Below are 227293 nucleotides of genomic sequence, written 5' to 3' on the forward strand. Positions count from 1 at the left end.
CGGACTCGAACCGGCACGGTATCACTACCGGGGGATTTTGAATCCCCTGCGTCTACCATTCCGCCACTTGGGCCACGAACACTGGATTAGCGCCCTACCGAGAGAAGGTCCAGAGGCAAAAAACAACCACTGCTCTGAATGTTTCATCGAAGGAGGTTGACGGTCAGTCGGGTGCATGGTTTGGCTTGCCGCAGCGGTTACCAGGATACTTATTCTTCATGTTGCGATCCCTTTATGACTGGACCATTCGTCTGGCCGAACATCCTCATGCGCTCTGGGCGCTGGCTGTTGTGGCTTTTGTCGAAAGTTCGTTTTTTCCGATCCCACCCGATGTTTTGATGATTCCCATGATCCTTGCGCGCCCGTCGCGGGCCTGGCTGATCGCGACGGTCGCCTTGGTTGCCTCGGTGCTTGGTGGGATATTGGGTTATGCAATTGGGGCATTCTTTTACGAAAGCCTTGGGCAGCCTGTTCTGGAAGCCATGGGCAAAGCCCACGCAATGGAAGAATTTAATACCCGCTTCAATGATTTCGGCTTCTGGGCCGTGCTGGCGGCTGGTGTGACGCCTTTCCCATATAAGGTCATTACCATCATGTCGGGCTGGACCGGGATGCCGATTGGGACGTTCATAGCCACCTCGATCCTGGCGCGCGCCTTGCGCTTCTTTCTTGTGGCAGGGCTGCTGTGGAAATTTGGGGAACCAATCCGTGACTTCATCGAAAAACGGTTGGGTTTGATGTTTACCCTATTCATAATCCTACTGTTTGGCGGCTTTCTTGTGGTGAAATACTTATGACGCGCAAAAGACTTCTGGTTCTGGTTGCCGCATCCGGCTCAGCCGCGTTGCTACTTGGGGCTTGGGGCTTTCAGTACATCGGTGGGCTCGCGCCGTGCGAAATGTGCATCTGGCAGCGGTATCCTCATGGTGTCGCAGTGATTCTTGGTGCTCTAGCCTTTGCCTTCCCGGGCGTCCGCCCCCTGCCTCTACTAGGCGCTCTGGCCGCGGCCACAACGGCGGGAATAGGGTTTTACCATGCTGGGGTCGAGCAAGGCAGGTGGGAGGGCCCATCGACCTGCACATCTGGTGATATCGGTGGTCTGAGTGCCGAAGAGTTAATGGATCAGATCATGTCCGCCCCGCTCGTGCGTTGCGATGACATCCCGTGGGAGATATTCGGGATTTCCATGGCGGGCTGGAATGGATTGATTTCGACGGGTCTGGTCCTGATCTGGATAGCAGCCTGGCGCGCGCGCTAGGGTTTATAGCTGATCCAGTTCGGCATCCCAGTAGAGGAAGTCGATCCAGCTTTCGTGCAGATGGTTCGGGGGGAACTTCCGACCGATATTGCGCAAAGCCTCAGCATCCGGCTGACGCGGCGGTTTATTCAGTGACATTCTGGCCTGTCGCAGGGATTTTGAGCCCTTGCGCAGATTGCACGGGCTGCACGCTGCAACGACATTCTGCCAACTTGTGACCCCGCCCGCAGCGCGCGGTACAACATGATCAAAGGTCAGGTTTTCACGGCTGCCGCAGTACTGGCATTTGAATTCGTCCCGCAAAAATAAATTAAAGCGCGTGAAGGCCACGCGCTTTCTGGGTTTTACATAGTCTTTCAGGACAACGACCGAGGGTATTCGGATCTCGGTACTGGGACTGCGGACAACCTCGTCATATTCCGCAACAATATCCACCCTGTCCAGCCAGGCAGCTTTGATCGCCTCCTGCCACGGCCATAAAGACAACGGGTAGTAGGAAAGAGGTCTGTAATCGGCGTTCAAAACCAATGCCGGATGATGCTTGAGCGCACCGGTTTCCCTGACAAATTCGGTCCTGAAGTCTCCGTCCATAACAGAATCGCTCCTCGCTCTGTACTGCCCGTTTGTGACATCAGAGCGGGGAACACCCGCCCCGGCCTTAAGTTAACTATATATCGTGTTAAATCTCTGACAAGTGCCGAGTTCACACAACATCTCGGGTATTGGTTAGGCCGAATACGTAACAGATAAGTGACACTTATCCACAGGTTGCGCAGATGTGGTCTGCAAGCTATGGCGGGGCATGTCCTGGTTCATCCGTTTCAACAAGCCTTACGATGTATTGCCGCAGTTCACCGACCGCGCCAATTCTGACTCGCCCCGTAGCACGCTGTCGGAATTCATCGACCTGCCCGGTGTCTATCCTGCGGGACGCTTGGACCGGGATAGCGAGGGTTTGATGCTGCTGACTGATAATGGGCGATTGCAGGCGCAGATATCAGACCCCAAGCACAAGATGCCTAAGACATACTGGGTTCAGGTCGAAGGCATTCCCGATACAGCGGCACTAAAGGCGTTGCGGGAAGGTGTTGAACTTAAGGATGGTTTGACGCGCCTCGCCAAGGCGCGGCTGATTGACGAACCCGAATGGCTGTGGGCACGCACCCCGCCGATCCGGGTTCGCCAAACGGTGCCAGACAGTTGGGTTGAACTGACGATTAAAGAGGGCCGCAACCGTCAGGTTCGCCGGATGACAGCCGCAGTCGGGCACCCAACTCTGCGCCTGATCCGAGCCCGTGTTGGAGATTGGTCTTTGGACGGCCTTGACCCCGGTCAGTGGGAAAGCCTGCCGATGCCAGCTGTTGACGCAGCACCGTCGCGCAAGCGGGACCGCCGCCCGCGCCGGTGACAAAAACTGCGTGATGTGATAGGCTTAGGGCATGAAGGTAACACCGGATATCCCTGCCCCGTCTGCCATCCTGGAAGCCGCGCTGTATGTCGACGATCTAGATGCGGCCGAGGATTTCTATGGTCAGATATTGGGGCTAGAGAAAATCCAGCGCGTCACCGACCGCCATGTGTTCTATCGAATCGGCGGGTCCGTCCTGTTGCTGTTCAATGCCAGCGAAACCGAGAAACCGCCAGGAAACCCCGATCTGCCGGTCCCACCGCATGGCGCGCGCGGTCCCAGCCATGTTTGCCTTGTCCTAACCCGAGATGAAATCACTGTGATGCGCAAACATCTGTTGGACTGGAACATCCCTGTCGATGCCGAGTTCGACTGGCCCAACGGAGCCCGGTCGCTCTATGTACGAGACCCTGCAGGCAATTCGGTCGAATTCTCGGAAGGAAGACTTTGGGAGTGATCGATCAGCGAAGCGGCTGCTTCTCGCCCCCGATCACACGGTAGATTTCGCTAGAGACAACGCCGACCTCACCAAGTGCCGCCTGAAAAGCAGCCATATGAGGGGTCGCGAAATGGGCCTCAAGCGCGGCCTGATCCTGCCATTCCTCATAGACCCGAAAGCGGGTCGCCTGACCCAGGATTTGACTGAATTCATAGATCAGGCATCCGGGTTCTTTCAGAGTTTCCGCAACCATTTCCTGCGCAGCAGCAATGGCTTTCTCGACCGCTGCATCTGAAACTTCAACCACTCCTGTCACGATCAGCATCATGCTCTCCTTAGATCGCCCCGCAAGTCAGAGGCTCAGCTTATCCCGCATGAAGGCCAGCGCAACACTCAAGCCATCCGGAGCAATCCCGTGGCCGGTGCCCTTCATTATATGGGCATAAACCTCTTTGAACCCAGCCGCCTGAAGTGCCTCAGCTGCTTCTGGCAACGATTGCGGCGGTACAACGTCATCAGCATCGCCATGCACCAGCAGGATTGGCATGCGACTGACGGTTTCGTCCGGCAGCAAATCAGGTTCCAGCAAACGTCCCGAGAACGCTACGATCCCCGCCACTGGGTCCTCGCGGCGCGGGGCTACATGTAAGCTCATCATCGTGCCCTGGCTGAAACCGAACAGCACTACCTGCTCTGGCAGGACATCCTCATCCACCATCAGCGCATCAAGGAACGCGTTGAAATCCTCAACTGCCATTTCCATACCCCGTCGGGCTTCCTCCTCGGATGAGCCATCAATCCACGGGATCGGGAACCACTGGAAACCGTTGGGCATACCGATGATCTGTTCAGGCGCGTCCGGAGCTACAAACAACGTATCCGGCAGATGCTCGCCCAACGGATCAGCCAGCCCCAAAAGATCGGCCCCGTTTGCACCATAACCATGCACAAACACCACGACCGAGCGTGTGTCGCCTGAAACCGGCTCTTTCCTGAGCGCGTTCAAAACCCGTGTCATCTGATCCCTTCTCTGTCTTTTGCGACCCGGTAATAGGCCCACAGCACCCGCGCCGCAACCGATCGCCACGGCGACCATGCTTCAGCCATCTGGCGTAACTCTTTGTCTTTTGGTCGTTCTGGCAATTCATAGAGGATGCGTGCAGCTTCCTGTAAGGCCAGATCGCCCGGTGCAATCACATCGGCGCGACCCAGCGAAAACATCGCATAAATCTCGGCAGTCCAGACACCGATTCCCGGTACCTCGGTCAGAATTGCGACCACTTCGTCATCTGGCGCATCACGCAACGCTTTGTAATCGATCCGCGCCTCAGCCAAGGCGCGGGCATAGCGAATTTTCTGACGGCTGAGACCCACAGCGCGCAGATCATCATCAGTGGCCCACATAATCTTGCGCGGACCGGTCAGTTTTGCGTCCTGCAGCCTCTTCCAGATTGCGTTTGCCGAGGCCACGCTGACCTGCTGACTGACAATCGCGCTGAGCAACTGGGCGAACCCGTCAGGCTTGCGCCTGAGTGGCAGGGGTCCGGTTTGCTCTATCGCATAAGCCATCCGGGGGCAGGCCTCAGCCAGCCACTCGGCCCCTTCGGTAACGCAGTCCGATGTTTCGATGATGCGTCCGACGGACATGCGCTCTCCGATAAGTGATCCTTGTCCGCACGTTAGGCGGATGTGCCGCATATGCAACCCGCTTGTGCCAAGTCTCAATCGTAGATAACCATTCGCCCATGACAATGATCGCTGCCACCCCTGACGACAGTCAGGCCAAACGCAACGTCGCCGTTTTGGTGGCAGCACAGGCAATCCTGGGTGCACAGATGCCCATGATGTTCATCGTCGGCGGGCTGGCAGGCCAATCGCTGGCCAGCAACGCTTGCCTTGCGACGCTGCCGATTTCACTGATCGTTCTGGGTTCAATGCTGGCGGCCACGCCGATTTCGGCCATCATGCAACGCTGGGGACGCCGTGCCGGGTTTCTTGTGGGATCAACCGCAGGTGCCGCAGGGGGCGTTATCGGGGCTTACGGCCTTTATCTCGGCTCGTTCCCGATCTTCCTGATCGGCAGCTTCCTGACCGGCATATACATGAGCGCACATGGCTTTTATCGCTTTGCAGCAGCAGACACCGCCTCTGATGCATTTCGGCCCAAGGCGATCTCATACGTCATGGCCGGAGGGCTTGCGGCGGCGATCATCGGCCCTCAGATCGTCAAGCTGACCTCGCAGGCGTATGTGGTCCCGTTTTTGGGCACTTATCTGGCGGTGATCGCGATCAACGTTCTGGGGTCGGCGTTGTTCTTTTTCCTCGACATCCCGACCCCGCCGAAACCAACCGAAGACGAGCCGAAAGGCCGGACCCGATTGGAACTGCTGAAAACCCCGCGCATCGCAGTGGCGATCATTTGCGCCATGGTCTCTTACGCGCTGATGAACCTTGTCATGACCTCTACGCCTTTGGCCGTCGTCGGGTGCGGATATACCGAAGGTGATGCCGCGGATATCGTCACCAGCCACGTACTGGCGATGTACATTCCCAGCTTCTTCACCGGCCACCTGATCGCGCGGTTTGGGGTCGAAAAGATCGTAGCTCTCGGTTTGGCAATCCTTGGCGGCGCAGGCATTGTCGCCCTGCAAGGTGTTGATCTAGGTAACTTTTTCGTCGCCCTGATCCTGCTTGGCATCGGATGGAACTTTGGCTTCATTGGCGCCACCAGCATGTTGGCAGACTCGCATGAAGTGCACGAACGCGGGCGAATGCAGGGCCTGAATGACTTGCTGGTGTTTGGCGGTGTGACCTTTGCTTCGCTTGCCTCTGGCGGATTGATGAACTGCTCGGGCGGTTCAGCGGTCGAGGGTTGGACGGCCGTAAACCTCGCCATGATCCCGCTGCTGACCCTTGCAGGTGGCGCACTGTTATGGTTGGTTCTGAGACCTTCAGACCCCCAGACGGCCTGACCCTACCAACGTCCGGTCGCTGCCGTTTTCATCAGGGTAAACCGACGTCGGATTTCACCCTGAGCCAACGCACCTGCGGCCACCCGGTCCGGTTTGGCCAATGCAGTCCGCAACACCCACTCCGTCTGCCACCCCGCATAGAGCGCAGGCCGTGCTTGTGCCGAGACCTCGTTGCGGGCGGACCGCGCCTGCGCCAATCGGTCCAAAGCCTTCTGCGCCAGCGCCCGAACCCCGTCATGGGTTCCGTCCAGCAAAGGAATGCGCCCACGTGCCTCAAGCTCGGGAATTGCGCGCAGCCAATTCGCGATCCCCGCTGCATATCCGAAATCACGCAGAACAGTTTCACCCGCCGAACCCAGAGCCTGCGCCGACACCACCATTAATGTCCCAGCGCTATGGGCAATATAGGCGTCAAAATGCGCCTCATCCTCGAACGGATCACGATAGATATCCCAACGCCTTACGGCCACATATTCATCCAACAGCGCTGCCAGATGCGGAGAAATCACGCGCGACAATGGCGTAACAACCTCGTGTCGACGAACAGATGAACCTTCGGCAATCTCTTGCAAGGCATCGCGCCACCATTGCAGCCGCATCTCAGCGATCATGCTCTCTTGCGTCACCCACGGGGCACGGGCCACCTCGACGTTCAGCGCATAAATCGGGAACAAAACTGCCCGTGCCTCAACTGGTGCGGCCATGGCAGCCATAAAGCGATCGGGATCGGCCCGATGAACCAGCGCAGCACAAGCCTTGATGTCGTCGTCGAACTCCACCTTATTCGGCGGCCGCTGACTGCGGGGCGCAATCGCTCACCAGTTTCCACTGAATCGCATCCAGCAGCGCTTCGAACGAGGCATCAATTATGTTCGCACTCACCCCAACCGTAGACCAGCGCCGCCCTTGCCCGTCTTCGCTGTCAATGATCACGCGCGTGACCGCCTCGGTCCCGCCCTGAGTGATGCGCACCTTGAAGTCGACCAGCCGCATATCCGACAGTATCTGCGAATACTGCCCCAAATCCTTGGCCAGAGCCTTCGCCAGCGCGTTCACCGGACCGCGATCGCTACCGCTTTCATCCAGCGATTCACTTACTGACAGCTTCTTCTCACCATCCACTTTCACAACAACAACCGCCTCGGACAGGCTGACCATCTTGTTGTATTTGTTCTTCCGGCGCTCAACGGTCACCTTATAGCGCTTGACCTCAAAGAATTCGGGCAATTGCCCCAGCTCATCCCGCGCCAGCAGCTCAAAACTAGCCTGCGCGGTGTCGTAGGAATACCCCTCGGCCTCGCGCAGTTTTATCCGCTCAAGGATACGTCCCAACGCCGGATCGCCCGCTTCTACGGCCAATCCCGCATCGGTCAAACGTTTACGCAGGTTCGATTGCCCAGCCTGGTTCGACATCGGAATGATGCGCGCATTTCCAACACTTGCCGGATCGATATGCTCATAGGTTGTCGGGTCCTTGAGGATCGCGCTGGCATGCAGCCCGGCCTTATGCGCAAAAGCCGACGCGCCCACATAGGCGCTCTGCTTGCTGGGCACTCGGTTCAGGATATCATCCAGCATCCGGCTGATGCGCGTCAGCCCGGCCAGCGCCTCGGGCATCACTCCGATCTCATAGCACGAGGCATAGGGTTCTTTCAGCATCAGCGTTGGGATCAAAGCGGTCAGGTTGGCATTGCCACAGCGCTCTCCCAACCCATTCAACGTACCTTGAATCTGCCGCGCCCCCGCATCGACTGCAGCCAGCGAGCACGCCACTGCGTTCTCGGTGTCGTTATGCGTATGAATGCCCAGCCGATCCCCCGGCAGACCGGCCGCAATCACCTCGGATACGATCCGCCCGACCTCTGCCGGCAATGCTCCGCCATTGGTGTCACACAGAACCACCCACCGTGCCCCTGCATCGAGCGCAGCGCGGCAGACTTCAACCGCATATTCCGGGTTGTCCTTGTAGCCATCAAAAAAATGCTCGGCATCAAACAGAGCCTCCCGCCCCTGCGCCACGATATGCGCGACCGAGGCGCGAACGTTCTCGGTGTTTTCCTCCAGCGTGATACCAAGCGCGTGGGTCACGTGGTAATCGTGCGATTTCCCAACCAGACAAACGGCTGGTGTTCCCGCGTTCATTACAGCCGCCAGAACGTCATCATTCTCAGCCGACCTGCCCGAGCGTTTGGTCATTCCAAACGCCGTCATACAGGCCGACGTCTCAGGCGCGCTCTCAAAAAACGCACTGTCGGTCGGGTTCGCTCCGGGCCAACCCCCTTCGATGTAATCAATCCCCAGCGAATCCAACGCCTGCGCGATCTGCACCTTCTCGGCTGTCGAGAACTGCACACCCTGAGTTTGCTGCCCGTCGCGCAACGTGGTGTCGTAGAGGTAAAGGCGTTCCTTGGTCATTCGACCCCCTCCAGCTTGGCGGCGTCGAATCCGGCGCCGGGCACCAATTCCACACCATCCTTGCTCATCCGAACCTCAAGCCCGGCGGCGATATATGCCGCCTTTAGACGATCAACCTCAGAGAAATCCTTGCTCTGCATCGCAAACGCGCGCGCAGCGGCCAGCTTTTCTGCATGAGACGACAGATTAGCCGAAGCGGTCTCGGCCCAAGCGCCCATATCGTCCCCCAACAGTCCAACCAGCTGCGCACTTGCCAGCAAAGCCGAAGCATCACCATCTGCAGCCAAACGATGCAGTTCCGCGATGGCACCTGCCGTGTTCAGATCATCCGCAAGCGCATCGATGACCGCAGGTGCCGCGGTGGCGGCGGGCTCGATGCCCGCTGTCAACGCCCGCCACTTGCGCAATGTTGCCTCGGCTTCGCGCGCCTTCTTCTCGGTCCAGTCCATCGGCTTGCGATAATGGGTCTGCAGGAACACAAACCGGATCACTTCACCCGGCACACCCTGCTCAAGCAGATCATGAACGGTGAAGAAATTGCCCAGCGATTTGGACATTTTCTTGCCCTCGACCTGCAGCATCTCATTATGCATCCAGACACGCGCGAATTCGCCATGCGGGTGGGCACATTTGCTCTGAGCAATCTCGTTCTCGTGGTGCGGGAACATCAGATCGTTGCCGCCACCGTGAATATCAAAGCTCTCGCCCAGCAATTCATAGCTCATGGCCGAGCATTCGATATGCCACCCCGGACGCCCCCGGCCCCATGGGCTGTCCCAGCCGGGCAACTCATCGGTCGACGGCTTCCACAGCACAAAATCCATCGGGTTCTTCTTGTAAGGCGCGACCTCGACCCGCGCCCCGGCGATCATGTCATCAACCGACCGCCCCGACAGCGCACCATAGTGTTCCTTCCAGCTGTCCACCGCGAACAACACGTGACCCTCGGCAGCATAAGCGTGCCCCTTGGCCATCAGGTCTTCGATCATCGCAATCATCTGCGCGATATACTCTGTGGCGCGCGGCATCGCGTTGGGTTCCAACGCCCCCAGCGCGCCCATGTCGTGCAGATACCAGCCGATGGTTTCGTCCGAACGTTCCTGCACCAACTGTTCCAAAGACCCGTCAGCCCCAGCCTTCTTGCGCGACAATGCGGTGGCGTTGATCTTGTCATCCACGTCGGTGAAATTGCGCACATAGGTCACGTGATCAGCACCGTATACATGCCGCAACAAACGATAGAGCACGTCGAACACAACCACAGGCCGTGCGTTCCCCAGATGCGCCCGATCATAGACCGTCGGACCACAGACATACATCCGCACATTATCGGGATCGATCGGCACGAAATCCTCTTTCGTCCGAGTCCTTGTATTGTGCAGTTTGATCGTCGTCATCGGGTCGTGCTCCTGAAACAGCATATACGTCACGCGTTGGCGCGGGCTTAGCAACTTGTCTCAGAGATGAAAACGAAAGAAACCGGCCCGCTTGAGAAATCAGCAGGTAATGCAGCAGATAATGATGCAAGTTTTCCGGTTCATGCGCTTTGCCTAGCACGGGATTGATGCTGAGCCAAGCCTTGAGTTTCAACCTCCACAGAGGCAGTCTGCCCACCATGACCCGTGATTACGTCAATTCCCTATGCGCAGACCTGCCCGGTGCCGAACTTTCGGACCCTTGGGGTGGCGGCCACGACGCATGGAAAGTTGGCGGCAAGATGTTCGCCAGCGTCGGCTCGGTCGGGGATGGTGTATCGGTCAAGACAACCGACATTGAGACCGCGCAGATGCTGATCGACGCAGGGATTGGCACCAAGGCCCCGTATTTTCACCGCAGCTGGGTTCGCCTGCCGTGGGAAACTGACGCCGACGAGATGCAACATCGCCTGATCACCTCATACGATATCATCCGTGCATCGCTGACCAAGAAGATACAGGCGAGTTTGCCGCCGCGAAGCTGATTGACAAAATCGCTGTGCTTTGCCCCATTCGGCGTCATAGCCGGTCGGGAGAATCCCTTGAAACTATCGCATCGCATTACGCATCTGACCGAGGGTGGATCAGACGGCTGGGAGGTGTTCATCCGCGCGCGTCGGATGATTGCCGAAGGCCATGCCGTTACCGAGTTGACGATCGGCGAGCATGACATTCGGACCGATCAGTCGATATTGTCGGCCATGGAAAGTTCGGCCCGCAGCGGGCACACAGGATACGCGATGGTTCCGGGCACTGATCTGCTGCGTGATACTGTGGCCGCCCGTGTCCAAATGCGAACAGGTGTAGCGACCACTCGCAACAATGTCATCATAACCCCCGGCGGTCAGGCCGCTTTGTTTGCGGCGCAAACCGCGCTTTGCGATCCGGGCGATATCGCGCTCTACCTGGATCCGTATTATGCCACCTACCCCGGCACGATCCGTGGCGTTGGAGCGGTAGCCAAACGCATAGAAACACGCGCCGAAGATTTGTTCCAACCTCGCGCTTCCGATATCGATGGCGCGGCAGGCGGGGCGGTGTCGCTGCTGATAAACTCCCCAAACAATCCAACTGGTGTGGTCTATTCCGCCGAAACACTTTCTGCCATCGCCGAGGTTTGTCAGCGCCGCGATCTATGGCTGATTTCCGATGAAGTCTACGACACGCAGGTTTGGGAGGGTGAACACCTGTCACCGCGCGCCCTACCCGGCATGGCTGAGCGCACTCTGGTCGTGGGTTCAATGTCGAAATCTCATGCCATGACTGGCTCGCGTTGTGGGTGGATCGTTGCTCCGGAAGGCGTGATCGACCACCTGATCAACTTGGCAACACACACAACCTATGGTGTGCCCGGCTTTATACAGGATGCGGCCAACTATGCGCTGAGCGTGGGACAACCTCTCGAAGACAAGATCGCCGCGCCGTTTCGCCGCCGCCGCGCTCTGGCGATTGAAGTGCTGGCTGCGCAGCGGGTCGTCACCTTAATACCGGCGCAAGGCGCGATGTATCTGATGCTGGATATCCGGGCTACGGGTCTTAGCGGCGATGTGTTCGCAAATGCGCTGCTGGACACGCATGCCATCGCTGTGATGCCCGGTGAGAGCTTTGGTTCTGCCGCCGCAGGTCACATCCGCGTGGCCATGACAATCGATGACGAGAAATTCGTCACATCGCTACAGACCCTATGCGAATTTGCCGCTCAATTGGCAGATGGATGACAATCGACCACCGAGTTTCAGAAGCGGAATGTGGTGCGCAAGTTGAACACATTTGCGTCGAGGCTTCGACCAGACTCCGGTATATCATCGAAGTTCTGCCGCAGCGCTTCGCCACTGATTACAAACCGATCGCCAAGCGGATAGGCAACACCGATCCCGTAAACGGCTGCCGTATCACTGTCACCCGACGTACTGGCCCGCGCGGTTCCCAAGACAACATAGCCAAGGGCTGATCCAAAGTCGTAGCCGCCGCGCAACTTCAATCGCGACATACTATCAAGGCTTCCTTCGGATTGTCCCAGATCAAGATTCAGGCGGTTATATTCCAACTCACCGCCAAGCACGAAATTTCCAAAATCATAGTCGTATCCGATCAGCGGGCCAAAACTGCCCCCGCTTCCGCCTGCTCCTCCGGACCCATCAACATCTGCATAACCAAAGCTGAAACCAGCGTACGCGCCTGTCCAGTCTTCTGCCACAACCTGCCCTGCACCTGTTATCAGTGCTGTGGCGAGTGCGGCCAGTAATGACTTCATGCAGACCTCCAAACATCCGTTGCCGGTTTGGGCGCATCCCCGAGGCAGCGATCTGCTGATCAGCCAACCCCAGTATTTACTTAAACCTAAGATACAAATCCAAATAACTACGTGCAGATTAACAGATTCTTACCGCAATTGGAAAAAAACATTTAGTCACGAGGATTTGCGCCCAGTTCATTTTGACTGATGGCCCAATAAAATTAGTCCAAAGTCGCAAACAGAACAGATTGTCCAGAAGTGCATTGAAACAATGGGCGCATCAGACTGAGGAAGTTGATGCATAACGAAGTTTGGAAGATTCGGCTGGTCAGCCGCACCATTGGTGCGGATCGCGGTCGTGCGGCACGAGGACGGCCAGCACTGGTCTAGGTACACTCACCCACAACGTACTTTTTTGACCGGACACACACATGAACGAACAAACCCGAAACTCATCCCGCAGCGGTGGCCGCGCCGCGCGTCGTGCCGCCCGTGCGTCAGCTCTTCCGGAACATCTTCGCCCGATTCGGCCTGGTATGGAGGGCGGAACCCTGAAGGTTCTGACCCAAGCACAGATCGAACGCATCCACGAGGCCGCTCTGACCGCTCTGGAAACCATCGGCCTTGCTGATGCGCCACAAAGTGGGATCGACTATCTCGTGGCTGCGGGATGCACCTTGGGCGACGATGGCCGCATCCGCTTTCCTCGCGCATTGGTCGAGGACACAATCGCCAAGGCCAACCGCTCGATCACTCTGCACAGCCGGGATGGCAAGTCGGATCTGGAGCTATCGGGGACACGCGTCCATTATGGCACCGCAGGCGCGGCGGTCAGCATGGTCGATGTGCATGGGCAGGAATACCGCGACTCGACCCTGCAGGACCTGCATGACGCGACTCGCATCTGTGAACAGCTTGAAAACATTCACTTTGTTCAACGTCCCATGGTGTGCCGCGACATTGCGGACAACCTCGAGATGGACCTGAACACGGTCTACGCCACCACCTCAGGCACGTTCAAACACATCGGTACGTCGTTCACAGAGCCCAGCCATGTGGCCCCCGCCATCGAGATGCTGCACATGATCGCGGGCGGAGAGGACAAGTGGCGTAAGCGGCCCTTCATGTCCAATTCCAACTGCTTCGTTGTGCCCCCGATGAAATTCGCCACCGAAAGCTGCGAGGTGATGGAAGAATGCATCAAGGCCGGAATGCCGGTTTTGTTGCTTTCTGCGGGCATGGCAGGAGCTACCGCACCCTCGACCGTTGCCGGAGCGATCACACAAGCCACCGCCGAATGTCTGGCGGGTTTGGTTTATGTAAACGCCGTAAAGCCCGGTGCTCCCGCGATTTTTGGCACTTGGCCTTTTGGTCTGGACCTGCGCACGGGTGCAATGTCCATCGGCTCGGGTGAACAAGCTCTGCTAACCGCTGGCTGCGCGCAAATGCACCAGTTCTACGATCTGCCCGGTGGTGCCGCAGCTGGTGCATCGGACGCGAAATTGCCCGACATGCAGGCCGGTTGGGAACAAATGTGTTCGAACGTCATGGCTGGGCTATCGGGCCTGAACATGGTGTATGAGGCCGCAGGCATGCATGCCTCGTTGCTGGGGTTCTGCCACGAGAGCCTGATCCTTAGCGATGACCTGATCGGACAGGCACAGCGCTGTGTGCGCGGGATCGAGGTGACGGACGAGACACTGGCACTGGATCAGATGGCCGAAGTCTGCATGGGTGGTCCTGGGCATTATCTTGGCACCGATGCGACGCTAGGCCGTATGCAGGCAGATTACGTCTATCCTACCTTTGGTGACCGATCATCTCCGAAGGAATGGGTTGAGCTTGGCAAACCGGACCTGATCGAAAAGGCAGTGAAGCGGAAGGAAGAAATCCTCGCCGTGCCATCCCCGGCCAGATTCGACCCGCATCTGGACGCGGAAATTCGCGGCAAGTTCAACATTTACTTATCCGCGTAAGGCACTGAAAAATAAGCGGCCCGAAGCTTCCGGGCCGCCAGTATTCCTGCTTGATCAGCCGTTGGACGGCGGCAGCAGGCCCGCTTGTTCAGCGATGGTGATCTCATCCTGATCTAGCGCACCGTCGCCGTTTGCGTCCATCTGCGCAAAGCCTTCGGCATCAACGTCAGGCACGACGGCCTGAACTTCATCGATCGTCAGTACTCCGTCGCCGTTGGTATCGGCGGCGCTTTGGCCGACGGCCAATGTCGGCAGGCCAAGTGCGAAGGTTGAGATAAGGGCCAGAATTTGCGGTTTCATGTTATGCCTCCTGATTGCGTTTTCTTGAGTGTTTGCGTCCGGACAAGCGCCAAAAAAAGGCCATCCTGAAGGCGTGTCACCCGCTCAGATTGATATGGCCGCTTTCAAGCCAATCTTTGCGTGTTTGACTGAGTCGCATTTGCGGACGATTGCCGGACGAAATGGCCAGTCGTGGCTTCGGCAACTCTTGCCCGATCCAAACAGGATGATCCGGCAATGCCCTGCTCAAATCCACGACTCGGGGTTGAGAAAAGAAAGGGGGCCGAAGCCCCCTGTCAGTTTCGCCTTCCAGGCTCATTTCGTTGACCGCCCGGTGTTTTTTTGCCTGCGGCCTGGACTGCGCATAGGACGAGCGCACCCGTCCCGTGAGAGAGTGGGAGGGAGCAAATATTCCGCCCCACCCTGTTCCCGGCCGACACGGGCATGTCGGCCGAGTGAAACAAGGCATCGATGGTAAGTCTCAGCGCCTTGCTTCGTATTCGTCGGGGCCGGTTACTGTGGCAGCATCCGACCCCTGCACCCCGGGTTGCCGGGGCGCTAAACTTAGCTACTCCTTGTTCAGCGCAACCATCGCACGTTCGATGTAGCCTTCAGGAAGGCCACGCTCTTTAACCTTTTTGCTAAGGTATCTTTTGAATCGACCATCACCGATGTAGTCATGCCTGAACCAACGGCGGAACTCACCGAGCGCATCTTCTGGGTAGCAAGACGCAAGTTGGGGGTTAGAGACTGCCTGTGGAAAGTAGTCAGGGTAGTTATGGGCATATTTCCGCCGCGCACCGAAACGCATTTCCAAACCACGTTCATTCCAGTGTTTCGACCATGCTTGCCCAACGCTTATGTCTGGCACAAACTTCTCATCGATGTGTAGGCCTTTCATTCCCAACGTGACGATTAAGTCCGCTAGTTCTTTAAACACACCAAAGAAACCTTCAGGGACCGCGTCGTAAGTCAGACTGACGCGATCTTTGAAGATACGCCACATGTCTTCTTCTTGACGATTGGAATACCCAGTCCGGGTGTAGATGTACTGTTTTAGACCAAAGCGGCTGAGGCGACGATAGCTGTCGAGAGCTATGGATTGTCCCTGTAAGTTCGCCTCAAAGGCGTAGTACTCCAAGGTCGCCATGCAGATTTCATCTGGGTATGCCAAAACTCGAACATTTCCGAAGAAAGTCTCGTGAGCTGCGGTGCTGAAATCGACACCCTGTTCAAACAGGATTTCCTTTATTCGCTTAACTGCAGCACTGGGTTCGGCGCTATCCCATCCAGAGGATATAAGGCCAATATACTTATTTTGAACTCCGCATAGTCTTGCCAGCCCACGCTGATTTAAGAAAGGGGTGCCGTCCTTGAGGACCCCCATTCCTACTCCATCACTTTCGATTTGGCACTCAACGGCGAGGTCTAGGACGCCCTGATCTGGGTTCGATACCTGTGCCCTTGTGGGCATTCGTGCAACTGACTTACTCATCATGAAACCCTCACATCCACACCTCAGCTACACCCGCTTGTCGCGCCGCAGGTGTTGCATTTCATGCAGGTGCCGTTGCGCACCAGCGTGTAGTTTCCGCATTCGCCGCAGGGATCGCCCTCGTACCCTTGCATCTTGGCTTTGGTACGGGCGTCCATTCCGGTCGCAACCGCCGTCTCAGCGGGTGCTTCGAATGTCGCTGCGGTTTCCGCCATACTCGTCACGTCAGCCTGTCCGCCATTGAAGACCATCAGGTCTTGCGGCAGTCGTTTGCGCAGATAGCCGGTTGAACTGATTTGTTTCAGCACTTCCAAGGATTTGGTCGCCGCGCTTTCACTGATTTCCGATACGTTGGACAGACCATCCTCTTCGCCGCGACCCAGATCGTCGAAGGTCGCACCTTCGGGTTTCACATGGGCCAGATCGGTGCGGTCCAGATAGGAAACGGCCAGTTCGCGGAAGATATAATCCAAGATCGACGTCGCGTTCTTGATCGAGTCGTTGCCCTGCACCATCCCAGCCGGTTCGAACTTGGTGAAGGTGAACGCATCGACGAACTCTTCCAGCGGCACACCGTATTGCAGGCCGACCGACACGGCGATGGCAAAATTGTTCATCATCGCCCGGAAGCCAGCGCCTTCCTTGTGCATGTCGATGAAAATCTCGCCCAGCTTGCCGTCTTCAAATTCACCGGTGCGCAGATAGACCTTGTGGCCGCCCACGATCGCCTTCTGGGTATAGCCTTTGCGGCGATGCGGCAGTTTCTCGCGATGGCTGCGGATCATTTCCTTGACCACAATCTTCTCGATCACCTTCTCGGCCAGAACGACGGCTTTTTCTTGCGTCGAACCGCTTTCCAGCACTTCGGCTGCCTCATCGTCATCTTCGACCAGCGCCGCCGCCAAAGGCTGCGACAGTTTCGAGCCGTCGCGGTACAGCGCGTTCGCCTTCACACCCAGCGACCAGCTGAGTTCGTATGCCTTCTGGCAGTCCTCGATGGTCGCGTCATTGGGCATGTTGATCGTCTTTGAGATCGCGCCCGAGATAAAGCTTTGCGCTGCAGCCATCATGGTAATGTGGCTATCAACCCCAAGGAAACGCTTGCCTTTTTTACCGCACGGGTTGGCGCAGTCGAAGATGGCGTAATGCTCTTCCTTCAGATGCGGCGCACCTTCCAGCGTCATGGTTCCGCAAACATGGTCGTTGGCCGCGTCGATATCCGCCTTGGTAAAGCCCAGATGGCGCAGCAGATCGAAGGTCGGGTCATTCAGCTTGGTCGCCGGGATGCCCAGAACACCGGTGCAGAAGTCCTCGCCCAGCGTCCACTGGTTGAAGACGAACCGGATGTCGAACGCGCTTTCCAGTGCGGTATCTATTTTTGCCAACTCGTTCGGGCCAAAACCATGACCGGTCAGCGAGGTGTGGTTGATCCCCGGCGCGTTGCCGATGGTGCCATGACCAACCGCATAACCCACGATCTCTTCAATCTGAGCCGAGGAATAGCCCAGCTTTTCCAGCGCCGAAGGCACCGAGCGGTTGATGATCTTGAAGTAACCACCGCCGGCCAGCTTCTTGAACTTGACCAGAGCAAAGTCCGGTTCGATCCCGGTCGTGTCGCAATCCATCACCAGACCGATGGTGCCGGTTGGTGCGATAACTGTGGCCTGCGCGTTGCGATAACCGTTCTTTTCGCCGAGGCTCAGCGCTTCATCCCAAGCTGACATGGCCAGATCGATCAGACGTTTGTCCGGGCAATTGTCGTGATCCAGAGGCACCGGCTTAACAGCCAGTTTTTCATAACCATCGGTCACTCCTTGCGACGCACGACGGTGGTTGCGGATGACGCGCAACATGTGGTCTGCGTTGCGCTCATATCCTTTGAACGGGCCAAGCTCGCCTGCAATCTCTGCCGAGGTCGCATAAGCCACACCGGTCATGATCGCGGTCAGCGCGCCACAGATCGAACGACCCTCATCCGAGTCATAGCTATAGCCCATGTTCATCAGCAGACCGCCAATGTTGGCATAACCCAGACCCAGCGTACGGAAATCGTAAGAGAGTTTCGCAATTTCCTTAGACGGGAACTGCGCCATGGTCACCGAGATTTCCAGCGTCAGCGTCCAAAGCCGCGAGGCGTGCATATAGTCCGCCGCCTGGAACTCACCGTCCTTGAAAAAGGTCAGCAAGTTCATCGACGCCAGGTTACAGGCAGTGTCATCGAGGAACATGTATTCCGAACACGGGTTCGAACCGCGGATTTCACCGTCTTCGGGGCAAGTGTGCCATTCGTTGACAGTATCATGGAACTGGATGCCAGGATCGGCACAGGCCCATGCGGCGTGGCCGACCTTTTCCCACAAATCACGTGCTTTGACTGTACGAGCAACCTTGCCGTCGGTGCGGTTGATCAGTTCCCAATCCGCGTCTTTTTCAACTGCGGTCAGGAACGCATTGGTCACCCGGATCGAGTTGTTCGAGTTTTGGCCCGAGACCGAGCTATAAGCCTCCGAATCCCAGTCCGTATCGTAGGTCGGGAATTCAATGCTATCGTGGCCCTGCTTGGCGTAGTCCAGAACGCGCTTGATGTAAGTTTCTGGGATCGCGACCTTTTTCGCTTCGCGAACCGCATTTTTCAGGGCGTCGTTTGCGTTTGGATTATAGGCATCATCGGCAGAGCCGTCCCAAGACCGGATGGCCTCGAAAATGCCGTTCAGCATCTTCTCGTGCATCTTCGATCCGGCAACGATCGAGGCCACCTTCTGCTCTTCGATCACTTTCCATTCGATGAATTGCTCGATGTCCGGGTGATCTGCATCGACGATTACCATCTTTGCTGCTCGACGGGTTGTACCGCCTGATTTGATCGCGCCAGCGGCGCGGTCGCCGATCTTGAGAAATCCCATGAGGCCCGAAGACTTGCCGCCACCCGAAAGCGCTTCACCCTCTGCACGCAGATGGCTGAAGTTGGTTCCGGTGCCCGAGCCATACTTAAACAGGCGCGCCTCACGCACCCACAAGTCCATGATGCCGCCTTCGTTGACCAGATCATCGTCGACCGACTGGATGAAGCACGCATGCGGTTGCGGATGCTCATAAGCGGATTTCGATTTGGTTAGCTTGCCGGTTTTGTAGTCAACATAGTGGTGCCCCTGCGCCGGGCCATCGATCCCATATGCCCAGTGCAGACCGGTGTTGAACCACTGCGGCGAGTTCGGAGCTGCACGCTGGGTCGCCAGCATATAGCGCATCTCGTCAAAATAGGCGCTCGCGTCCTCTTCAGTCGAGAAATAGCCGCCCTTCCAGCCCCAATAAGCCCACGCGCCGGCCAGACGATCAAAAACCTGTTTCGATGAGGTTTCGCCATCAAATTCAGCATCTTCCGCAGGAACCGATCGCCACAGGAATTCGGGAACGTCCTTTTCCTTAACCTTCTTCAGCTTGGAAGGAACACCGGCCTTGCGGAAGTACTTCTGTGCGATGACATCGCTAGCCACCTGGCTCCATTTTGCAGGCACTTCGATCTCGTCCAGACGGAACACGATTGTGCCATCCGGATTGCGAATCTCGGATGTTGCGGACACAAAATCCAGATCGCCATATGCATCCTGTCCCGGTTTGGTGAATTTTCTTTCAATCTTCATGTCCGCTGCCCCAGCTTCGATCTGTCCAAATTTCAAGTCCCGGCACTAAATCTTGATGCTGCGGGGTGCCGCCCGCACTACCGACGAATTTGAGACGCAAGGGACCGGACGCTGCCTAGAACAGCGCAGAACCGCGAATACGGTCTACGTCATAGTGGTATGCTTTCCGTCCCTCGCCCGATGCCTTTTCCGGTCATTGCCTACCAGATTTAGTGGCTCGTCTTTCGGCCCATACAATCTGACGTATATTCCCATAGTTGGTCAACGGGCTTTTTCGGTCATTTTTGGAATCTTTTAGCTTGACCTGTTTTGCTGAACCGGCGGAATTTCGCCGCATCGCGATTCCTCCACAGACATGTCCCGGACGACCAGCCCATTCCGCCTTGATGTGTCAGAGTGATTTCTCGTGTTTTCCGCCACAGTTAGAGGTCATTGATCAACCGATCCCGCGTTAAGGAGATGTTCAGAGAATCATCGTCACGACATCGCAGCGCGTGCCATACTTGAAATCACACGACATTTCTGGATGGGAAATCTACTCTACATGCGTTTGATTTCATTGTTAACTATTGTGGCGCTAATCGTGTCCTGCACATCACAGGAAGCACCACCTGCATCTCGCAGCGCGCAATTCGACGGTTATCCGCAGAACCTTTTCAATTCCTTCAGGACCGACTGCGCGGGGCCGGGCGACAAGTATATCAAGACCACCGCAAGCATCTTTGAATGCCGCGAGACCTTGCCGCCCGAGGCAACGGCGTATTTGATTCTCAGCTTCAACGGCTATCCGCAGAACTTGCCGCAAATCGTAACGCGGCTGAGCTCGACCAAGAATCAGGCCGGGTATCGCGTGGACGCAGAGTTGTACTTTCTGGTTCCGCAGAAAGATGGTTCAACTCTTAGAATACCTATTGAAAGCAAAGATTTGGACAGGGATTTTTCCAAACTCTACACCGACTATGGCGGAACGCCAGTGTAGAGGAAAAATGGTCGGGGCGGCAGGATTCGAACCTACGACCCCCTGTACCCAAAACAGGTGCGCTACCAGACTGCGCCACGCCCCGGACCGTGCGCCTTCCTAAACGTGCCGATCTGATTTGAAAAGCCCTAACAGGGCCAAATTGCAGGACCTTGCGAAAAAACTTCGTGGCGCATCTGCGAACCAGGCCGAATGGCGTAACGCTCGGCTAGGCCAGCGTTGATTTCCAGGACCGCATAAACCGAATCGCCGCCTTCGATTGGGCTCAGATCCCCCGGAATTGCACCTTCGTGCACACGCGTCACCGTGCCCGCGCGATCAACAAAGATCATATCAAGCGGAATCAGGGTATTCTTCATCCAGAACGCAACAGGTTGCGGCGGATCAAAAACAAACAGCATTCCAGATCTGTTCGGCATGCTTTCGCGAAACATCAATCCGCGCGATCGCTCTTTCGGTGTGATGGCCAGCTCAACGTCGAAGCGAACCTCTGCCAGATCATTTCGAAGCTCGACACGATCCGGACGGCATTCAGCCCGCGCGATCCCGCCAATCAAAAAACTCAGGAGCGCCAGTACGAAAGCCGTTCTCATCATTCAGAACCTAGTCGTTCAGGGCCGCTTCCCAGGCCAGAACCTGCGCGGCCATTCTTCCGCGCTTGCCATCAATGACCCGCATGGCCAGCGCTTCGCCCGGTTGCAGATCTGCCAACCCAGAACGACGTAGCACCTCGATATGCAGGAATACGTCTTCACTGCTGCCGAAAACATTGGCAAAGCCAAACCCTTTGCCCTTGTCGAACCATTTGACGCGCGCAGCCTCAAGCGGAGCGCTGCCGATCACGGTTGGATCAAGCTCGGCAAAATCGGCCAACATCATAGTTTCCGCGCGAACAGGCGGGTCAACACTGATCACTTCGACCGCTTGAACACCGCGATCAGTTTTGTGGGTCATGATCTCGATGCCGGCGCCATCCGCGACCGAGCTTTGCCCGAAGTTTCGCAGCACGTTGACGTGCAACAGAATGTCCGGGCCGCCTTCGTCAGACACAACAAATCCGTATCCCTTGGCGGGATCGAACCATTTTACGTGTCCACGGACGCGGTACATGCTGTTCAGATCTTCTGGCACTGTTTTCCCATTACGATAGGCAAGTCGTTAAGGGTTTCTTGTTTATGTTTTGGCTCGCAAATTCAAGCTGAAAAAAGCTATTGTCTGCAAACAGTTGCATTTCACGCAACGCGAACGTCATGGATTTAACCTCAGCACTTGCCAGTCGGAATCGACATTTTGTCGCTTCCACTGAAACCTGTCATGCAACCTGAAGGCACCATCGGCCCAGAACTCGACTTCGACAGGTGTTACACGGTATCCCCCCCAAAATTCAGGGCGAGGCGGGTTGGCACCCAACTTTGCGGTCACTTTAGCCACTTCGGCCATCAGGGATGCACGACTTTCCAGCGGTTGCGACTGGTGTGACGCCCAAGCACCCAAGCGGCTTTTGAGCGAGCGCGAGGCGTAGTACGCGTCCGCCTGCGGCCCATCTTCCTTGGTGATTGTACCACGAACACGGATTTGTCGCCGCAAAGATTTCCAATGCATCACAAAAGCCGCTTTGTGGGCGCTGTCCAACTCCTGAGCCTTGGCGCTGTGATAGTTCGTATAGAAAACAAACGCGTCCTTCTCGATTTCCTTCAGCAGAACCATACGGGCATTCGGCAAACCTTCCGGGTCCACGGTTGCCAAAGCAATCGCATTAGGATCATTCGGTTCGGTCTTTTCTGCCTCGGCCAGCCACCGATCCGCGATTTCAAACGGATCAGCCCCGGCGAAGATGCCATTATGCTCGTTCATTTCCATCCCCAGGAAACAATTAACATGACCCTAAGGCGAGAACCCGCTGCGGGCAAGAGCGCATGGCCTTGAAGCAGGACAATCAATGGCATAAACCAACCGAACACAATGCGACGACAGGCGGAGAACCGAAGATGTCAAATCAGTTGATGGCCGGAAAACGCGGCCTCATCATGGGACTGGCCAATGACAAATCAATCGCATGGGGTATCGCCCGCGCCTTGTCCGACGCCGGGGCCGAGCTGGCCTTTTCCTATCAGGGGGACGCCCTGAAAAAACGCGTCGATCCATTGGCGGCGCAGCTGGGCAGCGAGATCGTTTTGCCCTGTGACGTCAGCGACGAAGAATCAATTAATGAACTCTTCAGCGCGCTCGAAAAGAAATGGGGTAAACTGGATTTCGTCGTCCACGCCATTGGCTTTTCTGACAAGAACGAATTGCGCGGGCGTTACGTCGACACGTCGCGCGCGAACTTTAACCTGACGATGGATGTTTCGGTCTACTCTTTCACCGCCGTTATGCAGCGCGCGGAGAAAATGATGAACGAAGGCGGCAGTGCGATCACCCTCACTTATTACGGCGCTGAACAGGTCATGCCACACTACAATGTAATGGGTGTTGCAAAAGCCGCCCTTGAGGCATCCGTAAAGTATCTGGCCGAGGATTTGGGCAAAGACGGCATTCGCGTGAATTCGATCTCGGCAGGCCCGATCAAAACGCTCGCGGCCAGCGGCATCGGCGATTTCCGTTATATCATGAAGTGGAACGAGTATAACTCGCCCCTGCGCCGGAATGTGACCATCGATGATGTTGGTAAATCGGCCCTGTATCTGCTGTCTGATCTCAGCAGCGGAGTGACAGGTGAAAATCTGCACGTGGATTCAGGCTATCACATCGTCGGGATGAAAGCCGTCGACGCGCCGGACGTTGAAAAAGGATAACAGACCATGAGCGCCAAGGACCGCCTGCCACACGAAAAAGGCTTCCACATCAGCTGGGATCAGATTCATCGCGACTCGCGCGCTCTTGCGTGGCGTCTGGATGGGCAAGGACCAGATGATGGCGCTTGGCGTGCGGTCGTGGCAATTACACGTGGCGGCATGGCCCCCGCGATGATCGTCAGCCGCGAACTGGATATCCGTACGGTCGATACTGTCAGCGTGAAATCCTATCATCATCAGGCGCAGGGCGAAGCAGAAATTCTCAAAGCGCCCAATGCTGATCTGATGGGTGATGGCACCGGTATTCTGATCATCGACGATCTGGTCGATAGCGGCAAAACGCTGGAACTGGTGCGCGATATGTTCCCCAAAGCGCATTTCGCGACCGTATACGCCAAGCCTAAAGGCCGTCCGATGGTAGACACCTTCATTACCGAGGTCAGTCAGGACACATGGATTTTCTTCCCATGGGACATGGCCCTGCAATATGTCGAACCCTTTCGGGGAACCGATTAATCAAGCGTTTCAACTAAGCGCTGTAATCACGGACTCACCATGACAATGACCCGCACTGCCGCCACCTTTGCCCCTCCGGTGATGGAGGCACGCCGTTGGCTGGACGGGGTCGAGTTCGCAGTTGACCGTCCGTTGATCAATGTCAGTCAGGCGGCTCCGGTCGATCCGCCCCCGTTAGCGCTGCGGCAAGCAATGGCCGAATTCGCGGTCGAGCAGGACAGCGCGCATCTATACGGCCCGGTTCTGGGCAACGATGACCTGCGGTCCGAACTCGCAGCTCAGATCAGCGCACATTATGTGGCTGAGGTAACGGCGAATCAGATCGCAATCACCTCGGGCTGCAATCAGGCCTTTTCAGCCGTGATTTCGGCAATTACCGATCAGGGGGATGAGGTGATCCTTCCGACCCCTTGGTATTTCAATCACAAGATGTGGCTGGATATGGCTGGGGTAAAAACCGTTGATTTGCCCACAGACGATGATTTGCTTCCCGATCCGGAACGCGCCCGCGCCCTTATCACCGAAAAGACACGGGCGATTTCGTTGGTGACGCCGAACAATCCCGGTGGTGTCGAATACCCTGCGGACTTGGTGCGCCGCTTCTATGATCTTGCGCGGGAAACGGGGCTTCGTCTTTTGGTTGACGAAACCTATCGCGATTTCGACAGTCGATCAGGCGCGCCTCATGACCTGTTCCAGCAATCGGGTTGGGACGATACGTTTGTCCATCTCTACTCGTTCTCAAAAGCCTACCGCCTGACCGGTCACCGTGTCGGCGCGATTTCAACCAGCCCCGCCCTGTTGGCGGAGATCGAGAAATTTCTGGACACGGTCGCAATCTGCCCCGGCCAGATCGGCCAGTTTGCCGCGCTTTGGGGCATGCGGAACTTGACCCAATGGGTTGCGGGTGAACGAGATGAAATTCTCGACCGAAGAGCGGCCATCGCGGAAGGAATGCCACGCCTTGAAGACAAAGGCTGGCGTCTTTTGGGACTTGGCGCTTACTTTGCCTACCTCGAACATCCCTTTGGCATCGCTTCCGACGAATTGGCCCGGCGGCTGGTACCCGAGGCAGGTATACTGCTTTTGCCGGGTACCATGTTCATGCCAGAGGGCGATTCCGCGGGAAAGCGGCAGGTTCGTGTAGCATTTGCCAACCTCGACCGCGCCGGTATCGCGCAATTGTTCGACCGATTGCAGGGCTTGTCCTTCTAAGCTTGCCCCCCGGCTGCACGCATCGTATTCAGGGCCGCAACCGACTGGGCAGACATTTGCCGACAAAACCAAGAGGGCACCATGGCCGCAGGCATGAAAAACCTATCCAAAACCTTTGTCTGGATTCTCATGGGTCTTTTGATGCTGGGCCTTGCGGGCTTTGGCGCCACCAGCCTGACCGGAACCGTTCGTACGGTTGCGCAGGTCGGTGATGAAAGCGTTTCGGTCGACGCGTATTTTCGTGAGCTTCAGCGCGAGATCCGGGCCGTCGAAGCGCAAACCGGACAGGCAATGCAGATTTCGCAGGCACATGATCTTGGCCTCGATCAACTTGCCCTTTCGCGCCTGATCGCGCTGGCCGCAATCGATAACGAGGTCGGACAGCTAGGCATTTCGATCGGTGACGAGAACCTGCAGGAGGAGATTGTACAGATACCGGCGTTCCAAGGTGTAAACGGTACATTCGACCGCGAAGCCTATCGCTTTCAGCTGGAACAGGTCGGAATGACCGATTCCGAATTCGAATCGGATCTGCGCAAAGAATCTTCACGCACCATCGTTCAGGGTGCGGTCATGAGCGGTGTTGAAATGCCCCGTACGCTGACCGAGGCTTTGTCGAACTATGTGCTAGCCCGCCGCAGCTTTACCGTGGCGACCCTGTCTGCCGACCTTCTCGAAACGCCCGTGGCCCAACCCACAGACGCGCAGATTCAGACATATTACGATGAGAATACCGATCAGTTCACCCTGCCCCGCACCAAGCAACTGACCTACGCCATTCTGTCGCCCGACATGCTGCTCGACACGATCGAAGTGGACGAAGATTCTCTGCGCCGTCTATACGACCAACGCGCTGACGAATTTTTCCAACCCGAGCGCCGCTTGGTCGAGCGTCTGCCCTATCCCAGCGAAGATTCCGCAACCGAGGCGCTGGCACAACTTGAAGTTGGCGGGGCCGATTTCGAACAGTTGGTCCGCGAACGTCAGCTTGAGCTGAGCGATGTTGATCTGGGCGATGTCACCCGTGAAGATCTGGGCGATGCAGCCGACGCCGTGTTTGCCGCCGAGATCGACGATGTGGTCGGCCCGCTTCCCACGGTGTTCGGCCCTGCCCTGTTCCGGATCAATGGATCGCTGGCCGAGAACAATGTCAGTTTCGAAGACGCCGAACCCGAACTTCGTGCAGAACTCGCCGCCGACCGAGCGCGCCGTCAGATCGAAGCACAGGCCGAAGACATCAACGACCTGCTTGCAGGTGGCGCAACACTGGAAGAACTGGCCGGTGAGACCGAGATGGAACTGGGTCAGATCGACTGGACCCAGCAAAGCGACGATGGCGTCGCCGCGTATGACGGCTTCCGCGCAGTGGCTGAGGCTGTGCAAGAAGGTGATTTCCCAGAGGTCGCGTTCCTTGAAGATGGTTCGATCTTTGCGCTGCGCTTGAATGAAGTGCTAGAGCCGCGCCCGGAACCTCTGGAAAGCGCCCGTGACCGTGTCGCCGAGGCATGGCTGCAGGTAGAAACTGCGAAAGCGCTGCAAAATCAGGGCAACACGGTTCTGACCCAGCTGGCAACAGATGGCGACTTTACCGCCACAGGCCTGCCCTTCCGTGTCGAAAATGCGCTGACACGTACCGCATTCCTCGAGGATGTTCCCGTGGACTTCATGACTCAGGTGTTTGAAATGGACCCTGGCGAGCTGCGTGTCATTCCCGGAAACGGTAACGCCCTGATCGTGCGTCTGGATGAAGAGCTGCCTCCGGCGGAAACCGATGAGCAACGCCAGATGCAGGATGCACTGGCTGCGCAATTGAGCCAGGCGCTGGCGCAGAACATCTTTGACATCTATGTGCGCAATGCCCAGACACGCGCACGCCCTGTGCTGGATCAGCAAGCGCTGAACGCGGTACGGGCCAGTTACTAAAAGAGACAGAACATGGCCCTGACCCCGGATTTCGAAAGTTTCGCGCGCGCTTATGATGCGGGCGAAAATCAGGTCGTCTATACCCGCCTCGCCGCTGATCTGGATACGCCGGTTTCACTGATGCTGAAACTGACAGGCGCTCAGAAAGACGCCTTCATGCTCGAGTCGGTAACCGGGGGTGAAGTGCGTGGGCGCTATTCGATCATCGGAATGAAGCCCGATCTGATTTGGCGCTGTCAAGGCGAGACATCGGCCTTGAACCGATCAGCCCGCTTCGATGCCGAGGCGTTCGAGCCACAGGATGGCAACCCGATGGACAACTTGCGCGCCTTGTTGGCTGAAAGCCGCATCGCGCTTCCCGATGACCTGCCGCAGGCCGCCGCTGGCCTGTTTGGCTATCTGGGCTACGACATGGTCCGGTTGGTGGAATACCTGCCGGATGTGAACCTTGACCCGTTGGGCCTGCCCGATGCGATCATGCTGCGCCCCTCGGTCATTGCTGTGTTGGACGGCGTCAAAGGCGAGGTTACCGTGGTGTCGCCCGCCTGGGTCAGCGAGGGGCAAACCGCCAAAGCCGCCTATGCGCAGGCTGCCGAGCGTGTGATGGATGCCGTGCGTGATCTTGAGCGTGCCATGCCGGCCGAGACGCGCGATCTAGGTGACGCAATTGAAGTTGGGGCTCCTGTCTCTAACTTCACCAAATCGGGCTATATGGAAGCCGTTGAAAAGGCCAAGGAATATATCCGTGCGGGTGATATCTTTCAGGTCGTCCCGGCCCAACGCTGGACACAGGATTTTCCACAACCGCCATTTGCCCTCTACCGCTCGCTGCGGCGTACCAACCCATCGCCATTCATGTTCTATTTCAACTTCGGCGGCTTTCAGGTCGTAGGCGCAAGCCCAGAAATCCTGGTGCGCGTCTTCGGCAATGAGGTCACGATCCGCCCAATCGCGGGTACCCGCCCGCGTGGCGCGACGCCCGAAGAAGACAAGGCCAACGAAATCGACCTGCTGGCCGACAGGAAAGAACTGGCCGAGCACCTCATGTTGCTGGACCTGGGCCGCAATGACACCGGGCGTGTTTCTAAGATTGGAACCGTGCGTCCTACCGAAGAGTTCATCATCGAGCGCTACAGCCACGTGATGCACATCGTATCAAACGTGGTCGGTGAACTGGCCGAAGACAAGGACGCATTGGACGCGTTCTTTGCCGGGATGCCCGCAGGCACGGTATCAGGCGCGCCCAAAGTGCGCGCGATGGAGATCATCGACGAGTTGGAGCCTGAAAAGCGCGGCATCTACGGTGGCGGTGTCGGGTATTTCAGCGCAGGCGGCGACATGGATATGTGCATCGCGCTGCGGACGGCCATTGTGAAAGACCACAAACTGTATATCCAAGCTGGAGGCGGCGTTGTCTATGACAGCGACCCCGAAGCGGAATACATGGAGACCGTCCATAAATCGAACGCCATTCGCCGCGCGGCTGCGGATGCGGCGCGGTTTACAGGCAGCGGAAACAGCTAGTGGGGTGGCGGATGGTCGCTGCCGTCACCCGTCCGTCAGCGATCCGGCATCGCCCTGCTGGACTTCTTTCATCATCACGGCAGAAATTGGGGCCATCGCCACGCGGCTGCCGCGATCCTCAAGCCCCCACAGCAACAGAGCCGAGATCGTCTCGGGACGCAGACGACCCAGCATCACCACGGCACCTTCCTGTCCGGCGCGGAAGGCTGCCTGATCCAGAAAACGCCGCATGATCTTGGGGTCCTGTTTGGCACCATCGAAATCGCGGAACACTACGCTGGATGGAATGCCGTTGCGCGCTGCAAGCTTTTGCGCTGTGTTTAGACCATTGTCCTGCGTCACCAGCCCGCGCCCGGTATCTCCGGCAATCGCCGCAACCTGATCAGCCAGCTTTCGGTTGCCCTGAATGCCGCTTCCGACACCTTCCAGAATGCCAACGGTTTGAGGCAATTGATCCAACCACACCGACAACGACACCTCAGCGTCCTGAGCACTGGCGGCTTCGTGCATGTCAACCAAGGCCAATACTTCAAATCCAGCCTCGCGATGACGGGCCATTTTTTCCGCTGCATTCGGGTCAGACGGGCTGACGGCAAAACTTAGCGGGTATGGGAAATCCTGCAACGCCTCGGCCCCAAAAGCCCCTTCATCATCGATCAGAATGATCGACATCAATGGCTTGGATTCTGGATTTTCGAAGGTGGCAGCATGTGCTTCGATGGGCTTGGCCACCACTTCTGGAGTAATCACGGCTTGTTCGACGGGCGGGTCATCCCTCTCGGTTAGGGGCACGACACGCTTGCCGATCAACGAACCGGAACCTGTGGCCCCCTCTCCGCCAATTTGCGGCAGGGTCAATACGCGCGGCTGACGTACAGGGCGGGTATCTTCTTCACCCTCAACCGCGATTGGATTTTCATCAGGCACGGGTTCCGCTTCCTGAGCCTCTGGAGCTGCATCCGGCACATCCGCGATCTCAGGCTGCAAGGCAGCGACCTGAGGGGCCTCGTTGGGCGTTTCTTCCGCAACCTGCGGTTCCGGGGCTTCCTCGGGCGCAGGCGCTGCTGGAGCGTCCGCGAGCGCTGCCGGTTCGGCTTCCTGTTGTGGCGAGGTTGGTTCGGCAAGTGGATTTGGCGGTGCCGCGGGCGCTTCGGTTTGAACGGTCACGTCAGAAGATGAGATCGCTGCAGGTGCCTCGGCTACGGTCGGTGCTCCACCCGCCTCAGGACGGGCACCGGGCTCAAGCTCGATACCTGCCAAGCCATCCAGCGAATCTGATGATAGATCGGGGGTTTCAGGGCCGGATGGTGGCAACTCAACCAGATCAGCATCGGCATTGCTTTCTTCAACTTTCGCAGCCTCCAGGGGCTGCGGAGTATCAGCCACTTCGGGCGCTGTTGCCGTCACATCTGGTTTACGTGACAAAGGAGTTGTCAGCGAAAGAACCGCGCCCAGTGCCAATACCGAGACCGCCCCGGCGATCACTCCACCGTAAAATCCGCTCATCGAAATCTCGCCTCTCGCGTTGTTTCGTGCCTCATCCACCCAGACGCCATCTTCCGCGGCGCTCACCCGCACGGTGTCAAGTTGGGTATGTCCTCTTGACGCTGCCGCACAAGCCTGAGCATGTATGTCCCGACATTATACCGCGCTCAGGGACTGCATCGCCAGCCCGAAATGCCCATAGGAAGATAAGTGCCCAAATGCTGCTGCTGATCGACAACTATGACTCGTTTACCTACAACCTCGTTCATTATCTGGGTGAGCTCGGGGCCGAGATGGTCGTGCGCCGGAATGACGCGCTGGATGTGCAGGAAGCAATGGCGATGAACCCGGCTGGTATTCTGCTCAGCCCCGGCCCTTGTGATCCCGATCAGGCGGGTATCTGTCTGGCCTTGACCGAAGCCGCGGCCGAGACGCAAACACCGCTGATGGGGGTCTGTCTGGGGCATCAAACCATCGGTCAGGCATTTGGCGGCAAGGTTGTGCGCTGTCATGAGATCGTGCACGGGAAAATGGGCACGATGAAACACACCGGCAAAGGTGTATTCGCTGGCCTGCCCTCGCCCTTCGAGGCCACCCGGTATCATTCGCTTGTCGTAGAACGCGAAAGCCTGCCCGATTGCCTTGAGATCACCGCCGAGCTTGAGGATGGCACGATTATGGGTCTGCAGCACAAAGAACTGCCGATCCACGGCGTCCAGTTTCACCCGGAATCCATCGCGTCCGAGCATGGTCACGCCCTGCTCAAGAACTTCCTGAACGAAATGAAAGTCCCCGCATGAGCGACGCTCTGAAACCTCTGATCGGTGCTGCGGCCGATCGACCTTTGACCCGTGCCGAGGCTGAACAGGCCTTTGGCATCCTCTTTGATGGGGCCGCCACGCCCAGCCAGATCGGCGGGTTGCTGATGGCAATGCGCACGCGCGGCGAGACGGTCGAGGAATACGCCGCCGCCGCTGCCGTAATGCGCGCGAAATGCAATGCAGTGAAAGCTCCCGCTGGCGCGATGGACATCGTTGGCACGGGGGGCGACGGCAAAGGAACACTCAATATCTCGACAGCCACGGCTTTTGTGACGGCTGGCGCCGGTGTCACCGTTGCAAAACACGGTAATCGGAATCTGAGCTCGAAATCCGGCGCAGCAGATGCTCTTGGGCAGCTTGGTATTAACGTTATGGTTGGCCCGGAAGTTGTTGAAAAAGCGCTGAAAGAAGTCGGTATCGGTTTCATGATGGCCCCGATGCACCACCCGGCGATCGCCCATGTCATGCCCTCGCGGCAAGAACTGGGTACGCGCACGATTTTCAACATTCTGGGGCCCCTAACCAACCCCGCCGGAGTGAAGCGCCAACTGACCGGTGCGTTCAGCCGCGACCTGATCCGCCCGATGGCCGAAACTCTGGGTCTGCTTGGGGCTGAACATGCCTGGCTAGTCCACGGCTCAGACGGTACGGATGAGCTTACGATCACCGGGGTCAGCTGGGTCGCATCAGTTGAGGACGGCGTTGTCAAAGAGGTCGAGCTTCACCCCGAAGATGCAGGCCTTCCGGTGCATCCGTTCGAAGATATCATCGGCGGCACGCCCGAAGAGAACGCGGTCGCCTTCCGCGCCCTGCTGGATGGGGCACCTTCAGCCTACCGCGACGCGGTGTTGCTAAACTCGGCAGCGGCGCTGGTCGTTGCAGATGCGGCACGCGATCTGCGCGAGGGCGTTTCGATGGCCACAGAAAGCATTGATAGCGGCAAGGCCCGTGAAAAGATCACCGCGCTGGCGCGCATTACACAGGAAGCCGCATGACCGAGACCGTTCTGGACAAAATCAAAGCGTACAAGCTGGAAGAGATCGCTGCGGATAAGGCGCATAAGCCTCTGGAAACACTAGAATCTGAGGCACGGAACGCACCCGAGGTACGCGGTTTTGCCGAAGCCCTGCATTCGGCTATGCGCAAGGGGTACGGATTGATCGCCGAGGTCAAAAAGGCCAGCCCGTCCAAAGGTCTGATCCGCGCTGATTTCGATCCGCCCGCGCTTGCCAAAGCTTATGAAGAGGGCGGCGCGGCTTGCCTGTCGGTTCTGACCGACATGCCTAGCTTTCAGGGCGACAAATCCTTTCTGACCGAAGCGCGCGCGGCCTGTTCGTTGCCAGCATTGCGGAAGGACTTCATGTACGACCCCTATCAGGTGGTCGAAGCGCGTGCATTGGGTGCGGATTGCATCCTGATCATCATGGCATCGGTCAGCGATGCACAGGCCGCCGAGCTTGAGCAAACCGCGTTTGACTGGGGCATGGATGTTCTGATCGAAGTCCATGACGCAGACGAGCTTGAGCGGGCATCGCAGCTGAAAAGCCCGCTGATCGGGATAAACAACCGCAATCTCAAGACCTTCGAGACGAATCTTGATACAACTCGTCATCTGTCAAAGCTGGTTCCAGCGGATCGCACGATCGTCTGCGAGAGCGGCCTGAGCACTCCGGCGGACCTCGCAGATATCGCCCGCTACGGTGCGCGCTGTTTCCTTATTGGTGAAAGCCTGATGCGTCAGGATGATGTAGCTTCGGCAACTCGAGCACTGCTCGCCAACCCGCTCATTCCCGGAGTGATGTGATGCCGCTGACCCATTTTGATGCCAAAGGTGAGGCCCATATGGTGGATGTGTCCGACAAGGCTGTCACTGACCGGGTTGCGGTTGCATCTGGATACATCAAGATGGCGAAGGAAACCTTTGATATCATTTCAGAAGGACGCGCTAAGAAAGGCGATGTTCTTGGTGTTGCCAGACTTGCGGGCATAATGGGCGCCAAGAAAACGCCTGACCTGATACCTCTGTGTCATCCGCTACCCGTGACCAAAGTCGCCATTGAACTGAGCTTAGACCCGAACCTTCCCGGCGTTCAGATTGAAGCGACTGTAAAAACTTCGGGCCAGACCGGCGTAGAGATGGAAGCGCTGACAGCAGTCTCGACAGCCGCACTGACGGTTTACGATATGGCGAAGGCCGTGGACAAATCGATGGAGATCGGCGGCATTCGTGTTCTACTGAAAGACGGCGGAAAATCAGGGCGTTACGAGGCATCATGATCTCGGTTGAAGAAGCGCGGGCTCTGCTGTTCGATCTGGTCTCACCGCTGCCCGCAGAAACGGTTGCCCTTGCCGAGGCTGCCGGTCGTATCCTGGCAGAAAACGTTGCAGCAACGCGTGATCAGCCGCCCTTTGCTGCGTCATCGATGGATGGGTACGCCGTCAGGGCGGCCGAAGTCGAACTGCATGCAATGTTCAAAGTGGTTGGCGAAGCAGCGGCCGGACGTCGCTTTGCTGGAAGCGTCGGACCCGGCCAAGCTGTGCGGATATTCACTGGTGCGCCTGTGCCGGATGGTGCAGATTTCGTCGTCATACAGGAAGATGTCGACCGACGCGGTGATCTGATCACCATAACCCACGCCCCCGGTGAAAAGGCCAATATCCGCCCTGCGGGGATCGATTTCAGCATCGCTACGCAGATCACGGCCCCACGCCAACTCAGACCCGAAGATGTTGCATTAATGGCAGCGATGAACATCGCTTCGGTCCCTGTGACCCGCAAACCCGTGGTTGCATTAATCTCAACCGGTGACGAACTGGTGATGCCCGGAGAAACACCCGGCCCCGATCAGATCATCGCCTCAAATACCTTTGGTCTTAAGGCGTTACTGGAAGATGCTGGCGCAAAAGTTCGTGTACTTCCTATCGCACAAGATACCATAGCGTCATTAGAAACAGCTTTTGGCTTGGCACAGGGCGCTGACCTTGTGGTGACAATCGGAGGGGCGTCGGTTGGCGAGTACGACCTGGTTGCAGATGTCTCGGAAGGTCTTGGGCTGAAGCAATCGTTCTACAAGATTCGCATGCGACCGGGTAAACCTCTGATGGCCGGGCGGCTTGGGGGTGCTGCAATGGTCGGTCTACCCGGAAATCCGGTCAGTGCCATGGTGTGCGGTTACCTGTTCCTCATCCCAATGGTGCGCCGCATGTTGGGGATTGAACAGGCCCTACAGCCATTCCAACGCGCCCGCCTTTCTGCCCCGCTCGGAAAAAATGGCCCGCGTGAGCATTATATGCGGGCGGTGTTGGACAACGGCGGCATCCGCGCCTGTGATGATCAGGACAGCTCGCTGCTGAGTGTTTTGGCGCAAGCCAATGCACTGTTGGTACGCCAACCACACGATCCCGCACGCGAGGCCGGGGATGAGGTCCTTTACCTGCCGATCTAGCAAATCCGTTGACACAAAACGTGAACATGCGTAGAACAAAAGAAAACGCATGAGCGACGAGGTATGAGCAATGCTGACCAAGAAGCAATTGGATTTGCTGGAATTCATCCACAAACGCGTGCAAGCGGACGGTGTTCCGCCCAGTTTTGATGAGATGAAGGCCGCGTTGGATCTACGGTCAAAATCCGGGATTCATCGACTGATCACCGCGCTGGAAGAACGTGGCTTTATCCGCCGCCTTGCCCATCGGGCCCGTGCCATCGAAATTGTCAAGCTGCCAGAAAGCCTTGGGGGAGAGCCCACGGCAGGTTTCAAACCGCGGGTGATTGAAGGCGATCGCCCTGAAGGTCCACGCCCCGCGAACTTTGAACCCGTCACAGTTGATGCGATGGAATTGCCTGTTATGGGCCGGATTGCTGCCGGTGTACCGATCGAAGCGATCAGCCATGTTTCGCACCGCGTTGCGGTACCGGGCTCGATGGTTTCGGGCCGTGGTGAACATTATGCGCTTGAGGTTCGTGGCGACTCGATGATCGACGCCGGTATCAACGATGGCGATGTCGTGGTGATCCGCGAAACAACAGCCGCTGACAACGGTGACATCGTGGTGGCATTGGTGGAAGAACAGGAAGCCACGCTGAAACGGTTTTTCCGCCGAGGTCAGGCCATTGCGCTGGAAGCGGCAAATCCGGCCTATGAGACCCGCGTGCTGCCAGAGGACAAGGTGAAAGTTCAGGGCCGCCTGGTAGGCTTGATCCGAAGCTACTGAGGCAGCTTGGTGGACCAGAGGCGGCGGCCTGAGATATCAGAACTGGCGAACAAACGCCCCTTGGATAACGCAAGACTGCCTGTCTTCCGCAGAAATTCCGTATCGTAAACGCTGCATTCACCGGTCAAAGTCAACGACACCGGGGCGACAATGATCTGATCTTTCCTGCATTCCTGAAAGGCGCTCGCAGCCCGCTTGCCAGTCAAGTGGACAAGCTCTTTGTCTCCCAGCAGAAAACGTTGAATTCCCGCTGATGCCTCTGGCCATCGCAAAGCGGCCTTTGGTTGATCTGCCCCGTCCCCGTCATTTTCCAGCCACACCGACGCGACAAATCCGCTGCCTTTCGGTTTGCTCAGCGCGCGCCCGTGTTCAGTCATCACTCCGACCAGCCCGCCGGTATCGGCGATCAGCACGTCTGGGCGGCTCCCCTGACCCCACAGCGCTATCGCCAATGCCGCCGGGGCGATGCCGAGCCACCGTGCGTGCCCTTGCCACAGCATTAGCCACAGAAGAGACAGAGCCAGAGCAGGCAATACGAAATAGTCTGGGCTTACTACGTACCCGCGCGCGCCCTCCAGTCCCGCGACCCAATTGGCAACGGTAAGGATCCATCTCAGCCCAAGACCCATTACGTGCAATGCAATCGCTTCAAGCCCAAAAGGTGCAAGAAGGGCGGCGACCACCGCACTTGGAACGACCAGCGTTCCCATGACGGGCACGGAGACGAGATTTGCCAACAACCCGTAGTGTGAAATAGCGTTGAAATGCGCCGCCCCGATCGGAGCTGTTGCGATCCCCGCGATCGCCGAGGATGTCAACAAGGCCAGCACAGGCCGCAGCCATTTTGGGCCGGGCATTGGGCCATAGTCCCGCAACGCGCCAAACCCTGCGACCAAGGCGGTTGTGGCTGCAAAAGACATCTGAAATCCGGGGCTCAAAAGAGTTTCTGGACGAAAGGTAAGAACAATCAGCGCAGCCACGGCCACCGCCCGCAACGAAATCGCGCGCCGGGCCAACAATACGGCCCCCAGCATAACGCAGACCATCACAAAGGCGCGCTCAGTCGCGACGTTCCCACCAGACAGAAGCAGGTAGATTGTCGACGCGAATAACGCGCAGAGCGCGGCCACCTTGCGTACGGGCATGCGAAGCGCGATGACAGGTACCATTGAGAACCACATGCGGCACGCCACAAAAACGAAACCAGTCAGCAAACCCATGTGCAGGCCCGAAATCGCCAGAAGATGAGCCAGGTTGGACGCGCGCAACGCCTCTAACGAGGCCTGCCCCATCCCGCTGCGATCACCGGTAGTTACGGCGGCGGCAAAGCCCCCGACTTCGCCCGGCAGGATCGTGCGCACCCGATCCGAGATCACCATGCGCCAGGCCGTGATACGCACTCCGTCCAAACCATCTTGCGCCGCAGCCGACGTCAGGACCGGAACCCGAGTGTATCCAACAGCGCCGAGTTGCTGGAACCAGGCGTGGCGGCGAAAATCAAAACCTCCGGGTTCAACTGGCCCTTGCGGCGGCGAAAGATGTGCTGTGGTCATAATCCGCTGACCCGGGGACAGCGCAACTGACTCCCCGTGAATAGACAGCCGGATGCGCCGGGGTCTTTGATCAGCAGGAACGTCCCCGATCCGCACCTGATCCAATGTCACCCTCAGCGCATCCGACGCAGAGCGGTCCAGCGCTACGACCCTCCCCTCGACCGGGCCATAGTAACGCCATTGCAGGACCGGCTCCGCAACCATATGTGCCCGAGCCCCGGCCAGAGCGAACCCCATCGCGATCAGGGCTAAGCCAGTGGCCAGCGGTGACCACGCGGCCCCCATCCAACGGGTGGAGGCAAGCGCCAGCAAGGCAAGCGCCAGAACGCCGGCATAGAGCTCAACCTCGGGTTCGAACCTGAGGCTGAAATACCAACCAATCCCGACCGCCAGGCAGATCGGGGACCACGGAAACAAGTGTCCCCGCTGGGTCAGCAACGCGGTCTCGACCCGTGTCAGAACACGCATGGTTGCCCCCGTCCTTCGGGCTGGGTAGATAGTCGCCAAACTATGCCCGCTAAGGTTACCAAAAGGTTAATCCACACCATGTCCGATCAGGTCGTCACCCGTTTTGCCCCCTCTCCCACCGGATTTCTGCATATCGGTGGCGCCCGCACTGCTCTGTTCAACTGGCTTTATGCGCGGGGTCGCGGCGGCAAGTTCCTGTTGCGGATCGAGGATACCGATCGGGAACGTTCCACGCCGGAAGCAACAGCGGCCATACTGCAAGGCATGGACTGGCTAGGGCTTGATCATGACGGTGAGGTCGTCAGCCAATTCGAGGGTGCCCCTCGACATGCAGAGGTCGCGCATCAATTGCTGTCCGACGGCAAGGCATACAAGTGCTTTTCGGCGCAGGAAGAAATCGCTGCATTCCGTGAACAGGCGCGGGCCGAGGGGCAGTCGACCCTGTTTCGCAGCCCATGGCGCGAGGCCGACCCGGCCACCCATCCGGACGCCCCTTACGTGATCCGCATCAAGGCCCCGCAAGACGGCACCACCGTGATCCGTGATCAAGTGCAGGGCGATGTGACTATTCGAAATGAGCAATTGGACGACATGATCCTGCTGCGTTCGGATGGGACTCCGGTCTATATGCTGGCCGTTGTGGTTGACGATCATGATATGGGCGTGACTCATGTGATCCGGGGCGACGATCACCTCAACAACGCCGCCCGTCAGATGATGATCTACGAGGCGATGGGTTGGGATGTACCAGTCTGGGCGCATATCCCTTTGATCCATGGACCCGATGGGAAAAAGCTCAGCAAACGTCACGGTGCGTTGGGGGCGCAAGAATATCAGGCTATGGGATATCCGGCATCCGGAATGCGCAACTATCTGGCTCGGCTGGGCTGGAGCCATGGGGATGATGAGTTCATTACCGATGCCCAAGCTAAAGAGTGGTTCGATCTGGATGGCATCGGCAAAAGCCCGGCGCGATTTGATGTGAAGAAGCTGGAAAACCTTTGTGGACAACATATCGCCGTCGGGGAAGATGCCGCGCTGCAGCATGAAATTCAGGGATATCTGAAGTCAGCTGGTTTGCCGCCGCTTTCCGAAACACAATCCAGTGATTTGATCCGTGCGATGTATTGCCTCAAGGACCGCGCACGCACGTTCCCGGAACTCATTGAAAAAGCTCATTTTGTGCTTACGTCGCGACCTATCCAGCCAGATGAAAAGGCCGCAAAGGCGCTGGCATCTGTATCCGACGGTATACTGAAAGAATTGACGCCGCAGCTGCAAAATGCTAGCTGGTCCCGGAACGAACTGGAGGAGACCCTGAATTCGTTCGCAGAGGCGAATGGGGTTAAGTTCGGCAAATTGGCTGGTCCGCTGCGGGCGGCACTAGCGGGCCGGGCAGTTACACCTTCGGTATTTGACATGATGCTTGTGCTTGGGCGCGATGAAACCCTGGCGCGGCTTTCTGATGCAGCGAACCCGGCCTGATTTCACATAAGGGTAACGCTGCTCCGCTAAGAACGGACTGCGCGACGGATCGCAGTCGTTGCCTGCTTTGTCGGACAGCGATCCGGCATGCGCACGAATGAAGAAGGGACAAACATGACCGAGAGCAAAAAATCAGCCAAACTGACTGTCCACGGCGAAAGCTATGATCTGCCGGTGTTTTCTCCGACCGCTGGGCCCGATGTGATCGATATCCGCAAGCTCTATGGTCAGGCTGGCGTCTTTACTTATGATCCGGGTTTCACGTCGACTGCAAGCTGTGACAGCACCATTACATTCATCGACGGTGACAAGGGCGAGTTGCTGCATCGCGGTTATCCGATCGAACAGATCGCCTCGAAGTCGCATTTCCTCGAACTCAGCTATCTACTGCTGTACGGCGAGCTGCCTTCGGCGAAGGATCTGGAGAACTTCGAGACCACAATCACCCGGCACACGATGCTGCACGAGCAGATGCAGTATTTCTATCGCGGATTCCGCCGGGATGCGCATCCGATGGCCATCATGGTGGGTGTGGTTGGTGCCATGTCCGCGTTCTATCACGATTCGACCGACATCGCGGACCCGCGTCAGCGTGAAGTAGCTTCGCACCGTTTGATCGCAAAAATGCCGACCATCGCGGCCTGGGCCTACAAATACCATATTGGTCAGCCCTTCGTGTATCCGCGCAACGACCTGGACTATGCGTCAAACTTCCTGCGCATGTGTTTTGCCGTTCCTGCCGAAGATTACGAGGTGAACCCGATTCTGGCACGCGCCATGGATCGTATCTTCATGCTGCAGGCGGATCACGAACAGAACGCCTCGACTTCGACGGTGCGTCTGGCATCTTCTTCGGGTGCAAACCCGTTCGCCTGTATCGCGGCCGGTATCGCCTGTCTCTGGGGTCCGGCCCATGGTGGTGCGAACCAGGCTTGCCTTGAAATGCTGGAAGAGATCGGCAGCGTGGACCGCATCCCCGAGTTTATCGAGCGCGCCAAAGACAAAGATGACCCGTTCCGTCTGATGGGCTTTGGCCACCGCGTCTACAAGAACTTCGATCCACGCGCGAAAGTGATGAAGCAATCGGCAGACGAAGTACTTGACCTGCTGGGCGTGGAAAACAATCCCAAACTACAGGTCGCGAAGGCGCTGGAAAAACAGGCTCTGGAAGATCCGTATTTCATCGAAAAGAAACTGTTCCCGAACGTCGACTTCTATTCGGGCATCGTGATGGAAGCGATGGGCTTCCCGACCTCGATGTTCACGCCAATCTTCGCGTTGTCACGTACCGTTGGCTGGGTTAGCCAGTGGAAAGAAATGATTGCCGATCCACAGAATAAGATCGGACGCCCACGTCAGCTTTATCTGGGCGCGACCAACCGCGATTACGTGGACATCGAAAACCGCTGATCCACACACAATATCGATGTTAAGACCCCGGTTATCCGGGGTCTTTTTTTCCGTAGCGTTACCAAAATGAGACCGTTCGAAACCAAACGTAAATGACTGTTTCGATGCATCTTTCCGCACTGCGTTAGTCCGCCTAATGTTGCCGCGTTCGGCGAATAGTGTTTGGTTCTCATGCGTTTAATCCTCTTGTTCATTATGTTGCTACTTGCGCAATCGGCATCCGCTCAAAGCGTGCTGGAACGTGCTTTTGAGAAGCAGCAGCAGGAAAACGCCGCCGGGTCGTTGGCAATCTTAGGGCTAGCAGGCATCCCGGACGATTCTGCCAGCGCAATCTCACTGCAGTCAAATACAGACAATCGCGATTACGATTTCAAATCCGCCCAGCTGGGCGGCGGGTTTCGCCTTGCTGAGGGCGTGCCGATCTATCTTGAGGGGTATATAGGCTACGCGCGCTATGACCCCGTTCTGACCTTCAGCGGCACCGGAGATACCACGCGTATTCCGCTGAAATGGACCAGCCTCGCCCTGACCGGCGGTGTCGGCTATCAGTTCGACATCGGCGAGTATTGGAAAATGACCCCGATGGCCCATATCTCGGTCGGACGTACGCAATCCGACGCATCTGTCGGTGCGCAAGCCATCGCCAACCGCCTGGGGCTTGATCGAGACTTTCTCGAAAGCGGCGGCATCTGGGCTGGTGGCGCAGGCGGATCGATGACGGTCTCGTACGAGAAAGCTCTGTCCAACGACCGGGAACTCGAGGCAAGCCTGCGCTATACCCATATCGAATACTGGCCTATCGGAGACAACGAGGACTTGTTGGTTGAATCAACTGCCGCAAATGCAGTTCTGTGGTCACGCTACCGCTTTCCAACTGGAAAACGCATGTTCGGTCGCCCGGTCCGCTGGGTGGGCGATCTGTCCCTGTCCTATCTGATCGGGGATCAGTCACTTGTATTGGGCACCGACTGGCTGGCCCGCGTAGGTGGTGGGATCGAGGTCGATCTGTCTGACACATGGGTGCCTTGGGTATCAACGACACGGTTTATGGTCCGCTACTACGGCAGCGATACCGTCAACGGATTCTCGGCCGGTATTGGCATTAGTTTCTGAACCAAGGCTTCAAAACAAAGCCAGTTGATCACCGGGCTGGGGTGGAGGTGCAAACGCCGCACAGTTCAGTGGCGGCATGTCTGTCGACAGCCCCAGACGTTTGACTGCGGCCTTGAACCGTTGCGCAATCATCTCGGCATAGGTTCCTCCGCCCCGCATGCGGTGGCCCCACCGGGGGTCATATTCCCTACCCCCATGCATTTCGCGCAGCCGTGCCATCACCTTCTCTGCTCTGCCTGGCTGATGTTCACTCAGCCATTCGCGCCAAAGCCCGGATACTTCACGCGGTAGCCGCAGCATGATCCAGCTTGCAGCATCAGCGCCAGCCTGCTTTCCGGCCTCCAACAGGTTTTCCAATTCATGATCGGTTAAACCGGGAATCACCGGAGATGTCATAACGCGCACAGGCACGCCAGCCTCGGTCAGGTTGCGGATCATTCCGAGCCTGCGCTGCGGCGAAGGTGCTCGTGGTTCCATCCGCCGGGAAAGATCCCGGTCCAATGTGGTCAGCGAAATGCCAACCCGGACAAGACCATTGCTGGCCATCGGTCCCAGAATATCAAGATCACGCTCGATCAGAGTCCCCTTGGTCACAATACCGACCGGATGTTGAAAATCTCTCAGAACCTTTAGACAGCTTCTTGTTATCTTGCGGTTTTTTTCGATCGGTTGATAAGGATCGGTGTTGGTGCCCAGTGCAATCGTGGCCACCTTGTAAGAACGTGCCGAGAGTTCGCGACGCAATAGCTCAGCCGCATTGGGTCGCGCAACAAGGCGGGTTTCGAAATCCAAGCCCGGAGACAGCCCGAGATACGCATGCGTTGGCCGAGCAAAGCAATACACGCATCCATGCTCGCAGCCCCGATATGGGTTTATGGATCGGTCAAAAGGTAGGTCCGGCGACTTGTTATAGGTAATCAGATTGCGCGCCATTTCTTCCCGAACTTCGGTCCGCAAAGGGGGCAGTTCGTCTGGCAAATCCCAGCCATCTTCGGTCAACTCGGTTGTAAACCTCTCGAATCGACCTGCTTCGTTTGAGGTTGCTCCGCGCCCAGGGCTTTTGATGGCAGTAGTCATTTGTTCGCCTTTTGTTCCAAGCACTAGATGTAAATAAAACCAGTTTCACTGGCAAGATTCATGTTTCGTTTCCCAAAAATCATCAGATGCTCGAAACAGGCGACGCATTAGACTGCAGGTGAATTTACCGTGGCTAATGAAACCAATGCAGGATGATCTTGCAAAATTCGATGTCGCTGAGTGCGAATATTCGGCCTATAGGTCGGTCTCAGAACGACCTAGGTCGCAATCGTCACAGTAGACCTGCGACGAAATGGCCAAAACGGTGAAAATGCCACCACGGGCCGCAGGCCCGCACAGCTCAGGGAAATACCCATGTCTGATGAAGAAGACATCGTCCTGTCCGAACTGAATGACGACGAACTCGTCGAACAGATGTTCGATGACCTTTATGACGGCCTGAAGGAAGAGATCGAAGAAGGTGTGAACATCCTGCTCGAGCGCGGATGGCAACCCTATGACATCCTGACCAAAGCGCTGGTTGGCGGCATGACAATTGTCGGCCATGACTTCCGCGACGGCATCCTGTTCGTGCCTGAGGTTCTGCTGGCGGCCAACGCCATGAAAGGCGGTATGGCGATCCTGAAGCCTCTGCTGGCTGAAACTGGTGCTCCGCGCGTTGGCAAGATGGTGATCGGCACCGTAAAGGGCGACATCCATGACATCGGCAAGAACCTTGTTGCGATGATGATGGAAGGCGCCGGGTTCGAAGTTGTTGATATCGGCATTAACAACCCGGTCGAGAACTACCTCGAAGCGCTGGAAAACGAACAGCCCGACATTCTGGGCATGTCCGCTCTGCTGACGACGACGATGCCTTATATGAAGGTCGTGATCGACACGTTGGTCGAACAAGGCCTGCGTGATGAGTACACCGTTCTGGTTGGCGGCGCTCCGCTGAACGAAGAGTTCGGCAAGGCGATCGGCGCTGACGGTTATTGCCGCGACGCAGCCGTGGCGGTGGAAATGGCCAAGGACTTTATGTCGCGCAAGCACAACCAACTGGCCGGCTGACGCGCGATACCATATCGCGAGACAGGCCGCCCTTATTGGGGCGGCCTTTTTTGTCCGAACCTCGGGCACATATTTAGCTAAAGACCAGTCAGAGAGATCAGATGACCGACTCAAACATGCCAGATGATGACAGCCTGACCCGTCAGGGCTATGTCGCACCGCACAGCACCGAGTCAATTCTTCTGATCGCATGCGGCGCACTGGCGCGCGAGATTTTTGACTTGAAAGAACGGAACGGCTGGGATCACATGGCGCTGACTTGCCTGCCCGCCATTTTACATGTGCACCCGGAAAAGATTACACAGGCGGTCGAGGATGCGGTTGCCAAGCATCGGGACTCCTACGATCGCATCTACGTTGTCTATGCTGATTGCGGAACCGGTGGGTTGCTACAAGCAGCGTGCGAGCGACTGGGGGTCGAGATGATCCAAGGGCCCCATTGCTATTCCTTCTTCGAGGGCAATTTGGCCTTTGCCGCGCATGGAGACGATGAAACCACCGCTTTTTATCTGACAGATTTCCTTGCGCGGCAGTTTGATGCGTTTGTCTGGAAACCGCTGGGTCTAGACCGGCATCCTGAATTGCGAGAGATGTATTTCGGCAATTACACCAAGCTCGTCTATCAAGCACAAACTGATGATCCCAACCTCACTCGCCGCGCGCAGGAGTGTGCCGAACGGATGGGGCTGGAATTCGAACGTCGGCAAACCGGCTATGGCGATTTGGAAACCACGCTTGCTGACTGGGCAGCACGCAAATCCACCTAAAAGTCAGGCGCTGGCCAATGCCACTTCGCGAATACGTTCTATCATAGCGCGTAACCCGTTCGAACGTTGGGCAGACAAATGATCCTGCAACCCCAGTCGCGCGAGTTCTCCACCGGCATCAACACTGGGCACCTCGGCCACCGGCAAGCCGTTATACAGGCTACGCAGAACCGCAATCAGGCCCCGAACAATCAGGGCATCGCTGTCACCGTCAAATCGGAATTGACCGCCCTCAATGGTTGGATGCAGCCAGACCTGACTGGCGCAACCATTCACCTTGGTCGCAGGGACTTTGAATGCATCATCCAGAGGCTCCATCGCTTTGCCCTGCTCGATCACATGGCGATAGCGGTCCTCCCAGTCCTCCAGGAACTCGAAATCCTCGACTATCTCTTCGAAGGCTGGCGTTGACATATCGGGTCCGTCCTTGCGTTACGCATTCACAATTGTGAACTATGCTCAGCGCTACCGACTGTCCAGTCCCCAGCGTGGCTTTTCAAACGATCGAATTTGCGTTAACCCGATGCAGGTAAAGTTGCACAAAGTACTGGGTCCATGCACAAAACTCTGCCTGTTCTGATGATCTCCACAATGGCTCTGTCCGCTTGTAGCAACTGGAGCAACTCAAGCGCGAATCCATCGAACTGGTTTGGCAGCAGCACACCCAGTCCGTCCGAAGTGTCGGCCGATGACGCCAATGCATTGGTTCCCGAAAATGCCGACAAAAAAGGCCTGTTCGAGCGTCCGGACGCCGAGGATAACAGCGTTCCAATCGCCGTGATCAACGAATTGCGGATCGACCCAACCTCGACGGGTGCAATCATCTATGCGGCTGGCACAGCCATTCGACAGGGTGCGTTCAACGCACAGCTTGCGCGCGTAAGATCTGAAGAACTCAGCAAAAATGGCGTTATGGAATTCACCTTCCGCGTGGATTACCCGGACTACGCCACTGCGCAGGGCACCGAACGGTCGCGGATGGTTTCAGAGGCCGTCAATGTAAGCCGAAAAGAACTGGAAGGTATTCGTTTAGTTCGGGTCAAAGGCCAGCAGAACGCGTTGGAATCTCGTCGCCGTTAAAGCGAGACAACCTGCACTGCCTGTCCCTTGGCGGCCAAAGCAATCTTGCCTTCGCAAAGCTTCAGCGCGTCCTCGCCAAAAACCTCGAACCGCCAACCGGACATGGCGGGAACTTCTCGTTCGCCTGCAGCGATCTGATCCAATTCCGCGCTGGAGGCGATCAATTTTGCGGCAACGCCTGCGCTTTCGGTCTTTGATTTCAAAAGAACGCGCAGCAAATCTGCAAGTGCCGGGTTGACCTTCAGTTTGTCGCGGCTGTTGTCAATTTTCGGCAATCGGTCTTGCGGGCAACCTATGCCCCGTTTTACCGCCTCCAGAATGCCTTCTGCGATCGCCCCTTTGCGCGCTTCGCGCAGCAACAAGCGCGACCCGCCCAGATCAGAGGGCGTCTTGGGCTTGGTCGAGGCCATCTCGATCAACGCATCGTCTTTGAACACACGGCTTCGTGGCACATTGTTCTCTTGCGCATAGGCCTCGCGGAACTGCGCCAGCTCTCGAACCACGGCCAGAAACTTGGCAGAGTTGGTCCGCGTTTTGACCCGCCGCCACGCCTCTTCCGGGCGAATGTCATATGTCTCGGGTCGGGTCAGTATGCGAAGCTCTTCTGCAACCCAGTGATCCCGACGTGACTTCTTAAGTTCTGCAGCCAAATGCTCATAGATTTTCCGAAGATGGGTTACATCTGCCAATGCGTATGTTTTCTGCGCTTCCGTCAGAGGGCGCCGTGACCAGTCGGTGAAGCGAGAAGTTTTATCGACCCCTTCCTTGCAAATCTTCCGGACCAGAGTCTCATAGCCAACCTGTTCACCAAAACCACAGACCATCGCAGCGACCTGAGTATCAAACAACGGAGTCGGAAAGACTCCCGCGTCGACCCAAAAAATTTCAAGATCCTGCCGCGCGGCGTGGAAAACCTTGACCACGCTTTCGTCGCTGAACAGCTGGTACAAAGGCTCCAGCGATATGCCGTCAGCCAGTGGATCAACCAGAACGGCGCTGTCTTCATCTTCCGACGGCACCGCAAGCTGCACTAGACAGAGTTTCGAATAATAGGTCCGTTCGCGCAGAAATTCGGTATCTACAGTGACATAAGGATATTGTGTAGCAGCCGAGCAGAATGCGGCCAGCTCTTGCGTCGTCGTCAGGGTTTTCATGCGCGGTGCTGTTCTTGCTTTTGGTTATTGTGACTGCCCGTGCCGTCCTCGTCCCGAGCGATATGCGACCATAAGACGAATAACCTTTGCGTGTAAATCACTCCGCCGCGTTAGGGCAGAAGAACTGGGTCTTTGTTGCCCATACAATAACGGCGAAGCACGGCAGGGTAGAGTTTGTGCTCCCAGGTCAACACGCGGGCGGCGAGCTCCTCAGGCGTGTCCCCTACCCGTACACCCACGCGCGCCTGACCCAGAATCGGTCCGTCATCCAACGCGGCAGTAACTTCGTGAACGGTGCAGCCATGTTCGGCGTCGCCCGCTTCAATTGCGCGGGCATGGGTATTCAAACCCTTGTACTTAGGCAAAAGCGATGGGTGGATGTTCAGCATCCGGCCCTGGAAACGCGATACAAATTCACCCGTCAATACACGCATGAAACCGGCCAGACAGACAGCATCCGGCTGGGCTGCCATAAGCGGTTTAAGCAGTTCTGCCTCAAACCCAGCGCGATCTTTGCCAAAGGGCTTGTGGTCGACGGCTGCGGTCGGAATTCCGCGCTGTGCGGCTTTCTTCAGCCCTCCGGCATTTGCATCGTTCGACAATACCAGACATGGCCGACCGGGATGATCGCCATTCATGCTGTCGACCAGCGACAGCATGTTCGATCCGCCCCCGGAGATCAGGATCGCGACGCGCTTGTGGCTCACAGCAGTTTGCCTGAATAGGCAACACCCGGCGCTGCGGTGACCGTTCCGATGCGCGCAACGGATTCGCCTGCCTCTGCAAGCAGTGTTGTAAGATCATCTGCCTGATCTGCAGCGCAGACAACAATCATGCCGATGCCGCAGTTGAAGGTCTTCAACATCTCGGACTCGGCGATGCCACCGGTCTCGGCCATCCATTTGAACACAGGCGGCAAGTCCCAAGCATTCAAATCAATCTCGGCCCCGAGCCCTTCGGGCAATACGCGCGGCAGATTTTCGGTGAGGCCGCCGCCGGTTATATGGGCAAGCGCGTGAACGCCGCCGGCCCGGATCGCTTGCAGCGCTGGTTTCACATAAAGCCTCGTGGGGGTCAGCAGAGCCTCACCCAATGTTCCGCCACCGAAAGGCGACTCTGCCTCCCAGCCCAACCCCGAGATCTCGACCAGCTTGCGCACTAGCGAATAGCCGTTGGAATGCACCCCGTTCGAAGCCAGCCCCAGCAGGACATCACCCTGTTCAACGCCCTCGGGCAATGCGGTCCCGCGTTCCATGGCACCAACCGAGAAACCGGCCAGATCGAAATCGCCGTCAGGGTACATACCCGGCATCTCGGCGGTTTCACCACCAATCAGGGCGCAGCCAGATTGGACACACCCCTCGGCAATTCCTTCGATAATCCGCGCGGCAGTATCGGTGTCCAACTTACCGGTGGCAAAATAATCCAGGAAAAACAGCGGCTCAGCACCTTGGCAGATCAGATCGTTGACGCACATCGCCACCAGATCGATTCCCACGCCATCGACAACGCCGGTATCAATTGCGATCCGCAGCTTGGTGCCCACACCATCGGTTGCGCCCACCAGAACCGGGTCTTTATAGCCAGCCGCTTTCAGGTCGAACAGAGCGCCAAACCCGCCTAGCCCACTCATCACGCCCGAGCGGTTGGTGCGCTTGGCGGCAGGCTTGATCCGATCGACCAAAGCGTTGCCTGCATCGATATCCACACCTGCGTCGGCATAGGTGATTCCGTTCTTGCCCGCTGTCATGGCCAATCCCTCATGAGTGCTTTGCGCGCGGGTTATTCGATTGTGAGCCATGTTGCAACGGTCAGGCTTGACGCGGGCTGCCATCGTGATAGGCAAAGTCCTCAGGCGGGCCTGTAGCTCAATTGGTTAGAGCAGAGCGCTCATAACGCTTTGGTTGGGGGTTCGAGTCCCTCCGGGCCTACCAATTCACCGTCCAATCACGATATCCGCGCATAATCCGCCCAGCCTTTCGCTGCTGCCCAGTCGCAGAATACCACCATGTACGCGCGCGATATCGGCAACAATCGCAAGGCCCAAACCCACGCCGGTGCCCTGATTCTGGTTTCGCGCCGGATCAAGTCGCGTGAAGGGTTTGACGGCCTCGGTGCGTTGTTCGATCGGGATACCGGGGCCGTCATCTTCAACCCGAATGCGTAGTGACTTTGGCGTCATCGAAAGGCTGACCTCGGCGCGTGAACCATAGCGATTCGCGTTTCCAATCAGATTCTCTACTGCCCTGCGCATGGCCGATGGGCGCAGCATTGCCGTTCCACGCCCCTCGACCGAGATTAGTTCAACGTGCTGGCCCGCGCGCTGGGCATCGTCAACGATTTGGCTCAGCCAATTTTCGGGTTCAATCTCTTCGGGTGCGCTCTCTGCAGCGCCACGCGAGAAGTCCAAGAATGCATCCAGCAGCGATTGCATCTCGTCCACGTCTTGCAACAACGGTGCGGCCTCGTCCTCGGGCAACATAGCTAATCCAAGTTTCAGACGCGTCAGAGGTGTGCGCAGATCGTGGCTGACCCCCGACAACATGAGCGTGCGCTGCTCAATCTGCCGCTCGATTCGGGCGCGCATGTCAACGAAGGCATTGCCCGCAGCGCGTACCTCGATTGCGCCACCGGGTGAATAAGGCACGACCCGCCCGCGACCAAAGGCCTGCGCCGCGTCCGCAAGGCGCGTGATCGGGCGCAACTGATTGCGCATGTAGAGAAACGAGATCGTTGTCATCAGAGCCGCAAAGAACACCATCGTCACAATCAGCTGATGCGGTGCTGTCGGCGACAGGCGTCGGCGATCAAACTCTAGCTCAAGCATGCCCAGATTGGTTGCCAGAAAAAGACTCACTTCCTGTCCATTTGGCAGAGCCACATACTGGGTTTCAGGCAACAAGCTGCGCATTTCCGCATCCACCTGCGGGGCAATGAAATCGTACCATCGACGCGGACTGTTTTTCGGCTCTTCATTCGGCGGCAGAAAACGGGCGGTCATGTTCAAGACCGACAAGTCCTGCCGCGCAGCTGCCAATGCCTGCTGCTGGGTTTCCGCACCCTCCATCACGTCCAGCACCAGTGTCACCTCGCGCGCCGCCGTGCGGGTCATCTGGGCGGTCACTTCTTCAAGATGTTTTTGCAAAAAGGCAATCGCCACCACCAAAAGCACGACAATGACCGGCAGTACCAGAATGAGTGCGGCACGCGCATATAGGCTACGCGGCATATAGGGTTTGAGCCATTGGGTCGACATGCGCTAAACCTAGCGGGCTGCCCGGGCAAGAGGAAGAGGTCAGAATGCAAGCCCCCGACGATTTCAACCCTCTGCCTGGACAGGTTGCCGTGCTCACCCCGGGACTTAGGCGCATTCTTGCGCCCAATCCCTCGCCAATGACTTATCGTGGTACGAATACCTACCTTCTGGGCGATGAGGACATTGCTGTCATCGACCCTGGGCCATTGAGTGATGCCCATATGCAAGCCATAGTTGATGCGCTGGAACCCGGGCAGCGGATCAGCCACATATTTGTTACGCACACCCATCTGGATCACTCGCCTTTGGCCGCCCCGCTCGCATCCCGCACCGGCGCTCCGGTTCTGGCTTTTGGTGGTCCGCAAGCTGGACGCAGCGAAGTCATGACCGAGCTGGCCCAGAACGGGCTTGCCGGAGGTGGTGAGGGAATCGATGCCGATTTCCGCCCTGATATCGAGCTTGAAGACGGTGAACGCGTCGCGGCAGAAGGCTGGCAACTCGAAGTAATCCACACACCCGGCCATCTGGGCAACCATATCGCGTTGGCCTGGGGGGATGTCTGCTTTACGGCTGATCACGTCATGGGCTGGGCCAGCTCTCTGGTCTCGCCCCCGGACGGGGACCTGACGGATTTCATGGCAGCCTGTCGCCGCCTGCGCGCGCGCAAATGGTCGGTTTTTCACCCCGGGCATGGTGCCCCCATTACGGGTCCTGACAAACGCCTGGATTGGCTGATAGACCACCGATTGCAGCGAGAATCACAGATACTCGACGCCCTGGAAAATGGCCCTGAAACGGCCCAACAGCTTGCCCAGCGAATCTATATCGAAACCCCCGCCGCGCTGCTTCCCGCGGCCGAGCGTAATGTCTTCGCCCATCTGGTTGATCTGACCGGCAGATCCCGTGTAGCGCCCTTGGGGGATCTGTCAGTTGCGTCTCGTTTCAAGCGCATCGCGTGAATCGGAAAAAATTGGCGGCCCGTGCGCTTCCCCTCTGGACGCCGAAAATACGGGTTGTTATACGCCCCTCAGTTCCGGCGTAGCTCAGCGGTAGAGCAGTTGACTGTTAATCAATTGGTCGTAGGTTCGATCCCTACCGCCGGAGCCAAATCACACCAAATTCTTCATAATTAGCTGCGTGAGCCACGGCGAAGTTTTTTCGCAGAAAAAACTCCACTACCCCACTGGACGCCGCAATTTGAGGTTGCTATACGGCGCGGACCGTTCCGGCGTAGCTCAGCGGTAGAGCAGTTGACTGTTAATCAATTGGTCGTAGGTTCGATCCCTACCGCCGGAGCCATTCTTCCCAGACTGGCACTATTCCATCAGCGCATCACTGAAATCCGAGCGCAACGTGCGTTTCAGGACCTTTCCGGTCGCGTTAAGGGGCAAGGCATCAACGAACACGACCTTGTCGGGTACCTGCCATTTTGCGATTTTGCCGTCGAAGAATGCCAACAAATCCTGCTCGGTCGGTTCTTCGCCCTCGGCCTTCACTGCTACCAAAAGCGGGCGTTCGTCCCATTTCGGATGCGGCACACCCACAACGGCAGCCGTCGCTAGTTGAGGGTGTGCGACCGCGATATTCTCCAACTCGACAGAGCTGATCCATTCACCCCCCGATTTGATGATGTCCTTCGATCGGTCGCGGATGGTCATGTACCCATCCGGGTCCAGTGTGGCAACGTCGCCAGTCGCGAACCAGCCATCCTGCAACAAGGCCTCATCCTGCATGTGGAAGTAGCTGTCCAGCACCCAATGGCCGCGCACCATCAGATCGCCCTGCGTTTCACCGTCATGGGGAAGATCTCTGCCATCATCATCGACGATTTTTAGTTCAACCCCAAAGGGCGGGCGGCCTTGGTTTTCGCGCAGCTTGTGCTGTGCTTCCATGGGCATGTCCAGATGTTTGGCCATCGGATAATTCGTCGTGCCCAGCGGGCTCATTTCGCTCATGCCCCAGGCGTGGACGGTATCGACGCCATAGGTTTCGCGGAACGTTTCAATCATTGAGGGCGGGCATGCCGCACCACCGATTACAGTACGATTGAGGCTTTTCAACTTGGTCCCGCATGTCGCGGCATGGGCCAGCAGACCTTGCCAAATGGTCGGTACGCCCATCGCCAGCGTGACGCCATATGTGTCGATCAGATTGACCAATGCCTCGCCATGCAATCCCGGCCCCGGCATCACCATTCGCGAACCAGACATAGCGCTGGCATAGGGCGAGCCCCAAGCGTTGACGTGGAACATTGGCACCACCGGCATCACCACATCAATGGCGGAATAGCCGATTACGTCGCGCGTGTTCGACGCGAAGCTATGCAGAACTGTAGTGCGGTGGGAATAGAGAACGCCTTTGGGGTTCCCAGTGGTACCCGAAGTATAACAGAGGCTGGAGGCAGTGTTTTCATCAAAGCTGGGCCACGCGTAGTCTGTATCACCGGTTTCAATCATCTCGTCATAAAAAACCAACCCCGGCACCTGAGACAGCGCAGCCTCGTCCCGCGCACCCATCAGCACATAGTACTGCACCTCAGTCAGATACTCTTGCAGCGCGGCGACCAAAGGCAGGAAGGTCGCATCGAAAAACAGGACCCGGTCCTGCGCGTGGTTGATGATATAGGTTAGTTGTTCGGGAAACAGACGCGGGTTGATCGTGTGGCAGACAAAGCCCGCGCCGGACACCGCATAGTAGATCTCAAGGTGGCGGCGGTTATTCCAGGCCAGCGTGCCCACGCGATCCTGCGGTTGCAGCCCCAGTTTCTCCAACGCCGAAGCCATCCGTCGGGCGTTCTGCGCGATCCCGGACCAGTTGGTCTCAGTCACGGTTCCGTCGGTTTCGACCGAGATGATCTCGGTCTGCCCGTGATAACGTTCAGCATGTTCAATCAGCGACGAAATCAGCAAAGGCTGCGTCATCATCTGTCCCAGCATGGACATTCCTCCCATCGTCAGCGCTTGGCCGCGCCGTTATGTCTTGGCAACAACCCTGCCAAGAATTCAATTGTCTGACAATAAGAGAGTGCGGCAGGGTGCCGCGTCAACCGCGATGTCGCAATGCGTATCCAACCAGCGCCGAGGTCGAGCCATCTTTGCCATCGGCGCTGACCTCACCGTCCACGATCGGTCCCAGAGACGTTGCCAGTTCCTTGCCCAGCTCAACACCCCACTGATCGAACGAGTTGATTCCAAGCAGCACGCCTTCGACAAACACACGGTGTTCATAAAGCGCAATGATTTGACCCAGCACAAACGGGGTAAGCTGCGGATAGATCAGCGTGGTTGACGGGCGGTCGCCCGAAAACACACGATGGCGTGCCTGACGCTCCAACTCGTCGCCTGTCAGGCCCTTTTCGGCCATGCGTGCGCGTGCAACATCCAGCGACCGACCCCGCATTAGCGCTTCGGACTGGGCCAAGCAATTAGCCAATAGAAGGCGATGATGATGGGCCAGTTCCGGCTCATGCCCGTTTGCTGCCACTATGAATTCGCAGGGAATCACATCGGTGCCCTGATGGATCAACTGATAAAATGCATGCTGCCCATTTGTGCCGGGTTCGCCCCAGACGACCGGTCCTGAAGGCATGGTTAGCGCACTGCCATCCATCGCGACGGATTTACCGTTCGATTCCATCTCAAGCTGTTGGAAATAGGCAGGCAGGCGCAGCAGACGCTGATCATATGGCAGAACTGCGCGGCTGGCATGCCCAAGCACCTGACGATGCCAGACCCCCACAAGCGCCAGCATAACTGGCAGATTTTCTGCCCATTCGGCGGATTGAAAGTGCAGATCCATCGCCTGACCGCCCCGCAGAAACGCGTCAAACGCGTTCGAGCCAACGGCAATCATTACCGGCAGTCCGACCGGCCCCCAGACCGAGTACCGCCCGCCGACCCAATCTGCGAAGCCAAACACCCGCGACTCGGGAATCCCGAAGGCCTGTGTCTTGTCAACAGCGCTGGAGACCGCTGCGAATTGCCGCGCCGGATCACCACCACCATCGACCATCCAAGCCCGCGCCGTGCGCGCATTGGTCATCGTCTCGATGGTCGTAAAGGTCTTCGACGCGACAATCACCAGAGTCCGTGTCGGATCAAGCGGGCGCAGCGTATCCGCAATATGCGCACCATCCACGTTTGAGACATAATGCAGCCTTGGCCCGTCGTGATAAGGTGCCAAGGCATGCGTCGCCATCACCGGCCCAAGGTCCGAGCCGCCGATGCCAATGTTGACCACATCCGTAAAGCCGCCCCCTGCCCCTTTGATCGCCCCGCCACGCACTTCTTCGGCAAAGACGCGCATTCGCTGCAAAGTGCCCAGTACGTCCGGCATTACATCCTGACCATCGACCTCGACCGGGCCTCCGTCGAGATTGCGTAGCGCGGTATGCAATACAGCCCGGCCTTCGGTTTCGTTGATCTTTTCACCGGAGAACATCGCGGCCCGACGCTCTGCCAATTCGACTTGATCGCAAAGCTGGATCAGTGCCGCGCGGATATCTTCGTCGATTTGTGTCTTCGAATAGTCAAACAGCAGATCTCCGGTCGAAGCCGAGAAACCCTGCGCCCGGTTTGGATCGGCGTCAAACAGATCGAGTATCCGACGGCCCGTCTGTGTGGCTGCGAGTGAGTTCAATTGATCCAGCTGCATCGTGATTACTCCGCCCAATGTACGGTCATGCCGCTGAGCACGGCCGCGATCGGAGCTTCCTCGGGTGGCAGTGACATGGCACGATCCAGGGCATTCCGTTTAGTTTCTCCGAATATGACGAGATGCTTGGACAAAGCGCCGTCCAGAACCGGACCCGTCAGCGTGATACGCGCTTCGGGCTGCACGTCGGTCCGCGCTACCGCCAGTGTCGGGGCGTTGTTGTTCAGAGCAGCAGACAAGCCCTGCATCCCCGGAAAGAGCGAGGCGGTATGCATGTCCTCACCCATACCTAGCACCAGAACCGATAGCGGCAGATGCGGGTTAATCAGGCTTTCGATCTCGGGCAAAACCGCCTCAGGCTCATGTTCCGCAACATAGAGCGGCATGTATTGTGCAATGGATGCGCGACTGGTCAGCAACCGTTCCCGGATCAACCTCTCGTTCGAACGCTCGTGATCACCCGGCACGCATCTTTCATCGGTCGGCAGTATGTGCACACGATTCCATTCCAGATCAGCAGCGCACAATCCATCAAAGATCGGCCCCGGTGTGGTTCCGCCCGGAACAGCCAACGAGACAGTATCATGATGTAGCAATGCGGCCTCAAGATCTCCGGCCAATGCATTCGCGACATCAATCGCCAGCATGTCGCGATCGGCGTATTCTTTGATATTCATGGATTTATTCCTTGCCAGCGGCGGTGGTCTCGTTTCATCAGCAACTCGGCGTCGCCCGGGCCGGTGCTGCCGTTTTCATAGGGTTTGGGAACATCACCGCGCGCCTCCCAGCCCGCGATAATCGGATCGGTCCAGGCCCATGCGGCTTCTACTTCATCGCCGCGCATGAACAGGGTTTGGTTGCCGCGAATGACATCCATCACCAGCCGCTCATAAGCGTCGGGTGGATCCTGGTTTTCAGGCCCAAGCGCTTCGGCAAAGCTCATGTCCAGCGGAACGTCAACCAGACGCATGCCTCCCTGCCCCGGCTCTTTAATTGTCACTTTCAAAGTGATGCCTTCATTGGGCTGCAACCGGATCGACAGGGCATTCGCATGACGCCCGGCCTCTTCGCCAAAAATCGAATGCGGAGCATCCTTGAACATCACATTGATGACCGAGGACCGCGCCACCAGCTCTTTGCCCGTGCGCAGATAGAACGGTGTACCCGCCCAACGCCAATTGCTGATATGTGCGCGCAATGCGATGTAGCTTTCCGTCGTCGTCCTTTGATTGCCGACAACTTCACGATACCCCCGGCCATCGGCACCGCCTGCAAACTGACCTCGTACGATATGGTGCGGCTCAACCGAATCCAACGCGCGTATGACCTTGAGTTTCTCATCGCGCACCGCGTCCGGGTCAAATTTTGCGGGTGGTTCCATCGCGATCAGACACAAAAGCTGCATCAGATGGTTCTGCATCATGTCGCGCATGGCGCCGGCGCGCTCGTAATATTCTTCACGACCGTCAATGCCGACGGTCTCGGCCACAGTGATCTGAATGTGATCGACATACTGGCTGTTCCAAAGCGGTTCGAACAGCATGTTGCCGAACCGAACGGCCATCAGATTCTGAACGGTTTCCTTACCCAGATAATGATCGATCCTATAGATTTGCCCTTCGTCAAAATGCGCCGCCAGTGTCGCATTCAACGCGCGTGCACTTTCCAGATCGTGCCCAAAAGGCTTTTCGACGACGATACGGGTTTGCGGGGTGGCCAGATTGTGCGCCCTGATTTGTTCGGCCAGCGGGCCAAACAAACGGGGGCCTACCGAGAAATAGAAGGCCCTGATACGATCCGCATTCAGCATTTCGGCCAACTGGGCCCAACCATCTTCGGACAAAGCGTCAAGCGGGACATACTCCACGCGCTGAAGAAAACCGTTCACAGCCTCCTGATCTTTTGCCCGCTTCGGTGCGTGCTGGCGCAACGATTCGGCCACCATCTCGCGAAAGCCATCAACGGTCAGAGCGCCCCGCGCTGCGCCGATGATCCGGGTGGCCTCGGGCCACTGCCCGGCGCAGTAACGCCGAAACAGGGCCGGAACGATCTTGCGCTGTGCCAGATCGCCGGTTCCGCCGAATATGACCAGATCAAATGGGTCAACAGGTATGACACGAGAAACCATGGCTTTTCCTTACCTTGCCGCTTGGGGCATGTCCAATGTTAGCGCAACCAATCAGCAACTTTCTTCCCACATCAAAACTCTGTCAGCGAGGGGTAGATACTCTTAACTAAACCGGCACAAACGGTTAAGTCGGTTTGGCACAAGCACAGAACCGGATGCCGGAATGAAAGACAACGCCCTACAGGCTGCGAATATCGGGAAGTTTCAGAACAGTTTAGTGACAGCAGACGGGCAAACGCGCGCGTCCGTCGCGCTGACTCATCCCGAAACCCTTTGGTTCAACACCGGAACGCTGTGCAACATCGAGTGCGTAAACTGCTATATCGCCAGCAGCCCAACCAACGATGCTCTGGTTTACATCACCGCCGACGAAGTCCGCGACTATCTGGATCAGATCGAACAGCGCCAATGGCCGGTCCGCGAGATAGGCTTTACAGGTGGTGAGCCCTTCATGAACCCCGAGATGATCGAGATGACGCGCGTCGCGCTAGAGCGCGGGTACGAAGTTTTGATCCTGACCAATGCAATGCGGCCGATGATGCGCCGCAAAATGCGCGAAAGTTTGCTGGAATTACAGCGCGACTACGCAGAAAAACTGACGCTGCGTGTCTCCGTCGACCACTACCGCCCCGATCTGCATGACGAAGAACGCGGCAAAGGCAGTTTTGCCAAAACTCTGACGGGGATGCAGTGGTTGCGGGATAACGGCTTTAGGATGGCCATTGCCGGGCGCACAGTCTGGGGGGATAGCGACGCTGAAAGCCGCGCGGGGTATGCAGCATTCTTTGCCAAGCACGGCTTTGACATTGATGCTCAAAATCCGGGCCAAACAGTTTTGTTTCCCGAGATGGACGAAACAGTTGAAGTTCCTGAAATTACAGCCGCTTGCTGGGGCATCCTGGACAAATCCCCCGATGCGGTGATGTGCGCCAGCTCGCGTATGGTCGTCAAACGCAAAGGCGCCGAGCGCCCGGTAGTGCTGGCCTGTACGCTGCTGCCTTATTCACCGGAGTTTGAATTGGGCGAAACCCTTGAAGAGGCCGAGGCCGACGTGCATCTGAACCACCCGCACTGCGCCAAATTCTGTGTATTGGGCGGCGCGAGTTGTTCGGCCTGAGGGCTAGTTCACCCGAAACTCACCCACCATGTTGCGCCATTCCCCAGGCGCGATCATTTTACGGTGCGTGAACCTGACCGAGTGCAGCGGACCTTCAATCTCTTTCTGCCAGAATTCTACGAATTCGAACAGCTTCGGATGGTCCGGAGCAAGGTCGTAATCCTGCCAAATAAACGTGTTCAGTACGTGAATATAGTCGGGCATGTGGTAGAAAAATTCCGCCGTGGTCAGCCCGTACCCCTTAAGCATGAGTTCAGTTTCACTTTGCGCCATGCAGACCTCCAATCTTGTTACAAGGTCTACTCAGAGTAACACGGAACTGTCCTAATACTTAGATAACAATATGTTACTCAGGTGTTACCGACCTAATTTGGCCGGGGAACGGTTGCTTGCTTGCACCTTATATGCCGGGTCTGATAAAGTGTATCCACAAGATATAGATCAAGAACAAGACACGGGCAGCCTACGTGAGCGATACGCCAGAAATCCCTGAAAACATGGACGAAACCCCGCCCGAGCGCCCCGTTTATGACGGCCCGACGGTATCCATCGAATCCGAAATGCGCACGTCCTATCTGGACTATGCGATGTCGGTCATTGTCAGCCGTGCGATCCCCGATCTGCGCGATGGGCTGAAACCGGTGCATCGGCGTATTCTCTACGCGATGCATGAGACCGGGAACACTCATGACAAGTCCTATCGCAAGTCGGCCCGTCCGGTTGGCGACGTGATGGGTAAGTACCACCCGCATGGTGATAGTGCGATCTATGACGCGCTGGTGCGGATGGCGCAGGATTTCTCGATGTCGCTGCCGCTGCTTGATGGTCAGGGCAACTTTGGCTCAATGGACGGCGATAACCCGGCGGCGATGCGTTACACCGAAGTACGGATGGACAAGCCCGCCGCGTCCCTATTGGCCGATATCGAAAAAGAAACCGTCGATTTTCAGGACAACTATGACGGCAAAGACAAAGAGCCGACCGTCCTACCCGCCCGTTTCCCGAACATGCTGGTCAATGGTGCCGGTGGTATTGCCGTGGGTATGGCAACCAACATCCCACCGCATAACTTGGGCGAAGTGGTCGATGCCACGCTGGCGCTGATCGACGACCCGGATCTGACATCAGAGCAACTGATCGAGTATGTGCCCGGCCCCGACTTCCCGACTGGCGGTGTGATGCTGGGCCGCTCAGGTGCGCGCAAAGCGTACCTTGAAGGCCGTGGCAGCGTTATCATCCGCGCCAAGACCCGCGTAGAAGAGCTGCGCAAGGATCGGTACGCCATCGTTGTGGACGAGATCCCCTATCAGGTGAACAAAGCCTCGATGATCGAAAAGATCGCCGAAGCCGTGCGTGAAAAACGCATCGAAGGCGTCAGCCACGTACAGGACGAATCCGACCGCAATGGTGTGCGTGTCGTGGTCGAACTGAAACGCGATGCAACGCCCGAAGTGGTGCTGAACCAGCTCTACCGCTTCTCGCCGATGCAGACCTCATTTGGTTGCAACATGCTGGCGTTGAACGGTGGTCGACCCGAACAGCTGACCCTGCGCCGCTTCCTGACCTCGTTCATCGACTTCCGCGAAGATGTTGTTGCCCGCCGCACAGCCTATGACTTGCGCAAGGCGCGTGAGCGCAGTCACATCCTGTGTGGTCTGGCCGTGGCCGTTTCGAATGTTGACGAAGTGGTTGCCACGATCCGCTCGTCGGCAGACGCTGCTGAAGCGCGCGAGAAACTGATGACCCGCCGCTGGCCTGCATCCGAGATCGAAGGCTATCTACGCCTGATCGACGATCCGCTGTCCAAGATGAATGACGACGGCACCTATAACCTGACCGAGGTACAGGCCCGCGCCATTCTCGAACTGCGGCTGCAGCGTCTGACCCAACTGGGTGTCAAGGAAGTCACGGACGAACTGGAAGAACTGGCCGACAAGATCAAGGAATACTTGGATATTCTGTCTTCGCGTGAGCGCATCATGGGCATCATCGCCGATGAGCTACGCAGCGTGCGCGAGCAGTTCGCCGTCGACCGCCGCACCGAGATCGTTGACTGGTCCGGTGATATGGAAGACGAAGACCTGATCGAACGCGAAGATATGGTCGTGACTGTCACCTCAGGCGGCTACATCAAACGCACCCCTCTGGCCGATTTCCGGGCGCAAAAGCGTGGCGGCAAAGGCCTGTCGGGTATGCAGACCAAGGAAGAGGATGTTGTCACCAATCTCTTCGTGGCGAACACGCATACGCAACTGCTGTTCTTCACCACCGAAGGCATGGTCTACAAGCTCAAGACCTGGCGTCTGCCGCAATCCAGCCGGACCGGTAAGGGCAAGGCGATTGTCAACATCCTGCCGATCCCGACCGGCGTTTCGATCGCGGCGATCATGCCCGTAGATGTGCCGGATGAAGAGTGGGAGAACCTGCAAATCGTCTTCGCCACCAGTGCAGGTGACGTCCGCCGCAATCGTCTGTCAGATTTCACGAACGTTCGCCGCAATGGCAAGATCGCGATGAAACTGCCCGAGGATGTGGAACTGGTAAACGCCCGCATCTGTTCAGAAGATGAAGACGTGATGCTGGTCACCAATTCGGGCCGTGCGATCCGCTTCCGGACCACTGATGTGCGCGTTTTCAATTCGCGCGAATCTACCGGTGTGCGCGGCATCAGGCTGAGCAATGGCGACCGTGTCGTCTCGATGTCCGTAATTCGCCATTTCGAGGCCGACCCGGACGAGCGCGCCGCCTACCTCAAGATGCGCCGCGCAGTCGCGGGCATTGCGGATGACGGCGAAACGGACGAGGACGAAGCCGCGCCTGGCAGTATCACGCAGGAACGCTATGCCGAGATGTCGGCAGCCGAGAACCTGATCTTGACCATCACGTCGGGCGGCGCGGGCAAGCTGAGCTCCAGTCATGATTACCCGGTCCGCGGTCGCGGTGGCATGGGCGTTGCGGCGATGGACAAAGCCATGCGCGGCGGCGAACTGGTTGCCTCCTTCCCCGTAGAAATCGACGATCAGATCATGCTGGCTACCTCGAAGGGCCAATCGATCCGGGTGCCGGTCGAGGGCATCTCGTTCCGCTCCCGCAGCGCGGGTGGTGTGCGGGTATTCAACACCGGCAAAGGCGAAGAAGTCGTTAGTGTGGCCTGGATCGCCGACCAGGGTGACGAAGAAGCCGAGGAATAACAAAGCACTACAGAAGTGTAACAAAACGCCCGTATTGCGGGCGTTTTTGTTACTCAGGGTCACGTTCCTGCCAACGGCACGGGGCTGGGCTTGCCCCAGCAGACCCGGCGCGCCTAGCATTTCGATATGTGGTCATTCGCCCATATCCGACCTGCCTACAGCCGTGCTGAACGAATAAGTGACGGTGTTGTTCATGTGCTGGGTGTTTCTTCGGCGGTGATCGCAGCGCCTATGCTGATCATCATGACAGTCTTCTATCGGTCAGACCCGGCGGCGGTTTTGGGCGCCTCGATCTATGGAATAACTCTGGTTTTGATGCTGACGTTCTCGGCGCTCTACAACATGATCGAGCATGATGAGTGGGCAGAGTTTCTGCGCCGCCTTGATCACTCGGGTATCTACGTGAAGATCGCAGGAACTTATACGCCGTTCCTGCTGCTCTCGGCTTCGCAACCTCCGGGGCTTTTACTGGGGCTGTGGTCTTCTGCGACGCTGGGCTCTGTTCTGAAGATGATCGACCCGAACCGCTTCCGCTGGTTCGGGCTGGCGCTGTATCTTCTGATGGGATGGGCCGCGGTTTGGGCCGGACAATCCATGTTGGCCGAACTTTCACCCCTTACCCTTACTTTGATGATCGCCGGAGGCATCATCTATACCGCAGGCGTGGTATTCTACCTTCTGGACTGGCTGCCCTACCACAACACCGTCTGGCACGTATTTGTATTGGCAGGAAGCGGCCTTTTCTTCGCCGCTGTTGCCTTGCGTATCGAAATGGTACCGTCAGTACCAGTGTAACGCCGGAGCGCCACGAACACGCCTCAAAGCCCGTACAACGCCCCGAACTTCTGCTCCAGATAAGCCAACAGCGGCTCCGGCCCTGGTTCCACCCCACTGGCGCGCTGAATGATTTCGCGGGGCGCGTACAGTCCTCCATGCTGCTGCACATGCTCTCGAAGCCAACCGGTGGCCCTCGAGGTATCGCCAGCAGCCAACTGCCCCTCAAGTCCGGGAATTGCTGCGCGCAGTGCTTGATACAGGCATCCCGCGTAGACATTGCCCAGCGAATAGGTCGGGAAATAGCCAAACAGACCAACCGACCAATGCACATCCTGCAAACACCCGTTCGAGGGCTTGTCGACCGCATAACCAAAATCTGCTTTGAAGCGGTTGTTCCAGGCGGCTTCAAGGTCGCCGACCTGCAAGTCACCGGCCATCAGTGCGCGTTCCAAATCAAACCGTAGCATGATGTGCAGATTGTACTGCACCTCATCCGCCTCGGTCCGGATATAGCCGTTGTGGACGCGGTTGACGGTGGCATAGAACGCATCCGCATCGGCGATGCCAAAATCACCGAACGCCTCTTTCATCTGGTCAAACAGCCATCCGGTAAAGGCGCGCGAGCGGCCCAACTGGTTTTCGTAAATCCGGCTTTGGCTTTCATGCACACCCATCGACACACCACGTCCCAGCGGGGTCAGCAGGTAATCGCGGTCGATGCCCTGCTCATAGGCGGCGTGGCCAACCTCGTGAATGGTCGAGTAAAAGCAGTTGAACGGATCGGTCTCGCTGGTGCGGGTGGTGATCCGAACGTCCAGCCCGCTGCCCGAGCTGAACGGATGCACCGCTTTGTCGACGCGGCCATTGTTCAGGTCATAGCCGAATGTCGTGGCCAGTTTCTGCGTCAGGCGCATCTGGGTCAGTTCGTCAAAGTTGCCGGTCAGCGCGGCAGGTTCCGGGCGATCCAGAACGGCGGCGCGAAGAGCCACCAGACGTGGGCGCATTTCGTCAAAGATCGCGGCGATCTGAGAGCCGGTCGTGTAGGGCTCGTAATCCTCAACCATCGCATCATAAACGTCGCCACCCTGTGCCAGCGCTTCACCTTCTTGCCGTTTCAGCGAGACAACTTCTTCCAGCACCGGCAGGAAGGCTGAGACATCTTCGTCCGCTCGCGCCTGGGCCCATGTGCCCTGCGCGGCGGATGTCACGCGTGCAATCGCCGTCGCCAGATCGGCGGGCACCTTCACCGCGCGGTCATAGGCGCGGCGTATCTCACGCAGTTGTGCCTTGCCGACCTCATCTTGCGGTGCGGCCTGCTCCAACCATTCGGCAACGCGAGGGTCAGAGCGGCGAGCATGCAATACAGCCTCGATCGCTGCCATTTCCTCGGCCCGTTGCGGCGCGGCACCGCGCGGCATCACCGTTTCCTGGTCCCAGCCGAGCCTACCGGCAATCTGGCCCAGGGCCGAGGTTTCGCGCTGAAAGGCCATCAAGTCGTTGTATGCTGTCATGGGGTCATGCTCCGCGCACAGATGTTGCGATAGGGTAAGCTGTCAGGAAGCGGGCGCGCAGGATCAGGGTCCAGACGACCACGGCCATGAACTGGTGGAAAATGGCGATCTGCCAAGGTGCCGCATAGACGACTGTGATGATGCCCACGACCACTTGCAGTGACAAAGCTGCGAACATGGCGTTGAAGGCAAAGCGGGTCTGTGGGTGCGCGCTGCTGCCACCGCGCCGCCAGACTATGATGGCGAAAATAAAGAGCAGATAGCCGACGCAACGGTGGATAAACTGCACCAGACCGGGACTTTCAAAGAAGTTACGCCACATCGGTTCCAGCATGGTCGCATCGGGCGGCAGCAACTGACCGCCAATCAGGGGCCAGTCAGTGTAGGACCTCCCCGCGTCGATCCCGGCCACCAGCGCACCGATGAGGATTTGCAGGAAGGTGAAGTGCAGCAGTCCGGTCGATATCGAGAAAAGCTTAGCCTCTTTCGCGCGGCGGGCCTGCATCAGGTCACGTTCGTCACGGCCAAGTTCAAAGATGTACCAGGCAAGAAAGCCGAGGATCACGAAGGCCAAGCCAAGATGCGTTGCCAGACGATAGCTGGCAACGGCGGTCATGCCTTCACCCTGTGTGACGCCCGAGGTGACCATCCACCAGCCTACGGCACCCTGAACACCGCCAAGCAGGCCGGGGATCAGCAGCTTACCAGCCCATCCTGTCGGAATTTTGCGAGCCACAAGGAAACCGATAAATCCAACGGCCCAAACCAATCCTATCACGCGGCCCAACTGGCGATGGCCCCATTCCCACCAATAGATGGTTTTGAAATCATCCAGCTCCATCCATTGGTTCTGAATGCGCCACTGGTCAATCTGCTTGTATTTGTCGAATTCGGCTTGCCAGTCGGCGGCGTTCATCGGTGGGATAGCACCCGTAATAGGTCGCCATTCAGTGATCGATAGTCCACTGTCGGTCAGCCGCGTGAGCCCGCCCACGGCAATCATGATCACGACCAGCGCGAACAGGATCATCAACCAAACCCGGATCGCGGCCCGCGCACCGCCACGCCCCCGGTCGATCATACCGGGCTGGACGGCCTGTTGTTTTTCGCTGTCCGAGACCTCTTCGAAGATGCTGCGCTTACCGCTCATGCTGTCCTCATGTCCTGATTTCGTCGCAAGCTATGGTTTGGCGGAAGATAGGTCCAGCCTCAGCTTTTGTCTTTCCAGCGGACCATCTGCCGCATGATCCCGTGAAGCATCTGTACATCGGCCCGTGTCATCCGCATCCGCGACCAAAGATTGCGCAGGTTCACCTTCATTCCTTCGGCTTTTTCCGGCGGATAAAAGAACCCGGCCTGTTCCAGACGGTCCTCATAATGCTCGACCAACTTTTCAACCTCGATCCCGGTCGCCCAATCGCCCTTGCCCAGATCAGTTGCCTCATGCACGACATCCCCGGTCTGGCGCATCCATTCGTAGGCGGTCAGCAGAACGCACTGCCCGAGGTTCAACGACGCATATTCAGGATTCACCGGCACCGAGATAATCGCATTGGCCTTGGCGATATCCTCATTCTCAAGCCCTGCCCGTTCCGGGCCAAACAGAACAGCGACCTTTTCGCCCGCCGCCACTTTCTGCGATGCAAGCTGCATTGCGCGCTCTGGGCTATAGACAGGCTTGGTCAACCCACGTTGCCGCGCTGTGGTGGCGAAGACAAAGGTGGTGTCCTCCAGCGCGCCCGCCAGATCGTCAAATAACTGCGCCTCATCCAAAAGCCGCCCGGCCCCGCTGGACATCGCCACCGCCTTGGGGTTGGGCCAGCCGTCGCGCGGTGCCACGATCCGCATCCGATCCAGCCCAAAGTTCCACATCGCCCGCGCGGCAGCACCGATGTTCTCACCCATCTGAGGGCGCACCAGAACAAAAGACGGCTGTGATGTATCGCTGGGCATGGCTAACTCCGAAAAACTCCGCTTGCTCTAATGGCCGCTTGGGTCGAGGGCAAGTCGGCCCGGCGTCTTCTGTTCGCAAAAGGGTACGTAGCCGGCATAAAAGTTTGCTTCCCCCGCGCAATCCGCTAAACCGCGCGAAAGATGACAAACCCGAAGGACGCGCCATGGACACCCCCGAGCAGCCGCAGATTTACCTGATCACGCCTCCGACCATCGCGCTAAGTACATTCCCTGATCAATTGGGTCACGTATTGGACGGGGCTGAAATTGCATGTATCCGCCTCGCCTTGGCTGGAAGCGACGAAGATACCATCGCGCGCGCCGCCGATGCTTGCCGCGAAGTTGCGCATGCGCGCGATGTGGCCATCGTGATTTCCAACCATGTATTGCTGGCGCAGCGGTTGGGTCTGGACGGGGTGCATCTGGATGACAGCGCGCGGTCTGTCAGGGCAGCCCGTAAGGAGCTAGGCGCGGATGCGATTGTCGGCAGTTTTTGCGGGTCTTCCAGCCATGACGGGATGACTGCTGGTGAAAGTGGCGCGGATTACGTGGCCTTTGGCCCGGTTGGTTCCGCCACGCTGGGCGATGGTACTCAGGCCGAAAAGGACCTGTTCCAATGGTGGTCCGAAATGATCGAGGTTCCCGTCGTGGCCGAGGGCGGCCTGACGTCCGATCTGATCCGAGACCTCACCCCCTGCACCGATTTCTTCGGCATCGGAGAGGAAATCTGGTCGCAAGATAACCCGTTGGAGGCGCTGAACTCTCTGATTGCCGCAATGCGCTGAGGGATGCGAGCGTTAACCCTTGCACCCGCGTCGGGGCTGCGGCATGACACAAGGCATGAACAAGAACAGCGAAATTTTGTGCATCGGCTCGGTCCTTTGGGACGTGATCGGACGCTCGGCCAGCGCCATGCGACAGGGCTCGGATGTACCCGGCCGCATTACTCGCCTGCCGGGTGGCGTCGCCATGAACATCGCCATGACGCTGGTGCGGTTCGGAATGACCCCGACTTTGCTGACCGCAATTGGCCGCGACGCTGAAGGGGATGAACTGGTCCGGTCCTGCGCGTGTTTGGGGATGGTCACCGATCACATCTATCGCTCGCAAGACCTGCCAACCGACAGATATATGGCGGTTGAAGGAGCCAACGGGCTGATCGCCGCCATTGCCGACGCCCATTCGCTTGAAGCTGCCGGAGCCAAAATCCTGCGTCCCTTGATGCATGGTCCGCTGGGCTATGAAAATACACCATTCGAAGGGCCCATCGCGCTGGACGGTAACCTCACGCTGACCTTGCTTGAAGAGATCGCCCAAAGCCCCGCCTTTGCCAAAGCCGACCTGCGCGTCGCCCCGGCCTCGCCCGGCAAGGCAGAACGGCTGCTGCCCTTCCTCAAACACGCCCGTGCAACGCTCTATGTGAATCTCGAAGAGGCCGAACTGCTTTGCCAACGCGAGTTCACCGATTCCGAGAGCGCCGCCAAAGGCCTGCTGGACCGTGGCGCGTTGCGGGTTCTTGTGACCGATGGCGGCAACTCGGCCACCGTCGGGGATGCTGACGCCGTCTTGACCCAAACACCCCCTTCCGTTCTGGTCACCCGCGTGACCGGCGCGGGTGACACTTTCATGGCCGCCCATATCGCCGCCGAGGCGAATGGTGCCGACAGCGACGCGGCACTCAGCCGCGCGCTGCGCGCCGCTGCAACCTATGTTTCCGGAGAAACCCCACTGTGATCACCATTCATTATTCTGCAGAGGTCCGCGCCGCCAAGGATGCGGGCCAACCGATCGTGGCATTGGAAAGCACCATCATCACCCATGGCATGCCCTACCCCCAGAACATCGAGGTCGCGGCACAGGTTGAACAAGACATCCGCGATGCGGGCGCCGTTCCAGCAACGATTGCCGTTATTGACGGAGTTTTGCACGTCGGCCTCGAAGCCGACCAGCTGAGCGCACTGGGTCAGGCGCAAGGCGTCGCCAAACTGTCACGCGCTGACATGGCCGCCTGCCTCGCCACAGGCGGCACCGGGGCCACCACCGTCGCCGCAACAATGATCGCCGCACATTATGCAGGCATCGAGGTCTTCGCCACCGGAGGCATCGGTGGGGTGCATCAGGGGGCCGAAACCTCCTTCGACATCTCCGCTGACCTGCACGAGCTCGCGCAGACCCCGGTGACTGTGGTCGCGGCCGGGGCCAAAGCCATCCTCGACCTCGCCAAAACGCTTGAAGTTTTGGAAACGCTCGGCGTCCCCGTCATCGCCCACGGACAGGACGAGTTCCCGGCCTTCTGGTCCGCAAAATCACCCTTGGCAGCCCCGCTGCGCATGGATGATGCCGCTGACATAGCAAAAGCCCACGCAACACGGCGTGCGTTGGGGCTGCCGGGTGGTCAGTTGGTCGCTAACCCGATCCCGCAAGCCGACCAGATCCCGTCCGAGGAACTGGCCCCGATCATCGCCTCTGCCCAGGCAGACGCCGAGGCGCACCGCATCACCGGCAAAGGCGTCACGCCTTATCTGCTGCAGCGTATCTATGAACAGACCGCGGGCCGTTCGCTTACTGCCAACATCGCATTGGTACGCAACAACGCCCGACTGGCAGCGGTCATCGCGCGTGCGCTGATAGAATCAGCCCACTGACCCCAGCTATTGCACCAAGCGCCCGGACTGCTTACCTAATTCCGCAAACCACTCAGGACCGCAATGAACACTCCGTTTGACGAAGAACCCCACCGACGCCCCGGCCTGTTCTCCCGGCTACGCGCGTCCTTTCTGACTGGTATCGTCGTCATTGCTCCGGTGTGGCTGACCATCTGGTTGATCTGGTCTGTGGTTGGCTGGATCGACAGCGCCGTCCTGCCACTGATCCCGCAACGGTTCCAACCCTCGGAATATGTCGGCATCAATCTGCGCGGCGTTGGCGTGGTCATATTCCTGCTGTTCACGATTATCGTCGGCTGGATCGCAAAGGGCATTCTGGGCCGTTCTCTGATCCATTTCGCCGAGAGTGTCGTCGACCGCATGCCCGTGGTCCGTTCGGTTTATTCCGGGATCAAGCAAATCTCGGAAACTGTGTTCGCCCAGACCGAGCGGTCTTTCGAAAAAGCCTGCCTGATCCAGTATCCGCGCCGGGGCATCTGGGCAATCGGCTTCGTCTCGACAACAGCGCGCGGTGAAGTGAGCGATCGCGCCGAAACCGGGGGCGAGCTGCTAAGCGTGTTTGTCCCGACAACTCCAAACCCCACATCCGGGTTCCTGTTGTTTTTCCCCGCAGAGGATGTGATCCTGCTGGATATGTCCATCGAGGATGCAGCCAAGCTGGTGATCTCAGCAGGTCTGGTTTACCCGAATGACAAAGACCCAACCCAGCCGCCTGAATAATCAACCAAACATTGCCGGCAAATCGACCGTGCTCCGCTGACCCAGATCGTCCTTATGCACGCTCAGAAACTGCTCCGCCGCATCGCGGCCGGACTGTTTCAACCGGTTCAGCACAACCGGGTTTGGCACGATCTTGGTGGCCGCTGAAAGGTCGTTCATCAAGGCGTCATCAGCGATCATATGCACCAGCACCCGGCTCATCTCACCAGCCTTCAGCTTGCCTTCGGCCAGAAGCCGTTGAACGAAATTGATCGCACGCAGCTCGCGAAACAACGATGAGTTAAAACTGATCTCATTGATCCGGTTCTGAATCTGCTGCGGTGTTTTAGGCACCTCATCGCGTTCCAGCGGGTTGATGTTCACAATCACCACATCATCTGGCAATTCCCCACCGAACAACGGATAAAGCGCCGGGTTTCCGGTATAGCCGCCATCCCAATACGCTTCGGTCCGCTCGGATTTCGGGTCATAGATTTCAACCGCTTGAAACAGGTTCGGCAAGCAGGCCGAGGCCAGAATCGCATCGGTCGAAATCTCCTCGCCTGTGAAAACGCGAATCTTGCCGCTGCGCACACAGGTGGCGCAGACAAACAGCGCGGGCCCTTCGTCTGCACAAATCTCATCAAAGTTGAACCGATCCACAACCGGGGTGAGCGGATTGCGATAAAACGGCCCATAGGCGTAAGGCGATACCAGCCGCGACCATGCTTCGGCCATCGAGAACGGAACGGAGTACTCCAACGCTTGTGCAACATGAGCAGGCTCAATGCCCCGCATCCAATGGGCAATTCGCATATCGCCGACGGCACCCATGCGTTTCCAAAGTCCATCCAGACACGCCCGCGCCCCGTCGCGCCCTGCATGCACCATCCCTGATTTGAACGCTGCCCCGTTCAGCGCGCCGGCCGAAGTCCCAGTGATCGCGGCAACCTCGATATCCTCTTCATCCAGCAATCGATCCAGTACACCCCAGGTAAACGCGCCATGCGCCCCACCGCCCTGCAATGCCAGATTAATCCGTTTCATGGTTCCGCCTCTTCATCTGGCCAGAAATACCTCGGGGGTATGGGGGCAGAGCCCCCATGGTCCTTCACAATGCCGTCCATCCCCCATCCACGGATATCGTCGTTCCTGTGATCTGTGCCGCTGCATCCGAGCACAAGAAGATCGTAGTTCCGCCCAGCTGCTCGACCGTGGCAAACTCCTTCGACGGCTGCCGCTCCAGCAGGATGTTCTTCACCACATCCTCACGGCTCATATTGTACTCTTTCATCGTGTTGGGAATTTGCGCCTCAACCAATGGAGTCAGTACGTATCCCGGACAAATAGCATTGCAGGTAATCGGCTCCTGCGCAGTCTCCAGCGCCACGGTCTTGCTCATCCCGACGACACCATGCTTTGCCGCGATATAAGCCGCCTTGTAGGGCGAGGCCGTCAGACCGTGAGCCGAGGCAATATTCACGATCCGCCCCCAGCCCGCCGCGCGCATCATCGGAAGCGCTGCCGCCATCGTATGAAAGACCGAATTCATGTTGATCGCGATGATCGCATCCCATTTGTCCGACGGAAACTGATCGATCGGAGCCACATGCTGAATGCCGGCGTTGTTCACCAGAATGTCACAAGCACCTGCCTGTTCGATCAGTGCACGGCATTCATCGCCCTTGGACATATCTGCCTTGATATAGCGCGCGTTGGTTCCCGTCTCTTTGCCAATCTCGGTGGCCAGCGCATGATCTTCATCACGGTCGGTGAACGAATTCAGCACCACATCCGCCCCGGCCTTCGCCAGCTCACGCGCGATGCCCAGCCCAATCCCCGAATTCGACCCCGTGACGACGGCTGTTTTGCCCGACAGACTCATGGCACTCTCCTTATGAGTTTTTGTTTCTCAAACACAGTGCCATGCTGCACCTGCAAAGAAAACGGGGAATGATCTGATCCGCGCACCCGCACGAGTTTTGCCAAAAAAAACGCCCGCACGAAGCGGGCGTTAAGTTATTGAGGCAGGTTTCATACAGGCAAGAAACCTATCGAGCAGTAGAACCTTTATAAGCAATTCCACGCCCTCGTCCAAGCTAAAAGTTTGATAATAAGAAAAATCATGGCTACGGTGAATCCCAAACAAAATAAGGCCAGAGCAGGATTGTTTCCAAAATGAGCCCCGATTATCTCCGCCCCCTTCGTCCCGCGATTGTGGGAATCACCTGTATTTTCGCCGCCTCAATGGCGTCAGCAGAATCGGCCCATGGCATAGCTATGTATGGTGACCCGGCCCTACCACCGGATTTTGTGTCGCTACCCTACGCAAATCCTGACGCGCCCAAGGGCGGCAAGGTCGTATTTGGCAATACCGGCGGCTATAACAGTCTGAACCCGTTTGTGCAAAAAGGCACCGCGCCGTGGCAGTTGCGATTTTGGACTCATGAAAGCCTGATGGGCCGCTCCTGGGACGAACCTTTCACTCTTTACGGGTTGTTAGCCGAATCAGTTGAGACAGATTCGGACCGAACTTGGGTCGAATTCACGCTGCGCAAAAATGCTGAATTCTCGGATGGATCGCCGGTCACTGTCGATGACGTGATCTGGTCGTATGAGACACTGGGCACCGAAGGCCACCTGCGATATCGCGGGCTGTGGGGCAAGATTGATAGCATTGAACAGACTGGACCGCGCAGCGTTCGGATCACCTTTAACGAACCGGATCGCGAACTGGCCCTGATCGCCGGAATGCGCCCGATCCTGCAAAAAGCGCAGTGGGAGGGAAAGTCGTTCGCTGACGCTCAACTACACGATATACCCATCGGTTCCGGACCATACGTAATCGATGACTATGAGGCTGGCCGCTATGTGAACCTGCGTCGCAATCCTGACTATTGGGGTGCCGATATCCCCTACCGCAAGGGCACGATGAATCTGGATGACATGCGGATTGAGTTCTACGGCGACGGTACAGTCGCGTTTGAAGCGTTCAAAGCTGGTGAGCTTTCGGCCGTTCGTGAATTCAACGCGGATAAATGGAACACGCAGTACAACTTCCCAGCGGTTCAGCGCGGTGATGTTGTGAAGACGGAAATTCCCCACCAAAAACCATCAGGCATGACCGGCTTTGTCATGAACACACGCAAGGTGCCATTCGATGACTGGCGCGTACGCGAGGCGCTGACGCTGGCCTTCAACTTCGAGTTCATCAACGACACCATTACAGGCGGCGCGCAGCCCAGGATCACCTCCTATTTCTCGGGTTCGGAATTGGGGATGCAACCCGGACCGGCCACTGGTCGTGTCGAGGAATTGCTTCAACCTTACGCCGCCGAGTTGGCACCGGGCACGCTGGATGGATATGAATTGCCTCAAAGCGATGGAACCGAACGCAACCGTCGAAATATCCGCAAAGCGCTTAAACTGCTGGAAGAGGCCGGATGGACAATTCAGGACGGCCAGCTTCGCAACGCCAGCGGTGAGCCGTTTGTGATTGATCTGGTCATCAGCCAGGGCAGCCTGAATGTGGTGCAGGATGTCGGCGTGATCGCGGAAATCTACGCCCGCGCCCTCGAACGCCTGGGTATCCAGTTGACAGTCGAGAAAGTAGATGACGCGCAATATACTTCACGCATCGATGCGCAAGATTTTGACATGACCCCGTTCCGTCGAGCGCTGTCGCTCTCGCCAGGCAACGAACAACGTCTGTATTGGGGCAGCGAAAACGCAAATGCTCCCGGGACGCGGAATGTTATGGGCCTGACCTCGCCCGCCGTGGACGGGCTGATCGACGCGATGCTGGCCTCGGAAAGCCACGAGGATTTTGTTGCGGCAACGCGCGCGCTGGATCGTGTTCTGACAGCGGGTCGCTATGTCATTCCTATCTGGAGCTTTGATGTCGGCCGTATCGCCCATGTCAAAGAGCTGAAACAACCCGACACTCTGCCAATTTATGGCGATGGGCCAGAATATATGCCACAGGTCTGGTGGTTTCAGGATTGACGAGTCCTTTCTATTTCCATATTTCATGAATTATGGAAATAGAGATTCATGACAGGCTGAACGCACTCGCACATCCCAAGCGGCTGGATCTGTTCCGGCTGTTGATGCGTCGCTATCCAGATTCCGTTGCTGCGGGTCAGATAGCTGAGGCTTTAGCGCTGAAACCCAATACTGCGTCAACCTACCTGAATGCATTGAAATCCGCCGGGCTGATCCAGCAGTCGCGCAGCGGGACATCATTGCAATATGCCGCCAACTTACCAGCGGTGCGCGGGCTGTTTGATGAGTTGCTGGGCGGTTGCTGTCAAAATCGTCCTGATTTGTGCATGCAACCCTCGGATGACCCCGTTATGGCGTCCCCTGACCGCGTCATGAATGCGCTTTTCCTCTGCACCGGAAACTCGGCCCGTTCGATCATGGCGGAAGCCATCCTAAACAATGAAGGTAACGGCTTGTTTCGCGCTTATTCGGCAGGAACGGCACCATCGGACGGACCAAATTCAATCGTTTTGGAACTCTTGAAGCAAAAAGACTACGACACGACCTCGCTCCGCTCAAAATCACTGGAAGAATTTGCCGCTGCTGATGCCCCAAAGATGGATTTTGTCTTTACCGTCTGCGACCACGCGGCGAACGAGGCCTGCCCCGCTTGGCCAGGACAACCGATAAGCGCGCATTGGGGTCTGCCCGATCCGGTCAAAGTTGAAGGAACCGACGCGCAAAAGCAGCTGGCATTCCAGCAGGCCTACGGATTGCTGCGCAACCGTATCACCGCCTTTGCAAGCCTCCCGTTCGAAACGCTCGACCGCATCTCACTACAGCACAAGGTGGATGATATCGGTCGAATGGCCGAATAGTCCTCGATCAATCCAAGGATACCCCCATGAACATACTGGTTCTATGCACCGGCAACTCGGCTCGGTCGATTCTGCTGGAGTCGCTCTTCAATCACACCGGCGAAGGGCGTGTACGCGCCTATTCAGCAGGCTCCAACCCGACCGGGAAGGTGCATCCGCAATCCTTGACGCTGCTTGGTGCCGAAGGCCATGACGTCCGCGATGCCCGCTCTAAAAGCTGGGATGAGTTTGCAGCAGAAGATGCTCCGGAAATGGACATAGTGATCACGGTTTGCGGCTCAGCCGCCGAAGAGACATGCCCCGTCTGGCCCGGCGCGCCCGTACGCGCGCATTGGGGTGTCGAGGACCCAGCCGCCGCGTCTCAGTCAGACTGGGAAACCGCCTTTAGGACCGCATATGACATTCTTGGGCGCCGCGCCGAAGCACTTCTGGAGCTGCCCATTGAAACCATGGACAGCGTTGAACTCTCGGCCCATCTCAAACGTATAGGAGCCCTGCTGTGAGCGCCCGCCAATACTTTGCCGAATTCCTCGGAACCGCCTTCCTGCTGATCGGCGTTGTCGGATCAGGCATCATGGCGCAAACCTTGTCCGACGGGAACATCGCGCTGGCGTTGCTGGCCAATGCAATTGCGACCGGCTGCATCCTTTACGCTATCATCACTACGCTCGGCCCTGTCTCGGGCGCTCACTTCAACCCTGCAGTGACATTGGCCTTTGCGCTGCGCGGTGAACATCCCTGGCGTGCGGTCACCCCTTACATGCTTGTTCAGATTGCCGGAGGTATCGCGGGGGTCTGGGCCAGCCATTACATGTTTGACCTGCCGATTCTGCAAACTTCGGAAACGATGCATCGTACCGGGGCACATCAGTGGTTTTCGGAGATTGTCGCCACTTTGGGTTTGCTCTTTGTGATTTTCGGCGGAATTCGGCACAAGCCGGACACGGTACCAGCCCTTGTGGGCCTCTATATTACCGGCGCCTACTGGTATACGTCTTCCACAAGTTTTGCTAATCCGGCCGTTACAATCGCAAGGGGCTTTACGGATACCTTTGCGGGGATATACCCTGCGCACATTCCGATGTTCATAATTATGCAGTTAATTGCTGTATTTATCGGACACAAAATACTGAACTGGTTATTCGAACCAGCAGAATAACGGACCGGCCGCCACTCACTTTACAGCAGGTCCGTGGGCCCGTTGCGGTATCTCCGCAGCGGGTTTTTTGCATCTTATCTCCCGACTCCGGCTGCGACATTTTGTCATGTCTGCAGCAACGCACGGCGCTCCGTAGGCTGTCTTGGGGGAGAGCAATCCTGAAACACCAACTAAGGAAGGCTCGCAGATGCTAAACTGGGCTGATCTGACGCAAGACTGGGACGCGTCATATGCGCGTGCAAAACGTAGGTTTCCGAACCTGCGGGATAGGGATATGGCGCGCGTTGGCGAAGATCGCAAACAGTTCGAAGCTTACCTGGCCGAGCGTCACCACCTGACCGTAAACGAGGCGCGCGAAGAGCTTGAGGATTTCCTGTTCACCGAAGCATTGAACCGCGAAGCGGCCCAAGCCCTAAGCAAGTGACGTCACCCACAGGATCGTCGCATCCTCATCACTGACCGAAATGACGTTATGCCCCATGCTGCCGTCGTAATAAGCGCTGTCGCCGCGGCGCATTTCGACCGGCTCATAGAACTCGGTAAACAACCGCACCACTCCGGTCAGGACATACAGAAATTCCTCACCATCGTGACGCACCCAGCCGTCAAATTCTTCCATCGAGCGTGCACGTACACGGGCGCGATAGGGCAGCATCTGCTTTTTGGTCAGCGTTTCTGCCAGCAACTCATGTTCGTAGGTGGTGGTCGCATGGGCCGCACCCCCGCCCATCTTGGTCACTGCCATTCGACCGATCACCTGATCGCGTTGTGGCGGCGTAAAAAGCTGAGGCACCGAAATCTCCAATCCGGTCGCCAGCTTTTTCAAAGCATCATAGGTCGGAGACATCTGACCATTTTCGATCTTGCTGAGTGTCGACCGAGCCAGACCCGCCTGACTCGCCGCCTGTTCCAGCGTCCAGTTGCGGGCTTTACGCAGTTCGCGCACGCGCGCGCCCAGATCGACCGGCTCCAACTCGGTGTTGACACCATTGTCGCGGGCAATTCTGACGATAGATTTATGATCATTGGTGGCCATGGGTCTTTCTATAGGGCGAGCATGCCCTGCTTGCAACGCGCCTCGCACGGGGATAGCCAGTTCTCATGTTGTCGATCTTTGATCAGGGGCCGCCTACGCCCTACCCGCGCCCATTCAATCTTGCCGCGCATGTGCTGCGCCATGCGAAAAGTTCAGCTGAGAAGACCGCACTTTCGGTGCTGGGATCGGATGGTGCAACAGACTGGACCTATGGCGATCTGCATTCGGCGATAATGGGCACCGGTTCAGGATTGCTGCAGAGCGGCCTTCGCGCCCAAGACATTGTTCTCATGCGATTGGGCAATACCGTCGATTTTCCGATCGCCTATCTGGGCGCAATCGCCGTGGGGCTGGTCCCCGTGCCCACCTCATCACAACTGACCGAGCAAGAGACCGCAAAGATCGTCGACGATCTGAAACCCGCCGCCATTTTGCGAGATCCCCAGGTCGCCTGCGCGGCGCACCCGGATCAGGTCATGCTGCCTGAACTGGCCCGGATGCGATCACTGCCGCCTGCAAGTTTTGCCATGGGAGATCCCGAGCGGCTTGCCTACGTGGTCTACACTTCGGGCACTTCGGGCAAACCCCGTGCGGTTGCGCATGCGCACCGCGCCATCTGGGCTCGGCAGATGATGGTCGACGGCTGGTATGGCCTGAAATCCTCGGACCGGCTGTGCCATGCGGGGGCATTCAATTGGACCTACACGCTGGGCACCGGCTTGATGGACCCTTGGGCCATTGGTGCAACGGCTCTGATCCCTGAACCCGGGACAGACATACGCGATCTGCCTGCCCTGTTGAAACAACATCGTGCCACCATCTTTGCAGCCGCACCGGGGGTCTTTCGGAAGATGATGCAAAGTGACACGCAGCCCGGCCTTCCCGATCTGCGCCACGGCCTTTGCGCCGGGGAAAAGCTGTCGCGACACCTGCATGAAAAATGGGTGCAGTTCACCGGCACCGAGCTTTATGAGGCTTACGGCATGTCCGAATGCTCGACCTTCATCTCATCCAGCCCAAGCCACCCGGCACGCGGCACAGCGTTGGGGCAGCCGCAGCCCGGGCGTCGGATTGCCATCCTCGGGCCGGATGGCCCTGTGCCACAAGGTCAGGAAGGTACAATAGCCGTACATCGCGAAGATCCGGGCCTGATGCTGACCTATCTGAATGCCCCCGACGAGGCCGCTGCTCGGATGCAGGGGGATTGGTTCCTGACCGGTGATCAAGGCGCGATGGCGGTTGATGGGCAAATCACCTATCTGGGTCGAGATGACGACATGATGAATGCGGGCGGATATCGCGTTTCCCCGGTCGAAGTCGAGGCGGCCTTATCCACCCATCCCGAGATCACCCAGGTCGGGGCGGCTACGGTTGAGGTAAAACAGAACAGTTCGATCATCGTTGCCTTCTACACTGGCCCCGAAGAACTGGACGCGGCGGACCTGCACGCCTATGTGTCTGACAAGTTGGCGCGCTACAAACAGCCGCGTGCCTTTGTCCATCTGCCCGCCTTGCCCACCGGAGGCAACGGCAAACTTCTGCGCCGCGCCCTGCCGGCCTATTTCAAGGCGACGTCCGAATGACACACACTGTAAAGCTCGACATCATGTCCGATCCGATTTGCCCCTGGTGCTATATCGGCAAGACCCATCTGGACAAAGCGCTCGCCGAAGTGCCAGACCACCCCTTTGTGATCGAGTGGCACCCCTTTCAGCTGAACCCCGATATGCCCGACGAGGGCATGGATCGGCGCGAATACCTTGAACGGAAGTTCGGCGGCAAGGACGGAGCAGTTCGCGCATACGCTCCCGTTGTCGAACATGCCGAAAACGCAGGTTTGAATATCGATTTCGAAGGCATGAAACGCACGCCCAACACGCTGGATGCCCACCGCCTGATCCACTGGGCGGGGATTGAGGGCAAGCAGGAATCCGTGGTCGATGCACTCTTTAATGCTTACTTCGTCGAGGCGCGTGATATTGGAGATCATGAGGTGTTGGCTGATGTCGCCGACAGCGTCGGCATGGACGCAGCGGTCGTACTGAAACTGCTGCAGTCAGACGCCGACCGAGAAGATATCCGTAACCGCGACAGCCATTCACGCGAAATGGGCGTAAATTCGGTTCCCACATATATCGTTGCAAACCAGCACGCCGTTCCGGGCGCGCAACCTCCTGAATTGTGGGCAAAAGTGATCGCTGAGATCATGTCTCAGATTGAGGCTTCCCCTGCAGAATAGCACATACCCCTGTGCATTTCTGATCTAGTCCAACCCGAAACGCCGTGATAGCGCATTCGGGAAGGAGTTCCCCATGGCCGACCGCATGTCCCGGGGCGAATTCATTGCGTTGATCGCGATGATGTTCGCCACGATAGCCTTTTCGATCGATTCAATGCTGCCAGCCCTGCCCGAGATCGGCGCAGAGCTCAGCCCCTACGATCTGAACAAAGCACAGTTGATCTTGACCTCTTTTGTGCTGGGCATGGGGATCGGCACATTCTTTACTGGGCCAATTTCCGATGCGGTCGGGCGCAAGCCGGTGATTTATGGCGGTGCTGCTCTCTATATACTGGCCTGCGCCGTTGCGTGGTCCAGCTCATCGCTTGAACTGGTGCTGGCTGCGCGCATCGCGCAGGGCCTCGGGGCGGCCGGGCCGCGCGTTGTGGCCATGGCAATCATTCGCGACTTGTTTTCAGGGCGCGAGATGGCGCGCATCATCTCGATCGCGATGATGATCTTTACTCTGGTCCCCGCCGTGGCACCGCTGCTAGGCGCAGGCGTTATTGCACTGGTCGGCTGGCGCGGCATCTTTGTGTCCTTCATCATATTCGCCACGATCATCGTGATCTGGATGGCCACGCGCCTGCCTGAATCTCTGGCGCCCGAAAACCGACGCCCCTTCCGCCTGCCCCTGATGATTGCGGCAGTGCATGAGATGTTCGCACACCCCACCGTACGCCTCTCGATCCTGGTGCAGACCCTTTGCATGGGGTTGCTGTTCACCATGCTAACGATGGTTCAGCCGGTTTTTGACGTCATCCATGATCGGGCAGACAGCTTTCCCTTCTGGTTCGCCTTCGTGGCGCTGATCTCGGGTTCGGCCAGCCTTTTGAACGCCGCCGTGGTCGTACGCGTCGGGATGCGCCGTATGGTGACCTGGGCCTTGGGCGCGCAGATTCTGATCACAAGCGCCGTCATCATCCTGAACATGACACCACTTTCACCGGGCGCGTCATTTGCTGTTTTTGTGGCGTGGCAGACCTCGATCTTCTTTATGGCCGGTGTAACCATGGGCAACCTGAACGCCATTGCCATGGAACCTATGGGTCATATCGCGGGAATGGCTGCCTCGGTCATTGGATCGATCGCCACAATTCTGGCGGCTGCCATCGCGGCCCCTATTGGGCTGTTATTTGACGGGTCGATCACACCGCTGACGACCGGAGTACTGACGATGTGCATGCTTGGCTTCGGCCTGATGCTACATATGGGCCGGATCGAAAACAGACTGCCCGCCTGATCTGTGCAGAGCCGCTGAAACACGCTAACCTTCCCGCAAATCGTGGGGGGGCGCCATGAGCGACTATTATGATCTGGGCACGTATTCCTGTGCCGTCACCACAGCATCACCCGAAGCGCAGCTTTGGTTCGATCGCGGATTGGTCTGGACGTATGGCTACAACCACGACGAAGCGATCACGTGCTTTCAGAAAGCTGCCGAGATTGACCCGGATTGCGCCATGGCCCATTGGGGCGTCGCCTATGCAGCAGGCCCAAACTATAACCTGCCGTGGGAATTGCGGGACGATCAGGGCCAGGCCAAATCACTGGCCATCGCCTATGATGCAACACAGAAGGCGCTGTCGCTGCTCGACGGGTGCACAGCGGTTGAGCAAGCGTTGATCCGCGCCCTACCCTCCCGATACCCTCAGCGTGACCCCATCGAAAACATGCACCAGTGGGACTATGACTATGCGGATGCGATGCGCGCCGCATTTGCCGAACAGCCTGATGATCTGGACCTGCGCACGATCCATGTTGAGGCGCTGATGAACCTCACCCCGTGGCAGATGTGGGACCTGAAAACGGGTCAACCGGCCGAGGGTGCCGCGACCCTTGAAGCGCAAGACGCTTTGGAGAGCGCTATGGTCAATGACCCGGCGTCGATGTCTCATCCCGGTCTACTTCACCTATATGTGCACCTGATGGAGATGTCGCCGACGCCAGAAAAGGCGCTGCAGGCCGGAGACATCCTGCGTACACTCGTACCCGATGCCGGTCACCTGGTGCATATGCCGACCCATATCGACGTGCTGTGCGGCCACTATCACAACGTTGCCTACTGGAACGAAAAGGCCACCGAGGCCGATCTGAAATATTATGAGCGTGAAGGCGCGTTCAACATTTATACCGGCTATCGACAGCACAACTATCACTTCACTATCTATGGCGCTCTGTTTCTCGGTCAGATGGAACCAGCCCTGCGGGCTAATCAGGGCCTGTGGGACACCACGCCCGAAGATATGCTTCGGATCGAAAGCCCGCCCATGGCGGATTATTTTGAAAGCTACATGTCCATGGGCCCGCATATCCTGATCCGCTTTGGCCGCTGGGAAGAGGCCAAGGCACTGAATTTGCCAGACGACCCTGACCTTTATCGCACTTTGACAGCAACAACACATTATGCTCGCGCCATCGCCCATGCGGCCACTGATGAGGTGGCGCAAGCCGAGGCCGAAGAGCAGTTGTTCCTTGCCGCAAAAACCTGCGTGCCCGAGACCCGCCGCCTGCACAACAATCGGGTCATCGACCTTCTGGAGATCGCAGCGGAAATGCTGCGCGGAGAAATCGAGTATCGCAAAGGCAACTACGAGATTGCCTATGCACATCTACGCCGCTCGGTCGAATTGGATGACACGCTGCCCTATGACGAGCCATGGGGTTGGATGCAACCAACACGCCATGCGCTTGGTGCGTTGTTGTTCGAACAAGGGCATGTGAACGAGGCCGAGGCAGTCTATCGTGAAGATCTAGGCTTGGGTGGCACGCTCAGCCGCGCCTCGATCCACCCTGACAATGTCTGGAGTTTGAAGGGTTTGCATGATTGCCTGAAAGCACGCGGCGAGACAGTAGAAATCCGCCAAATCAAGCAACGCCTTGATCTTGCCTTGGCGCGCGCGGACCGCACCGTCGGCGCGTCATGCTTCTGTGCCCAAGCCGCCATGAGGGCTGCGGAATGAAGCTATTCCTTTTGGTGGCAGGCCTGCTGCTTGCCACTCCAGCGCTGGCACAGCGCCAGACCTTTCCACCTATCGACGAGGCAGGTCAAAATCCATCACTGGTCGCATTCCGAGCTGACTTGCTGGCGAAAATCGAGGCACGCGATACCGATGCAGTTGTCGCCGCCGCTTGTCCCGACATCTATCTCAGTCACGGCACAGCAGGTGGACCGGAAGAGTTTCGCACCAACTTGACTGTGCCTCCGGAAACGCTTGGTGAAGAATTTAAGGACGAGGCTGCGGAGCTACGTGATTTTTACTGGTCGCAATTGCAGCAAACGGTTTCCCAACCGGGATATTTTGACGATCAGGGTGAATTCTGGATGCCGCACTATTGGCGGATCATTCTTCCCGCTACAGTGGACCCTTTCACCGCCTTCTACGTTTCGGGCGAAAGCATCACACTGCGTCAGGCACCGTCTCGTGGCGCGCCCATCCTCGCGCTGATCAGTCATGAAATCGTGATCGTCCCTGACTATCAACCTGATGGGGAATACCAGAAAATCAGACTGACCGATGGGACATCGGGCTACTTACTCAGCGATTTTCTGACATCGATGGTTGGCTACCGCGCTGCGTTTGTTAAATCCGATACGGGCGACTGGCAAATCTGCACTTTTGTGACGGGGGACTAGGCTTTCGCCTTTTTCTTCACAGCCACGACCTTTTCGGCCAGATCACGGGCGATGGCAAACGCACCTTTGATCTTGTCGCTGTCCTTCTTCCAGTCGCGCCGCACAACGATCTTGTTGTCCTTGACCTTGGCCAGCCCGCGTTGGTTCTGAATGAACTCGACCAACCCCTCGGGTGAGGCGAACTTATCATTGTGGAACTGTATCGTTGCGCCCTTTGGCCCGCCGTCCAGCTTGGCGATCCCGGCGCGTTTGCACATCGCCTTGATGCGCACGACAAGCATCAGGGTATTCACCTCTTTCGGCAGGCTGCCGAAGCGATCGATCAGTTCGGCGGCAAAGCCCTCTAGTTCCACTTTCGTCGACAGTGACGACAGGCGGCGGTAGAGGCCCAGACGCACGTCCAGATCGGGCACATAATCCTCGGGGATCAGAACCGGGACACCCAGATTGATCTGCGGCGCCCATTGGTCATCGGCATCCGACAGCCCCTCCATCTCGCCGGCTTTGATCTTGGCAATCGCCTCTTCCAGCATCGATTGGTAGAGTTCGTAGCCCACATCACGCATCTGGCCGGACTGTTCCTCACCCAGCAGGTTGCCCGCACCACGAATGTCGAGGTCTTGCGAAGCCAGTGTGAACCCGGCCCCGAGCGTATCCAGCGAGCCCAGAACCCGCAACCGTTTCTCAGCCGTCGCCGTCAGGCGCTGGCGCGGTTTGGTGGTCAGATAGGCATAGGCGCGGGTTTTTGAGCGCCCCACCCGCCCCCGGATCTGATAGAGCTGCGCTAGGCCAAACATATCCGCCCGATGCACGACCATCGTGTTGGCAGTCGGGATATCCAGCCCGCTTTCGACAATCGTGGTGGCTAGCAGAACGTCGTATTTACCGTCGTAGAACGCGTTCATCCGGTCATCAAGCTCACCCGCAGCCATCTGCCCGTGTGCGACCACGTAGGATAGTTCAGGCAACTGCTCTTTCAGGAATTCCTCGATCTCAGGCAGGTCAGAGATGCGCGGCACCACATAGAAGCTCTGCCCGCCACGATAATGCTCGCGCAGCAGCGCCTCACGGATCGTTACCGCGTCGAATTCGCTAACATAGGTGCGGATCGCAAGCCGGTCGATGGGGGGCGTGCCTATGATCGACAGATCACGCACGCCTGTCAGGGATAGCTGCAGAGTTCGTGGGATCGGTGTCGCTGTCAGGGTCAGGACGTGCACGTCCGAGCGCAGCTGTTTCAGCCGTTCCTTGTGGCCCACGCCGAAATGCTGTTCCTCGTCGATGATCAGCAGGCCTAGATTATTGAACCGTATCCCTTTCGCCAGCAACGCATGGGTGCCGATCACGATATCCACCGTGCCCCGCGCCAGCCCGTCTCGGGTTTGCTGCGCCTCTTTGGCCGAGACAAAGCGCGATAATTGCCGGACCTCCAGCGGGAAACCCCGGAAGCGTTCCTTGAAGGACGCCGCGTGTTGCCGCGCGAGCAACGTGGTCGGTGCCACAATGGCAACCTGTACGCCCGACATCGCGGCGACAAAGGCTGCGCGCATGGCGACCTCGGTCTTGCCAAAGCCTACATCGCCACAGATCAGACGATCCATCGGCGCGCCGGAATGCATGTCTTCCATCACCTCGGAAATCGCGCGCAACTGATCGTCGGTCTCCTGATATGGGAAACGCGCGCTGAACTCTTCCCATGCATGTGGCGGTGGGTCCATGACAGGAGCTTTCCGCAGGGCTCGTTCGGCGGCGATGCGGATCAGCTTGTCCGCCATTTCGCGGATGCGCTCTTTCAGCTTGGCCTTCTTTGCCTGCCAAGCGCCACCACCCAAGCGATCAAGCAGCCCTTCGTCATGGCCATATTTCGAAAGCAGTTCGATGTTTTCGACCGGCAAGTAGAGTTTGGACTGTTCAGCATATTCCAGCAGCAGGCATTCATGGGCGGCCCCCGCAGCCGTAACGACCTCCATCCCCTGATACCGCCCGATCCCGTGGTCAACATGCACCACCAGATCACCGGGCGACAGCGACTGCGTTTCAGTCAAGAAGTTCTCGGCCTTGCGGCGTTTCTTGGGTTGGCGGATCAGACGGTCGCCCAGAACGTCCTGTTCCGAGATCACGGTCAGATTGGGCGCTTCAAACCCGTGTTCCAATGCCCAAACCGCAAGATGCAGGCCGCGCTTTCCAACCCGGGTCCCGTCGGTCACCGGGATTGCCTCGGCCAGGCCTTCATCTTCGATCAAGCCGGTCAGTCGTTCACGAGCGCCTTCGGAGTAAGAGGCAATGAGGACCGGCCCCTTGTCCATCTTTTCGGTGATATGCGCCGCCAGAGCGCCAAACAGGCTGATGCTTTCCTGCTGACGTTCGGGTGCAAAGTTGCGCCCGATCCGTCCGCCTGCATCAATCACGCCCGGACCACTCGCCTGCGGCAGCGGGCTGAACTGCAAAACGCGAAGATCGCCCACTGCATCTTCCCATGCAGCATCGTCCATATAGAGCAGACCGGGAGGCGTCGGTTTATAAACCGTATCCATACGCGAGCGGTTTTCCAAAGCCAGCTTTCGCGTCTCATACTGATCCGCAATCGTATCCCAGCGCGCCAGCCGAGCAGGCGTGACCTGATCGTCAAGCGAGATTGAGGCCCCTGGAAGATAATCGAACAGCGTTTCCAGCTTTTCATGGAAAAACGGCAGCCAATGCTCAATCCCCTGGTGCTTGCGACCTGCGGTGACAGCTTCGTATAAGGGATCATCCGTACCCGCGGCGCCGAATTCGATGCGATAGTTCTGACGGAATCGGGTGATGGCGGCTTCGTCCAGTATGACCTCGGACACCGGGGCAAGCTCGACCACATCAAGTTTTTCAGTCGTTCGCTGCGAGACAGGATCAAACCGGCGTGCACCATCCAGAACATCCCCGAACAAGTCCAGCCGCACGGGACCGCTCTCACCGGGTGGGAAGATGTCGATGATACCGCCTCGGATAGCGTAGTCTCCGGGCTCCATCACCGTGGGGCTTTGGGTAAAGCCCATGCGCACCAGAAAGTTGCGTAGGGCATCTTCGTCGATGCGCTGATCTACGCGAGCGGTGAATGCGGCCTCTCGCAACACTGCACGCGCGGGTACCCGTTGGGTCGCGGCATTGAGCGTGGTAAGCAGCACGAACCGCTGCGGCATCTGATGCACCAAAGCAGCCAATGTTGCCACGCGGGCAGCAGAAATGTCGGCGTTGGGCGACACCCGATCATAGGGCAAGCAGTCCCATCCGGGGAATACAAATACGGGCATGTCCGGGGCAAAAAATGCCAACGCTGCACGCATCGCCTCCATCCGTTTGTCATCGCGGGCGATATGACAGACTGGACCGCCCGAGCGCGCGATCTCATTCAGCACAAGCTGTGCATCAAACCCCTCGGGGCCGCCGCCGACTGTTATGTGGTTCGGAGCCGTCATTACCTTGCCTTTCAGGGACTACTAACCCAGCACACCAATCGAAATGTTCTGATACATTCCCCAGAACGCAGTGATCAAGATCGAGAACATACCGATGATCTGAGTAAAGGTCCGACTGCGCGTCAGCGTTTTGGAAACATTTTCTACGGTCGCTTCTTGAATCTGCAATCGACGCGCTGCCGCAATACTGATCATCATGACAAAACACATCGGGAGCAGAAGCAGGAATACGGCCTGTGCGAATTCCACGTCGTAGAAGAATCCCAACGTCGCAAGGCCTGTCAAAACAAAACAGCAAATTGCCATCAATACCAGACCCGAGGTTTCGACGATGTACAACACTCTGTTCGAGTTGATCCGCGCGACATCCAGAAGGTCTTGTTCTGATTGACCACCCACACGACGGGCGCGCATCACCAGATCATAGGGCACCCCCATCGTCCAGTGGCTGGCAGATGACCAAAGAACGGCCAGACCGATCCAGTACCACAGATTCGAAAAGCTCCGCATGTCGATGAGTTCGAAAATCGAAGAGTATATGTCCAAGCGTCTGCCCTTTGTTCAACGTCCGCAGGGACCGTCATCGCAGCGATGCGTCCATTGTTACCCTTGAGACCACCGGGAATTCATGCCACCCAATGCGCAATTGTTCAAGGAGAGTGCGCCATGAAACCGACCATCGCCCCATATCCCCGGACCCGTTTCCGCCGGGCCCGCCAATCCGAGGCGATCCGGGGTCTGGTACGCGAGAACACCTTAACTGTGAATGACTTTATCTGGCCTGTTTTTGTGCGCGACGGTGAAAATATCGAAGAACCCGTCCCGTCGATGCCCGGGGTCGTGCGACGCTCGGTCGACCTGGTCACCAAAGCCGCGGTTGAAGCGCAAGCCCTTGGTATTCCTGCAATATGTATTTTCCCATACACCGATCCGAGCCTGAAAACCGAGGATTGTGCCGAGGCCTGGAACCCCGACAACCTGTCCAACCGCGCCATTCGTGCGATCAAGACCGCTGCGCCCGAAATCGCGGTGATGACGGATGTGGCCCTGGACCCCTACAACATCAACGGCCATGATGGCTATGTGGTCGATGGCGAGATTGTGAATGACCAGACTGTTGAGGCGCTGGTGAAAATGACGCTGGCGCAGGCCGAAGCCGGAGCTGACATCATCGGCCCGTCCGACATGATGGATGGCCGTATCGGCGCCATGCGCAGTGCACTTGAGTCGGCTGGTCACCACAATGTCATGATCCTGAGTTATGCCGCCAAATATGCCAGCGCTTTCTACGGCCCTTTCCGCGACGCCGTTGGGGCATCAGGCGCGCTGACCGGTGACAAGAAGACCTATCAGATGGACCCTGCCAACTCGGACGAGGCCCTCCGTCTGATCGAGCGTGATCTGACCGAGGGTGCAGATATGGTCATGATCAAACCGGGGATGCCATACTTGGATATCTGCCGACGGGTCAAAGACAGCTACGGTGCGCCGACCTATGCCTATCAGGTGTCTGGCGAATATGCGATGATCCAAGCCGCTGCACAAAACGGTTGGATCGACGGCGAAAGGGTGATGCTGGAAAGCCTACTGGCCTTCAAGCGCGCAGGGTGTGACGGCATCCTGACCTATTTTGCACCCGAAGCCGCGCGCATCCTGCAGGGCTAACACCTCAGATTGTCGCAATTTTTCGCCGATTTGCTGCGTGCGCAGCACAGCTTTCCCGTGACAGGCCGGTGCAATCGGCGTATTCTTGCAGACAAGATCGGGAACACCCGACATTTCAGGCACATACACAGAGACAGAGAAACATGAGCAGTTCAAACTCCCCCCGACTTAGCCGTCGCGGTTTTGCTTTTGGCATGGCCGGACTGACGCTGACCGCCGCCTGCGGCAACGGCGTTGGCAACTCCAACGCAGTCACACTCGACGCGCGCGTCGACGCGACGCTGAACGAGATGTACAGCAAGTATCCCAACACCGTTGAGATTGCCAACAAGGCCAACGGAATGTTGGTCATGCCACTGATTACAGATGCCGGATTTATCTTTGGTGGCGCCTATGGTCAGGGTGCACTGCGTATTCAGGGCGCGACGGTCGACTATTATTCCGCCATCTCCGGTACTGCGGGCCTGCAGATCGGCGCACAGCAATATGCGCATGTTCTGTTCTTTATGACCGAAGAGGCCTTGAACGATTTCCGCCGCTCCAGCGGTTGGACGGCCGGTGCAGATATCGGATACGTCGTCGACGCGACCGGAGAATCCTTGTCGACCGACACCACTCAGTTGCGCAAACCCGTGCTGGCCGCAGTCTTTGGACAAGCGGGTCTGAAGTTCGGCGCGACGGTCGAAGGCACCAAATATACGCGCATCATCCCCTAAGACCCAAGATACCACCCTCCCCCCTCTGACGAGCCCCGCTACATCTTGTGGCGGGGCTCCGAGTTTTCGCGGTTTTCCACAAATTCCAGTGGCATTCCTCTTTCGGTCGGGCGGAGGTTCCAGTAACCTTGGCGCAAATGACCGCATAGAATTCTCGGGGGACAGATGGGCCTGGTTTTTCGCTGGCTGGTGAGACTTACGACAGGCCTGATCCTGCTGGCAATCGCTGCTGTGGGGTTGGTCTACTTTCTGGCCAGCCAATCCCTGCCTGAATACAATCAAACCCTTGAAGTTGAAGGAATAACTGCCCCTGTCGAGATCGTTCGCGACACTGCAAATGTGCCGCATATACTGGGCCAGTCCGACCCGGACGTGTTCTTTGGTCTGGGCTATGCCCATGCACAAGACAGGCTGTGGCAGATGACCATTCTGCGTCGGACCGCACAGGGCCGCTTGTCCGAAGTGTTCGGCCAGCGCACGGTAGCCATCGACAAATTACTGCGCCGTTTCGATCTTTACGGACTCGCCCATCGGTCAGTCGAGTTTCAGGACGACTATACCAAGGCCGCGCTTCGCGCTTATTCCGCAGGGATCAACGCCCGGCTTACCGAGATCAACGAACAGGCGCTTGGACGTGGCGCCCCCGAGATGTTCCTGTTCAACGCCCCCGTTCCCCCATGGCAGCCGGGCGACAGCGTAGCGATTATCAAGCTGATGAGCCTGCAGCTTTCCGGCCATCTTGCTGATGAAGTGTTGCGCGCACGCACATCGCTGATGCTGGATAATCCCGCGCGGCTGGCCGACATTCTGCCCGACGTCCCCGGCCCCGGTATTGCCGCGCTGCCCGAGTATGCTGATCTGTTTCCAGACCTTCCGCGCTATGCCCAAGGCACCCCGATGCCCGACACGCCGCTGTCGCCTTTCCCGCAGCGCGGGCTGGCAGGTGCGTCAAATGCGTGGACCGCCGCGCCGTCCCGCTCGGCCAGCGGTGGCACGTTGCTGGCAAACGATCCGCATCTGGGCCTCACCGCCCCGGGTATCTGGTATCTGGCGCGGCTGGAACTGGCCAAAGGCGGCGTTATCGGTGCAACCATTCCAGGCGTACCGGCAATCTCAGCCGGACGGAGTGAGCGCTTGGGCTGGGGCCTTACCTCATCCTATCTGGACGATCAGGACGTTCACATCGAACAACTGAACCCCGACAATCCCGAAGAATACCTTACTCCAGACGGCTACAAACGCTTTCAGACCCGCCCTTCGATTATCGAGATCAAAGACGCCGCCCCAATCACCCTGACCCTGCGCTGGACCGAGAATGGACCGGTTCTGCCGGGCACGCATTATGATCTGGAAACCATCACACCACCGGGCCATGTCGCGTCTCTCTCGTGGAGCGCGCTAAGCCCCCGCGATACATCCATGAGCGCCTCTTTGGCGCTGATGAATGCCGATTCAGTTCGAGACGCCATTGACGCGGCCGAGGACTATATTGCCCCTTCGCAAAACTTGTCGCTTGTCGATAAAGACACGATCGGCATGAAACTGGTCGGCGCAATGCCCCGGCGCGATCTGAACAATCAAAGCCGAGGCCGCATTCCCACCCCCGGCTGGCTGGAACGGAACCGTTGGCAGGGCCGCCTGCCCTATTCAGACAATCCTGAATTCGTGGCCCCGGTCGGCGGAGTTCTGGGTAACACCAACAACAAGATTATCGACCGGCCGTTCCCGCGCCATGTGTCGTACGAGTGGGGCGACACCCAGCGGGTCAATCGCTGGGAACGCCTGATGCAATCGCGCGAGGTACATACGCGTGACAGTTTTATCGAAGCGCAGTTGGACACGGTTAGCTTTACAGCGCGATCACTGCTTCCTCTGATCGGCGCCGACCTCTGGTTTACCGGTGAGTCGGCACCCGAAGGCACGCCCGAACGGCAGCGTCAGATCGCGCTGGATCTGCTGGCCAACTGGAACGGTGAGATGAACGAGCATCTGCCGGAACCCCTGATCTACGCCGCATGGTTGCGCGCGCTGCAAATCCGCCTGATCTCGGACGAACTTGGCCCGCTGGCTGCCGAATACAAGCATGTCGAGCCGCTGTTTATCGAACGGGTGTATCGCGATATCGACGGTGCCTCGGTCTGGTGCGACGTGGTTCAGAGCGCTCCCGTTGAAAATTGCACCGACATGGCACGACTGGCCCTGGATGACGCGATCATTTGGATTTCCGAGCGCTATGGCCCCGCACTCGAATCTTTACGCTGGGGCGATGCGCATCAGGCCACGCAGGACCACCCTGCGCTGGGCCAGGTTCCGGTGCTGCGGTTTTTCGTCAACATCCGCCAATCCACCAGCGGTGGCGATAACACACTGCTGCGCGGGCGCACGTCAGGCGAAGGACCGGACCCGTTCCAGAATGTGCATGGCGCAGGTTATCGTGGCGTCTACGATTTTGCGGACCCCGATAGTTCGGTTTTCATCACCGCAACTGGCCAGTCAGGCCATTTCCTATCTCGCTATTATGACGATCAGGCCCAACTATGGCGGCGCGGGGAATACATCCCTATGTCGCTGGATATCGGGCTTGCCCGTGCAGCGGCAGTTGGTGTGACCGTCCTGAACCCGCGCTGATCTGATCGGCAAATCCCCGCCCCTTTTTGAACCTCGCGTGGCGCACCCCTTCTTTATCGCCTAAACTCGTCTGGCCGTCGCATTGCACGAAGGGGGAAAATGCATGGGCAGCTTTCGAGACACCTTAAACAATCTCGCACGCGATTATGCGATCGCCTGGAGCTCGGGCGATCCCGACTTGGTCACCAGTTTTTTCGCCCCCGAAGGTCAGATCAGCATTAATCGCGGTGAGCCCCTGCGCGGCCATGCCGCAATCGCCGAAATGGCTCGCGGGTTCTATGCAGAATTCCCCGATCTTGAGGTGCGTTGCGATATGATGCGTTGGGCCGGAGGGCATGCCATTTTTGTCTGGACCCTCGAAGGCCATCACGCCGAGACCGGCAACCGTGTCGTTACACGCGGCTGGGAAGAGTGGGAGCTTTCAAAGGACAACAAGGTGCTATCATCGCTTGGGTGGTTCGATGCAGAGGATTACCAGCGCCAGATAGACGGTACCTAGAACGCCGCGAAGCGGGACGCCTGCTTGTCAGTCCAGAGCACCGTGATCTCGAACCCCTCTTCGGTCTGATCTTCAGACCTGACCACATCCTGACGATAGAGCCACGCGCGTTTGTCACCATCGGCAAAGCCCAGTTTCAGGATAGTCTCATGCCGCGCGCCCTGCAGGATCGTGGCGATTTCAGACAGCAGCGGATCAACACCTTCGCCCGTTACGGCCGATATGGCAAAGATCGCCGGATCACGCTCGGCCCGGGCAAGCGCGGCTTCGCGGTCTTCCGGGCTCAGCAGATCGATCTTGTTCCAAACCTCCAACCGGGGGCGACTGTCCTCGACACCCAAAGAGTTCAGGATCGCCTCAACATCCCGTGCCTGTGCCTCGGTTTCTTCATGGCTGATATCGCGGACATGCACGACCAGATCAGCCCCCAGAACCTCTTCCAGCGTGGCGCGGAAGGCCGCAACCAGTTCCGTGGGCAAGTTCGAGATGAAACCCACGGTATCGGACAGGATCACCTCGGGGCCATCCGGCAGCTCAACCCGCCGCATGGTTGGGTCCAGCGTGGCGAACAGCATGTCTTTTGCCATCACCTCGGCCCCGGTTAGGCTGTTGAACAGCGTGGATTTCCCGGCGTTTGTATAGCCAACAAGTGCAACAATCGGGTATGGAACCTTCGCGCGCGCTGCGCGGTGTAAGGTGCGGGTCTTCACCACTTTTTGCAATTGGCGGCGCAGGCGGACCAGTTGTTCATCAATGGCACGCCGGTCGGCCTCGATCTGAGTTTCACCGGGACCACCCACAAACCCAAGGCCACCGCGCTGACGTTCCAGGTGAGTCCAGGCCCGAACCAGTCGCGTCCGCTGATAGCTAAGCGCGGCCATCTCAACTTGCAGCACACCTTCACGGGTACGCGCACGGTCGCTGAATATTTCCAGAATCAAACCGGTCCGGTCGAGGATTTTGACCTTCCACGCTTTTTCCAGATTGCGCTGCTGAACCGGAGTTACTGGCCCGTCGATCAGAACCAGCTCGATCTCATTGTCTTGGAGGCGTTCGGCCAGTTCCTCGATCTTGCCGCTGCCGAACAGAAAACCAGCCTGCGCGCGCGGTAGGCGCACTATTTCGGAACCGACCAAATCCAGATCGGGCAAAGCGGCAGCTAGTGCCACCGCCTCTTCCAGCGCTGGTTCGGGGACACGGCGCTGTTCATCTGATTTGATTTCGGGATGCAGCACCCAAGCCCGGGTGCGCGCCCTCTCATGTTCCATCAAGAGGCGTCTTCGCCCTCATAAAGGTTGATCGGCTGTGACGGCATGATGGTCGAAATCGCATGCTTGTACACCAACTGCGACTGTCCGTCGCGGCGCAGCAGCACGCAGAAGTTATCGAACCAGGTGATTACACCCTGCAATTTCACACCGTTGATCAGGAATATTGTGACCGGGACCTTTGCTTTCCGTACATTGTTCAGGAACGCGTCCTGCAGATTCTGTCTGTCCGAAGCCATATTTTGTTATCTCGCCATTGTTCTTGCTACGCGCTGCGGACCAACGCGCTCCCTCCGGCAGAGTATGGAGTGCCGCGCACAGATATTCCAGATGAAAAATCAGGCAGTAACACCAGGTGCCTGACGCAGGGTCAATCGCGCCACAGCGTTGGCGTAATCAGTGCCACGATCGCCAGAGTTTCCAACCGCCCGATCACCATCGCCGCGCAGACCGTCAACTTGGCCCCGCTGGAAAGATCAATCAGACGTATGGGCACATCCGTTGCCAATTCTATCAACGGCCCCGTGGTGCTGAGTGCAGCAACGCTAAGCAGCATGGCCTGTTCAAAACCTACGCCCATGACGGCCAGCAACAAATCGAACAAGGCCAACGTCAGGGCGAACATCATCAGGAAGATCCAGGCGATGAAGGCACCGTCGCTTTGAATGCGGCGGTTGCCGCCACCCTCTCCGCTGACCGAAGAAGGATAGATCAGTCGATCAATCTCGCGCTTGCCATTCAGATAGAGCGCAAAAACCCGCAACAGCTTTACCCCACCCGCAGTCGTCGCCACGCCTCCTCCGACCAGGGCTAGCCCCATCAGGATCAGGCCCGGTGTGCTCAAGCCCGACAATTGCTGCGCGTCGTTCCAGTTGGCGCTTTCAAATCCGGCCGTGGTCAGAAACGACATCGCCGTAAACATGAACCCCCAAAAAACGCCAAGTGCTTGCCGCACTTCGACGGCAATGTTCAGTTCGGCCGTTCCAGCCAAAAACCGGATGAACAGCAGCACAGCGACCGCCAGCACGATGAAGATGCCAATCCGAAATTCTGGGTCTTTGTCCAGCCGCGAATACCCTGAGGTCGCTGTATCGGTCGAAAAGGTCAGCCGCGACAGGGCAAAGAACAGGAACAGGAACAGGATCGCCTCGCCAGTGATTCCTGCGGTCGATCCTTCCAATCCACCGACAGGTGATATGCCGGAAGTCGCAATCACTGACATCGCGTGGCTCACGGCAGTAAGCCCTTGCTCACCTGCGATCAACAGCAGGATCCAGATCACAGCTGTCAAACCCGCATAGACGGGTGCCAATGTGCGCGACACGCGGATCAGATGGCCGCGTGGATCGGACTTCTCGCTCTGTGCCACGCCCGAGACGGGACGCCCTGGTTGCCCCCGGGCTGTGACTTCGAAACCGCCCAACGACAAGGGCGCCAGAATCGCGGCCGCCGAGATCCACATCAGCAATCCGCCCATCCAACCGACCAACGCGCGCCATAAGTGCAACGGCGCCGAAAGGCGTGCGGGATCGGGGAACAGATCAGCGCCGGTTGTGGTCAGCGCGCTGACCATATCGAAATAAGCGTTCAGGAAGCTGGTTGTCCCCAGCGCATCGTGAAACGGAATAGCAAGAAATATCGGCAGTACGGTAAAGGCGGCCAGCAGAACCGCTAATTGGCCAAGCGTTCCCCGCCGTGGTCGTCGGTTCGACATGGCCAGAGCTATGATCGACACCGCAAAAACACCCAGCAATCCGGAATAGAAGAATGACCGTGAGGTGGCGTGATCATCCAGCGCCAGCGCATAAACTGCGGGTATCCACATTGCCAGCGACACGATACCCCAGATCATCAGCAGCAGCGGCAATCGCCGCAATACTCCGATCCGTTGCTGTCCGCGTGCCTGCAACATCAGAAGAAATCGATTGAAACCTGCATCAGACGCTCAACCTCGGGCACATCTTTGGCCATTGCAAAGATCGCCACCACGTCTTTCTCGTCGATGCGCAGGCTGCCGGTCGGGCGCAGAACCTCGTCACCTTTGCGTACTGCGCCGACCAGAACGCCTTCTGGGAAATCGATGTCGCGCAGTTTTTGTCCAGCCATGGGCGAGGTTGATAGCACCTCGGCCTCGATTACCTCGGCCTCGGCATCACCAATGGAATACACCTGACGCACGCGCCCGTGCCGAATGTGACGCAGGATCGAACTGACAGTGGTGGCACGCGGGTTGATATATGCGTCAATCCCCAGCGGTCCCATCAAAGCGACCATGCTGGGGTCGTTGATCAGGGCGATGGCCAGTGGACAACCCTCTCCCTTGGCGCGTACCGCGGCCAGCATGTTGGTGCGATCGTCATCCGTGACCGCCAACATCGCGTCGGCGCGCTCAATCCCTGCTTCGCTCAACAAAGATGAATCCAGGCCGTCGCCGTTCAGAACAATCGTCCGCTCCAATGCTTCGGCAGCGATTTCGGCGCATTTGCGGTCACGCTCGATAATCTTGGCACGCACCCGGCTTTCGCGCTCTTCCAGTGTGCGGGCCACTTCCAACCCGACATTACCGCCACCGACGATCACCACACGATCTTGCTTACGCTGGGCCTTGCCGAACACCTCCATCGTACGTTCAACGTCCTTGACGCTGGTAAAGACGTAGCATTCGTCGCCTACAAACAGCTGGTCCTCGGATTCCGGTGCAAACAGCGTCCCTTCGCGGCGCACACCAACCACAATCGAGCTGAGCGTGGAAAACAGGTCGGTCAATTGTCGCAGCGGTGTGTTGACGATTGGGCAGTCTTCCTCGACCCGAATGCCCAGCAGCTGAGCCTTTCCATCCATGAATATCTCAGTATCGAAAGCAGAAGGCGCCGAAAGACGGCGCATCGCTGCGGCGGCAACTTCGCGTTCCGGGCTGATCACTACATCAATGGGCAGATGATCGCGGCGGTAGAGATCGGAATGGATTGCTTCAAGATAGGATTTCGACCGCAAACGCGCGATCTTGCGCTGGATCGAAAAAACCGAATGCGCCATCTGGCAGGTGACCATATTCACCTCATCCGAATGGGTCGCGGCGATGATCATGTCGGCGTCGCGGGCCCCTGCACGATCCAGCACATCCGGATAACTGGCGAACCCCGCGATCCCCTGCACGTCCAGCGTCTCGGTCGCGCGACGTACCAGATCGGGATTGTTGTCGACCACCGTCACATCGTTCAGTTCGCCCGAAAGGTGACGCGCAATCTGCCAGCCGACTTGACCGGCACCGCATATGATGACCTTCATGCTCTTGGCCTTTCTGCCTGAAATCTTTGAATGACAGATGCCCCCAAAGCGGTCAATTGAATTGTCATGCCTCCTAAGCTGCGCCAAAGTAAGCATATGAAAACCATTCTGCCTGCTCTGATTTGCCTGCTGACGCTGTCCGCCTGTGGTCCGCTTTCTTTGTATTATCGCGAAGGTGAGAGCGTCTCGCGGATGCAGACCGAGACCACGAACTGCCAGGTGCAGGCGCTCAAGGACGCCCCTGTCGCCAATCAGGTCCGGCAGAGCCCGCCAGTCTATTGGCCCGGGCGCACCTATTGCGATGGCCGAGGACGCTGCTATCGCAACCCCGGATGGTGGGAGCCTGGGCGGGTCTATACCGTCGACGTGAATCAGGGGCTGAGAAACAAGGTCGAGGCGCAGTGCATGGCCCAAAAGGGCTATCGCCCGGTCAGCCTTCCGCCTTGCAAACAAGGTGTCAAATCGCGGGTCACGCCCACGCGCACCACGACGCTCCCGCCGCTGAACAGCGCGTCCTGTTTCGTGAAATTCGACGACGGGTCATTTCAGATCATCACTCCGGGACAAGCCGGCTGATTTGCGACGCCGCGCCAGCAGCAGATGCGCTATGATCGCGATGCTATAGAACGCGGCGACGGCTACAAACATGCCAGCCTCATCGACGCCCAGCAATATCGCCAGCAATACCGGGGTTCCAAGCAGGTTTCCGGCATTGCCCATCTGCGCCATCGCACCATAACTCAGGGCTTGGGCTTCGGTGGTATCGTTTAACTCTGGCACTGCGGCGAAGCTGCCGCCCTGTACAAGCCCGAGCACGGCAAACAAGGCGATACATCCGAACGTAAGGGGCGCCCCCAGAAACAATGCGATGATCGTCGCGATCCCCAGCACAAAGCCCAGATTGACGACGCTGACGCAGGACAGGACGGTCAACAGCAAGGGCACCAGCAGCCATGACAGTACAATCCCTGCCAGGGGCATAAGTGCTGCAATCGATGCGCCCTGCCCTTCGGGTAAACGCCCCGGCAGGATCGCTAACAGAGAAACAAATGTCAGCGTGTAAAAGAACCAGCCAATTGCCGGGGCCGAAATAAAGGGTGAGCGGTAGGTCCTGATATGCACATCAAGGAAGGTGGAGAGCCCCCACCCGGCACCCTCCGTCTGGCCCATGTCGGTTTTCAGATCGCTAAGCGCGATCAGCGCGGCGATCAGCAGCATCAGACCCCCGTGCATGGCAAAGTATGTGGGCAGTCCGAAACGATCGACGATGGGAAGCCCAACCCAAGCGTTTAATGCGAATGCAACGCCAAAGAATGTACTCCACAGCACCATGGAATTATACCGCGCCCGACCGGATGTGATCTGAGCAATCAGCGTTGGTGCCGCTACCACAATCGCTAGATGTGACAGCCCCTCAATCACCCGGCTGAGCAGCATCAGTTGAAAAACCGGCAAGCTTGCTTGCAGCAAAGATAATGCGCCGCCGAGCACCAGCCCTGATAGCAATAGACGATTTGGCCCAATACGCGCTGTGATCGCTCCGGATATCGCGCCCAAGGCAGCCCCCATTAGACTGATAATGGACAGCAACCAGCCGATCACGGCAGCATTGTCCGGGTACAACAGCCCCACATCAGAAAATGGTACGGCAATCTTTGCAAATTGGGTTGCCGCACCGAGGCCAGCAAACCAGATCAGCATGACCTGCAAGAATGTGCGAAAAGAGTCACTCATGCAGCCGGTCTATCGCGCCTAACCTGCCAGCGGAACACATAAATTATGCGGTGACTTCGCGCCGCCCGCTGACCAGACGGACCGGAGTACCATCACCCAGATACAACCGCTCCCACACGATTTGCCCGGCGCTGATCCTGATTTGATCATGCACAGCCTCGGAAGTCAGAAACGCTTTGGGTGAAGGCGAATGCAAATCCCACCAGCCATCTTTCTGCAGTTCTGCTTCGGCTTGCCTGATCTCATCCGTTGCAAATTGCCAAAGCGAAACGCCCAGCAAGGCGCGCTGTGAGGTCTTCCAATCCCGCGCCCGGCTGCCCGAATAAGCAAGGCAGGTATGGCTGGCCTCTTCGACAAGGTGCAAGCACTCTGCCGAATGAACGACCAGACGTTTCAGCGCAGAATCCTGCACCCGAACCGGCCCCAACGCTGCAAAAACGGACTGTTGAATATGCGGCGATGGCGTTTGACCCCCGTTTTCCCACCGGGAAATCGTGGTTTGGTCGACTTCAATCAGATCTGCGAGGGCGGATTGCTTAAGTCCAACCGACCGCCGCAACCGCTTCAACCGTTTACCAAAGGCGGGAAAACCGATGGAAACGGCTGCGGTCTTTGTATTCGGCGCGGCAATCACTCGGCTGGTTCGGGCTCGTCAATCTGAGCCACCCGCGCACCGGATTTGTTCGAGGTCACGACGCCCAGCGACTTGAGCTTGCGATGCAAGGCGCTGCGTTCCATGCCGACAAAACTGGCCGTGCGGCTTATGTTGCCACCAAACCGATTGATCTGGGTCAGCAAATATTCACGCTCGAACGCTTCGCGCGCCTCACGCAGCGGCAGCGTCGCCAGTGCGCCAGACAGTACCACGCGCCCGGACTCGTCGGATTTCTCTTCTTCGTTGGGCAACTCGCGGGCCTCGATCGGGCCAGTGCTGTCACCAAGGATCAGCACCCGCTCGATCAGGTTCTTCAGCTGACGCACATTGCCCGGCCATGTCATCGTTTGTAGCAAAGCAATAGCCTCATCCGACAGCTCGCGCATCGGCAGACCCTGTGTATCGTTGCACATCTCGATGAAATGTTGCGCCAGAACCGGGATGTCCTCTCGCCGTTCCTCCAGCGAGGGAACCGCAATCGGCACCACATTCAGCCGGTGATACAGTTCTTCGCGGAACCGTTCGGCGGCGATCTCTTCTTCCAGATCGCGGTTGGTCGAGGAAATGACCCGCAGATCAACCCGCACCTTGTCAGAGCCACCGACACGCTGGAATTGCTGATCAACCAACACGCGAAGAATCTTGGACTGCGTCCCCAGCGGCATGTCAGCGACTTCGTCGAAGTAGACAACGCCGCCATGCGCCTCTTCCAGCAGGCCTGACTCGATTCCGCGCTCAGACGATTCTCGTCCGAACAGAACTTCTTCAACCCTCTCAGGTTCAATCCCCGCACAATTGACCGTCACAAATGGGGCATTCGCCCGGTTGGAATGGGCATGGATATAGCGCGCGGCAATTTCCTTGCCCGACCCAGCCGGCCCGCTGAGCATAACCCGGCCATTCGACTTTGTTACCTTGTCCAACTGCCCTTGCATCGCGCGAAACGACGCAGAATTGCCAATCATGTCTGAACAGCTGACTTCCTGCCGCTTCAGCGAGGCATTCTCGCGACGCAGGCGCGAGGTTTCCATCGCGCGACGGATCACAACCATCAACTGGTCAATATTAAAGGGCTTTTCGATAAAGTCGTACGCCCCCTGCTTGATAGCCGCCACTGCAATCTCGATATTGCCATGTCCGGAAATGATCACCACCGGAACATCCGGGTTGTCCCGTTTTACAGCTTTCAGGATGTCGATCCCGTCCATCCGGCTATCTTTCAGCCAGATATCCAAGATCAACAGTCCGGGAGGTTCAGCATTGATCGATGACATGCACTCATCCGAGTTTGCCGCCAACCGGGTGGAATAGCCTTCGTCCTCCAGAATGTCGGACACCAATTCGCGAATATCGCGTTCGTCATCTACGATCAGAATGTCGCTCATCTTTGGCCTGCTTTCAGTTTGTTTGTTTTAATCGCCTGTTTTTCCGGCGCATTTGTCGGGCCGCCTGAGGCCCCGGGTAGACGAATGACAGCCATTGCGCCGAAATGGTCCTGTCCGTCGAATGTGGGCGCGTCTTCCAATGTCAGCGCTCCGCCATGTTCTTCGATGATCTTCTTTACGATGGGCAGGCCAAGGCCGGTGCCTTCGTCACGCGTGGTCACATAAGGTTCGAACAGCCGTGCCCTGTCCTCGGGCAGACCGATGCCATTGTCCGCAATGGTGATCTGCGTTCCTGCATCGTCAGTGGAGACAACGACTTTGATCTGAGGTTTCAGATTGTCCGGTGCGCCTTTTTCTTTCAGCGTTTCAATAGCCTCGCCCGCGTTCTTGATCAGGTTCGTCAACGCCTGGCTCAACATGGTCGAATCCACATCCGCCAAAATGGGCTGTTTAGGTAAGTCCGCATCGATCTGAACATCAGGCTGACCCGCCTGCTGCAACAGAACCGCCTCACGCACTAGCGTCACGATATTCTCTTCGCGCCGTTCCGGTTCGGGCATGCGTGCGAATTTCGAGAACTCGTCAACAATCCGCCGCAGATCATTGGTCTGCCGCACGATCACGTCGGTCATCGATTCCAGGCTATCGCAATCGTCCTCGTCCAGCTTGCGCGAGAATTTGCGTTTGATTCGCTCGGCGCTCAGTTGGATCGGTGTCAGCGGATTCTTGATCTCATGCGCAATGCGACGGGCCACATCACCCCACGCCGCCATGCGCTGCGCGCTTACCAGATCGGTCACGTCATCAAAGGCCACAACGTAGCCTTCCAGCCTTCCATCCTCGCCACGCCGCGTCGCCATGCGTACCAGTAAGTTCTCCAACCGGCCTTTACGGGTTACCTTGATCTCCCCCTGAACCGCCTCTTGCCCGCTGTCCTTAAGGGCTTCGAACAAAGGCAAAAATTCGGGAACAGCGATACCGATAGCCAGGTTTTGCTCTCCACCAGACCAGCCCAGAAGACGTTCAGCGGATCGGTTCACGAAGGTCACACAACCCTCTGAATCAACGCCAACGACACCGGATGTCACCGAGCTTAGAACTGAATCAAATAGCCGCCTTCGACGTTCGATATGGCGTGTGTTTTCCAACAGCGTGTCGCGCTGCCCCTTCAACTGACGAGTCATCTGGTTGAAGTAGCGGCCCAGCATCGCGATTTCGTCGTCGCTGGCCTCTTCGATGACCTGAACACTAAGATCACCAGCACCAACGCGTTGCGCCGCCGTTGTCAGCCGTCCGACAGGGCGAGAAAGACGTTCGGCGAACCACATGCCCAGCGACATCGCGGCCAGAATCAGGATCACAGCAAAGCCGAGATACAGAAGGCCGAATTCGAACAGGACCCTGCCCCGCTCGCTTTCCAGTTGGCTGTAGAACTGTGCTGTCTCTTTGGTTTCATCAAGCAGGGTCAGAAGCTGCCCATCAACCTCGCGACTGACATAAAGATACCGGTCAAGATAGGCATGCAAAGGAACAAGCGCGCGGAATTCGCTGTTCTCCCAATCGGCAATGATGGCCACGCCCTGATCATTGGCCTCGATCATCTCTTCGGGAGTTGGTGCCTCGTAGTCGAACAGGTAGGACCGATCACCGCGCGATCGGATTTCGGCGCTGCCATCGATCACATAGGCCTCGCGCAAACCGCGTTGTATCTGGGCCTGCCCCTGGGCCAGAACCTCTCGCAATTCGGCGTCTGAGACAAAATAATCCAACGATCGCGCGTTATCGAGGAAACGCGCCAGAACAACCGCATCCTGCGTCAGGCCCTCGCGGTGTTCCTGTTCGTAAGCTTCGGCTGCAGTTAGTGACGACCCAACCACCTGCCGCACACGGTCCGAGAACCAACCTTCAAGGCCGATATTCACCGTCAGCCCGGCGAAAATCGCCACGGTGACCGTCGGCACCAAAGCCAACAGCGTGAAAGCGCCGATCAGGCGCAGGTGAAGACGGGAGCCCGCAGATTTCGCGCGACGTGCGGCGATCAGACTGAACAATTGGCCCAACACCAGCGCAGCTACGACCAGCACGTAGACCAGATCAGCCAACAAAATCAGCCGCAGTGTCGGTGCCGCCGCGCCAAGATCAAAAGGACCAATGACGAGATAGGTTGCAAGCGCCAGAACCGGGCCCAGCATAACCAATCCCAAGGTACTGAAATTGCGCATCCTCCGGGACTTGCGCCACCGGTTGATCGATAGGATCGGCCCGTTCTGTGCCCGGGTTGCCACCGTCTGCCCTCATTCTGATGTGCCGCTTGCGCGGCTTACCGCCATATATCGTGGTCGTTCCCGGGGTCGAACCCGAATGCCACTGTTTGTGTGGCGATATTACATCAGTTTGCGACGGCGTGTCACCTGAATATCGAGGTCAGTAATCTTTTTCCGCAGCGTATTCCGGTTAATCCCCAGGAGATCAGCACATTTTGCCTGATTTCCACCAGTCGCATCCAGCGCGATTTCGATCAACGGTGCCTCGACCTCGCGTAGAATACGTTGATAGAGGCCGGGAGGCGGCAGGATGTTTCCGTGCAGATCAAAATACCGGCGCAGGTGACGACCAACCGAAGATGACAGCTTCTCACGCTCGCCATCACCCAGAACTGGTTCGGCCTCGGGCTGGCTACCCAGCACCATCTCAACTTCGGTGCGCGAGATTTCATCAGAACGGCTGGTTAGACCAAGACGCCGGATCGCATTTTCAAGCTGTCGGACATTGCCGGGCCAGGAATACCGGCGCACCAACTCGACGGCTTCGGGGCTGAGACGACGCTGCGCGCCACTTTCCCGCTCCTCCCGCGCCAGAAAGTGATCGGTCAGCAAGGTGATATCATCAACCCGCTCGCGCAACGCAGGCACGTGGATCGTCGCACCGCAGAGACGGTAATAGAGATCTTGTCGTACGCGACCACTTTCCATCGCGTCGGTCAGATCTGATTGACTTGTGGCCATGAAACGCGGCACGTGATCGCCCGGCGTGTCCATCATGCGCACGATACGGGCCTGAATCTCATCATCAATATCGGCAATTTCATCGATCAGCAGCGTACCACCACGTACGCGCGCCATAACCCGTGCCGGGCCTTCCAAATCGCTCAGATCGGCAGCAGTCACGGTGACAAAGGGCAGTGTCCTTCGGTCAGAGAAATCGTGAATAGCGCGTGCTATCAGAGATTTACCCGTCCCACTTTCACCAGAAATCATCACAGACAGATCCGTGTTCATCACCCGAGCGACCAGACGATAAAGCGCCTGCATCACCGGGGTGCGCCCGACAAGCGGCAGTTCATCAGGTCGGTCTTCGCTGGCCATCACCGGCTCAGCCTGTACCCGCTGCTTTTGATCCAGCGCCCTCGCGGTGCGCTTCATCAGATCGGGCAAATCGAAAGGCTTTGGCAGATAATCGTAAGCTTCCGCCTCAGCCGCCTGAATGGCTGTCATGATGGTGTTCTGGGCCGAGATCACGATGACCGGCAAACCGGGACGGTCCTGCGCGATCTTTGGCAGCATCTCCAACCCGTTTCCATCCGGCATTACCACATCCGAGATCACAACGTCGCCCTTACCTTCGGCCACCCAGCGCATCAGCGTGGTCAGCGAAGATGTCGCGTGAACCTTGCACCCCGCCCGCGTCAGGGCCTGTGTCAGAACCGTGCGGATCGTGCGGTCGTCATCGGCAACCAGAACTGTGCCATCCATCAGATGCTCTCCTTTTCATACGCGTCGTTCGGTGCACGCCGCAGGGACAGTCGAAAACTAGTGCGACCGGGCACAGATTCAGCCGAAATCCAGCCGTCGTGGTCGGAAACGATCTTGCTGACCAGCGCCAGCCCAAGCCCGGTGCCGTTCTCCTTGCCCGACACGAAGGGGTCGAAAATATCACTGCGAATATTTTCCGGCAGGCCCGGCCCATCATCAATAATCTCGATCTGCAGAGGCAGCGAATGACCCGAACCGTCACTGCGCCGCAGTCGGAATGAATGCTCAAAATAGGTACGCAGCCGGATTGTACCTTTGCCATCAGCAGCTTCCGAAGCGTTTTTGAGCAAGTTCAGAACCACCTGCAGGAACTGATCCGGGTCCCCGTAGGCCAAGGGCAGCGAGGGGTCGTAATCCTCGATAATCGTCATATGCGCGCCAAAACCCAACAGCGCTGACCGGCGCGCGCGATCCAGTACATCGTGGATATTGACCGGTTTGAAATCGGGTTGAGACAGGTTGCCGAACTGTTCTACCTGCTCCAACAACTTCACGATGCGGCGGCTTTCCTCAACGATAAGGTCAGTGAGCTCAAGATCTTGCTGCGAAATATTCATGCTGAGCAATTGCGCCGCACCGGTGATCCCTGCCAAAGGGTTCTTGATCTCATGCGCCAGCATCTCGGCCATACCAATCGCAGACTGCGCTGCCGATTTCACAGTGTTGCCACGGGTCATCCGACCGGCCAGTTCGCGCGGCGAGATGATCATGATCATTGAACCGGGATGCCCCATCAGCGGCGCGATTTGCAGCGCACATTGCAGCGGCGCGCGATTGCCCGACCCAACGTCCACATCGTTCACGAACAGCGGTGTACCTTGTTGACGCGCGCGCAGAAACGCCTCTTCCAACGGCGCGTCAACCGCGAGTTGATCCCAGACCGGGTGTCCAATCACTGCCTTGCGGGAGGCGTTCAGAAACCCCTCACCCGAGGAGTTGACGTCCGATATCCGATCTTCGGCATCGATAATGAACGCCGGAACCGGAAGCGAGGTCCAGATGCTCTGGTCAGAGGTCATGCTGCTGCCTCCGCCGTGCCACTAAGCGCATCTGCCAAAAGCCGTAACACCTCATTGGTGTCGCGGGATGTCAGAACAGCCCGCCGCAAGGTGGCGGGTGTTCCGGCCTCATCCATGTACCAACCGAGATGTTTGCGTGCGACGCGCAGGCCCAGATCGGTACCGTAGAACTCCAGCATCGCCAGATAGTGGCCACGCACCATCTCGATCAGTTCAGTGCCCGTGGGAATGGTTGGAGAAGCAGCGCCATAGAGATCCTGGCAAATCTGCGCCAGCAGCCAGGGCTTGCCCTGCGCCCCCCGACCTACCATGACGCCATCGGCCCCGGATTGATTCAGCGCGATTTGCGCGGCCTCGGTATCGACGATGTCACCGTTTGCGATGACAGGGATCGAGACGGCTTCTTTCACCGCCCGGATCGCCCGCCAATCTGCCCGGCCTTTATAGAATTGACAGCGCGTACGCCCATGGATGGTCACCATCCGGATGCCTGCGTCCTGCGCACGCCGCGCCACATCCGGCGCGTTCAGCAGATTGTCATCCCAGCCTAGCCGTGTTTTCAGCGTAACAGGCACATCAACTGCACCCACAACGGCCTCGATCAGCGTCAGTGCATGGTCCGGAGTTTTCAACAAAGCCGAACCGGAATAGCCATTGGTTACCTTCTTGGCCGGGCAGCCCATATTGATATCGATCACGCGCGCGCCCCGGTCAGCGACTTGCCGGGCGGCCTCGGCCATCCAATGCGCCTCGCGTCCGGCCAATTGCACTGCGGTGTTTTCCACATCCGCCGACAGCTCGGCCCGTTCACGTACGCCTGGCTTGGCCTGCACCATCTCTTGGCTGGCGACCATTTCGCTGACCACCATGCCCGCGCCGAAGCGCATCACAAGGTCCCTGAAAGGCCGGTCGGTGATTCCGGCCATTGGTGCCAGCAGCACCGGAGGGGTCAGATCCTTTTCAGCAAGACGCAGGGCCAATGTGCTTAATCCTTGAGCAGTTGTGCGTTTGATATCGAAATTGCGGCATATGAACAATAAAACGGGAGCATTCAAGCCCGCAAAATCATCATGTGCTTATTTTTTAAGCAAATTGACGCGGGTGATTGCCTCTGCATTCACCGACCCCTAAACAATGCCCCAATCAGGAGACCTTTCAGATGACCACAGCCGCCATCATCGTCGCCGCCGGGCGCGGCCAGCGCGCCGGAGGCGGAGTGCCCAAACAGTGGCGTGCCTTGGCTGGGCGGCGCGTGGCCGATTGGGCGATTGACCGCTTCGAAGGGTTGGTTGATCACGTCGTTTTGGTGCTGGCCGAAGAGGACACAGCCGCTTGGGAAGAATTCAGCGCGACAAACCTGATCCTTGCACCCGGCGGTGCAGACCGCGCCGGATCAGTGCGCAACGGGTTGCAGGCTTTGGAAGCGTACAGCGTTGAAAAGGTTTTGATACATGATGTTGCCCGACCCTGCGTCAGCGCTCGGATAATCGGCGATGTTCTGAAAGCACTCGACACGCATGCGGCAGCTGCTCCAGGCTTGGCGGTCACGGATGCGCTCTGGACAGGCGACGGTTCAGTGGTCACAGGAACGCAGGATCGATCCGGCCTTTACGCTGCGCAGACACCGCAGGGATTTCATTATGTCACAATCACCGCCGCCCATTCAGCCCATCCCGGAGGTGCGGCGGATGATGTAGAAGTCGCGCGCGCTGCAGGAGTCGAAGTCGCGATTATTCCGGGCGATGCGGATAACCTGAAAATCACACAGCCCGAGGATTTCGCCCGGGCCGAACGTACAATGGGTATGAATATGGATGTAAGGCTGGGCAACGGCTACGACGTGCACCGCTTTGGTGACGGAGATCACGTGATCCTCTGCGGTGTGAAGGTGCCGCACAATCGTGGGCTCCAAGGTCACTCCGATGCAGATGTGGGGATGCACGCGGTCACCGACGCGATCTATGGCGCCCTGGCGCGGGGTGATATCGGACAGCATTTTCCGCCCTCCGATCCGCAGTGGAAAGGTGCAGCGAGTGAAATTTTCCTGCGCCACGCAGTCGAATTGGCTGGGCAGTTGGGCTATGAGATCTCGAATGTCGACTGCACACTGGTCTGCGAATTTCCCAAGATCGGCCCTCATGCCGATACCATGCGTGCCGAAATGGCACGGATCATGGGCTTGCGCACCGATCAGGTCTCGGTCAAGGCCACCACATCCGAACGGCTGGGCTTTACCGGTCGCAGCGAAGGCATTGCCTCGCTCGCAACTGCCTGTCTGGTGAAGTCATGACAGCGGCTCGTCTAATCGGAACCGTCTGCGGCGTCGGTTACCTCCGCCCTGCCCCCGGCACCTGGGGATCGCTGGCTGCTTTGCCGCTGGCGTGGGTTCTGCATACGCTGGGTGGCTTCCCCTTGCTGGTCATCTCAACACTCGCGGTTTTCTTCGGGGGCCTGTGGGCCACGCGAGTGATGACAGCTGGACAAGATGACCACGACCCGTCCGAAATTGTCATTGATGAAGTCGCGGGCCAGTTCATCGCGATATGGGCGATTTCCTACCCGTCTTGGGCGCATGGGATCGACATCACAGCGCTCTGGCCCGGCTGGATCGCGGGTTTTCTCTTGTTCCGCCTCTTCGACATTACCAAACCCGGTCCCATTGGCTGGGCCGACCGGCGCGGAGATCCTATGGGTGTCATGCTGGATGATGTGATCGCTGGCGTCTTTGCGGCCATCGGTGTGATCGTCCTCGCCGGTATCTCACATGGAGTCATGGGTCTATGACCGTTGTCGACCTACTGGATCGCGCCAAGGCGCAGGGCATGATGATCGCCACTGCTGAAAGCTGTACCGGCGGTATGGTCGCCGCTGCACTGACTGACATCCCTGGCAGCTCTGCCGTGGTTGAGCGCGGCTTTGTCACCTACACCAACACCGCGAAGCAAGAGATGCTGGGCGTGCGCGCCGATACGCTTGAGACATATGGAGCAGTTTCAGAAGAAGTCGCCCAGGAAATGGCCAATGGCGCCCTGCAGAATTCGCGGGCACAGTTGGCGGTCTCGATCACCGGCATCGCGGGCCCCGGCGGGTCCGAACATAAACCCGAAGGCCGCGTTTGCTTTGGCCTCGCTGCACAGGGACAACCGACCCGAACCGAGACCGTGGAATTCGGAGCCCAGGGACGGGATAACGTACGTCGCGCTGCGCGGGACCACGCTTTGACCCTTTTGAGCGACGCTCTTGCTGATCTGGCTCGGACCTAAGAAAACCTGCAACCTACAGCGCATCATTTCGAATAATGGGCGCTGTATACAGTTACCGCGCGGCAGCCTACGCATTTGTGACGGCGATGGTGGTTGCGCTTCTTACCTCGCCTCGCATACACGTCGAAACCGAGATTGAAGGCACGGTCTTGCCGATTGCGGAAAGCGAGCCTGAGAAATGAGCAGTCAAGCCCACCTTGGCTGCTCTGCCCGCAAGGGCATCAAGCGGACCTCTTGGGGGTCCGCTTTTCTTTTAGCGTGCCCTCTCGACTCTGGGCCGGGGGTCAGGCTATCAGCCTGCGACACCCTTTCAGCCCAGAGGTTTGCGCCATGATCCCCAGTTCCTTCCCCGACAGCACCGAAATCGCCCGCCTGACCGCACGGATGCTGCTGGAGATCAAAGCCGTACACTTTAATTCCCGCGAACCTTTCACGCTGGCCAGCGGTCTACCAAGCCCGACCTATATCGATTGCCGCAAGCTGATCTCGTACCCGCGCATCCGCTCGACCCTGATGGACTTCCTGACGGTTACCGTGATGCGCGACGCGGGGTTCGAAGCGTTTGACAATATCGCCGGTGGCGAGACAGCAGGTATTCCCTTCGCTGCAATGGTGGCCGAGCGCATGGCACTGCCAATGACCTACGTGCGGAAGAAACCCAAAGGCTACGGCCGGAACGCCCGCATCGAAGGCGCGATGAGCGAGGGTGAGCGGGTACTGCTGGTTGAAGACCTGACCACCGATGGAGGCTCAAAACTGTCCTTTGTCGACGCGATCCGCGAAACCGGTGCGACCTGTGGGCATACGGCTGTGATCTTCTATTATGGTATTTTCCCCGAAACCGAGAAAACGCTGGGCGATCACGGCGTAAAATTGCACTCGCTTTGTACTTGGTGGGATGTTTTGGCGGAAGCCAAAGCGCAAAAGGCCTTTGACGAAGAGACGCTTGATGGCGTCGAGGCCTTCCTGAACGACCCGCGCGGTTGGCAGGACGCACATAAAAGCTGACGTTGCGCAAACTGTTTTCAGAATGGAAACACTGACCGCTGCGTCGATCGCTTCATCCACAAGATGTTGACGCAACCCTGCCTCATCCTTCAATATGATGGGGCAGAGAGATATGCACAGCATATCCCCAGAAAACATACAATTTGCGCCGACTCACAGGGCCGCGCTATGGCCTCTGTCCAGGGGACAAAGAGAACAGCAATGAACGAGATCAGCAGTATCGAGCAGGCCGCCGCACAGATTCAGAACCCAGAAACAATGCCGCACTCCATCGAGGCCGAGCAGCAGCTTCTGGGTGCTATTCTGACGAATAACGATCTGTATGATCGGGTCGCATCGATTATTGGGGCCGAGCATTTCTATGATCCGGTTCATGCGCGCATCTACGAAGTCGCGTCGACCCGTATCGCTAAAAATGCGCTGGCTTCACCCGTCACGCTGAAGTCTTTCATGGCCGAGGATGAGGGCCTGAAGGAACTGGGTGGTCCGGCCTATCTGGTCAAGCTTGCCGGTGCATCGATCAGTGCCTTTGCGGTGCATGACTACGCCCAAATGATCTATGACCTCGCCATTCGGCGCGAGCTGATCCGGCTGGGCCGGGACATTTCAGACAAGGCTGCGAGGGTCGATGTCAGCAGCGAGCCCAAAGAACAAATCGTCGAGGCCGAGCAACAGCTTTATCAGTTATCCGAGCAGGGCCAGACCGAACAGGGTTTTCAATCCTTCCTCAAGGCGGTCACAGAAGCAGTCAACGTCACCAACGAGGCGTACCAACGCGGTGGCGGCATGGCGGGGATTTCCACCGGTCTGGCCGATCTCGACAAGCAATTGGGTGGCCTGCACCCGTCCGACCTGATCATTTTGGCCGGGCGTCCGTCGATGGGTAAGACATCGCTGGCAACAAACGTCGCATTTAACGTGGCCAAGGCCTACAAGCGCGGCACCAAGCCGGACGGCTCTGAAGGTGCGATCGACGGCGGTGTGGTTGGGTTCTTTTCACTCGAAATGAGCGCCGAGCAACTTGCGGGCCGGGTTCTGGCCGAGGCTTCTGAGATCTCCAGTCACAAAATCCGTCAGGGCGACATGACCGAGTCCGAGTTCCGCCGCTTCGTGGACGCCGCGAAAGAACTGGAAGCCTGCCCGCTGTTCATTGATGACACCCCCGCCCTGCCAATCTCGCAACTCGCTGCCCGTGCACGGCGGCTGAAGCGGACGCACGGGCTGGATTTGCTGGTGATCGACTACCTTCAGCTCTGCCGCGGAATGGCCGACAACCGCGTCAACGAAATCGCCGAGATTTCGATGGGCATGAAAGCCATCGCCAAGGAACTCAACATCCCGGTCATCGCATTGTCACAGCTCAGCCGACAGGTAGAAAGCCGTGACGACAAACGCCCGCAGCTGTCTGACCTGCGGGAATCGGGCTCGATCGAACAGGATGCCGACGTTGTGATGTTCGTGTTCCGCGAGGAATACTACAAGGAACGCGAAAAACCCGGCGATCACGAGTTGGAAAAGATGGAAGAGTGGAAACAGGCCATGGAGCGCCTGCATGGCAAGGCCGAGGTCATCGTCGGCAAGCAGCGCCACGGCCCCATCGGCACGGTAGAGCTGTCGTTCGAAGCTCAGTTCACCCGATTTGGCAATCTGGTCAAACCCTGGCAACAGGATAGCCAAATCGAGGGTTATTGATTCCTTGACCTGCCCGGTCCGATGTGTACGGATCGGGCCATGCAAGCTTGTCTCAATCCCCTACCCCGGCGCGTGATTCTGGCGCGTCATTTCGGGCATCGCCGCAAACGCTTTGCGGGATAGACCGGGGGCATTTTTGTCCCTGCAATCTTCCCCCTATAAGCGAGAGAGACATGACTGAATTCACAGAGATCCCCGTTATTCGTCTGGGTGCACGCCCTGATGAGGAAATCGCGGCCGAGTTTCGTTCGGCCTACGGCACGACTGGTTTCGGCTATATCGAAGATCACGGAATAGACCCGCAGCTGATGCGCGATGTGTTCGAAGCCTCAAAACAGTTTCACGCGCTGCCGCTGGATCAAAAGCTGGCAATCGCAGTCGACCACACGCATCGCGGATACATCGCCATCAACACATCGACAGATGTGAACTCAACACTGGCCGATGTAAAAAAACCCAACCAATCCGCCAGCTTCATGATGATGCGCGAGGATGCTGGCGTTGATCCCGATATCTACCTCTCGGGTCCAAACCGATGGCCTGATCTACCGGATTTTCGCGACACCCTGGAAACCTACGTTAAGGCTATGTCGGCCCTTGGACGCAGATTGATGCATATCGCGCTGATCGCTTGCGACGCGCAGGATTTCTCGATCCTTTCCGCCTTTGATGAGCCTACATTCTGGCTGCGTCTGCTTCACTATCCTCCGCAAGCAAAGACCAGCCCCGATGATCTATTCGGCTCGGCCCCGCACACTGATTTCGGATGCCTTACGCTGCTTGCTCAAGATCAGGTGGGCGGCTTGCAGGTCAAAACACCGTCAAGGCATTGGGTTGACGTTCCGTCCCGTCCCGACGCTTTTGTCGTCAATGTCGGGGATATGCTGCACCGGATGTCGAACGGCCGCCTGCTTTCGACGCCGCATCGGGTCATCAACCGTTCGGGCCGTGAACGATATAGCGTTCCGTTCTTCTTTGATCCTCATGTCAGCACAATCATCGAACCCCTACCCGGGACCGGCCAACCTCAGTTTAGCCCCTTATTATTTGCGGATTTCCTGCGTTCCGAGCTGGAAGCGGCCTATGAGGCGCATAAACCCGCCAAGAATTAAGGTGCTCCCCCCTTGACCTGGGCCAATCCTATGTGATGAACGGCGTTTATGAGTACCGCACATCTGACGATAAATCTGCACGCGCTCGCCCAGAACTGGCAGGCGCTTGACGCAAAGACCCAGGTTGAGACCGGCGCAGTGGTCAAAGCTGACGCTTACGGGTTAGGTGCCGGTCCAGTCGCCTCTGCGCTAGCTGAGGAAGGCGTTGCAAAATTCTTCGTCGCCGTTGCCGAGGAAGGCGTGGCCGTGCGTGAGGCTGTGGGCCCCGGCCCGCTGGTTACGGTGTTTTCCGGACATATGGAGGGCGACACGGATCTGCTGCGCCAGCATGATCTGACGCCGTTGATCAACTCGCCCGAACAATTCAAGCGTCATCGTCAGGCCCTGCCCGATCATGGCTTTGGTATCCAGCTCGACAGCGGTATGAATCGCCTTGGGCTTGAGCCTGCGGACTGGGCCGAACTGCGGCACGAAGCTCTTGCCCTGGACCCGCTGGTCGTGATGTCGCATTTGGCCTGCGGGGATGAGCCTGAACACCCTATGAACCGCCAACAGTTGAACACGTTCAAACAGATGACCGATGGCGTCGACGCGCCGCGCTCGCTTGCGGCGACGGGTGGTACTCTGATGGGGCCGGAATTCCACTTTGACTTTTGCCGCCCAGGGATTGGCCTGTACGGCGGGATGCCCTTTGCCGGGGCCAAGCCGGTCGTCACCGTCGATATGCCGGTGATTCAAGTGCGCGACGTCGCCGTGGGCGAGACCGTCGGCTACGGCAACAGCTGGAGCGCGCGCCGCCCGTCGAAGATTGCGACCGTTGCGGCCGGTTATGCCGATGGGCTGCATCGCGCCATTGGGGGCGGCATCGATACATTCGCTGGTGATCAGCCCTGCCCGGTGGTAGGACGTATCTCGATGGACCTGATCACCGTGGATGTGACTGACTTGCCGTATAAACCTGATCGCCTGCGTATCCTGAACGGGCACCAAACCGTCGATGATCTGGCCGAAGCCGCTGGCACCATCGGCTATGAAATTCTGACCTCGCTCGGCAGTCGCTTTTCGCGGGGCTACGTGGAATGAATCCCGTTTCATTGCTGGGTGAGCTGGGGCGTTCTATCCTGACCATGCTCGCCGCGTTTGGCCGCGTCGCGCTGTTCGCGCTCGACGCGGTTTCGCACATTTTTCGACCACCGTTTTATCCGCGCGAGTTCGGCATCGCCCTGCTGAATATCGGCTGGTTGTCCCTGCCCGTGGTCGGCCTGACCGCCATCTTCACCGGCGGCGCGTTGGCGCTGCAGATCTACGCAGGCGGCGCGCGTTTCAACGCCGAAGCCGTTGTGCCCCAGATCGTCGCCATAGGCATGGTGCGAGAGCTTGGCCCGGTGCTGGTCGGCCTGATGATCGCCGCCCGCGTGACGTCTTCGATCGCCGCCGAGATTGCGACGATGAAAGTGACCGAGCAGATCGACGCTCTGGTCACATTGTCCACCCATCCGATGAAATACCTCACCGCCCCACGCGTGCTGGCCGCCCTGATCACAGTTCCAGCGCTGGTCGGGATCGGAGATATCATCGGCATCGCAGGCGGCTACACTGTCGCGACGCAAAATCTGGGCTTCAACCCGGCAGCCTATCTGAAAAACACCGTCGATTTCCTTGAAGCGCGGGATATCGTTTCGTCACTCGTCAAAGGTGCTGCATTCGGCGTGATCGCCGCCATTATGGGTTGCTATTACGGCATGTCCTCAGGCCGCGGCGCGCAGGGCGTGGGCCGCGCCACCAAGGGCTCGGTCGAGGCTGCTGCTGTGCTGATCCTCGCCGCCAATTTCGTTCTTACAGGGGTGTTCTTCTCGCTATGATCCGAATGGAGAACGTACATAAGGCCTTTGACGACAACCACGTCTTGCAAGGCATGAACCTTGATATCCCACAGGGCACCTCGATGGTCATCATCGGTGGTTCGGGTACGGGCAAATCCGTGGCGCTGAAATGCATCCTCGGCCTGATCAAGCCCGACAGCGGCATGATCTATGTCGACGGCAAAGACGCCGCCAAAGGCGACCGCGATGCGTTTCTGGCCCGCTTTGGAATGCTGTTTCAGGGCGCGGCGCTGTTCGACTCGCTGCCCGTCTGGCAAAACGTCGCCTTCCGCCTGCTGCGCGGCTCGCTGAAACGCCCAGTCGATGAGGCGCGCGAGACCGCCATCGAGAAACTGCGCCGTGTGGGCCTGAAATCCAACGTGGCTGACCGATTCCCGGCGGAGTTGTCAGGCGGCATGCAAAAACGCGTCGGCCTCGCCCGCGCCATCGCCGCCGAACCCGAGATCATTTTCTTCGACGAGCCCACCACCGGCCTCGACCCCATCATGTCCGGCGTCATCAACGACCTGATCCGAGAAATCGTGACCGAGATGGGCGCCACCGCGATGACCATCACCCACGACATGAGCTCGGTCCGCGCGATTGCCGACAACGTAGCCATGCTGCACGGAGGCGTGATCCAGTGGACTGGCCCGGTCAGCCAGATGGACGCCTCAGGTGATCCCTATGTGGAGCAGTTCATCAGCGGGAGTGCCGAGGGGCCGATTGAGGCGGTGCGTTAAGCTCTCTCCGCCTCACGTTCCTGCTTTAACTGATCATACGCGCGCTTAGCGTAGTCATAGCGCAATAGATATTGCCCTGCGCTTATCACAAAGTCGGGGGTTTGAATGCGTATTGCATCAAACACTTGGCGAAGATGTGTTCCGGAAACCGGGATGTAGCCGGGATCTTCACCAGAAAACCTGTTGAATAGACGGCCACCAAACCATACCGCTCTTCTTCGTGCGCGATCCGTTTCGTAAAGTCGGAAATGCAAAACACCAAAGAGCTGCTCTCGGTCAAACGGCTACCTGTCTGCTGCCGCACTCGCAGCTGAAAAGACAGCATTTAAGCCGTCAGTTCCCGCAGCAACGGTTCCTTTACTAAATGCGGATGGGCCATTTACGATCTTTATTATTGGGTCAGGCACTGCAATCTAAAGCTGATTAATTTAGGACTTACTTAAACTTACACTCAACTCAAGCGACCGCGACTCAGAACTTGCCGCAGATACCTCCACTCATTAAGTATTCAACTGCCTTATCAAAATTCTTGTTCATGATCCTCCGCCTCGCCACCCTATCCCTCCTGATCCTCTACCCCATCGCGTGGTTCGCCCCGCTGATGCGCGCCGGTCTCCTCCCGATCTTCGGCCTCAGTGAAATCAGCGTCATCACCGGGCTCCAGTCCTTGTGGAAGTCCGACATCTTCCTCGCGTTGATCGTTACCGTCTTCGCCCTCTTCGCGCCCTACGTCAAAACCATCGGCACCGCGCTGATCCAATGGAACCTGCTGGACCCGCGCGTCCAGCCCGCGCTCAACATCCTCGGCAAGCTGGCGATGGCCGATATCTTCCTCATCGCGCTCTACATCACGCTGGCCAAAGGCATCTCATACGCCACCATCGAAACCGCATGGGGTCTCTACCTGTTCACCGGCTGCATTCTGGCCTCACTTGCACTGGGCCATATTACAGAGATGACATTTGGATCACGAAAACCTCAGACCTAATTGATTGAAAACAGATTTCTGAGTATCATCTTTATATTTCGAGCAGTAAATTTTGTAGTTTATGGGTCCGTAGCGGATCAATTCGCGTCTGTTTAACCTTCCGCTTCGGCCCGGTTTTTGTACCGGTTGAAGAAGGAGAACGACGATCATGGCCGCCCTCCACACAATAACATTGCAATTTCAGAATACCTTATTAAGGCTCACTTTTTTCCTGATCTGCGCCGCAGCATTGTTCGCGGTGACGACCACCATTTTATCCGCGATTGGCATCCTGCCCTGGCTCTCGTTGCAGGCCGGTCTCAGCAACGGTGCAACGATTGACGCAGGCGTATATGTTCAGGCCGGATTGACCGCCCTGATCCTGATGCTGGTCTTCTATCTGCCATCGAACGCCCGCATGATGGCGCTTGAAAACACCCATCGTAAGTTCACAATGAATATGCAGGACGTGGCCGGGGCCTATCAGGTCGCCCATGCCGCCGACCGCAGCGGCGCCTTTGCGCTGGCCTCCGAATTCGACGCGGTGAAAGAGCGCATGGCCTTCCTGCGCGATCACCCCGATTTGCAGGGGCTCGAACCGCAGGTGCTGGAACTGGCTGCTCAGATGAGCCAGATCAGTCAGGAACTGGCCGAGACCTATGGGGACACAAAGGTCGAACGCGCCCGTGCCTTCCTGCGGCAACGTCAGGAAGAGGTCGAACAATTCCAGCAGCGCATCGAGGAAGCCCAAATCATCCAGCACGAGCTGCGCCAATGGACCCGAGACATCGAGATCGAGGAATCCATCGCCAAATCGCAACTCGCGCGCCTCAGGGATGAGCTGTTCGATCTGCTTCCGGAACTGTCGGCGCAATTGCAATCCCCCACGGACGATCAAACACCAGGCAGCGTGGTTGCGATGACCCCGCCGCGTGCCGCGGAATAGGCGCGTCTAGCGCCCGCAGCGGACGATGGCCCGAAGGGCCTGAGGACGCGGCGCGCCACCGGCGGTGAGGAAAGCCCGCAAGGGCTTGAAGAACCGCCTTTCCTCGGGCACCAAGGGCGACATGGCAAAGACACACTCCTTCTCCTGCTCGGCCTGCGGAGCCTCTCACACCAGATGGTCGGGCCGCTGCGATGCGTGCGGCGAATGGAACACTATCGTTCAGGAAGCGCCGCTTTCGGCAGGACCAGCCAAGAAATCCCTCGGCGGTAAACGCGGACAGTCAATCGCGCTCACCGACCTCTCGACCGAAGAAACACCCCCGCCCCGCACCCTCTGCGGTGTTGAAGAATTGGACCGTGTCCTCGGCGGCGGCCTTGTCCCTGCATCGGCGCTGCTGGTGGGCGGTGACCCCGGTATTGGCAAATCGACCCTCTTACTGCAAGCTGCAGCACGTTTTGCCCGCAAAGGTGTCAAAACCATCTACGTCTCGGGCGAGGAGGCCAGCGCACAGGTTAGGATGCGCGCGCGCCGGTTAGGTCTGGAAGAGTCGCCGGTGCAATTGGCCGCTGAAACCAACCTTCGGGACATCCTCACGACGCTAGAGGCAGAAAAACCCGGCCTCGCCATCATCGACTCGATCCAGACGATGTGGGCCGACAATGTCGACAGCGCGCCGGGCTCGGTGTCGCAGGTGCGCGCCGCAGCGCATGAGCTGACGACATTTGCAAAACGCCACGGCGTATCGATCATCATGGTTGGCCACGTCACCAAAGAAGGCCAGATCGCTGGACCCCGTGTAGTCGAACATATGGTCGACACCGTGCTTTACTTCGAAGGCGAACGCGGGCACCAGTTCCGCATCCTGCGCGCCGTTAAGAACCGCTTTGGCCCAGCGGATGAGATTGGCGTCTTCGAAATGACCGGCAAAGGGCTGGCGCAAGTCACCAACCCCTCGGCCCTGTTCCTATCGGAACGCGGTAAGCCCAGCCCAGGTTCCGCCGTATTCGCAGGTATCGAAGGCACCCGCCCCGTGCTGGTCGAATTGCAAGCACTGGTTGCGCCCTCGCCCCATTCGCAGCCCCGACGCACGGTCGTTGGCTGGGATAGCGGGCGGCTCGCCATGATCCTTGCAGTACTCGAAGCCCGCTGCGGCATCCCCTTTGCCGGGCTCGATGTCTATCTGAACGTCGCCGGAGGGCTGAAAGTCAGCGAACCCGCCGCTGACCTCGCCGTTGCTGCTGCACTGCTCAGCGCTCGTGAAGACACCGCCCTGCCTGCCGATACGGTCGTTTTCGGAGAAATCTCGCTATCCGGGGCACTTAGACCAGCCCCGCAGACCGAAAACAGGTTGAAAGAAGCGCAAAAACTTGGTTTCACAGCGGCAATTGCTCCGGCAGGTGGCAAAACTGGCACTGTGGCAGGTCTGACACTCACCCGACCCTCTGATTTGGTGGGGTTTGTTGGCGAAACCTTCGGAGCAGGGTAAAGTCGCGCCTTGAGGGGCAGAAAACGAACAGGCGAGGGCCATGGAAGGTTTTACAATAATTGACGGGGTTGTGGCCCTGATCATCGTGCTGTCGGGCTTGCTGGCCTATTCGCGCGGTTTCATGCGCGAGGTTTTGGCCATCGCAGGTTGGGTCGCCGCGGCAGTTCTAGCATTCATCTTTGCGCCGCAGGCTGTGCCGCTGGTCAAAGAAGTGCCAGTGGTCGGTGAATTCCTGCGCGACAGCTGTGAGCTTTCGGTGATTACCGGCTTTGCCGCCGTCTTCGCCATTGCACTGATCGTGGTCAGCATCTTCACGCCGCTATTCTCTTCACTGGTGCAGCGTTCTGCGCTTGGCGGCTTGGATCAGGCGCTTGGCTTCTTCTTTGGAATCGCACGCGGCATATTGCTGGTTGCGATTGCGTTCTTCGTCTACGACACCGTGATGACCGGTCAATCCTACACGATGGTCGATGAAAGCCGCTCGGCCAAGGTGTTCGAACAGTTCAGCAGCAGGATCGAGGAACAAAACCCCGAGGCGGCGTTGGGTTGGGTTACCGCCCAGTACGAAGAGCTGGTCGCAAGCTGCACCGCCGACAACGCCTCTGAGGGTTAATCAAACCAAATTCCAACGAGAAGCCCGGTTTCAGCCGGGCTTTTTTGCGTTTGGTTCGGAAAAATCAGATAAACCCTTCGCCACCACAAATATTGCAACGGATGGTCTTCAGGCCAAAGCATCCGTCACATCGGCTTGAGATCGGCTTGCCATACTGGTCTCGGCTCTTGATCACTTCACCGGTTCCCTTGCAGATCTCGCAGGGTGCGCGCCCTGCCCCACGACATCGGTGGCAACGCCGCTTGACAGGTTTGTCCTTCGGTGTGTTTTGCTTGTGTTGCCACATGGCGTCTGCTCCACCAGGTATTGCCGGACTGCATGCAAAAAACCTTCGTAATGATATGACAGCATAGGTCTGTACATTTGTCATCCTAAACCCGCGGCGTGTACAATTCGCACCTGCGTCAAATCGCGAATGTGATCCTTTGATGACACACGCATCGTTTGGCATTATGTGGAGGCCATACCGACATGGAATCGGAGCTGCCGACCTTGCTGTATCTGTTTTCTTATGCGCTAGCCGCTTTCGTGCTTGTGCCTGAGTCCCGTGCAAACGGACCAAAACACACCATTCAGATACCCGTCCGCACCCGATCCGACCTGAACGCCATCCTAAGCAAGTCATAGAAATTGGAGCCCGTGTATGTGTGGGATTTTGGGGATCGCAAGCCGGACACATGATGTCTTTGCGGAAATCTATGACGGCTTGCTGATGCTTCAGCACCGAGGTCAGGACGCTTCGGGGATCGTCACCTACAACGGCGAGTTCTTCCGTGAGAAGAAAGCAAATGGTCTCGTCAAAGACGTGTTCAATGCCAGTGACGCCGAAACCCTGTTGGGAAAGGTCGGCATGGGCCATGTTCGCTATCCAACCGCTGGCTCGCTCAGCGCGGCCGAGGCGCAACCATTTTTCGTGAACGCGCCTTATGGCATCTATCTGGTTCACAACGGCAACATCACCAATACTGAAGAACAGCGTGAAAAGGTAACTGCCAAATACAGCCGTCACCTGCGCACAACTTCGGATTCAGAGGTCCTTCTGAACGTACTGGCCGACAAGGTCGCGGATGCGATCAAGGTCAATGGTAATGCTGATCCGATCCGCAACCTGTTTGCCGGTGTCAAAATGACGATGGAGCGGGTTCAGGGGGCGTATTCGGTGATCTGCCTCGTCGCGGGCGTCGGGATGCTGGCCTTCCGCGATCCTTACGGCATCCGACCTTTGTCTGTTGCCAAGCGTGCCGCAACTGGTGACGGCGATGATTATGCCTTTGCGTCCGAAGATGTGGCATTCGGCATCAACGGTTTTGACAAGCTGCGCGACCTAGGTCCCGGCGAGGCGATCCTTATCGACCTCGACGGCAATATGCACGAGTTCCAGGCCGTTGAAGGTAAACTGACACCCTGCATCTTCGAGTATGTCTATCTGGCCCGACCGGATTCGCTGCTGGATGGGGTGTCGGTTTACAAAACCCAGATGCGCATGGGGCAGACGCTGGCCAAGCAAATTCAGGACTCGGGACTTGAGATCGACCGGATCATCCCTGTGCCAGATAGCGCCCGCCCTGTCGCGCTTGAGGCCGCAAAGATCACAGGCATTCCCTATCGCGAGGGGCTTGTGAAGAACCGTTATGTTGGCCGCACCTTCATCATGCCGGGCCAGGAAGAACGGCAGAAATCCGTGCGTCGCAAACTGAACGCGGTGCCTTTGGAGTTTGACGGTCATAACGTACTGCTGATCGACGATTCGATCGTGCGCGGCAATACAATCAAAAAGATCGTCCAGATGTGCCGTGAGGCCGGGGCAAAAAAGGTCTATATCGCCAGCGCCTCGCCCCCGGTGAAATACCCCAATGTCTATGGCATCGATATGCCCACCCGACACGAGCTTGTCGCGAATGGCAAAGAGATCGAGGAGATTCGCGAAGAACTGGGTGCGGATGCGCTGTTCTACCAACATCTCGACGATCTGATCTGGGCTGCCAAGGAAGGCAACCCCGAGATCGAAGCCTTTGACTGTTCCTGCTTTGACGGCAACTACGTCACCGGCGTCGACGAGGAATATCTGGGCAGTCTGGAAAACAGCAGTCGGGTCAGCAAAAAGCGTGAGGATATGCAGGTGGTCGGCAGTTCGTGGAACGCGGCGAAACTTGCCTCGGGGTGATCGGGCGAATCGCTTTGTCCTGAGGCGCCGGCCAAGAGACTTGCGCTAGCGGCCATAGGTCAGAATCCGCCGACAACCTATTGCTGAACAGGCTGCCTTTGCAAAGGGTTCGGTATGCGGCATTCGAACCGCTTCCAACCGAGTGCTGCCGGCCTTTTGGTCCGGCAAATCCCGTGTTACCCGGATGCCGAAAACCACTCACAAAACGGGGTCCGGGCGCGCAGCTCGGCCACAGATCATGGCAAACGCAACGGTGAAAAGCGCCGCCACACAGGCGGGGGCGCTCAAGAAGAACGCGGTCTCGGTATTGGGCATTTTTGGGCCCAACGCGGACCTACAAGCCCTAGTCCGCATGTCGTCGGGGCGCATTAAGAAAGTGAAACCCGGCAGTCGTGTCGGCCCGGGTAAGGTCGTCGCCATTGATGAAAATGGCGTTGTGCTGCGACAAAGCGGCCAGAACCGCCGGATCGACATCCCCGGCAGCTGATCCTGACTTGACGCCCTGCGCGTGCAGGTTCAAACCCCCCTCATGACCGATCAGACCAAAATCGCCCTTATCACCGGGGCTTCTCGCGGGTTGGGCGCGGCGCTGGCCGAAGCGCTGGCCCCCGACTATCACATCGTCGCTGTCGCTCGCACTCAGGGCGGGCTGGAAGAGCTGGATGACCGCATCCAGGCAAAGGGTGGCTCGGCCACTCTGGCCCCCATGGACATCACCGATCCCAATGCGATGGCGACCCTGTGCCGGGGCATTCACGATCGCTGGGGCAAGATCGATTTGTGGTTGCATACTGCAATCCATACCTCAGCCCTGACGCCAGTGCATTTCGTTGATCCGAAGGAATGGAACAAGGCAGTCAGCATCAATGCAAACGCCACCTCGGTTCTGATCCCGTATGTCGCGCCTTTGTTGGGCGAAACTGGCCATGCCGTGTTCTTCGATGACCCGAAGGCAGGCGAGAAGTTCTATGGCATCTACGGCGCCACCAAAGCGGCGCAGATGGCGCTGGCTCGCAGTTGGGCGACCGAGACCGCGCGGACGGGACCGCGCGTGTCGATTGTTGTGCCTGTACCGATGCCGACCGCCGTACGTGCGCGTTTCCATCCCGGTGAGGATCGGGATGTATTAACCAGCACTGCGGATGAGGCGGCGCGGATTATAGCACTGTTGTGAGAATGGCCCTGACGGGCCATGCCTCCGGCGGAGGTATTTCTGGCCAGATGAAGCGGGCGGACTAACCGATATGGACGCCGTTTCGCCCGGCGAGGTCGACGAAGAATTGCCAGGCGACGCGGCCCGAGCGCGCCCCCCGGGTGGTTTGCCACTCGATGGCTTCGGCGCGCAGAGTTTCGGGATCAACCTTGACGCCATGAGCGGCGCAGTAGCGATCGATCATCGCTAGATATTCGTCCTGATCGCAGGGGTGGAACCCCAGCCACAGGCCGAAACGGTCAGAGAGTGAGACCTTCTCCTCGACCGCCTCGGACGGATTAATGGCGCTGGAGCGTTCGTTTTCGATCATGTCGCGCGGCATCAGGTGGCGGCGGTTTGATGTGGCGTAGAACACAACGTTTTCCGGGCGACCTTCGATACCGCCGTCCAGCACGGCCTTGAGCGATTTGTAATGCTGATCATCGTGGCTGAACGACAAATCATCGCAAAACAGGATGAACCTGTGCGGCGCGGCACGCAGGTGGTTCAGCAAACGCGCGACCGAGCCCATATCCTCGCGCTGCAATTCGACCAGTTTCAGGTCAGGATGCTCATCCTGCAACGTACCGTGCACCGCTTTGACGAGGCTGGATTTCCCCATTCCGCGCGCGCCCCACAAGAGCGCGTTATTAGCCTTGTAACCCGCAGCAAAGCGGCGCGTGTTGTCCAGCAACGTATCGCGGGAGCGGTTGATCCCCACCAATAGATCAAGGTCGACCCGATTGACCTGTGTGACGGGTTCCAGCCGGTCAGGCTCGACATGCCAGACGAAAGCCGGGGCCGCGTTGAAATCAGGTGTCGCCAGCGGCGCGGGCGCCATGCGTTCCAACGCGTCCGCAATGCGATTCAGGGCTTGGTCGTCCATCGGCTCCTCCGGGATGTTCTGGCGGAGTTCAACCATGTTCCGATCAACACAACAAGAGTAGCAATTGAAAAAGGCGCGCCTACCTTGGGCGCGCCTTTAAAGCTATTGGAACAGGTTACTTGTTCTCTTCGTAATCCTGCATCACGTCTGCGTCGGCTTCGGCCTCTTCATCGTCGTAGTATCCATCGGCGCGCAACTGTTCTTCGCGCTTCTTCTCGACACGGGCGACCAGGAATATTGAAATTTCATAGAGCCCGTAAACTACGACAAAAAGGATGATCTGGGTGATCACGTCCGGCGGTGTGACAATCGCAGCCAACACCAGAATGCCTACCACCGCATATTTTCGCACTGCCCCCAGACCTTCGGCACTGACAAGTCCAGCCTTACCCATCAGTGTCAGCAATACGGGCAATTGAAAGCACAGGCCAAAGGCAACGATGAACTTGATGGTCAGGTTGAGATATTCCTGCGCCGAACCCTGAAACACCACGCTCAAAGGTGCGGTTGCGCCTTCTGCTACAGCTTCCCCTTCCGCTCCAAATTGCTGGAAACCGAGGAAGAAGTCATAGGCCAATGGCGTGACCACATAAAAAGCGAAGCTTGCGCCCAGCAGGAACATGAAGGGAGAGGCCAGCATGAACGGCAGAAACGCGTTCTTTTCCGATTTATACAGGCCCGGCGCCACGAACCTCCACATCTGCATCCCGATATAGGGAAAGGCCAGAATGAACCCGCCCAGCAGCGAAACTTTGATCGCTACAAAGAACCCTTCCTGCGGCGAGATGAAGATCAGCCCGCAATCCTGTCCACGCTCGGTCAGCACCTCACATAGCGGTTGCGTGAGGAAGTTGAACAGTGGCGTGGCCACGGTGAAACAGATGATCATACCGATCAGAAACGCCACAACGCAGTGGATCAGCCGCGTACGTAGCTCGGCCAGGTGCTCGATCAGGGGTGCCGAGCTGTCCTCGATCTCGTCGGTCTTGGTCATGTTTTGCTTTCGGTATTCAGCGCTGCTTCGGCCTCTTCCGCCTTGGCCAGCGCATCCGCGGCTTCCTTGGCCTTGCGTTCAGCGGCAGCGCGGGCCGTTGTGGCTTGGATCTTCTTGGCTTGCTCTGCTCGCTCGGTGGCCAGCTTGCCGGTCTCGCTGTCAGGGTCGAACTTGGTTGGGTCGATGGATTTGGCCACGTCGCGCGCGGCTTCGTTGATCCCGTCCATCGCTGTACTAACCGGGTTGGTCGCCGCGTTCAGGCCCTTCTTGATCTCATTGACGCCTGCTTCGTCCGCAGCCTCGTTCATTGCAGTGCTGAATTCGCGCGCCATGCCGCGCGCCTTTCCGACGAACCGTCCGACATTGCGGAACAGCACAGGCAGGTCCTTTGGCCCCACCACGATCAACGCGACGATGCCGATGACCAGAAGCTCGGTCCAGCCCAGATCAAACATCTAGGCTCAGACCTTGTCTTTGTCAGTCTCAGGCGTGACGTCTTTGGCCAGCTCAGACGCGTCTTGTTCCAGCTCTTCCGAACCTTCCTTGATGCCTTTTTTGAACGAGGTAATGCCTTTACCCACTTCACCCATCAGCGAACTGATCTTGCCGCGTCCAAACAGGACGAGAACCACAACAGCAATCAGCAGGATACCCGGAAGGCCAATATTGTTGAGCATGACTTGTCTCCTTCTACGTCGGCGCAGCGCGCCGTGAATATGTCTGGCCCCGTGTCTACGCCCGTACGGGCATCAGCAAAAGTGCGACAGATCAAATCCGCGCGCAAAATTGAACGGATCATGCGTTTTTTGCGGACTCGCATTTCTCAACTGACAGGTTTATGTCAGTTGATATCACCTAGAAGGACGATATCGAAACCTGGTCTACGGAGAACCACATGACCCATGTCGCAGAAATCGTCACCTTTACCCTTGCCGACGGCACAAAGCCCGAACAGTTCGTCAGGCTAAGCCAAGCCTCCGAAGCCTTCGTCCGTGCGGCTCCCGGCTTTACCCACCGCCAGCTAAGCCATGGCGAAGATGGCCGCTGGACCGACTATGTCGTCTGGACCGATATGAAATCCGCAAAGGATGCCGCTGCTGCATTCATGCAACAGGATTTTGCACCCGCTCTGATGGCGGCAATCAACCCCGACAGCGCCCAGATGCGTCACGAGACCGTGCTATGGAACATGACCGCCTAAGGGCGGCTCAGACGGCGTGTCATGCGCCGCACTGACCGCCTGTTCGACATCATACAGATCCTGCGCGATGGTAACTTGCACCGCGCGCAGGACATCGCGGACCGACTTGAGGTGTCGGTCCGTACGATCTATCGCGATATGGACACGTTGGTGGCCTCGGGCGTTCCTGTAGAAGGCGAACGCGGCGTAGGTTACATGGTGCGTGAACAGATCACGCTGCCCCCGCTAAACCTGACACCCGCCGAGCTTGAGGCTCTGAACCTCGGCATGGCGATCGTTGCCGAGGCCGCCGATCCCGATCTTAAATCCGCCGCGGACTCTCTGGCCGAGAAAATCGACGCCGTCTTGCCCACGCAGGTCATTGCCGAGGCCGACAGCTGGAAATTCGCGGTCTATCCCTTCGCTGATGTCGTACGCGGAATGGCACATATGGCCCCGATCCGCGCCGCGATCAAATCGCGCCAGAAATTGCAGCTCAGCTACCGTCGCATTGACAGCGCGCTGACCGAACGCACCATCCGACCGCTGCATATGGAATACTGGGGCCGTGTCTGGACACTGACCGCCTGGTGCGAGCTGCGCGACGACTTCCGCGTCTTCCGCATCGACCTGATAGAAAACGTCACGCCTCTACCGGAACTCTTTACCGACGAACCGGGTAAAAGGCTCAGCGACTACGATCCCAATGCGTGATCCGTCCTTCATCTGGCCCCAAATACCTCCGCCGGAGGCATGGCCCGGAACGGGCCATTTCGGTCACTTCAGGTAAGGCTCGGGATCAACCGACTCGAACCCTTTGCGCACTTCGAAGTGCACATATGCATTGTCGCCTCCGCGCAGCGAGGCGATCTTTTGTCCCCGTCGCACCCGATCACCTTTCTTGATGGTGATATTGTCGACATTGGCATAAACAGTCAGCAAGTCATTGTTGTGTTTCACAACGATGATCGGAACCTGATCCGCATCCGCGGTGATCGCGGCGACCGTGCCTGCCTCGGCCGCACTGACCGACGCGCCTGGCGCTGCGGCGATATCTATCCCCTCATTCTTACCCTTCTTGTAGGTCCGAATGATGGTGCCGCTCACCGGGCTTGCCAGCGCCGAGCTTCCCGAATTGGTCGGGGCCTCGGCTGTAATATCCGGCGCAGGCGTTGCCGCGGCAACTTTCTCATCCGGCAATGGCTGCGTCGCGCTCGGCGGCGTAGGAGTTGGTGAGCCTTCGCCCGGTTGGGTTACCGCAGTTGCCGTGGCGGCCGGCGCCGCTGCCCGAGGTGCCGGTTGATTCTTGACCGGGATCAACAGGTACTGGTCTTCGCGCACCATAAAGTCTGGTCCCAAACCGTTCCATTCTGCCAGAGACTCCACAGGCACCTGATAGAGCCGCGAAATTGTATAGGCTGTCTCACCCCGCTTGACCTTGTGCCGGATCGGCTCAGGCCCCGTAGCAACCGGTGCCGGAGCCGCAGCAGGTTGCGCGGGCTCCAATGTTGATGTCTGTACAGATCCTGTGTCCGGTGCCTCGTCAATCGCGGTTCCGGCAATGGTCGCAATATCAACATTGCTCGTCCCACCGACCGAGCGCGGCAAGGCCAGAACTTCACCGTCACGCAGGCTGTCATTTGGCTGCAATCCGTTAAACCGCGCCAATTCGGCCACCGGCATGCCGATCCGGGTGGCGACATCGCCAACTGTATCCCCACGGCGGGCTACCGCGACCTGATAGTTCGGATAGGTGATCACGCCACGCGCATCCGGCGTCGGGCGGTTGGCGGTCGCTGCAAGGGCGGCATCTGCAGTGGAGAACCCGCCGACATTGCCGCGCAGGTCATAGTCATATGGCCCTTCACACCCGGCCAAAATTGCCAGCGCGGCAACACCTTTCGCATAGCGGCGCATTGCTGATTTGGAAACTGCTCTCATTTTACTGTCCTCAACACCCGCCCCTGTTCTCCGGGGTTCTGGCGCCTCTAATATACCTTTACGCTCCGTCTTTTCCCAGCCCCTCAAGCAAGGGCACAAAACGGACCGGCAACAATTCGTCATAGTCCAGACCGGTTTCAGTGCGCGTGACCCGGATTAGGGTCTGCACCGCGTCCGACTGGCCCACGGGTAACACCATGATACCGCCGATTTTCAACTGCGCCAAGAGCGGCCCCGGAGGATCTTCGGCGGCCGCGGTCACAATGATACGGTCGAACGGGGCCTGCTCGGACAGTCCAAATGATCCATCCGACAGCATCGCGGTCACATTCGTCAACCCCAGCTCACGGAACAGTTCTCCCGTTTCGCGCACCAGCCTCTTGTGCCGCTCAACCGTGTAGACCCGGCGCGCCAGCTTGGACAGGATCGCCGCCTGATAGCCCGAGCCGGTGCCGACCTCTAGAACCGTATCACGCGGACGCACCTGCAGCGCCTGCGTCATCAGCCCCACAACCGAAGGCTGGCTGATGGTCTGTCCACAGGCAATAGGCAGTGGAGTGTCCTCATAGGCCCGGTCCGCGAACAGGCCTTTGACAAACCGCCCCCGGTCAACCTGCTCCATCGCTGCCAGTACACGTGCATCCGTCACCCCGCGCGAGCGCAGGGCAAACAGGAACTGCATTATGGTTTCTGCGCTTGGTTCAGTCATTCGATGACCTTTAGCGCCTCGAGCGTGTCATATGCTGTCAGATCAGCGCGCATCGGAGTGACCGAGATATATCCTTCCAGATTGACCGCCGCATCCGTGCCCGGAGCAGTCGGGTTATGTTGGTACCCGCCCTTAATCCAAAGGAACCGGCGACCCGAGGGCGAGCTGTGCGGCTCGACAGAGAAATGTGTATCGCGCCGGTACCCCTGCGGGGCCACGCGCGTACCCAGCACCTCATCTGCGGGAACCGGAGGGAAATTCACATTATAGAACAGACGATAGTCGCCCTGCTGCTCGGGTGTCGCATCAAGAATGCGGCGCACCAGATCGGCCCCAAATTTGGCAGCCGCCTCAAACGGATCGTCCAGCCCCAGATTGCGCGGCCCGAAATACTGAGACAAGGCAATCGCGGGCACACCTTGCAACGCCGCCTCCATCGCGCCGCCGATTGTACCCGAATACAGCGTGTTTTCAGCCGAGTTGTTGCCCCGGTTCACCCCTGACAACACCAGATCGGGCGGGGCGTCCTTCATAACGTCGTGCAAACCGGCCAACACGCAATCCGCCGGAGACCCTTCGGCGGCATAGCGACGCTCACCCAGTTTGGCGACCATCATTGGGTGGGTATAGCTAATGCAATGGCCCACGCCTGACTGTTCAAAGGCAGGCGCGACGACCCAGACCTCGCCATCGGGACCGGCCAGTTCAGCCGCGATCGCTTCAAGCACAATCAGTCCCGGCGCATTGATGCCGTCATCATTGGTCAGAAGAATTCGCATGCCCGGTCCACCCCTCGTTTTGCCCTTGATAGACCCGCCTCAGCGCTGCGACAAGCAATGCACATGCGCAATCTGAGGCTTTCACGCACCACTTGGATGAAAATGCAGGATTTGAGCGTCAGGCCGGGAACACAAAACACCGGTCGCGGCGAATGGTCAGCCACATGACACGGCCCTCTTTGGGCACAAAGACGTTCGGGACCGTCGCCTTCAGGATCGAGCCATCATAGTCCATGCGAAACTCGACAAGGCTTTCATTTCCCAAAAACCGAGCACGCTCAACCACGCCTCGGGCGGCAATGCCGTCTGTCGGCGTCGGCGCAGGCCCTTTGCCATTGCGGTCGAAGTCCAGCTTGACGTGCTGGGGTCGAAACACGATTTCAACATCGGTCGCGTCCGGCACACCGGGCGCAAGAAAACGGCCAAACGGAGTATGCGCCAACGCACCATTAACTTGAGCCTTCAACACATTGATATCACTAAAAAACGAAACTGCTGCCTTGTCTGCAGGCCGGGTATAGACATTGTATGGCGCCCCCTGCTGCACAATCTTGCCGCGCCGCATCAGCGCGATTTCATCAGCCATTCGCATCGCCTCGTCCGGCTCATGCGTGACCAACAGAACAGCAGCGTCCTCTTCTTTGAGGACTGCGAGCGTTTCGTCCCGAATGCCGTCGCGCAGACGGTTATCGAGGCCCGAGAACGGCTCATCCATCAGCATGATCCGCGGGCGTGGGGCCAACGCACGCGCCAGAGCAACCCGCTGCTGCTCACCCCCAGATAACTGATGCGGAAATCCATCGATGAACCGCATCAGATCGACCTTGGTCAGCAGTTCCTCGACCCGCGCGCGTTTCTGCTCTTTGCTGTCTTTCAGGCCGAACGCGACGTTATCCGCTACGCTGAGATGTGGAAACAGCGCAAAATCCTGAAACATCAGCCCAATCTCGCGCCGTTCGGGCGGTACGCGGAATACCGTGTCACAGATCAGCTTACCATCGACGTAAATCTCGCCCGAGGTCTGCATTTCGACCCCCGCGATCATCCGCAAGGTGGTCGACTTTCCGCAGCCCGAAGGCCCCAGCAGGCAAGTCACCTGCCCCGCGTGCACGGTCAACGATACATCATCCACGACCGTCCGCCCGCCAAAGCGCGCAATCAGATTGCGGATTTCCAATCGAGGAGGAGTTGTCGTCACTGTCACCGATGGACCCCATTGCCTTTCCCGATCAAATCCATCGGGCTTAGGCGGGGATAACAACCCCGCCCATTAGGCGCAAGGGATCAGCAGCACCCGGTCGAGGCAGCTTCGCCCTGTACAACAAACGGGCTATCCCCGCCGCAGCCTTCGAATATCCCGTAATGGGTCGAAAAATCGCCGATGAACTCAAAATGCCGTGCAAAACGGGTGTCTTGCAACATCATCCATGTGTTGCCACAGACCGGGAATACTTTGCCGGCCTCGATCGTATGGTGGTCATCCAGTACAAATTCATGCGGCGCATGCGGCACTGTGCCCTTGTAGATCACAGCCTGACCGTAATCCTCGCACGCAGGCTCCAACTCCGGCAGCTTGAAAAGACGGTAGGTGGCCGAGATAAAGCTCAGCGGTGCGACCCGTTCTTCAAGAATTGGGTTTTCGATGGTCAAAGGCCGATGCGTCACCCGACGGGGATCGCCAAATCCGGCAGCACGCGACATCGACAGAAAATCGTTCCAATAGAGCGCACCCGACAGGCATTCGCCATACAGGATCTCATCCTCGGCCATCGCCTTGGGCACCCGGCGGTCGGCATAGACGTCCGAGAAATACATCTCGCCACCCTCTTTCAGCAGCCGATGCGCACCGCGCAGCACAGCAGCCTTGTCGGTCGCCAGATTGATCACGCAGTTTGAGACGATGATATCGAACGATCCCAGTTCGAGGTCCAGCTCATCCAGCTTTTCGATATAGCCGTGGTGAAACTCGACATTGCTGGCCGAATGTCCGAATGCCATCGCGTGATAGTCCTGATGCGCACGCGCCACGTCGAGCTGCTCAGGCGTCATGTCAACGCCGACGACACGGCCCTTTTCACCGACCATCGCGGATAAAGCATACACATCGCGCCCCGCACCACAGCCCAGATCCAGGATACGCATTCCCACCAGATCCAACGGAGCAATCAGCCCGCATCCATAGTAACGTGTCAGCACATCATCATGAATTTGCGACAGAATTTTCTTGAAGTGATCCGGCATATCATCCGGAGTACAGCAGGCATTTGTTTGCAAATCCGCGCTGCCTTGCAACACCTCACCATAGTAGTTCTGCACAGCCTCGTGCTTCATCGGGGCAATCCTTTTGTCACTGGTCTTTTGCAGCTAGTGCAGCAATCCACACCACGCAATCCACCAGCGCCCGATCTGACGAAACCGTGACAGGGCTCAGGCGAGCAGGTCGAAATCCACGCCTGCGTGCACGCGGCCGTTCACTTGAATCTCCAACCGATGCGGCCCAGGAACCAACTTGAACGTTGTTGCATTGCCCTTCAGCTTGTGCCGCTTTCTAAGTGTCAACTGACCACCAGTAAGCGCGGCCTGTTTCAACTTGTGAACCTTGGGTGAGATCTTTCCGCCAGGTCGTTGGAAATGAACGATATAGTCGACCAAGACTGGCTGATCTTCTGCGCCGCTCAGGCGGGTTTCAAACTCCAGCGCTTCACCAATCCGGGCCGGACCGTTTACCTGAATCTCAACCGCAATATCTGCATCGGGATCGTATCCAAGCACCTTCATCGCCTTGGGATGCCCAGATTTCACAAGGCCTCGTAATGCATGAGATGTCATCCAGTTCAGTTCATCCTTGTCCTGCCGCCCTGCCTTGCCCCAATCCCGCAGACGTTCCAGCACCAGATCGGGGTCTTTCTTGGTGATATCATTCAGATGATTGGCGACCGAGCGCGTCACATAGCGCGTCCGATCCCCGTGCAACCGGTCCAATAACGGCAATGGGTCTGACATTGCCAAGCCAACGGCCTGCCCCCACGGTAAACGAGGCCGCGTGCCCTCGCTGACCAGACGACGCACGTGATAGCTGGGATGGGTGCACCAGCCCTGCATCCGCGCCATGACCAGTTCGGAGTGGTGATTGAGGAACGGGCGGATCGCCCATTCCATCGAAAATCGCTGGGTCAGCTCTTCGAATACATCCAGCGCCAAAGCGGGATGATCCAGGCCGATTGCACAAACCCAATCACCCAAGGGCGCAAAGATGAAGTCTCCGAAGTCGTCATCACTTTTGGCGGGGTCCAGCGGAGGCGGCAGCGCCCGCAGAATGATCGGTGCCACTGCCGGCAAATCGCCGGGCACCGATTCTTGCAGACACTCTGCAATCCACGCCATACGCTCTTTCAGTTCAAGCTCGGGTAAACGCGACATCACTTTCGCCGCGAATGCTTCTTCCTTGAAATCGGATTCAGCATTGGTGAACAAGCCCGCAAGAAAGCTTACCTTTTCCGCGTTGAACAACTGATCTTTCAGAGAAAAGTTCTGTGCCATACCTACATCGTCAGATTGGTGCCACCACCGTCCAGCAAAATGTTCTGCCCGACAATGAACCCGGCGTGTTGCGAGCATAGAAACGCGCAGGTCGCCCCAAACTCTTCCCTCGTGCCATAGCGTCTCGCTGGGATGGTTGCAGCGCGTTCAGCCCGTGCCTCGGCCATCGAAATACCTTTCTGCTCTGACACCCCGCCATCCAGCGCGTTCGCGCGGTCGGTGGCGTGGATACCTGGCAGCAGATTATTGATCGTCACGCCATGTGGTGCCACCTGGCGCGATGTGCCCGCAACATAGCCGGTTAATCCAGTTCGCGCCGCATTTGACAGGCCCAGCACCGCAATCGGCGCGCGTACCGACTGCGAAGTGATATTCACCACGCGACCCCAGCCCTTATCCATCATGCCCGGCAGCAGAGCCTTCATGAAAGCTATGGGTGTCAGCATATTGGCATCCAGCGCTTTGATGAAATCATCACGCTCCCAGTCTGACCACATGCCGGGCGGAGGGCCACCCGCGTTTGTGACAAGGATATCAGCACCCTGCGCGGCACTTATCACCTCGGCCTGACCCTCTGGTGTGGTAACATCACAAGCCACTGTCTGCACGGCAATGCCATATGATGATCGCAAACGCGTGGCTTCGGCCTCCAACGTTTCGGCTCCGCGCGCGTTCATCACAAGATCGACGCCGGCTTCGGCCAACGCCTCGGCACAGCCCAATCCCAAGCCTTTGCTGCTGGCACAAACCAGCGCGCGTTTTCCGCGAATTCCCAAGTCCATTCTGACCCTCCCTATCTTCGGCACACATCTAACATCGGCCCGGCAAAGAAGGCCAGAATGGGATCTTGCGGATTAATAAAAGAACTCTTCACGCACGATCTTGCCATCGGCGACGTGATAAACACCGACCTCACGCATATCAAAGCTCTCACCGGTTTCTTTCACCTTGCCCTGCACTTCAAAGATCACGGCAAAGCGGTCGTCACCATGCGGGTACGGGCCACTGACGGACGCGCCCGATACTTCATGTGCGCCTTCCCACCATTCGTGCTTGCCACGAATAGCTTCCAATCCGTGCGTCTCGCGCCCCATGCCCGCAAAATCCTGTCCCTCAACAGAAACAGCATCCGAGGCATAAAGCTTCTCGAGGTTCTCCTTGGCCCGGTTCTCGCGGCATCCAGCAACCAGTTCGTCTGCGATTTCTTTCAAATTCATTGGTCCACTCCATATTTTGTTCACTATATGTTCTTATTGCCACAGCCACATGATTCGAACCACCCCCTTTGTCTTGCCTCAGTTGGATTCCCCGCCTATACGCGCGCTTATGCTTGATACTTCGAACCAACCCACCCTGCCGCCCGAGATCGCTCGTCGCCGGACATTCGCTATCATCTCGCACCCGGATGCGGGTAAGACGACGCTGACGGAAAAGTTTCTGCTGTACGGCGGCGCGATCCAGATGGCTGGACAGGTACGCGCCAAGGGTGAGGCACGGCGGACGCGGTCGGACTTCATGCAGATGGAGAAAGATCGCGGTATCTCGGTCTCAGCCTCGGCCATGTCATTCGACTACGGGAACTTCCGGTTCAATCTTGTGGACACACCCGGCCACTCGGATTTCTCCGAAGACACCTATCGCACCCTGACGGCCGTAGACGCCGCCGTCATGGTCATTGACGGTGCGAAAGGTGTGGAAAGCCAGACGCAGAAACTGTTCGAGGTCTGCCGCCTGCGCGATCTGCCGATCCTGACCTTCTGTAACAAGATGGACCGCGAAAGCCGGGATACGTTCGAGATCATCGACGAAATTCAGGAAATGCTGGCGATCGACGTCACGCCAGCCGCGTGGCCTATCGGCGTGGGTCGCGATTTCATCGGCTGCTACGACATGCTGCGCGACCGGCTTGAGCTGATGGACCGCGCCGACCGCAACAAGGTGGCCGAAAGCATCCAAATCAATGGTCTGGATGACCCTAAGCTGGCCGAGCATGTGCCCGCTGAATTGCTCGACAAGCTGCTGGAAGAGGTTGAGATGGCACGCGAATTGCTGCCCAAGCTCGACCCTCAGGCGGTGCTTGAAGGGCACATGACGCCGATCTGGTTTGGTTCGGCCATCAACTCGTTTGGCGTCAAGGAACTGATGGAGGGTATCGGCGCCTATGGTCCGCAGCCGCAGGTTCAGTCGGCTGAGCCCCGTCAGATCGCGCCCGATGAAAAGAAGGTCGCCGGTTTCGTGTTCAAGGTGCAGGCCAATATGGATCCCAAACACCGCGACCGGGTGGCGTTTGTCCGCATGGCCTCGGGCCATTTCAAACGTGGCATGAAGCTAACGCATGTGCGATCGAAGAAACCGATGGCAATATCGAACCCCGTGCTGTTCCTCGCCTCTGACCGGGAACTGGCCGAGGAAGCCTGGGCCGGAGACATCATCGGCATTCCCAACCACGGTCAGCTGCGCATCGGCGACACGCTGACCGAAGGCGAAGCGATCCGCGTAACCGGCATCCCTTCCTTCGCGCCGGAACTCCTGCAAACCGTCCGCGCAGGTGATCCGCTGAAAGCCAAGCATCTCGAAAAGGCCCTGATGCAGTTCGCCGAGGAAGGTGCCGCGAAGGTATTCAAACCTTCGATTGGATCGGGCTTCATCGTCGGCGTCGTCGGTGCGCTGCAATTCGAGGTGCTCGCCAGCCGGATTGAGATGGAATACGGCCTGCCTGTGCGGTTTGAGGCGTCTCAGTTCACCTCGGCCCGTTGGGTCAGTGGCAACAAGGTTGAGATCGACAAATTCGTCAACGCCAACAAGCAGCATATTGCCCATGATCACGATGGAGATATCGTCTATCTGACGCGGCTGCAGTGGGACATCGACCGGGTCGTCCGCGATTATCCCGAGCTGAGCCTGACCGCGACGAAGGAAATGATGACCTGACGGATTCTGCAGGCAATCCAGAAGTGACCACATGGGGGATTGTGTCCACGATCCGCGCCCCGCGTGAGGATATTTTGCGCTTTGCCGCCCACCACCTCGATATCGGCGCGGACCGGATTCACATCTTTCTGGACGAGCCGGTCCAGGGGGACATCTCAGCCCTGCGCGAGCATCCCCGGATCCGGGTGCGTACCTGCGATGCGGCGTTCTGGAAGCGTCGCAGGCGTGAGAGGCCGGACAAACATCAGGTTCGACAATCCTCGAACGCGAATTTGATCTACAACAGGACTGATCTGGACTGGGTCGCACATATCGATGTCGATGAGTTTCTGTGGCCAATGTCCCCGATCCCAGACCTGCTGCGCGACATTCCCGATGACATCCCTGCCGTCCGCGTCCGCCCGATTGAGGCGCTGGCGGGTGGCCAGGACCTCTACAAAGCGTTCATTCCCGAAGGTCAGAATCGACAAGCCCTGGTCGAAGCGCTCTATCCCAATTTCGGCACTTACGTTCTGGCCGGTTTCATGAGCCACATTCAGGGGAAGCTGTTTGTGCGTAAAGGCCTGAAAAAGCTGAGCGACCGCATACATAACCTCTATCAGAACGGTGAGTTTCTGCCGGTCAGGACCGAGCTTCCTCAGATCGATCTGTGTCATCGCCACGCCCCGGATTGGGAGCATTGGCTGGCGCATTATCGTTTCCGCCTCGAACGCGGCTCGTACCAGGCCAGCCCGGATCGCCCGCGAAAGATCGGTGCGCTAGACAGGTACGAATTGATCACCCTTCTGGAAACCGAATACGGGCTCGATGGCCTGCGGGAATTTTACGATGAAATCAGCGCTGCTGACCCGGAAGTGCTGGAACGGCTTGAGGATAACGACATGATCCGTCACCGGCCGCTTGATCTGGACCAAAAAGTCGCGAAACACTTTCCCGGAACCATCTGAATTGTTGCGGAAATCCTTGTTACCGGCAGATTTGCCACGGATTAAACCGACTTCATTTGACCCTGCCCCACGTTTTTGTTATGCCCGCGCCACAGCCGAAACGCGCATGGGGCGCATGGCCATCCGGGCCCGGCATTTTCAGACGCGCGGGCCAGGTCTAGTGTCCGCTTGAACCGGACATACATGACAAAGTTTAACGAACTGAACCTGAACCCGAAGGTCCTCAAAGCAATTGAGGAAGCCGGATACGAAACTCCGACCCCGATCCAGGAAGGCGCAATTCCAGCCGCGCTGGAAGGGCGCGATGTTCTGGGGATCGCCCAAACCGGCACCGGCAAAACTGCCAGCTTCACCCTGCCGATGATCACATTGCTGGCCCGTGGGCGCGCCCGCGCACGCATGCCACGCTCGCTGGTCTTGTGCCCGACGCGGGAACTGGCAGCGCAGGTGGCCGAGAATTTCGACACCTACGCCAAGCACCTCAAGCTGACCAAAGCACTGTTGATCGGTGGCGTTTCCTTCAAGGAACAGGATGCTCTGATTGACCGCGGTGTTGACGTGCTGATTGCCACTCCGGGCCGTTTGCTGGATCATTTCGAACGTGGGAAGCTGCTTCTGACAGGCGTTCAGATCATGGTGGTGGACGAAGCTGACCGGATGCTCGACATGGGCTTCATTCCTGATATCGAGCGCATCTTCTCGCTGACGCCATTCACCCGCCAGACGCTGTTCTTCTCGGCCACCATGGCGCCCGAGATCGAACGGATCACCGATACTTTCCTGTCGGCCCCCACCCGGGTCGAAGTTGCGCGTCAGGCCACCGCTTCGGAAACTATCGAACAAGGCGTGGTGATGTTCAAAGGTGGTCGCCGGGATCGTGAGGCCAGCCAGAAACGCAAGACCCTGCGCGCATTGATCGATGCCGAGGGCGACAAATGCACCAACGCGATCATCTTCTGCAACCGCAAGACCGATGTAGATATCTGCGCCAAGTCGCTGAAGAAATACGGCTATAACGCCGCCGCGATCCATGGCGATCTGGATCAGTCGCAGCGGATGAAAACACTGGACGGATTCCGCGATGGATCACTGCGGCTGCTGGTGGCTTCGGACGTTGCTGCGCGGGGTCTGGATATCCCCTCGGTCAGCCACGTGTTCAACTTCGATGTTCCCGGCCATGCCGAGGATTATGTCCACCGCATCGGTCGTACCGGTCGCGCCGGGCGCGAAGGCAAGGCAATCACGATCTGCTCGGGCCGCGATGAAAAGGCGCTGGCCGCGATCGAGAGCCTGATCCAAAAGGACATTCCGCGCATCGACAATCCGGTCAAGGCCGATGAGCCCCAGCCCGAGGCGCCAAAGCCAGAGAAGAAGGCCAAAGCGTCGGACAACAAAAAGAGCGAGAGCCGCAAAGAGCGAGAGCCCAAAACCCGTGGTCGTGGGCGTCGCGACGATGGCGGGCCAGCAGTTGTAGGCATGGGGGATCACCTCCCCAGCTTTATCGCTCTCAGCTTTGATGAGCGTCGCGCAGGCTAGATTGTCAGCACAAGCGCCAGTATCGACAAGCCAAGCAACGTCATCCCGGCGATCTCGCGCCGGGTGATGGTTTCACGGAAAAACAGCAGCGATGCGAACAGGCTGAGGATCAGTTCGATCTGACCCAAGGCCTTTACATAGGCTGCGTTCTGCAACGTGAAGGCGAAGAACCAGCAAAACGAACCACAGAGGCTGGTCAGGCCGACAAAAACACCGGTCCGGCGAGTCTCCCACACCGCGCGCAGCTCGGCCCTGTCTCGCCAAAGCAGCCACAGCCACATGCTGAGAAACTGAAACGTTACCACGACGGCCAGTGTCACAAGTGCCCGGAACCACGCATCGATGTCGCCCAATTGCAAAGAGGCGCCGCGATAGCTGACCGAGGAGAATGCGAATAACACGCCTGACCCCAGTCCAAGACGCGAGGCTTTGTTTGTCAGATGTTGCCACCAAGCGCCGCTGCCTCCGGGCGTTTTTGACAACAACAGGACGGCCAGCAACCCAAGCAGAATTGCCCCCAGCGCCCCGGTAGAGACCTGATCGCCGAGGACAAGGAACCCCACAATAGCGGTTTGAATCACCTCAGTTTTCTTAAACGTAATCCCTACCGCAAAGTTGCGCTGCTTGAACAATGCCACAACGCAGATCGTGGCCAATATCTGTGTGGTCCCGCCGATGACAGCAAATATCCAGAACTTCGCCGTCAGCGCTGGCAGTTCGTACCCCGTCGCGCCCAAAGCAATGAAAAGCCCCAGCAAGGCCAATGGCATGGAATAGGCGAATCGTGCAAATGTCGCCCCTGCAGCCGAAAGCTTCACGCTGCTCAGGGATTTCTGAAGCATGAACCGCACCGTCTGGAACGATGCGGCCGCGATGGTGACGGGAATCCATAAACTCATGGCTTCCCTTCTGTCGTTAAATCAAGGCTTTGGCCAGAGCGGATGCGCCACCGGATCTTTGGCGCGCCAGAAATACTCTCGGAATATCTGCCCGTACGAACGGTAGACATAAGCCTCGTTACAGGCCAGGTACCTTTCCTTGCCCGTGCGGTAGAGTGCAGGCAATCGGTACCAAGGTGCTGATGGGTTCATATGATGAACAACGTGCAAGTTATTGTTCAAAAACAGAAATGCAAGGATGCCACGGTCTTCTACGATCACTGTGCGCGCGCGCGATCTCTCATGCGCGCGGTGTTCCAGGAATGTGCGGATCTTGACCAAACCCAGCCCGATATATGCTGAAAGGGCGAAGGCCCAGATCGGCATTTGCGAAAGCGCGACGATCCAAAGAGTCGCGACAACGCCGGGCATATGCAGCGCCCATGCCAACAAAACCGCCCGATCTCCGCGAAGTGCACCACGCAGTTCATCCCGCAAGAACGCAACCTGCCCGATCGCAGGCCCCAGAACCATCCGCCCCAGCAGAGTATTGTTCACTTGATACATCCGTCTTTGCCATCGAGCCAGAGACGCCCAGACCTGCGGGTCGAGATAGTTGGTCTCAGGGTCATCATAGGGATCGGTTAGGTTCGCGTCACAGTGATGCGCCAGATGCAGGTCCCGAAACCGATTGTAAGGAATGAACAAAGTCAGCGGCAGCGCCATCAGTGCCTCATTCAGCCATTTCTGGCGAAAGGGGTGCCCGTGCAGCGCCTCATGCGTCAGCGAGGAATGCAGAGCGGCTACCAGCCCCATGAAGGGGATCGCCAGCCACAATAATATGCCTGCCAGCCAGAAAATCGCAGCAAGCCAAGCGGAATAACACGCGATAATCAGGGCAAATGTCGCCCATTCGGGCGATTTGGGTGTGACCGGCTCAGCCATTGCGGCCCCACGAAATTCCGGCCCAGATACGCTCGTAAATCACATACATGGTCAAACCAATGGCCGTATTGACCAGTGCAACCATCCCTCCAAGTGCTGCTGAACCCGTGGCGATCAAACCAACCAGCGTCATCATCGCCAGCCCCATCGCATTCCACACCAGCGCCTTCACGACCGACCTGCGTCGCGTTTCCATTCCAGACCCCATTCTTATTTTTGTAACACCAGCGTTACAGACAGAGCCAAGGGTCGTGAATTCTGAATATGATTAACAATTCTCACCAAAGGTGATATTAATCACCACATGGTTGATAAAATAGACAAACGGGATCGCGCCCTGCATTTTCGCCAGCGCCTGGCCCGAGCGATGCAAGAGCGCAACGTCAGCCAAAGCGCCCTGGCACGCAGCATCGGGGTTGACCGATCTACCGTTTCGCAATTGCTGACCGGGGCGGGGGCACGCCTTCCGAATGCTCATGTCGTCGGCAGCTGCGCCTCGGCGCTTGGGGTTTCCGCCGATTGGCTTCTTGGGCTTTCCAACCGACCCGAAAGCGCGGCAGAACTATTGGCCAGTTCCCTCACCCTGACCGAGGCCGCCCGGGCATTGGTTGATGAGCGCATTTTTGAATGGCACCAGGAGGCCGCCGGCTACAAGATACGCTACGTTCCGGCCACCCTGCCCGACATGCTCAAGACCCGCGCCGTGCTTGAATGGGAATACGCTCCGCATCTCGGCCGCACTGCGGATCAAGCCATTGGCGCCTCGGCAGACCGGCTGGCATGGATGCGCAGCGCCCAGTCCGATTATGAGATTGCCATGCCGTTGTACGAGCTTCACAGCTTTGCCTACGCCACCGGTTACTACGAGGGACTACCGCTTCAGGTCCGGTTGGATCAGATCGATCACCTGCTGTCGGTGTGCGAGCAGCTTTATCCACGTCTGCGCATCTATCTATTTGATGCAAAACGTCTTTACTCTGCCCCCGTCACGATATTCGGCCCACTTCTTTGCGTGTTCTATGCCGGAAGCCACTACATGGCTTTCCGAGACCGCGACCGGATTGAGGTCTTTACGCTCCATTTCGACCGGCTGGTTCGAGAGGCGGATATGACCGCGCGTGATTTCCCGGACCAGCTGCAGCAATTGCGGGCAGAAATCTCTCAGACATGACCTGGGCTCAAAGCTGTAGTATAGTCACTTGGCGCGAAACTACAGACATTCCGATCTGAGATGGAGGATGACGGGAATGGACGCACTCAAAACCGCTGAATACGCACGTGCCCTTTATACGGCCCATGGCGATCGGGCCGAAGCCGAAGCTGCGCAGAAAATGCGCGAATGCGAAGCCGCCGGAAATCAGCAGGAGGCGCAGGACTGGCAAGCCGTCCGCAGCGCCATCCGCCAGATTCGGGGGCCAAATCAGGGCTGATTCACAGTTTCGGGTCAGGATTGACCGTATGGCCATCCACCGCGATTACCTGACCCGACACCAGCCTCGCTGCATCTGAAGCCAGGAATACAGCCATGTTCGCAATGTCCTGCGCCTCCACAAAGCGGCCCATGGACGTGCCCGAGGCATAGCCGCCGTAAACCTGATCTCGGGTCATGCCCTTGGCATCGGCCTCGCGCTGCAACACGCCCTCCATGCGTGGTCCTTCAACCGAACCCGGGCAGATCACATTGCAGCGGATACCGTGCGGCCCAAGCTCCATCGCCAGCGTTTTGCCTAATCCCACCATGCCCCACTTGGCCGCCGCATACGGCGCGCGGTTGGGGTATCCGTACTGGCCTGCAGTCGATGAAGTGATCAAGATCGCGCCGCTGCGTTGCTGTTTCATCAGAGGTGCGGCGTATTTAGAGCACAAAAATGACCCCTCTAGATTGATGGAAAGGCATGACCTCCAATCCGTCAGGGAAACGTCCTCAACTGCTGCGGTGGGACCCGCTATCCCCGCATTCGCACAGAGCACATCAAGCCCGCCCCATTCGGTCTCAAGGTCGGCAAACGCAGCCGCGACAGCATCCTCATCCGACACATCAAGCTGGCTTTGCTTCCAATGCGCCGGGCAATCCGCCAACGCATCCGCATCAACATCCGCAACCCAGACCTGAGCCCCGGCAGCATCAAACGCTTCAGCCATGGCCCTGCCGACGCCAGAGGCGCCTGCGGTAATCAAGACCCGGCTGCTCATGCGGGCTTGCGGATCGCCGCGCCCGCGCCTTCGGGATAAGGCAACCCGGCCTGCGCCTCGGCAACCCGTGCCATCGCGGCCTCGATCTCGGGTGAAGGTCGGCTGGGGCGTCGGGTCTCAAGGCTGACATGCAGAAGAAAGCTTTCGCCTGTGGCCAACAGCGTTTCACCCTCGTACATGCTGTGGAAGACATGCAGCTTCTTGCCCTGCCCTAACAGCATCTGCGTACGGCATTCGATCCGCGACCCCGCATGGGTCTCCTGCATGTAACGGATGTGATTTTCGGCAGTGAAATAGCTGCCGCCTGTCGCGATATACTCCATATCGCAGCCAATGATTTCCATGAAACGATCCGTGGCTGCTGCAAAGGCCTCCAGATATTTAGCTTCATTCATGTGGCCATTGTAGTCGGTCCAATCCAGCGGAACGGCGCGCGACAGCGTGAGGATCGGCTGGCTCAGATCCGCCTCGTCCAGCGTCGGCAGCGCTCCTGGCTTCAAGGCCGCATCATGCTGGTTCAATACCGCCCCTGCACCATAGTTCTGGGCCTTCAGCGCCCGCATCATACCAACGAGGTTATTGTCCCGGATACGCTCCAACTCGCGGATCGAGTGCTTGCCAGACTGCGCATCCGACTGATCCGCAATCAAGTCGACCAGTTCGTCGGTAAACTCGGGCACATCCATGAGCTTGGTCCAGGGCCATTTCAGCGCCGGGCCGAACTGAGCCATGAAATGCCGCATCCCGGCTTCGCCACCGGCCACGCGATAGGTTTCGAACAGTCCCATCTGGGCCCAACGGATACCAAAACCCATGCGGATGGATTCATCGATCTCTTCGGTCGTTGCGATGCCGTCTTTCACCAGCCAAAGCGCCTCGCGCCACACCGCCTCGAGGAACCGGTCAGCAATATGCGCGTCGATTTCCTTCTTGATGTGCAGCGGGAAGAACCCCACCGAGGTCAAAAGATCTTTGGCCCGCGCGATCAAGTCAGGTGAATTCTTGTCGGTCGGAACCAGTTCGATCAGTGGCAACAGGTAGACCGGGTTGAACGGGTGGGTCACCACGATCTGCTCGGGTCGCAACGCGCCTTCCTGCAACTCCGAGGGCTTGAACCCGCTGGTCGAGGACCCGATGATTGCATCTGGATCACAAGCCCCCTGCAAGCTCTTGTAAACCTTCAGCTTCAGATCGAGCCCTTCCGGTACGCTCTCCTGAATCCAGATCGCGCCCTGAACTGCCTCACCGAGATCGTCATGAAAGCTCAGGGTCCCTTCGGGCGGCAGAGGTACATCGCTCAACCCCGGCAAAGAACGGCGCGCGTTATCTAACACCTCACCGACCTTCCTCTCGGCTTCAGGGTCGGGATCGTATACCCGAACATCCCATCCGTTCAGCAGGAATCGGGCAGCCCACCCGCCACCGATCACACCGCCTCCGATGATTGCTGCTGTTTTTGCTTGCTGTTCTTTGCCCACGATCCGCCTCTTCATCTGGCCAAAAATATCTCGGGGGTTTGGGGGCTGGCCCCCAATCCGCGACTACTTCGCAACCGGAGCCCGCTTAGTAAGCCCCAGCTTCTCACGTACTTCCTGCGGCCCGATCACCCGCGCGCCCATGTTTTCGATGATGCTGCCAGCACGCTCGACCAACTGCCAGTTCTCAGCCAGAACACCCTTTTCCAGCCACAGGTTGTCCTCCAGCCCGACGCGCACATTGCCGCCCGCCAGAACCGAGGCCGCGACATACGCCATCTCACTGCGCCCCAGCGAAAACGCGCTGAACGTCCAGTCCTCCGGCACATTGTTCACCATCGCCATAAAGGTGTTGAGATCATCCGGAGCCCCCCATGGCACCCCCATACATAGCTGGACCAGAGCGTTCGGTTCCAGAACACCCTCTTTCACCAGCTGCTTGGCGAACCACAGATGGCCGGTGTCGAAGGCCTCGATCTCGGGCTTCACACCCAGATCGGTCATCATCTGCCCCATCGCCCGCAGGGCGCCGGGCGTATTGGTCATCACATAATCGGCCTCGGCAAAGTTCATCGTGCCACAATCCAGAGTACAGATTTCAGGCAAGCACTCCGCTACATGTGCAACACGTTCAGTCGCACCAACCAGATCGGTTCCGGCCTCTGCCAAAGGCAGCGGATATTCGATCCCGCCGAACACCATATCTCCGCCCATGCCCGCCGTCAGGTTCAGAACCGCGTCTACGTCGGCATCGCGAATGCGGTCCGTGACTTCACGGTACAGCGCCAGAGCGCGTGAAGGCGCACCGGTCTCGGGGTCGCGCACATGGCAGTGCACCACGGCCGCACCGGCTTTCGCTGCAGCAATTGCACTATCGGCAATCTGCTTCGGCGAACGCGGCACATGTGGGCTGCGATCCTGTGTCCCGCCCGAGCCGGTGACGGCACAGGTGATAAAGACTTCGCGGTTCATTTCCAAAGGCATGGCGTTATCCCCAGCTTATACCCGGTTTTACCGTGGGTTTTCCCCAGGCTTCTCCCCGGATTCCGATTTGCGTCAACGCCAACTCTGACGCAGCCTTGAGGGAACCACTTAGCAAAATGCGAATCAGACTTGATGAAATCCGCAAAAAACATACTGCAGCCCGAACATCGCGCCCTGAAAACGGCGGTGCTGGTGCTGGACGAATGCAACACACTCAGCTTCGCCGCCGCCGTCGATCCGATGCGTGCTGCCAACCGACTGGCGGATCGGCCCGCTTTTGATTGGGACTACGTCACGGCAACCACAGAACCCGCGATGTTGACCAGCGCCCTGAATGTGCAGGGCATTCCCCTGGCCCGGATGCAGGGCTGCGATCTGTTGATCGTAGTTGCCGGATTCCAATTGGCCCGTCACGCGACGCCCAGCCTGCTCGCCGGGCTCCGCAGGATCGCGGCCACTGGTGCAACAATCGCCGGGATCGATGGCGGCCCCTGGTTGCTGGCTGAGGCTGGATTGCTCGACGGTCACGCCGCGACGACCCATTGGGAGGATTTGGAGAACTTCGCTGCGCGCTTTCCCAATGTCGATGTGCGCCCTGACCGATTTACCGTCTCCGATACACGCCTAACCTCCGGCGGCGCCGTCCCGGCGATCGATATGATGCTCCATATTATTGCTGCACGTCATGGCGCGGGCTTTGCCGCCCGCGTGTCCGGGCTATTCCTCTATGAAGGTGCGTCTCAGCCCTCAAAACCACAAAGCCGCACCGGTGCGCCGCACCGTCACACCGCGCTCACAGCCAAAGCCAACTCATTGATGGAATCCTCACTGGACGACCCCCTGTCCCTTGCGCACATCGCCGATAGACTCGGCACTAGTACGCGCACCCTGCAGCAGCAGTTCCGCCTGCGCCTGAATACAACTCCACAGGATCACTACCTGCAACTCAGACTGGCCGAGGCCCGCCGACTGGTTACCGATACCGACCTGCCGCTGATGGACGTGGCGCTGGCCACCGGCTTCGCCTCGCAATCCAGCTTCGCCCGCGCGTTCCGAACCGCCCACGGCCTCACGGCTCGCGACCTCAGGCAAGACCGTACGCAACCAACCCATCACTGACACGATCCAACTTCATCTGGCATAAAATACCTCGGGGGAGTCGCCAAAGGCGACGGGGGCAGAGCCCCCATCCCTTCAATATGGCATCGGAAACGCCCGATGCGCCGCACTGATCTCGGCCATCACTTCGGACGACAGCTTCAAATCCTTACCCGCCAGAATATGTTCTAGCTGCGCTACATTTGTCGCGCCAAAGATGGTTGAGGCCATGAAAGGACGGCTGCAACACCACGCCAGTGACATGTGGATCGGGTCCAGCCCATGCCGCGCGGCGACATCCAGATAAGCCGCCACTGCATCAAAAACGCGATCTGTTTTGCGCCCGCCCATATTCGGCACCAGCGCCATGCGTGATCCTTCTGGAACAGCACCCCCTTGATATTTCCCAGTCAGGAAACCCGCCGCCAACGGTGAGAATGATAGTAGCCCGACATCTTCCAGAAGACACAATTCAGCCAGGTCGGTATCGAATAACCGGCAGAGCAAAGAATATTCGTTCTGGATCGACGCGACCCGAGGTCCACTAACCTCATCCGACGCCCGCAACCACTGAGCGGTACCCCAAGCGCTTTCATTCGACAGACCAAAGGCACGGATATTGCCCTTGTCCACCTGCGCCTGCAGAGCGATCAGGCTTTCGCGCATCTCGTCCATAATCTCGTCACGGTTGTGACCCGAGGGCGCATAGTCCCAGTTCTGTCGGAACATGTAGCTGCCACGATTTGGCCAGTGGAACTGATAGAGATCTATGCAATCAGTCTGTAGACGACGCAGTGAACCCTCTATCGCCTCAGGTATGGTCTCTTTCGAGATTGGGGCGCCATTGCGCGCATGCACGAACCCTTCACCAGAGTGTTTCGTGGCCAGCACATAGTCCCCTCGACGCGAACGATTGGCGGCATTCCAATTGCCAAGAATCTCTTCGGTCCGCCCGACCGTCTCTGCCGAGATCGGGTTCACCGGATACATCTCAGCCGCGTCGACAAAGTTGATCCCACCCGCAAGCGCCATGTCCATCTGGCGGTGCGCCTCAGTTTCCGAGGTCTGAGTACCAAAGGTCATTGTCCCAAGACATAAATCCGACACCATGATCCCGGTGCGGCCCAAAGGCTTCATATCCATTTGAAATCTCCTAAAATATATTTGTGGCCGATCAAGCCTCGGCCTTTTTCTCCCATCGTCCGGATTCCTCGGACCAATACTGTGCCGAACATCCCGCCCCGGTCAGAGCCTTCCACTGCCCGCGCGCATGTTGAACCGCCTCCGGATCATTCCCGTCGAACAGAATGCAGACACGCTCCATGGTCGAAACTTCCTCCGCCTCAACCGTTGCCCCATCGACAGCCATTACACAGGTCGCGCCATTTGCTGCCCCTTGGCCGGTCGTCAGCAGAACGGGCTGTGCCGCGTCGTGCGGGCCACCTTCGCGGCCATGCGGCAGGAACCCGTCCTCAGGTCCCAGCCACAATTTCTCATCCAGCCAGTCCATCCGCACAGGGTCGATACCCCGCACGGCAATCCGCCACCCGGCCTGTCGTGCCTTGTCGAGCAGCACAGGCAATGTGTGCTCTAACGGCTGGCGGGTCAGGTGGTAGAAATAGACGGCACCCATGCGCTTACTCGAAATTGTCCCGCACGAACCGGCTTAGCGCGCGGACGCCCCAGCCCGTGGCCCCTTTCGGCGCATAAGAGGTCTCGGAAGAGACAGAGGCCACACCTGCGATATCCAAGTGAATCCATGGCGTCTCTTCCTTGACGAAACGCTGCAGGAACTGCGCTGCGGTGATCGAACCTGCGGGCCGCCCGCCCACGTTCTTCATATCCGCAATGCGCGATTTAAGTTGTTTGTCGTAGCCTTCACCCAAGGGCAGCCGCCATGCGCCCTCGTCCTCGGCCTTGGCCGACTTCAGGAAGGCGTCGCAGAAGGTGTCATTGTTTGAAAACACACCGGCATTCTCATGCCCAAGACCAATGATGACCGCGCCCGTCAGTGTGGCCAGATCGATCATGCCCACCGGCTGGAACCGATCCTGCGCGTACCACATGACGTCACACAGAACCAAACGACCCTCGGCATCGGTGTTGATAATCTCAACCGTATCCCCCTTCATCGAGGTGACGACATCGCCCGGACGGGTCGCATTGCCCGACGGCATGTTCTCGACCAATCCGACCAGCCCCACGACATTGGCTTTGGCGTTGCGCTTGGCCAACGCTCGCATGGTTCCGGCAACGACACCCGCGCCGCCCATGTCCATGGTCATGTCTTCCATGCCTCCGGCCGGCTTCAGCGAGATACCGCCGGTATCGAACACGACGCCCTTGCCGACCAAGGCCAGCGGCGCGTCATCCTTGTCGCCGCCGTCCCATTGCATCACCACAACTTTCGAGGGGCTGACCGAGCCCTGCCCGACGCTCAGCAGCGTACGCATGCCCAGTTCGGCCAGCTTGTCCTCTTCCAGAACCTCGACCTTCAGGCCCAGCGATTCCATCTCGACCAATCTGTCCGCAAACTCAGTTGTCGTCAGCACATTCGCGGGTTCATTTGTCAGATCTCGTGTCATGCGCACACCGTCTGCGACGGCATAGAGCGGCGCAAAGTCAGCTTCGGCCTCCTCCGGCTTGGAGTGACCGATGGTGATCTCACCCGCCGGGTCTGAGTCCTTGGATTTGTGGACATCGAAATCGTAGGCACGCAGTACCATGCCCAAGGCTACCTCTTTGATACGCGCGTGATTGGCGGCCATGACCAGCACGGGTTTGCCCGCTACAGCTTTCGCGAGATTGGCCCCGGCCTTGCGTGCCTCGTCAGAGTCGGGGCGACGCGGCAACACCAGAATATCCAGCGCCTCGGCCACCATTCCGGCAGGCCAGGCCAGCGAAATAACATTACCCGACTTGACCTTGCTGAACCGCTCGCTTTCGACCAGCCGCGCAACCGCGCCTTTGGTTAGGCGATTGGCTCGACGCGCGGCGGGGCTCATCTTGCCATCGGCGGGAATGAGAATGGCCACGCGCCCTTCGGTTTGCGCTATCGCATCAAGGTCAAAGGGGGTGAATCGGACGGGCACAAGACTGCTCATATCATTCTCCTGAAAAATGCGTTGCCCAAGACCTAGCCCGCGCAGCCACCATTGACCAGATAGCAGTTTTCCCCGCCGGGCAATTGCATTATGGTCGCGCGAAAATAACGGCAGGCTCGGGGGAGAGAACGTGACACCAATCGGCAGTTACAGGCCGTCGCGCATGATTCCATGCCCGATTGTGATTCTTGGATGCCGGGGTTTGACGGGGATGCCCACGTGATCCTCGACCGCTATTTTGCCCGCCGCTTTATTCAAAGCTTTCTTGTAATCGGCGGTATTTTTCTGACCTTGATGATCCTGATCGATCTGATCGAACAGGTGCGGCGGTTCGATGGTGTTGACCTATCCTTTGGCCAGTTGCTGCAACTGACGTTGCTGAACACACCGGCCGCGATCAGCGAGATGTTGCCCCTGCTGATGATCCTGGCCACCATCGCGCTGTTTGTCGGCCTCGCCCGCAGCTCCGAACTGGTGGTGACCCGCGCTATCGGGAGATCCGGTATCCGAGCCCTGCTGGCGCCCGTGTTGCTTGCGCTGACCATCGGCGCACTTGCTGTTACTATGCTGAATCCCATCGCGGCCGCGACGTCGGAAGAGTTCCAACGTTTGTCCGATGGCTATCGCAACCAGGGTGGTTCAGCCCTGTCCATCAGCCGCGAGGGGTTGTGGCTGCGCCAGAGCTCAGCCAACGGTCAGTCGGTGATTCACGCAACCGGGACTGTCAACGGCGACCGGTTCGCCCTGCAGAACGTGACCATCACAACGTTCTCATCCGACGGCAAGCCGAACCAGCAAATCTCGGCCCAGCAAGCTGATCTGGAGGATGGATTCTGGACCTTGCATCAGGCCAAAATCTGGCCCATTCAGGACGATCTCAATCCCGAAGCAAATGCCACCAGTCATGAGATCCTGAACCTACCCACAACGCTGACCAGAGACCGGATTCTGGACACTCTCGGGCAAAAGGATTCGGTTTCGGTCTATGATCTGCCCCAGTTGATTCGTGATCTGGGCGAGGCGGGATTTTCAACCAAGCAATATGAGGTCTGGCTGCAAGTACAACTTGCGCGACCCCTGTTTCTGGTTTCGATGGTTCTGATCGGGGCCGCCTTCACAATGCGCCATGTCCGGTTCGGCGGCACCGGAGTTGCCGTGCTAACCGCTGTATTGCTGGGGTTCGGTATCTACTTCATCCGGAATTTCGCCCAAATCCTTGGCGAAAACGGGCAATTACCTATTCTGGTCTCGGCCTGGGCCCCACCCTTTGCGGGCATTCTACTGTCTCTGGGCCTGTTGCTCCATGCGGAGGATGGCTGATGCGCTCCGTCCTGTCTTTGTTGCTGTCGAGTGCACTGATCCTCTCGCTGCCAGCAGCAGCTGCCGCACAGTCCGAACCAGAAGGTGCCGCCAGCGAGGCTGACGCGACTGAACAAAATCAACCCGCCTTACTGGTGGCCGATGAGATATTCATTACCCCGGATCGCAAACTGGTCGCTGAGGGGAATGTCGAGGCCTTCCAGGGCGACGTCAAACTGACAGCGCAAAGCGTCACCTATGATCGCGAAACCGGCGAGTTGACCCTGACCGGCCCAATCCGGATCGATCAGGGCGGAAACAGCACATTGCTGGCCGATTCCGCGCAGTTGGACAGCGGGATACAGAATGGACTTCTGATGGGCGCGCGCATGGTCTTTGACCAGCAAGTGCAGATCGCCTCAGTCCAGGCCACCCGTGCGGCAGGTCGCTATACGCAATTCAGCAAGGTCGCTGCAACCTCATGTCATGTCTGCGCGAATGGCAGACCCCCGATCTGGCAAATTCGCGCCCGGAAAGTGACCCATGACCAGCTTGAACGGCAGCTCTATTTCGAAGGCGCACAGTTCCGAATACTCGATGTCCCGGTCTTCTACTTTCCCACGTTGCGCCTACCCGACCCGACACTTGAGCGGGCGACCGGCTTTCTCGTGCCGTCGATCCGCACCACTTCGCAACTGGGCACTGGCGTTCAGGTGCCGTATTTCTTCAAGATCGGAGATCACAAGGACCTGACTCTGACGCCGTATCTGTCGTCCAAGACCCGCACACTTGGGTTTCGTTACCGACAGGCATTCAAACGCGGGCGCATTCGGCTGCGGGGCTCTTATACACGCGACGACCTGCAGCCCGGTCAGGATCGGGGGTATTTCTTCGCCGATGGCCGGTTCGGTCTTGGAAATGACTACCGGCTGACATTCGATATCAAAACAACTTCGGATGACTCGTATCTGGCAGATTACGGCTTGCCCGATTTTGACCGCCTTCGTAGCGAAATTGCACTTGAGCGGATCAAGCGTGATACGGCGTTCAGAACCAGCTTCATCCACTACAAGTCCCTTCGGGATAGCGAAAATCAGGATGAAATCCCATCGCGTGTCTTCGACATCAACTATCGAAAGCGATTCTTCCCCAGCACCTTAGGAGGTGAAGTTGAACTAAGCCTCGATGGTCACACCCACACGCGAACCAGTGACGAAGATATTATTGGTCGCGACGTCGCCAGGGCAACATTCGATGCGGAATGGCTGCGCAACTGGACCTTTGCGACCGGATTACGTGCAGAAGCATTGGTGGGCGCGTCAGTGGATACGTTCAATATCCGCAATGACAGCGAGTTTCCGAACAATGTAACCCGCTCGACCCCGCGTGCAGCTTTTACCCTGCGCTACCCCATGCTGCGCCGCGAGCAGTCCGGTGCAACACAAATCCTTGAGCCAATCGCGCAAATTGGTTGGACGCATGTTTCGAACAATGACGTTCCCAACGATGAAAGTACCTTTCAGGAACTCGATCAGGGCAATCTTTTGTCCCTTTCGCGCTTTCCGGCCCCCGACCGCCGCGAAGACGGTGCAACAGCCGTTGTGGGCCTGAACTGGTCTCGGTACAATGCTGACGGCTGGCGGGCGCTGGCGACAATCGGACAGGTCTTCCGGTCCGATGCGGATCCGGATTTCACGCTCACATCGGGGCTGCAGGGTACCAAGTCCGACATTCTGCTTGCCGGGCAATTGAATAACGGCAAGGGGCTGACATTGGCCGCGCGTGGGCTTTTAAACAGCGATTTCAGTTTTACCAAAGCTGAAATTCGTGCAGGCTGGTCTAGTGGAGATACGGCAATCTCCGGCGGTTACATCTGGCTCGAACCTGATCCTGCTGAAGCGAATAATGATGAAATCTCGGAATTACGGGTGAGCGGTCGCTACCGCGTAGATCAGAATTGGTTGACCCGAGCCAACGCACGCTATGATTTCAGCGAATCTGAACCACTCCGCCTTGGGTTTGGCGTGACCTACGAAAATGAGTGTGTGCAGGTAAATGTGAACGTCAACAGACGCTTTACCTCCACATCAAGTATTGAGCCTTCGACAGAATTCGGCTTTACCGTTGCCCTGACAGGGTATTCCGTCGAAGGCGATGGACAGAAGTTTAAGAGAAGATGCAGTTGATCTCAGGTTTCACAAAATCTCTCCGCTCTGGCTGCCGTAGATCGGTGCTGCCGGTGCTGGCTGCCGCGCTTGTTGCAATGGCCACACCACAGGTCCAGGCTCAAAGCCTGTTCTCGCCTGCAATCCGGGTCAATCAGGACATCGTCACCTGGTATGAACTTCAACAACGTCAGCAGTTTCTCGAACTGCTCGGCGTTCCGGGCAGTTCCGAGCGCGAAGTCCGCGAAGCCCTGATCGAGGATCGTCTGCGCAAACAGGCGATGCGCGATGCCGGCATCGAAGCCGCGCCCGAAGATATCCAGACCGGGATTGATGAATTCGCCTCGCGCGGCAACCTCAGCAGCGAAGAGTTTCTGCAGCTGCTCAACGATGCGGGCGTATCAAAGGAAACCGTCCGGGATTTTGTTGCCGATCAACTGTCCTGGCGCGACTTTGTCAGTACCCGCTTTCTGTCGCAGGCTCGTCCCTCGGAAGATGAGATCAACCGTGCTTTGGGTCAGGGTGGCGGCGGTGGTCTGCAGGTTCTGTTGTCCGAAATTATCATTCCGGTAACACCGCAGACCCTGGCGCAGGCTGAAGCCCTGGCCGATGAAATCTCACAACTTCCCGATCAAGACAGCTTTTCTTCGGCTGCTACGCAATACTCTGCCGCTGCCACACGCGAGAATGGCGGGCGACTGGATTGGCTGTCGCTCAACAACCTGCCTCCGGCCCTGCAACCCGTCATTCTGGGCTTGAAAAACGGTGAGATCACCGACCCACTGTCGCTCCCGAACGCCGTGGCTCTGTTCCAGATGCGCGGCATCCGCGAAGTTGCCGCAGGTGCCCCAACCTATTCCGAGATCGACTACGCGATCTACTACCTTCCCGGTGGCCGCAGCACCGAAACGCTTGCGAAAGCCGAAAAGCTCAAGGAAGAGATCGACACCTGCGATGACCTCTACGGCATCGCCAAAGATCAATCGCCCGACGTGCTGGAACGCCTTACCCAAAGCCCCTCGGCGATTCCACGCGACGTAGCGCTTGAGCTGGCCAAGCTTGATCCAAATGAGGCATCGGCCACGCTGACGCGCAACAACGGGCAGACGCTGATGTTCCTGATGCTGTGCAATCGCACCCGCAACCTGGGCGAAGACACCACCCGTGTGGACGTGGCAAACGCACTGACCCAGCAGCGGTTGCAGGCCCTTGCAAACAGCCTGCTGGAACAGCTGAGGGCCGACGCTGTCATCATCGAACAATGATCGCCCCAATCGCGCTAAGCTGTGGTGAGCCCGCCGGGATCGGACCCGAAATCGCAGCCAAAGCTTGGGCAGCCCTGCGCGATACCTGTCCGTTCTTCTACATCGGCGACGCATCACATTTGCCCGATGGAACACCCATTACCCGGATCGCCGACCCGTCAGAGGCCACACCGGCCAGCGCCTCGGCTCTCCCGGTGCTGCATTTCGACTTCCCCGCCCCGAACATGCCCGGCCACCCCGATCCAGCAAACGCACTTTCGGTCATCGATTCTATTGAAAAGGGTGTTGAGCTGGTGAGTTCCGGCGCAGCCTCTGCACTGTGTACCGCGCCGATCCACAAAAAGGCGCTGATCGACGGTGCGGGCTTTGCCTTCCCCGGCCATACCGAATTTCTTGCTGCTTTGGCAGGCCGGTCACGCGTGGTAATGATGCTGGCCAGCGAACAGCTCCGCGTGGTTCCGGCCACCATCCACATCCCGCTCTCCCAGGTCCCAAGCGCACTCACCCCAGAAGTGCTGCAAGAAACCATCGAGATCACCGCCCAAGGCCTGCGCACCCAATTCGGTATCCACCATCCTCGCATCGCCATCGCAGGGCTGAACCCCCATGCTGGCGAAGGCGGGAAAATGGGTACGGAAGAACTCGACTGGATCGCGCCACTGATCGCAGACCTCAATCCAGTCGATTGCACCGTGACCGGACCCCACCCGGCAGACACCATGTTCCACGCCGCGGCGCGCACGCGATATGATGCCGCGATTGCAATGTATCACGACCAGGCCCTGATCCCGATCAAGACACTGGATTTCGACCGCGGTGTGAACGTAACCTTGGGCCTGCCCTTCGTCCGGACCTCGCCGGATCACGGCACCGCTCTGGACATCGCGGGCCAAAGCAGCGCGAACCCCAACAGCCTGATCGAGGCCCTGAAGCTCGCCCAGCGAATGGCGCAGTCCCGCTAATGCTTAATCTGGCCCCAAATACCTCCGCCGGAGGCAAAAAAATCGCTGGCGCTCTCCCCGCAACCCGCGCGACGGTAAAGTCATGAGCGCCATCGACTCCCTCCCCCCGCTGCGCGAGGTTATCGCAACTCACCAGCTTTCGGCCCGCAAATCGCTGGGCCAGAACTTCCTGCTCGACCTCAACCTGACAGCCAAGATCGCGCGGCAGGCGGGTGATCTGACTCAATGCGATGTCCTTGAAATCGGCCCAGGCCCCGGAGGTCTGACTCGCGGGCTTCTGTCCGAAGGCGCGCGCAAGGTCGTGGCCGTGGAAAAGGACACCCGCTGCATCGCTGCCCTGAACGACATCGCCGCCGCCTATCCGGGCCAGCTGGAAGTGATCAACGGCGACGCGCTGGAAATCGACCCGCTGGCCCACCTGACACCTCCGATCCGGGTGGCCGCGAACCTTCCCTACAATGTCGGGACCGAGCTTCTGGTCCGCTGGCTCACCCCGCCCGAATGGCCGCCCTTCTGGCAGAGCCTGACCCTTATGTTTCAACGTGAAGTGGCCGAGCGGATCGTCGCCCAACCCGGCAGCAAGGCCTATGGCCGCCTCGCCATCCTTGCCCAATGGCGGGCCGAAGCGCGCATTGCAATGTCCCTGCCACCCGGAGCCTTCACTCCACCGCCCAAGGTCTCAAGCGCCGTGGTTCACCTGACTGCCCTGCCCGAACCCCGCTATCCCGCTGACGCCGCAACCCTGTCGCGCGTGGTTGCCACAGCCTTCAATCAGCGCCGCAAAATGCTGCGGGCCTCACTCAAAGGGGCAGCGCCAGATATCGAGGACCGCCTGATCGCAGCCGGAATCAAACCCACCGACCGGGCCGAGCAGATCCCGCTCGAAGCCTTCTGCGCGCTCGCGCGCGAAATTCGCAAACCCTGAACGAAAAAACCCCAGGCCTTTGCCCGGGGTTTTCATTCAATTCATGATCGAAAAGCGCTTATTCAGCTGCCTCGGGTGCGTCGCCCTTGTCAGCGGGTGCATCCTCAGCCGCAGGGGTGGCAGCCTTTGGCTTCCGGGTGCGCGGGCGGCGCGGCTTTTCCTTACGCTCGGTCGCTTCGGGTTGCTCGGCATCCTTGCTTTCCGGCGTCTCGACCAGCCCTGTATCGGGCGCAGCCGCCTCATTCCCGAAATCCACAACGTCCGGCTGCGGAGCCTCGGCCGGATCGGTCTGACGGGCTGCTTCGCGTTCCTGACGCTCGGCGCGTTCACGATCACGCTCGGCCTGTCGTTCGCGGTTCTGACGCTCTTGCTCTTCGCGGCGCGCTTCGATCTCGCGCTGCGCTTCGCTTAGCATGCGCAGATAGTGCTCGGCGTGTTGCTGAAAGTTCTCAGCTGCCACGCGGTCATTCGACAGCTGAGCGTCGCGCGCCAATTGGTTGTATTTGTCAATGATCTGCTGCGGTGTGCCACGCACCTTGCCTTCGGGGCCCGAGCTGTCAAAAACTCGGTTTACGACGTTTCCGCCAGAAGGACGATTGCGGTTGTTCTTGGCCCGCGAGCGGGATTTGGAAGATCTCATCTTACTTTACGTCAGCCTTATCAATTCACTGTCGATCAACCCGTATCTAACGCTGCTCAGTGGCTTGTGCCGTTACGCGCTATCGACTTTTTGGGCTTGGCGTCAGGGGTGCGCTGAAACAGCGTCAACCTCGCCGACTAATCCTGAGTAAACATGTCCTGAGCGTTCAGACAAGGGGATTCTCGAAAATGTCGCAGCTTTTTTACATCAATCGGCATTTTTCGGCCTCAGTTTCGCTTAGAAGGCGGCATTCTGGCCCCCACAACACGATCACGCCTGTCCAGATCGGGGATCACCTTTACGCCGGTCAAACCAGCGGCATCAAAAAGGGCAGAAACATAAGCGCCCTGTGTCGGGCCAATTTCAACCAGGATACGCCCGCCGGGCATCAGATAATCCGGGGCCGACGCCGCAATACGGCGATAGGCATCCAGACCGTCGCCCTCATCCGTCAGCGCCATGCGCGGCTCATGCTCGCGCACTTCAGGGGAAAGCGCGTGCATCTCGTCCGCTGAAATATAGGGCGGATTCGAAACAATCAGATCGAACTGACCCTCAATGTTTTCGAACCAGTCAGATTGCCGAATCTCGACGCGCGCCTGCACCTGATGCTGCACTGCATTGGCGCTGGCCTGCAGACAGGCAGATTCGCTGAGGTCGACGCCGACGCCAGAGGCACTCGCTCGTTCAGCCAGCAAGGTGATCAGGATACAGCCCGAGCCCACCCCCAAATCGAGTACATGATCAAACGGCTCGCTCAGCGCTGCCTCGATCAATGCTTCGGTTTCCGGGCGCGGGTCCAGCACATCGCGGCTGACACGGAACCGCCGACCATAGAATTCACGCTCGCCCAGCAGATGCGACACCGGCACCCGGATGGCCCTCAGCGAGATCAATTGATCATAGCGTTCCGCGATATCAACCGGCAGCTCCTCGGGCGCGATCAGCGTCACCCGACTGGCCTCGATCCGCGCCGCATGCGCCAGCAGCACCCGCGCATCCCGCGCTGGATCAGGCACACCGGCTGCGCGCAAACGTGCGGTTGCAGCGACCATGGCCTGCGCGGCTGTCAGCGCCGCAATCATTGCGCCATTTCGGCCAGAAGCCGAGCCTGATCATCTGCGGTTAACGCATCAATCACCTCATCAAGATCGCCCTGCATCACCTGATCCAGCTTATAAAGCGTCAGGTTGATGCGGTGATCCGTCATGCGGCCTTGCGGGAAGTTATACGTCCTAATCCGTTCCGACCGGTCACCTGAACCGACCTGACTGGCGCGATCCGCCGAGCGTTCGCTGTCGATCCGCTGCCGTTCAAGATCATAAAGGCGCGTTTTCAGCACCTGCATCGCTATCTCACGGTTTCGGTGCTGGGATTTCTCGGAACTGGTCACCACGATACCGCTGGGCAAGTGAGTAATCCGCACGGCCGAATCCGTCGTGTTCACGTGCTGCCCCCCCGCGCCCGAGCTGCGCATCGTGTCAATTCGGATGTCATTGGCATCGATCTGAATGTCCACATCCTCGGCCTCTGGCAAAACCGCCACCGTCGCCGCCGAGGTATGAATGCGCCCACCGCTTTCGGTTTCGGGCACGCGTTGCACGCGATGCACGCCGGATTCGTACTTCATCCGCGCAAAGACATTGTCGCCCTTGATGTGTGCCACCACCTCTTTGATCCCACCAAGATCAGACGCTTGTTCCTCGATGATCTCGAACTGCCAGCCCCGCGCTTCGGCATAGCGTTGATACATGCGCAGCAGGTCTCCGGCGAACAGCGCGGCCTCATCCCCGCCGGTGCCGGGGCGTATTTCCAGCATTGCCGGGCGCGCATCAGCCGCGTCTTTGGGCAACAGCGCCAGCTGCAAGGCATGCTCCGCCTCGGGGATACGCGCCTGCAGTTCTGGAATTTCCTCTTCGGCCAGCTCTTTCATGTCCGGGTCGGACAGCATTGCCTCGGCCTCGGCCAGATCTGAAACCAGCTGACGCCACGCCATGATCTGATCGACCACCGGCTTGAGGTCGGAATATTCCTTTGCCAAAGCTGCAATATCCCCGCCCGAGGCACCATCCGCCATGGCCGCTTCGAGGTATTGGAATCGCTGAGTTATCTGTTCAAGGCGTTCTTCGGGGATCATCCGCGCGGTGTCTATCATCCAGAGGCTTTGGTCAAGGCCCTGCCTTGTGCTAGGCTTGGGCCATGAAGCGACTGATCTTAGCCCTGACACTCATTGCGGCGCCCGGAATGGCCGATGTTGTTGGCCCCGGAGGCAAGGTGCAAGACTGCTATTGCACCGACAAATCCGGCACCCGCATCGAGTTGGGAGAGATGATATGCCTGCAGGTCGACGGCCGCATGTTCATGGCCCAATGCCAGATGTCGCTGAACGTGCCCATGTGGCGCGAGGTGCAAGAGGGCTGTTTGTCGTCAGGGTTGCAGCAAAGCAAGCCACTGGGTGACCCGGTCCCGATTGACGCCGAAATCTCTCCGGCCAAATCTTAATCTGGCATAGATACGCAGCGTATCGCCGTCTTGCTGCACGGTGGCGTAGTCGGGAAACCCGAACACCTTGGTACGGGTGATATAGGTGATCATGCCCTCTTCTAGAGATCCGGCCAGCACACTGGTGCGTGGTGTTGCGCGCGCAATTTTGTCGAGACGCGCCAGCCCATCAGGACCGGTTTCGACGACCCGAACGACACCACCCTTCAGGTCTCGTTCCGCGTCTTCAGGGGCCACATGCCAGCGCACAGGATCTGAGGGCGCAAGTCGGATATAAGCACCCATTGCGAGGCCCACCCCAATCAACAGCCACAGCACCATTTTCATCTGCCCATTCAATCCCACTATGCCCTGCATACTCGGTCAGAGGATGGCGTCGCACCCCTATCGTGACGTCACTCCGGGCAGAATGCACAGCATCTCGAACAGCAAATTGGCTGCCGTCAGTGCCGTATTGCCCGACGGATCATAGGGTGGAGATACCTCGACCAGATCGCAGCCCACCACATTCATGCCTGCCAGCGCATGAATCAACTGCAGCGCCTGCGGAGTGGTCAGACCTGCGATCTCGGGCGTGCCCGTTCCGGGTGCATAAGCCGGATCGAGGCTGTCGATATCGTAGGTGATATAGACCGGGTGATCGTCAACAGTTTTACGGATCAAAGAGCCGATTTCGGTTAGGTTCTGTTGCCACAGCTCCCACGCCGGGTACTGACGGAACCCCCAACCCTGTGCCTCGGTAAAGTCGCTGGCGGCGTAACCCGAGCCCCGAATGCCGATCTGAAAGGTCTTGTCAGGGACAATCAGCCCTTCCTCATAGGCGCGGCGGAAGACAGTGCCGTGGGTTTCCTTCTCACCGAACATCTCATCATTCACGTCCGCATGAGCGTCCACGTGCACAAGAGCCACAGGCCCGTGCTTGGCGGCCATCGCCCGCAGCATCGGCAAAGTGATCGAGTGATCCCCACCCATCGCCACTGGAACAACACCTTGCGCCAAAATGCCGTCATAGCTTTCCTTGATGATCTTAAGACTATCGGCGAGCGAGAAAGTGTTGATCGCCAGATCGCCGATATCTGCGATCTGCAGATGGTCGAAGGGCGCCGCGCCATTGGACATGTTATAGGGCCGGATCATCGCACTTTCACTGCGAATCTGCTTGGGTCCGAACCGTGTGCCCGACCGCCACGAAGTGCCGATATCCATCGGAACCCCCAGGATCGCCACATTCAGCCCGTCCAGCGACGACGCCTGTGGCAACCGCATAAACGTGTTCGGCCCCGAAAACCGTGCCAGATCATTGCCGCCAATCGGTTGGTTGTATTGGGTCATGTAATGTCTCCGATCCGGTGCCTCACCAAGCAGATACCGGGATTATGCCTAACCAAAGGTTAAGGCTTCACCAGCTTGTTCCACCCCAAAAGGCAAATGATCTGTGTTGCCACATGAGCCCCCGCAATCGCCGTCGCACCAGAGGTGTCATACGGCGGAGAAACCTCGACCACGTCGCCACCTTTGAGGTTGATCCCGGCAATGTCGCGCAGGATGATTTGCGCCTGAATCGAACTCAGCCCACCCCAGACCGGCGTACCAGTACCGGGCGCAAAAGCAGGATCCAGACCGTCGATGTCGAAGCTCAGGTACACGGGGCTGTCGCCCAGAATACCCCTGATCTTCTGCGCCACGGCGGCTGGGCCGGATTCGTAAACCTCGCGCGCGTCGATGATGTTGACGCCCAACGTGTCTTCGTTGGTGGTGCGAATGCCCACCTGAACCGAGCGTTTCGGATCAACCAACCCCGATTTTACCGCCTTGTAGAACATCGTCCCGTGATCCACGCGGGACATGTCGTCATCGGCCCAGGTGTCCGTATGCGCATCAAATTGCAGCAGCGACATCGGCCCATATTTCTCGGCATAAGCTTTGAGGATCGGGAAGCTGATATAATGATCCCCTCCCAGCGTGACCGAAGCGACATCGGCCTTCAGAATGGTCCGAATGTGGTCGGTCAGCGTGTCGGGAAAGGCCGGGATATTGGCGTAGTCATAGGCCATGTCGCCATAATCCACGATGGCCAGCTCACTCAGAGCATCAAAAGGCCAGCCATAAGGCGCATCCGGCGATTGCAGCGCGCTCGCCTCACGGATCGCGCGAGGGCCAAGCCGGGTTCCGGGGCGGTTTGTCACCGCCTGATCGAAAGGCACGCCGGTTACAGCAATATCCGCACCCGTCAGGTCTTTGGTATAAAGCCGCCGCAGGAATGAAGTCGCGCCGCCAAAGGTGTTTTCATAGGACAGCCCCTTAAGATCGGGGTTGGTGAATGCCTCATCCACCTGGTTCTTTGCATCTTCCAGTGCCATGTCTTTTCCCTGTCAGCCCAACGGCTGTGCCTTTTCGACGATCCGTGCGAAGAAGGACGCTCCGATCGGCGCGACGTCGTCATTGAAGTTGTATTTCGGATGGTGCAGCCCCGCGCCATCTCCTTGCCCCATGAACAGGTAAGCACCGGGTCGGGCCTGCAGCATGTAGGAAAAATCCTCTGCCCCCATCTCACGCCCAGCATCATCTTTCACGCGTTCCGCGCCGGATACATCCCGCGCCACTTCAGCCGCGAATGCCGCCTTGTCGGCGTCGTTGATAGTGGCGGGATAACCCTCCTGATAGTCCAGTTTGGCCTCGACACCGTACGAGGCCGCCTGCCCCGCCACGATCTGCGCCATTCTCTCTTTGACCATCCTTTGCACGGCCGGATCAAAGGTGCGAACGGTGCCATTCAGATAAGCGGTGTCAGGGATCACGTTATTCACTGTTCCGGTGTGTATCTGCGTCACCGACACCACCAGATCGTCCAGCGCATAGTGGTTGCGGCTGACGATGGTTTGGATCGCCTGCGCCATCCCGCAAGCTGCCATCACTGGGTCGCGCGTCTCATGCGGCATGGCCCCGTGGCCGCCCACGCCCTGAATATGGATCTCAAACGTATCTACTGCGGCCATCAGCGGCCCCGGCGTGGTTTCGAACAGCCCCTCGGGCCGACCCGGAGTGTTATGGATACCGTAAACCTGAGAGATATCGAACCGATCCATGATGCCTTCTTCAACCATCACGCCCGCGCCGCCGCCCTCTTCCTCGGCAGGCTGAAAGATCAGCGCAACCCGGCCCGCAAAATTCCGCGTTTCGGCCAGATAGCGCGCAGCACCCAGTAGCATGGTTGTATGCCCGTCATGACCGCAGGCATGCATCTTACCGGGGTTTTTCGAGGCGTAGTCCACGCCCGTCTCCTCGGTAATCGGCAGAGCATCCATGTCAGCGCGCAGACCAATAGTCGGTCCCTCGCCCTGCCCGTTGATGATCGCGACCATGCCGGTTTTGGCGATTCCCTCATGCAGTTCATCTACCCCAAACTCGCGCAGACGCTCGGCCACATAGGCGGCGGTCTCATAGCATTCGAATTCCAATTCGGGGATGGTGTGAAGGTGCTGGCGCCACTTGGCCATATCAGCGGCGTAATCGGCAATTCGGTTGACGACGGGCATCTGGGGTGGACTCCTGATCCTGACTGCGGGATGGATGCATCTGACACCGGAACGAAAGGGTTCGCAATGGCCGAAAATCCTCTGATCCACGACACGGACGCAGGTATCGAGCGTTTGCTGGAAATCATGCGCCGCTTACGCGACCCTCAATCCGGCTGCCCGTGGGATATCGAACAGGATTTTTCGACCATCGCGCCCTATACGATCGAAGAAGCCTATGAAGTCGCCGATGCCATCGAACGCGAGGCTTATGACGAATTGAAGGGAGAGCTGGGCGACCTGCTGTTCCAATCCGTCTTCCACGCGCAAATGGCTGAAGAGGCTGGGCATTTTACCTTTCAGGATGTGGTCCGCACCATGTCGGACAAGATGGTTACCCGTCACCCACATGTTTTCGGTGATGAGTCCCGAAACAAGTCGGCGGATCAACAGACAAAGGACTGGGAAACCATCAAAGCCGCCGAACGTGCGGGCAAAGAACAAAAAGGTGCACTAGACGGTGTCGCCGCCAACCTGCCCGCTCTGCTACGCGCACATAAGCTGCAGAAACGTGCCGCGCGCGTAGGGTTCGACTGGCCTGACGCCAGCCATGTGCTCGCCAAGATCACCGAGGAAGCCGCTGAGCTGGAAGAGGCGCGCGACAGCATGGATGCCGACGCGCTCGAGGATGAATTCGGCGATCTGCTGTTCGTGATTGTCAACCTCGGCCGCCACTTAGGCATCGAACCCGAGGCCGCCCTGCGCCGCACAAACGCCAAGTTTACTCGTCGTTTTGAGAAGGTCGAAGCCCGGCTGGCCGAACGCGGAAAAACGCCCACCCAAAGTGATCTGGCCGAAATGGACGCGCTGTGGGACGAGGTGAAAATCGAGGAACACCGCGCCAACGGCAAACTCCCGCCTGTGGATGCGCCGGCAGGCACGTAATTCGGCTAGACAAGTCCCGCGACACTTGCGAGTGTCCGACCTTCACCGCCCCCGGAGACCCCCATGCCCCGCAAGATCATAATCGACACCGATCCCGGACAGGACGACGCCGTCGCCATTCTTCTGGCGCTTGCCAGCCCCGAAGAGATCGAGGTTCTGGGCATCACCGCCGTCGCTGGAAACGTGCCTTTGGAGCTGACCGCAAAGAATGCCCGCATCGTGTGCGAGTTGGCGGGGCACACCGAAATCCCCGTCTACGCTGGATGCGATCGCCCCCTGAAACGCCCTCTCGTCACCGCCGAGCATGTGCATGGTAAAACAGGGCTCGACGGCCCTGTTTTGCCAGATCCCGAAATGCCTCTGGCCGAAGGTCACGCGGTCGATTTTATCATCGATACCCTACGCGCGCATGAGCCCGGCACAGTGACGCTCTGCCCTCTGGGGCCGCTGACGAACATCGCCACTGCCTTCCAAAAAGCGCCCGACATCATCGACCGGGTGCAAGAGATCGTATTGATGGGCGGCGCCTATTTCGAGGTTGGAAACATCACACCAGCAGCCGAATTCAACATTTATGTCGATCCGGAAGCTGCTGAAATCGTGTTTAAATCCGGCATTCACATCGTAGTCATGCCGCTGGATGTCACCCACGACGCGCTGGTCACGCCCCATCGCAACGATGCATTCCGGGCATTGGACAGCAAGGTTGGTCATGCAGTGGCAGAGATGACCGATTTCTTCGAACGTTTCGACAAAGAAAAATACGGATCGGAGGGCGCACCGCTGCACGATCCCTGCGTCACCGCCTATCTAATCCGACCCGAGTTGTTCTCGGGCCGCCACATCAATGTTGAGATCGAAACCCAATCAGAATTGACGTTGGGCATGACAGTGGCCGACTGGTGGCGGGTAACTGATCGCGCACCAAACGCCATGTTCATGGGTGACGTGGATGCCAAAGGTTTCTTCGACCTGCTCACAGAAAGACTTGCCCGCCTATGACCGCCGCACTCCGCCTTGCCCGCCCCGACGATCTGGACCGACTGATGGCGCTGGTCGCGGCGTTTCACTCGGAATCCGGCATCGCGCAGGATGACGAGAAACGTCGCAACGCGCTGACCCCTCTACTGGATGGAATTCCCCATGGGTGCATATATCTGATCGGTCCGGGCCGCGCACCGCTGGGCTATGTCATCCTCACCTTCGGTTGGTCGGTCGAGTTTGGTGGCATGGATGCCTTTGTAGATGAGATTTACATCCGCCCCGCCGTCCGCGGACGCGGTATCGCCACCGAAGTGCTGCATGATCTCCCCAAGGCGCTGGCCGAGGCCGGTCTGACCGCCCTGCATCTTGAGGTCGACCGGACCAACGAAACCGCGCAGAAACTATATCTGCGGTCAGGTTTTAAACCGCGCGATCGCTACATGCTGATGAGCAAATCGCTTTAGCGCGATTCCCCCCGGAAGATTACCGCCGGATTTGCCATTTCCTGCACCGGATCATCCTGCGAAACCTGCATCCCTGTGATCGGATAGGTCCCAGGCTCTGAACATGCGGCCAGCATCCCCGCGCAAAGCATTGAAATTACGAGAAAGACCTTTGAAGCAGACATATCGTCCCCCTTTCTGCAATGTTTGCAGACTATCGGGAGTCACAGCGCCGCAATAGGAACAAGTTCACACATAACGACATTTATGTTTGTTTAGCTCAACGATCAGCGGCAGTTCTTATTGAACGTCTGCTCCATGGTCTTGAACTGCCGGGGCACGCGTTTGGGTTTGGGCAGCGCATTCAACTGTTCAGTTATGTTCTCACCGGTGTACCAGGACTCGAACAATAATTCTTTGATGTCATCGTCCAAAACCGTGTTGGCGACGTTATAGGTGCACAGGCATTCCTCCATCGTGACCTGCCCGCTGGGATCGCCTTCCACCATTTTCTGGCACACTGCCTGAGGCGGACGATCAGCCCCTGCAAGCTGAGGCAGGATCAATAGCGCCCCAGCGCCAACGATGCGTTTGAATGTTGTCATAAATCGCCCTCTCCCATCTTGGCCTTCGATGCCCAGCATAGACGGATCGGTAATGACTCAAAGAAAAAATGGCCCCGGCGTTCTACCGGGGCCTGATCTGGTTTTACCAAGTACGCCAAACTCAGCGCTTTAGGATCGACGCGCCGGCGTATTCTGCGACCTCACCCAGCGATTCCTCGATGCGGATCAGCTGGTTGTATTTGGCCAACCGGTCCGACCGCGCCAACGAGCCGGTTTTGATCTGCCCGCAGTTGGTCGCCACAGCCAAATCGGCAATGGTGGCATCTTCGGTCTCGCCCGAGCGATGCGACATCACGTTGGTATACCGTGCACGGTGGGCCATATCGACGGCGCGCAGGGTTTCAGTCAGTGATCCAATCTGGTTCACCTTAACCAGCATCGAGTTGGCACAGCCACGATCGATTCCCTCGGCCAGACGCTCTGGGTTGGTTACGAACAGGTCGTCGCCGACCAGTTGTACTTCGTTGCCGATGGCATCAGTCAGCGCTTTCCAGCCATCCCAATCGTCCTCGGACATACCGTCTTCGATCGAGATAATTGGGTAATCTTTGACCAATGTCGCCAGATACTCAGCGTTTTCCTCTGAGGTCAGCGAGATGTTTTCACCCGACAGAACATATTTTCCGTCGCGGTAGTATTCGGTGGCGGCGCAGTCCAGCGCCAGATGGATCTCCTCGCCGGGTTTGTAGCCCGCTTTTTCGACCGCCTGCAGGATGAAATCCAGTGCCTCACGGGTCGAAGCGATGTTAGGGGCAAAACCACCTTCGTCCCCCACTCCGGTGGCCAGTCCGGCAGCCGACAGTTCGCGCTTGAGCGTATGGAACACCTCCGACCCCATGCGCACGGCTTCGCGGATATTCGCGGCCGAGGTCGGCATGATCATGAATTCCTGAATGTCGATCGGATTATCGGCGTGCTCACCCCCGTTGATGATGTTCATCATCGGAACCGGAAGAACGCGCGCCGAAGTACCGCCAACATAGCGATACAGAGGCTGCGTGGTGAAATCCGCCGCCGCCTTGGCCGTCGCCAGCGAGACACCCAGGATAGCGTTCGCGCCCAGACGGCCCTTGTTCTCGGTCCCGTCGAGTTCAATCATCGCCTGATCGATGGCCACCTGCTCGGTCGCGTCAAAGCCCACCAGTTCTTCGGCGATCTCACCGTTAACGGCAGCAACCGCTTCCAGCACGCCCTTGCCCATGTAACGAGATTTGTCACCATCGCGCTTTTCCACCGCCTCGTAGGCGCCGGTCGACGCCCCTGAAGGCACAGCGGCGCGGCCCATGGTGCCGTCTTCCAGAATCACGTCTACTTCGACCGTCGGGTTGCCCCGGCTGTCCAGTATTTCGCGTGCGTGGATGTCGATGATCGTGCTCATGATACGGGTCCCAATGATGCCAACGGTTGCATGCCTCATACCAGCACGCGGCGAAAAGTAAACCGTTTCCGTTATCGCTAACACTTATATTTTTCGGCCTTTAGGGCTAACAGTTTGCTGTTTGCGCCAACAGGCCGCGGGCGCTTAGGCCACTGCCAATGCCCGCGCCAGCTGGCGTTCTCGAATGAAAGTATACAGACCTGATCCGATAATCAGACCGGCACCGGCCAACGTCATGCTGTCGGGGCGTTCGCCAAACATCAGCATCCCGGCCGTGATCGAGAACACCAACCGAGTATACCGAAATGGCGTCAGCGCTGAAGCTTCGCCAATCCGCATCGCGGTTACGATACCGTAATAGCCCAATACGCCGAACCCGATGGCACCCAGATAAGGCCCGATCTGCGCAGCTTGCAGCGGCACAACGGGCTGTGCTGTGAACACCATAAGGGCCGCACCAGCCAACGCCACTCCGATATAGGCCTGCAATGCGACGACCGACGAGGCCACACGAACATCCAACCTGCGTGTGATCAGATCACGTGCCGCGATCGCAACGACCGATACCAAAACAAACAATGATTCCGGCTGGAATCCCTCGAACCCGGGGCGGATGATCATCAAGACGCCGACAAAGCCGATGCCGATGGCGCTCCAACGACGCCAACCGACCTGCTCACCCAGAAACAGTGCTGCCCCCATCGTGACAAATAGAGGCATCGCCTGAAAAACCGCCGCCACAGTCGACAGATCAACAAGTGACAGCGCGGTCACAAAGCTGAGCGCACCAAAGGCTTCGGTCCCGGCACGGATCAGTGGCAAAGGTTGCCACGCGACCGGGTCGAAGATGCGTTTGCGTGTCGCCATAGACATAAGCGTAAACACAGCCCCGCAGATCAGACCCAATGCGATCATGATCTGCCCGGTCGACACACTGACCGAGAGATGCTTGATGAACATGTCCTCAAGCGCGAAGGCCGCCATCGAGCCGATGATCAGCAAAATGCCGTTTACGTTGTTCATGCGCGTTTCCATTGGAACAGGCCGCTGACAGGCGGACCTTTCCGGCAGCAAAACCGCAACCTTTGCGACGTCGCAAGCAGTATTACGACATGTTCGATGAAATCGCGTTCACCGACCGATCGATTTTCGTGATGTGTCAGTCTTTTTCCAACGGTACGCCGTACAATTCAAGGCGATGGCCTTTCAGCCTGTAGCCAAGCTTGGCCGCAATCTTTTCTTGCAGAGCTTCTATCTCAGGGTCGACAAACTCGATCACCTCGCCTGACTGCATGTCGATCAGGTGGTCGTGGTGATCACGCTCTGCATCTTCGTATCGCGCGCGCCCGTCGCCGAACTCCAGCCGCTCAAGTATCCCGGCCTCTTCGAACAACTTCACGGTACGATAGACTGTCGCGATCGAAATTCCCGCATCTTCGGCTGAAGCACGGGCATAAAGCTCTTCTACATCCGGGTGATCTTCGCTTTGTTGCAAGACCTGTGCAATGGTCCGCCGCTGGCCGGTCATGCGCAGGCCCTTGGCTTCGCAACGGGCGATAATCGTGTCGGACATGGTGACCCCCGGGACTGTTCGGTGTTCTGTCTTAATATGTCTACGCGCCCTGCGCCACAGACGATTTTGCGGTCAGGCGATGCGTCGCAGATCGGCCCAGACCGGCAAATGATCCGAGGCGATATGCGCGGGCCGCGCATCATGCACCCCGTGCAGTGCAGCCTCAAGCCCCTGCCCCACCGCGATTCTGTCCAGCGCCCCCAATGGCTGCGCGGCCGGGAAGCTTGGAACCGGAGGAAGAAACCGCATGTCCGGGGCCAAATGATCTAGAACAGGCTGGCGTGACCATTCGTTGAAATCCCCGGCCCAGACGGTGGGCATGTGTTCCAGATCAGAATCACATCGACGGATATGACTGATCTGTTGACGTCGCGACGCCGGCAAAAGCCCAAGATGCATCCCCATCACCCGCAAAGGCCCGATCTGCGTATCAAACTCGACCCGCACGGCGCCGCGGGGCTCCAGACCCGGCAAATCATGATGACCTGCCTGACGCACCTGAATGGCGTCCCCACGCCAGATCACCGCGTTGCCATGCCAACCAAGACTACCGGCACCGCCCAGGTCCACGATCTGCCACCCGGCCTCATCCAACATGAAATGTGGCAAAGCGGCAGGACGGGGCGGCAATCGTTTGTCCGCCTCCTGCAAAACAACGATATCGGCCTGCATGCTTTCGATGACCTGCAATATCCGCTGCGGCTGCCGCCGGAAATCGAGGCCCACGCATTTCTGAATGTTGTAACTGGCAAGGCGCAGGGTCGAGCGGTAGGTCATCGGCACACTTAAACTGATTTAACCCAAGATCGCCAACTGGTCGGACAAGTGCAAGCCGAACCCAGCGCTGAATGGCAACGCGCCGCTTGCTCCGCTAACATTTGTGCAAAACGGACTTGAGCTTGCGCAGCCTCTCGGCCACCTTCACGATCATGTTCATAAGGTTTGTCCACCCGATCAAGATAGAAGATATGGACGCGCGTCAGGGGTTCTTCTGCGCTGCCTACAACCTGCGCGACACCACCGCGCTGGATAAATACACATTCGATCGAATTGAGGCGCTGCTGGCTTGGTTCCGGGAAAACCTTGAAATCCCCAATCGTTTCAACAGGACAAAATCTAAAGGCGCGTTTCAGCGCAATACCAAAGGCCTCAGCTGGTTCAAACCCGAAGCCAATGAGGTTTTGGGCAAGTCGTATGAGATGGTCGCACTGCTCAAAGAAAACGGATACCAGATCGATACTCTGCGATCAGACCGGATCGGCTACATTGTCTATGAAGATGCGTGTCAGGTGATCGCCGAGCCCTTTGCAGACACGCCCCGATAGCCTCGAAGCCTGAAACTTCAAAAGTTTCAAGCTCGGTTTCTTCACAAGAAACCGTCTCTTTGCTACGTACCGCAGAATGTCGCGTGCACGACCTCGTTCTTCGCCGGAGGGCGCATCAGGTCCGCTGATTCTGGTTGATCCTCATACGGCCGTGACAGCACTTCATTCAGTCGATTGAACGGTGCGTAATCGCCCTGCACCGCAGCCTGAATCATCTGCTCCACCCGATGATTGCGTGGAATGAAGGCCGGATTGGCCGCATCCATCACGTCCGAAGGCGCATCCTCACGCGCCAAGCGTTCCTGCCACCCCTTTCCCCATTCGTCAAAAGCCGCCGGGTCGGTAAACTGGTCTCGCGCGCGGTCGCTGCCCAGCGCGCGGAACGTGTTTGTGAAATCCGCCTGATTCTGCGCCATCCGCGTCAACAGGTCCGAGATCATTTCAAGATCCCCTTCCTCTGCCCGAACCAATCCGATCTTGGCCCTGAAATGTTCCAGCCAATGTGCCTGCATCAACGCAGGCATGGCATGGACAATTTCGGTGGCCTCTTCGACAGCTGCGTCCTTGTCCTCAAACTGCTGAATTAGGGCCGTCGCCAGCTGCGCCAGATTCCAAACCGCAATCTCAGGCTGGTTCGAGTAGGCATACCGCCCCATCCGGTCGATCGAGCTATAGACTGTATTCGGGTGATAGCTGTCCATGAACGCACATGGGCCGTAGTCGATCGTCTCGCCGGAGATCGAGCTGTTGTCAGTATTCATGACCCCGTGAATGAAACCCACGCTCATCCATCGGGCGATCAACCCGGCCTGCGCATCCCGAACCGCGCGCAACAGACCCATAGCCCCTTCCGCCTCAGGATAGTGGCGCTGAATGGCATATTCAGTCAGCCGTTGCAGGCTCTCTATCTGCCCTCGCGCCGCAAACACCTGAAACGTACCCACCCGCAAATGGCTTTGCGCCACACGTGTCAATACCGCCCCGGGCATCGGACCCTCGCGCAGCACGATCTCTCCGGTTTCAACCGCTGCCAAGGCGCGCGTGGTGGGAATGCCCAGCGCATGCATCGCCTCGGAAACCACATATTCGCGCAAAACCGGCCCCAGCCAGGCACGTCCATCTCCCTGGCGCGAGAACGGTGTCTGCCCTGAGCCCTTCAATTGAATATCCCGCCGAATCCCGTCGGATCCGACCGTCTCACCTAACAAAACCGCGCGCCCATCTCCTAGCTGAGGGTTATAGGTGCCAAACTGATGCCCGGAATATAACTGCGCCAGCGGCTCGGCCCCTTCGGGCACAGTATTGCCCGCAAAAGCCTGCGCCATCTCTTCAACGTCGCCCGGCGCAATCCGCAACAGTCGCGCCAGATCGCTGTTGAAGGCAACAAGCTTCGGTGCACGCACAGGCACAGGCCCCTGCCGTGCAAAGAAGGTGTCCGGCAGGCGAACATAGCTGTTGTCAAACGGGATCATCAAAGTCATGCGGCAAACATATGCTCTGCATACACAATTGCCATAGCAGATCGTGCGCGTGCGTGCATAATCCCACAAACAGACCCGAGGCTCCCATGACCGCGCAAGACATCATCCAACACCTGAACCTGCAGCAGCACCCCGAAGGCGGCTGGTTCAAAGAGACCTGGCGCGCCGACAATCCCGGCCGTGCCACCGGCACTTGCATCTACTTCCTACTGGCAGAGGGTGAGCGCAGCCACTGGCACAAGGTAGATGCGACCGAGATCTGGCTCTACCATTCCGGCGCTCCGCTGATCCTCTCGCTCAGCGCCTCCGATACAGGCCCTGCCAAAGACCACACCCTCACACCTGATCTGACCCAAGGCGCACCGCAGCTTATTGTACCCAAGGGCCATTGGCAGGCGGCGCGCAGCAGTGGAGACTACACGCTAGTCAGTTGCACTGTTTCACCGGGATTTGAATTTGATGGGTTTGAACTCGCGCCACCCGGCTTTGATATTCCTGGAGTGTAATTCCATGGACCACCGCGCCCTGATCGCCGCGATCCCGCCCGAGACCAAGGACAGGCTGCAACAGCGGTCAGACATGGCAGGTCTCAGACATCTAGCGATCTATTTCGGCGCTTTGACAGCAACCAGCACCGGTATCATCCTACAGGTTCCCCTCTGGCCGCTACTGCTCCTGCCGCAAGGCCTATTGCTGGTTTTCCTCTTTACGCTCAGCCACGAGTGCACCCACAAGACGCCGTTCAAAACCCCTTGGATCAACGAAGCGGTTGGGCACCTTGTCTCAATTCCTATCTGCCTGCCGTTCACATGGTTTCGCTACTTTCACCTTGCCCATCACAAATGGACAAACCACCCAACCAAAGACCCGGAACTTGGCGGCAAACCCCGCCCCGAAAACTGGCGCAGCCTTGCGATCTATCTCAGCGGTTGGCCATATTGGACAGGTATGGCCCGTGTGTTGACCGACAACGCGCGCGGCAGGATTGGCGCCGCTTACCTGCCAACCCGCCAGCACCACGCCATACGAACCGAAGCCCGAATATTGTCCACACTATATGCCCTGGCCGCACTCAGCCTGTTCTTCAGCCCCTTGTTGTTCTGGCTCTGGCTTCTGCCCGCCCTTATCGGCCAGCCTTTCCTGCGCCTATACCTGCTCGCCGAACACGGCCTCTGCCCGCCGGTGGCAAACATGCTCGAAAACTCCCGTACCACCTTTACCAATCGAATGATCCGATTTCTGGCCTGGAACATGCCCTACCACGCGGAGCACCACGCCTTTCCAAACGTGCCTTTCCACCACCTTCCAGCCTTCCACCGCTGGACCCAAGCACACCTGCAATCCACCTCGGACGGCTACACCGAATTAACCCTGGATTACGCCCGCGCCCTAAATCGCTAGATCCGCCTCTTCATCTGGCCAAAAATACCTCGGGGGAGTCGCGCAGCGACGGGGGCAGAGCCCCCTACCCGCTCACCACGACACCCCTCGCCGGAGACGACACGACACCGCCCCCGACCAGCGCACTTACCCCGGTGGTACCCGGGCAAGAGGTCGGCAATCCCCGCGCCACACGCACGGCAAGGTAGGCAAAGGCCTGCGCTTCCAGCATGTCTCCGTCCAGCCCAACCGCCTCAACCGGCTCGACCGGGCAATCCAGCGACACGCGCAGCATTTCCATCAGCACTGGGTTGTGACGTCCGCCACCGGTAACCAGCATGCGCACAGGCGGCTTGGGACAATGCTCCATCCCCTGCAGCACACCCGCAGCGCTCATCCCGGTCAACGTGGCCACCGCATCCGCATCGCTCAGCTCGGTCACAAGACCAATCATTTCCGAGAAATCATTCCGGTCCAGCGATTTGGGCGGCATTCGGTTGAAATAGGGCTCGGCCAGAAACAGCTCCAGTGCGCCGGTCTCGACCGTACCCTCTCGGGCCAGCGCGCCGTCCCGATCCATCGGCAACCCCAACCGCGCCTGCATCAGATCGTCAACCGGCGCGTTGGCAGGTCCGGTGTCGAAAGCCAGCAACGCCCCTGGCGCTTCAGGCCCGTCAAAAGACGGGTCAACATAGGTCAGGTTCCCAACACCGCCCAGATTGAGGAAACACAGCGGCTCTTCCGCCCCGATCCATTTGGCGCAGGCGAAATGAAAGAACGGGGCCAGAGGCGCACCCTCTCCGCCCAGCGCCACATCATCGCTGCGAAAATCCCAGACCACCGGCAGCCCCAAAGCCTGCGACAGACCCAGCCCGTCACCCACCTGCAACGTGCCACGCCCACGCGGCTCATGTGCCAATGTCTGACCGTGGAAGCCGATCAGGTCGACCTCTTCGAACTCTGAAAGAACCTCGGCATGTGCCCGGGTCACCAATTCAGCCGAAACATCAACCTTTGGTCCATGCCAAAGCCCCAGCGCCGCGCGCAGTGTGGCACGCTCTTCTTCGGAATAAGCGCGATACCCGCTGGGACCAAAGCCGAATATCTGCTGCCCATCGGTTTCAACGACCGCAGCGTCCACACCGTCCAGCGATGTGCCCGACATGGCCCCCAACGCTCTGATCGCCCCCGATTTGCTGATGACCCTGCCCACGCCGACCTCGTATTGCGTCTCTCCACCCGTTTCGCCGGGTTCTGAGCACAACCTGCACGGTAATGCAAAGCCAAGGCAAGACACATCATGCGCGAGCTTCATTTTTCTTGGAAAAGGTGCCTTTTCCTTGCCTCTGCCCCCGCCTGTACCGTGCGCCGCTACAGAATTCCGAAAGGTACGAAACCGCGAATGAAGGCGACAAGGCGTTCCCAAACGCAGCGCAGTTCCGAGTGCTCATGAAAGAGCTGTACAAAGTCCATTACCACATGTTCGCAGATCGCTACAGCAGGTGCCAAGCTCTCCCAAGAATGCCCGTCGCCGGTTTCAGTGTTCCACTTGATCTGAAGCACCTACGATCATTCCATATAGCTCAGCTTCGTCAGATTTTCATTGAAACAAAGCGACTGAATAATGGCAGGTATTTTGGGATGTTGAGTGCAATAAAAGCGCAGGCTCAAAACCCCGGATAATCGCAAATGTTGCGCCAATGCTTATAGATGAGATATTAATATGCAGCAAAGCACAGACAACAAATTGAGGACGGGTGAGTAGGTTCATACCGCTTAGTAAAAAGCGGCGGTGAATTGGCCTGAACAGGGTTTATGCCAAACATATACGGTGCATTTCGGACGGACACGACTCTGACCACGAACCAGGCCCAATTCGGCGGCGTTGGAACGACATTTGAGATCTCCGCATATAATACGATCGAAATTACCGATGGCGTTGACCCCGGCACCATCGAAGGAGACGGTGTAACCAACGAATTCCCCGACGACCCCACGCAAACCTATCTGGGGAATGCAATTGCCTGGGACTACAACTACATAGTCACGGATGGCACCAATACCTATACGATTGGCGTTTTCGATTATGATTCCAGCGGCAACGGCGCGTTTGGCGGCGGAGCCGAGCAAGGGTTTTTCATCGGCTTTTTGGGGGATGTCCCCCCGCTCAACACAACACTAACGATCACGGCGCTGGGTGACGGTGCCTTCGCCAGTCCAGTCGTTAATCTGCCCGTTGACGACTTTGTTCCCTGTTTCACCAGTGGCACGAATATTCGGGTAAGGGGTGGTCATAAGGCGATCGAGGATCTGAAAGCCAGCGATGACGTCGAAGTGTTTGATCCCACAGGTGATGGGCCCGGATTTGCCACCCTGCTGCGGGTGTTTCGCCGTACGATATCTGCCCCGGAACTGGCTGCAAACCCCAAACTGCGCCCGGTTCGTATCAGCGCCGGAGCGTTAGGTCTCGGCTTGCCTCAGCGTGATCTTGTGGTGTCCCGGCAGCACCGGATGCTGGTGTCTTCAAAGATTGTCGAGCGTATGTTCAGGACTTCCGAAGTTCTGGTACCCGCCGTCAATCTGACTTCGCTGCCCGGTATTTTCATCGACCAGGATGCCCAGAGCGTCGAGTATTTTCACCTTCTTTTTGGACAGCACCAGGTAGTCTATGCCGAAGGCGCACCATCGGAAAGCCTGTTTACCGGACCGGAAGTGCTCAAGGCCATCAGTCCAGAAGCACGAACAGAAATCCTGAGCATATTCCCCGAGATAGCAGAACTGGAATTTGCCCCCAAGCCCGCCTGCCCGATCCCATCCGGGAAGCTGCAAAAGCAACTGATTGAACGCCACATCAAGAATGAAAAGCCGCTTCTGTCCAGACACACTGCACGCTAGAACCAGAGGTTATCCGGCAGGACTTGGTACGCTTCAAAGACTGACGCGATATTCTGTGTTTCGCTATGCGTTATTTCTTCGCGTTTCCCTCATAAAGCTTATCCGCAAGATTCTTTTTGTGCGGACTGCACTTGCTCGCCAATGACTGGACATTCCGCGAGACTTAGGGAATTAGAAAGCCAGTCGCATGAATTTACCTTCCGTCGTGCGACCTAGCGGGTCTGGTTTTGAAACTACTGACCTATGACTTACACCAGCCCTTGCAGAGAGGGCCAGAACACAAGGCCTGTTGAGCGTCATGACCTACCACCCCAAATCGGATTTCATCGCCACGATGATCGAGCGCGGCTTTCTCGCCGACTGCACCGATTATCAAGGCCTTGACGACGCTCTGATTTCTGGGGTGCAGACGGCTTATATCGGCTATGACGCCACCGCACAGTCGCTGCATGTAGGTCACCTGATGAACATTATGGTCCTGCGCTGGCTGCAAAAGACCGGGCACAAACCGATCACCCTGATGGGTGGCGGCACCACCAAGGTGGGCGACCCCTCGTTCCGGTCAGACGAACGGCCCCTGCTGGGACCCGAACAGATCGACGCCAATATCGCAGGCATGAAACAGGTGTTCTCGAAATACCTGTCTTACGATGACAGCGAGACCGGCGCGTTGATGCTGAACAATGCCGAATGGCTGGATAGCCTGAACTACCTCGACTTCCTGCGCGATATTGGGCGGCATTTCTCGGTCAACCGGATGCTCAGCTTTGAATCGGTGAAATCGCGGTTGGATCGTGAACAGTCGCTGAGCTTTCTCGAATTCAACTACATGATCCTGCAGGCTTATGACTTCCTCGAACTGAACCGCCGATATAACTGCGTTCTGCAGATGGGCGGCTCGGACCAGTGGGGCAACATCGTCAACGGCATCGACCTAACCCGCCGGGTGCTGGATCACGAGATCTATGGCCTCACGACCCCCCTGCTGACCACCAGCGATGGCCGCAAGATGGGCAAATCACAGGGCGGTGCGGTTTGGTTGAACGGCGACATGCTGAGCGCCTATGAGTTCTGGCAGTTCTGGCGCAACACGACCGACGCCGATGTGGGACGGTTCCTGAAAATCTTCACCGAGCTTCCGGTGGACGAATGCGACCGCATGGCCGCGATGCAAGGGTCCGAGATCAACGAGGCCAAAATTCGCCTCGCCAACGAAGTCACAACTCTACTGCACGGTGCAGAAGCCGCTGCAACCGCCGAGGCGACCGCGCGCGAGGTGTTCGAAAAGGGCGGCGTTGGCGGAGACCTCCCTACCCTGACCATCAGCGCATCAGAGCTGGGTGACGGCATGTCCATCGTGCAGTTGATCGTCAAATCCGGCCTCGCCAAATCCGGCAAAGAAGCCAAACGCCTGATCGCCGAAAACGGCGCCAAGATGGACGACGCCCCGCTGACTGATGCGGGGCTGATGATCGACGCAGGCGCGTTGTCATCGCCGATCAAGCTGAGCGCGGGCAAGAAGCGCCACGCACTGGTTCAATTGGGCTGATCCAAATTGGGCGGTCGCCGCCGGGTGGCCGTCCATTGAAGTAGAAGTGGCAGATTAATTAGGTCGAGACGTAGTGGTCAGCTTTTGGTTTTAGAACCGATCAAGAACCACGTTTTCACAGAACCCAATCCCTTTATCTCCACCACGCCTCGGGGTTCGAAGTCGTAGTCCGCTTCAAGCTCCTCTTTTGCGGCACCCGTTACCTGGATCCTCCCCGGTTCACCGTGGCTCTCCATCCGGCTGGCGGTGTTCACCGTTTCCCCCCAAACATCATAGAACAACTTCTGGTTTCCAATGACACCGGCGACAGCAGGCCCTGCGTGAAGTCCGATTCTTACTTGAAGCCCATCCGGAAAATCAGGTGACATTTCCGCAACCGACCGCTGCACGTCCAGAGCCATCTCGGCGACGCGATGCACCGGGTCGCCGACCGGAGAAGGCATACCTGCCGCGACCATATAGGCATCACCAATTGTCTTGATCTTTTCCAATCCGTGTTTGTCGGCCAATTCATCAAATAGACGAAAGATCTTGTTCAGAAACCCGACTACATCTTCCGGTGGCAGTTTCGATGCCCGTGGCGTGAAATCCACGATATCAGCGAATAGTATTGCAACCTTGGGCAAACTGTCAGCGATAGTCTGGTCTGGCTCAAGCTTCAATCTTACCGCAATGTCTTCTGGCAGCAGATTGTAAAGCAACTTTTCCGACCGGTCGTATTCGGCTTCCAATTCGGCTCGCTGGGTCTCTACCTGTTCATAAAGATCACCCAGACGCGCACTTGTTGCATTCACGTCGTTTGCCAATTTGCCAAGCTCGTCGCGATTGGGGACATCAACTCGCGCCGCGAAATCTCCTTCGGCGACAACGCTAAGTGTTTGGCCAATTCGGCGCATTGGCCAGATCAGTGACGAAGAGATTGCGTAGCCAAGAAAAAGGGCTGCCCCCATTGCAATTGTTGCCGCCGCCACGACCATTTTGCGCGTCGATTGGTAAACTTCGGCATTCCTATTTGCCCGGTCACGCATCTCTGCTTCGGCGCCCTGCACAAGATTATACGCATCGCTTTGCAGTGAACGAACTTGGCGAAAAATCTGATCCAATCCCAATTCGGCGAGATTCTGCATGTCTCCGCCTCTTCGAAACCGCACCATGGCGGCGGCCTTGGTTTTGATGTCGCCCAAATCTGCGCGGATTTCATCAATGGTTTGGAACTCTTTGCTGCCCGCCTGCAGGAATCGACGTATCCCTTGCGCAATGTGATGTTGCAGGTTCTCGATCTGACCGATGAAATTGCCGGTTGAAAATGCAAAAATTTCGTCCGAGTCGTCCCCGGGCGTCTGATCGATGACCAAGGACAAGTTCATCAGGTTCAACTCGCTCAGCGCCAAATGGATTTCGTTGAAATATGCAATCCTCTCCTGATCATGGATCATCGCATCGACACGCCTGTTCGATTGCTGCAAGGCCGACACCGCAAAAAGCGCCAATCCCAAAAGCAACAAGGTGATACCCAAAAACGCCATCAGCAGTTTCACCCGCACAGACAGGGCAGCTTTTGCCACGCTCCTTACGATCAGATTTGGTTGCTGAGAGTTCCTAATGCCCCGCTCCCACATGGATTAAGCCCGTCTCGAATGGTGCCGATACATAAATCAGAATACAGTCTGCGGGCGGACTAGTCACTTTTGGCCGCAATTCTTTGGCCAGATCGTCTGCTTCGCTGCCATTGCATGATGTTAAACACAAACTCCCACAAAGATGCGTTTGAGATACTTTAGTGAACCTCCTTCGAGTTGCCGTTTATTTGACGAAACCCCAACGTCGCATTTCGCAACAGTCTTTCGCATTCCTGCATGTGGACCTCACCCTTTCCGTTCCACTCTGAACCGGAAGGAGGCACCATATGACCAGAACTGCCACAGCCACACGTACCGGAGGGCGCTCTGCCCGCCGCGCCATGCGCACCGCTCCAAACTTCGAGATGTTGCCGGGGCTGACCCGCGGCATTCCGTTATGTGAAGTGATGGACGGCGCCCAGGTTGAACGCATTGATGCGGCCTCGATAGATATTCTGGAAAACGTAGGCGTTCAGTTCCGTGACCCCATCGCGCTGGAAGACTGGAAGAAGGCTGGTGCCAAGGTCGAAGGCGAGCTCGTCTATCTGGACCGCGGTCTGGTGCGTGAGCTGATCGCGACCATTCCGTCAGATTTCACCTACCACGCGCGCGATCCGAAAAAGAACGTGCGGCTGGGCGGTAAACACTCGATCTTCGTGCCGATGACCGGTGCGCCCTTCCTGCGCGATCTGGAAGATGTGCGCCGCAACCCGACGCTGGACGATCTGGCGATGTTCCACAAGCTCAGCCATATGTTGCCCGCGCTGCATTCCTCGGCCCATCACATCGTGGAGCCCTATGATCACCCGATCAGTCAGCGGCATCTGCGGATTACCTATTCGTCAATGAAGCACTCTGACAAAACCTTCATGGGCATGACCACCAGCCCCAAGAATGCCGAAGATGTCATGGAGATGTGCGCCATCCTGTTCGGCGAGGATTTCCTTGAAGATCACCCGGTCACCACTGGCAATTGCAACGGCAATTCGCCGCTGGTCTGGGATGAAACCATGTTGGGCGCGATGCGCGCCTTCTGTCGCCGAAAGCAGCCGGTGTTGTGCTCGCCCTTCGTTCTGGGCGGGGCCAATACGCCTGCCAGCGTTCCGGCGACCGTGGCGCAACTGAATGCCGAGGCGCTCAGCGCGCTGGCCTATACGCAGGTGATCCGCAAGGGCGCGCCCGCGATCTACGGGCACTACCTGTCGACCGTCTCGATGAAATCCGGCGCACCGATGGCAGGCACGCCCGAGATCAGTCTGATGAACTTCATGATTGGACAGATGGCCCGGTATTACGAAGTGCCTTGGCGTACCTCAAACACTCTGGGCGGAGCCAAGACGTTCGACGCGCAGGCAGGCTATGAATCCGCAACCACTCTGCAGGCCGTGGTCCATTCCGGCGCCAACTACATCTGGCATTCGGCGGGCTGGAACGAGGCCGGGATGCACTGCTCGACCGCCAAGTTCATCGTTGACGCAGAACAATGCGCCATGGCCTATCGCATGGCCGAGGGCCCGAAATGGGGCGATTTCGATCAGGCCGTTTCGGCAGTCGGTGATATCGGTCCGGGCGGGCATTACCTTGGGCATCCGCATACGCAGGACAATTTCCAGAGCGCATTCTTCATGCCGGATATGTTCGACAACAACTCGATCGAACAATGGCAGGCTGAGGGTTGTGTTGAAATCACCGAACGCGCCCTGAAACACGCCCGCAAGCTGCTGGCCGAGTATCAGGAACCAACGCTCGATATCGCCAAGAACGAAGAGCTGCTGGATTACATCGCCCGGCGCGAGCGTGAAATACCGGCTGCGGATGAGCTGAACCAGTCCTACTAAATCCCGGGGAGGTACACGAATGAGGTTCGCTGAAAAAACCGCACTCGTCACAGGGGCGTCGGGCGGGATCGGGGCCGCCATCGTCAGCCAGCTGCGGGCCGAAGGCGCGCGTGTGGCTGTTGCTGACCGCGATGTGGGCAGCCTTGAATCCGAGGCGCATCTGCCCGGCGATCTGCGCGATCCCGACTATTGCGACGGGCTGGCCTTGGCCGCGCATCAGGCGCTGGATGGTCTTGATATCGTGATCAACAATGCAGGCGTGATCACCCGCGGCCCGGTGACTGAAACATCCGATGAGGATTGGGCCCTGTCCGTCGGAGTGAATGTCGAGGCCCCTTTCCGTATCTGCCGCGCTGCGATTCCAATCATGGCGGCGGCGGGTGGCGGTGCTATTGTGAACACTGCCTCGTGCTGGGGCCTTCGACCTGGCCCGGATCATGCGGTGTACTGCATGACCAAAGCGGCCATTGCCAGCCTCACCCAATGCATGGGGCACGATCACGCCCATCAGGGCATCCGCATCAACGCCGTCTGCCCGAACGAGGTGAACACACCGATGCTGCGTTCGGGCTTTGCCAAACGTGGGTTCGATCCTGATACGGCGATTGCCGAGCTTGGGAAGTCGGTGCCTTTAGGGCGTATCGCCGAACCCGAAGATATAGCCGAAGTGATCCTTTTTCTCGCCTCGGATTCGGCGCGCTACATGTGTGGTGCTCTGGTCGAAGTGAATGGGGGCAAGCCGGTGCAATGAAAAGATTTGCAGGAAAAACAGCGCTCGTGACCGGTGGCCGCAGTGGCATCGGACAAGCCATCGCCCGGCGGCTGCGCGAAGAAGGGGCTAATGTCTACACTGCGCAGCGCGGTAAAGATGATGAGTTCCCCTCTATCCCGGCGGATTTTGCAAACCCGGAAAGCCCGGCGCAGATCGTCAAGCAGGTCGTGGGCAGCGCGGGCCAGCTGGACGTACTGATCAACAATGCAGGCATGATGCAGGAGGCCTCCGTCAACGACATGCCGCTTGAAGATTGGCAACGCAACCTCATGGTCAACCTGACCGCCCCGTTCCTGCTGATCCAGGCTGCACTGCCACATCTGCGCAAAACCAAGGGCAGCATTGTCAATATCGGCTCGGTCGAGGGGTTGGGCAGCAACCCCGGCCACGCCGCCTACTGCGCCTCTAAGGCCGGGCTGCATGGGCTGACCCGCGCGGTTGCCGTGGACCACGGAGCAGAAGGCATTCGCTGCAATGCAGTGGCACCGGGCTGGATCGACACAGACCTCAACATCGATTTCATCGAGAGCATGAACGACCCCGGCGCATTCCGCCGGGATATCGCCCGCATTCATCCCGTAGGCCGCACCGGCGACCCGAAAGAAGTCGCCGCACTGGTCGCGTTCTTGGCAGCCGAGGAAGCGGGTTTTGTCACCGGTCAAATTTACACGATCGATGGCGGACGGATGGCAAAGCTCAGCCTGCCCTGACCAGCCTGCAAGCTATTCCGCCCCTGATCGCCACTCTTTCCAGCGCAGATACGCATTGGCCCCAACCGATGCGAAGGGCTCGGGTGGCAAACGCGGTGGCATCGGTTGCGCCAGAAAATGATCTGCAATCTGGGAGTCTTTCCCCAGTACAAGCTCTGCCACGCCCATTCCCTGCAATGTTCCTCGCGCTATACCCAATCCGTTTTGACAGCAGGCGGCATATACACCCTGCTCGATCTCACCGAACGCGGCCGAGCCATTGCGGCTGAGGCACAGCATCCCAGCCCAACGGTGCTGCATCTGTACATTCGGCAAGTTGGGAAATCGCTCCTGAAACTTACGATCGTGCACCGCGCCTGCCCGTTTCAAATGGCTGTCGCCGCTGTGGATTTCAGGATGAAAGCTTGAACAGGTCCGGATCAGAATGCGATCCCCATAACTGCCCGAAACCCGCCGGACCGAAGTGCCCATCGGATCCGCTGGCGTTACCGACCAGCGTGGCTGTCCGCCCAGCGTGGCGATCTGATCTGGCGTCAGCGGTTCCGTTATCGACGCGTAGAGGCAGATGTGCATCAGACGCCGCTGGTAAAACCCAAAGCTTTCCAGGTGACCATTCGTTGCCATCACGATCCGCCCCGTCGAAACCCGCGCCTGTTCGGTCTCGACCACCCAGCCACCGCCTTGTTTGCGAAACCCGGTCACGGCAGAGTTTTCATAAACACCGATCCGCCCAGCCAGATGCGTTGAGAGAGCCCGAACATAGGCTGCTGGCTGGATCATCACCGTCCCCGGCGCAAACAGACCCGAAGTGTAATGCGGGCTGCCCGTCAGCGCCTGCATCTGGTGTGCGTCATAAAGCTCGTGGGGCTCTCCCAATCGTGCCAAATGCACTGCGTAGTCTGCGTTGTGCCGATCTCCCGCTGCGGTCGCAGCAGCGTTGATCTTGCCACACGGGTCGAACATCTCCGGCGACAGGTCGCACTCAGCGGCTACCCGGGTCGCAAAGGAAATCGCCTGACGATTCAGCGCGATTGTGGCCCGATCTGCCTCCAGCCCATCGCTGGCGTAATTGTCCGAGGCCAAGTCATGCGGCAGATCGATCATGAACCCCGAGTTGCGCCCGGCAGAGCCTTCCGCAAAGCGCCCAGCCTCAAGCACCACAACCTTCAGCGCCGGATCAAGCTGATGCAGCCTCAGCGCTGCGGACAGCCCGGCAAAACCACCGCCGATGATGGTCACATCTGCGGTCTGGTCTTGCTCAAGCCGAGGGAGGTCTTGCTGCAGAGGCAGGATGGCATTCCATCCTGCCACGCCGGATTGCCGGGGTAAACGTTTGGCGGTGTAGATCGTCAATCTACCGCCTCATCTTCGTCATCGGCCAGATCAATCCAGATGGTTTTCAGCTGGGTATACTGATCATGGGCGTGAACCGAGTTGTCCCGGCCACCAAACCCGGACTGCTTGTAGCCACCAAAGGGTGTGGTGATATCCCCTTCACCAAAGCTGTTGATCGTGACGGTACCCGCCCGGATCGCCCGCGCGCCACGGATCGCGCGTTTGGCGTTGGCCGTGAAGATCGAGGCGCACAGCCCATACTCGGTGTCATTGGCAATGCTGATCGCCTCGTCAAAGCCCGAAACTTCGATCACCGACAAAACCGGGCCAAAGATCTCCTCGCGCGCCAGCGTGGCATCGTTTCCGGGCACCTCGACCACCGTGGCTTCAACAAACCCATTCTCCGCCTTGCCACCAATCAGCACAGTCTCGGCCTGATCCAGATAGCCGCACACCTTGGAATAATGCCCCTCGCTGACAAGCGCGCCCATGCGGGTCTCTGGGTCCAACGGGTCGCCTACGTTCCAATGTTTAGCGTGGTGGGCAATACGCTCCAGCAGCTCTGCCTTCACGTCTTTATGCACAATCAACCGCGATGAGGCCGAGCAATTCTCGCCCATGTTCCAGAACGCACCATTGACGACATGCGCTGCCACCCGGTCCAGATTTTCCGCATCGTCCAAGACGATGGCCGGGTTCTTACCACCCATCTCAAGCACCACCTCCTTGGCATTGCTTTCAGCGGAATAGCTCAGGAACTTCTTTCCCGTCACGGTCGAGCCCGTGAAGGACACCATGTCGATATCCAAATGCCGCCCGATGGGTTCGCCCACCTCAGCGCCACCGCCGGGCACCACATTCAGCACACCGCGCGGCAACCCGGCCTCAGACGCCAGCTCCGCCACCTTTAATGCAGTCAGAGAAGTCTCGGCCGCCGGTTTCACCACCACCGAACAGCCCGCCGCCAGCGCCGGCCCGATCTTCCACGCCAGCATCAGCAAGGGGAAGTTCCACGGCAGGACCAGCCCAACCACGCCGATGGGCTCACGCACGACCATGGCGATGTGGTCATCACTGGCCGGGCTGACCTGATCATAGATCTTGTCGATCGCCTCGGCATGCCATTTCAGGCAGTGGATCGTCTCGGGAACATCAACGGTTTCGCAATCAAAGATGGTCTTGCCGCTATCGATGCTCTCCATCACCGCCAGTTCCCGCGCGTTGCGGGTAAGCAGCTTGCACAGGCGGATCAGAATGTCCTTGCGATCCGAGGGGTCCATCTTTGACCAACGCCCGTCGTCAAAGGCTTCTCGCGCCTTTTCGACCGCAAAATCCACATCCTCCGATCCGCAGGCAGCAATGCTGGTCAGCACAGCCCCGGTGGCTGGATTGATAGTGTCGAACACCTGTCCCGAGATCGAGGGGCGATAACCGCCGTCGATGAAAGCGCCCGTCGGCAGATCCAGATGCGCAGCGATGGATTCGTATTCGTCTTTCGTCAGCAAGCCCATGCCTTAACCCTCCGCCACGATATCTGCGATTTTGCGTTTCAGAACGCGCGTCACCTGCTCCAGCGCGCGTTTGTCATCCTTGTTCAGCCCTTTGAGCGGAGGTCTCACCATCCCAGCATCGATCCCGTTCATGGTCACCCCATACTTGATCGTCTGGATGAATTTGCCGCCCTGCTCCAGCACCCGCATCAGCGGCATCAGCGCGCTCATGATGCGACGGCCCTTGGCAAAGTTGCCCTCGATCACACAAGCCTGATACAGCGCCACGTGTTCGGCGGGCAGAAAGTTCGACCCACCACAGACCCAGAACGGCGCTCCCCAGGCGAAGAACTCCAGCGCCTGATCATCCATGCCGCAGCCCAGCTGAATATGCGGATAATCCCGCGCCAGCAGATGAACCCGGTTGATATCGCCCGAGCTTTCCTTGATGCCACAGAAGTTCCGGCTGCGGCCTACGCGGTCCAGGAACTCTTCCCCCATCATCGTGCCGGTCCGGTGCGGATAGTTGTACAGCATCACCGGCAGGTCAGCCGCCTTGTCGATTGCCAGCGCGTTCAGCGCATTCTCGCGGTCGGTGGGCACCGAATAGGGCGGGCTGGCCAACAAGATCGCATCTGCGCCTAGGTCTCGCGCACCTGAGGCCAAAGCGACGGAGTCCCCGGTCAGCATCGCCCCCGTTCCCACAACCAGAGGCACACGCCCCTTCAGTTGTTCATGCGTAAAGCGCGCCAGTTCCAGCCGCTCATCGACGGTCTGCGCATAGTTTTCGCCGGTGGACCCGCCCGAGATCAGCCCGTGCACACCATTCTCGATCAGGTACTCGATCACCTCGGCCAACGCGTCCCAGTTCACGCCACCATCCGCCGCGTAGGGTGTCACCACCGGCGTATAAATACCCTCAAATCTGAAGATCGGAGTCATGTGTCCCTCATGCAGAAGTATTGCCGGGGACCTGCCCCAGCGGAAAATCCAACCCCTCGGGCATCACGAACAACTCGATCTGATCGCGTGACAGGGTCCAGTGGTCGTCGGCCAGCTGCGCAGCAGCCGCCTCATCGCCCGCCTCGATGGCGGCGATGATGGCGTCATGCTGGTCGCTCGCCTCTGAAAGGTTCTCAGCCATTCGTGCGGTCTGCGGGCGATAAAATGTCATCCCGATCCGCGCGTGATCGATCAGCAACCGGTTGAACGATGGGGATAAATAGACATTCCCCGCCATCTCTCCGGTCACCTCGTGAAACCGGGTATTGGCCAGCGTCCGCTCCTCAGCCGAGCCTGTACGCAAGGCTTGCCGAAACGTCTCTTGCGCCTCTTTCAACTGATCGATCTGATCGTGCGTCGCACTCGCTGCGGCCAGACGCAGCACCGCGCCATAGACCATCGGCGCAACCAGAAAGAAATCGCGTAGCGTGGTATGAGACATCTCTGACACCCGCGCCCCGCGATGGGTGCGCAGGTCCAGATACCCCTCACCGGCCAACTGCCGGAACACTTCGCGCAAAGGCGTGCGCGACAAGCCAAAGGCCAGCGACAGCTGCGCCTCGTCCAAATCTTCTCCGGGACGCAAACGCAGGGTCAGAACCGACATCTTCAGATGCTCAGCCAACGCCTTTTTTGGTGATTTCCCTTCGTCCCTCATCCGATCCCCTTCATCACGATCCCGCGAATCGATAGCTTGCCCTCTGGTATCGTATAAAAATACATGTTGTATACATTTAGTTTTCGTGCAGCATGCAGAAAACTGTCAGAACGCCCTGATTCCGGTCCCATCGATGAGCCAAACACAGCACTACGCCTTCATACTGGTCGAGGAATTCTCGCATCTCGCCTTCTCCTGCGCGGTCGAGCCATTGCGGATCGCAAATTTGCTGGCCGAGGAAGATCTTTATCGATGGTCCTTCCTGTCCGAACACGCTGAGCATGCTGTCTGTTCAAACGGATCGGTCACTTTGGTGCATGGCGGATTGGGATCTATCCCAAAATGTGACCAACTGTTTGTTCTGTCAGGAATAAACATGCGCAATCACGTCTCGCGCCCGCTGCTCGCAACCCTGCGCCGAGAGAGGGCACGGGGCACCAATATCAGCGCCTTGTGTTCCGGTGCATGGCTGCTGGCCGAGGCCGGATTTTTGGATGGGATGCAGGCGGCGATCCATTGGGAATACCATGATGCTTTCATGGAGGCCTTCCCCGAGATAAACCTTGTTCGCAGCGTCTTTGTCGCCGACGAAAAACACATGACCGCCTCGGGCGGCACCGCGACCGCCGATCTGATGCTGCACCTGATCGAACGCGACCACGGTCACGATCTATCAGTCGCAGTGGCCGATCAGATGGTCTATAACGCCGTGCGCAACGCCACCGCCGATCAGCGCGTCTCGCTGCAATCGCGCAACGGGATGCGGAACGCGCATCTGGCCAAGGCAATCCACATCATGACCGACAATATCCAAAGCCCGTTGTCCCCCTCGGTCATCGCCAGCAACATCGGCATCTCAACCCGGCAACTGGAGCGCCTGTTTGGGAAATTCCTGAACACCTCGCCTAAGAAATACTTCATGGAATTGCGGCTGGACCGCGCCCGCAATCTGCTGTTGCAGACCGAATCTTCGGTGACCGAGGTCGCCTTTGCCTGCGGTTTCGAAAGCGCCGGCCATTTCTCGCGTGTGTACCGGGCTGCGTTTGGCGTCACGCCGATGCAGCAGCGCAGCAGGCTTGATTGATCAAAGCTGTGACTGGACAGAGGGCCATGGTTGGGATTATCTGAACAAGTGTTCAGATCAGGAAGGAACCCGCCATGCAACTCTCAACCACAGCTGCGGTGATCACCGGCGGAGCCTCCGGCCTGGGTGAGGCCACAGCCCGTCACTTTGCCGAGAACGGCGCGCAGGTCACAATCCTTGACCGCGACGCCGAGCGTGGCCCGCAAGTCGCGGCTGAAATCGGCGGACATTTCGCACAAACCGATGTGACGGATGAGGCCTCGGTCGCTTCAGCGATTGCACATGCGATGGACAAGATGGGTCGCATCACCGCCGCAGTGAACTGCGCCGGAATCGCGATTGGAGCTAAGACTGTGGGCAAAGACGGCCCCCACCCTCTGGGGGCGTTCCAGCGTACCATCGACATCAATCTGGTCGGTTCCTTCAACGTCTCGCGTCTTGCTGCCGCAGAGATGGCAAAGAATGACCCCGAACCGGATGGCGCGCGCGGCGTGATTATCAACACCGCCTCGATCGCGGCCTTTGACGGGCAAAAGGGTCAGGCGGCCTATGCAGCCTCGAAAGGCGGCGTGGTCGGCATGACGCTACCCATGGCGCGCGATCTGGCCTCGACTGGTATCCGTGTGATGGCCATCGCACCGGGCATCTTCATGACCCCGATGCTGGCCGGCCTGCCTGAAGAGGTGCAGCAACAGCTTGCGGCGGACGTCCCCAACCCTGCTCGCCTCGGCGACCCGCGCGAATACGGTCGTCTGGCCGGGTTCATCGTCGAGATGGGCTACCTGAACGGAGAGGTCATCCGCATCGACGGTGCCCTGCGGATGCGCTAAGACGAGTTTCATGACCGAGCGGCAGAAAATGGCGGCAGGCGAGTGGTATTGCTGCCTCGACCCCGAACTGGAAGTGCTTCGTATGAAAGCACGCCGCGCGGTCCATGCCCACAACACCTGCCCGCCCGATGACCGAGGGGCTATAGCTCCCGAATTGGCGGCGCTCTTTGCGGGGATCGGGCAAGATTGCTATTTTGAGGCTCCGTTCCACTGCGCTTATGGAATGAACCTGTCGCTGGGCGACCGGGTTTATCTGAATGCGGGCTGTGTCATTCTCGACACCGCGCCTGTTCGCATCGGCAGTGACTCGATGCTCGGCCCCACGGTGCAGATCTATTGCGCCCAACACGCCAAAGACCCAGCCCTGCGCGCACAGGGTCTGGAAATCGACCACCCGGTGACAATCGGCGAAAACGTCTGGATCGGCGGTGGCGCGATCATCATGCCCGGCGTTACTATCGGAGACCGCGCCATCGTCGGTGCAGGCAGCGTCGTCACGAAGGACGTCCCCGCCGGAGCAACTGTTGTCGGTAACCCCGCCCGCCCCATTTGAGCACGCGCAAACCGGTGCATAGGTTTGTACAACTCAGACAATCTAGTCGATTGAGGTTGTACAACTCGGACTCAACCGGCTTCGGCCTTCTCTTCAAGCATCAGCCACTCTTCCTCAGCCGCTGACAGTTTTTCCTGCCGTTCGACCAGGGCATCGGTTGCCTTCTGGAACTTGATCGGTTCGCGTGTGAACAGCTCAGGATCAGACATCAGTTCTTCGAGCTTGGCGATCTCGGCTTCAAGGCGCGCGATCTCTGCTGGTAGCTTCTCAAGTCGGTGTTTCTCCGAGAACGACAGCCCTGCTTTTGACTTCGCTTCTTGCTTCACTTTCGGTTTTAAAGGCCTTGCTTTTTCTTCCTTTTTCGCAACTACATCACCTCGCTGCGCGATGTAGTCGGACCAACCACCGGCATAGACCGTTGCGCGCCCATTGCCCTCCATCGCGATGGTTGTGGTCGCAACCCGATCCAGAAAATCCCGATCGTGGCTAACGAGCAGCACCGTGCCATCATAGTCGTCCAGCAATTCCTGCAGCAGATCCAGCGTTTCAACATCCAGATCGTTGGTCGGTTCGTCCAGCACCAGCAGGTTCGATGTTTTCGCCATCAGTTTCGCCAACAGCAACCGGGCTTTTTCCCCACCGGACAAGGACTTAACAGCCGCTCTTGCCTGCGCGTCATCGAACAGAAACTCTTTGAGATAGCCCACTACATGCTTGGGTTGGCCGCCCACCATCACCTGATCGGCCTTGCCCGAGACCCGCATCTCGGGATCGCCGGTCAAGCTGTCCCACAGGCTCATTTCCGGGTCCAGCTGTGCCCTCGCCTGATCGAACACGGCGATCTCAAGGTTAGTACCCAGCACCACCGAACCCTCGTCCGGTTCGACCTGACCCAGCAGCATTTTCAGCAACGTGGTCTTGCCCACACCGTTCGGCCCAACAAAGGCCACACGGTCACCGCGCTGAACCAGAAGATCGAAATTGCGCACGATCTGCTGAGAGTCAAATGCCTTTGAAACGCCATTGGCCTCGATGACCTTGCGGCCTGATTTCGGACCGGATTCCAACGTCATGGCAGCCGATCCCTGACGTTTGATCTGCGCTGCACGCTCGGCGCGCAAGGCTTGTAGCGCCCGAACACGACCCTGATTGCGCTTGCGGCGGGCGCTGATACCCTCGACGGCCCATCGCGCCTCGGACTTGATCAAGCGGTTCAGCTTGTGGCGCTGCTGATCCTCCTCTTCCCAGACCTTGTCCCTCCAGCTTTCAAAGGCCGCAAAGCCCTGTTCCTGCCGCCGTACAACTCCGCGATCGATCCACAGCGTCGCACGGGTCAACGCACGCAGGAATGCGCGATCATGCGAGATCAAAACATAGGCGGCGCGGGTCGAGCCCAACTCACGCTCCAACCACGCAATCGCCTCGATATCCAGGTGGTTCGTCGGTTCGTCCAGCAACATCAAGTCAGGCGCCTCGGCCATCAGCTTGGCCAAGGCGGCGCGTCGCCATTCCCCACCCGAAGCGGTTTCGACCGCGCGCTCAGGGTCGAATTTCAGCCCTTCGCCCGCGCGTTCGACCTTATACAGCTCACCCGGTTCCAACCCGCTTGAGGCATAGTCTCCAAGCGTCGCGAATCCCTGCATTCCGGGATCCTGCTCCATGTAACCCACTGATTTACCAGGAGGGATGACGATTTCACCCTGATCGGCCTCGACCAGCCCGGCCATCACTTTCATCAAGGTGGATTTGCCTGACCCGTTCCGCCCGACCAGCGCGACGCGATCACCGGGTTGAACCACAAGGTCCAGATCGGAAAACACCGGATCACCCCCGAACGTCAGAGAGATACCGGACATCTGCAATAAAGGAATTCTCGCCATACCCGCCAGCTAAACCGGCCAAAGCAAGGCGTCAACGCCCCAACTTCACCTTTTCCCAGATACTCAAATCACCCAGCCACCGCGCGCAGCAACCGTTTACGAGCTGGGGGAATTGCTCCGATTTCAAGGCCGGTGAACACATGCAGGGTGTTCATGTGCCTGTCTACCACCGCATGATCGCTGACCCACCCCCCCATCATCAGATAGGTGCGCAACAAGGGCGGCATCCTAAGCATCGCCTGTTTTACATCAGGGCGTCTGCGCAAGCGCGCCGCAAAGCGAAACACATCCGGCGCCTTGACTCGCGGCAACCATCGCCTTGGTGCCAGATGTCGGTGTTTGAGCATCGCAAAAGCGTCAAGATATTCGGCTGTTTCAGTTCCAGCGAATGACGAACAACCAAACAGCATTTCGATCCCGTTCTGATCGACATACGCCGTCATTGCGCCCCACGCGACACGCAAGATATCCGGATCATTGTAGTCCGGGTGGATACAGAACCGGCCCATCTCAACCATCGGTCCCGTAAAATCGCGTAGCGCCGACAGATCATAGAACTGTGCCGAGTAGCTGAGTCCGACTTCGAAGCCGCCCTGCATTGTCAGCACACGGAAACAGCACACCAACGCCTCACCGGCCTGCAGATCTTCGACCAGAACATGGGCGCAGCGTTCGTCAAAAGCATCACAATCCTGACCATCAGTAGCAAAGGTCAGCATCCTCAGCGTCTGCGCCGCCGCCACGTCTTGCTCGGTTTGCGCCAAGCGGGCGCGATATCGGCCCTTGTCCAACAAAACCGCCATGGTCGCATCCTCCTGCGGTTGCTGACCGGTCACATCTGTCTGGTCCTTACTACAGAATGTGTGACTGTCCTGTGACCACTGCAAGAGAATTGGTCGCTTTAGTTGTTTGCGCCAGGAATATTTGCCGGGTTGAAGTTGCCGATGTTACCCAGAAGCTGACGCAGGAAGCCTTTGTCTTCCACGTTGGAATCGGTCACGCGACGATCCAGCACGATGACATAGCCGTCTTCCAGGCCGAACCGCTCGATATTGCGAACGACACCGCGCTGATCAAAGCTGATCGCGACCAGTTCACGTGAAACGACCTCGGGTCGTTTGGGCCCATAATGACGGACGCGCGAGGCGACATAGTAATAGCCCGAATCCCGCACTACCCCCGCCGAGCTGGGCGCGCCGATGGTTTCTTCAACACTATCGCGGGTATCGACGCCGACCTTGATTTTGGCCAGATCCTCTGGCGGAGGCACGTAGCCGTGATTCTTGAAGATTGGTGAACATGCGCCCGCGACCGCCAGACAGGCCGCAAAGACAAGCGTTTTCGACGCTGGTTTCAACCTGTTCAAACCCTTCAACATGCACATCCTCTTGCCATGGCCCCTTGCGGACCCTATCCGATTACAGAAACCAAGGCTCCGGTTCAACACAGGAAAACCTCACGAATGAGCAACCAGACATCTTTACGCGTCGCAGACCTGCCGCAAAACGCTCCGACCCCGTTTGAGTTGCGCCCGACCGGCGAGGCGCTGGAGGCCATAAAACAAGAGCTCGGCCTGCTTGGCCTGCGCAAGCTCAGCTTTGTCGGCGAATTGCGCGCGCAGGGCAAACGGGATTGGACGCTTTCAGGCAAGCTGGGCGCAACGGTGATCCAACCTTGTGTCGTGACGCTGGAACCTGTGACCACACGCATCGACACCCCGGTGAGTCGCGTCTTTGTGGCCGATTGGAGCGATCCGGAAGAACCTGAGTTCGAAATCCCCGAGGATGACGAGACCGAACCGCTTGGCCCCGAGATCGATCCTGCGCTGATCATGGTTGAAGCGCTGTCGCTGGCCCTGCCCCAATATCCACGGAAGGATGGAGTCGAGCTGGGCCAGATAGACTATACCGAACCGGGCAAACAGGCCCTCACGGATGAGGATGTAAAACCCTTCGCTGGTTTGGCCGGGCTGCGGGATGCGATGAAAAAAGACGAGTGACAGGCGAGGGATTTCCTGTCATAGCAGGCCGTCAGAAAAACCGCTTGAACATGACGAGAATCGCAGTATTTTCGCGCGCTCATTGGAATTTGGGTTGGACATTGCGGGGCAAGCCCCTTAAACGCGCGTCAAACCACGAGAAAACAAAGTACGTAACCCGGCTGACAGCGAATCTGTCAGCCCATATCAGACAAAGGTTGAGACCATGGCCGTCCAACAGAACAAAGTTTCCAAGTCGCGTCGCAACAACCGCCGCGCACACGACGCTCTGGTTGCTGCAAACCCGAACGAATGCCCGAACTGCGGCGAGCTGAAGCGCCCACACCACGTTTGCGCATCTTGCGGCCACTATGACGATCGTGAAGTCGTCGCTCAGGCCGACGAAATCGACCTGGACGAAGACGCGGCCTAAGCCTGATTGGACGCAGGCCAAGGCATGACGGATCAGCCCACGCAGACCGGACGGATCATCATCTCGGTTGACGCTATGGGCGGAGATTCGGGCCCTGCCGTCGTTGTGGCGGGCATTGCAAAATCTGCGGACAAGAACCCGAAGATCGGGTTCATCCTGCACGGTCAGGAACAGGAACTACGCAAGCTGGTTGCCAAACGGCGTGTCCTTGATGGGCGCGTCGTTTTTCGTGATTGCCCGGACGTGGTCACGATGGAAGACAAACCAAGCCAGGTTGTCCGCAGCGGCAAGAGCACGTCGATGTGGTCCGCTCTGGAAGCGGTGCGTGCAGGTGAAGCGCACGGCGCGGTGTCCTGCGGCAATACGGGCGCGCTGATGGCCATGTCCATGTTGCGGCTGCGCAAGCTGCCCGGCGTGAACCGCCCTGCCATCGCGATCCTGTGGCCCTCGCGCAATCCGCATGGGTTCAACGTGATGCTGGACGTCGGCGCAGATGTGCGCGCTGATGCCAAGGACCTTTTGCAATACGCGCTGATGGGGGCTTCATACGCGCGCAACGGTATGGCGCTCAGCCGCCCTCGGATCGGGTTGCTGAATGTCGGCACCGAAGAACACAAGGGCCGCGCCGAACTGAAAGAAGCCCACGCGATGATCTCGGACTTTGCCGATCAGGCGAATTTCGAGTTCGTGGGCTTTGTCGAGGGCAGCGATATCCCCGGCGACAAAGCTGACGTGATCGTGACTGACGGCTTCACTGGAAATGTCGCCATTAAAACTGGTGAAGGCACCGCGAACCTTATCGGTGATTTGCTGCGTGAGGCGTTCAAATACTCGCCCCTATCCCGGCTGGCCTCGATCCTGGCAATCACCTCGTTGAATCGTCTGAAAAAGCGGATAGACCCGCGCCGCGTCAATGGAGGCGTGTTCCTCGGGCTTAATGGAACCGTGGTGAAATCCCATGGCGGAGCGGACGCAACCGGCGTTTCCGCAGCGGTCAAACTGGCTTTCACATTGGCTGAATCCGGTTTCTCCGAAAAATTGGCGGCACGGGTTGCATCAACAGCCGCACTTGCACAAGATGCGGCCCATTCCGTGTCTCAATCGGAATAATAACAAAAAAGGCAGTACCCCAGCATGGCAGGCCGCTCAGTTGTTGTAGGTGTCGGGCATTATTTGCCAGAGCGCGTTGTACCGAACTCTGAGTTCGAGAAAACGCTGGATACGACGGACGAATGGATTCGCACCCGGTCCGGGATCGAGCGGCGACATTTCGCGGCCGAGGACGAAACCACTTCCGATCTGGCCACCAAAGCGGCCGAAGCCGCACTGGCTGATGCCGGACTGACGGCGGATGATATCGACGCGATTGTGCTGGCAACTTCCACAGCTGATTTGACCTTTCCTTCGGCGGCAACCATGGTTCAGGCCCGGTTGGGCATGACCAAAGGTTTTGCCTTCGATGTACAGGCGGTCTGCGCTGGGTTTGTCTTTGCGCTCAGCAACGCCAACGCCCTGATCCTGTCCGGTCAGGCCAAGCGCGTACTGGTGATCGGCGCCGAGACCTTTTCGCGAATCATGGACTGGACCGACCGGTCGACCTGCGTGCTATTTGGCGATGGCGCGGGCGCATTGGTTCTGGAAGAGCAAGAGGGTCAGGGCACTTCGGACGATCGCGGCATTCTGGCGACCGACCTGAACTCGGACGGACGCTACAAAGACCTGCTCTATGTTGATGGCGGAGTTTCGACCCAATCCACCGGCCACTTGCGGATGCAGGGCAATCAGGTCTTCCGTCATGCGGTCGAAAAACTGGCCCGAACCGCAGAAGTCGCGCTGGAGCGTGCAGGTCTGTCCAGCGACGATGTTGACTGGATCGTGCCGCATCAGGCCAATATCCGCATTATTCAGGGCACCGCCAAGAAGATGGGCCTGCCGATGGATAACGTTGTGGTCACCGTTCAGGACCATGGCAACACATCGGCAGCCTCCATCCCTCTGGCCCTGTCGGTGGGCAAGCAAAACGGCCAGATCAAAACCGGCGATCTGATCGTTACAGAGGCGATTGGTGGCGGTCTGGCCTGGGGTGCGGTCGCACTGCGTTGGTGACCGGCACAATCCGGCTTACAGAGCCTCCTGCAATTCATTGATATTGACAGCGAATTTTGCATCGCCATATGCTCAGACATCAACAGGGGAAAAAGCATGGGCGACAAAACACTGACCCGAATGGATCTGAGCGAGGCTGTCTTTCGTGAGGTTGGCCTGTCACGCAATGAAAGCGCACAGCTGGTCGAAAGCGTTCTGAACCACATGTCTGACGCGCTGGTGCGTGGCGAACAGGTTAAGATTTCGTCATTCGGCACCTTCAGCGTTCGGGACAAAACCGCCCGTATCGGTCGCAACCCTAAAACCGGTGAAGAGGTTCCGATCCAGCCCCGTCGTGTACTGACATTCCGTCCGTCGCACCTGATGAAGGATCGCGTCGCCGCAGGGAACCGCAAGTAAGTTCAGGACATCCAGGTTATGAGTAAGTCCCCCGATGCCTTTCGCACCATAAGTGAAGTTGCGGACTGGCTCGGAGTTCAGGCTCATGTGCTGCGTTTCTGGGAAAGCCGGTTTACCCAAGTCAAACCCGTCAAACGCGCCGGTGGGCGGCGATATTATCGCCCCAATGATATGCGTCTTCTGGGCGGTATCAAGAAACTGCTACACGAGGACGGGATTACCATCAAAGGTGTTCAGCGTATCCTTCGGGAACAGGGCGTTGCGCATGTTGCTTCGCTTTCGCCCAGTCTGGATGAAAACGCGCCCGCACCCAGCATCGACGATACTGTGGTTCCGTTCGCTTCAGCGCCGGAACCATCCGCAAACCAGATCGACATGGATTTGGGCGAACCCGCCCATTCCCCTGCCCCGAGGGCTCCGAAACCCGTCGCAACCCCCGAACCCAAACCGATACCGGCTGAGCTGGATGCAGCGCCGCTGATGGGTGGTATTGCCTCGCTGGCATGGAATCGTGACGAGTATGACGATGAGCTGTTGCACCAGATTGCACCCATCGCCAAGGACCTGCGCAGGTGGCTGGATCGCGTCGAACACCACACGGCGGGATAGCAAAAAAGGCGATGATTTCCTCTTGCCCCCGCCGGGAAAGTCTTTATGAACACCTCAACGTCGGGCTATGGCGCAGCCTGGTAGCGCGTCCGTCTGGGGGACGGAAGGTCGCAGGTTCGAGTCCTGCTAGCCCGACCAAATCACACCGACGTTTATGGCACATAGGCCAGATCCCGCTCTGGCAGCAGAGGGGATCGAGATGACAGGTGTTTGCCCAAATCAACAGCTTGAGGCGATGATTGCACGCGGTGAGATCGCCGCAAGCCCAGATATCATCCCTGCACAGGTGCAGCCGGCAAGCCTTGATCTACGTTTGGGAACAGTGGCTTACCGGGTGCGCGCGTCCTTTCTGGCGGGCGAAGGGCGTTCTGTCGCAGACCGGCTGGCCGAGTTTGAGATGCACCGCATCGACATCACTGAAGGCGCTGTTCTGGAAAAGGGCTGTGTCTATCTGGTGCCGCTGATGGAATCACTCGCCCTGCCCGATGACGTCAGTGCGGTGGCCAATGCCAAAAGCTCGACCGGGCGGCTCGACTTGCTCACGCGCACGATCACCGATGGCGGAACCGAGTTTGATCGGGTTCCCGCAGGCTACACTGGTCCGCTTTATGCCGAGATCTGCCCGCGATCGTTCTCGGTTCTGGTGCGCCCCGGAATGCGTCTGAATCAGATCCGTTTCCGCAAAGGTCAGGCGGTACTCAGCGACGCCGAGCTGACCGCGTTGCATGGTCAAACGCCGTTGGTTGATGGGCCAGCCGTCATTCAGGACGGGTTGGGGTTTTCGGTCGATCTGCAACTGCCCGATACCGATCTGGTCGGCTATCGTGCCAAGCCCCATACCGGGGTGATCGATCTGGATCGGATCGGCGAATACGACCCGCAGGAATACTGGGAAGAGGTGCATACCAAGGATGGTCGCATCATCCTCGACCCCGGCGCGTTTTACATTCTCGTCAGCCGCGAAGCGGTGCATATCCCGCCAATGTATGCTGCTGAAATGGCCCCATATCTCGCTATGGTCGGCGAGTTCCGGGTACATTACGCCGGATTCTTTGACCCGGGCTTTGGACATGCCGAAGCAGGCGGTGCCGGATCACGCGGGGTGCTGGAAGTACGCTGCCACGAAGCCCCATTTGTGTTGGAACACGGACAAGTCGTCGGGCGCCTGGTTTATGAGAAGATGGCCGAAATGCCGACACAGCTATATGGTGCTGGGATTGCCTCGAACTATCAGGGTCAAGGCCTGAAACTGTCCAAGCATTTCAAAGCTGTGGGCTGAGTTTCAGAACTTCATGAACCGACGCATCTGACGCGACACCTGCCGCATCTGCTTTGCGCTTTGATTTTGGCGCTTGGTCGTATCGCGCATCTGGCGATCCGCCTCGGGGCCGCTCCCAGTATCAGACTGACCCGGTTTACGGCCCACCTTGCTGGCCATATCAATACCCTTGTCCACACCGTGGTTCACCAGGCGACGCATCACCCGGCGCACGATCATATCGATGATCCGATTGGCATTCATTGGCTCAACTCCGTTTCCTGCACCCTATGATAGGCGGGATCTGCTGCAATAAAAGGGCTGTCCGATCACTCTTCTTCGAACAGCTCGGTTTGATCTTCGTCCTCGTCATCACCCTGCCCTTCGCCCAGCGACACAGCACCAGGGGGTGGGCGATTCTCCAACAGTCCGGCTGCGCGCAACTCCTTCAGGCCCGGCAGGTCACGGGCGTTTTCCAGCCCGAAATGATCCAGAAACTCAGGCGTTACGACGAATGTCACCGGACGGCCTGGTGTCATGCGACGGCGGCCCAGTCGGATCCACTCCATCTCAAGCAGTTGATCAATGGTGCCGCGCGAAACGGACACGCCCCGGATTTCCTCGATCTCCGCACGCGTGCAGGGCTGGTGATAAGCCACGATCGCCAGCGTTTCGATGGCCGCCCGGCTGAGTTTGCGGGTCTCGACAGTTTCCTTCTGCATCAGGAAGCCAAGATCGGGGGCTGTGCGGATCGCCCAAGCCTCACCAACGCGCACCACACGCACCCCGCGCCCTTCGTACCGTTTCTGAAGCGATTCAACAGCTTGCGCGGCATTGCTGCCATGGGGCATCCGCGCTTCAAGATCACCAATCGTCACCGGCTCGGCGCTGGCAAACAGCACGGCCTCGACCATACGTTCCTGTTCCGCCAAGGGCGGCGCTTCGAACAGTGTGCCTGTCTCTTCGTTGGCGTCAGTCACGTGTCTCAGTCCTCTTACGCAGATGGATCGGCGCAAAGGTGTCGCTTTGCTTGATCTCCATATGTCCTTCTTTCACCAGCTCCAGCGAGGCTGCGAAGGTTGCAGCCGTGGCAGAGCGTCGCCGAACCGGATCAGCATCCCAGCCTTCGGGCAGGTAGGTCTCCATATCCGTCCACGCACCGGCAAAGCCAATCAGGGGCCGCATCCGCTCAAGCGCTTGTTCCATGGTGAAGACGGCGTCGCGGTCCATTACGAAGGGGCGGAACTCGTCGCGCGTGCGGATACGCGCATAGCCCTGCATCAGGTCCAGCAATGTGGCGGAATAGGTCACGGTGCGGATACGCGTAACATCCTCACCCTGCCCGCGTTTGAAAAAGTCGCGGCCCAATTGATCACGCGCCATCAACCGAGCGGCGGCATCACGCATGGCCTGCAAGCGTTCCAATTGGAACGCGAGGTGCGCGGCGAGTTCCTCGCCCGATGGGCCTTCGTCATCCGGGTCCGGAGGCAATAACAGGCGTGATTTGAGGAAGGCCAGCCAGGCCGCCATCACCAAATAATCCGCCGCCAGCTCAATCCGCAATTGCCGCGCTTTTTCGACAAAGGTCAGATACTGTTGCGCCAACGCCAGAACCGAGATTTTGCGCAAGTCCACTTTTTGCGTACGCGAAAGTGTCAAAAGCACATCGAGCGGACCCTCAAACCCGTCGACGTCCACAATCAAAGCCTCGGCGGCCAGCCGATCGGCAACCGAGACCGGGTCTTCGCTGAAAAGGTTATCCTGCATATACCTGCCCGCCCATTAGGGCAGATAGTTCCGCCTCGGCGGCTTGGATGTCAAGTTCCTGTGGCGGTTGTCTCCGGGCCAGCGCCCGATCTGCGCGGGCTTGTGCCGCATCCGACATCTCACCAGCGGCTTCGAGCACCTGCGCGCGTTCTTCAAAGGCCCCGTTGCAGTGCAAGGCCACATCGCATCCGGCGTCCAGTGCCTGTCGGGCCAAGTCGGCGGGCGCGCCCTTCAGGGCTTTCATCGTGATATCGTCGGTCATAATCAGACCGTCGAAACCGATGCGCTCCCTAATCATCGTCATCATTCCAGCAGAAATCGTTGCGGGCCGTGGATCGATCTGTTCATAAACCAAATGCGCCGTCATCCCCATCGGCAAGTCGTTCAGCGCGTGGAATGGTGCAAAATCTGCTGCTTCCAGTGCACTTAGAGAAAGATCCACATGCGGCAACTCGTGATGACTGTCGAGCGTCGACAGACCGTGGCCGGGCATGTGCTTTACTACCGGCAACACTCCGCCATCAAAGTGTCCGTTGGCAACGGCTCGGCCAATCGCGGAAACCTTTTCGGGATCGGACCCATAGCAGCGGTTCTTCAGGAACGCATGAGTACCCTCGCGGGCCAGATCGACCATCGGCGCACAATTGCTGTCGATGCCCAATCCCAGCAGTTCATGCGCGATCAGACGATAGCGCAGATACATCGCGCGCTCGGCCTGATCTCCGGCACGCGCGACATGATCCAAAGGGGGCAACCATTCACGGGCTAAAGGTGCGCGCAGACGTTGTACGCGGCCACCTTCCTGATCGACTGTGATTAGGCAATTTCGGCCAACCGCCTCGCGGAAGTCCTCGCACAAGGCGCGGGTCTGGTCAGCGGATTCGATGTTGCGGGCAAACAGAATGAACCCGAACGGGTTTATCTCTTTGAACAAAGCTTTTTCATCCGGCGTCAGGCGCAGCCCTTCGGCATCGGTGATAACCGCGCCAAATCTCACCGGACGGCGACCGGGATACAGTCTGCACCCTGCGCGACTAGGGCCGCGCAAAACTGGCGCGAGTCGCTCAGATCATCAAACCCCATGACACGCAGACGATAGAAGGTTCGTCCTCCGCTTGAGGTCTTCTGGATAACACGCTGTTTTCCATCCATATATTCTCCAAATCGGCCATTCAAACGTGCCCATTCGGCCTGCGCCACATCTGCACTTTCGTATGCCCCAAGCTGAGCCAATCGCGTGCCTTTGGTCAATGTATCGGGATCAACATCCAGACCAACAGCAGCCTTTACTGCAGCATTGATCGCAGCTTCCGTAGCGCTGTTGGACGAAATAGAACTTGGCGTAGCGCGGGCTGGACGCACATGCGGACGCAGCGACCGGCGCACACCAGGCAGTGCAGCAATCTTAGGGTCGGGCTGTTGCGCTGCGTAATCAGCCGGATCAATCGCGGGCTCTTCTTCGGGCGTGACCAGGGAAGCCAATTGCACGCCCTGCTCAGGCGTCTGTTCGAGCTGAGGTTCGGCGGCGAGCCCTTCGGCCAGAGCGTTCACGATCGCCTGATCAGTGGCGGGTTCCTCAATCACTTGCACTGCATTTGTGGCCTCAAGCGCGGTCATGGGCGTGTCTTCATCAGTCAGAGACACGGGGCGCGGTGCAAGGATCAGACGATCTGCCGGCGGTGCAGCAGTCCCGACAGCGGCAACTGCATTCACCGCTAGGCCCTGATGATCAGCAGGCGTCCCGCCGGGATTTTCGGGCTGAACGCGCATGGGTCCTTCGGCGGCACGCACGACCGGTACCCCGCTGACGTCGCGCATGATCAGTTGGTAGCCCCAAACGCCGACTCCGGCGACCAGCGCCAAAGACGCAACCGCCCCAAGCACGTTGACAATGCGGCCCAGCCCAGCGCCTGCGCGCGGGGCGTCATCATAGCTATAGCTTTCATCAGGATAATCATACGCATCTTCAGGATGCGATTGATTCGAGTAATGCATCTGCTCGGGGCTATGCTGCCCCGAGTAATCGTAACGTGCCATTTCCGCCTCACCGCCCGATTGCGCCGTAAAAAGTGGCGCGCGGGTCATTTCTTGTCTGCCTCAGACCGGCGGTTCGGGCGATATTTGTTATCGCATCTCCTGCGCCGGGGTAACGCCAAGAATACCCAAGCCCGCTGAAATCACAACAGAAACAGCCCGGGCCAGTGCGATTTTCGATTGGCTTGTGGCAACATCGCCATCCTGAATGAAACGCAACTGGGTTTCGTCATTGCCCTTGTTCCACAGCGCGTGGAAATCTCCTGCCAATTCATAGAGATAGAAGGCAACCCGGTGCGGTTCATTTGTGCGAGCGGCGATTTCAACCAGACGTGGCCATTCTGCCAGCTTCTTGGCAACGGTCAGCTCAGAGGCGTGGTCGATCTTGCCCAGATCTGCCCCTGATAGCGTAGCATCATCGGCAGAAATCCCGGCCTCAGCGGCGCGGCGCAGCACACTCATGACGCGGGCATGGGCGTATTGGACGTAGAACACCGGGTTTTCGCGGCTTTGTTCCAACACCTTGTCGAAATCGAAATCCAGCGGTGCGTCGTTCTTGCGGGTCAGCATCACGAAACGGGTTACATCAGGCCCGACCTGATCGACTACATCGCGCAACGTGACAAAGTTCCCTGCCCGCTTGGACATCTTGAATGGCTCGCCATTCTTCCACAACTTCACCAATTGGGTCAGCTTGATATCCAGCGGCACCTTACCATCGGAAAGAGCCGAAACGGCCGCCTTCATCCGTTTGACATAGCCGCCATGGTCCGCACCGAATACGTCGATTAGCGCGTCAAACCCACGGCTCACCTTGTCATAATGATAAGCGATATCCGGGGCGAAATAGGTCCAGCTGCCGTCCGACTTCTTGACCGGGCGGTCGACGTCATCCCCGTGTTCAGTAGATTTGAACAAGGTTTGCTCGCGCGGCTCCCAATCCTCGGGCTTCTTACCCTTGGGCGGCTCAAGCACGCCTTCGTAGATCAGGCCCTTGTCGGTCAAAGACTGAAGCGCCGCCTCGATCCGACCCGTGCCGTAGAGCGACTTCTCTGAGAAGAACACGTCCATCTCAACGCCCAGCGCCTTCAGGTCGGCGCGGATCAGGTCCATCATCGCGTCGGTGGCAAAGTTGCGCAGCTCTTCCAGCCATTCGCTTTCCGGCTTGTCGATCAGGCTGTCGCCGTATTTCTCTTTCAGCGCTTCACCGATCGGGATCAGGTAATCGCCGGGATAGAGACCTTCTGCAATCTCGGGGCTCAGCCCATTAGCCTCGCGATACCGTTCATATGCCGACCGCGCCAGCACATCCACCTGCGCGCCGCCATCGTTGATGTAGTATTCGCGGGTCACATCATGGCCCGAATAGGCCAGCAAGCTTGCCAGCGCATCACCGAACACAGCCCCCCGCGTGTGGCCCACATGCAGCGGGCCGGTCGGGTTGGCCGAGACATATTCTACGTTCACCTTTTGACCATGCCCCATGGTCGAACGGCCATAATCGGTGCCCTTTTCCAGCACCGCAGCCAGCACGCCCTGCCAAACCGAAGACGCTAGCCGCAGGTTTAGAAAGCCCGGGCCCGCCACCTCGGCGCTGGTGATCCGGTCGTCTGCAGATAGCTTGCCTGCCAGCACATCCGCAATGTCCCGCGGCTTCATCTTCGCCGGTTTCGCCAGTACCATCGCCGCATTGGTCGCCATATCGCCATGCGCCGCATCGCGCGGAGGCTCAACCGCCACGTTGTCAAAGCTCAGCCCCTCAGGCAGCGCGCCTTCGGACTGCATCTGCGCCAGCGCGTCCAGTACCAGGCCGCGGATCTCGGAAAACAGGTTCATTTCGGATGTCCTTTTGCTTGCCGCGGGGTTTACCACGCAAAGCGCCAAGGTCAATGGACGCCTAAATTTTGCGCTTGGATTAACCGCTATCAGGGCTAAGGTCGGGGAAAACCGTGACCGGAGCCCCTGAATGCGCCTTACCCTGCCCTTCGCCCTGTTGCTGACCACCGCCTTGCCCACATGGGCCGAGATGCCCTCACCTCAAGGCCACGTACTGCTGACGCTCGGTGGCGCCATCACCGAAACCAATCTGCCCGCGCGCGCTGAGAACGACGGTGGGCTGTTGGGTTTTCTCGAAGTCACACATGACGGTGCAGCAGGCTTTGACGCTGCCATGCTGGACGGGTTGGATCAGATCGAGATCACCATCCCCTACGGCCCGCCAGAGAACCAGCGCGAGTATACCTTCGCTGGCCCACTGTTGTCCGACGTGATGACGATGGCAGGTGCCAGGGGCAAATCTGCTCTGCCCATGGCTATGGATGGCTATCAGGCTGAAATCCCATGGGAAAGCATCGAGGCCCACCAACCCATCGTAGCCACCCACGCGGATGGCGTGCCGATGGGCATTGGTAGTTACGGCCCCACGATGATCGTTTTCCCGCCCACGGATGATGCTGAACTGGCTCAAACACAAGCCAGCCAACAGGTCTGGGCCATCGCCTATATTGCGATCGAGTGATCTCCGGTAAGCCGGGCATGGTCTTGCAGCGCAAACCTGTCGGTCATGCCCGCGATATAATCCGAGACGATGCGGGCCAGCGCGGTCTCATCCTTTGCCGTCTCGATATCGACATGCCAGTGCCTGGGCATCTGTTTCGGGTCGGACAGGTAAATCGGAAACAGTTCCTCAACCACCTTGCTGACACTGGCGCGCACTTCCATCACGCTCGGTGCGCGATACATGCGCGAAAACAGGAAGGCGCGGATCTGTTTGAGCTTCGCCCAAAGATCATCCGAGAATTGAATGACCGGATAACCCAGATGGCGGATATCCTCGACCGACTGCGCCCCCGAGGCCGCTATCAACGCGCGTGAGGTGTCGATAACATCCGAAACCATGACGCCAAATACCCGTCTGAGCGCCTCGTGCCGACGGCGATAAGGGTCAAGACCCGGATACTTGGCATCCACTTCGGCGAAACAGGCATCAATTATGGGAAGCTGCTGAATGTCTTCATCTCTGAACAATCCCGCCCGCAATCCGTCAAATAGATCGTGGTTGTTGTAGGCAATGTCGTCCGACAACGCCGCGACCTGCGCCTCAGCGCTCGCATGAGTATGGAGTTCGAGGTCAAAGCCCTGGTTGCATTCGGCCAATGCCCAAGGCAATGCACCAGTGACCGGCCCGTTGTGCTTGGCTATCCCTTCCAGACATTCCCAGGTCAGGTTGCACCCATCGAACTCGGCGTAGTGACGCTCGAGTTTGGTTACGATCCGAATGGCCTGAGCGTTGTGGTCAAAGCCACCATATGGCTCCATCAACGCATGCAGAGCATCCTCGCCCGTGTGGCCAAACGGCGTATGACCGAGGTCGTGCGCCAACGCGACCGCTTCGGTCAATTCGCCGTTCAAGCCTAAGGCCCCGGCAATCGTCCTGGCCACCTGAGCCACTTCTATGGAATGCGTCAGGCGGGTTCGATAACTGTCGCCCTCATGCTCGACAAACACCTGAGTTTTGTGTTTGAGGCGCCTAAACGCGCTGGCATGAATAATCCTGTCACGGTCGCGCTGAAAGCATGACCGAAAACTGCTTTCCTCCTCAGGTACAAGCCGCCCCCTTGCGCGGCCTGGGTCCGAGGCAAAACCCGCTCTGTCCAAAGGTCTTGTCCTTGTCGCCTGTCGTCAGGTTCCATATATTGTACGATGCTAAGGAAATAAACCTTTGGAGACCGGCATGAATCTGCCCCCAACAGTCACAGAACGCGCCTTTGAACGCCTGGCCGAAATCGGTGCCGCAGATCAGGGCCAGGCCCTGCGTGTCGCTGTGGAGGGAGGCGGATGTTCCGGTTTTCAATACGAGATCGCCCTGGATGAGCCGAAAGAGGACGATTTGGTGCTAGAGGGCAAAGGCCAAAAGGTCATCGTCGACTCGATCTCTCTGCCGTTTCTAGAGAACGCGGTAATTGATTTCACACAGGAACTCATCGGCGCGCGCTTCGTGATTGAGAACCCCAACGCCACGTCTTCCTGCGGCTGCGGCACATCGTTCTCGATGTAGCGTCAGTGGGGGCTTTGCCCCCACACCCCCAAGGTATTTTTAGCCAGATGAAGAGGGATCCACTCTCTGAAAGTCAAAGTCAGAGAGCTTCACCTGGCGCGGTCATCGGCGCCTCCGCCTGTACCGCATACTCAGTTTTGACGAATATGGTTAAGAATCCGTTTCTTCATCTGGCCCAAAATACCTCGGAGCGCGAGGCAGAGCCTCGCTTACTTGTTCGGCAACTTGCCGTTGCGTGTATTCTGCGCGATAGGTTGCCAATGGCACCGGAGGATCACGCATGAAAATCGCCACATTCAACATCAACGGTATCAAGGCAAGGGCCGAGGCGTTACCTCGCTGGTTGGATGAGGCGCAGCCCGATGTCGTGTTGCTTCAGGAAATCAAATCAATCGATGAGAATTTCCCCCGCGAGATTTTCGAGGAGCGCGGATATAACGTTGAAACCCATGGGCAAAAGAGCTTCAACGGCGTTGCAATCCTTTCGAAATTGCCGCTTGAGGGTGTCTCCCGTGGGTTGCCCGGTGATGAAAGTGATGAGCAGGCGCGCTGGATCGAAGCTACTGTCATAGGAAAGAGAGCACTGCGCATCTGCGGATTGTATCTGCCAAATGGCAATCCGGTGCCGGGGCTGAAATATGACTACAAGCTTGAGTGGATGGAGCGCCTCTATGATCGTGCCCGCGATTTGATGGCATCAGAGGAACCCGCGTTGATGGCAGGGGATTACAATATTATCCCGCAGGCCGAAGATGCCAAGCGCCCCGACGCCTGGCGCGAGGATGCGCTTTTTCGACCCGAAAGTCGCGCTGCATTCCGCAAGGTATTGAATCTGGGCTTCACTGAAGCCTTTCGCGCGCGAACGCAAGGCCCCGGTCATTACTCATTCTGGGATTATCAAGCCGGCGCGTGGAACAGAAACGACGGGATTCGCATCGATCACTTTCTTCTGACGCCGCAAGCTGCAGATTTGATGCGTGATTGCAGGATCGATGCCGAAGTGAGGGGGCACGAAAAACCTTCGGACCATGTGCCGGTCTGGGTTGATCTCGACCTGTGAACGCTTACGCGGTCGCGTCGTAGCTATAGATCCACTCGTAGCGCCGTGCCAAGCGTGGACCAACCGCCATTAAGGCGGCCTGTGCGGCCAGCCTCATTGGCCCACGAAGGTGGAAATTACGCGCATTTGCGCCTGCGGCGCCAACCACTTGCCTGGCACGCGGTCGTCGAGTGGCTTCATAGGTAGCCAATGCGCGGGCGACGCCTGAGTTGTCCTGGAACGCGCGTGTCAGGACCCAGGCATCTTCCAGTGCCAGGCAAGCTCCTTGGGCCATAAAAGGCAACGTCGGGTGCGCCGCATCTCCAAGTAAGGCCAATCGCCCATTCTGCCAGATTTGCGCCACGGGGCGCAGAAACAGCGCCCAAAGGTGAACCTCGTCAATCTTTGACAATATGTCACCAACCGGTCCGCCAAATTCGGCGAACCGGGTTCGCAGGTCGTCGGGATCACCCTGACGTCGCCAGCCTTCCTCTTTCCAGTCGGAACGCTCTTCTATGGCCACGATGTTCACGAGGCGTTGATCGCGCAGCGGGTAGGTTACCACGTGCCGGCCTGGCCCCATCGTCAAGGACGCGCATGGCAGTTCTTCTCGCTGGGTCCAGGGAATCGTTGCTCGCCAGGCAACCTGATGGGTGAAAACCGGGACCTCGGGGCCATTCAAGATCGGGCGGATAGCGCTGCGCCCACCGTCTGCGGCGATCGCGCATTCCGCACGCAGCCTTTCGCCGCTTTCCAGAACGATCTCGGCTTCGCTTGGGTGTTTATGAACCGTGGCGACAGGTGCATCCAGCCGTATATCCACCCCAGAGCGCAAGGCGGCTTTGTGTAACAGGTCCAGCAGATCTGCCCGGTGATAATAGTAAGTCGACCCAGCGGCAGGGACCGGGACCCGACTGATCACGCGCCCATTACGGTAATCGCGCAGAACGGTCCCACCCGAGATTTGTCCAGCTTCCGGGACCTTACCAGCAACGCCTAGCGCACGCAGTACCGCCATCCCGTTCGCACTGATTTGCAATCCAGCGCCAACTTCGGTCAGTTCTGGGGCCTGCTCCAGAACCGTCACCTGAGCACCCTGACTTCGCAGTGCGAGTGCCGCCGCCATGCCCCCAATGCCGCCGCCAATGACGCAGAAATTCAGACCATTGATATTCATGGACCTGCCATAACGCAAAAACGCCGAGGCGACAGGCCCCGGCGCAGTTGTTTTGTTGCAATTTCCCAGCGATCAATCGTCGCGGTGGACCTTTTCGCGGCGCTCGTGACGCTCTTGCGCCTCAAGCGTCATAGTCGCGATAGGACGCGCATCTAGGCGCTTGAGCGAGATCGGATCACCGGTCTTCTCGCAATATCCATACTCCCCTTCTTCGATCCGGCGCAGGGCCGAGTCGATTTTTGCCACCAGCTTACGCTGACGATCCCGGGTGCGCAGTTCCAGCGCACGGTCGGTCTCTTCGCTTGCGCGGTCAGCGACATCGGGAATGTTTCGGGTGTTGTCCTGCAGACCTTCGATCGTATCACGGCTGCCTGCGAGTAGTTCTGTCTTCCAATCCATCAGCTTGCGGCGAAAATACTCAAGCTGGCGATCATTCATGAAAGGTTCATCTTCAGCCGGACGGTAATCTTCCGGCAGAAAAACTTCCTGCTTCATATTTGCTCCCTCGGTATGGCCTGAAACGTCGGTTGCGATTGTATTACCTGACATTCGGCACCCCCTTCTGCGGAGCGTTTATCCGACGGGGCAGAGATTGTCACTACACAAACGTATGCCTCGCCGCCGCGTCACTCCGACTGCTCTAATATTGAGACTTGTAACAACAAAACCTTGTTTTTCTGTGGTTCTCGCAAGGCGTTTTTCAGGCAGCTTCAACCCCTGCGATACCCCGCCCCGAACGAATCGCCCAAAACAGATTGGACTTACAGCCCATCCCATCCTCTCGCGACGCTGCGGCCCGGCTTGTAAATAACCTTGCCTCTCTGTAACCCGAGCAGAGCAAACCCAGCCCGCATTCCGCGGAAACCACATGAGGGGTCCCATGACCGCACGTTTTCAAGGCACCGCAGAATATGTTGCCACCGACGATCTGAACATTGCCGTGAACGCTGCCGTCACGCTGGAACGCCCGCTGCTTGTCAAGGGCGAACCCGGTACCGGCAAAACCGAGCTGGCGAAACAGGTCGCAGGCGCGCTGGGGCTGACGATGATTGAGTGGAACGTGAAATCCACAACGCGCGCGCAGCAGGGACTGTATGAATACGATGCGGTCAGCCGTTTGCGCGATAGCCAGCTTGGCGAAGAGCGCGTGCATGATGTTTCGAACTACATTCGCAAGGGCAAGCTGTGGCAGGCGTTTGACGCGGATGAAAAGGTCGTGTTGCTGATCGACGAGATCGACAAGGCTGATATCGAGTTTCCGAACGACCTGCTGCAAGAACTCGATAAGATGGAGTTCCACGTCTACGAGACTGGCGAGACGATCCGTGCCAAGAACCGCCCTATCGTCATAATCACGTCGAACAACGAAAAGGAACTACCTGACGCATTCCTGCGCCGCTGCTTCTTTCACTACATCCGCTTTCCAGACGAAGCCACGATGCGCCGTATCGTCGAAGTCCATCACCCCGGCATCAAAGATGCGCTGCTGACCACCGCGCTGACCCAGTTCTACGAAATCCGCGAAACGCAGGGTTTGAAGAAAAAGCCCTCGACCTCGGAAGTGCTGGACTGGCTGAAACTGCTCTTGGCTGAGGACTTGAGCGCTGAGGACCTTAAACGCGACGGTGTGAATGCACTGCCCAAGCTACATGGTGCGCTTCTAAAAAATGAGCAGGACGTACACCTGTTTGAAAGGCTGGCCTTTATGGCGCGTAGCAAGCGGTGATCACAGCTTGTCATCGGTACGGTCGAGTGTCAGCATTACATCAACGAAAGACCCCGCGCCAATCGGGCCTCCAGAGCAGGAAATAATAAAATGTCTAACGCCCTCACAATTCGCCCCTTGCGACCAGAAGACCGGGATCAATGGGCCGAAATGTGGCGTGACTACCTGGCATTTTATGAAACCGAAGTGCCGGATTCGACTTTCCAAAGCACCTTTGCGCGGCTCTTAGGTGATGATCCGAATGACTTTTCCTGTTTTGTCGCGGATTTGGATGGGCAACTGCTTGGACTGACCCACTACCTGTTTCATCGCCACGCCTGGAAGGAAGAAAGTGTCTGCTATCTGCAGGATCTCTATGCCCGCCCAGAAGCGCGAGGCACCGGAGTTGGGCGCGCCCTGATTGAGGCCGTCTATAAAGAAGCGGACAGGCAGAAAGCCCCCTCAGTCTATTGGCTGACGCAGGAAAACAACCATACCGCACGCAAACTCTATGACCGCATCGGCAAGTTGTCGCCGTTCCTGAAGTATCAGCGACCATGAGGCTTTTAGGCGCAACCCTACTTCTGGCGGCGCTGTCTGCCTGCACCACGGTCGACCGGATCGAGACGCCGACCCGTACTCAGGTGATCGAAGCTTCGCTGCCGCCGTCTAAATCCTTCGGCGCTGCTCGTCCAAGCCCGCCTGCCCGTTCGAACAAGAATATCGCTGCCGACTTCCTCTCACTGCATTTCGCGCTTGAAAGCGGCGCGGAACTGCCGGTCTTCACCCGGTTTGATGGACCGATCACGGTGCGTCTGACTGGGACACCGCCACCAACGATGCAGACCGACCTGAGCCGGCTACTGACACGGTTGCAACGTGAGGCGAAGATCGACATCCGGCAGATTCCAGAGGGTCAGGCGAACATCACGATCGAGGCTGTAAGCCAGAAACAGATCCGCCGCATCCTGCCGCAGGCAGCCTGTTTCGTCGTGCCCAACTCTTCAAGTCTGGAAGAATACCGCCGTGACAGGCGCAAAAGCAAAAGCAACTGGACCGAACTGCGAAAACGTGAACGGATCGGGATATTCATCCCCTACGATGCCAGCCCACAGGAAATTCGGGACTGCCTGCATGAAGAATTGGCTCAGGCCCTTGGACCTCTGAACGACCTCTATCGCCTAACCGATTCAGTATTCAACGACGACAATTTCCACACGGTTCTGACCGGATTCGACATGTTGATCCTGCGCGCAGCCTATGCGCCTGAGTTGCAAAATGGCATGACACGCGAACAGGTGGCAGCGGTTCTGCCCGGCGTACTCAGCCGGCTGAACCCCAGAGGGGATCGGGTTGCGCCACAACAGGTTACTGAGACACCTCGGGCGTGGATTAATGCAGTTCAACGCGCTTTGGGGGCTGGCGCTGGTACGGCCAAGCGCGTTAACGCTGCGAACGAGGCAGCGCGAATTGGTCAACAGCAAGGCTGGACCGACCACCGCCGCGCCTATCCGCATTATCTGCTGGGGCGCATGGGGCAATTCGACGACCCCGAGGCGGCGCAGCAGCAATATGAAATTGCCCTGAAATACCTGAACGCCACCCCGGGAACGGAAATTCAGCGCGCTCATATCACGGCACAAACCGCAGCATTTGCTTTGGCACAGGGTCAGGGCACCGAGGCCCTGCCCGAATTGAACAAAGCAATCAGTGTTATGACGAAGGCCGAGAACGCCGCCCTTCTGGCCACCCTGCTGCTGCTCAAATCCGAGGCGCTGCGGCAGTCCGGTCAACTAGATCAGGCACGTCGCGTTCGGCTGGACAGTATCGGATGGGCACGTTACGGCTTCGGCTCGGATTTGGTGGTGCGCTCGGTCACACAAGACATCGCGCAGTCAGCCGCCACAAGCACGGGTGGATAACGTCACATGATAGTGGTTCTGGGCATGGCTATTCTGGGCGCGATTCTGGGCGCGTTGACAGCACGCAAACGTAACGGAAGCGGTGCGGATATGGCTCAATACGCTGCAGGTTACGGCATTGCCTTTGCGTTGGTCGGGCTGGTGATTTCACTGGTCATTGTTCGTCTGGTATAGAACGATGTTCCTGCCCTTCTTCGAAAACCTCCGAAACGCGGGCATTCCCGTATCTCTGCGCGAGTACCTGACGTTTCTGGAAGGGATGAAAAAGGGCTTGGCGACATACGATGTCGAGGCGTTTTACTATCTCGCCCGCGTTTCGATGGTGAAAGACGAGCGCAACATCGACAAGTTCGATCGTGCCTTTGCCGCCAGTTTCGAAGGGTTGGGTGAAATCAGTTTCGATCAAGTACTCGAGGCGGTCGATATTCCTGCCGAGTGGCTTGCAAAGATGGCCGAAAAGCACCTGTCGGATGAAGAAAAAGCCGAGATCGAGGCGCTTGGTGGCTTTGAGAAGCTGATGGAGACGCTACGCGAGCGCCTCAAGGACCAACAGGGTCGCCATCAGGGCGGTAACAAGTGGATCGGCACCGCGGGCACCTCACCTTTCGGCGCCTATGGCTACAACCCCGAAGGCGTGCGCATCGGCCAGAAAGAAAGCCGCCATCAGCGTGCCGTAAAGGTCTGGGACAAGCGCGAATTCAAGAATTTAGATGACACTGTTGAACTGGGCACCCGGAACATCAAGGTCGCTCTGAAGCGCCTTCGCCGCTGGGCCCGCGAAGGCGCTGCCGAAGAGCTTGATCTGGACGGAACGATCAAGGCAACAGCTGAACACGGCTATCTGGATGTCAAAACCCGACCCGAACGACACAACGCCGTCAAAGTGCTTTTGTTTCTGGACGTGGGCGGATCGATGGACCCGCATATCAAGGTCGTGGAAGAACTGTTCTCAGCGGCCCGAACCGAATTCAAACATCTGGAATACTACTACTTCCACAATTGCCTCTATGAAGGCGTCTGGCGCGACAATCGCCGCCGCTGGGATCAGCAAACTCCGACGCACGAGGTCTTGCGCACATACGGGCCGGACTACAAATGCATCTTTGTCGGCGATGCCTCAATGAGTCCTTACGAGATCGCTTATCCCGGTGGTGCAAATGAGCATTGGAATCAGGAATCTGGCCAAGTCTGGCTGGGCCGTGCACGCGAACAGTGGACATCGAACCTGTGGATCAATCCAGTGCCAGAGAAGTATTGGGAATACACCCATTCGATCGGCATGATCCGTGAGATATTCGAAGATCGCATGGTACCCATGACGCTGGCGGGTTTAGAACAAGGTATGCGGGAACTGACGCGCTAGTCACCGTCGGAGTCCTGGTTGCTTCAGAAACTGGAAACAATAGGCCTAGTTTTCAGAGATATTCGCGTCAAAAGCGCCACCAAAGAAACAATCTCGGCAAAATTCCCTGCCTCTCTCGAATTCGTGATATACGACAAAGGGATTGAAGCTGGGGGGCTGAGATGACCATTTCAAAACTACCAAATATCCTGACATCTGTTTTGACCATTACAGCGTTCGCAATTGCATCGGGTGCGACCGCGACATTGGTACTTTCCCCTGACGCCGCTTATGCCAAGAATGATAATGGCAATGGAAAGGGCCGCGGCGGCGGCAAAGGTAATTCTGGAAAAAGCAACGACGGCAACAAAGGCAAGGGAAAGTCCGGAAAAGGCAACGACGGCAACAAAGGCGGCGAAAAGGGAAAATCCAGCAAAGCTAAGGGTTCCAAAAGCGCGGGTAAAGATGCCGGCAAGGCCAACTCCAAAACGCACCGCGTGGAAAAGGCTTTCGGGTTTAACAAGAAGCAAAAGGCAAAACACCAGCGGTCAGCCAAAACCTCTGCTAAAGCTAAGGGACGGAACGGCAAGGTACAAAAGACCACACTGGCGGGCTTTGGAAGAGAGTTTAAACGCGATGTCGAGCAACTATTTGGCAAGCGTTCGCCGGTAAAAACCAAGTCAAGCGCGAACCGCGTAACGAAAACGTATCGCAAGGCGTCGGTTGCTCCTATTGAGTATTCCCCGCGACCTGTTGCTCGCACAGATTATAAATCCAAGCACTATGACAATAAGAAGCCCAGCAAGCGTCGCTATCGCGACCCGCTTGTTGCAGCGATCACCGATCCCGATGGCTCGGACAAGCTGCGTAACCTGAATGCGTCTAAGGCAGCAGCCCCGGCGTTCCGCAATGCTTCACCCAACAGCAATGTCGGCAAGATCGCGACCTATCAGGCGGCGGCGGAAACCTATTACGACCTGCGCGGTGACCTCTATGAGACCCGTCGCGAACTGCGTGATCTGAACGAAAACTACGATGGCCGCAGCAGCGAAGACATCGCCGATGATATCGCCGCACTTGATCCTGCGGACCCGGACTATGATGACAAGCTGAGTGCGCTTGAGGATGAGCTGCGCGATGCTGAAACCTACGAGGAGGCGCGCGACGATCTGCGCGCGGATCTGAGGGACCTGAAATACGAAACCCGCGACGCGTTGCAAGATGCGGAGGCTGCCTTTTATGACGCTTCGAAAGGGCGGACATTGACCAAGGCGACGCTGGGCGAATTCCACGGCAATCTCGATCTGCCACAGCCAAACTACTGGTACAAGGACTGGGCAACGATCCAGCCGGTGCCTTACAATCCTGACGGCTACCGCTATTCGGACGATAAGAAGATCTATGATGAAACCGACTATCGACTGCGCTACGACAAGCCATATTCCGATCGCAAGAAGGACCGCTACCGCTATTACCGCGACCCGCTTGTTGCAGCAATCACCGATCCCGATGGCTCGGACAAGCTGCGTAACCTGAATGCGTCTAAGGCAGCAGCCCCGGCGTTCCGCAATGCTTCACCCAACAGTAATGTCGGCAAGATCGCGACCTATCAGGCGGCGGCGGAAACCTATTACGACCTGCGCGGTGACCTCTATGAGGCGCGCCGTGAATTGCGTGATCTGAACGAAGACTACGATGGCCGCAGCAGCGAAGACATCGCCGATGATATCGCCGCACTTGATCCTGCGGACCCGGACTATGATGACAAGCTGAGTGCGCTTGAGGATGAGCTGCGCGATGCTGAAACCTACGAGGAGGCGCGCGACGCTCTGCGCGCGGATGTGAGGGACCTGAGAGTTGATGCTCTGGTCGCAGAAAAGGAAGCTGAACGCGCATTTTTTGAGGCTTCGAAGGGCGAGATCTTAACCAAGCAGTCCCTTGCCGAGTTTCATTCGAACCTGCACCTGCCCTCGCCAGGCAGGTAAGGCTGGATTGAGCCAAATAACTGATCGGACGTGAAGGGCGAGTTACCGCTTGCCTCCTTGGGGTGGGCCGCCCATATCTAACTCATGCTTCGCTTAACACCCATCCTGCTGGCCATAGCCTATGCCGTTGTGATGTACCGGATATCCGTCTGGCGCACGCATCGTGAGTTGGATGCGAAGTCCACCGAACTGGCCGATCCTGCGCTAAAACGCATGACGGACCGGCTGGCTGCAGCCTTGGAGATTGATCGGGTCCCAGTCTACATCTACGAGATCGATCCGGTGAACGGGCTGGCAGCGCCGGATGGGCGTATTTTCATCACTCGCGGTTTTTATCGCAAATTTGGCAACGGCGAAGTATCAGCGGAAGAAATGGCAAGCGTAATCGCGCATGAATTGGGCCATGTCGCCCTTGGCCACGCCCGGCGGCGGATGATTGATTTCTCGGGTCAAAACGCCCTGCGTGCTGCGCTGATGATGCTATTGAACCGCTTCATCCCGTTCATTGGAGCCTGGATTGCAAATATGCTGACTCATTTGCTGGCCTCCCGCCTGTCGCGGAGTGATGAATATGAGGCGGATGAATATGCGGCTGCGCTTTTGACAAAAGCCGGGATCGGGATTGGTCCACAGAAGTCTTTGTTCCACAAGCTTGAGGATCTGACTCAGCAGCGTGCGGGCGTTGTGCCCGCTTGGTTGATGAGTCATCCAAAGACGGATGAGCGGATCGCAGCTCTGGAAGTACTTGAACAAAAGTGGGGCGTGGGAGTTTAGGATAGGAGCGAGGGGCCAGCCCCTCGCGCTCCCCGAGATATTTTTGGCCAGATGAATGGGATCCCGAATTAAGTACTCAGGGCTTTGCCAAGGCGCGGCAGGCGGGCTTTTTTCATTAAGCTGCGCAAGGTCCATTGAGCACCGGATAGCCGGTTGGCTTCAGCAAGGACCGCTTTGGAAACCTGCGTCATGCCTTCGGGGTCGGACAGCCAGAGTTCATGCAGCAGCCCGTCCGGATCGCGCCGCTCAAGCCCTTCGTCGGCCAACATATTCTTGGGAAAGTCCTTGGCATTGACGGTGACAATGACATCTGCCGAGCTTGTGACCGCCGTTGCGAGAACGTGGATGTCGGCGGCATCCGGCAACCATAGGCGCTGTTCAACACCGAGGTTGGCGGGTTGCTCGGCATTTGGCCAATGGGCCTGAACCAGCGCGATTTCGGCGCGCGCCTGCGCCTCTCCCTCGGGGCCGAGTTTGCGGGCGGCACGGGCCCATTCTTCGAGGATACGTGCAGACCAGACGGGCGTGAAATAGTTAAGCCTCGCAGCGCCCAACAGCATCTCTCGCATCACCGTGGGATAGATGACGCAGGTATCAAGAACCGCCTTCACAGACGGTAAAACACGGCTTTGAGGTAGCCGCTTTCTGCCAGTTGCGGCAGTTGTGGATGGTCCGGCCCGGCAAAGCCAGTTCGGATCAGTTGGGCCTGTCGTCCTGCCCGTCCGATCCCACGGGATGAGGCATCGCGGAAGCGGCCCAGATCAGCGGCATGAGAACAGGAGCAGAGGCCAAGATACCCGCCCGGTTTGACCAGCGGAGCCGCCAGACGTGCGGTACGCTCATAGGCGCGCAAACCTGCATCCAACGCCTGTTTCGAAGGTGCAAAAGCCGGGGGATCACAGATGACGACGTCGAACAACGCGCCCTCTTCGCCGAGTTTGGTCAGTATATCAAAGGCGTCGCCTTGTCGGGTCTGGAAACGGGCAGAAAATCCTGAGACTTCTGCGCCCTTCGCCGCCAGTTCGAGCGCCGCTGCCGAGCCGTCAACGGACAATGCCTGTGCTGCGCCGCCCGCCAGCATGGCCAGACCAAAGCCTCCAACGTGGCTGAATACGTCCAGCACCTGCGCCTCGGGGTGAACCAACTTGGCGGCAAACGCGTGGTTGGGGCGTTGGTCATAGAACAGGCCGGTTTTCTGCCCACCGGTCAGGTCAGCCATGTAGGTTGCGCCATTCATTGGCACTGGCAGAGGCTTATCGGGCGCGGTGCCGCGCAAGGTCAGATTGGTGTCGTCCAACCCCTCGAGCACACGCGTGCGCCCTGAGGCGTTCTTCAGCACGGTGTCGACCCCGGTCACCTTGACTAGCGCGTCGGTCAGAGATTCAAGAAGTGCCTCAGCCCAGGCTGCGTTGGGTTGGATCACGCAGGCGTCTCCGAACCTGTCGATAATCACCCCGGGAAACCCATCCGCCTCGGCATGGATCAGGCGATAGTAAGGCGCATCGAACAGTCGCTCGCGCATCTCAAGCGCGCGGTGCAGACGGGTTTCAAACCAGTCCGCATCCAACTGCGCGCCGATATCGCAATCCAATACCCGGCACATGATCTTCGAGACCGGATTCACTGCGACCAGAGCGATTGGCGCGCGCTTCTCGTCTTCCAGCACAGCCAAGGACCCCGGCCCGATCTTGCGAGTCCGGCGGTCGGTGACGATGTCGTTGGCGTAGACCCAGGGAAACCCGTGGCGCAGGCCACGCGCATTGGCCTTGGGTTTCAAACGGATACGGGGGCGGTCAGCTACGGTTGTCATGGCGCCCTCATAATCGTGAATGCACGGGGGTGAAAGCCCCGTTAACGGTTGCGCTTGCGCCAGCCGCCACGACGCTTGGGGGCTTGGGCCGCCTGCAAACCCTCGGTCAGGACCTGCGTCATCGGATGATCAGCAGCCTGTTCCGAATAGACTGCGTGCAGGTTGGTCAAGGCCTGATTTTGATCAAGCTCTCCGGGCAGGCTCAGCGCCCAATCCAGAAAGATGCTGCGACACTCGGGCAAGGTGATGCCTTCAATGCGATACGCCTCGCGGATCAGGCCTTTGTGGTCATTCGGATCATCACTGCGTGCCATCTTCAACCCCTCCGACAACTGCGCCAATCAACGAGGCCGCAGTGCTGTAATTGTCTTGCAACGCGGATTGCAGCTGTTCGACCTGATCGAACCCGGTCGCCCGACACAGAAAGGCCGTACCGCCTTCACCGATCTTGTCGGCCTCGATCACCTTTCCCGACAGCAGACGCGCCGCACATTGCACCGACCAGCATAAATCGTAACAACCCTTCAGGGTTTGCGCCTGTGCGACATCCAGCAGCCCGACAGCGACCGCCCCGTCCAGACCCGAATGGACATCGCGCTGGGGGAATCCGGCCAGCAATGCGCCCGTCTCTGCCATCAGCTCGATATCCATCATGCGGCCCGGCCCATTCTTTGCGTCCCAAACGCCCGCTGGTGCTTTGGCTGCGGCCAGTCTTTCGCGCATCTCGGCGACTTCTTTCAGCACCTTCTGGCGATCGCGCGATTGCGACAGGAAATCGGCGCGGAAGCTTTCGATATCCTCGGCCAGACCGGCGTCGCCTGCGACCACATGGGCGCGGGTCAAAGCAAGGTGTTCCCACACCCAGGCCTCATTCTGCTGATAGTTGGTGAAGCTGACCCAGCTTGTAGCCACCGGCCCCTGATTGCCCGACGGGCGCAGACGCATGTCGACCTCATAAAGCCGTCCCTGCGACATTGGCGCGCTGAGCGCCGTGATCAGAGCCTGGGTGAAACGAGCGTAGTATGTCCGCGTTGCCAGCGGGCGAGGGCCATCGGACATGTCCTGATCCTGAGGATCGTAGATGACAATCATGTCCAGATCGGATTGCGAGTTGATGCGCCCTGCCCCAAGTGACCCCATGCCCAAAACCGCGGCGCCGCGCCCGGGCGCCGGTCCATGCTTTTTGGAGAACTGGTCGACAACGCAGGGCAGAACCGCCGCAATCACGGCCTGCGCCAGTTCGGCATATTGCTGCCCGGCCTGCGCCCCATCGATCAGTCCGCGCAGATGATGCACACCGATGCGAAAGTGCCACTCCTTGCACCAGCGACGTGCGAAATCGAGCTGTGTTTCATAGTCGCTTTCCTCTGCCAAGGCCTGCGTCAAGTCCGACTGCAAGGTCGCCTGCCCGGGCCAATCGCTGAAGAAACTGCCACCAATCACCGCATCAAAAACCGAGGCGTTGCGCGACAGATGGGTGGCAAGGGCGTGCGATGTCCCGACGATATCGACCAGCAGATCGATCAGATGCGGGTTCGCTTCGAACAGGGAAAACAGCTGCACTCCAGCGGGTAATCCTGCCAAAAACCCATCCAGCGCCAGCAATGCTTCGTCGGGTTTCGAAGTTTTCGCCAATCGCGCTAAAAGTTCCGGTCTGAGCCGCTCGAATATCCGTGCACCACGCTGCGATCGAAGCGCCGGGTAAGTCGGCCAGCGGGCCAGCACACCCTTGTCAAACTCAACCTCCTGAAGCGGCACGGGTGCCGCGCCTGGTCCAGGGGCGAAGAACCCTTCGGTCAGTTCGTGCACTTCGGTCAGGCGGCGGGTCAGTTCGGCGGTCAATTCGGCGCTGCTGATCCCCATCAGGCACGCGACCCGTTCGAAACCGTCCTCTGAATTTGGCACCTTATGGGTCTGCGCGTCATGCACCATCTGGATTCGATGCTCGACCTCGCGGTGGGCACGGTAATGATCGGTCAGCTTCTCGGCGACATCTTCGGGCACCCAGCCTTTTGAGGCCAGCGCCGCCAGACCGGGAACGGTGCCCCGGACGCGAAGGTCTGGATCACGTCCGCCCGCGATTAATTGGCGGGTCTGGGTGAAGAACTCGATCTCTCGAATACCGCCCTGCCCCAGCTTCATATCGTGGCCGTGAATCGAGAGGCTTCCGCCCGTTCCCTTGTTCTCGCGTATACGCAGTCGCATGTCATGAGCGTCTTGAATTGCGGCAAAATCCAGATGCCGCCGCCAGACGAACGGGCGCAATGCATCAAGGAATCTCTGACCTGCCGCGATGTCCCCGGCGCAGGGGCGTGCCTTGATATAGGCCGCACGTTCCCACGTGCGCCCAAGGCTTTCATAGTAGCGCTCAGCCGCTTCCATCGCCAGACACACGGGTGTGACTGCCGGGTCCGGGCGCAGTCGCAGATCGGTGCGGAATACATACCCATCCGCCGTCTTGTCGCTGAGCGTGGCACAGAAATTCCGCGTGGCGCGCACCATTCCCTGACGGGCTTCATAGAAATCATCGGGATCGAAACGGGTTTCGTCGAACAGCACGATCAGATCGATATCCGAGCTATAATTCAGCTCATATGCGCCCATTTTGCCCATCGCCAGAATGACCATACCAGCTGCGGTTTCGACATCATTCTCGGTCATACCCGGCAGCTTGCCGCGCCGGATCAACGCAGCAATTTCGGCCTTCGCTGCCACATCTACGGCCAAAGCGCCAAAGTCAGTCAGCGCGGCAGTTACCTTTTCCAACGGCCACGCACCCGCCAGATCGGCCAGCGCCGTCAGCAAGGCCATGCGCCTCTTCGCTTGCCGCAAACCGGGTTTCAACTGATCCGACGGCAGCGCGCGCGCCGCGTCCATCACTTCCGACAATGCCTGGTCCGGTTGCTGCAACGCGTGTGGCAACCAGTTCCTTTCTTGGTCAATCAACCCTTTCAGGTAGGGGCTAGAGCCCGCAGTTCCCGCGATCAACTCCCCCTGCTCGGCAGTCAAATCGGGCAGCGCCGCGCGTGTTTCGTCACCCAGATCGGTATGAAAAGCGCGCGGCAAGCGGTTGATAACAAGAGGCTGGCTCATGACCGTTCCAGTGGCGTGTCCTGGCTGAAACTGTTGATCCAGACATCGTGACGCCGCTCCCATAGGGATGAGATCAGCATCGCCTCCCATTCCTGTGCTTCGGGGCGTAGATAATCTGCCCTGTATGAGAGCAAAACCACATCCGCCGATAAGACGCGCAACCTGGTATCGCTGAGTTCATATTGCGCCATCGTAGGCGAATCGGCGAACTGGCCAACATGATCGTCGCGATTGGCAAAACCCGTTGGATACACGCCCAGAAAATCGGGGCTCAGCAGCGCCCGGTCGGCCTGTGCATTGCCTTCAACCAGCGCAGTCCATACCTGTTTTTCCAGCGAGAGGATCTGATCGAGTGACGGTGGGCTGGTGTTTTCAATATCTTCCATTTGCCTATGACTTGTGACGGCCGAAAATCAGATGCGGCCAGCGCACATGATCGGACAGAGTTGGCTTAGCCCTGTCCGATTGAACAGCAGAAAGGGCCGAATGTCCAAATCGTTATAGCCACTGATCCACTGGCGGCAAATCGAAAGTGAACGGATTTTCAATCCCCTGCCCGGCTAAATCCCACTCATCATAGTGCTCGTCTTCACGAAGCTGCAGAAACGCCGCCTCAAGCTGATCGTTCAAACTCACCAACTCGTCCCAGGCGTCACCCATATGAGCCTGAAACATCGCCAGTTGTTGGAACAAGCCATCTGGCAAAGGGCCAAATTCCACACGCCCCAGATCGCGAGCTGGGAAATACATATCCTCTTCAAACTCAAAAAAGCGCGACATTCCGTCGTTAAAGTCAATTTGGCCATCGAACGAGACCGCAGCAAATACTTCATAAAGACCGGTCTCATTCATTTCGAGCTCGAACGACACCTCGAAACTAAGTGCAAAATCAGAAATTCCGTTTTGGTGAAGCTTGCCTGCGATCTCGACGACCTCGTAATAGCCGTATGACGCCAGAACCAGATCGCCATTTGCATCGAACCCATGCACATCGAACATCTCCCCCAGTTCGCTGGCTACAGACAGATGCTGAAACTGTGCTGCCTGACCAATGTGAACGCCCTCAAATCCAAAGGCGGACCGGGCCTCATAAGAAACAGGTATGTCCGTTCCATGTATGCTTATGGTTTCAAGCGCGACTTGCTGTGTATGGTACAGCTCGGAAATGAGCGTGGCGCTTCCGCGTGTCGCGATCTCGTAGTTCACCATCGAAAGATTGAACTCAACCTCGTGAGACCCAGCACCTTGATACGCGCTGACCGTGCTGTCGATCACCCCGTCCCAAAACCCGCGCAATTCGATATCCGACAGATCTTCTTTCCCTTCGAGATCATGGGGATCGAGGTTCAAAAAAGGCAAATCGACTTGATCAATCGAACTAGATACGCCGCCTTGCGAAGCTGGGCCTGGTTCGGTCGACAAGATGAAACTCTCCTCTGACCCGAACGGCCAATGAGTTGCGTTCACAACATTCATTTCAGCGACCTCCCTTGATTACTCCTCGGAAAACTATGTATGCAGCCATTGTGCAAACCCTATGGAAGCGTTTGATTATTAAGCCTTCTTAATGAAACGTTTAATCGATGGGCTGCGTCGCTCGGCCTGAATTACTGAGACGTAAATCCGCTGTAGTTGAATACTCTATACTGCAGTAGATCAGAGGAAGCGGGATAATTGCGAATGGACCTGAATTGGCGTGTAAAATATGGGCTCAAATGCATTTCCTTAGTTTGAAAATCTCATGAGCCCAATGGTTTTCAAGAAGGCCTTGAACAGCTATTTACGCGGTCTGCTGTTTTCTGGGACATAAAAGTGGCAAATGCCCAATGCCTCATGAAGTCAATCAAACAAATAGTTTTGGGCGCTGGTAAGAATGGCTTAGCCAAGCCATGAGTTGCTTTCAATGAATATCTGGCCAGGGTGAGCGCCCTCCTGTAGGCCAATCAGAACGTGCAGATAGCCATCCTCCAAGCCTATACGAAAAGCACAGCGATAGTTCTCCAGTTTCAAAAATAGAACTGGCATTGCCTATGCCTAGACAATGCCAGCGCAGGCAGCTGTGAGGAAAGATTGAACTGCCTAATATTTCTGACCTTCGTCGTGAAACCCGCTTCTTACAGATGCACGAAGAGATCACTGCCCTCTACTGATACATCGAAGCGTCTCGTTTTAATGGACGAATCCACAAGAAACTCACCGCTGCGAATGTCGAATTCCCAACCGTGCCAGGCGCAACGGACGATTTCACCGGCGCGATCATAGACAAATTCGGTTGAGTCCGTTTGGCGGGTCGTACCGCAGACCGGGCCTTCGCAGAGGGCCGCACCTTTGTGAGGACAGATGTTGAGCAAAGCGTGATAACCGTCGTCGAGTTTGAAAACGCCGATGGGCATGTTCGAAACTGTGACGATCTTTGCCGCGTCGCTGGGGACTTCATCAGTTTTGCAGGCGAAATACTTGTTTGCCATGGTCGATGTCTCCTTCTTTATTCGGCGGCATGCGCCATCGGGCGTGGCAGACGGGTATATACGTCCAACGCATTGAGTCCGAAGATCTTCTCGCGCCATGCGGGCGGGACATGCAGCTTGTTGACGTCGTCGTAGTCCCAATGCGGATAGTCCGACGCGAACATCAGGGTGTTCTCTCCATCCATAGCCTCAAGCGTTGCCCAAAGGTGCTGAATGTTCTCGGGCTGCTCCAGGGGCTGGGTCGACATGCGGATGTTCGACTTGAAGTATTCGGACGGCAGACGCTTGAGCCACGGCGTTTCCTTGCGCAGCGCCTTGTAGTTCGCATCTAGACGCCAAAGAACCGAGGGCACCCAGGCGACGCCACATTCGATTATTACCACTTTCAAGCCCGGCCATTTCTCAAACACGCCGTGGGCGATCAGGCTGGCCATGTGGGTCATGGCCGTCTGCGGCAGGATCGCGTGGGTTTCCCAGAAGAAGGTCGAAGGCCCGGCCCCGATGGGGGTCGAGTTGATGCCGCCCTGTCCGCCGAGATGCATAGCGAATGGCAAGCCCATTTCGGCGCAAGCCTCATAGATCGGGTGATAGAACGGGTCGCCATAAGGGCGTGCGGCACCGTGGCTCACCAAAACTTGAACGACACGGGGGTGGCCGCCAACCCGGCGGATTTCAGCGGCGGCCAGATGCGGGTCCTGCGGTGCCACCACGATCGAGCCCCAGAACCGCTCGTCCTTGGGCAGCCAGTAGTCGATCATGTAGTCGTTATAGGCTTTGCACAGCGCATTGGCGTAATAAGGGTTGGCCAGCGTTGAGGCTTCGATCGGTTCGTCGCCGGTCAGGATTGCAACGTCGATATTGTATTTATCGAGGTGCTTTTCCTTCATTATCAAGTAGTTGTCGTCTTCCTCAACCGGGTTCACGTCATGGCGGGCAAATCCTTCGGGGTGGAACCAGGGACGATGGCCATGTGGGAATGCACCACGTGGGCCGGTGCGTTCACCCCGGACGAACATGTCCTTGAAAAGACCTTCCATGTAGGGTTCCAGAACCGTGGCGCTGCACCAATAGTTGTGGCAGTCGCAATCGACGATGAACATGAACTTCTCCTGTTGCTGGCGCCAAAAGGGCGGGCTTACATCTTGTTCAACGATGCTTGATATCTGCGAAACTTTGGCAAATAAATACAATTGAAACGCACCTATCGATCGGGATTACCGATTAAATGAATCGCCAGCTTTTAGTGACCTACATGGATGTTCTGGAAACGCGGAACTTCAACCGCACCGCCGAACGTCTGAATGTGACCCAATCCACGGTCAGCGCTCGCATCCGTCAGTTGGAGCAGGAGCTGGACACACGCCTGTTCGAACGGGGGCGCGGCGGGGCTGAACCCACGGCCGCCGGGCGCCGCTTTGAGACCCATTGCCGGTCACTGCTGGCTGCTTGGAGTCTGGCACGACGCGATGTTGAGGCGGGTGGCAGCGGCAACAGGCAACGCTTGCGTATATCAGTTCAGTTCAGTTTGGCCCGATCCGTGCTGATAGACTGGACTAAGGCAGTCAGGGAAAGAAACCCGTATCTGGACCTGTATCTCGAGGCGAATTTCTCACAACAGATACAGCGGGATGTTCTGACCGGCGAGACCGATATCGGTATTGTTTTTGTCCCGCAGCGGGCGCCTGACATGTTTGTCAGCGAATTGGGCAGCGAAAGCTATGTAATGCTGTCCACCGATTGTAACCGGATCGAGGACGTTCCATGGACGCGCTACATTCAGGTCGCCTACACATCCTATTTTGATCGCCAGCACGACGAGGCGTTTTCAGATCAGCCGCAAAGCTCGATCCTGGTGGGCAGTAATGATCTGGCTTTGGATTTCCTAAAAGCCAACGGCGGAACGGCATATTTCCCCGGGTTTGCCGCACCGGGTCTGTGTGCCGAGTATCCGAAATTGCAACAGGTAACGGACGCACCGGTGATTCCACAGCCCATCTATTCCATCGTGCACGTACGAAAACGTCATGATACTCTGGTGGCTCAGGCAGTCGCCCTGTTCAAAGAACTGATCCAGCACAGATCAATCGCTTTAACCGATTGATACAACAATTCTGCACCGTTTTTCAGATCCCCTGCACCACTATCCTCGCGCGAACCCTATTCTGGAGGTTTCCGCAAGATGCTCGTTGCGACGGACAGTCCGTTTTCCCTGAATTCAGCCAACAACCAACCCTGCTACGCAGGTGGGCCTGCCACTTTGACCTGCAAAGCGGTGATCGATGAAACGCATGACAGCAAGACCTTCGTCTTTGAAGACACGCAAAGCCGCAGCTTCGACTTCAAACCAGGCCAATACGTGACCTTCTGTTTCGAGATCGAGGGCAAGCAGCATGTACGCGCCTATTCGATCTCGTCCACGCCGACCCGGCCCCACAACATTCAGGTCACCGTCAAGCGCGTGCCCGGTGGGGTTGTGTCCAACTATCTGAACGATCAGATGGTCCCCGGAACAGAGATCGAGATTGCAGATATCACCGGTGGCTTCAACTGGGTGGATATCCCCAGCGATAAGCCATTGTTCCTGTCCGGTGGCTCGGGTGTCACCCCGGTCATGTCGATGCTGCAATACGTCACCGACGTGACCTTGCCGAAAGACATCGTTTTCGTGCATTTCGCTCGCTCGCCTAGGGACATCATTTTCCGCGACCAGCTTGAGTTTTTGAACCGACGCTTCGCCAACGTGACCATCCATACCATTGTGGATGAAGCGAATGATGGGTTTGAGGGTGAAATCGGTCAGATATCGGCAGATTTGCTGCAGCGACTTGTGCCTGATCACGCCGAGCGCAGCATTTTCATGTGCGGTCCCGAAGGGTTCATGAAAGCAGCCCGTGATGTGGCTTCTGTCATTCCGTTTGCCGCTGTCCACGAAGAGAGCTTTGGCGAAAAGATCACTATCGAAGAAAGCAGCGGCACGGGGGGCGAGGTCTATTTCTCACTCAGCGGTCTGCACGGTCATGCCGCCGAGGGCGAGACCTTGCTAGAGGCTGCGCTGAACGCAGGCGTCTGGATCGACTCGGCCTGCCAGCAGGGCGTTTGCGGCAACTGCAAAGTGCGCCTCACTCAGGGCGATGTTGAGATGCAGGACATGGGCGGCCTGCAACCCGGTGATACCGAGCAAGGGTATGTGCTGGCCTGTTGCAGTTGGCCGAAAGGCCCGGTCGCGCTCGACGCGTGAAGCGGAGATTCAAAGGGAGGAATACAAATGTCAATGAAACCACCACTATCGGAACTTCCGATAAAAACCGCTGACAACGGTTTTTACCGGGGGTTCAGCGTCAACGTGACGGTGATCAGCAAGATCGTCATCAGCCTGCTGGTTGTTTGGTGCATAGTCTGGCCAACACAGGCTGGTAGAATTCTTGGCGATTGGAATGCCGCCATTCTTTCGCAGTTCGCTGCCTGGTATATCTGGGTTGTTACCGGGTTTGTCATCGTCTGTATTGGGCTGGCCATCTGGCCAACTGCAGGACGTATGAAACTTGGCGTAGAGGGCGAGAAACCCGAGTTCTCTAACTTTTCCTGGTTCTCGATGATGTTTGGCGCGGGCATCGGTGTCGGAATGTTAACTTGGGCGGTCGCCGAACCTGTCGCGCATTTCAAGAACAATCCGTCCGTTATTCAGGGGGTGACGACTGCACTGGATGCAGACAATGTCCGAACGGCGTATGTTTGGTCATACCTACATTGGGGTTTCGGGGCGTGGGCATGCTATGCGATAGCTGGCTTGGCGCTTGCTTTCTTCAGCTATCGTCGCGGACTGCCGCTGACGATCCGCTCCTCATTGACCCCACTGTTTGGTAAATCACTGTCGGGCAACCTCGGTCATCTGATCGACATCGTCGCCGTTGTCGCCACTATTCTTGGGGTAGCCCAGACGCTCGGCTTCGGTGTTGAACAGTTCGTTGCAGGTCTCACACGCATCGGCATCGGTGGGCTCGCACAGCCCGATGGTTCTGCGACAAACTTGGGTATCGTCGTCGCTCTACTTGTCATCATGGGCGCGTCGACCTTGTCGGCCCTGTCCGGTGTTGGCAAGGGCATCAAATGGCTATCGAACATCAATATGGGCCTGTCGATCTTCCTTCTGGGGTTCTTCATCCTGTTCGGAGCGACCTTCTTTGGCGCCAAAGCGTTTTTTGTAGGCATATGGGACTATGTGGTCGCGCTGCCATGGCTGAGCTTCAACGTATACACATCTGATGGTGTTGAAGGGTCGGAAGCTTTCCTTCTTGCGCAGTGGCAAGGCTGGTGGCCTGTCTTCTATTGGGCGTGGTGGATCGCGTTCGCACCTTTCGTCGGTTTGTTCCTGGCGCGGATTTCCAGAGGCCGGACAATCCGTGAGTTCGTGTTGGGCGCGATGATTGTTCCCGCACTAATGTGCTTTGTCTGGTTCGCCTGGGCCGGAGGCACGGCTATCGATCTGGAACTGAACGGAGACGCAAACGGCGTCATTCTGGATGCGGCGAACGGCGACAAGATCTTCGCGATGACAGAACACATGCTTGCTCCGATTGCAGAAGCATTGGCGTGGGCAATGGCCGCCGTGATCGTTGTCCTGCTGATGACGTTCCTTGTCACGTCTGCAGACTCGGCCGTGCTGATCGTGAATACGATCAACGCAGCTGGCGACGAAGGTCCCAAGGCAAGGCCTCACATCATGTTCTGGGGCGCAGCTCTGGCACTTGTTGTCGGGGGCTTGCTTGTCTCAGGTGGTACCGGAGCCATCCAGACCGCTATGGTGATAGGTGCATTGCCCTTCTCTATTGTAATGGCGTTGATGTGCATCGCACTGATCAAAGCAATCTGGAATGATGGGCGGCGCGAAGCAGCGGGCATCGCGACAACAATCTCAGCTGAAGCAACGACTATGCCGGCCGAATAGAGGTTGAGGAAATATCTTTGATTGGCCTCCGGTATTTCGGAGGCCATTTTCTGTCTGGCCCTCAATGCCAACCCATCAAATGTGTGAGCAAACTGAAACTGATTCAAATCTGTATTCCAGTTTGAAGTTGTTTGCGACAATGTCGGCCAATGTGGACGCTTTACTACAAGTATCGCCCCGCACCTTTTTGCCGACAATCGAGGTCGCGCACATGATCCGTAAAGGTCAGCTAACGCTCGGAGTCTGTTCCTTTCAAAAACTCAAAGAACTGACCACTTTATACCGCAGGTCAGATGCATTTCTTAAAACTTCAGGAGGCTTCGCTGCAGAACCTTTATGCACTCATGCGGCACCATCGGCCTTCGTCTTGGCCGATGCCAGTACGCTTGAGATAAATGCCATACCCAACAAACCGTCAAAAAGACCGGGCAGTAAGTGGTCCGCCTTATCCTCACATCGGATCAGTTCGGCGGCCTCGGCGTAGAGGGTTGCAAAGCCTTCCAAATATCCTTCAGGGTGGCCCGGAGGGATACGAGTTGCTCGTTGGGCGGCTTGCGGCAGCACCGATCCTGATCCACGTGTCAGGAGCTGCATAGGCTGGCCAAAGCGGGTGAATTGTAGGTGGTTAGGGTGTTCCTGTGACCACTCCAGACCACCACGTTCGCCATAAACCCGCAAACGCAGGCCGTTTTCGTTTCCCACGGCCACGTGACTGGCCCATAGCATTCCACGCGCGCCACTAGCATAGCGCATCAAGACGTGGGCGTTGTCGTCCATCTGGCGGCCCGGAACCAAGCTTGAAAGGTCAGCGGCAAGGTGCGATGGCACTTCGCAGTTACAAAATGTGCCAGATTGAACGCGTGAGTACCGATATCACCAATTACACCAGCACCGGACCGAATTGGGTCGGTGCGCCGGTCGGACTGCTTGTTGTCCGATGCGGTGGGTACGGCCAGCCAGTCTTGCGCATATTCCACTTGCACCAACCGCAGCTTGCTCAACTCGCCCGCACGCACCATGCCACGTGCCTGACGAACCATTGGATAACCCGTGTAGTTGTGAGTCAGTATAAAATGAGCTGATGACGCATGTCGGAAGCGCAGAATGGCGTACTCGGCATCACGTTCGGTTTCAAGATCGCCCATCTTTGCGAACCAGGCTCTTATGTGCCCGAATAGTTCGGTATCCGGATCGTAAACCTGTTCGAGATCTTACGAGTCGATGACGGGTTCATGCAGCTTTCGAACCTGACATGGTGCCCTGTTCAAACCACTATGCTGTAGATTCAGTTTTTGACCGAGGCTTAGGTCATCTGGCTTAATACCTATCATGCGACACTGATTGAACGTCTTGGCCCCCTGCTGTCGTCGTCAAAATTGACATGGTTCAAAACCGCGTTTGCGCCGTTGCCACTTTATAGAAGTCGGTTCTGTCGTAACGGGACCCGTTGCAATCTTTTGACTATTGACCTTGGTAGATCTAGCGCCTGTTTGGCGAAAGGTATCATCCAGTTGACGGTCTGCTATTGGTCTCCTTCAAAAGGCGGTTCAGTGCAGCGTGGTCCAAGACTACGCTCCGCTCCGACATGGTTTCTTCTGGGTCCCCGCAAGAAACACGCTAGCGCAGGTAGTGGAAAACCGCGTGGAAGATCACTTCATCAGGAAAATGTGCTCCCTTGAGTAAGATCAGTACATACCGCTCCTGTCTGTTTTGCGAACGCCGCCAAAAGAACTACCTTGCAAGCGACAGATGGGATCGTAGATTGCGACAGAACCCATCTGGTTTGGTCCGAAAAACATCGTTTTCAGGCAAGGCTGTGAGTGTTCAAGGTAGTGTGTTGCAGACTTCAGCCATATCGATTTAATGACCACCGAAGTCTGCAGATGTTGCCTGCCCCGGACCTGCCGAGGCAAGCGTGCGCACCCCTACTTCAGTGCCCAATGCGGGCTAAAATCAGGCAGCCGCGATCTGGCGAGCCTTTTCGACCATGACCTCCGCCTGGCGGATCGAGGCATAGTCGATCAGACGACCATCCAGAGACACCGCACCCTTGCCTGCGGTCTCGGCTTCGGCCATAGCAACAAGGATACGCTGGGCCTTGGTGACTTCGGCATCGCTGGGTGACATGACCTCGTTCGCCAACGCGATCTGGCTGGGGTGGATGGCCCATTTGCCTTCGCAGCCCAACACCGCCGCCCTTTTGGCAGCTGCCTTATAGCCTTCAGGATCCTGAAAATCACCGAACGGACCATCAATCGGACGCAGACCGTTGGCACGGGCGGCGACAACCATACGGGCGAGCGCGTAGTGCCACATATCGCCCCAATGGGTCGCGCGCGAAGCATCGACATCCGGGTCGGTCAGAACCG

Annotated in this window: 225 protein-coding genes and 6 tRNA genes (2 of these 231 only partly in view); 119 read left to right on the plus strand and 112 right to left on the minus strand. The window is 57.9% G+C overall.

The features are described 5' to 3' along the window. A tRNA-Leu gene (locus tag ACR0JG_RS11350) sits at positions 1-73 on the minus strand (it extends 13 nt beyond the left edge of the window). 145 nt (positions 74-218) lie between these two features. Between ACR0JG_RS11350 and ACR0JG_RS11355 the strand changes: the two genes are divergently transcribed. Together ACR0JG_RS11355 and ACR0JG_RS11360 are read left to right on the plus strand one after the other, a co-directional pair. After that, positions 219-797: a YqaA family protein gene (locus ACR0JG_RS11355; RefSeq protein WP_170393003.1), complete on the plus strand. Its 579-nt coding sequence runs from the start codon at positions 219-221 to the stop codon at positions 795-797. Beyond that, positions 794-1258: a disulfide bond formation protein B gene (locus tag ACR0JG_RS11360; protein WP_480569800.1), complete on the plus strand. Its 465-nt coding sequence runs from the start codon at positions 794-796 to the stop codon at positions 1256-1258. The genes ACR0JG_RS11355 and ACR0JG_RS11360 overlap by 4 nt, the downstream gene beginning before the upstream one ends. A gap of 3 nt (positions 1259-1261) precedes the next feature. Here the strand turns inward: ACR0JG_RS11360 and ACR0JG_RS11365 are convergent, their stop codons facing one another. Continuing rightward, positions 1262-1849, minus strand: coding sequence for an HNH endonuclease (locus ACR0JG_RS11365; protein WP_170405905.1), 588 nt, complete (start codon positions 1847-1849; stop codon positions 1262-1264). A 211-nt stretch (positions 1850-2060) separates the two neighbouring features. On the opposite strand from ACR0JG_RS11365, the gene ACR0JG_RS11370 reads away from it, so the two are divergent. Then, the gene (locus ACR0JG_RS11370) at positions 2061-2666 is read left to right on the plus strand and encodes an rRNA large subunit pseudouridine synthase E (protein ID WP_480569803.1); all 606 of its coding nucleotides are present in this window, start codon (positions 2061-2063) and stop codon (positions 2664-2666) included. Positions 2667-2697: 31 nt separating this feature from the next. Beyond that, positions 2698-3123, plus strand: a complete 426-nt coding sequence (locus tag ACR0JG_RS11375) for a VOC family protein (RefSeq protein WP_170405910.1) — start codon at positions 2698-2700, stop codon at positions 3121-3123. A gap of 4 nt (positions 3124-3127) precedes the next feature. On the opposite strand, the gene ACR0JG_RS11380 is transcribed toward ACR0JG_RS11375, so the two are convergent. From ACR0JG_RS11380 to ACR0JG_RS11390, 3 genes are read right to left on the minus strand one after another with little or no spacing between them, the layout of a single operon-like run. Beyond that, entirely contained in the window at positions 3128-3430 is a 303-nt protein-coding gene (locus ACR0JG_RS11380; RefSeq protein ID WP_170421777.1) for a putative quinol monooxygenase, read from the minus strand. A 27-nt stretch (positions 3431-3457) separates the two neighbouring features. Then, positions 3458-4123, minus strand: a complete 666-nt coding sequence (locus tag ACR0JG_RS11385) for an alpha/beta fold hydrolase (protein WP_170392997.1) — start codon at positions 4121-4123, stop codon at positions 3458-3460. Then, a complete protein-coding gene (locus tag ACR0JG_RS11390) occupies positions 4120-4752 on the minus strand; it encodes a DNA-3-methyladenine glycosylase family protein (protein ID WP_480569806.1) in 633 nt (210 codons plus the stop codon). Before ACR0JG_RS11390 ends, ACR0JG_RS11385 begins: the two co-directional genes overlap by 4 nt. Positions 4753-4850: 98 nt before the next feature. On the opposite strand from ACR0JG_RS11390, the gene ACR0JG_RS11395 reads away from it, so the two are divergent. After that, entirely contained in the window at positions 4851-6077 is a 1227-nt protein-coding gene (locus tag ACR0JG_RS11395; RefSeq protein ID WP_480569810.1) for an MFS transporter, read from the plus strand. Positions 6078-6079: 2 nt separating this feature from the next. Here the strand turns inward: ACR0JG_RS11395 and ACR0JG_RS11400 are convergent, their stop codons facing one another. From ACR0JG_RS11400 to cysS, 3 genes are read right to left on the minus strand one after another with little or no spacing between them, the layout of a single operon-like run. Continuing rightward, positions 6080-6856, minus strand: a complete 777-nt coding sequence (locus ACR0JG_RS11400; RefSeq protein WP_480569813.1) for a squalene/phytoene synthase family protein — start codon at positions 6854-6856, stop codon at positions 6080-6082. 1 nt (position 6857) lies between these two features. Further along, positions 6858-8492, minus strand: a complete 1635-nt coding sequence (gene cimA, locus ACR0JG_RS11405) for a citramalate synthase (RefSeq protein ID WP_170595539.1) — start codon at positions 8490-8492, stop codon at positions 6858-6860. Continuing rightward, a complete protein-coding gene (gene cysS, locus ACR0JG_RS11410) occupies positions 8489-9889 on the minus strand; it encodes a cysteine--tRNA ligase (protein ID WP_223118010.1) in 1401 nt (466 codons plus the stop codon). Before cysS ends, cimA begins: the two co-directional genes overlap by 4 nt. A 218-nt stretch (positions 9890-10107) precedes the next feature. On the opposite strand from cysS, the gene ACR0JG_RS11415 reads away from it, so the two are divergent. Then, on the plus strand, positions 10108-10452 hold the full coding sequence (locus tag ACR0JG_RS11415) for an MmcQ/YjbR family DNA-binding protein (protein ID WP_480569816.1): 345 nt from the start codon (positions 10108-10110) through the stop codon (positions 10450-10452). A gap of 57 nt (positions 10453-10509) precedes the next feature. Beyond that, positions 10510-11685, plus strand: a complete 1176-nt coding sequence (locus ACR0JG_RS11420) for a pyridoxal phosphate-dependent aminotransferase (RefSeq protein WP_480569819.1) — start codon at positions 10510-10512, stop codon at positions 11683-11685. A gap of 17 nt (positions 11686-11702) precedes the next feature. On the opposite strand, the gene ACR0JG_RS11425 is transcribed toward ACR0JG_RS11420, so the two are convergent. Further along, positions 11703-12221 carry an outer membrane beta-barrel protein gene (locus ACR0JG_RS11425; protein WP_170392989.1) on the minus strand — a complete coding sequence of 173 codons (519 nt, stop codon included), beginning with the start codon at positions 12219-12221 and terminating at the stop codon, positions 11703-11705. Positions 12222-12634: 413 nt separating this feature from the next. On the opposite strand from ACR0JG_RS11425, the gene ACR0JG_RS11430 reads away from it, so the two are divergent. Beyond that, positions 12635-14179: a trimethylamine methyltransferase family protein gene (locus ACR0JG_RS11430; protein WP_480569822.1), complete on the plus strand. Its 1545-nt coding sequence runs from the start codon at positions 12635-12637 to the stop codon at positions 14177-14179. A 54-nt stretch (positions 14180-14233) separates the two neighbouring features. Here ACR0JG_RS11430 and ACR0JG_RS11435 read toward each other — a convergent pair whose 3' ends face one another. The 3 genes from ACR0JG_RS11435 to ACR0JG_RS11445 all read right to left on the minus strand — a co-directional run bounded on the left by ACR0JG_RS11435 (position 14234) and on the right by ACR0JG_RS11445 (position 19594). After that, positions 14234-14479, minus strand: a complete 246-nt coding sequence (locus ACR0JG_RS11435) for an EF-hand domain-containing protein (RefSeq protein WP_170405941.1) — start codon at positions 14477-14479, stop codon at positions 14234-14236. 547 nt (positions 14480-15026) lie between these two features. After that, entirely contained in the window at positions 15027-15845 is an 819-nt protein-coding gene (locus ACR0JG_RS11440; protein WP_480569825.1) for a BstA C-terminal domain-containing protein, read from the minus strand. Positions 15846-15976: 131 nt separating this feature from the next. Beyond that, positions 15977-19594, minus strand: a complete 3618-nt coding sequence (locus tag ACR0JG_RS11445; RefSeq protein ID WP_480569828.1) for a vitamin B12-dependent ribonucleotide reductase — start codon at positions 19592-19594, stop codon at positions 15977-15979. Between the two features lie 544 nt (positions 19595-20138). Here ACR0JG_RS11445 and ACR0JG_RS11450 point away from each other — a divergent pair. Next, positions 20139-20573: a hypothetical protein gene (locus ACR0JG_RS11450; protein ID WP_170392985.1), complete on the plus strand. Its 435-nt coding sequence runs from the start codon at positions 20139-20141 to the stop codon at positions 20571-20573. Positions 20574-20581: 8 nt separating this feature from the next. Here ACR0JG_RS11450 and ACR0JG_RS11455 read toward each other — a convergent pair. From ACR0JG_RS11455 to pdxH, 4 genes are all read right to left on the minus strand, one after another. Next, positions 20582-20658: transfer RNA gene (locus ACR0JG_RS11455), tRNA-Pro, on the minus strand. Between the two features lie 43 nt (positions 20659-20701). After that, positions 20702-21169 carry a DUF192 domain-containing protein gene (locus ACR0JG_RS11460; protein WP_170392984.1) on the minus strand — a complete coding sequence of 156 codons (468 nt, stop codon included), beginning with the start codon at positions 21167-21169 and terminating at the stop codon, positions 20702-20704. A 7-nt stretch (positions 21170-21176) separates the two neighbouring features. Continuing rightward, the gene (locus ACR0JG_RS11465; RefSeq protein ID WP_170392983.1) at positions 21177-21704 is read right to left on the minus strand and encodes a cold-shock protein; all 528 of its coding nucleotides are present in this window, start codon (positions 21702-21704) and stop codon (positions 21177-21179) included. Between the two features lie 117 nt (positions 21705-21821). After that, positions 21822-22427 (minus strand): pyridoxamine 5'-phosphate oxidase, encoded by a 606-nt coding sequence (gene pdxH / locus ACR0JG_RS11470; protein ID WP_170392982.1) that lies wholly within the window; start codon positions 22425-22427, stop codon positions 21822-21824. A gap of 134 nt (positions 22428-22561) precedes the next feature. On the opposite strand from pdxH, the gene fabI reads away from it, so the two are divergent. The 5 genes from fabI (at position 22562) to trpE (ending at position 28546) form a co-directional block, all read left to right on the plus strand. Continuing rightward, on the plus strand, positions 22562-23368 hold the full coding sequence (fabI, locus tag ACR0JG_RS11475) for an enoyl-ACP reductase FabI (RefSeq protein ID WP_170405951.1): 807 nt from the start codon (positions 22562-22564) through the stop codon (positions 23366-23368). Positions 23369-23374: 6 nt separating this feature from the next. Beyond that, complete coding sequence (gene gpt, locus ACR0JG_RS11480; RefSeq protein ID WP_480569831.1) at positions 23375-23884, plus strand: xanthine phosphoribosyltransferase; 510 nt, start codon at positions 23375-23377, stop codon at positions 23882-23884. Between the two features lie 39 nt (positions 23885-23923). Beyond that, a complete protein-coding gene (locus ACR0JG_RS11485) occupies positions 23924-25099 on the plus strand; it encodes an aminotransferase (RefSeq protein ID WP_170421806.1) in 1176 nt (391 codons plus the stop codon). 81 nt (positions 25100-25180) lie between these two features. Continuing rightward, on the plus strand, positions 25181-27022 hold the full coding sequence (locus ACR0JG_RS11490) for a peptidyl-prolyl cis-trans isomerase (protein ID WP_480569834.1): 1842 nt from the start codon (positions 25181-25183) through the stop codon (positions 27020-27022). 12 nt (positions 27023-27034) lie between these two features. Continuing rightward, complete coding sequence (trpE, locus tag ACR0JG_RS11495; RefSeq protein WP_480569837.1) at positions 27035-28546, plus strand: anthranilate synthase component I; 1512 nt, start codon at positions 27035-27037, stop codon at positions 28544-28546. 24 nt (positions 28547-28570) lie between these two features. On the opposite strand, the gene ACR0JG_RS11500 is transcribed toward trpE, so the two are convergent. Next, positions 28571-30052, minus strand: coding sequence for a divergent polysaccharide deacetylase family protein (locus ACR0JG_RS11500; RefSeq protein WP_480563189.1), 1482 nt, complete (start codon positions 30050-30052; stop codon positions 28571-28573). Positions 30053-30249: 197 nt separating this feature from the next. Here ACR0JG_RS11500 and ACR0JG_RS11505 point away from each other — a divergent pair, with 197 nt between their 5' ends. The 6 genes from ACR0JG_RS11505 to lexA all read left to right on the plus strand — a co-directional run bounded on the left by ACR0JG_RS11505 (position 30250) and on the right by lexA (position 35067). Next, positions 30250-30831 carry an anthranilate synthase component II gene (locus ACR0JG_RS11505; RefSeq protein WP_170392975.1) on the plus strand — a complete coding sequence of 194 codons (582 nt, stop codon included), beginning with the start codon at positions 30250-30252 and terminating at the stop codon, positions 30829-30831. Continuing rightward, on the plus strand, positions 30828-31847 hold the full coding sequence (gene trpD, locus ACR0JG_RS11510) for an anthranilate phosphoribosyltransferase (protein ID WP_170421815.1): 1020 nt from the start codon (positions 30828-30830) through the stop codon (positions 31845-31847). The genes ACR0JG_RS11505 and trpD overlap by 4 nt, the downstream gene beginning before the upstream one ends. Further along, positions 31844-32656: an indole-3-glycerol phosphate synthase TrpC gene (gene trpC / locus ACR0JG_RS11515; RefSeq protein ID WP_480569840.1), complete on the plus strand. Its 813-nt coding sequence runs from the start codon at positions 31844-31846 to the stop codon at positions 32654-32656. Before trpD ends, trpC begins: the two co-directional genes overlap by 4 nt. Continuing rightward, a complete protein-coding gene (gene moaC, locus ACR0JG_RS11520) occupies positions 32656-33129 on the plus strand; it encodes a cyclic pyranopterin monophosphate synthase MoaC (protein ID WP_170421818.1) in 474 nt (157 codons plus the stop codon). Before trpC ends, moaC begins: the two co-directional genes overlap by 1 nt. Continuing rightward, positions 33126-34298 (plus strand): molybdopterin molybdotransferase MoeA, encoded by a 1173-nt coding sequence (locus ACR0JG_RS11525; RefSeq protein ID WP_480569843.1) that lies wholly within the window; start codon positions 33126-33128, stop codon positions 34296-34298. The genes moaC and ACR0JG_RS11525 overlap by 4 nt, the downstream gene beginning before the upstream one ends. Before the next feature lie 70 nt (positions 34299-34368). Beyond that, positions 34369-35067, plus strand: a complete 699-nt coding sequence (gene lexA, locus ACR0JG_RS11530; protein WP_480569845.1) for a transcriptional repressor LexA — start codon at positions 34369-34371, stop codon at positions 35065-35067. Here the strand turns inward: lexA and ACR0JG_RS11535 are convergent. Then, entirely contained in the window at positions 35061-37088 is a 2028-nt protein-coding gene (locus tag ACR0JG_RS11535; RefSeq protein WP_480569848.1) for a ComEC/Rec2 family competence protein, read from the minus strand. The two genes, lexA and ACR0JG_RS11535, sit on opposite strands and share 7 nt — an antisense overlap. Before the next feature lie 78 nt (positions 37089-37166). Between ACR0JG_RS11535 and gltX the strand changes: the two genes are divergently transcribed. From gltX to ACR0JG_RS11550, 3 genes are all read left to right on the plus strand, one after another. Continuing rightward, positions 37167-38573 carry a glutamate--tRNA ligase gene (gene gltX / locus ACR0JG_RS11540; RefSeq protein ID WP_480569851.1) on the plus strand — a complete coding sequence of 469 codons (1407 nt, stop codon included), beginning with the start codon at positions 37167-37169 and terminating at the stop codon, positions 38571-38573. Positions 38574-38687: 114 nt separating this feature from the next. Further along, positions 38688-39983 carry a citrate synthase gene (gene gltA, locus ACR0JG_RS11545; RefSeq protein WP_170392967.1) on the plus strand — a complete coding sequence of 432 codons (1296 nt, stop codon included), beginning with the start codon at positions 38688-38690 and terminating at the stop codon, positions 39981-39983. Positions 39984-40154: 171 nt separating this feature from the next. Beyond that, a complete protein-coding gene (locus ACR0JG_RS11550) occupies positions 40155-41096 on the plus strand; it encodes an autotransporter outer membrane beta-barrel domain-containing protein (protein ID WP_480569854.1) in 942 nt (313 codons plus the stop codon). A gap of 9 nt (positions 41097-41105) precedes the next feature. On the opposite strand, the gene ACR0JG_RS11555 is transcribed toward ACR0JG_RS11550, so the two are convergent. Further along, positions 41106-42173, minus strand: coding sequence for a PA0069 family radical SAM protein (locus ACR0JG_RS11555; RefSeq protein WP_480569858.1), 1068 nt, complete (start codon positions 42171-42173; stop codon positions 41106-41108). 315 nt (positions 42174-42488) lie between these two features. Between ACR0JG_RS11555 and ACR0JG_RS11560 the strand changes: the two genes are divergently transcribed. Together ACR0JG_RS11560 and ACR0JG_RS11565 are read left to right on the plus strand one after the other, a co-directional pair. Then, entirely contained in the window at positions 42489-43187 is a 699-nt protein-coding gene (locus ACR0JG_RS11560; protein WP_170392964.1) for a corrinoid protein, read from the plus strand. Positions 43188-43288: 101 nt separating this feature from the next. Then, complete coding sequence (locus ACR0JG_RS11565) at positions 43289-43954, plus strand: DUF1638 domain-containing protein (RefSeq protein ID WP_480569861.1); 666 nt, start codon at positions 43289-43291, stop codon at positions 43952-43954. A 3-nt stretch (positions 43955-43957) separates the two neighbouring features. Here the strand turns inward: ACR0JG_RS11565 and ACR0JG_RS11570 are convergent, their stop codons facing one another. Continuing rightward, positions 43958-44368, minus strand: coding sequence for a SufE family protein (locus tag ACR0JG_RS11570; protein ID WP_480569864.1), 411 nt, complete (start codon positions 44366-44368; stop codon positions 43958-43960). Between the two features lie 141 nt (positions 44369-44509). Here ACR0JG_RS11570 and ACR0JG_RS11575 point away from each other — a divergent pair, with 141 nt between their 5' ends. Then, complete coding sequence (locus ACR0JG_RS11575) at positions 44510-45034, plus strand: hypothetical protein (protein WP_170405998.1); 525 nt, start codon at positions 44510-44512, stop codon at positions 45032-45034. Here the strand turns inward: ACR0JG_RS11575 and rnd are convergent. The 3 genes from rnd to purM form a co-directional block, all read right to left on the minus strand. Then, positions 45031-46188 carry a ribonuclease D gene (rnd, locus tag ACR0JG_RS11580; protein WP_480569866.1) on the minus strand — a complete coding sequence of 386 codons (1158 nt, stop codon included), beginning with the start codon at positions 46186-46188 and terminating at the stop codon, positions 45031-45033. The two genes, ACR0JG_RS11575 and rnd, sit on opposite strands and share 4 nt — an antisense overlap. 110 nt (positions 46189-46298) lie before the next feature. Then, positions 46299-46895, minus strand: a complete 597-nt coding sequence (gene purN / locus ACR0JG_RS11585; RefSeq protein WP_170562539.1) for a phosphoribosylglycinamide formyltransferase — start codon at positions 46893-46895, stop codon at positions 46299-46301. After that, positions 46892-47938: a phosphoribosylformylglycinamidine cyclo-ligase gene (purM, locus tag ACR0JG_RS11590; protein WP_170596100.1), complete on the minus strand. Its 1047-nt coding sequence runs from the start codon at positions 47936-47938 to the stop codon at positions 46892-46894. Before purM ends, purN begins: the two co-directional genes overlap by 4 nt. A 107-nt stretch (positions 47939-48045) precedes the next feature. Between purM and ACR0JG_RS11595 the strand changes: the two genes are divergently transcribed. Then, positions 48046-48122: transfer RNA gene (locus tag ACR0JG_RS11595), tRNA-Ile, on the plus strand. Positions 48123-48124: 2 nt separating this feature from the next. Here the strand turns inward: ACR0JG_RS11595 and ACR0JG_RS11600 are convergent. Next, positions 48125-49444: an ATP-binding protein gene (locus ACR0JG_RS11600; RefSeq protein WP_170421844.1), complete on the minus strand. Its 1320-nt coding sequence runs from the start codon at positions 49442-49444 to the stop codon at positions 48125-48127. Between the two features lie 44 nt (positions 49445-49488). Between ACR0JG_RS11600 and ACR0JG_RS11605 the strand changes: the two genes are divergently transcribed. The 3 genes from ACR0JG_RS11605 to ACR0JG_RS11615 all read left to right on the plus strand — a co-directional run bounded on the left by ACR0JG_RS11605 (position 49489) and on the right by ACR0JG_RS11615 (position 50743). Beyond that, positions 49489-50403, plus strand: coding sequence for an MBL fold metallo-hydrolase (locus tag ACR0JG_RS11605; protein ID WP_480569870.1), 915 nt, complete (start codon positions 49489-49491; stop codon positions 50401-50403). Positions 50404-50476: 73 nt separating this feature from the next. Then, a tRNA-Asn gene (locus ACR0JG_RS11610) sits at positions 50477-50551 on the plus strand. A 117-nt stretch (positions 50552-50668) separates the two neighbouring features. Continuing rightward, a tRNA-Asn gene (locus ACR0JG_RS11615) sits at positions 50669-50743 on the plus strand. A 17-nt stretch (positions 50744-50760) separates the two neighbouring features. Here ACR0JG_RS11615 and ACR0JG_RS11620 read toward each other — a convergent pair. From ACR0JG_RS11620 to zwf, 4 genes are all read right to left on the minus strand, one after another. Next, entirely contained in the window at positions 50761-52380 is a 1620-nt protein-coding gene (locus ACR0JG_RS11620) for a long-chain-fatty-acid--CoA ligase (protein WP_480571089.1), read from the minus strand. A 106-nt stretch (positions 52381-52486) separates the two neighbouring features. Beyond that, a complete protein-coding gene (pgi, locus tag ACR0JG_RS11625; protein ID WP_480569873.1) occupies positions 52487-54097 on the minus strand; it encodes a glucose-6-phosphate isomerase in 1611 nt (536 codons plus the stop codon). A gap of 5 nt (positions 54098-54102) precedes the next feature. Then, on the minus strand, positions 54103-54774 hold the full coding sequence (gene pgl, locus ACR0JG_RS11630; RefSeq protein ID WP_480569876.1) for a 6-phosphogluconolactonase: 672 nt from the start codon (positions 54772-54774) through the stop codon (positions 54103-54105). Continuing rightward, a complete protein-coding gene (gene zwf, locus ACR0JG_RS11635; RefSeq protein ID WP_170396935.1) occupies positions 54771-56225 on the minus strand; it encodes a glucose-6-phosphate dehydrogenase in 1455 nt (484 codons plus the stop codon). Before zwf ends, pgl begins: the two co-directional genes overlap by 4 nt. Positions 56226-56388: 163 nt before the next feature. Between zwf and ACR0JG_RS11640 the strand changes: the two genes are divergently transcribed. Then, complete coding sequence (locus tag ACR0JG_RS11640; protein WP_480569879.1) at positions 56389-57342, plus strand: radical SAM protein; 954 nt, start codon at positions 56389-56391, stop codon at positions 57340-57342. Between the two features lie 3 nt (positions 57343-57345). Here the strand turns inward: ACR0JG_RS11640 and ACR0JG_RS11645 are convergent, their stop codons facing one another. Beyond that, positions 57346-57615, minus strand: a complete 270-nt coding sequence (locus ACR0JG_RS11645; protein WP_039535770.1) for an usg protein — start codon at positions 57613-57615, stop codon at positions 57346-57348. A 194-nt stretch (positions 57616-57809) separates the two neighbouring features. Here ACR0JG_RS11645 and gyrA point away from each other — a divergent pair, with 194 nt between their 5' ends. Beyond that, a complete protein-coding gene (gene gyrA, locus ACR0JG_RS11650; protein ID WP_170396932.1) occupies positions 57810-60533 on the plus strand; it encodes a DNA gyrase subunit A in 2724 nt (907 codons plus the stop codon). A 126-nt stretch (positions 60534-60659) separates the two neighbouring features. Beyond that, entirely contained in the window at positions 60660-61328 is a 669-nt protein-coding gene (gene trhA, locus ACR0JG_RS11655) for a PAQR family membrane homeostasis protein TrhA (protein WP_480569882.1), read from the plus strand. 23 nt (positions 61329-61351) lie between these two features. Here trhA and ACR0JG_RS11660 read toward each other — a convergent pair whose 3' ends face one another. The 3 genes from ACR0JG_RS11660 to ACR0JG_RS11670 are packed head-to-tail and all read right to left on the minus strand — an operon-like array spanning position 61352 to position 64774. Continuing rightward, complete coding sequence (locus ACR0JG_RS11660; RefSeq protein ID WP_480569885.1) at positions 61352-62821, minus strand: carboxypeptidase M32; 1470 nt, start codon at positions 62819-62821, stop codon at positions 61352-61354. A 4-nt stretch (positions 62822-62825) separates the two neighbouring features. Next, positions 62826-63971 carry a heme A synthase gene (gene ctaA, locus ACR0JG_RS11665; protein ID WP_480569888.1) on the minus strand — a complete coding sequence of 382 codons (1146 nt, stop codon included), beginning with the start codon at positions 63969-63971 and terminating at the stop codon, positions 62826-62828. Between the two features lie 59 nt (positions 63972-64030). Then, complete coding sequence (locus tag ACR0JG_RS11670) at positions 64031-64774, minus strand: RNA methyltransferase (protein ID WP_170396917.1); 744 nt, start codon at positions 64772-64774, stop codon at positions 64031-64033. A 164-nt stretch (positions 64775-64938) separates the two neighbouring features. Between ACR0JG_RS11670 and ACR0JG_RS11675 the strand changes: the two genes are divergently transcribed. The 4 genes from ACR0JG_RS11675 to ACR0JG_RS11690 all read left to right on the plus strand — a co-directional run bounded on the left by ACR0JG_RS11675 (position 64939) and on the right by ACR0JG_RS11690 (position 68160). Next, positions 64939-65559, plus strand: a complete 621-nt coding sequence (locus ACR0JG_RS11675; protein WP_480569891.1) for a thiamine phosphate synthase — start codon at positions 64939-64941, stop codon at positions 65557-65559. Between the two features lie 55 nt (positions 65560-65614). Beyond that, positions 65615-66508: a PfkB family carbohydrate kinase gene (locus ACR0JG_RS11680; RefSeq protein ID WP_480569894.1), complete on the plus strand. Its 894-nt coding sequence runs from the start codon at positions 65615-65617 to the stop codon at positions 66506-66508. Continuing rightward, complete coding sequence (locus ACR0JG_RS11685) at positions 66505-67419, plus strand: pseudouridine-5'-phosphate glycosidase (protein WP_480569897.1); 915 nt, start codon at positions 66505-66507, stop codon at positions 67417-67419. The genes ACR0JG_RS11680 and ACR0JG_RS11685 overlap by 4 nt, the downstream gene beginning before the upstream one ends. Positions 67420-67482: 63 nt before the next feature. Continuing rightward, the gene (locus tag ACR0JG_RS11690) at positions 67483-68160 is read left to right on the plus strand and encodes a DUF502 domain-containing protein (RefSeq protein WP_170396909.1); all 678 of its coding nucleotides are present in this window, start codon (positions 67483-67485) and stop codon (positions 68158-68160) included. Here the strand turns inward: ACR0JG_RS11690 and ACR0JG_RS11695 are convergent, their stop codons facing one another. Together ACR0JG_RS11695 and ACR0JG_RS11700 are read right to left on the minus strand one after the other, a co-directional pair. Beyond that, positions 68161-69186, minus strand: a complete 1026-nt coding sequence (locus tag ACR0JG_RS11695) for a patatin-like phospholipase family protein (RefSeq protein ID WP_480569900.1) — start codon at positions 69184-69186, stop codon at positions 68161-68163. Between the two features lie 64 nt (positions 69187-69250). Beyond that, entirely contained in the window at positions 69251-70024 is a 774-nt protein-coding gene (locus ACR0JG_RS11700) for a 3-hydroxybutyrate dehydrogenase (RefSeq protein ID WP_170421879.1), read from the minus strand. 293 nt (positions 70025-70317) lie between these two features. Between ACR0JG_RS11700 and ACR0JG_RS11705 the strand changes: the two genes are divergently transcribed. From ACR0JG_RS11705 to ACR0JG_RS11725, 5 genes are all read left to right on the plus strand, one after another. Continuing rightward, positions 70318-72144 carry an extracellular solute-binding protein gene (locus ACR0JG_RS11705; protein ID WP_480569904.1) on the plus strand — a complete coding sequence of 609 codons (1827 nt, stop codon included), beginning with the start codon at positions 70318-70320 and terminating at the stop codon, positions 72142-72144. A gap of 32 nt (positions 72145-72176) precedes the next feature. Continuing rightward, on the plus strand, positions 72177-73001 hold the full coding sequence (locus ACR0JG_RS11710; protein ID WP_170421885.1) for an arsenate reductase/protein-tyrosine-phosphatase family protein: 825 nt from the start codon (positions 72177-72179) through the stop codon (positions 72999-73001). A 26-nt stretch (positions 73002-73027) separates the two neighbouring features. After that, the gene (locus ACR0JG_RS11715) at positions 73028-73504 is read left to right on the plus strand and encodes an arsenate reductase ArsC (RefSeq protein ID WP_170800676.1); all 477 of its coding nucleotides are present in this window, start codon (positions 73028-73030) and stop codon (positions 73502-73504) included. Beyond that, positions 73501-74160 carry an aquaporin gene (locus tag ACR0JG_RS11720; protein ID WP_170465314.1) on the plus strand — a complete coding sequence of 220 codons (660 nt, stop codon included), beginning with the start codon at positions 73501-73503 and terminating at the stop codon, positions 74158-74160. The genes ACR0JG_RS11715 and ACR0JG_RS11720 overlap by 4 nt, the downstream gene beginning before the upstream one ends. A gap of 187 nt (positions 74161-74347) precedes the next feature. Beyond that, positions 74348-74584, plus strand: coding sequence for a hypothetical protein (locus tag ACR0JG_RS11725; protein ID WP_170396893.1), 237 nt, complete (start codon positions 74348-74350; stop codon positions 74582-74584). Here the strand turns inward: ACR0JG_RS11725 and ACR0JG_RS11730 are convergent. Then, positions 74573-75196 carry an XRE family transcriptional regulator gene (locus ACR0JG_RS11730; RefSeq protein WP_170396891.1) on the minus strand — a complete coding sequence of 208 codons (624 nt, stop codon included), beginning with the start codon at positions 75194-75196 and terminating at the stop codon, positions 74573-74575. The genes ACR0JG_RS11725 and ACR0JG_RS11730 overlap by 12 nt on opposite strands. A gap of 65 nt (positions 75197-75261) precedes the next feature. Between ACR0JG_RS11730 and ACR0JG_RS11735 the strand changes: the two genes are divergently transcribed. The 5 genes from ACR0JG_RS11735 (at position 75262) to ACR0JG_RS11755 (ending at position 81111) form a co-directional block, all read left to right on the plus strand. Continuing rightward, complete coding sequence (locus tag ACR0JG_RS11735) at positions 75262-76779, plus strand: class I adenylate-forming enzyme family protein (protein ID WP_480569908.1); 1518 nt, start codon at positions 75262-75264, stop codon at positions 76777-76779. Then, positions 76776-77435, plus strand: a complete 660-nt coding sequence (locus tag ACR0JG_RS11740) for a DsbA family oxidoreductase (protein ID WP_170406071.1) — start codon at positions 76776-76778, stop codon at positions 77433-77435. The genes ACR0JG_RS11735 and ACR0JG_RS11740 overlap by 4 nt, the downstream gene beginning before the upstream one ends. Positions 77436-77508: 73 nt before the next feature. Continuing rightward, positions 77509-78717: a multidrug effflux MFS transporter gene (locus ACR0JG_RS11745; RefSeq protein ID WP_170636174.1), complete on the plus strand. Its 1209-nt coding sequence runs from the start codon at positions 77509-77511 to the stop codon at positions 78715-78717. Between the two features lie 55 nt (positions 78718-78772). Further along, positions 78773-80437 (plus strand): hypothetical protein, encoded by a 1665-nt coding sequence (locus ACR0JG_RS11750; RefSeq protein ID WP_480569913.1) that lies wholly within the window; start codon positions 78773-78775, stop codon positions 80435-80437. Further along, positions 80434-81111, plus strand: coding sequence for an SH3 domain-containing protein (locus tag ACR0JG_RS11755; RefSeq protein WP_480569916.1), 678 nt, complete (start codon positions 80434-80436; stop codon positions 81109-81111). Before ACR0JG_RS11750 ends, ACR0JG_RS11755 begins: the two co-directional genes overlap by 4 nt. Here the strand turns inward: ACR0JG_RS11755 and mfd are convergent. Further along, on the minus strand, positions 81108-84563 hold the full coding sequence (gene mfd, locus ACR0JG_RS11760) for a transcription-repair coupling factor (protein WP_480569920.1): 3456 nt from the start codon (positions 84561-84563) through the stop codon (positions 81108-81110). The genes ACR0JG_RS11755 and mfd overlap by 4 nt on opposite strands. Positions 84564-84584: 21 nt before the next feature. Further along, complete coding sequence (locus tag ACR0JG_RS11765; protein WP_480569923.1) at positions 84585-85109, minus strand: component of SufBCD complex; 525 nt, start codon at positions 85107-85109, stop codon at positions 84585-84587. A gap of 120 nt (positions 85110-85229) precedes the next feature. Between ACR0JG_RS11765 and hemB the strand changes: the two genes are divergently transcribed. From hemB to ACR0JG_RS11785, 4 genes are all read left to right on the plus strand, one after another. After that, positions 85230-86228: a porphobilinogen synthase gene (hemB, locus tag ACR0JG_RS11770; protein ID WP_480569926.1), complete on the plus strand. Its 999-nt coding sequence runs from the start codon at positions 85230-85232 to the stop codon at positions 86226-86228. A gap of 143 nt (positions 86229-86371) precedes the next feature. Continuing rightward, a complete protein-coding gene (locus ACR0JG_RS11775; RefSeq protein ID WP_170396874.1) occupies positions 86372-86944 on the plus strand; it encodes a lipid-binding SYLF domain-containing protein in 573 nt (190 codons plus the stop codon). 165 nt (positions 86945-87109) lie between these two features. Beyond that, on the plus strand, positions 87110-89572 hold the full coding sequence (locus ACR0JG_RS11780; RefSeq protein ID WP_170567136.1) for a penicillin acylase family protein: 2463 nt from the start codon (positions 87110-87112) through the stop codon (positions 89570-89572). Positions 89573-89675: 103 nt separating this feature from the next. Next, positions 89676-90071 carry a nuclear transport factor 2 family protein gene (locus ACR0JG_RS11785; protein WP_480569930.1) on the plus strand — a complete coding sequence of 132 codons (396 nt, stop codon included), beginning with the start codon at positions 89676-89678 and terminating at the stop codon, positions 90069-90071. Here ACR0JG_RS11785 and hflX read toward each other — a convergent pair. The 4 genes from hflX to trkA all read right to left on the minus strand — a co-directional run bounded on the left by hflX (position 90068) and on the right by trkA (position 94627). Beyond that, positions 90068-91339 (minus strand): GTPase HflX, encoded by a 1272-nt coding sequence (gene hflX / locus ACR0JG_RS11790; protein ID WP_480569933.1) that lies wholly within the window; start codon positions 91337-91339, stop codon positions 90068-90070. The two genes, ACR0JG_RS11785 and hflX, sit on opposite strands and share 4 nt — an antisense overlap. Beyond that, on the minus strand, positions 91339-91578 hold the full coding sequence (gene hfq / locus ACR0JG_RS11795) for an RNA chaperone Hfq (RefSeq protein ID WP_005982826.1): 240 nt from the start codon (positions 91576-91578) through the stop codon (positions 91339-91341). The genes hflX and hfq overlap by 1 nt, the downstream gene beginning before the upstream one ends. A gap of 131 nt (positions 91579-91709) precedes the next feature. Beyond that, entirely contained in the window at positions 91710-93251 is a 1542-nt protein-coding gene (locus ACR0JG_RS11800) for a TrkH family potassium uptake protein (RefSeq protein ID WP_170396867.1), read from the minus strand. Then, positions 93251-94627 carry a Trk system potassium transporter TrkA gene (gene trkA / locus ACR0JG_RS11805; RefSeq protein ID WP_170396865.1) on the minus strand — a complete coding sequence of 459 codons (1377 nt, stop codon included), beginning with the start codon at positions 94625-94627 and terminating at the stop codon, positions 93251-93253. The genes ACR0JG_RS11800 and trkA overlap by 1 nt, the downstream gene beginning before the upstream one ends. Before the next feature lie 96 nt (positions 94628-94723). Between trkA and ACR0JG_RS11810 the strand changes: the two genes are divergently transcribed. Next, positions 94724-95203, plus strand: a complete 480-nt coding sequence (locus ACR0JG_RS11810; protein ID WP_170406102.1) for a hypothetical protein — start codon at positions 94724-94726, stop codon at positions 95201-95203. On the opposite strand, the gene ACR0JG_RS11815 is transcribed toward ACR0JG_RS11810, so the two are convergent. The 7 genes from ACR0JG_RS11815 to dusB form a co-directional block, all read right to left on the minus strand. Then, positions 95168-96361 carry an MFS transporter gene (locus tag ACR0JG_RS11815; protein ID WP_170509608.1) on the minus strand — a complete coding sequence of 398 codons (1194 nt, stop codon included), beginning with the start codon at positions 96359-96361 and terminating at the stop codon, positions 95168-95170. The genes ACR0JG_RS11810 and ACR0JG_RS11815 overlap by 36 nt on opposite strands. A 43-nt stretch (positions 96362-96404) precedes the next feature. After that, positions 96405-96995: a helix-turn-helix transcriptional regulator gene (locus ACR0JG_RS11820; protein WP_480453721.1), complete on the minus strand. Its 591-nt coding sequence runs from the start codon at positions 96993-96995 to the stop codon at positions 96405-96407. After that, positions 96992-98401 carry a nitrogen assimilation response regulator NtrX gene (ntrX, locus tag ACR0JG_RS11825; RefSeq protein WP_170396856.1) on the minus strand — a complete coding sequence of 470 codons (1410 nt, stop codon included), beginning with the start codon at positions 98399-98401 and terminating at the stop codon, positions 96992-96994. Before ntrX ends, ACR0JG_RS11820 begins: the two co-directional genes overlap by 4 nt. After that, complete coding sequence (locus tag ACR0JG_RS11830; RefSeq protein ID WP_480571092.1) at positions 98398-100623, minus strand: sensor histidine kinase NtrY-like; 2226 nt, start codon at positions 100621-100623, stop codon at positions 98398-98400. The genes ntrX and ACR0JG_RS11830 overlap by 4 nt, the downstream gene beginning before the upstream one ends. Positions 100624-100785: 162 nt before the next feature. Next, a complete protein-coding gene (locus ACR0JG_RS11835; protein WP_170396851.1) occupies positions 100786-102153 on the minus strand; it encodes a sigma-54-dependent transcriptional regulator in 1368 nt (455 codons plus the stop codon). Continuing rightward, complete coding sequence (locus tag ACR0JG_RS11840) at positions 102153-103232, minus strand: ATP-binding protein (RefSeq protein WP_170734932.1); 1080 nt, start codon at positions 103230-103232, stop codon at positions 102153-102155. Before ACR0JG_RS11840 ends, ACR0JG_RS11835 begins: the two co-directional genes overlap by 1 nt. Beyond that, the gene (dusB, locus tag ACR0JG_RS11845) at positions 103229-104212 is read right to left on the minus strand and encodes a tRNA dihydrouridine synthase DusB (RefSeq protein WP_480569937.1); all 984 of its coding nucleotides are present in this window, start codon (positions 104210-104212) and stop codon (positions 103229-103231) included. The genes ACR0JG_RS11840 and dusB overlap by 4 nt, the downstream gene beginning before the upstream one ends. Before the next feature lie 179 nt (positions 104213-104391). Here dusB and ACR0JG_RS11850 point away from each other — a divergent pair, with 179 nt between their 5' ends. From ACR0JG_RS11850 to ACR0JG_RS11935, 18 genes are all read left to right on the plus strand, one after another. Further along, entirely contained in the window at positions 104392-105522 is a 1131-nt protein-coding gene (locus ACR0JG_RS11850) for a bifunctional 2-C-methyl-D-erythritol 4-phosphate cytidylyltransferase/2-C-methyl-D-erythritol 2,4-cyclodiphosphate synthase (protein WP_480569940.1), read from the plus strand. After that, positions 105519-106016, plus strand: a complete 498-nt coding sequence (locus tag ACR0JG_RS11855; protein WP_170396843.1) for a phosphatidylglycerophosphatase A family protein — start codon at positions 105519-105521, stop codon at positions 106014-106016. Before ACR0JG_RS11850 ends, ACR0JG_RS11855 begins: the two co-directional genes overlap by 4 nt. Beyond that, positions 106013-106495 carry a CinA family protein gene (locus tag ACR0JG_RS11860; RefSeq protein WP_480569943.1) on the plus strand — a complete coding sequence of 161 codons (483 nt, stop codon included), beginning with the start codon at positions 106013-106015 and terminating at the stop codon, positions 106493-106495. The genes ACR0JG_RS11855 and ACR0JG_RS11860 overlap by 4 nt, the downstream gene beginning before the upstream one ends. A gap of 35 nt (positions 106496-106530) precedes the next feature. Then, positions 106531-106677: a hypothetical protein gene (locus ACR0JG_RS11865; protein WP_480569946.1), complete on the plus strand. Its 147-nt coding sequence runs from the start codon at positions 106531-106533 to the stop codon at positions 106675-106677. Between the two features lie 148 nt (positions 106678-106825). Next, positions 106826-107503, plus strand: a complete 678-nt coding sequence (locus ACR0JG_RS11870) for an orotate phosphoribosyltransferase (protein WP_170406124.1) — start codon at positions 106826-106828, stop codon at positions 107501-107503. A gap of 201 nt (positions 107504-107704) precedes the next feature. After that, positions 107705-109195 carry a replicative DNA helicase gene (locus ACR0JG_RS11875; protein ID WP_170421945.1) on the plus strand — a complete coding sequence of 497 codons (1491 nt, stop codon included), beginning with the start codon at positions 107705-107707 and terminating at the stop codon, positions 109193-109195. Between the two features lie 173 nt (positions 109196-109368). Further along, complete coding sequence (locus tag ACR0JG_RS11880; protein ID WP_480569949.1) at positions 109369-110307, plus strand: isopenicillin N synthase family dioxygenase; 939 nt, start codon at positions 109369-109371, stop codon at positions 110305-110307. A gap of 48 nt (positions 110308-110355) precedes the next feature. Then, a complete protein-coding gene (gene alr, locus ACR0JG_RS11885) occupies positions 110356-111390 on the plus strand; it encodes an alanine racemase (protein ID WP_480569952.1) in 1035 nt (344 codons plus the stop codon). Next, positions 111387-112169 (plus strand): MlaE family ABC transporter permease, encoded by a 783-nt coding sequence (locus tag ACR0JG_RS11890; protein ID WP_480569955.1) that lies wholly within the window; start codon positions 111387-111389, stop codon positions 112167-112169. Before alr ends, ACR0JG_RS11890 begins: the two co-directional genes overlap by 4 nt. Continuing rightward, positions 112166-112912 (plus strand): ABC transporter ATP-binding protein, encoded by a 747-nt coding sequence (locus ACR0JG_RS11895; protein ID WP_480569958.1) that lies wholly within the window; start codon positions 112166-112168, stop codon positions 112910-112912. Before ACR0JG_RS11890 ends, ACR0JG_RS11895 begins: the two co-directional genes overlap by 4 nt. A 535-nt stretch (positions 112913-113447) precedes the next feature. After that, the gene (locus ACR0JG_RS11900) at positions 113448-113900 is read left to right on the plus strand and encodes a paraquat-inducible protein A (protein ID WP_170465294.1); all 453 of its coding nucleotides are present in this window, start codon (positions 113448-113450) and stop codon (positions 113898-113900) included. A 148-nt stretch (positions 113901-114048) separates the two neighbouring features. Then, a complete protein-coding gene (locus ACR0JG_RS11905) occupies positions 114049-114825 on the plus strand; it encodes a DNA repair protein (RefSeq protein WP_170421961.1) in 777 nt (258 codons plus the stop codon). A 121-nt stretch (positions 114826-114946) separates the two neighbouring features. After that, entirely contained in the window at positions 114947-116311 is a 1365-nt protein-coding gene (radA, locus tag ACR0JG_RS11910) for a DNA repair protein RadA (protein ID WP_170396821.1), read from the plus strand. A 40-nt stretch (positions 116312-116351) separates the two neighbouring features. Further along, entirely contained in the window at positions 116352-116924 is a 573-nt protein-coding gene (locus tag ACR0JG_RS11915) for a CvpA family protein (protein ID WP_170595435.1), read from the plus strand. A 471-nt stretch (positions 116925-117395) separates the two neighbouring features. Next, on the plus strand, positions 117396-117551 hold the full coding sequence (locus tag ACR0JG_RS11920; RefSeq protein WP_170396817.1) for a hypothetical protein: 156 nt from the start codon (positions 117396-117398) through the stop codon (positions 117549-117551). Between the two features lie 16 nt (positions 117552-117567). Next, a complete protein-coding gene (purF, locus tag ACR0JG_RS11925) occupies positions 117568-119088 on the plus strand; it encodes an amidophosphoribosyltransferase (protein ID WP_170396815.1) in 1521 nt (506 codons plus the stop codon). Between the two features lie 184 nt (positions 119089-119272). After that, a complete protein-coding gene (gene pilP, locus ACR0JG_RS11930; RefSeq protein ID WP_480569961.1) occupies positions 119273-119575 on the plus strand; it encodes a type IV pilus biogenesis protein PilP in 303 nt (100 codons plus the stop codon). A gap of 42 nt (positions 119576-119617) precedes the next feature. Next, positions 119618-120262 (plus strand): SDR family NAD(P)-dependent oxidoreductase, encoded by a 645-nt coding sequence (locus tag ACR0JG_RS11935; protein WP_480569964.1) that lies wholly within the window; start codon positions 119618-119620, stop codon positions 120260-120262. Between the two features lie 61 nt (positions 120263-120323). On the opposite strand, the gene ACR0JG_RS11940 is transcribed toward ACR0JG_RS11935, so the two are convergent. The 4 genes from ACR0JG_RS11940 to ACR0JG_RS11955 form a co-directional block, all read right to left on the minus strand. Continuing rightward, positions 120324-121166 (minus strand): ATP-binding protein, encoded by an 843-nt coding sequence (locus tag ACR0JG_RS11940; RefSeq protein WP_480571095.1) that lies wholly within the window; start codon positions 121164-121166, stop codon positions 120324-120326. A 115-nt stretch (positions 121167-121281) separates the two neighbouring features. Then, positions 121282-122160 carry a twin-arginine translocase subunit TatC gene (gene tatC / locus ACR0JG_RS11945; protein WP_170396809.1) on the minus strand — a complete coding sequence of 293 codons (879 nt, stop codon included), beginning with the start codon at positions 122158-122160 and terminating at the stop codon, positions 121282-121284. Next, entirely contained in the window at positions 122157-122615 is a 459-nt protein-coding gene (gene tatB, locus ACR0JG_RS11950; protein ID WP_480569967.1) for a Sec-independent protein translocase protein TatB, read from the minus strand. Before tatB ends, tatC begins: the two co-directional genes overlap by 4 nt. A 6-nt stretch (positions 122616-122621) precedes the next feature. Continuing rightward, positions 122622-122837 (minus strand): twin-arginine translocase TatA/TatE family subunit, encoded by a 216-nt coding sequence (locus ACR0JG_RS11955; protein WP_010440381.1) that lies wholly within the window; start codon positions 122835-122837, stop codon positions 122622-122624. Between the two features lie 218 nt (positions 122838-123055). Here ACR0JG_RS11955 and ACR0JG_RS11960 point away from each other — a divergent pair, with 218 nt between their 5' ends. Both ACR0JG_RS11960 and ACR0JG_RS11965 read left to right on the plus strand, forming a co-directional pair. Beyond that, a complete protein-coding gene (locus ACR0JG_RS11960; protein WP_170406158.1) occupies positions 123056-123361 on the plus strand; it encodes a hypothetical protein in 306 nt (101 codons plus the stop codon). A gap of 21 nt (positions 123362-123382) precedes the next feature. Beyond that, positions 123383-124054 carry a helix-turn-helix transcriptional regulator gene (locus tag ACR0JG_RS11965; protein ID WP_480569971.1) on the plus strand — a complete coding sequence of 224 codons (672 nt, stop codon included), beginning with the start codon at positions 123383-123385 and terminating at the stop codon, positions 124052-124054. 63 nt (positions 124055-124117) lie between these two features. Here ACR0JG_RS11965 and ACR0JG_RS11970 read toward each other — a convergent pair whose 3' ends face one another. The 8 genes from ACR0JG_RS11970 to ACR0JG_RS12005 all read right to left on the minus strand — a co-directional run bounded on the left by ACR0JG_RS11970 (position 124118) and on the right by ACR0JG_RS12005 (position 131526). Beyond that, positions 124118-125281 (minus strand): peptidoglycan DD-metalloendopeptidase family protein, encoded by a 1164-nt coding sequence (locus tag ACR0JG_RS11970; RefSeq protein ID WP_480569974.1) that lies wholly within the window; start codon positions 125279-125281, stop codon positions 124118-124120. Between the two features lie 58 nt (positions 125282-125339). After that, the gene (locus ACR0JG_RS11975) at positions 125340-125990 is read right to left on the minus strand and encodes a protein-L-isoaspartate(D-aspartate) O-methyltransferase (RefSeq protein ID WP_170396799.1); all 651 of its coding nucleotides are present in this window, start codon (positions 125988-125990) and stop codon (positions 125340-125342) included. Further along, complete coding sequence (gene surE / locus ACR0JG_RS11980; RefSeq protein ID WP_170406170.1) at positions 125987-126769, minus strand: 5'/3'-nucleotidase SurE; 783 nt, start codon at positions 126767-126769, stop codon at positions 125987-125989. The genes ACR0JG_RS11975 and surE overlap by 4 nt, the downstream gene beginning before the upstream one ends. A 118-nt stretch (positions 126770-126887) precedes the next feature. Continuing rightward, positions 126888-127973: an ABC transporter ATP-binding protein gene (locus ACR0JG_RS11985; RefSeq protein ID WP_480561416.1), complete on the minus strand. Its 1086-nt coding sequence runs from the start codon at positions 127971-127973 to the stop codon at positions 126888-126890. 80 nt (positions 127974-128053) lie between these two features. After that, positions 128054-129100: a methyltransferase domain-containing protein gene (locus ACR0JG_RS11990; RefSeq protein ID WP_170396793.1), complete on the minus strand. Its 1047-nt coding sequence runs from the start codon at positions 129098-129100 to the stop codon at positions 128054-128056. Positions 129101-129196: 96 nt separating this feature from the next. Further along, positions 129197-130309, minus strand: coding sequence for a hypothetical protein (locus tag ACR0JG_RS11995; RefSeq protein WP_480569977.1), 1113 nt, complete (start codon positions 130307-130309; stop codon positions 129197-129199). A 2-nt stretch (positions 130310-130311) separates the two neighbouring features. Continuing rightward, positions 130312-131091 carry an SDR family oxidoreductase gene (locus ACR0JG_RS12000; RefSeq protein ID WP_170509566.1) on the minus strand — a complete coding sequence of 260 codons (780 nt, stop codon included), beginning with the start codon at positions 131089-131091 and terminating at the stop codon, positions 130312-130314. 72 nt (positions 131092-131163) lie between these two features. Continuing rightward, positions 131164-131526, minus strand: coding sequence for a SnoaL-like domain-containing protein (locus ACR0JG_RS12005; protein WP_170396787.1), 363 nt, complete (start codon positions 131524-131526; stop codon positions 131164-131166). A 109-nt stretch (positions 131527-131635) separates the two neighbouring features. On the opposite strand from ACR0JG_RS12005, the gene ACR0JG_RS12010 reads away from it, so the two are divergent. From ACR0JG_RS12010 to ACR0JG_RS12020, 3 genes are all read left to right on the plus strand, one after another. Then, positions 131636-133240, plus strand: a complete 1605-nt coding sequence (locus tag ACR0JG_RS12010) for a peptide chain release factor 3 (protein ID WP_170396785.1) — start codon at positions 131636-131638, stop codon at positions 133238-133240. A 41-nt stretch (positions 133241-133281) separates the two neighbouring features. After that, complete coding sequence (locus ACR0JG_RS12015; RefSeq protein WP_480569980.1) at positions 133282-134187, plus strand: glycosyltransferase family 2 protein; 906 nt, start codon at positions 133282-133284, stop codon at positions 134185-134187. Between the two features lie 183 nt (positions 134188-134370). After that, positions 134371-135723, plus strand: coding sequence for a DEAD/DEAH box helicase (locus ACR0JG_RS12020; protein ID WP_480569982.1), 1353 nt, complete (start codon positions 134371-134373; stop codon positions 135721-135723). Here the strand turns inward: ACR0JG_RS12020 and ACR0JG_RS12025 are convergent. From ACR0JG_RS12025 to ACR0JG_RS12035, 3 genes are read right to left on the minus strand one after another with little or no spacing between them, the layout of a single operon-like run. Continuing rightward, positions 135720-136622, minus strand: coding sequence for a DMT family transporter (locus ACR0JG_RS12025; protein WP_170396780.1), 903 nt, complete (start codon positions 136620-136622; stop codon positions 135720-135722). The two genes, ACR0JG_RS12020 and ACR0JG_RS12025, sit on opposite strands and share 4 nt — an antisense overlap. A gap of 21 nt (positions 136623-136643) precedes the next feature. Next, entirely contained in the window at positions 136644-137546 is a 903-nt protein-coding gene (locus ACR0JG_RS12030; protein ID WP_480569986.1) for a fatty acid desaturase, read from the minus strand. After that, complete coding sequence (locus ACR0JG_RS12035) at positions 137539-137742, minus strand: DUF2061 domain-containing protein (protein ID WP_039535902.1); 204 nt, start codon at positions 137740-137742, stop codon at positions 137539-137541. The genes ACR0JG_RS12030 and ACR0JG_RS12035 overlap by 8 nt, the downstream gene beginning before the upstream one ends. A gap of 108 nt (positions 137743-137850) precedes the next feature. Here ACR0JG_RS12035 and ACR0JG_RS12040 point away from each other — a divergent pair, with 108 nt between their 5' ends. Together ACR0JG_RS12040 and ACR0JG_RS12045 are read left to right on the plus strand one after the other, a co-directional pair. After that, positions 137851-138717 carry a helix-turn-helix domain-containing protein gene (locus ACR0JG_RS12040; RefSeq protein ID WP_480569988.1) on the plus strand — a complete coding sequence of 289 codons (867 nt, stop codon included), beginning with the start codon at positions 137851-137853 and terminating at the stop codon, positions 138715-138717. 76 nt (positions 138718-138793) lie between these two features. After that, positions 138794-138976 (plus strand): hypothetical protein, encoded by a 183-nt coding sequence (locus tag ACR0JG_RS12045; protein WP_170396771.1) that lies wholly within the window; start codon positions 138794-138796, stop codon positions 138974-138976. Position 138977: 1 nt separating this feature from the next. Here ACR0JG_RS12045 and ACR0JG_RS12050 read toward each other — a convergent pair whose 3' ends face one another. From ACR0JG_RS12050 to bcoG, 3 genes are all read right to left on the minus strand, one after another. After that, the gene (locus ACR0JG_RS12050) at positions 138978-139739 is read right to left on the minus strand and encodes an SDR family oxidoreductase (protein ID WP_480569991.1); all 762 of its coding nucleotides are present in this window, start codon (positions 139737-139739) and stop codon (positions 138978-138980) included. After that, a complete protein-coding gene (locus tag ACR0JG_RS12055; RefSeq protein ID WP_480569994.1) occupies positions 139736-141217 on the minus strand; it encodes a carnitine 3-dehydrogenase in 1482 nt (493 codons plus the stop codon). The genes ACR0JG_RS12050 and ACR0JG_RS12055 overlap by 4 nt, the downstream gene beginning before the upstream one ends. A gap of 63 nt (positions 141218-141280) precedes the next feature. Further along, positions 141281-142198 carry a 3-dehydrocarnitine:acetyl-CoA trimethylamine transferase BcoG gene (gene bcoG / locus ACR0JG_RS12060; RefSeq protein WP_480569997.1) on the minus strand — a complete coding sequence of 306 codons (918 nt, stop codon included), beginning with the start codon at positions 142196-142198 and terminating at the stop codon, positions 141281-141283. A gap of 132 nt (positions 142199-142330) precedes the next feature. Between bcoG and ACR0JG_RS12065 the strand changes: the two genes are divergently transcribed. Further along, on the plus strand, positions 142331-143317 hold the full coding sequence (locus ACR0JG_RS12065; RefSeq protein WP_480570000.1) for a GlxA family transcriptional regulator: 987 nt from the start codon (positions 142331-142333) through the stop codon (positions 143315-143317). A gap of 75 nt (positions 143318-143392) precedes the next feature. On the opposite strand, the gene ACR0JG_RS12070 is transcribed toward ACR0JG_RS12065, so the two are convergent. From ACR0JG_RS12070 to ACR0JG_RS12080, 3 genes are read right to left on the minus strand one after another with little or no spacing between them, the layout of a single operon-like run. Further along, positions 143393-144439 (minus strand): aldo/keto reductase, encoded by a 1047-nt coding sequence (locus ACR0JG_RS12070; RefSeq protein ID WP_480570003.1) that lies wholly within the window; start codon positions 144437-144439, stop codon positions 143393-143395. Positions 144440-144470: 31 nt separating this feature from the next. Continuing rightward, on the minus strand, positions 144471-144929 hold the full coding sequence (locus ACR0JG_RS12075) for a DNA polymerase III subunit chi (RefSeq protein ID WP_170732376.1): 459 nt from the start codon (positions 144927-144929) through the stop codon (positions 144471-144473). A gap of 4 nt (positions 144930-144933) precedes the next feature. Then, complete coding sequence (locus tag ACR0JG_RS12080; protein ID WP_480570007.1) at positions 144934-146400, minus strand: leucyl aminopeptidase; 1467 nt, start codon at positions 146398-146400, stop codon at positions 144934-144936. Positions 146401-146619: 219 nt separating this feature from the next. Between ACR0JG_RS12080 and lptG the strand changes: the two genes are divergently transcribed. From lptG to rsmA, 5 genes are all read left to right on the plus strand, one after another. After that, positions 146620-147720 carry an LPS export ABC transporter permease LptG gene (gene lptG / locus ACR0JG_RS12085; protein ID WP_480571098.1) on the plus strand — a complete coding sequence of 367 codons (1101 nt, stop codon included), beginning with the start codon at positions 146620-146622 and terminating at the stop codon, positions 147718-147720. Continuing rightward, positions 147720-149885, plus strand: coding sequence for an LPS-assembly protein LptD (locus ACR0JG_RS12090; RefSeq protein WP_480570010.1), 2166 nt, complete (start codon positions 147720-147722; stop codon positions 149883-149885). Before lptG ends, ACR0JG_RS12090 begins: the two co-directional genes overlap by 1 nt. Beyond that, the gene (locus tag ACR0JG_RS12095) at positions 149876-151129 is read left to right on the plus strand and encodes a peptidylprolyl isomerase (protein WP_170396753.1); all 1254 of its coding nucleotides are present in this window, start codon (positions 149876-149878) and stop codon (positions 151127-151129) included. The genes ACR0JG_RS12090 and ACR0JG_RS12095 overlap by 10 nt, the downstream gene beginning before the upstream one ends. Next, a complete protein-coding gene (pdxA, locus tag ACR0JG_RS12100; protein WP_480570013.1) occupies positions 151126-152091 on the plus strand; it encodes a 4-hydroxythreonine-4-phosphate dehydrogenase PdxA in 966 nt (321 codons plus the stop codon). The genes ACR0JG_RS12095 and pdxA overlap by 4 nt, the downstream gene beginning before the upstream one ends. An 82-nt stretch (positions 152092-152173) precedes the next feature. Continuing rightward, positions 152174-153016: a 16S rRNA (adenine(1518)-N(6)/adenine(1519)-N(6))-dimethyltransferase RsmA gene (gene rsmA / locus ACR0JG_RS12105; RefSeq protein ID WP_170636203.1), complete on the plus strand. Its 843-nt coding sequence runs from the start codon at positions 152174-152176 to the stop codon at positions 153014-153016. A gap of 58 nt (positions 153017-153074) precedes the next feature. Here the strand turns inward: rsmA and ACR0JG_RS12110 are convergent, their stop codons facing one another. From ACR0JG_RS12110 to prfA, 3 genes are all read right to left on the minus strand, one after another. Further along, the gene (locus ACR0JG_RS12110) at positions 153075-153656 is read right to left on the minus strand and encodes a DUF4167 domain-containing protein (RefSeq protein WP_480570017.1); all 582 of its coding nucleotides are present in this window, start codon (positions 153654-153656) and stop codon (positions 153075-153077) included. Between the two features lie 227 nt (positions 153657-153883). Further along, entirely contained in the window at positions 153884-154741 is an 858-nt protein-coding gene (prmC, locus tag ACR0JG_RS12115) for a peptide chain release factor N(5)-glutamine methyltransferase (protein WP_480570020.1), read from the minus strand. Continuing rightward, positions 154738-155793, minus strand: coding sequence for a peptide chain release factor 1 (gene prfA, locus ACR0JG_RS12120; protein WP_170396981.1), 1056 nt, complete (start codon positions 155791-155793; stop codon positions 154738-154740). The genes prmC and prfA overlap by 4 nt, the downstream gene beginning before the upstream one ends. 62 nt (positions 155794-155855) lie before the next feature. Between prfA and ACR0JG_RS12125 the strand changes: the two genes are divergently transcribed. Beyond that, positions 155856-156158 carry a hypothetical protein gene (locus ACR0JG_RS12125; RefSeq protein ID WP_480570023.1) on the plus strand — a complete coding sequence of 101 codons (303 nt, stop codon included), beginning with the start codon at positions 155856-155858 and terminating at the stop codon, positions 156156-156158. Here the strand turns inward: ACR0JG_RS12125 and ACR0JG_RS12130 are convergent. The 4 genes from ACR0JG_RS12130 to ACR0JG_RS12145 are packed head-to-tail and all read right to left on the minus strand — an operon-like array spanning position 156084 to position 159694. Beyond that, positions 156084-156485 carry a DUF1499 domain-containing protein gene (locus ACR0JG_RS12130; protein WP_480570026.1) on the minus strand — a complete coding sequence of 134 codons (402 nt, stop codon included), beginning with the start codon at positions 156483-156485 and terminating at the stop codon, positions 156084-156086. The genes ACR0JG_RS12125 and ACR0JG_RS12130 overlap by 75 nt on opposite strands. A 57-nt stretch (positions 156486-156542) precedes the next feature. Next, positions 156543-157490, minus strand: a complete 948-nt coding sequence (gene speB, locus ACR0JG_RS12135; RefSeq protein WP_480570029.1) for an agmatinase — start codon at positions 157488-157490, stop codon at positions 156543-156545. Between the two features lie 59 nt (positions 157491-157549). Beyond that, a complete protein-coding gene (gene speB, locus ACR0JG_RS12140; protein WP_170406255.1) occupies positions 157550-158518 on the minus strand; it encodes an agmatinase in 969 nt (322 codons plus the stop codon). Between the two features lie 12 nt (positions 158519-158530). Continuing rightward, on the minus strand, positions 158531-159694 hold the full coding sequence (locus tag ACR0JG_RS12145) for a M20 aminoacylase family protein (RefSeq protein WP_170636205.1): 1164 nt from the start codon (positions 159692-159694) through the stop codon (positions 158531-158533). A 66-nt stretch (positions 159695-159760) separates the two neighbouring features. Here ACR0JG_RS12145 and mazG point away from each other — a divergent pair, with 66 nt between their 5' ends. The 3 genes from mazG (at position 159761) to ACR0JG_RS12160 (ending at position 162066) form a co-directional block, all read left to right on the plus strand. Beyond that, positions 159761-160618 carry a nucleoside triphosphate pyrophosphohydrolase gene (mazG, locus tag ACR0JG_RS12150; protein ID WP_480570032.1) on the plus strand — a complete coding sequence of 286 codons (858 nt, stop codon included), beginning with the start codon at positions 159761-159763 and terminating at the stop codon, positions 160616-160618. A 63-nt stretch (positions 160619-160681) separates the two neighbouring features. Then, a complete protein-coding gene (locus tag ACR0JG_RS12155) occupies positions 160682-161620 on the plus strand; it encodes a nucleoside hydrolase (protein ID WP_480570035.1) in 939 nt (312 codons plus the stop codon). Next, complete coding sequence (locus ACR0JG_RS12160; RefSeq protein ID WP_170396732.1) at positions 161617-162066, plus strand: GNAT family N-acetyltransferase; 450 nt, start codon at positions 161617-161619, stop codon at positions 162064-162066. The genes ACR0JG_RS12155 and ACR0JG_RS12160 overlap by 4 nt, the downstream gene beginning before the upstream one ends. Here the strand turns inward: ACR0JG_RS12160 and ACR0JG_RS12165 are convergent. From ACR0JG_RS12165 to ACR0JG_RS12190, 6 genes are all read right to left on the minus strand, one after another. Further along, positions 162063-162230 (minus strand): hypothetical protein, encoded by a 168-nt coding sequence (locus ACR0JG_RS12165; RefSeq protein ID WP_170396730.1) that lies wholly within the window; start codon positions 162228-162230, stop codon positions 162063-162065. The genes ACR0JG_RS12160 and ACR0JG_RS12165 overlap by 4 nt on opposite strands. 102 nt (positions 162231-162332) lie before the next feature. After that, complete coding sequence (locus ACR0JG_RS12170; RefSeq protein WP_170422059.1) at positions 162333-162650, minus strand: hypothetical protein; 318 nt, start codon at positions 162648-162650, stop codon at positions 162333-162335. A 121-nt stretch (positions 162651-162771) separates the two neighbouring features. Next, entirely contained in the window at positions 162772-164049 is a 1278-nt protein-coding gene (gene eno, locus ACR0JG_RS12175; RefSeq protein ID WP_170406273.1) for a phosphopyruvate hydratase, read from the minus strand. 144 nt (positions 164050-164193) lie between these two features. Continuing rightward, positions 164194-165072, minus strand: a complete 879-nt coding sequence (locus ACR0JG_RS12180) for a DMT family transporter (protein WP_170422062.1) — start codon at positions 165070-165072, stop codon at positions 164194-164196. Positions 165073-165208: 136 nt separating this feature from the next. After that, positions 165209-165622 carry a Fur family transcriptional regulator gene (locus tag ACR0JG_RS12185; protein ID WP_170396723.1) on the minus strand — a complete coding sequence of 138 codons (414 nt, stop codon included), beginning with the start codon at positions 165620-165622 and terminating at the stop codon, positions 165209-165211. Between the two features lie 72 nt (positions 165623-165694). Beyond that, positions 165695-166399, minus strand: coding sequence for an endonuclease/exonuclease/phosphatase family protein (locus ACR0JG_RS12190; RefSeq protein ID WP_170396721.1), 705 nt, complete (start codon positions 166397-166399; stop codon positions 165695-165697). 116 nt (positions 166400-166515) lie between these two features. On the opposite strand from ACR0JG_RS12190, the gene ACR0JG_RS12195 reads away from it, so the two are divergent. Further along, on the plus strand, positions 166516-166947 hold the full coding sequence (locus ACR0JG_RS12195; protein ID WP_480570038.1) for a hypothetical protein: 432 nt from the start codon (positions 166516-166518) through the stop codon (positions 166945-166947). Positions 166948-167009: 62 nt separating this feature from the next. Here the strand turns inward: ACR0JG_RS12195 and ACR0JG_RS12200 are convergent, their stop codons facing one another. Then, a complete protein-coding gene (locus ACR0JG_RS12200) occupies positions 167010-168428 on the minus strand; it encodes a protein adenylyltransferase SelO (protein ID WP_480570041.1) in 1419 nt (472 codons plus the stop codon). A gap of 86 nt (positions 168429-168514) precedes the next feature. On the opposite strand from ACR0JG_RS12200, the gene ACR0JG_RS12205 reads away from it, so the two are divergent. Together ACR0JG_RS12205 and ACR0JG_RS12210 are read left to right on the plus strand one after the other, a co-directional pair. Beyond that, on the plus strand, positions 168515-168934 hold the full coding sequence (locus ACR0JG_RS12205; RefSeq protein WP_170422068.1) for a cupin domain-containing protein: 420 nt from the start codon (positions 168515-168517) through the stop codon (positions 168932-168934). A 4-nt stretch (positions 168935-168938) separates the two neighbouring features. After that, complete coding sequence (locus ACR0JG_RS12210) at positions 168939-169829, plus strand: fatty acid desaturase (protein ID WP_480570044.1); 891 nt, start codon at positions 168939-168941, stop codon at positions 169827-169829. A gap of 64 nt (positions 169830-169893) precedes the next feature. Here the strand turns inward: ACR0JG_RS12210 and ACR0JG_RS12215 are convergent, their stop codons facing one another. Continuing rightward, complete coding sequence (locus ACR0JG_RS12215; RefSeq protein WP_480571101.1) at positions 169894-170973, minus strand: anhydro-N-acetylmuramic acid kinase; 1080 nt, start codon at positions 170971-170973, stop codon at positions 169894-169896. Between the two features lie 650 nt (positions 170974-171623). On the opposite strand from ACR0JG_RS12215, the gene ACR0JG_RS12220 reads away from it, so the two are divergent. Together ACR0JG_RS12220 and tyrS are read left to right on the plus strand one after the other, a co-directional pair. After that, a complete protein-coding gene (locus ACR0JG_RS12220; protein ID WP_480570047.1) occupies positions 171624-172703 on the plus strand; it encodes a Hint domain-containing protein in 1080 nt (359 codons plus the stop codon). Between the two features lie 298 nt (positions 172704-173001). Further along, positions 173002-174252 (plus strand): tyrosine--tRNA ligase, encoded by a 1251-nt coding sequence (gene tyrS, locus ACR0JG_RS12225; protein WP_480571104.1) that lies wholly within the window; start codon positions 173002-173004, stop codon positions 174250-174252. 77 nt (positions 174253-174329) lie between these two features. Here the strand turns inward: tyrS and ACR0JG_RS12230 are convergent, their stop codons facing one another. Further along, on the minus strand, positions 174330-175817 hold the full coding sequence (locus ACR0JG_RS12230) for an adenylate/guanylate cyclase domain-containing protein (protein WP_480570050.1): 1488 nt from the start codon (positions 175815-175817) through the stop codon (positions 174330-174332). 341 nt (positions 175818-176158) lie between these two features. On the opposite strand from ACR0JG_RS12230, the gene ACR0JG_RS12235 reads away from it, so the two are divergent. Genes ACR0JG_RS12235 through ACR0JG_RS12245 form a run of 3 tightly spaced genes read left to right on the plus strand, consistent with a single transcriptional unit; the run spans position 176159 to position 179191 of the window. Further along, the gene (locus ACR0JG_RS12235; RefSeq protein ID WP_480570053.1) at positions 176159-177709 is read left to right on the plus strand and encodes a trimethylamine methyltransferase family protein; all 1551 of its coding nucleotides are present in this window, start codon (positions 176159-176161) and stop codon (positions 177707-177709) included. A gap of 19 nt (positions 177710-177728) precedes the next feature. Then, positions 177729-178460: an SDR family NAD(P)-dependent oxidoreductase gene (locus tag ACR0JG_RS12240; protein WP_480570056.1), complete on the plus strand. Its 732-nt coding sequence runs from the start codon at positions 177729-177731 to the stop codon at positions 178458-178460. Further along, entirely contained in the window at positions 178457-179191 is a 735-nt protein-coding gene (locus ACR0JG_RS12245; RefSeq protein ID WP_223117936.1) for an SDR family NAD(P)-dependent oxidoreductase, read from the plus strand. The genes ACR0JG_RS12240 and ACR0JG_RS12245 overlap by 4 nt, the downstream gene beginning before the upstream one ends. Positions 179192-179203: 12 nt before the next feature. On the opposite strand, the gene ACR0JG_RS12250 is transcribed toward ACR0JG_RS12245, so the two are convergent. From ACR0JG_RS12250 to ACR0JG_RS12265, 4 genes are read right to left on the minus strand one after another with little or no spacing between them, the layout of a single operon-like run. After that, positions 179204-180544: an NAD(P)/FAD-dependent oxidoreductase gene (locus ACR0JG_RS12250; protein ID WP_480570060.1), complete on the minus strand. Its 1341-nt coding sequence runs from the start codon at positions 180542-180544 to the stop codon at positions 179204-179206. Continuing rightward, the gene (locus tag ACR0JG_RS12255) at positions 180541-182037 is read right to left on the minus strand and encodes an aldehyde dehydrogenase (protein ID WP_480570063.1); all 1497 of its coding nucleotides are present in this window, start codon (positions 182035-182037) and stop codon (positions 180541-180543) included. Before ACR0JG_RS12255 ends, ACR0JG_RS12250 begins: the two co-directional genes overlap by 4 nt. 3 nt (positions 182038-182040) lie before the next feature. Further along, positions 182041-182958: a dihydrodipicolinate synthase family protein gene (locus ACR0JG_RS12260; RefSeq protein WP_170422094.1), complete on the minus strand. Its 918-nt coding sequence runs from the start codon at positions 182956-182958 to the stop codon at positions 182041-182043. 7 nt (positions 182959-182965) lie between these two features. After that, positions 182966-183676: a GntR family transcriptional regulator gene (locus tag ACR0JG_RS12265; protein ID WP_480570066.1), complete on the minus strand. Its 711-nt coding sequence runs from the start codon at positions 183674-183676 to the stop codon at positions 182966-182968. A gap of 133 nt (positions 183677-183809) precedes the next feature. Here ACR0JG_RS12265 and ACR0JG_RS12270 point away from each other — a divergent pair, with 133 nt between their 5' ends. The 3 genes from ACR0JG_RS12270 (at position 183810) to ACR0JG_RS12280 (ending at position 186143) form a co-directional block, all read left to right on the plus strand. Then, positions 183810-184760, plus strand: coding sequence for a GlxA family transcriptional regulator (locus ACR0JG_RS12270; RefSeq protein WP_170567036.1), 951 nt, complete (start codon positions 183810-183812; stop codon positions 184758-184760). 74 nt (positions 184761-184834) lie between these two features. Then, positions 184835-185590, plus strand: coding sequence for a 3-hydroxyacyl-CoA dehydrogenase (locus tag ACR0JG_RS12275; RefSeq protein WP_480570069.1), 756 nt, complete (start codon positions 184835-184837; stop codon positions 185588-185590). 10 nt (positions 185591-185600) lie between these two features. Further along, complete coding sequence (locus tag ACR0JG_RS12280; protein ID WP_170626814.1) at positions 185601-186143, plus strand: sugar O-acetyltransferase; 543 nt, start codon at positions 185601-185603, stop codon at positions 186141-186143. Positions 186144-186214: 71 nt separating this feature from the next. Here ACR0JG_RS12280 and ACR0JG_RS12285 read toward each other — a convergent pair whose 3' ends face one another. The 3 genes from ACR0JG_RS12285 to ACR0JG_RS12295 all read right to left on the minus strand — a co-directional run bounded on the left by ACR0JG_RS12285 (position 186215) and on the right by ACR0JG_RS12295 (position 189401). Further along, a complete protein-coding gene (locus tag ACR0JG_RS12285) occupies positions 186215-188023 on the minus strand; it encodes an ABC-F family ATP-binding cassette domain-containing protein (RefSeq protein ID WP_480570072.1) in 1809 nt (602 codons plus the stop codon). A 68-nt stretch (positions 188024-188091) separates the two neighbouring features. Beyond that, entirely contained in the window at positions 188092-188826 is a 735-nt protein-coding gene (locus ACR0JG_RS12290) for a GNAT family N-acetyltransferase (RefSeq protein WP_480571107.1), read from the minus strand. Positions 188827-188924: 98 nt separating this feature from the next. Then, entirely contained in the window at positions 188925-189401 is a 477-nt protein-coding gene (locus ACR0JG_RS12295; RefSeq protein ID WP_170396685.1) for an outer membrane protein assembly factor BamE, read from the minus strand. 84 nt (positions 189402-189485) lie between these two features. Between ACR0JG_RS12295 and ACR0JG_RS12300 the strand changes: the two genes are divergently transcribed. The 8 genes from ACR0JG_RS12300 (at position 189486) to ACR0JG_RS12335 (ending at position 194827) form a co-directional block, all read left to right on the plus strand. Beyond that, positions 189486-190022 (plus strand): DUF177 domain-containing protein, encoded by a 537-nt coding sequence (locus tag ACR0JG_RS12300; protein ID WP_170509414.1) that lies wholly within the window; start codon positions 189486-189488, stop codon positions 190020-190022. 205 nt (positions 190023-190227) lie between these two features. Beyond that, positions 190228-190434 (plus strand): 50S ribosomal protein L32, encoded by a 207-nt coding sequence (gene rpmF, locus ACR0JG_RS12305; RefSeq protein ID WP_008756996.1) that lies wholly within the window; start codon positions 190228-190230, stop codon positions 190432-190434. Between the two features lie 24 nt (positions 190435-190458). After that, positions 190459-191544 carry a phosphate acyltransferase PlsX gene (gene plsX / locus ACR0JG_RS12310; RefSeq protein ID WP_170626811.1) on the plus strand — a complete coding sequence of 362 codons (1086 nt, stop codon included), beginning with the start codon at positions 190459-190461 and terminating at the stop codon, positions 191542-191544. 24 nt (positions 191545-191568) lie between these two features. Further along, entirely contained in the window at positions 191569-192540 is a 972-nt protein-coding gene (locus tag ACR0JG_RS12315; RefSeq protein WP_170406350.1) for a beta-ketoacyl-ACP synthase III, read from the plus strand. A gap of 96 nt (positions 192541-192636) precedes the next feature. Continuing rightward, a complete protein-coding gene (ihfA, locus tag ACR0JG_RS12320; RefSeq protein ID WP_008755922.1) occupies positions 192637-192939 on the plus strand; it encodes an integration host factor subunit alpha in 303 nt (100 codons plus the stop codon). A gap of 18 nt (positions 192940-192957) precedes the next feature. After that, complete coding sequence (locus tag ACR0JG_RS12325) at positions 192958-193548, plus strand: MerR family transcriptional regulator (RefSeq protein ID WP_480570075.1); 591 nt, start codon at positions 192958-192960, stop codon at positions 193546-193548. Between the two features lie 61 nt (positions 193549-193609). Beyond that, positions 193610-193686: transfer RNA gene (locus ACR0JG_RS12330), tRNA-Pro, on the plus strand. Between the two features lie 61 nt (positions 193687-193747). Beyond that, positions 193748-194827 (plus strand): 2'-deoxycytidine 5'-triphosphate deaminase, encoded by a 1080-nt coding sequence (locus tag ACR0JG_RS12335; RefSeq protein WP_170509858.1) that lies wholly within the window; start codon positions 193748-193750, stop codon positions 194825-194827. Between the two features lie 3 nt (positions 194828-194830). On the opposite strand, the gene ACR0JG_RS12340 is transcribed toward ACR0JG_RS12335, so the two are convergent. The 6 genes from ACR0JG_RS12340 to argS form a co-directional block, all read right to left on the minus strand. Then, positions 194831-195070 (minus strand): hypothetical protein, encoded by a 240-nt coding sequence (locus tag ACR0JG_RS12340; protein WP_480570079.1) that lies wholly within the window; start codon positions 195068-195070, stop codon positions 194831-194833. Between the two features lie 65 nt (positions 195071-195135). Then, entirely contained in the window at positions 195136-195786 is a 651-nt protein-coding gene (scpB, locus tag ACR0JG_RS12345; RefSeq protein WP_170567026.1) for an SMC-Scp complex subunit ScpB, read from the minus strand. Next, positions 195779-196573 (minus strand): segregation and condensation protein A, encoded by a 795-nt coding sequence (locus tag ACR0JG_RS12350; RefSeq protein WP_170626808.1) that lies wholly within the window; start codon positions 196571-196573, stop codon positions 195779-195781. The genes scpB and ACR0JG_RS12350 overlap by 8 nt, the downstream gene beginning before the upstream one ends. Further along, on the minus strand, positions 196563-197570 hold the full coding sequence (nagZ, locus tag ACR0JG_RS12355) for a beta-N-acetylhexosaminidase (protein ID WP_480570082.1): 1008 nt from the start codon (positions 197568-197570) through the stop codon (positions 196563-196565). Before nagZ ends, ACR0JG_RS12350 begins: the two co-directional genes overlap by 11 nt. Further along, positions 197567-198658, minus strand: a complete 1092-nt coding sequence (locus ACR0JG_RS12360) for an SPOR domain-containing protein (protein ID WP_255612079.1) — start codon at positions 198656-198658, stop codon at positions 197567-197569. The genes nagZ and ACR0JG_RS12360 overlap by 4 nt, the downstream gene beginning before the upstream one ends. 39 nt (positions 198659-198697) lie before the next feature. Then, positions 198698-200443: an arginine--tRNA ligase gene (argS, locus tag ACR0JG_RS12365; protein WP_480570085.1), complete on the minus strand. Its 1746-nt coding sequence runs from the start codon at positions 200441-200443 to the stop codon at positions 198698-198700. A 130-nt stretch (positions 200444-200573) separates the two neighbouring features. Here argS and ACR0JG_RS12370 point away from each other — a divergent pair, with 130 nt between their 5' ends. Then, positions 200574-201125 (plus strand): putative pterin-binding protein, encoded by a 552-nt coding sequence (locus ACR0JG_RS12370; RefSeq protein ID WP_480570089.1) that lies wholly within the window; start codon positions 200574-200576, stop codon positions 201123-201125. On the opposite strand, the gene ACR0JG_RS12375 is transcribed toward ACR0JG_RS12370, so the two are convergent. After that, complete coding sequence (locus ACR0JG_RS12375) at positions 201107-202264, minus strand: deoxyguanosinetriphosphate triphosphohydrolase (RefSeq protein ID WP_480570093.1); 1158 nt, start codon at positions 202262-202264, stop codon at positions 201107-201109. The two genes, ACR0JG_RS12370 and ACR0JG_RS12375, sit on opposite strands and share 19 nt — an antisense overlap. A gap of 76 nt (positions 202265-202340) precedes the next feature. Between ACR0JG_RS12375 and ACR0JG_RS12380 the strand changes: the two genes are divergently transcribed. After that, a complete protein-coding gene (locus ACR0JG_RS12380) occupies positions 202341-202664 on the plus strand; it encodes a HesB/IscA family protein (RefSeq protein ID WP_170406378.1) in 324 nt (107 codons plus the stop codon). Between the two features lie 280 nt (positions 202665-202944). After that, a complete protein-coding gene (xth, locus tag ACR0JG_RS12385; protein ID WP_170817869.1) occupies positions 202945-203724 on the plus strand; it encodes an exodeoxyribonuclease III in 780 nt (259 codons plus the stop codon). Between the two features lie 4 nt (positions 203725-203728). Here xth and ACR0JG_RS12390 read toward each other — a convergent pair whose 3' ends face one another. Both ACR0JG_RS12390 and dksA read right to left on the minus strand, forming a co-directional pair. Further along, on the minus strand, positions 203729-204880 hold the full coding sequence (locus ACR0JG_RS12390; protein WP_170595322.1) for an FAD-dependent monooxygenase: 1152 nt from the start codon (positions 204878-204880) through the stop codon (positions 203729-203731). 72 nt (positions 204881-204952) lie between these two features. Then, the gene (gene dksA / locus ACR0JG_RS12395; RefSeq protein ID WP_074736317.1) at positions 204953-205375 is read right to left on the minus strand and encodes an RNA polymerase-binding protein DksA; all 423 of its coding nucleotides are present in this window, start codon (positions 205373-205375) and stop codon (positions 204953-204955) included. Between the two features lie 385 nt (positions 205376-205760). Between dksA and ACR0JG_RS12400 the strand changes: the two genes are divergently transcribed. From ACR0JG_RS12400 to ACR0JG_RS12430, 7 genes are all read left to right on the plus strand, one after another. Then, positions 205761-206606: an AAA family ATPase gene (locus ACR0JG_RS12400; RefSeq protein WP_170396653.1), complete on the plus strand. Its 846-nt coding sequence runs from the start codon at positions 205761-205763 to the stop codon at positions 206604-206606. 90 nt (positions 206607-206696) lie between these two features. Then, positions 206697-207146: an N-acetyltransferase family protein gene (locus tag ACR0JG_RS12405; RefSeq protein WP_480570096.1), complete on the plus strand. Its 450-nt coding sequence runs from the start codon at positions 206697-206699 to the stop codon at positions 207144-207146. Next, a complete protein-coding gene (locus tag ACR0JG_RS12410; protein ID WP_480570099.1) occupies positions 207143-208507 on the plus strand; it encodes a DUF2927 domain-containing protein in 1365 nt (454 codons plus the stop codon). Before ACR0JG_RS12405 ends, ACR0JG_RS12410 begins: the two co-directional genes overlap by 4 nt. Positions 208508-208513: 6 nt before the next feature. Next, positions 208514-208681 carry a hypothetical protein gene (locus tag ACR0JG_RS12415; protein WP_170396648.1) on the plus strand — a complete coding sequence of 56 codons (168 nt, stop codon included), beginning with the start codon at positions 208514-208516 and terminating at the stop codon, positions 208679-208681. A 4-nt stretch (positions 208682-208685) separates the two neighbouring features. Continuing rightward, positions 208686-209870: a vWA domain-containing protein gene (locus ACR0JG_RS12420; protein WP_170595317.1), complete on the plus strand. Its 1185-nt coding sequence runs from the start codon at positions 208686-208688 to the stop codon at positions 209868-209870. 161 nt (positions 209871-210031) lie between these two features. Continuing rightward, entirely contained in the window at positions 210032-211834 is a 1803-nt protein-coding gene (locus ACR0JG_RS12425) for a hypothetical protein (RefSeq protein ID WP_480570103.1), read from the plus strand. Positions 211835-211918: 84 nt separating this feature from the next. After that, positions 211919-212608, plus strand: coding sequence for a M48 family metallopeptidase (locus ACR0JG_RS12430; RefSeq protein ID WP_170396642.1), 690 nt, complete (start codon positions 211919-211921; stop codon positions 212606-212608). A gap of 68 nt (positions 212609-212676) precedes the next feature. On the opposite strand, the gene ACR0JG_RS12435 is transcribed toward ACR0JG_RS12430, so the two are convergent. The 8 genes from ACR0JG_RS12435 to ACR0JG_RS12470 form a co-directional block, all read right to left on the minus strand. Further along, positions 212677-213219, minus strand: a complete 543-nt coding sequence (locus ACR0JG_RS12435) for an RSP_2648 family PIN domain-containing protein (protein WP_480570106.1) — start codon at positions 213217-213219, stop codon at positions 212677-212679. Beyond that, a complete protein-coding gene (locus tag ACR0JG_RS12440) occupies positions 213216-214418 on the minus strand; it encodes an RSP_2647 family RNA methyltransferase (protein WP_480570108.1) in 1203 nt (400 codons plus the stop codon). Before ACR0JG_RS12440 ends, ACR0JG_RS12435 begins: the two co-directional genes overlap by 4 nt. 41 nt (positions 214419-214459) lie before the next feature. Then, positions 214460-214732 carry a hypothetical protein gene (locus tag ACR0JG_RS12445; RefSeq protein WP_170396636.1) on the minus strand — a complete coding sequence of 91 codons (273 nt, stop codon included), beginning with the start codon at positions 214730-214732 and terminating at the stop codon, positions 214460-214462. Next, positions 214719-217511: a [protein-PII] uridylyltransferase family protein gene (locus tag ACR0JG_RS12450; RefSeq protein ID WP_480570111.1), complete on the minus strand. Its 2793-nt coding sequence runs from the start codon at positions 217509-217511 to the stop codon at positions 214719-214721. The genes ACR0JG_RS12445 and ACR0JG_RS12450 overlap by 14 nt, the downstream gene beginning before the upstream one ends. Further along, positions 217508-217897 (minus strand): nuclear transport factor 2 family protein, encoded by a 390-nt coding sequence (locus ACR0JG_RS12455; protein ID WP_170663655.1) that lies wholly within the window; start codon positions 217895-217897, stop codon positions 217508-217510. Before ACR0JG_RS12455 ends, ACR0JG_RS12450 begins: the two co-directional genes overlap by 4 nt. Positions 217898-218009: 112 nt before the next feature. Beyond that, positions 218010-218933 (minus strand): hypothetical protein, encoded by a 924-nt coding sequence (locus ACR0JG_RS12460; RefSeq protein WP_480570114.1) that lies wholly within the window; start codon positions 218931-218933, stop codon positions 218010-218012. Between the two features lie 692 nt (positions 218934-219625). Continuing rightward, positions 219626-219979 carry a Rieske (2Fe-2S) protein gene (locus ACR0JG_RS12465; protein ID WP_170396629.1) on the minus strand — a complete coding sequence of 118 codons (354 nt, stop codon included), beginning with the start codon at positions 219977-219979 and terminating at the stop codon, positions 219626-219628. A 17-nt stretch (positions 219980-219996) separates the two neighbouring features. Then, positions 219997-221079 (minus strand): amidohydrolase family protein, encoded by a 1083-nt coding sequence (locus ACR0JG_RS12470; protein ID WP_480570118.1) that lies wholly within the window; start codon positions 221077-221079, stop codon positions 219997-219999. 125 nt (positions 221080-221204) lie between these two features. Here ACR0JG_RS12470 and ACR0JG_RS12475 point away from each other — a divergent pair, with 125 nt between their 5' ends. The 3 genes from ACR0JG_RS12475 to ACR0JG_RS12485 all read left to right on the plus strand — a co-directional run bounded on the left by ACR0JG_RS12475 (position 221205) and on the right by ACR0JG_RS12485 (position 224924). After that, positions 221205-222080 carry a LysR family transcriptional regulator gene (locus tag ACR0JG_RS12475; protein ID WP_480570121.1) on the plus strand — a complete coding sequence of 292 codons (876 nt, stop codon included), beginning with the start codon at positions 221205-221207 and terminating at the stop codon, positions 222078-222080. 78 nt (positions 222081-222158) lie between these two features. After that, the gene (locus tag ACR0JG_RS12480; protein WP_480570124.1) at positions 222159-223217 is read left to right on the plus strand and encodes an FAD-binding oxidoreductase; all 1059 of its coding nucleotides are present in this window, start codon (positions 222159-222161) and stop codon (positions 223215-223217) included. Between the two features lie 27 nt (positions 223218-223244). Further along, positions 223245-224924 (plus strand): BCCT family transporter, encoded by a 1680-nt coding sequence (locus tag ACR0JG_RS12485; protein ID WP_170396620.1) that lies wholly within the window; start codon positions 223245-223247, stop codon positions 224922-224924. Between the two features lie 342 nt (positions 224925-225266). Here ACR0JG_RS12485 and ACR0JG_RS12490 read toward each other — a convergent pair whose 3' ends face one another. From ACR0JG_RS12490 to ACR0JG_RS12500, 3 genes are all read right to left on the minus strand, one after another. Then, on the minus strand, positions 225267-225701 hold the full coding sequence (locus tag ACR0JG_RS12490; protein WP_480503328.1) for a Gfo/Idh/MocA family oxidoreductase: 435 nt from the start codon (positions 225699-225701) through the stop codon (positions 225267-225269). Continuing rightward, positions 225677-226069: a Gfo/Idh/MocA family protein gene (locus ACR0JG_RS12495; RefSeq protein WP_480570127.1), complete on the minus strand. Its 393-nt coding sequence runs from the start codon at positions 226067-226069 to the stop codon at positions 225677-225679. The genes ACR0JG_RS12490 and ACR0JG_RS12495 overlap by 25 nt, the downstream gene beginning before the upstream one ends. A gap of 808 nt (positions 226070-226877) precedes the next feature. After that, positions 226878-227293 carry the end of an HpcH/HpaI aldolase/citrate lyase family protein gene (locus tag ACR0JG_RS12500; RefSeq protein WP_480570130.1) on the minus strand. Its footprint extends 562 nt past the window's final position, so only the last 416 of its 978 coding nucleotides appear in the window; the start codon falls outside the window, past its right edge; the stop codon is at positions 226878-226880.

The organism is Ruegeria sp. AD5, from assembly GCF_056542345.1.

What these genes read in the sequence shown, in the direction of transcription:
- ACR0JG_RS11850 (WP_480569940.1), top strand. Translation starts at nt 104,392, where the DNA reads ATGACCACAGCCGCCATCATCGTCGCCGCCGGGCGCGGCCAGCGCGCC.
- ACR0JG_RS12450 (WP_480570111.1), bottom strand. Translation starts at nt 217,511, where the DNA reads ATGAGCCAGCCTCTTGTTATCAACCGCTTGCCGCGCGCTTTTCATACC.
- ACR0JG_RS11575 (WP_170405998.1), top strand. Translation starts at nt 44,510, where the DNA reads ATGCACAAAACTCTGCCTGTTCTGATGATCTCCACAATGGCTCTGTCC.
- ACR0JG_RS12235 (WP_480570053.1), top strand. Translation starts at nt 176,159, where the DNA reads ATGACCAGAACTGCCACAGCCACACGTACCGGAGGGCGCTCTGCCCGC.
- ACR0JG_RS12360 (WP_255612079.1), bottom strand. Translation starts at nt 198,658, where the DNA reads ATGACCCGCGCGCCACTTTTTACGGCGCAATCGGGCGGTGAGGCGGAA.
- pgl (WP_480569876.1), bottom strand. Translation starts at nt 54,774, where the DNA reads ATGAATATCAAAGAATACGCCGATCGCGACATGCTGGCGATTGATGTC.
- trpE (WP_480569837.1), top strand. Translation starts at nt 27,035, where the DNA reads ATGGCCCTGACCCCGGATTTCGAAAGTTTCGCGCGCGCTTATGATGCG.
- ACR0JG_RS11965 (WP_480569971.1), top strand. Translation starts at nt 123,383, where the DNA reads ATGCGCCGCACTGACCGCCTGTTCGACATCATACAGATCCTGCGCGAT.
- ACR0JG_RS11940 (WP_480571095.1), bottom strand. Translation starts at nt 121,166, where the DNA reads ATGGACGACCAAGCCCTGAATCGCATTGCGGACGCGTTGGAACGCATG.
- eno (WP_170406273.1), bottom strand. Translation starts at nt 164,049, where the DNA reads ATGAGCACGATCATCGACATCCACGCACGCGAAATACTGGACAGCCGG.
- pgi (WP_480569873.1), bottom strand. Translation starts at nt 54,097, where the DNA reads ATGCAGCTGGATCAATTGAACTCACTCGCAGCCACACAGACGGGCCGT.
- ACR0JG_RS11755 (WP_480569916.1), top strand. Translation starts at nt 80,434, where the DNA reads ATGAAGCTATTCCTTTTGGTGGCAGGCCTGCTGCTTGCCACTCCAGCG.
- radA (WP_170396821.1), top strand. Translation starts at nt 114,947, where the DNA reads ATGGCAAAGACACACTCCTTCTCCTGCTCGGCCTGCGGAGCCTCTCAC.
- ACR0JG_RS11995 (WP_480569977.1), bottom strand. Translation starts at nt 130,309, where the DNA reads ATGGCACAGAACTTTTCTCTGAAAGATCAGTTGTTCAACGCGGAAAAG.
- ACR0JG_RS12380 (WP_170406378.1), top strand. Translation starts at nt 202,341, where the DNA reads ATGAATCTGCCCCCAACAGTCACAGAACGCGCCTTTGAACGCCTGGCC.
- ACR0JG_RS11560 (WP_170392964.1), top strand. Translation starts at nt 42,489, where the DNA reads ATGTCTGATGAAGAAGACATCGTCCTGTCCGAACTGAATGACGACGAA.
- plsX (WP_170626811.1), top strand. Translation starts at nt 190,459, where the DNA reads ATGACGGATCAGCCCACGCAGACCGGACGGATCATCATCTCGGTTGAC.
- surE (WP_170406170.1), bottom strand. Translation starts at nt 126,769, where the DNA reads ATGCGAATTCTTCTGACCAATGATGACGGCATCAATGCGCCGGGACTG.
- ACR0JG_RS11675 (WP_480569891.1), top strand. Translation starts at nt 64,939, where the DNA reads ATGGACACCCCCGAGCAGCCGCAGATTTACCTGATCACGCCTCCGACC.
- ACR0JG_RS12470 (WP_480570118.1), bottom strand. Translation starts at nt 221,079, where the DNA reads ATGTTCATCGTCGATTGCGACTGCCACAACTATTGGTGCAGCGCCACG.
- fabI (WP_170405951.1), top strand. Translation starts at nt 22,562, where the DNA reads ATGTCAAATCAGTTGATGGCCGGAAAACGCGGCCTCATCATGGGACTG.
- ACR0JG_RS12010 (WP_170396785.1), top strand. Translation starts at nt 131,636, where the DNA reads ATGCTTGATACTTCGAACCAACCCACCCTGCCGCCCGAGATCGCTCGT.
- ACR0JG_RS11935 (WP_480569964.1), top strand. Translation starts at nt 119,618, where the DNA reads ATGACCGATCAGACCAAAATCGCCCTTATCACCGGGGCTTCTCGCGGG.
- ACR0JG_RS11900 (WP_170465294.1), top strand. Translation starts at nt 113,448, where the DNA reads ATGATCCTCCGCCTCGCCACCCTATCCCTCCTGATCCTCTACCCCATC.
- trpC (WP_480569840.1), top strand. Translation starts at nt 31,844, where the DNA reads ATGACCGAGACCGTTCTGGACAAAATCAAAGCGTACAAGCTGGAAGAG.
- ACR0JG_RS12155 (WP_480570035.1), top strand. Translation starts at nt 160,682, where the DNA reads ATGCCCCGCAAGATCATAATCGACACCGATCCCGGACAGGACGACGCC.
- ACR0JG_RS12020 (WP_480569982.1), top strand. Translation starts at nt 134,371, where the DNA reads ATGACAAAGTTTAACGAACTGAACCTGAACCCGAAGGTCCTCAAAGCA.
- ACR0JG_RS12425 (WP_480570103.1), top strand. Translation starts at nt 210,032, where the DNA reads ATGACCATTTCAAAACTACCAAATATCCTGACATCTGTTTTGACCATT.
- ACR0JG_RS12035 (WP_039535902.1), bottom strand. Translation starts at nt 137,742, where the DNA reads ATGGAAACGCGACGCAGGTCGGTCGTGAAGGCGCTGGTGTGGAATGCG.
- ACR0JG_RS12070 (WP_480570003.1), bottom strand. Translation starts at nt 144,439, where the DNA reads ATGGATATGAAGCCTTTGGGCCGCACCGGGATCATGGTGTCGGATTTA.
- ACR0JG_RS12325 (WP_480570075.1), top strand. Translation starts at nt 192,958, where the DNA reads ATGAGTAAGTCCCCCGATGCCTTTCGCACCATAAGTGAAGTTGCGGAC.
- ACR0JG_RS11355 (WP_170393003.1), top strand. Translation starts at nt 219, where the DNA reads ATGTTGCGATCCCTTTATGACTGGACCATTCGTCTGGCCGAACATCCT.
- hfq (WP_005982826.1), bottom strand. Translation starts at nt 91,578, where the DNA reads ATGGCTTCGGACAGACAGAATCTGCAGGACGCGTTCCTGAACAATGTA.
- ACR0JG_RS12300 (WP_170509414.1), top strand. Translation starts at nt 189,486, where the DNA reads ATGAGCAACCAGACATCTTTACGCGTCGCAGACCTGCCGCAAAACGCT.
- prmC (WP_480570020.1), bottom strand. Translation starts at nt 154,741, where the DNA reads ATGATTGCGGCGCTGACAGCCGCGCAGGCCATGGTCGCTGCAACCGCA.
- ACR0JG_RS12075 (WP_170732376.1), bottom strand. Translation starts at nt 144,929, where the DNA reads ATGGGTGCCGTCTATTTCTACCACCTGACCCGCCAGCCGTTAGAGCAC.
- ACR0JG_RS11920 (WP_170396817.1), top strand. Translation starts at nt 117,396, where the DNA reads ATGGAATCGGAGCTGCCGACCTTGCTGTATCTGTTTTCTTATGCGCTA.
- ACR0JG_RS12280 (WP_170626814.1), top strand. Translation starts at nt 185,601, where the DNA reads ATGACCGAGCGGCAGAAAATGGCGGCAGGCGAGTGGTATTGCTGCCTC.
- ACR0JG_RS12190 (WP_170396721.1), bottom strand. Translation starts at nt 166,399, where the DNA reads ATGACCTACCGCTCGACCCTGCGCCTTGCCAGTTACAACATTCAGAAA.
- ACR0JG_RS12465 (WP_170396629.1), bottom strand. Translation starts at nt 219,979, where the DNA reads ATGGCAAACAAGTATTTCGCCTGCAAAACTGATGAAGTCCCCAGCGAC.
- ACR0JG_RS11435 (WP_170405941.1), bottom strand. Translation starts at nt 14,479, where the DNA reads ATGAAACCGCAAATTCTGGCCCTTATCTCAACCTTCGCACTTGGCCTG.
- tatC (WP_170396809.1), bottom strand. Translation starts at nt 122,160, where the DNA reads ATGACCAAGACCGACGAGATCGAGGACAGCTCGGCACCCCTGATCGAG.
- ACR0JG_RS11505 (WP_170392975.1), top strand. Translation starts at nt 30,250, where the DNA reads ATGCTGCTGCTGATCGACAACTATGACTCGTTTACCTACAACCTCGTT.
- ACR0JG_RS11875 (WP_170421945.1), top strand. Translation starts at nt 107,705, where the DNA reads ATGAACGAGATCAGCAGTATCGAGCAGGCCGCCGCACAGATTCAGAAC.
- ACR0JG_RS12295 (WP_170396685.1), bottom strand. Translation starts at nt 189,401, where the DNA reads ATGTTGAAGGGTTTGAACAGGTTGAAACCAGCGTCGAAAACGCTTGTC.
- ACR0JG_RS11975 (WP_170396799.1), bottom strand. Translation starts at nt 125,990, where the DNA reads ATGACTGAACCAAGCGCAGAAACCATAATGCAGTTCCTGTTTGCCCTG.
- ACR0JG_RS12040 (WP_480569988.1), top strand. Translation starts at nt 137,851, where the DNA reads ATGGTTGATAAAATAGACAAACGGGATCGCGCCCTGCATTTTCGCCAG.
- ACR0JG_RS12400 (WP_170396653.1), top strand. Translation starts at nt 205,761, where the DNA reads ATGACCGCACGTTTTCAAGGCACCGCAGAATATGTTGCCACCGACGAT.
- ACR0JG_RS12445 (WP_170396636.1), bottom strand. Translation starts at nt 214,732, where the DNA reads ATGGCACGCAGTGATGATCCGAATGACCACAAAGGCCTGATCCGCGAG.
- pdxH (WP_170392982.1), bottom strand. Translation starts at nt 22,427, where the DNA reads ATGAACGAGCATAATGGCATCTTCGCCGGGGCTGATCCGTTTGAAATC.
- xth (WP_170817869.1), top strand. Translation starts at nt 202,945, where the DNA reads ATGAAAATCGCCACATTCAACATCAACGGTATCAAGGCAAGGGCCGAG.
- ACR0JG_RS11670 (WP_170396917.1), bottom strand. Translation starts at nt 64,774, where the DNA reads ATGCCCAGCGATACATCACAGCCGTCTTTTGTTCTGGTGCGCCCTCAG.
- ACR0JG_RS11525 (WP_480569843.1), top strand. Translation starts at nt 33,126, where the DNA reads ATGATCTCGGTTGAAGAAGCGCGGGCTCTGCTGTTCGATCTGGTCTCA.
- ACR0JG_RS11800 (WP_170396867.1), bottom strand. Translation starts at nt 93,251, where the DNA reads ATGTTGCAGGCACGCGGACAGCAACGGATCGGAGTATTGCGGCGATTG.
- ACR0JG_RS11365 (WP_170405905.1), bottom strand. Translation starts at nt 1,849, where the DNA reads ATGGACGGAGACTTCAGGACCGAATTTGTCAGGGAAACCGGTGCGCTC.
- ACR0JG_RS12455 (WP_170663655.1), bottom strand. Translation starts at nt 217,897, where the DNA reads ATGGAAGATATTGAAAACACCAGCCCACCGTCACTCGATCAGATCCTC.
- trhA (WP_480569882.1), top strand. Translation starts at nt 60,660, where the DNA reads ATGTGGTCATTCGCCCATATCCGACCTGCCTACAGCCGTGCTGAACGA.
- purF (WP_170396815.1), top strand. Translation starts at nt 117,568, where the DNA reads ATGTGTGGGATTTTGGGGATCGCAAGCCGGACACATGATGTCTTTGCG.
- ACR0JG_RS12405 (WP_480570096.1), top strand. Translation starts at nt 206,697, where the DNA reads ATGTCTAACGCCCTCACAATTCGCCCCTTGCGACCAGAAGACCGGGAT.
- ACR0JG_RS11775 (WP_170396874.1), top strand. Translation starts at nt 86,372, where the DNA reads ATGAGCAGTTCAAACTCCCCCCGACTTAGCCGTCGCGGTTTTGCTTTT.
- ACR0JG_RS11390 (WP_480569806.1), bottom strand. Translation starts at nt 4,752, where the DNA reads ATGTCCGTCGGACGCATCATCGAAACATCGGACTGCGTTACCGAAGGG.
- ACR0JG_RS12110 (WP_480570017.1), bottom strand. Translation starts at nt 153,656, where the DNA reads ATGAGATCTTCCAAATCCCGCTCGCGGGCCAAGAACAACCGCAATCGT.
- ACR0JG_RS11535 (WP_480569848.1), bottom strand. Translation starts at nt 37,088, where the DNA reads ATGCGTGTTCTGACACGGGTCGAGACCGCGTTGCTGACCCAGCGGGGA.
- ACR0JG_RS11740 (WP_170406071.1), top strand. Translation starts at nt 76,776, where the DNA reads ATGACACACACTGTAAAGCTCGACATCATGTCCGATCCGATTTGCCCC.
- ACR0JG_RS12485 (WP_170396620.1), top strand. Translation starts at nt 223,245, where the DNA reads ATGTCAATGAAACCACCACTATCGGAACTTCCGATAAAAACCGCTGAC.
- rsmA (WP_170636203.1), top strand. Translation starts at nt 152,174, where the DNA reads ATGAGCGCCATCGACTCCCTCCCCCCGCTGCGCGAGGTTATCGCAACT.
- ACR0JG_RS12180 (WP_170422062.1), bottom strand. Translation starts at nt 165,072, where the DNA reads ATGAACAACGTAAACGGCATTTTGCTGATCATCGGCTCGATGGCGGCC.
- ACR0JG_RS12220 (WP_480570047.1), top strand. Translation starts at nt 171,624, where the DNA reads ATGCCAAACATATACGGTGCATTTCGGACGGACACGACTCTGACCACG.
- ACR0JG_RS11425 (WP_170392989.1), bottom strand. Translation starts at nt 12,221, where the DNA reads ATGAAGTCATTACTGGCCGCACTCGCCACAGCACTGATAACAGGTGCA.
- ntrX (WP_170396856.1), bottom strand. Translation starts at nt 98,401, where the DNA reads ATGAGCGACATTCTGATCGTAGATGACGAACGCGATATTCGCGAATTG.
- ACR0JG_RS11565 (WP_480569861.1), top strand. Translation starts at nt 43,289, where the DNA reads ATGACCGACTCAAACATGCCAGATGATGACAGCCTGACCCGTCAGGGC.
- ACR0JG_RS12370 (WP_480570089.1), top strand. Translation starts at nt 200,574, where the DNA reads ATGCGCCTTACCCTGCCCTTCGCCCTGTTGCTGACCACCGCCTTGCCC.
- ACR0JG_RS11370 (WP_480569803.1), top strand. Translation starts at nt 2,061, where the DNA reads ATGTCCTGGTTCATCCGTTTCAACAAGCCTTACGATGTATTGCCGCAG.
- cysS (WP_223118010.1), bottom strand. Translation starts at nt 9,889, where the DNA reads ATGACGACGATCAAACTGCACAATACAAGGACTCGGACGAAAGAGGAT.
- speB (WP_170406255.1), bottom strand. Translation starts at nt 158,518, where the DNA reads ATGGCACTGGAAGATGCAAAGAACCAGGTGGATGAGGCATTCACCAAC.
- ACR0JG_RS11830 (WP_480571092.1), bottom strand. Translation starts at nt 100,623, where the DNA reads ATGCGCAATTTCAGTACCTTGGGATTGGTTATGCTGGGCCCGGTTCTG.
- hflX (WP_480569933.1), bottom strand. Translation starts at nt 91,339, where the DNA reads ATGGAACATGAGAGGGCGCGCACCCGGGCTTGGGTGCTGCATCCCGAA.
- ACR0JG_RS11710 (WP_170421885.1), top strand. Translation starts at nt 72,177, where the DNA reads ATGGAAATAGAGATTCATGACAGGCTGAACGCACTCGCACATCCCAAG.
- ACR0JG_RS11835 (WP_170396851.1), bottom strand. Translation starts at nt 102,153, where the DNA reads ATGGATGGCACAGTTCTGGTTGCCGATGACGACCGCACGATCCGCACG.
- ACR0JG_RS11970 (WP_480569974.1), bottom strand. Translation starts at nt 125,281, where the DNA reads ATGAGAGCAGTTTCCAAATCAGCAATGCGCCGCTATGCGAAAGGTGTT.
- lexA (WP_480569845.1), top strand. Translation starts at nt 34,369, where the DNA reads ATGCTGACCAAGAAGCAATTGGATTTGCTGGAATTCATCCACAAACGC.
- ACR0JG_RS11485 (WP_170421806.1), top strand. Translation starts at nt 23,924, where the DNA reads ATGACAATGACCCGCACTGCCGCCACCTTTGCCCCTCCGGTGATGGAG.
- ACR0JG_RS12200 (WP_480570041.1), bottom strand. Translation starts at nt 168,428, where the DNA reads ATGACTTTGATGATCCCGTTTGACAACAGCTATGTTCGCCTGCCGGAC.
- ACR0JG_RS11810 (WP_170406102.1), top strand. Translation starts at nt 94,724, where the DNA reads ATGAAAACCATTCTGCCTGCTCTGATTTGCCTGCTGACGCTGTCCGCC.
- moaC (WP_170421818.1), top strand. Translation starts at nt 32,656, where the DNA reads ATGCCGCTGACCCATTTTGATGCCAAAGGTGAGGCCCATATGGTGGAT.
- ACR0JG_RS11855 (WP_170396843.1), top strand. Translation starts at nt 105,519, where the DNA reads ATGACAGCGGCTCGTCTAATCGGAACCGTCTGCGGCGTCGGTTACCTC.
- ACR0JG_RS11725 (WP_170396893.1), top strand. Translation starts at nt 74,348, where the DNA reads ATGCTAAACTGGGCTGATCTGACGCAAGACTGGGACGCGTCATATGCG.
- ACR0JG_RS12145 (WP_170636205.1), bottom strand. Translation starts at nt 159,694, where the DNA reads ATGCCCGTCGTCAACCGAATTGCCGATTACGCCGCTGATATGGCCAAG.
- ACR0JG_RS12490 (WP_480503328.1), bottom strand. Translation starts at nt 225,701, where the DNA reads ATGGACGACAACGCCCACGTCTTGATGCGCTATGCTAGTGGCGCGCGT.
- ACR0JG_RS11375 (WP_170405910.1), top strand. Translation starts at nt 2,698, where the DNA reads ATGAAGGTAACACCGGATATCCCTGCCCCGTCTGCCATCCTGGAAGCC.
- ACR0JG_RS12240 (WP_480570056.1), top strand. Translation starts at nt 177,729, where the DNA reads ATGAGGTTCGCTGAAAAAACCGCACTCGTCACAGGGGCGTCGGGCGGG.
- ACR0JG_RS12265 (WP_480570066.1), bottom strand. Translation starts at nt 183,676, where the DNA reads ATGAGGGACGAAGGGAAATCACCAAAAAAGGCGTTGGCTGAGCATCTG.
- pdxA (WP_480570013.1), top strand. Translation starts at nt 151,126, where the DNA reads ATGATCGCCCCAATCGCGCTAAGCTGTGGTGAGCCCGCCGGGATCGGA.
- ACR0JG_RS11605 (WP_480569870.1), top strand. Translation starts at nt 49,489, where the DNA reads ATGCAAGCCCCCGACGATTTCAACCCTCTGCCTGGACAGGTTGCCGTG.
- ACR0JG_RS11570 (WP_480569864.1), bottom strand. Translation starts at nt 44,368, where the DNA reads ATGTCAACGCCAGCCTTCGAAGAGATAGTCGAGGATTTCGAGTTCCTG.
- ACR0JG_RS11705 (WP_480569904.1), top strand. Translation starts at nt 70,318, where the DNA reads ATGAGCCCCGATTATCTCCGCCCCCTTCGTCCCGCGATTGTGGGAATC.
- ACR0JG_RS12350 (WP_170626808.1), bottom strand. Translation starts at nt 196,573, where the DNA reads ATGCAGGATAACCTTTTCAGCGAAGACCCGGTCTCGGTTGCCGATCGG.
- ACR0JG_RS12030 (WP_480569986.1), bottom strand. Translation starts at nt 137,546, where the DNA reads ATGGCTGAGCCGGTCACACCCAAATCGCCCGAATGGGCGACATTTGCC.
- ACR0JG_RS12090 (WP_480570010.1), top strand. Translation starts at nt 147,720, where the DNA reads ATGCGCTCCGTCCTGTCTTTGTTGCTGTCGAGTGCACTGATCCTCTCG.
- ACR0JG_RS11735 (WP_480569908.1), top strand. Translation starts at nt 75,262, where the DNA reads ATGTTGTCGATCTTTGATCAGGGGCCGCCTACGCCCTACCCGCGCCCA.
- speB (WP_480570029.1), bottom strand. Translation starts at nt 157,490, where the DNA reads ATGACCCAATACAACCAACCGATTGGCGGCAATGATCTGGCACGGTTT.
- ACR0JG_RS11640 (WP_480569879.1), top strand. Translation starts at nt 56,389, where the DNA reads ATGAAAGACAACGCCCTACAGGCTGCGAATATCGGGAAGTTTCAGAAC.
- ACR0JG_RS11450 (WP_170392985.1), top strand. Translation starts at nt 20,139, where the DNA reads ATGCGTTTGATTTCATTGTTAACTATTGTGGCGCTAATCGTGTCCTGC.
- ACR0JG_RS11500 (WP_480563189.1), bottom strand. Translation starts at nt 30,052, where the DNA reads ATGAGCGGATTTTACGGTGGAGTGATCGCCGGGGCGGTCTCGGTATTG.
- ACR0JG_RS11865 (WP_480569946.1), top strand. Translation starts at nt 106,531, where the DNA reads ATGGGCGCTGTATACAGTTACCGCGCGGCAGCCTACGCATTTGTGACG.
- ACR0JG_RS12125 (WP_480570023.1), top strand. Translation starts at nt 155,856, where the DNA reads ATGAAGCGACTGATCTTAGCCCTGACACTCATTGCGGCGCCCGGAATG.
- ACR0JG_RS11960 (WP_170406158.1), top strand. Translation starts at nt 123,056, where the DNA reads ATGACCCATGTCGCAGAAATCGTCACCTTTACCCTTGCCGACGGCACA.
- ACR0JG_RS12495 (WP_480570127.1), bottom strand. Translation starts at nt 226,069, where the DNA reads ATGGGCGATCTTGAAACCGAACGTGATGCCGAGTACGCCATTCTGCGC.
- ACR0JG_RS12260 (WP_170422094.1), bottom strand. Translation starts at nt 182,958, where the DNA reads ATGACTCCGATCTTCAGATTTGAGGGTATTTATACGCCGGTGGTGACA.
- ACR0JG_RS11990 (WP_170396793.1), bottom strand. Translation starts at nt 129,100, where the DNA reads ATGAAGCACGAGGCTGTGCAGAACTACTATGGTGAGGTGTTGCAAGGC.
- ACR0JG_RS12270 (WP_170567036.1), top strand. Translation starts at nt 183,810, where the DNA reads ATGAGCCAAACACAGCACTACGCCTTCATACTGGTCGAGGAATTCTCG.
- tyrS (WP_480571104.1), top strand. Translation starts at nt 173,002, where the DNA reads ATGACCTACCACCCCAAATCGGATTTCATCGCCACGATGATCGAGCGC.
- ACR0JG_RS11600 (WP_170421844.1), bottom strand. Translation starts at nt 49,444, where the DNA reads ATGTCGACCCAATGGCTCAAACCCTATATGCCGCGTAGCCTATATGCG.
- ACR0JG_RS12415 (WP_170396648.1), top strand. Translation starts at nt 208,514, where the DNA reads ATGATAGTGGTTCTGGGCATGGCTATTCTGGGCGCGATTCTGGGCGCG.
- ACR0JG_RS12080 (WP_480570007.1), bottom strand. Translation starts at nt 146,400, where the DNA reads ATGAGCAGTCTTGTGCCCGTCCGATTCACCCCCTTTGACCTTGATGCG.
- gpt (WP_480569831.1), top strand. Translation starts at nt 23,375, where the DNA reads ATGAGCGCCAAGGACCGCCTGCCACACGAAAAAGGCTTCCACATCAGC.
- ACR0JG_RS11890 (WP_480569955.1), top strand. Translation starts at nt 111,387, where the DNA reads ATGAATCCCGTTTCATTGCTGGGTGAGCTGGGGCGTTCTATCCTGACC.
- ACR0JG_RS11380 (WP_170421777.1), bottom strand. Translation starts at nt 3,430, where the DNA reads ATGCTGATCGTGACAGGAGTGGTTGAAGTTTCAGATGCAGCGGTCGAG.
- ACR0JG_RS11555 (WP_480569858.1), bottom strand. Translation starts at nt 42,173, where the DNA reads ATGACTACTGCCATCAAAAGCCCTGGGCGCGGAGCAACCTCAAACGAA.
- ACR0JG_RS11690 (WP_170396909.1), top strand. Translation starts at nt 67,483, where the DNA reads ATGAACACTCCGTTTGACGAAGAACCCCACCGACGCCCCGGCCTGTTC.
- ACR0JG_RS11905 (WP_170421961.1), top strand. Translation starts at nt 114,049, where the DNA reads ATGGCCGCCCTCCACACAATAACATTGCAATTTCAGAATACCTTATTA.
- ACR0JG_RS11445 (WP_480569828.1), bottom strand. Translation starts at nt 19,594, where the DNA reads ATGAAGATTGAAAGAAAATTCACCAAACCGGGACAGGATGCATATGGC.
- ACR0JG_RS11870 (WP_170406124.1), top strand. Translation starts at nt 106,826, where the DNA reads ATGATCCCCAGTTCCTTCCCCGACAGCACCGAAATCGCCCGCCTGACC.
- ctaA (WP_480569888.1), bottom strand. Translation starts at nt 63,971, where the DNA reads ATGAGCGGTAAGCGCAGCATCTTCGAAGAGGTCTCGGACAGCGAAAAA.
- ACR0JG_RS11490 (WP_480569834.1), top strand. Translation starts at nt 25,181, where the DNA reads ATGGCCGCAGGCATGAAAAACCTATCCAAAACCTTTGTCTGGATTCTC.
- ACR0JG_RS11840 (WP_170734932.1), bottom strand. Translation starts at nt 103,232, where the DNA reads ATGACCTCTGACCAGAGCATCTGGACCTCGCTTCCGGTTCCGGCGTTC.
- ACR0JG_RS12185 (WP_170396723.1), bottom strand. Translation starts at nt 165,622, where the DNA reads ATGTCCGACACGATTATCGCCCGTTGCGAAGCCAAGGGCCTGCGCATG.
- ACR0JG_RS12050 (WP_480569991.1), bottom strand. Translation starts at nt 139,739, where the DNA reads ATGAGCAGCCGGGTCTTGATTACCGCAGGCGCCTCTGGCGTCGGCAGG.
- ACR0JG_RS11880 (WP_480569949.1), top strand. Translation starts at nt 109,369, where the DNA reads ATGACTGAATTCACAGAGATCCCCGTTATTCGTCTGGGTGCACGCCCT.
- ACR0JG_RS11730 (WP_170396891.1), bottom strand. Translation starts at nt 75,196, where the DNA reads ATGGCCACCAATGATCATAAATCTATCGTCAGAATTGCCCGCGACAAT.
- ACR0JG_RS11460 (WP_170392984.1), bottom strand. Translation starts at nt 21,169, where the DNA reads ATGATGAGAACGGCTTTCGTACTGGCGCTCCTGAGTTTTTTGATTGGC.
- ACR0JG_RS11660 (WP_480569885.1), bottom strand. Translation starts at nt 62,821, where the DNA reads ATGACAGCATACAACGACTTGATGGCCTTTCAGCGCGAAACCTCGGCC.
- ACR0JG_RS12000 (WP_170509566.1), bottom strand. Translation starts at nt 131,091, where the DNA reads ATGGACTTGGGAATTCGCGGAAAACGCGCGCTGGTTTGTGCCAGCAGC.
- purM (WP_170596100.1), bottom strand. Translation starts at nt 47,938, where the DNA reads ATGACAGCGGGCAAGAACGGAATCACCTATGCCGACGCAGGTGTGGAT.
- ACR0JG_RS12160 (WP_170396732.1), top strand. Translation starts at nt 161,617, where the DNA reads ATGACCGCCGCACTCCGCCTTGCCCGCCCCGACGATCTGGACCGACTG.
- pilP (WP_480569961.1), top strand. Translation starts at nt 119,273, where the DNA reads ATGCCGAAAACCACTCACAAAACGGGGTCCGGGCGCGCAGCTCGGCCA.
- ACR0JG_RS12335 (WP_170509858.1), top strand. Translation starts at nt 193,748, where the DNA reads ATGACAGGTGTTTGCCCAAATCAACAGCTTGAGGCGATGATTGCACGC.
- ACR0JG_RS11695 (WP_480569900.1), bottom strand. Translation starts at nt 69,186, where the DNA reads ATGAAACGGATTAATCTGGCATTGCAGGGCGGTGGGGCGCATGGCGCG.
- alr (WP_480569952.1), top strand. Translation starts at nt 110,356, where the DNA reads ATGAGTACCGCACATCTGACGATAAATCTGCACGCGCTCGCCCAGAAC.
- ACR0JG_RS12340 (WP_480570079.1), bottom strand. Translation starts at nt 195,070, where the DNA reads ATGAATGCCAATCGGATCATCGATATGATCGTGCGCCGGGTGATGCGT.
- ACR0JG_RS11785 (WP_480569930.1), top strand. Translation starts at nt 89,676, where the DNA reads ATGGGCAGCTTTCGAGACACCTTAAACAATCTCGCACGCGATTATGCG.
- argS (WP_480570085.1), bottom strand. Translation starts at nt 200,443, where the DNA reads ATGAACCTGTTTTCCGAGATCCGCGGCCTGGTACTGGACGCGCTGGCG.
- bcoG (WP_480569997.1), bottom strand. Translation starts at nt 142,198, where the DNA reads ATGCCTTTGGAAATGAACCGCGAAGTCTTTATCACCTGTGCCGTCACC.
- ACR0JG_RS12440 (WP_480570108.1), bottom strand. Translation starts at nt 214,418, where the DNA reads ATGACAACCGTAGCTGACCGCCCCCGTATCCGTTTGAAACCCAAGGCC.
- ACR0JG_RS11955 (WP_010440381.1), bottom strand. Translation starts at nt 122,837, where the DNA reads ATGCTCAACAATATTGGCCTTCCGGGTATCCTGCTGATTGCTGTTGTG.
- hemB (WP_480569926.1), top strand. Translation starts at nt 85,230, where the DNA reads ATGAAACCGACCATCGCCCCATATCCCCGGACCCGTTTCCGCCGGGCC.
- ACR0JG_RS11415 (WP_480569816.1), top strand. Translation starts at nt 10,108, where the DNA reads ATGACCCGTGATTACGTCAATTCCCTATGCGCAGACCTGCCCGGTGCC.
- ACR0JG_RS11860 (WP_480569943.1), top strand. Translation starts at nt 106,013, where the DNA reads ATGACCGTTGTCGACCTACTGGATCGCGCCAAGGCGCAGGGCATGATG.
- trpD (WP_170421815.1), top strand. Translation starts at nt 30,828, where the DNA reads ATGAGCGACGCTCTGAAACCTCTGATCGGTGCTGCGGCCGATCGACCT.
- ihfA (WP_008755922.1), top strand. Translation starts at nt 192,637, where the DNA reads ATGGGCGACAAAACACTGACCCGAATGGATCTGAGCGAGGCTGTCTTT.
- ACR0JG_RS12480 (WP_480570124.1), top strand. Translation starts at nt 222,159, where the DNA reads ATGCTCGTTGCGACGGACAGTCCGTTTTCCCTGAATTCAGCCAACAAC.
- rnd (WP_480569866.1), bottom strand. Translation starts at nt 46,188, where the DNA reads ATGAAAACCCTGACGACGACGCAAGAGCTGGCCGCATTCTGCTCGGCT.
- ACR0JG_RS12065 (WP_480570000.1), top strand. Translation starts at nt 142,331, where the DNA reads ATGAAATCCGCAAAAAACATACTGCAGCCCGAACATCGCGCCCTGAAA.
- ACR0JG_RS11680 (WP_480569894.1), top strand. Translation starts at nt 65,615, where the DNA reads ATGAACAAGAACAGCGAAATTTTGTGCATCGGCTCGGTCCTTTGGGAC.
- tatB (WP_480569967.1), bottom strand. Translation starts at nt 122,615, where the DNA reads ATGTTTGATCTGGGCTGGACCGAGCTTCTGGTCATCGGCATCGTCGCG.
- zwf (WP_170396935.1), bottom strand. Translation starts at nt 56,225, where the DNA reads ATGGTTTCTCGTGTCATACCTGTTGACCCATTTGATCTGGTCATATTC.
- ACR0JG_RS11550 (WP_480569854.1), top strand. Translation starts at nt 40,155, where the DNA reads ATGCGTTTAATCCTCTTGTTCATTATGTTGCTACTTGCGCAATCGGCA.
- ACR0JG_RS12275 (WP_480570069.1), top strand. Translation starts at nt 184,835, where the DNA reads ATGCAACTCTCAACCACAGCTGCGGTGATCACCGGCGGAGCCTCCGGC.
- mfd (WP_480569920.1), bottom strand. Translation starts at nt 84,563, where the DNA reads ATGACGGCTCCGAACCACATAACAGTCGGCGGCGGCCCCGAGGGGTTT.
- ACR0JG_RS12245 (WP_223117936.1), top strand. Translation starts at nt 178,457, where the DNA reads ATGAAAAGATTTGCAGGAAAAACAGCGCTCGTGACCGGTGGCCGCAGT.
- ACR0JG_RS12210 (WP_480570044.1), top strand. Translation starts at nt 168,939, where the DNA reads ATGGACCACCGCGCCCTGATCGCCGCGATCCCGCCCGAGACCAAGGAC.
- cimA (WP_170595539.1), bottom strand. Translation starts at nt 8,492, where the DNA reads ATGACCAAGGAACGCCTTTACCTCTACGACACCACGTTGCGCGACGGG.
- dksA (WP_074736317.1), bottom strand. Translation starts at nt 205,375, where the DNA reads ATGAAGCAGGAAGTTTTTCTGCCGGAAGATTACCGTCCGGCTGAAGAT.
- ACR0JG_RS12215 (WP_480571101.1), bottom strand. Translation starts at nt 170,973, where the DNA reads ATGTCGGGCACATCGCTGGACGGTGTGGACGCTGCGGTCGTTGAAACC.
- trkA (WP_170396865.1), bottom strand. Translation starts at nt 94,627, where the DNA reads ATGAAGGTCATCATATGCGGTGCCGGTCAAGTCGGCTGGCAGATTGCG.
- ACR0JG_RS12290 (WP_480571107.1), bottom strand. Translation starts at nt 188,826, where the DNA reads ATGGCGGTTTTGTTGGACAAGGGCCGATATCGCGCCCGCTTGGCGCAA.
- ACR0JG_RS11360 (WP_480569800.1), top strand. Translation starts at nt 794, where the DNA reads ATGACGCGCAAAAGACTTCTGGTTCTGGTTGCCGCATCCGGCTCAGCC.
- ACR0JG_RS12095 (WP_170396753.1), top strand. Translation starts at nt 149,876, where the DNA reads ATGCAGTTGATCTCAGGTTTCACAAAATCTCTCCGCTCTGGCTGCCGT.
- gltA (WP_170392967.1), top strand. Translation starts at nt 38,688, where the DNA reads ATGACCGAGAGCAAAAAATCAGCCAAACTGACTGTCCACGGCGAAAGC.
- rpmF (WP_008756996.1), top strand. Translation starts at nt 190,228, where the DNA reads ATGGCCGTCCAACAGAACAAAGTTTCCAAGTCGCGTCGCAACAACCGC.
- ACR0JG_RS12315 (WP_170406350.1), top strand. Translation starts at nt 191,569, where the DNA reads ATGGCAGGCCGCTCAGTTGTTGTAGGTGTCGGGCATTATTTGCCAGAG.
- ACR0JG_RS11745 (WP_170636174.1), top strand. Translation starts at nt 77,509, where the DNA reads ATGGCCGACCGCATGTCCCGGGGCGAATTCATTGCGTTGATCGCGATG.
- ACR0JG_RS11385 (WP_170392997.1), bottom strand. Translation starts at nt 4,123, where the DNA reads ATGACACGGGTTTTGAACGCGCTCAGGAAAGAGCCGGTTTCAGGCGAC.
- ACR0JG_RS12255 (WP_480570063.1), bottom strand. Translation starts at nt 182,037, where the DNA reads ATGGGCTTGCTGACGAAAGACGAATACGAATCCATCGCTGCGCATCTG.
- ACR0JG_RS12285 (WP_480570072.1), bottom strand. Translation starts at nt 188,023, where the DNA reads ATGGCGAGAATTCCTTTATTGCAGATGTCCGGTATCTCTCTGACGTTC.
- ACR0JG_RS12005 (WP_170396787.1), bottom strand. Translation starts at nt 131,526, where the DNA reads ATGAATTTGAAAGAAATCGCAGACGAACTGGTTGCTGGATGCCGCGAG.
- ACR0JG_RS11895 (WP_480569958.1), top strand. Translation starts at nt 112,166, where the DNA reads ATGATCCGAATGGAGAACGTACATAAGGCCTTTGACGACAACCACGTC.
- ACR0JG_RS11645 (WP_039535770.1), bottom strand. Translation starts at nt 57,615, where the DNA reads ATGGCGCAAAGTGAAACTGAACTCATGCTTAAGGGGTACGGGCTGACC.
- gltX (WP_480569851.1), top strand. Translation starts at nt 37,167, where the DNA reads ATGTCCGATCAGGTCGTCACCCGTTTTGCCCCCTCTCCCACCGGATTT.
- ACR0JG_RS11395 (WP_480569810.1), top strand. Translation starts at nt 4,851, where the DNA reads ATGACAATGATCGCTGCCACCCCTGACGACAGTCAGGCCAAACGCAAC.
- prfA (WP_170396981.1), bottom strand. Translation starts at nt 155,793, where the DNA reads ATGATCCCCGAAGAACGCCTTGAACAGATAACTCAGCGATTCCAATAC.
- ACR0JG_RS12170 (WP_170422059.1), bottom strand. Translation starts at nt 162,650, where the DNA reads ATGACAACATTCAAACGCATCGTTGGCGCTGGGGCGCTATTGATCCTG.
- ACR0JG_RS12205 (WP_170422068.1), top strand. Translation starts at nt 168,515, where the DNA reads ATGACCGCGCAAGACATCATCCAACACCTGAACCTGCAGCAGCACCCC.
- mazG (WP_480570032.1), top strand. Translation starts at nt 159,761, where the DNA reads ATGGCCGAAAATCCTCTGATCCACGACACGGACGCAGGTATCGAGCGT.
- ACR0JG_RS12130 (WP_480570026.1), bottom strand. Translation starts at nt 156,485, where the DNA reads ATGAAAATGGTGCTGTGGCTGTTGATTGGGGTGGGCCTCGCAATGGGT.
- ACR0JG_RS11915 (WP_170595435.1), top strand. Translation starts at nt 116,352, where the DNA reads ATGGAAGGTTTTACAATAATTGACGGGGTTGTGGCCCTGATCATCGTG.
- ACR0JG_RS12410 (WP_480570099.1), top strand. Translation starts at nt 207,143, where the DNA reads ATGAGGCTTTTAGGCGCAACCCTACTTCTGGCGGCGCTGTCTGCCTGC.
- ACR0JG_RS12430 (WP_170396642.1), top strand. Translation starts at nt 211,919, where the DNA reads ATGCTTCGCTTAACACCCATCCTGCTGGCCATAGCCTATGCCGTTGTG.
- ACR0JG_RS12025 (WP_170396780.1), bottom strand. Translation starts at nt 136,622, where the DNA reads ATGAGTTTATGGATTCCCGTCACCATCGCGGCCGCATCGTTCCAGACG.
- ACR0JG_RS11750 (WP_480569913.1), top strand. Translation starts at nt 78,773, where the DNA reads ATGAGCGACTATTATGATCTGGGCACGTATTCCTGTGCCGTCACCACA.
- ACR0JG_RS11815 (WP_170509608.1), bottom strand. Translation starts at nt 96,361, where the DNA reads ATGAGTGACTCTTTTCGCACATTCTTGCAGGTCATGCTGATCTGGTTT.
- ACR0JG_RS12045 (WP_170396771.1), top strand. Translation starts at nt 138,794, where the DNA reads ATGGACGCACTCAAAACCGCTGAATACGCACGTGCCCTTTATACGGCC.
- ACR0JG_RS12165 (WP_170396730.1), bottom strand. Translation starts at nt 162,230, where the DNA reads ATGTCTGCTTCAAAGGTCTTTCTCGTAATTTCAATGCTTTGCGCGGGG.
- ACR0JG_RS11440 (WP_480569825.1), bottom strand. Translation starts at nt 15,845, where the DNA reads ATGGGGGTCCTCAAGGACGGCACCCCTTTCTTAAATCAGCGTGGGCTG.
- ACR0JG_RS12475 (WP_480570121.1), top strand. Translation starts at nt 221,205, where the DNA reads ATGAATCGCCAGCTTTTAGTGACCTACATGGATGTTCTGGAAACGCGG.
- ACR0JG_RS11780 (WP_170567136.1), top strand. Translation starts at nt 87,110, where the DNA reads ATGGGCCTGGTTTTTCGCTGGCTGGTGAGACTTACGACAGGCCTGATC.
- ACR0JG_RS11620 (WP_480571089.1), bottom strand. Translation starts at nt 52,380, where the DNA reads ATGCTGGGACAGATGATGACGCAGCCTTTGCTGATTTCGTCGCTGATT.
- ACR0JG_RS12390 (WP_170595322.1), bottom strand. Translation starts at nt 204,880, where the DNA reads ATGAATATCAATGGTCTGAATTTCTGCGTCATTGGCGGCGGCATTGGG.
- ACR0JG_RS11430 (WP_480569822.1), top strand. Translation starts at nt 12,635, where the DNA reads ATGAACGAACAAACCCGAAACTCATCCCGCAGCGGTGGCCGCGCCGCG.
- ACR0JG_RS11715 (WP_170800676.1), top strand. Translation starts at nt 73,028, where the DNA reads ATGAACATACTGGTTCTATGCACCGGCAACTCGGCTCGGTCGATTCTG.
- ACR0JG_RS11700 (WP_170421879.1), bottom strand. Translation starts at nt 70,024, where the DNA reads ATGAGTCTGTCGGGCAAAACAGCCGTCGTCACGGGGTCGAATTCGGGG.
- ACR0JG_RS12420 (WP_170595317.1), top strand. Translation starts at nt 208,686, where the DNA reads ATGTTCCTGCCCTTCTTCGAAAACCTCCGAAACGCGGGCATTCCCGTA.